This window comes from Pseudochelatococcus sp. G4_1912 (genome assembly GCF_047501465.1).
In the GTDB taxonomy this organism is placed as follows: Bacteria; Pseudomonadota; Alphaproteobacteria; order Rhizobiales; family Beijerinckiaceae; genus Pseudochelatococcus.
Window position 1 is genome coordinate 230,686 of the sequence record NZ_JAZDRL010000001.1, and the last position, 227,581, is coordinate 458,266.

The following is a 227,581-nucleotide window of genomic DNA, read 5'->3' on the forward strand; positions in this document are numbered from 1 at the left end:
ATGGATGCTGCTTATGATGATCAGGTTTATGTCGATGACCGCACGATCGACAGCCACATCAAGCGCCTTCGTAAAAAATTCAAGGCGGTCGATGATGACTTCGACATGATCGAGACGCTTTATGGCGTTGGTTACCGCTTTAAAGAAGCATAGGCTGACAAGCTTGAGTGAATTGTGGGGCGCATTGTCGTCCCACATTGTTTTTCTGGATGCGAGAGATTGCAACGGAACCATTAGGGTTATTCGCACGTTGTTTGCGACAGATATAACATTCGGCAGAACAATTGCTTATCGCCTTTGTCTGCTATGAAGTGCAGACTCTGGAGTGGTGCATTACCGGCTTTCAGCTCGCATTCAGTTAAAATTATGGGGAAAAATGACGGTATAAAGCAGGAAGGTTAAATCCGAATATATCGATAGGTGTTTTTATATCGATTGGTTATAAGATTTTGTTGTTTTTTGTTACTTGTAAGGCGGGTTTAATTACGTTCTGTCGCCATATTTTGTATAAGAGTAGGGCGTGTTTTCGATTTTCGACATGTTTGCCGGGCGTCTATGAGGGCATTGTGTTAAATGTCTGAATGAGAAATTATTTTAGGGCATGATTGCGGTTCATTTGAATCGTGCAAGTGCTCTAACTTTTAAGCAGGCGCGTTTTCAGAAAAAGCAGTATCCGCTTTTTCTGAAAACGTTATAGTCAGGCCTTGGTTATGGGCTTCGTGCGGGGTGCGCCCACATGATGTCCTCATGGTCTACGCGGACGCGATCGGGTTGGCAGGGAGATTTCCCTCAAACGTTTGTCGTGTCCAATGTTGAGCTAGATTTGCAGTTGGCTGCATCGAATCCGGAGCTTCAGAATGACTTCTCTTACCTCGCATTCCGAGCATGATCAGCAGAATACGGTGTCATCGTTTGGACTACGTTGGGCTGCATTGCGCGGCATGCTTGATTCTCCGCTGATTAACGCGGATGACCAGCGCTCACTTAGAGACGAGTTGCTGCGTGAGTTAAAATCCATTGAGCGCGCTGTTGGCGGCCTTGCTGCACGCAATGAGTTTGAAGTTGCAGCTAAGCTGGACATCATTCGTCAGAGCGTTGCTGAGTCTGTTGGCAAAGAGCACGTTTGGCTTGTCGATTTGCTTGACAGCATCGGTCAGGATGTCAGCCTTCTGTCGAAGCGTTTCCGGGCGGGTTCTGCATCTGCGCAGACTTCTGCTTCTGCGCAGGCACAGACCCAGACTACCGCTCCTTCTGCGCGGGCTGCTTCAGGCGCAGCTTGATCCTGATGGTGATTTCTGGGCGGCTTATTGATCTGGAAATCATGCGATTGCACTGAAGGGTGCGATGGCGGGTTTATGCGATTTTGATCGTAGAACCCTGGCTTGTTGTGTAAAGACCGCGTCCGTGTGGCTGTTGGGTATGCGGAAAAGCGCGTTGGTATTGTGGAGGTAAAACGATGCACAAGGTTTGGCACAAGGTTGTGATTGCTTCGGTGATGGCTCTTGGTTTGGTTGCATGTAACACGACCAATCCCACAGATCGTGCCGTTGGTGGCGCCCTGATCGGTGGTGGCGCAGGTGCGCTTGTTGGTGGTCTTGCTTCTGGCTCGGCAGGCGGTGCGCTTGCAGGTGGCGCCATTGGTGCAGCTGGTGGCGCGATTGTCGGTGCGGCAACAGCACCGCGGTGTGAGGAATACTGGTATCAGGGCCGCCGCTACCAGCGCTGCAACTAATTCTTGCTATTTTAAGGGCCTCCATAGGCAGTATGCTTATGGAGGCTTTTTTGTGCGTTCAATTCTTTAAATATTTGTATTTGTAGCGGCTTGAATCTCAAGCTGGATTATAGTCCTCGATATTACTGCATATTTTACTAGATTGTGATGTTTCAATCTTCTTCTTTTCGTTTACGATTTACCATTCAATTGATTATGGAAGCATAACGAGGAAAGAGAATATGGCCCGCCTGACCGCAAAAGATTTTCCGCGTGAGCTTCTTGAGCTCTATGATTTTTATGCGCATGGCAAAATTTCCAAACGCGAATTTCTAGACCGTGCTGCCAAGTTTACGGTAGCTGGAGTAACGGCGGCCTCTCTTTTGGCTACACTCAGTCCGAACTACGCTCTTGCCCAGCAAGTCCAGTTCACGGACCCGGAAATTGTTGCTGAATACATTACTTATCCATCCCCAAAAGGAAATGGTGAGGTGCGGGGCTATTTTGTACGTCCCGCAAAAGCCGAAGGCCCCCTGCCGGGTGTGGTGGTTGTTCATGAAAACCGCGGGCTGAATCCTTATATTGAGGATGTTGCTCGTCGCTTGGCTAAAGCTGGGTTTGTTGCTCTTGCTCCTGATGGATTGAGTTCAGTTGGTGGCTATCCGGGAAATGATGAGAAGGGAAGGGAGCTCCAGCAACAAGTTGATCCCGAAAAGCTTCTGAACGACTTTTTCGCTGCGATTGAGTTTCTCATGGCGCGTGCGGATACAACCAAGGTTGGCATTACCGGCTTCTGTTATGGCGGGGGTGTATCAAATGCTGCTGCCATTGCTTATCCCGAGCTTGCTGCAGCAGTCCCATTTTATGGCAGGCAGGCCCCTTTAGAGAAGGTGTCTCTTATTAATGCCCCGCTTCTATTGCATTATGCTGAGCATGATACAAACATCAACGCTGGCTGGCCTGCGTATGAGGCCGCTTTAAAGGAGAACGGCAAGACCTTCGAGGCGTATATCTATCCAGGAACCAATCACGGCTTTCATAACGATTCAACCCCACGTTATGATGAGGCTGCTGCAAAGCTTGCGTGGGATCGCACGATCGATTGGTTCAAGCGTTATCTAAGTTAGCGCGCAGAAGGGGCAGTTTGTTTGACTGGGAGCTCTTAATAGGTTAAAGTCTAGAATTGTAGATAGTAGACAAAAATAAAGAAGTTTTTAGCATAAATTATCATCAAAGATGTGATTGTTGTAACTGATTATCTGATGTGTTTGTTACGTAACATTATAATTAGAATTGATTGGATAGCTTGATGTATAATATTCATCCGAGTTCAGGTGATCATAATATTTATATGCCGCCAGGTTCAGATCAATCTGAAAAAAATGATCTGCCTAACCATAACATTCCACCTATTCCGGGTGTAGGTGCAGACATTGTCAATGCGGCAAACCGTTCTGATGACACATCGCGGGTAGTGAAGTGGATTGTGAGTGCGGTCAACTATGTGAAGTCACTCTGGGATTCCTTATTACTAAGTGCAAAGTCTTATTTGGGGCTAATAGCTGCAACAAAGTTTGATGGGCTTGATGATGCCCGTTCAGTAAGCATGAAGGCGGACGCTTGTAATCAGCCCTCGCCTGAAGAGATTCAGGGGGGTGATTTACCAGTATTGGATAGTCCCGCAGAAGATGAGTTTAAGGGGTTTGATGCCTCTGCATTTAATGAATTAAAGCCAGAACAACAACGTAGGCTTACTGTATCTATACTTTGTAAACTTCCCGATGAAGAATGGGAATGCCTTAATATATCGGTGTTAAATAATTTGCCTCCTGCAGAGCAGTGCAAAGTTAAAGCATCTATGTTTGATAAACTAGATCCTTTGCAGTATCATTATCTATCAGCATCTTTACTGCTCAATATGCCTCTTGAAGAGCAATGTTGCATCAAAGCGCATGCGCTAAATTGTTTGAACCCAACAGAGCAAAAACGCATTCCTGCATCTCTTCTGGATAAGCTGGATCCTGAAGAGTGGAAAAATCTTGACGCAAATGTGCTCAATAATCTTGATCCAAGTCAGTGGGGCTACCTGAAAGCAGATATGCTAAATCTGATGGATCATAAATCATGGGAACGTCTGCACGCAAATGTAATAAATGGGATGGCTTCTGGTGAATTGGCTAAGCTTAAGGCAGACGTGATAAATAGCATGCATCCTGATGAATGGTCTCAGCTTGAGGAAGAGACACTGGAGCAGATGGATCCCGCACAATTCGCGCTTTTGGGAGATTTTGTTCTTTCAAGTTTACCTTAGGAAGTGAGGGATTTTATTTAGTTTATGTTTCTCTTTCTACTTCGATACAGTAAAAAGGCTGATCAAAGGTAGAGATATAGCGCGCAGCATCAGAAAGCTTAATGGTTCTGCGCTCATTTCTGCCATTGATCAGATGAATAGGAATGTCTGGAAACGCTGCAAATTGCGCAAGCACTTGAGCTGCCGAGCCACTTAAAGGTGTATATGCCGCCAGCGGAATGCTGGCTTCATCACGTCCCTTGCCCAGGGTATAGACCTCGAGCACTTTTTGCTTACCGAATTCTGCATTTGCAATCGCCATTGCAGCTTGCACAGGATCAATGCTGACAAAAGCAGCTTCTTCAACCTTCACGCCCGCGACATAAGTGCCATTTTCAAGTTTTATGATGACTGATTGCGAGGTTTTACTCGCAAAATCTACTGACTCTAGTTCTTGCAGCCAGGATATAATTTCATTTTCGGATTTTATATTTGTACGTATTAATCGTGCTTCGACTTCATGCGCTGATGGCATAAATATTTTTGCGGTATTTTCTTCTTTAGAAATCAATTCTGGCGCATATTGTCTAAATGTAAAAGCATCTGGTAAGAATTCACCAACAGTAGTTTCCTTATGTGTGCCGTTTAAGGAAATAGAATGAATTTTAACTGCGGTATCAGCCAAGCTGGCAATCTGTTGCCTGCATTTGCCGCAGCATGAAACGCAATTGTCCGCTAAAGGGTGAGCATCGCCTTTGCTGAGCATTCTGGGGGCGCCCATGAGCCAGCCTTCAACAATTTCTGCTCTTTTTCCAAGAGCTGTGGCAATTGCAGAAATGCAGCCTTCTTCCCCGTGAGTGCTTAATCTGTGATGTGGATTCTCCACGTTTACGCCGGCAAAATAATAAGTATCATCATCACCGATTTTTGCTCGAAACACTGCTGTTACATCAAAACTTGATGCAACGACATAAGGATTTCCGCGTAACTCCCTCAGCCAATCTGCGATTTGTGCTGGTGTGGGTGGCGATGCCAGTTTTTTAAATACTTTCATATTATTCCAATCAAATGATTGAGAATGTTATTATGATTGTATCTTGGTTTGCTGATAGTTATCAATAAATTCCGACGCTGGGATTAAATTCATTCTCACTTATTGCCATTTATCATACCAGTGGAAACTGGGAAATTCGATTTTTAAGGCTCATTACGCCATGTTGGCGGATGAGCCAGGAACGAGTGCTATCAGGGATGTTACCGATGGCGTTATGAGGACGAAACTCATGAGTTTGTTCATGACCAGCTCTGTCCGGGCCGCAAACTGCACATTCTGACTATTGTTCAGATGGATTAAGCCACAGGGACAATGTCCAGCTGATTGAAGCCCCTTTTATGAAAGAGGAACATTTACTGAATACTGTTCGCTGGATTAACCAGAAGCGATTTCTCAACCGTCTGCCAGAGGAAGAAACTTTGCAGATCAGCAAAATACATATCGTTTTGTTGCTTAAAGTCCCGAGAATGCCCCGCGTTCTGCTCAGCAAAAACCAGCACGGGATTTGGGTTCGAGATGTGCTTGTTTATCTCTTGCAAGCGAGCAGAAAATTTAGCGCTCTGCCATGGTGACACCCGGTTATCATTAAGCCCTACCGTCAAGAGCATTGCAGGATACCTCACGCCGTCCTGCAAGTGCTGGTAGGCATCAATAGCCTGCAAAGATCGCAGCCCCTCAGGCGTTGATACAGATCCAAACTCATGCACATTGAATGGGCCTATCGGCATTTGCTCAAAGCGTAGGGCATTCAGCATGCCTACATCAATAGCAGCTGCAGCAAACAGATCCGGCCGTAATGCGACAGCCATGCCAACCATGATCCCGCCAGCGCTCTGGCCCGATGCTACAAGCTTATCCGGACGCGTATATTGCTGCTGGATTAAATATTCTGCACAATCGATGAAATCATGAACCGTGTTGATCTTGCGCGGCCCCATTCCCGCCTCATGCCATGATGGGCCAAGTTCGCCACCGCCGCGAACATGCGCAATGGCAATAATGCCGCCACGCTCAAGCCATACAAGACGCGAGGCATTAAAGTTTGCAAACTCGCTCACACCATAGGCCCCGTAGCCCCTTAACCAGGTGGGGTGAGATCCATCAAACGCCATATCGCGCTTGCGAATAATGGTGAGCGGGATCATCGTGCCATCGCGCGCGGGAACCAGTTTTTCTTCTGCGATATATGGACTGAAATCATCTGGAAGGGGACTGATAATCCCGCTATCGACAATCACATTCTTTTTCGCGTCGTAGCGATACAGTGCGGGTGGCTCTGTCCAGCCTTGAATATTCAGCAGAATATCGGACTGGTCTTCGCTGCTTAAAACGTATCCGATGGTGCCCTTGAAGGGCAGCTCTATATCGTGTTTTTGCGACAGATTATCCAAGGGCACTCGCACAAGTTTGCTGGCCCCCTTTTGTTGATAGCCAATATAGAGACTGTCCATGCTTTTTCGGAAAATGTTCAGCTCGCTGTCTGAAAACTCCAGAATAGCTTCTTCGTTTGCAGGCTCCTCAAGCAATGATCGTGAAGTTATCGTATAGCCAGAGCGGGCATTAGAGCGGGCAATATAGAGTTTATCTCCATGAAGTATCGCGCTTGTTACGTTGTCTTTTGTATCGATAATTATCTGCCATGACGTGCGCACTCCATCAACCTGATCAGCTTTAACAGCGTAGACAGAAATGCTGTGGCCGCTGATTGCGCGGCCTAAAATACCAATCACCCAGGGGGAGGATTGTGACGTTATGACAAAGACATCATCATCCGCCTTTGCCTCCGGAACAGACGCGATGCCAACCCCGAAAACGGCTTCATCCGTGCTGGCGTTTTCTCCCAGCCGGTGCAGGTAGACTTGCTTGCCCGTTAAAGTCTCAGACTCAGGCAATTCGGTGCCCTCAAGGGCTGAGCGTGCGTAGAAGAATGATTGCTGATCCGATCGCCAGTTCATATTGGGATGGCGCACCATGGGGATTGTATCCGGCAAGTCCGTCTCGGCCGCGACATCGTAGATGCGTAGAGTCGTGAATTCTGATCCATTCTTTGAGAGCCCATAAGCAACATAATGGCCATTCCGTGAGGGCACGTAGTAAGTCAGATCGTGATGCAGGGGGAGATCAAGCAGCAGCTGTTCCGGCTTATCGCCTTCCTGCATAAACAGGCGACCGTAGGGGTGGTCTGATGTGTCTTTGCGATAAAAATGGCGGTCTTTTTGCACGGTGATGCTGTAAGGATTGAATACGTCGAGGCCTATATTGGCGCTACGATCGATAACCTCTTTGCGCCAGGGCAGCGTGTCCAGCGTATTACGCGTTTGTTGTGATTGCTGAAGGAACCATGCCTTTAATGGCTCTTTCTCAGTCTCCATCCACTGATAGGGATCTGTAGTATTTATGACCTTCTTCTCAGCCAATGTAGGCATGAGGCTCATAAATATAATTGTAAAGCAAAGCGCGAATACCATGCTAGCAACGCGTGTTTTATTTAGCTTTTTTAAAAATTCCCTAAACAATTTCATACGGCATTCTGCCTTTTTATGTAGCTTCAGGCCAGTTGCAGCATTGGATATGTAGGTTTAGCTAATTGTTTTTATTGCATTTACTGGTGCTGCTGGCGAGGATTGAACTCGCGACCTCTCCCTTACCAAGAATGATGGTTCGATGGTTTTTCATTTAAAATCAATAAGTTGCGTGCAAGTTTTCGAATGGTGCTCGGATTTTGCACGGGGTGCTTTTATCCGCCCGATCGCAGCCATACAATAACAGGAGCGGCCCCATGCGGAATCTGGAAAACACCGAGTGGAAGAGCCGTGAGCTTGCTCACATCTATCCTCCATATTTCGAAGGAATTGCTAAGGCGGAGAGCATACGAGGAACCATGTCGCGGGCAGTTCGTCCGGCTCCGATCAATGTTGCAGATGCAGCTCCGGCCCAGTTTCCATATCCTGCCATCCATAGCCGTGGCTCGGCGATTGCCTGCTGGTCATCAAGCGCAACCCGACCAGTTTCATCGACGATTCCAAGCTGACGCAGGTGATCAGTAGCCGGGCGGAAGCCTGTGCACCAGATCACTGCGTCGACCGCACTCTTCGTGCCATCCTTCCAGACCACACCATCAGCAACGAATTGTTCGAATGGACGCACGGCATTAAGCACGCCGCGCTCTCGGGCATCCTTGACTGGCTGCACCATGACGATGCTTCCAAGGCTTTGCTCACCAGCGGTGTCGGCCTCGCCTTTGACACGTGCCGTAGCACGCTCGAACAGTATGCGGCCATCGACATCATCGGGAAGGAATGCAGGCGGGGTTGGTGTCACCCAGACAGCATTTGCAACTTCCGATATCTCCGCAAGGATCTGAGCACCCGAATTGCCTCCGCCGACAATGATGACGTGTCGATCCTTGAACCGCTCAGGTCCACGATAGAAGGCCGAATGCAGCATCTCGCCCTTGAAATCCTGCGATCCAGGATAATCGGGAATGAATGGCTTAGACCACGTGCCCGTCGCACTGATCACTGCGCGACTAGTCAACATTTCACCTGTTTCCAGCCTGATGCCTAGATACTCTCCAGATCGCTCGACGCCGGTCACCTTGCATGGCCGCCGGATTGGAAATTCATAACGCGCTTCATAGCGGGTCAGGTAGTCGATAACCTCGTTTCGGGTCGGATAACCATGCGATTTGCTAGCCGTCATCTGCCATCCGGGAAGCGAACTATAGCCTGCGGGTGAGAACAGTCGGAGCGAATCCCACGTATTTTGCCACGCGCCGCCCGGGGCCTCTCCTGCGTCGAGAATGACGAAATCGGCATTGGCGCGGCGCAGATAGTAGGCGACAGCAAGGCCTGCCTGACCACCACCGATGACAATCACATCATGGTCAGGCTTTGTCATGCCGATCGCTCCTGTGGAGCAATGGCGATCGACGATAAATCAGACCTTGGGTCGATCGCACGTCCCTCCGATTTGCGTTCGGAGTACCGCTCAACAAGTTGCGCGGCATGCGGTCTGGTCAAAATCGTGAAGCGAACCAGCTCTTCCATGACATCAACGATACGGTCGTAATAGGCCGATGGTTTCATGCGACCGTCATCGTCGAACTCCTGATACGCTTTGGCAACGCTCGATTGGTTGGGGATGGTGATCATCCGCATCCAGCGTCCGAGCAGGCGCAAAGTATTCACTGCATTGAAGCTCTGCGAGCCTCCGGAGACCTGCATGACTGCAAGCGTGCGTCCCTGTGTCGGTCGCATTCCACCCATGTCGAGCGGAAGATTGTCGATCTGGGCTTTCATCAGTCCTGTGATCTGGCCATGGCGCTCTGGAGAACACCAGACCATGCCTTCTGACCACATTGCATGCTCGCGCAACTCATGGATTGCCGGGTGATCATCTCCGTGTACTTGATCGGGAAATGGCAGGTCGCTGGGGTCGAATATGCGCGTCTCGGCACCGAAGAATTGTAAAAGACGCGCTGCCTCCTCTGTTGCCAGTCGAGAAAACGAACGTGGCCGCAGTGATCCATAAAGGAGCAGTATACGAGGAGGGTGGTCGAGTGAGCCTAGCCCTTCGCCGGGACGCTCCAGAGCAAAACGTTTGTCGAGAGCGGGCAGATGGTCGGCATCGTTCAGGGTGCGCAGTCGCATGATCAAGCTCCAGTCTGCGTTGCAGTGGGGGCGCTTGCAGGGAACCAGCGTTGCCCGAGCCGCAATGCGACATGAACCAGCATAATGAGTACAGGCACCTCAACGAGTGGCCCGATGACGGCGGCAAAGGCAACTGGCGAAGCTAGGCCGAAGGCCGCGATGGCGACTGCTATGGCGAGCTCGAAGTTATTTCCAGCGGCGGTGAAGGCAATTGCGGTCGTGCGTGGGTAGTCCGCCTCGATCAGCTTGCCCATGGCGAAGCTGACGATGAACTGGACGAAGAAGTAGATCGTCAACGGGATCGCGATCAGGGCTGCATCCATCGGTAGTCGCAAGACATCGCTGCCTTTGAGGCTGAACATGGCAACGATGGTGAACAGAAGTGCGGCTAGCGTGATCGGGCTGATGCGGGGCAGGAATACGTTTTCGTACCAATCGGCCCCCTTGCGCGTGGTGAGTATGCGGCGTGTCAGATAGCCTGCAAGGAAGGGAATGCCGAGATAAATCAACACCGCTTCCGTGATCGTCCAGAAGCTGACATCAACGATGCTGCCTTCTAGGCCAAAGAGTGGCGGCAGAAATGATAGGAACAGCCACGCGTAGGTTGAAAAGAAGAGGATCTGGAAGATCGAGTTGAAGGCAACGAGACCGGCGACATACTGATTGTCACCTTTTGCAAGCTGGTTCCAGACCAGAACCATGGCGATGCAGCGCGCAAGACCGATCAGGATCAGTCCGGTCATGTATTCGGGGTAGTCACGCAGGAAAATGATCGCCAGTACGAACATAAGTGTCGGGCCGATGAGCCAGTTCTGGATAAGCGACAGAACAAGGACACGCTTGTCGGCAAAAACGCGATGCAGTTCCTTGTATTTCACCTTGGCAAGCGGCGGGTACATCATCAGGATCAGACCGATTGCGATCGGGATGTTTGTCGTGCCGACTGACATTGCATTAAGCGCGTCTGGCAAACCTGGGAAGACTGTGCCGAGAGCAACGCCGAGTGCCATTGCGGCAAAGATCCAGAGTGTCAGGTAACGGTCAAGAAAAGATAATCGGCTGACCGGCTGAGGCGTTGCCATGATGTATGCTCCAAATTCGAAATGAGGCGTTTACGGGCGCAGCGAGCGCTTCCGGAGCGTGGCTGATTTGGGGCACAGCTCATTCGCCTGGCGTGTGTCGAGAATTGCTTGCGGGGCATCGGCCCGCTCGACCGCCTTGAAGGCGAGTTTTTCGAGCCAGCCATCAGCTGAGTTGGTCAGCACATATCCGGTGCGTGCACCTGCATCGAAGGCCTTGCGCATCAAAAGCAGCATGAGGTTTCGCCCGATCCCGCGTTCTCGATGGTCTGGCAGAACGACGATGGAGCGTAGCAGGGCATCATTGCCATAGAGCTCAAACCCGCCATAACCGACGGTCTCACCTTCCGGGACAGCAAAGCGGAACCATGTGCTCCCGGCATCTGATAAGTCATCCGTTGGCAGCCCTGCATCCGCCAACGCTTGAACAAGAGCATCATCAGCCTTGATCTGATGTGCCCTTAGCAGCGGTGCGCCTTCCTCCTTTTCTATCGTTTTGATGTCTTCCGGTAGAAGCTCGAGGACTATATCCGATGGGCGGCAAAGGCTGGCACCTTTGTCAGTTACAACGATTGGGCGGTTGATGAGGGCTGGATGCGCCATCATGGCATCGATCAGCCCCTCATCAGTCAGTGCAGGGTCGTCCAGGCCAAGCTCCTTGAACGGGGTACCCTTCTCGCGCAGCAGGTCGCGGGGACGCATATTCATCAGGCCCAGCAACTCGACCAGCCGCTCTCTACTGGGGGGTGTCTTGAGATATTCGATGATCTGCGGCTTGAGGCCGGCAGCCTCGATAATCGCCAGCGTGTTGCGAGACGTGCCGCAATCGGGGTTGTGATAGATTGTGATGTTCATATTGCCCCGGTCGGTCGCAGGTGCATCAAGCATGGGTAGTTTCCTTGTTCGGCACGCAGCGGTTGCTTAGCGCTGCAATCGCAGGCGCGCACACGTCTGGATGCCCCTGGCAGCAGTCCTGCATCAGGAATTCCACCAGCGCCGATAGCGCGGCGTAGGATGCGCTGTAGATGATAGATCGCCCCTCGCGACGGGACTCAATCAGCCCCGCATGCTCCAGATGACTCAAATGAAACGACATGCGCGACGATGAAGACCCATCCATAGCTTCACCGATTGCCCCAGCGGCCATGCCTTTGGGGCCTGCGGCAACAAGCAGACGGATGATCCGAAGGCGGGTTTCCTGCGATAGGGCAGCAAGCGTGACAATTGCGTTCTTTTCGTCCATATCTCAACCTCTCAACATATATTGAGATATAGAGCCCTATTCATCAGAAGGCAAGAGGCTATAAAAGCTGGTGGCCATAGAGTGCGCCGAGCTTAGAGCGGTTTTGCGTATTCTTGAATCATGAGCTGTTTGCAACCCGCTCTAATTTCTATGGTTTCCGCAACTTGCGTTCAAACATAAGGAGTGGGATCATGCCCCTTTATCCGTCTAAATGCGAGACGGATTTGTTTTTCGGTTTCAATGATCGCGAATAGCGCCGCTCCTATCGCGAGCACCAATACACCATCCCAGAATTGGATAGAAACGGTGGCAAATACGGCCTGCAATGGCGGCAGGTAAGTGATTGCAAATTGTGCCACAGTAATAATAACCACCACCGTCCAAACAACTTTTGTGCCACGCAAGGCTTTCCATGTCAGCGAAGTGCCGTAGATATTGCGAATAAAGAACAGGTGGAAAATCTCCATGACTACCAATGTATTCACCGCCAGCGTGCGTGCCAGCTCAATCGAATAGCCCCTATCAATGGCATATGAATAAATGCCGTAAACTCCACTAAGGAATAAAATAGACACCAGCACGATGTGCCAGACCAGTTCTCCAGACAGTATCGGCTCGTTGCGCGGACGCGGTGGACGTCGCATGGTGTTCTCTTCGGTTGGCTCGAACGCCAACGCAATGCCAAGCGTCACGGCGGTAATGAGATTAATCCAGAGGATTTGAATGGGTGTAATAGGCAGCGTTGTGCCAATGATCAATGCCACAACAACAGTCAGGGCTTCGCCTGTGCTGGTCGGTAGCGTCCAGCTGATCACTTTTTTAATATTATCATACACGGTTCTGCCTTCACGCACGGCGGCAACGATGGAGACGAAATTATCATCCGCCAACACCAGCTCCGCTGCCTCCTTGGCCGCTTCACTACCTTTCTCTCCCATCGCAATGCCGGCATCAGCGCGTTTGAGCGCAGGGGCGTCATTTACCCCATCGCCGGTCATGGCAACCATCATGCCGTGCGATTGCAGTGCCATAACAAGTCGCAGCTTATGTTCCGGGCTGGTGCGAGCGAAAATATCGCAGTTCAGCACCGCATGCTGCAACGCTGCATCGGCCATGCTATCGATATCGGCACCGGTCAAAACCATGTCAGGGTTTTGAAGCCCTACCTGCTTGCCAATGGCGCCCGCAGTTTTTGCATGGTCGCCGGTTATCATTTTCACCCTGATACCTGCGCCATGGCATTCCGCAACCGCGGCAATCGCCTCCGGACGCGGCGGGTCAATCATGCCGACCATACCAAGTAATGTTAGGGTTCCTTCCACATCCTTATGTTCGAGCACGGTGTGTTCAGGGGGGATTGATTTAACCGCAAATGCCAGCACTCGTTGACCGAGTGCGGCGATCAATTCTACTTTTTCATTCCAGTAAGCGGTATCCAGCGGTTCCGTTCCGCTATTGGCGCCGCGCTGGTTCTCGCACATGGATAGAATGCGTTCCGGCGAACCTTTGACGAAGATAAATGCATGGCGGTCATGGTCATGGTCCAGCGTGGCCATGAAGCAGTGTTTGGCGTCAAATGGAATTGCGTCAGTGCGCATCCATGCAGCCTGCTGTTTGCGTGTATCTACATCCATCTTACCGGCAAAAGCCAGCAGAGCCCCCTCCATCGGATCGCCCACTACATGCCACACCCCATCCTTTTCATGGAGTGCTGCATCGTTGCATAGCGTAGCAGCGCGGGCCAGCTCCTCAAGCACTGCATGATCGGAAGGAGACACATGCGCATCTTCCAGCTTCAATATGCCTTTGGGCTCATAGCCTATACCCTCCAGCGCGAATAGATGACTGCGTGTGAGGACAGAGGCTACCATCATTTCGTTGCGCGTCAGCGTGCCGGTTTTATCGGTGCAGATGACAGAAACCGAACCCAGCGTTTCTATGGCAGGAAGCCGCCGGACGATAGCGTTACGCCGCGCCATGGCCTGTACGCCAATCGCCAGGGTTATCGTTAATACCGCAGGCAATCCCTCTGGTATAGCCGCCACCGACAGCCCCACCACCGCCATGAACATTTCCGTGAAATCACGGTGAACAACAAAATATCCCCACGCCAGCAGCAAGATGGCAATCAGCAGGATCAGAATAGTTAGCCATTTGGCGAACGCTCCCATTTGCTGCACCAGGGGCGTGGTAAGCGTTTCCACCTCTGAAAGCAGGCCACTGATGCGCCCGATTTCTGTCTGATCTCCGGTGGCTACCACCACACCTTTGCCCTGACCACTACTTACCAACGTGCCTGAAAACGCCATGCAAAAGCGGTCGCCAAGCGGCGCGTCTGTAGCAACTGGTTCGATATGTTTCTCTACCGGCACCGATTCACCGGTTAAAATTGCTTCCTGTACGGAAAGCCCATGTGCGGTGAACAACCGCAAATCGGCTGGTACTTTATCGCCGGCCTCCAGCAATACGATGTCACCCGGAACCAGTTCCTCACCATCGACGCTGATACGCTCTCCATCACGAATTACGTTGGCATGGGGCGCCAGCATGTAGCGGATGGCGTCCATGGCTTTTTCTGCCTTGCCCTCCTGTATGAAGCCGATAATAGCGTTTGCAATCACCACGGCGAGAATAACACTGGTATCAATCCAGTGATCGAGCGCCGCCGTCATCACCGCGCATCCCAACAGTACATAGATCAGGATATTATGGAAATGCTGGAGAAAACGCATAAAAGCACTGCGGCGGGCGGTTCCCGGCAGGCGGTTTTTTCCGAACTTCTCAAGCCTTGCCTCAGCCTCCTTTTGGGTGAGGCCATTGGTCGAAGATTCCAGCAGTTTAATGACACTATCGACCGATGCATGTTGCCAGGTGGCCTGACCTCCTTCCGACTTTAGTTTTTGCATCTTTATCTTCCTCAATTTAGAAAGACTTGGCCGGAAAGATAAAACCGTTCGACTTTAGATCGCGGACTCAATTAAATCCAAACGATTATAACAGCAGCGAGAGCGACGGCAGACAGGTCATTCTGGGCGAAATGGTCATATCGTATTGCAATCCTTCGCCAGTTTTTGAGAAGCGCTCGATGACATTTCGCTGTCGGCAGCATAGCCGGGGAGCATCGTGACCGGTCTGGCAGCAGCTTTCTTGAATTCCACATGCTGTCTGTTGGAATGGCAAGAGTACATATTGTGAATCAATCTAAACCCGTGCTAAATATTTTCCATTAGACAGGACTCGGTGAAATTCCGAGTGGCTATTTCGGCCGCCTATCCGCCGGATAACGCAATTAACGACATTTTCTAACGGGTCTTGAAAGACGCCGTTTGTCGTATGCGAACCTCGTCCGCAAAATTCTTCGCGCGCGAGATGATGAAAGCCCTATATCATATGAATCTTGTCCATCTACGGAGCGAGTGGGCTCCAAACATTACGCGTGAGCTGTTAGCTGGTACTGTTGTTGCGCTGGCATTGATCCCCGAGGCGATTGCATTTTCCATCATTGCCGGTGTCGATCCGAAAGTTGGCCTTTATGCTTCTTTCTGCATCGCAGTTGTAACAGCCTTTGCGGGCGGTCGTCCGGCGATGATATCAGCTGCCACCGGGGCCATGGCGCTATTGATGATCACGCTCGTGAAGGAGCATGGAATTGGCTACCTGTTCGCCGCCACCATCCTCACCGGCCTGTTACAGATTGTTGCCAGCGTCCTCAAGCTCGGCGACTTAATGCGCTTTGTTTCGCGATCCGTTGTGACGGGGTTCGTCAATGCGCTCGCCATTCTCATCTTTATAGCCCAGATGCCAGAGCTTCTTGGTATGGGCACAACCGTTTATCTGATGACGGCTGTCGGTCTCGTTATCATATATGGGCTTCCCTATGTGACCAAAGCCATTCCTTCGCCGCTCGTGACGATCGTGCTGCTAACAGCCGTTACAATGTATTTTGGTTTTGACATCCGGACTGTCGGGGACATGGGTGCTTTGCCGAGCGAATTGCCCTTCTTCGCCATTCCCGAGGTGCCATTCACTCTGGAGACACTGAAGATCATCTTGCCCTATGCGCTCACGCTGACCATGGTCGGATTGCTTGAGAGCCTGATGACAGCGGCAATCATTGATGAGATGACGGACACCACCTCTGATAAGAACCGCGAGTGCGCGGGGCAGGGGCTCGCAAACATTACCGCGGGTTTCTTTGGCGGCATGGCGGGTTGCGCTATGATTGGCCAGTCGGTCATTAATGTCACGTCAGGTGGTAGAGGCAGATTGTCCACGCTGTGGGCCGGGGCTTTCCTCCTTTTCCTTATTGTCGTGCTCGGTCCGTATGTTGCGCAAATACCTATGGCTGCTTTGGTCGCGGTGATGATCATGGTATCAATCAACACCTTCCAATGGCAGTCTATCCGCACGCTGCTGACGCATCCCAGAAGCTCCAGCTTCGTCATGCTGGGTACAGTAGTAGTGGTGGTGGCAACGCACGATTTGGCCAAGGGCGTGTTGTTCGGAGTAATTCTGAGCGGCCTCTTCTTCGCTCATAAGGTCTCGCGTTTCTTCGGGGTATCCTCGAGGCGTGATGAGGCGAAGGCTGTTCGTACCTATACCGTCACCGGCCAAATCTTCTTCGCGACGGCTGAAGCTTTTCACTCGGCTTTTGACTTCAGGGAAGAGGACTTAAAAGGTGTGGTCATCGATCTGACTGCATCGCACTTTTGGGATATCACCAGCATAAACGCGCTGGACAGGGTTGTACTAAAGTTCCGCAACCATGGCATCTCAGTCGATGTCATTGGCATGAACGAGGCGACAGCCACCATGGTCGAGCGATTGGCTACGCATGATAAGCCGGGGGCTGTGCTCAGTTCGTCGGGGCACTGATCTTCCAACGACTAAAGCACGCAGTATCCTTCCGCAATGGATACTGCGTGTGCTTTTAGTGAAGTACCGGGAGCGCATGCAGATCCCGAAAATAGGATAATACTCATCCGCCGTTTGCGCGGGGTTCATACCACCTAAGCTGTTTCCTTTGCCCTTAATCCCTCGAAAGGGGTGGTGCTAAACAGGTTGATTTATATGGCAATTCGTTGCTACCCGTTGGTTCCATGGCATCTTGGCGACCAGCGTTGCAAGGCCACAAAAGCCGGTAGTGCCAGCGATGGTTAGGCCGATTCCGATAAGCCCTGTGATTAGCAAGAAGGCAGGTGCAGTGAGAAAATAGCCAATCAGGCTGGCTATTGTCAGCAACAGACCAATAATAAGCTGCACCTGACGGTCAAGCGGTAGGAAGGATTTATTGGAAGTTACTAGCGTTAACCCTGCTGCGCGCCAAGCTTCAATGCCGCCTTCTAGATTATAGATATCCAGGCTGGGGTCTTCTGCCAACAGCTTTTCGCATGCCGAACCACCACGCCCGCCTTTGCGGCAATGGATCACCAGCTTCTTGCCTGTATAATCCGGCAATGCTGCCTTACTCACTCTACTCAGCGGCATTAAAGTTGCGCCCTGAATGTTCTCGGCGGCATATTCCGCCGGTTCGCGGACATCCACCAGCACGGCTTGCCGGGTTTCCAGCCATTGCTTAAGTGTGTTCGCATCGATTGTTTTGAGCGCCATTATTTTAGGTTCCTCTAATTTAGTTATGCCTAGCGGCAATAAATCAGATACAGCACAGAAAGCAGCGCCTGCGCTTCCATGCTGCAAATGCGGTAATAGACCATCAGTCCGCGCTTATCCGAGCTCACCAGCCCGGCCTCGCGAAGCTTGGCTAGATGCTGAGACAATGCTGATTGCGATAAACCAACAGTTTCCGATAGCTGGCCTACGGTCTTTTCGCCGGAAACCAGATTGCAAAGCACCATAAGGCGATTGGCGTTGGCAAGCTGCTTAAGTAGCGCTTCAGCTTGCGCGGAATTCTTTTGCATTAGCTCGATGGTATTTGGTGTGCTTGTGTTGTTCATGTTGACATAATATTAGAGTCATCTAATATGGTCAACAGGTTTTTCATTGGAGAATGAGGTCAGTTATGGAAAAGAATTACCCCGAAATCACCAAGCGCATTAGCAACAACATGAAAGTGCTGCGTAAAGATATCGCTGACACCATGCAGGGCTTCTCTGCCATGGCGCAGGCTGCGACAAAGGACGGCGCGCTTGATAAAAAAACCAAAGAGTTCATAGCTCTCGCTATCGGCATTTCCTCTCGTTGCGACGGCTGTATCGGTTTTCACTCCGAAGCACTAGTGAGGCTTGGCGCAACCCGCGAAGAGTTTGAGGAAGTGCTGGGCATGGCGGTCTACATGGGCGGTGGACCATCGCTGATGTACGCGGCAGATGCCATGATGGCTTTTGAACAGTTTAAAGCGAAGGTGACAGCATAAGCTGAAAACAATAGTCTCCACTGTCTGTTGAGCGGCTAAATGTGCTGAGCGCCGGGGTCTCTGAAATCATCTGCAGTCGTATCTGTGGTGACTGCCCTGTTATGGCTAGCGGGTATTTATTCATGATGCGAGGTTCAAGCTTCTGATATTGCCATCGCTAAATGTCACTGATGCGTGCTGCTATTGCAGCCACATCAGAGCCGCCCTGAAATCGCCTATCTATTAAGCTTTAGTTTACCAGTTATATGCCAGCTATTTGGGATATTACTATCCATCTAACGCATGCTGGGCGCGTGATGAGCGTATAAGCTTGCTCGTGTAACTTAGCGGGTCCTCAAGCCATGGCATTTCCTGCCATGCTTTGGGGACAGGCAAGGTATTGATCGCTTCAATCAGTGGTGCCTGAGGCACGCGGGTGTATCGTCGGCTCATGCTATCGACCGCATGTCCAAGAATTTGATCCTTTATATACGGATGAATCCCGTTGATGACGAGCTGGGTTGAGACGCTATGCCTTGCCGTATAGGGGCTTATATTGGCGATGCCGCTGCGTTTTCTTGCTCCCAGTATTGCGGTTTTTATCTGCCCGCCGCCATCTTCATTTAATGGGTAGGGTTTCCCCTTGTAAGTGCGGAAGAGGATGCCTCCTCTTTGCGATAGAGATGCAAATAGGGGGACAATAAACTCGTGCATCGGGACCCCTCTGGGTTCTCCCGTTTTGGATGACTGAATAGTGATCCAGCGCTGTTCTATATCAATGTCCTCAGCCTCCAGGCAGAAAAGCTCAATGGGCCGCATGCCTGTATAAAACAGGGCGGTCATTACCATGGCCGGCGCCGGGCTCATTAACGAGATAAAGCCTGATGCGATATCATAGGATATCGGTGTGCTTCCTGCCCGTGTTGTTCTGGAACGGTTGGCTGTTCCTTTTTGCTTACGTGGACGCTGCCATGTCCGCTTATCTGCCCAGCCATTAATGACAGCATGATTCCAGATCGCGATGAACGGCGAATGGCACTGCCTGTTCCGTGTTTCAGGAGTTGCTTCCGGGTAAAGTGTTCTGGCGGCTTCATCCAGATCATTTTGTGTAATGGTATGAAGGGTGCGCCCCTGAAAATGGACGGCCAGTCCCGCTGGCTTGCCAGTGCTCTTTTTGATTTCAAGAATAAAACGCTGGGAACCGCCGGCTGATATGTATGAATCAGCTGCTTCCTCAAAGGAAATAACAGACTTTTTGCCAAATATGCTTTCTGTCAGAAGGCGGTTTTCGATTTGCGTTCGTATCGCTTCGGCTGCTTTCCTGTTGCTCGTGCCAGTAGATTCGAAAACGCTCTGTTTTCTGATTGTCCCGCGTACGTACCAGATCTTGCCTCTGAGTGTGAGAATGAGGGGCATCTGACTTTATCCCATATTGCAAGTATATCATTTTCGGTGAATAAATAGTCCCGCCCAACTATCGAGCAGTTCCCGGTTTTTTTGGCTATGCGCGAGAGAGTGCGTGGGTTTATTCTCATGTAGGTTGCTGTTTCACGTAGGTTTAATACTTTCCCGAGTGGACCGTGGTTGTGATTTTTCAATTCGAAATCGTCCATTTTAGGCTCTTTAATCGTTCTGTTCCTGGTGTTTGTGCGTCTTATGTGCGTCTGCGATAGCCGTTTGATGGCCTAACGGCTGGCAAGAGCTTGTGGGCAGTATTGCTTGAGACGGTTCAGCCATAGATCGGCAGCCTTGGGCCATGGCAGGGGTTTGATACGTGGACCGCGAACTGGTTCAGCCTGTTCGATGTGGTCCCCCCATGATCGCGAGCAGGGGCGCATCAGGTCGCGTTTTTCAGTCGCCAGCATTCGAAGATCCATAGTCATGATCTTCATGCGAACAGCTGCCGGGGGAGGCGGCAGGTTGGCAGCTTGCCATATGGCAAGATCAATCATGTCCCGGAGAGCTCCCATGACATGCCTGATGTTGTGCCCTTCATTGCCAACGCCGCTCACGCAACCAAGTCTGGCTAATGCGGTGACTACAGGTGTGGGGATGTCGCCAATATAGGCTTCATGTGCATCATGCAGCAGAAAGTATGCAGCCAGATCCAACCGTCTGGTTTCCTGGTAGATGGCATCGGCTCCAAGCGCACAATGCTGGGCAATGGAGTAGAAACTTTCAGTTGCGCCATTGAAGCGCGTCTGACGAGCCAGCTGGGGCGCTATGTCATGAACGAAGTCAATTTGTTCAGCTGCGGGAGATAAAAGGGAAAACATCCTGCCCGAGGCCGTCTGTATACAGCTGCTATCATAGGATGTTGCATCGTTATGGTATTCATGCCGGCAGCTCATGCCACCCTCCGTGATATTTACGTACAAATGAGCGAGAAGACGCCGACAGCCGTTATGACGATGGCAACGGCAGCAAGATCGATCAGATCGCGTATGCAGCCACTCATCGGTGTATCTCGATAAATGCTGTTGCGATTTCACGCGATGTACTTGCAGTATGAGTAGACTTTTCTGCCGAATGATAATGTGAGAGCGCTTCAGCAGAAGGCATTTATCAATTCCTCCTGAGAGGCGCGCAGTATCGCGTATTCGCGTGCATCCTCGATATGCTCAATAATTTCAGTGCTGGTAAATCCGGCATTGATGAGGTCTTCAGCGGTGCAGGAACCATTGCAGGCTGTCGTCTCCCGCAGTGTGTCGCCCATCCTGGTGATGGTTGCCATAACGAATTCGATGCTGTTTTCTGCTGATTGGTGGCACGAGTCAGATTGGCGCATACTTTCCATCCCCTGGTGTTATCTTGATGCGGGTTGATGGAAGTAGGCTATATCGGTATAATTACCCCGTCAACTAAAAACGGTAATTTTACCTATTTAGGTGTGAGTGACCTCGCCCCCTGAAGTTTGTTCTGGCTATTTAAAAGTTGGAATATTCCGCTTAAGACTTCGCTTTGAGGCACATGTCCGGGACATGTTAGAGCAGGCTATAAATCATTAAAGCTCAAGCAAAGTCCTGCGTACGCGACCCACCACTGTGACGGGGCTATTGGGAAAAATCGGTTCGTGGGCAGGATTTGTGGAGACTGGCTCGAATCTGTCCGGATTGCTGCGGTAGCGTTTATAGGTTGCCTCACCTTGCTCCGTGATGACAACATAGCATCCACCAGAGCATAGATCCGTTTCCCTGCGATTAATCAGGATGCGTGATCCGGGAGGGGACAGGCGATCCATTGAGTCGCCGGTTACTTCCAGTGCAATCCAGTCTCCTTTGGGGAGCCCGGCTACCGGAATCCGTAAGGCTTCGCCGGGATGCTCAATGTCACAGACAGACTCGAACTTTCCTGCGCTGACCCATGATATGAGAGGGACGAGCGTCATGGAAGTTGTGGGCGTTGCCGTTTCCGGGCCGACGCCTGTCATCAGCCATTCAACGGATACATCGAGCACCCGTGCCAGTTCAGCGATCGTATCAGTGCTGACGCCGCGGCGACCGCCGTTTTTAATGGCTCGCTCAATGTTGCGTATCGCGTCGGGACGCTCCGCAAGTCTTGAGGCTGCGGTCTTGTTCAGTCCCAGTTTTTCGAGCCGGTAGTTTATCCGGGCAAGGATTCCCTGAAGTTCCATGGTGCGGTAATTTAACCGATAATGCGGGCTGTTTATAGCGGCAATTTTACCGTTGACAATTGAGGTAATAATACCGATATTTGTTGCCGTGTCTACTTGGTCCATTGAAAACACGCGTTATGGCCGGGTCGATGTGCATTTCCATTCTGATATCGGAGTAATCCCATGATGCGTAAAGCATCTGAATTGCATGGCACGAGGTAGTCCCATGGCAGGAATGACCTCGCTTGCATTCATAACAAGGGTGCTGGCTCGCCGCGAATATCGCCAGCGGGTGGTTGCGCATCTGAAGATGCTCAAACGCGCCCATCGTTCTCATGCGCAGGACCTTACGCTTTCAGAGGAAGAGCGTGTGTATCATGACATTGCCAGTCGTGATTGCCAGGTTCTGGCAGATCTCTACCGGCGGGCGGAGCATCCGTATCAGAATGTTGAGGAAAGCTGGCAGGATACCTTCAAGTGGCGTCCACCGTTAAGGGTTTCAGATGGCCCGTTTTCTTCGCCTGCTGAACTGTGCGTGGAGAGTTGATCATGGCTCGCATTCCCGATGCCGTGCTCGATGATCTGCGCGCACGCAATCCGGTACATGAAGTTGCTGGCCGCTATGTAGCGCTGCGCAACAAAGGCAACCGCTGGGTTGGTCCTTGCCCGATTTGCTCGAGCAACACTTCTTCGCGCACAGCGTGTCGCTTTGAAGCGAGTGCTGACAAGTGGGTTTGTGCTGTCTGCTGTGATGGTGGCGACGTAATACGCCTGATCGAGTGCATCGAGGGTCGGGGCTTTCGCGAAGCAGTTGAGGCTTTGGTGGGTGATGCAGAACCGGATCCTGCTGAGGCGTCACGGCGGGCAGCTGAACGTGCCAAGCGTAAGGAGATGGATGAGCGTGAGGTTGCTGAACGGCGGGAAAAGGAGAGGACACGTTGCCGGGATATCTGGAGAAGCGGTATAGCGTGTCTCCCCGGCTCATCAGCTGCTACTTATCTGCAATTGCGCGGCCTCAATGTGCCGGATACGCGATCTCTGCGGTTTGTGCTTGAGGTGCCGTATTTCCATCCTGGACCAGATGGCAAGGCGCGACTGATTTATAGTGGCCCTGCAATGCTTGCGGCTATTCAGGATGCTATATGTATTTTTCGCGGTTTGCATATCACCTGGATCGATCTGGACCAACCTGATGGCAAGGCATTGATCGTTGATCCTGAGACCGGCGAGCAATTGCCTGCGAAGAAAGTGCGTGGCGTCAAACAGGGCAATGCCATCAGGTTGATATCCGGTTGCGAAAGTCCTTCCCGGCTGGTGCTGGGAGAGGGCGTTGAGACGGTTCTATCACCATGGACGGCCATGCATCGCGCGGGGCATGACCTTTCGCAGACAGCATTCTGGTCCTCAGTTGATCTAGGCAACCTTGGCGGACGAGCATTGGAGACGGTGCCGCATCCGGTCGAAACTGGCCGTAATGGCGCGCCACGTCGCATGCCCGGACCGGTGCCTGATATGTCGGTTGCCGGAATGGCCATTCCTGACAGCGTGACCGATATCGTGTTGCTCGGCGATGGCGACAGTGATCGTTTCCTGACCGGGACAACCCTGCGTCGCGCAGCACAAAGATTTGCAGCTCCGGGGCGTACCATTCGTCTGGCATGGGCACGTGACGGGTATGACTTCAATGACATGCTGAGAAATGCTGTGGAGGCAAAGCATGAGCAATGACGCCATCCACGCTATAGCAGCTGCCATCGAGCATGCCGAAATAATCTATGACGGGAGCCACGCCCTGAAAGAGACCGGCCTGACAGGGGTGGAGAGCCTTTCGCACAAGGCTCCAACAACTCCCAAAACGCGCCCTGCAAAGCCGCGAACCTTTGGCTACAGCGTTGATGAAATCAACCGCGAGCATGCGCTTGTGCTGATGGGGTCGAAGGCGGTCGTGTATCTGGAGCAACCCGATGCGCCTGTCGAGGACCAGCAGCGAGTGCTGACGCTGGAGGCCTTTCGCGCGTGGTTTTCCAACCGCTGGACGGAAATCCGTGGTGGCGACGGCAAGATCAAACCCATGACCTGGGCCAATGCATGGCTGGGCGATAAGGGGCGGCGCAGCTATCGCGGTATCGAGTTTTATCCGGATACCAATAACGCCAAAGGTCGGTCGGATTATCTCAATCTGTGGTCTGGGTGGTCGGTGAAGCCGGTGCCAAAAGATAACGGCTATGCGGTATTTCGCGATCACCTGCTGAACAACGTCTGCCAGAGTAACGAGGCGACGTTTCAATGGGTGTTCGGCTTCTTCGCCCACATGGTGCAACGCCCGCGTGAACGCCTTGGTGTCGCGCTGGTGATGCGTGGGCGCATGGGGTCTGGCAAGACCAAGGTTGGTGAGGTCTTTGGCTCGCTTTGTCCTCGACACTATTTCCTGGTCGATGATCCGCGCTATGTCGTGGGGCAGTTCAACGCGCATATGGCGTCATGTCTTTTGCTGCAGGCTGATGAAGCTGTTTGGGCAGGTGACAAGGCAGCCGAGGGGCGCTTGAAAGGCCTCGTGACGTCGCCGTTTCAGCAGATCGAGGCCAAGGGTGTTGATCCGATCAGGCTCACCAATTACCTGCGGCTGATCATGACCTCGAACGAGGGCTGGGTGATCCCGGCGGGCATGGATGAGCGCCGTTTTTGCGTGCTGGATGTCGATCCGCGCTGTGCCCAGAACCACGATTATTTCCGGGAGATGGAAGAAGAGCTGAACAATGGCGGGCGCGAGGCTCTGCTTGCAGATCTGATGGCATTTGATCTTGAAAGCGTGAACCTTCGCCAGATCCCGCGTACGGAAGCGCTGCTTGAGCAGAAGGTACGTTCGTTCGATAGCGTCGAGATGTGGTGGTACGAAGCTCTAATGCGCGGGGCCGTCACCCGCGATGGCGAGACGTGGCCTGCCAGTGTGCAAAAGTCCGTGCTGGTGGATGACTATATCGCTGCGGCCGAGCGTATCGGCATCCGTCGCAAGGCGGCTGAAACAGAGCTCGGCATGAAGCTCTTAAAGCTCGTACCAGGGCTGGAAAGTCGCAAGATCAGCGTGATTGATGAAACGGGTGTCTCGCGCCGACGAAATTGCTTCATTTTACCCTCACTGGAAGAGTGTCGTACTGCCTATGCGCAAGCATTGCAGCAGTCAGTGGCATGGCAGGAAACCTGACCACGGGAGAGACCGGGTATGAAGGGGTATACTGTCCAACCTGAGGTTAGACGGTCATGATGAGGTTGGACAGAAATTCGTTTTTAATATCAAAGGCGCGTCCAACCTGTCTAACCTTTCCAACCTTTTCTCGCGTGCACGCGCGCGAATCTGGCCCCGACAGGTACCGCTCTCGCAGTGCCAAAATCTGCAAATGAGGTTAGACAGGTTTGACAGGTTGGACAATAGCAATCGGATCAACAGCTTATCACCTGTCCAACCTATCATTTTAAATAACAGTAGGTTGGACAGGTTGGATAAAAGCTTATGGGGGAAGCCATGCGGGTTATGGGCATTGAACAGGCATTGCGTTGGGCGTACGTGGATGAGCTGCCAAAAGCGCCGTCATTGAGTGAGCGGCTGACACCAGCCAAATGGCCGCGTGGCTGGGAAAGCGTCGAGCACTTCGGTGATTACCTGGCGCTGGTTGATATATCGCCGCGTCCCGAAAACGCCTTCGGACTTGCGCCGGATTTCTCCGGAACGGATGTACCGCATGAGGATGCCGTGCGTATCCATGAGGCGGTGACTGAGCTGAACAGCTGCCCCGTGGCGGTGCCGGAAGGCTGGGATCCATTGTCGGATATGGCCGACCTCGGCGCACTGGGACGTGAGGCTGTTGAGCAGGCGCTTGAACGGATTGCACCTGTGGAGAGCAATGGCGAGCGCTGGATGAAGGCAAGGCCAGCTGCGCTCATCCAGCGCCATGCCATTCTGGGTGGCACACCGGACTGGGAAGGCTATCCGATCAGGCGGCGGATTGTGACATCGCTTAATGGCGAGCCGCTATGGTTCAGGCTTGAAGAGGTGGAAGTCTCACCGGCTGATGACAAGCTCGGTATTGCGGCTGAATATATCACGGTTGAGGTGGATGGCTTTAACCGTTCAGCGCGTCGTCCGTACAGGGATGCTTACCGGAAAGAGGAGCTCTATCCTGATCCCGCGCACTTGATCATGCACCGTGCCGAATACGAAATCTGGCACCAGTCGCTTGAGCGCCTAACGGAGGTGCTTGCGGACAAGCTGGAAACAATCATCGTTACGCCAACAAGCTGCCTGCAAAGACCATGGGAAATGATTCATGCACATGATCTGTGCGATGCCGAATTTTAAAAACCCCGCAAAAATTTGACATGCGACGTGAGCTTGACATAGCTTCATCCATGGTGAGAAGCCACAAAGAAGAGATAACCTCGCAGCCGCCGGACGCGAGGTTTTTTGTTGTCCGGAGCCTGCCATGCGCCTGATCATCACAACTGATGGCGTGCTGGAGCGTTTCAGCAACCAGCTGGGTGCACTGGGCAAGAAAGCTCCTCTGGCCATGCAGCGTGCATTGGCAAGGACAGGCGATAGTGCTCGTAAACAGGTCGTGCGTGCGCTCGCGCAGCAAACCGGCTTGCCGCAAAAGCGGGTGATCCATCGGGCTGTGCAGATCAAGCGGCCGCACTTTGGTGATCTGTCCTACATGATGACCACTCGCGGTGGTGATATCCGGCTCAAATATTTCAGGGCGCGGGAGACCCGCAAGGGCGTTGCCGCTTCTCCATGGGGAGAGCGCAAGGTGTTTGCAGGCACGTTCACGCGTGCAGGCTGGGTCTGGAAGAAGCGCATCATCAAATCAAACTGGAACAGGCAGGTCTTTCGCAGAACAGGCGAGGGCCAGTTTGAGGCCGTGCGCTCCGGCGTCATCATTCCGGTCGAGATGGTCAAGGGCGAGACCGTGCAGGCATGGCGCTCGGCAATCGATCGCAATCTTGAGCAGCGACTGCGCCATGAGATCGGGCGATTGCTTCCCCGTTGACGTCCCCCGGTTCGGGTCCCTTTTGGCACCCCCGGCCGTCTGCGGGCAGGAAAGCGCCCGAGGTTCCGGCAGATATGCCTCAAATCGAAGCCTAAAGTCGGGGCTAAAGTTAAAATCAGGATTTTAGCGATGACAGAACAATCTGATGTCGTCAGCAAATCCCGGTTTGCGATGCTGTGCGGTGTCTCACCCGGTCGGGTGACGCAATGGATATCGGAGGGCAAGATCGATGCCGCCGGGCTGGAGGGCGAAGGTCGCAGCGCCAGAATCCGGGTAAAGCCTGCTTCGGAGCAATTGAGGTTGAGGCTCGGCACCAGCCAACGCTATGGCCTCAATGGCCTTGGCACAAGACTGCCGGAGGAGAGCGGCGAAGCACCGGTACATCAACCTCTATCGGTTGAAGCAAGAATTGCTGCCGAGAAGCTCGCGCAAGCCGAGATGACGACCGCGCGTATGCAGCGCGAGGAAATGGCCGCACGCGGGATTTATACCTTATCGAAAGATGCACAGGTCGAGATGACGCGACTGGCCGGATCGATGCTGACAATCTTTGAAGGGGCTTTGCCGGATTTTGCATCTGCAATTGCGGGCCAGTTTGAGCTGCAATCTCGTGACGTGCTGCATCTGCTGCGTCAGCAGTTCCGGGAAGTGCGCGAACGGGCGGCATCAAACTGCAGGCAGGAGGTGCAAAACATACCCGAATTTATCGAAGCTGCAGACGAGATGGAGTAACAATCATGCCGGTTGTTCTTGCGAATGCGGCGCGTCTCGCCCGCCTTGCAATGGCGCAAATATTGCAGCCTCCGCCACCTGTTGATTTTGAGGAATGGGCCACCAGCAATATTGTCTTTGATGAACGCGAGTCTCCGCTGGCTGGGCCTTACAATCCGAATGCGTTTCCGTACTTTTCAGAGATTTTACGCGCACTGGGACCTGATGATCCATGCCGCTTCGTGACCTTTGCCAAGTCGGCGCAGTTGGGCGGTACGGTGCTGGCCAACATCTTTGTGCTGGGCGCAAGTCATATGGCCCCGAGCAATATCCTTTACGTCCATCCGACTGAGGATAATGCGCGTCGCTGGAGCCGGATGAAGCTGGCGCCGATGTTGATGAACACGCGGGTGATGCGGAGCGTCTTCTCGTCGAAGTCACGCGACGGTGCGGATAGCGTTTTCTACAAGGAAAGAATGGATGGACGTGGGGCCATCCTGATCTCGGGGGCGAACTCGCCAGCCTCGCTGTCGATGATCTCGATCCGCAGGCAGGTGCAGGATGACCTGTCGAAGTGGGATATCAACGCGGCGGGTGATCCTGAGCAGCAGGCGGACAGCCGTTCGCGCGCAGAGGAATTTGCTAAGGTCTTCAAGATCTCGACGCCAATGGTTGCGCCCGGCTGCCGGATCACGCGGAACTTTCTGGCTGGTTCGCAGGAACACTTCGAGGTGCCATGCCCGCATTGCGACGAATATCAGACGCTCGACTGGGAGAATTTCCAGGAGACGATTGACGACAAGCATCCCGAGAAGGCCAGCTTTACCTGCAAGGCATGTGGCGCGCTGATCATGGAGCATAACCGCCCTGATATGCTACGCCGTGGCAGATGGGTTGCGCGCAATCCGCAGGCTGGTCGCGAGCATCGCTCGTTCTACCTGTGGTCGGCTTATTCGCCCCTGCAGAGCTTTGAACGTATCGCAAGGGAATATCTGAAAGCGCAGGGTGATCCTGCTGCTGAGCAGGTGTTTCTGAACGACACCGTCGGCAAGGCCTATCAGGCGCAAGGTGAAGCGCCGCCGTGGGAGATGTTGCGCCAACGCGCGGATGATACCGGGCACAAGCGCAGCACCATCCCGGTGGGCGGACTTGTGGTCACGGTGGGTGTCGACTGCCAGAAGGATTTCGTGGCGTGGCAGGCTGTCGCGTGGTCTCGTGATGGCAGACGGTTCGTCATCGATCACGGCATCATCAACGGACACATCAGCGAGCAGGAATGCCGCGATGGGCTTGATGATCTGCTTAAATCAACCTGGCGCAATGCTGCGGGTCGCGCCATTGGCATCGACCGGCTGGCGATTGACGGCAACGACTCGACCGAAGACGTGTTTGGCTGGGCGCGGCGGCATCCGGTCTCAAAGGTAATCATGGTGCGTGGCGTCTATAGCGAGGCCGTGCCGCTGATTGCACTGGTGAAGAAAGAGCGGGATCGCAAGACGGGCAAGCTGCTGCGTTACTCGCGCCGCTTCTTCAACATCAACCAATCAGTGTTCAAGATGGGCCTTTATCGCAACCTCATGCGTGATGACCCGTTGGCGCGTGGTTACGTTGGCATTCCGAGCGGTCTGGCAGATGAGTACTTTCTGGAGCTGACGGCAGAACGGCGCAAGCCAGAGCGTCAGCGCGATGGCTTCATCAAGTATCGCTGGGTGAAGGTGCACCAGAAAAACGAGATGCTTGACACGATGGTGCAGGCGGAAGCGGCTGCAACACATTTCGGGGTGCGCGACTTTCTGGAGACCCGCTGGGACAGGCTTGAGGCTGAACGGGAGATGCCGTTGCCGGAAGCGCAACTTGATCTTGAAGATCATATGGCTGGTCTTGCCAGCGCGCGACCGCAGCCAAAGGCAAATGAGGCTGAGCCAGAGATCAGCACGGATCAAGAATTGCCTGAACCTGAAGTTGCAACACCTCAACCTCAACCCAAACCGCCTGCCAGGCAGCGGCAACGATGGAGCGCGTATCGATGACACGTCGCCGGTCTTCACGCACGAACAAGCCGGGCGCGAAGACGGCACCGGTGCGTGCGCAATATCTGCGCGGGGATCGCTCAGGCATCCTGCATATGCGCCGCGCGGTAACGCGCGATGGTGGGGTGAACGTTCGCGAAGCAGCAGAACGTGCATCTGCCCTTGCATGGGACTTCATGCAGAACTCTGGATGGCTTGCGGGTGCTGCTCAGCAGATCATCACCGACACCATCGGCAACGAGCTGCAATTGAGCTGCCGTCCGGATCTTGCTCGGCTTGGTTATCCGGATGCCGAAAAGTCTGCTTTCTGCAAACTGGTTGAAGCACGCTGGCGGCAGTTCGCATGGTCGCCGGAAGAGTGTGATCTGGCTGGCAAAGCGACGATCCCGGAGATACTCGACGGCGTTATCCGTTACTACCTGGCCGGGGGCGAGGCGATTGGTGTGCTGGATTATCTCCCAGCTCGCCAGCGTGCGCTCTACGGGATCAAATCTGGCACCAAGATCTCGCTGGTTGCGCCGCACAGGCTCAAGCGTGAGACGCATGAGTTTTCCGGTCTCGATCAGGGCATCTTTCATGATAGCAATGGTCGCGCTACGCATTACCGGTTCTTGCGCCGGGAAGCCGGGATTGAGACAGAGGCAGATATTCCGGCATGGGACGGCAATGGCCTGCGCCGTGTGATCCATGTCATGGACCGTGGCGAAAACCCTGACAGTGTGCGAGGCATCTCGCCGCTTGCGCCCATCATGAAGGTTGCAGCGCAGTTCGATCAGCTGGCCGATGCAACGCTGGCAACTGCTCTCATGCAGACGATATTTGCTGCCACGATCAAAAGTCCGGAACCTTCAGTCGAGGCTTTTGAAGCGATCAGCGCACTTGAAGATGATGAACTGAAAGAGGATCTCTATTCGGTCTGGAGCCAGCGCATCGACAAGCTGAAAGAAGGCGGCGGCATCTCGATGAACGATCCTGCCCGGATCAATCATCTGGGGCCAGGTGAGGATTTCCAGATGCACACGGCGCAAACGCCCGGCAGCCAATATTTGCCCTTCTCACAAAATCTTCAGCGGGAGATGGCGCGTGCTCTTGGCGTGACCTTTGAGAGCCTGTCGATGGATCATTCCAATGCGACCTATTCTTCGGTGCGCATGGGAATTTCATCCGTCTGGCCGATTGTGGTGCGCCGTCGCGAGCGGATTGCAGCTCCTTTCTGTCAGGCGATCTATGAGAACTGGCTGGATGAGATGATCTTCACCGGGCAGATCCCGTTTAAGGGTGGCTATACGGCTTTTGCGGCCAATCGTTCTGCGGTCACCTGGACGGAATGGCAGGGACCAAGCCAGCCAACAGCGGACGATTACCGTTCGGCCATGGCTGCAAGAGTGCGGCTGGAGTCAGGTCTGTCATCGCTGGCGGATGAATGCGCATTGCAGGGCCGAAACTGGGAGGATGTCTCGCAACAGCGCGCCACTGAAAAGGCCTTGCTGCTGGAACAGGGGCTGCCAATTCCTTTTGAACGCATGACGGGTGGTGCTGGTCCAAATGGCATGGCGGCAGATGGCCAACGCGAACCAGCGAAGGTGGAATGATGATCGACTGGTGCGAGAAGGCCAGCAAGCTGCGCGAGCGCTACGAGGCGTTGCGCGATGGCGAAGGTCTATCAGAAGCGCGCTTCGGTGAAGACAACGTCAAATATACCAAAGCCGATATGGGGCTACTGCTGGCGGACCTGCGTGAAGCCGAGCGCCTTTGCGCTGAACAACAGGGCGTAAGGCCGCGTCGCAGGCGCTTTGCCGCAACTGGCCGGATGCGTCCATACTGAGGATAGAAAACAATGCCGATTTATCAGGACGGCGCACTGCATCTCTATGGTGTGGTGGGTGAGAACTATTGGGGCGAGGGCTTTACTGCGCTTCAGGTTGTTGAAGCGTTGGCCGGTCATGGTCGCGACAACGACATCACGGTGCGTGTCAATTCTGGCGGAGGCATCGCGTCCGAAGGTATCGCGATCTTCAACGCACTCACCGCGCATAAAGGCCGGGTGCGGATTGAGGTTGATGCGATTGCCGCGTCTGCTGCCTCCATCATCGCTATGGCTGGGGATGACATTGTGATGCGCTCTGGTGCGCTGATGATGATCCATGATCCAGCAAGCTTTAGCGTTGGCACTGCCGATGATCACGAAAAGCAACGCGATCTGCTCGACAAGATCGGCACCCAGATGGCGGCAATCTACGCGGATCGAAGCGGGCAGCAGGCCAGTGATGTTCGCGCCGCCATGAAGCAGGAGCTTTGGCTCACGCCATCGGAAGCAGTTGAGCTGGGTTATGCCACTGATGCCGAGGAAGAGCGGGCGCTTGCGTGGGCCGCATTCGATTATCGCATCTATGCGCAGGCACCGGCACCGCTTACCGCGCTGGCCAAGTCGCGGCGCTGGACGCTTCCCAAAAACAACGCACCACCTGCGGCCAAGGCCACAGCCAAGACCGCAACCAGACAGCAGGAGAAAGCCATGTCAGGCATCACGCCAGCGGCATCCGAGACCGTTGATATCGACACCATCCGTATGCAGGCAGCAAGTGATGCTGTTCGCGCCTATCGCGATCGCCGCACAGCCGTGTTGGCGCTTGATGAAGCCAAAGGCCGCGAAAAGCTTGCTGAGGCGCTGCTGGATACGGAATTGCCGGTTGAGCAGATCAAGGCAGCTCTTGGGGCGGCACCGGTTGCATCAGATGCGACTGCTCCAGATGCCAATGCTTACGAGGCAGCGCGCGCAGTAGGGGCGGGGCTTTCATCGCAGCCGCCGGTTGCTCGTGGCGACCACGGCTGGAGCAAGGTCATCTCCCGCATTAATGGCCGATAAGCCAACCACAACACAATTCTGAATAAGAGGATTTGCCATGACAAGGTTTACTGAAGCGCGCCATCCAGGCGAGTTCCTGATTTCGGAAGCAAGCGGTAACCGCTCGCGCGATGCTATTGTGATTGCAGCTGAGCAGTCCATTCAGCCTGGTCAGGTGTTGGCGGGCCGCGCTGTGCCAGCGAATGTCAATGCAGTGGCTTCTGTCGCTTCAGGTAATACCGGCAACGCGACAATTGTGCTTGCAAGCCCTGCCGTATCAGCTGCTGTGAAGCCCGGCATATACCGTGGCATCGCGACAGCCGCAACCAGCGTGAAGTGGGAAGACCCGGATGGCATTGCCATCGGAAACTCCACTCACGGCACCGCTTTCAACAAGGCAGTAAAGTTCACCATCGCGGCAGGCGGTACTGCCACTGTCGTGGGCGATGTCTTTGAAGTCGCGGTGAGCATCGGCGCTGGTGATCTTGAGTATGCTGCCTACGATCCAGCCGTTGACGGTGTTGATGCTGTCCGTGCGGTTGCCTTCTACGGTGCAGAGACGGGTGTCGGTGAGACAGCGCCGATCACTGCCATCACCCGCGATGCGGAAGTCGCAGGTGTTTGTCTGGAGTTCCTGCCTGCTGTGACAGCAAATCAGCGCGCGGAGGCAAATGCTTCATTAAGAGCATCCGGCATCATCGTACGCTGACCAGGCCATAACATTCCTGACCGTTTTTCACCCGCTTTAAGCGGGTTTTTTTATGGAGCGAGCCATGCTCGACATCTTCGCAACCAATCCGGCATTCAGCGTCACGTCGCTGACGGATGCCGTCAATGAAATAGCCGTCCGTCCTGGCCGCCTCGGGCAGTTGGGCCTGTTCAGCGCAACCTCTGTCACCACGCTGACGATCTCGCTTGAGCGCATCGGCGACACCATCCAGCTTGTTGCACCATCACCGCGCGGTGCACCGGGTGAAGTGCGTGACTTGCCAAAGCGCTCCATCGAGAGCCTTTCCATTCCCCACTTCCAGCGAGACTGGAGTGTGGTGGCTGATGAAGTGCAGGGCATCCGCGCCTATGGAAGTGAAACGGCCCTACAGACCGTGCAAGGAATCGTTGGGCAGAAAATCGCCGTCAACGTGGCGGATCTCGATCTCACCGATGAATATTCGCGCATTGGCGCCATTCAGGGCATCGTCACCTACAAGGGCGGTGAGACGCTAAACCTCTTCAACAAGTTCGGCGTGTCACAGCCTGCTGAAGAGGACTTCGATCTGGATAATGCCAATCCGGACGAGGGCATTCTGCGCAAGAAGTGCGTTGCTTTCATACGCAAGACACGGGCAGCTCTTGGTGGTGTGCCATTCTCCTATCTGCATGCATTTGTTGGCGATAATTTCTTTGATGATCTGCTTTCTCACCCTGAAGTACGTGAGACATACAAGGGCTGGTCCGAGGCACAGATCTTGCGGGAAAGCTACATCGGCAAGAACCGAGCGGACAATCCGATGTTCGAGTTCGGTGGCATCGTCTGGGAAAACTACGGTGCGATCACTAATGAAGACAACGGAGACGACGGGGCCTTGCTCGGCATCCAGACCAACAGCGCGAAGTTCGTGCCTGTTGGTGTGCCGGGGCTGTTCCGCACCTACTACGCACCAGCCGATTACATCGAGACCGTTAACACGCTGGGTCAGCGCCTTTATGCCAAGCAATGGCCGATGCAGAACGGCAAGGGCATCCATGGCGAGGTGCAGACGAACGCCCTGCATATCGTAACCCGTCCTGGCGCATTGCTGCGCGCCAAGCGCACCTGATGGTGTGAACCATGAAGCCCGCGCGCTTCCACGACATCCGTGACAAAGTGCTCGCGGGTGTCGATCGTATTTTTGCCGAGCCGGTGCGGCTGACATTCTTTGAAGGTAAGAAACCCGATCCATTCCGGCCAAAAATCGAGATCGAGGCCGTTTTGCGAACTGGTGGCGGAACGGTTTCAAATGTCTCAGGCGGACAGTCGCAGAGCTGGCGCACCCGCATCACGGCCCAGAAGGCCGAGCTGCACATCAACCGCGCCACCTACAGCGGGCCGGCTATCCGGCAGGGCGATATTGTGCGGGCACTCTCGCGACCTGGGGAGCCGCGCTTTGAGGTTCTGCACGTTGATGATCGTGGCCATTCACGGCTTGTAATCGAACTGGGGGAAGCATGAGCCTTGTCCGCATAGCGCTTCGCATCGCTGCAGTGCAGGCGTTGCGAGGGCGAACGCTCGTTGGTGATAATGTACTCGATAGTCAGATCGGTGCGCTTGATATGGCGGCCGATGGCTCGCTAAGTACCGATCAGAAAAAGCCTTGGATCGCAGTTTACACAGACGCTTCAAGCACGAAAGACAGTTTAACGGATGTCACCTTGCGAGCTCTTGCGCCAAACGGTGCAACACAGATCCTCATCGAAACAGGGCTGACTGCCGCTCACGTGGTGATTGATCCGGAGACGGAAGAAAGCACCGTCTACACGGGTATTCCTGATACGGATGATGCCTTCGAATTTCATGCCGATATTGTTGCTCGCCAAATTGCGGATGTCCTGACAGATCCAAATAATGCCTGGGCCGAGATCGTACGCGGTTTCATTCTGTCATTTCGTTCTGTTGAGCGCGTGCGGACCAGTGGCGACCAGAACGGTACAAGACTGGCCGCTCAACAAATCAGGATCACGGCTGATCTGGTGGTCGATCCATTGCGGGGTGAATCGTTAAAAGACGGATCACCTTTGAGGGCATTCTTCGACAAATGCGAAGCGGATTTGCGGGTGCCAAATCCCGCTTATCCAGATGAAAGTAATGAGCCAACCATTGTTGATCCTGTTATCGCCTCGACCCTGGCGTTGATGCGTGCACAGATCGAAATCGATGCTGCGCCTTATGACTGGCAGTCAGTTCAACGCCGGTTTGGCTTCACACGCCATGAAGCTGATGCTCTCATGATCGCGCCTCCGGCGGGTGTGCCAGGTGATGCAACGATCACGGATATTACACCACCAGATGCGCAGCCTGATAAGGGATTCCCAATATGAGCGATCTGGCGGCGCATTTTGCGAGGCTCAATTATCGCATAGCCGAGCTTGAGCGTCGCGACCGCAATCGCTCACGTATCGGCACGGTGCTGGAGGTTGATCCTGTAAAGGGACAAGCGCGCGTTGAGCTGGCAAACGGTTTTGTGTCTGATTGGATACCTTGGCAGGAGCAAGCTGCAGGTGCTGCCAGAACGCACTTTCCGCTCTCAATCGGGCAACAGGTGCGAGTTCGTTCGCAGAACGGCGATCTGACAGATGCCGAGATTGAGGCATCGCTGCCTTCAGACACGAACACGCGCCCTTCGCAAAAGGGGGATGAGTATGTGCTTCTCGAAGTTGGCAGTACTCGCATTGCCGTCAGCGACGGTGGAGCGACCGCTTCCATTACCGTTGGCAGCAGCACTCTCACGATCACAGATGGCAATATGATGCTTGAAGCTACTGAGATCACCCTCAAAGGTGCGGTCAAGATTGAAGGCGCATCCGTCACCCATAATGGCACAAACATTGGTGACACGCATATCCACGGTGGCGTCATGGCTGGGCCTGCTACCACAGGCGTTCCGGCAAATTAGAGAATATCAATCGTATAATTCTGTATGCAGAGCCAAAACGATTAATCATTATGATTGAATGTATTATGGATAGCTTTACATGAATTTTGTATAAAAATGTTTACATAAGAGCCAATTTTTCCTATGGTTGCCACTGAGGCAGGACCATGACGAAACTAAATGAATTACGCAAACATCTGAAGCCTGGCGGGGTTTACCGCCGCGATGAGCTGGCGCGTTGGTCAACTAACGTGGACAGGCATATCAAGGAGCTTTTGACAACGGAGGAGCTGGTAAGGCTTTCTGCGGGCCTTTACCTGCATCCAAAGCAAACCGCATTCGGTAAAGCTCCGGCAGATGATGCCAGCCTCGTTGCGGCATTCCTGAAGGATAAGATCTTCCTGATAACGTCGCCTAACGCCTATAACGCGCTGGGTGTGGGAGCGACGCAGCTTTATAATGAAACCGTCGTTTATAATCGCAAACGTCACGGGCGGTTTACGTTGGGCGGTCGTAGTTTTGATTTTCGTCGCAAGCAGTTTGTTCCCAAGAAACTGACAGAGGAGTTTCTGCTGGTTGATTTGGTGAACAACCTTAAGCAAGTGGCCGAGGATGAACAGCTTCTGCTTACACGTGTAAAGGAAAAAACCGCGAAACTTGACCGCAAGGTCCTTCGGCATATTGCTCATGAATTCGGTACGGTGCGAGCCCGTAAGTTTTTCGATGCCGTGACGACGGTGGCAACGCATCATGCCCCATGATTTTTTGCATAACCACAAGGATTTTCAGGACCTTATACGCATCGTGGCAAACAAACTGGGGATTGCCCCGGTGCTGGTCGAAAAAGACTACTGGATTATGCATTGTTTGTATGGCCTCCAGCAGCTTGGCCTGCGGTTTGAGCTTAAGGGCGGTACGTCGCTTTCGAAGGGCTTTGGCATAATCAATCGCTTCTCCGAGGATATTGATATTCGTATCGATCCGCCGGAGGGCATGGAAGTTAAGGCTGGTCGTAACCACGACAAGGACGCCCATGTAGAAAGTCGTCGTCGGTTTTATGATTGGCTACGCGATACGATCCGTATTGATGGCATCCACACGGTAGAACGCGACAACACCTTTGATGCCGAAAAACTTCGTAGCGCTGGCATCCGACTGCATTATCAGGACTTCATGGGCCTGATGCCCGGCATCAAGGATGGCATATTGCTGGAAGTCGGATTTGATGACGTAACACCCAATGCATCTATAACCATCAGCTCGTGGGCGTATGACTATGGGGCAGGCATGGTGCAGCTGACGGATAACCGTGCAGTGGGTGTGTTGTGCTATGACCCCGGTTATACGTTGGTGGAGAAGCTTCAGGCTATTTCCACGAAATTTCGCAAGCAACAGGAAACAGGTGCTTTTCCTGCAAACTTTCTGCGCCATTACTATGATGTGTTTTGCCTGCTCGGTGATCCCAAAGTGCAAAAATTCATCGGAACAACAGATTATTTCGCGCACAAGGAAAAACGTTTCCGCTCTGAAAATCGTAACATTACTATCAACGAAGCCTTCTGCCTGAATGACCCGGCCACTTTTGCCTCTTATGAAAACGCATATGAAGGCACCAGGTCACTCTATTATAGTGAGCGCCCGGCCTTCGCTGATATTCTGAAGCGCATCAAGGAATTCGCTGACAGGCTGTAATCCTTACAGGCGTAACAATAGCACCTAAATTCTAATCGGATCCAGCCAGGGATGGGCGGCAAGCTGTCCGGGGCTGGATTTTCTTTGCTTGCAGTCACCTGCTTAAGCCCGAAATTTCTCAAACATGGAGGGCATTATGCCCCTTTACGAAGTCAAAAAGACCGGCTGGCTGGCCGGAACGTATCGTCATGCCGGTGGCAAGGTTGAGCTCACGGAGGATAAGGCGAAGTACTTCCTACCGCCTCATGATGATCGCCTCGCATTCGTGCTGCCTGTTGTGCCGCAGATGCCTAAAGGTAAGGCGTCGAAGCCTGCCCTCAAGAAGGGCTGACCGTGGCAGATTCTGTCGGCTTTGACCGTGAGACAGGCGCAGTCATCACCGATTGGGAGCATGTCAGCCAGTCAATCGGATTGAGCCTCACCACCCCTCGCTTCACTCGGGTAATGCGACGCCTGTTTGGTTCTGATCTCACGGGCATGATTGATGCTCCGATGAACAGCCAGAACATGCTGCGCGTGATCCGCGCAGTGGCCGAGGCACTTCAGCAGCGCCTGATCGAGGGTCGTCAGTATGGCGAACCGCGGTTCAAGCTGGAAAAGGTGCAGGTCAACAGAGCCGAGGCCTCGGGGCGGCTGACGATTACGGTTCGCGGGAAATATCTGCCTCGCGGGCATTTGGGCGATACGACATCAGCAGGTAGCAGACAAACCGAGGTCAGGTTATGAGCCGCTTTGAGGATATTGATCTGGCTCGCCTCGGTGGTGTGCCGGATTTGTTTCCGGCAAATTATGAGGCTGAGGTGGATGCTATCCGCACAAGCTTCATTGCCCGCTGGAATGCCAAGCGTGCGATCAATCCTATGCTTCCTGCAGCTGATACGTTATTCCTTGAAAACAACTCCACACTCACACTGATTGAAGAATGCGCCTGGCGGGTGACGCTCGCCAAGCAGCAGTACAATGATGCTGTGCGTGCGGTGATGCTTGCCTCCACATGGGGCATTTATCTTGAGCATCGTGCATCAGAGTTTGGCCTCACAAGGCGAGTGCTTGATCCGGGTAATCCGCAGGCTGTGCCGCCGGTTCCTGCCATTAGGGAAAGCGATGAGGAGCTGCGCCGCCGTCGGCAGATGGCGGTTGAGGCTGTTAGTACGGCTGGTCCTTATGGAGCCTATATCTGGTGGGCACTTGAGGCGCATCCGCAGATCAAATCGGTTGCCGTTTATGGGCCTGAAAGTGGGCTTGTTGATCCAGGCGAAGTGCTGGTTATCGTGCTGGACAAGCGCGGCGATGGGACTGCACCACAGGCCGTGCTTGATGCAGTGAGCAGCAAGCTCTCAGCTGCAACCGTACGTCCTCTGACAGATCGGCCCGTATATGTCGAGGCTGCAGAGATTATCCTCTATGACGTTTCAGTCAAGCTGACCGTACTGCCGGGGCCGGATAATGAACTGATCCGTCAACGGGCTTTAGCGCGGGTCACGGCTCATGTCACTGATAGGCATAAGGCTGGAGCAACGGTGACCGTATCAGGTATCGCGGCGGCTGCCAGCATTGTCGATGACCAGGGCAAGGCGCTGATAGAGGAGGTCGAAGTAATCTCGCCTACTGCCAATATCGTGCCTGGCCCCAAGGAAGCTGCATTCGCGCAGTCGATTACCGTCACCACGGATGTGCTCAATGACCTTGTCCTATGATGACGGCAGCACGGTTGTTCCGCTTGTCATTGACGGAATTCCGATCACGATTGGTGTTAGCCCGCTTGGATTTGGCCGTAGGCCATGGGACGGGCGTCGGCAGCGCTCGTTGTTACCTGATCCAAGCGATTATGAGCATGCGCTGTCAGAAGCTTGTGCCGCAGCCTTTGCAGCGCTCCAGGATGCATGGAGCATCCCTAATGTTCTGAGCTGGGAACGTTGCCCTGCTGTCCTGCTCCCATGGCTTGCCTGGGAGTGGTCAGTTGATGAATGGCAGCGTGACTGGCCAGAAGTGACACAACGTGCGGTGATCGGCGCATCCTGGGGCTTTCATGCCGTCAAAGGTAGCGCCGGGGCCATGCAGATTGCCATAGGGGCACTTGGCTATGGAATAGAAGTCACGGAATGGTGGCAGGCTGTTCCGCCTCGTGATCCCTATACCTATCGCTACAAACTCACCTCGCCATTTGGCCGTCCATGGACGGACAGTGAAGTCAAAAGCATGGAGCGGATCTCGCTTCGGGCAAAGAATGTGCGCTCATGGCTTGAGGCGGTTGAGATGCGTGTTTCCGGGGTCAGCGTTCCCGTCTACTCCGGCGCGATTGTGCGTTCGCATATCCGGGTATCGCCTGTCACTGACCCCGTTACCCAACTTGATGCGCGTGCCTCGCTCTTCGCTGGCGTTGCCGTTCGCAGCCGCATGCGCGTCGTTATTACCGTTCAAGAAAAATCACAGGACTGACCATGGCCGCTAATGATTACCTGGGCGTGTTGACGCTTGTCGGGCAGCAGAAGCTCGCCGCTGCCATTGGCGGAACGCCACTGGCTCTGCAAACGATACGGGTGGGTGATGGCAATGGGGCCGAGATTACGCCTAATGAGACCATGGTCGATCTGGTGCACCGTGTCGGCAATGCCTATGGGGTGATGTCGAGCGGGTGCGATCCAGTCAATCTGCAGATGTGGCGTGTGACCGCAGTCATTCCGGAAGCTGACGGGCCATTCAACATCCGTGAGATCGGCGTGTTTGACGCGGATGGCGATCTCATTGCCATCGCTCGTCACCCCTTGGTGGAGAAGCGTGCGCCGGGGCAAGGTGCTGCCGTAGAGCTGACGACGGATATAGTGTTCCCGGTATCATCTACGGCGCAGATCACGGTGAACTTCTTGCCGGATGCTGGCGTGGATATCGCTCGCCTCATGCGTCCACCGTTCATTGCAGTCAACAGTGCGACAGTGAGGACGCCGCCTGCAATACCGGTACAGGGCGATCTCTATCTGGTGCCTGCTGCGCCAGCCGGGGCATGGTCTGGTTCTGTCGGCAAGTTGATGATGTGGAACGGTATCGTCTGGCGCATGGCAACCGCGCCAACCGGCTCAGTCGTCTGTGCATCTGATACAGGAATTTACTGGCGCAAAACCGCATCCGGCTGGACCGAATGGCATGCCACCACTGATGACAGGGGGCTGGTCGAGCTTGCCACCAATGCCGAGGTGCAGGCAGGCATCGATACAATACGGGCTGTATCACCGGCCAGTCTATCCGCCCGCACGGCAACCATTGACCGGACAGGTCTTGTTGAACTTGCAACCACATCCGAGGCTACGGCGGGAACGGATACAACACGCGCTGTAACGCCATCCGGTCTTGCGGCAGCCCTTCTCGCTATTCCCGAAGGCATCCATGTGATGACCTCATATGGCGTCTTCACCGTGCCAGCTGGCGTGACAAAAATCGATGTTGCGATTTGGGGCGGCGGCGGTGGCGGTGGAAGCACAGGCATAGGCGGTTCATCTGGTGGTGCTGGAGCTGGTGGCCATGCCCGCAAGCTGATCGCTGTCACGCCGGGCCAGCAGTTTACGGGCGTTGTCGGAGCAGGTGGTGCAGCTGGTGCACTCGGTGGTGGCGGCGGAACCGGCGGGAATACATCCTTCGGTCCCATGACAGCTTATGGCGGCAGCGGTGGTCGGCCCAATCCTTCCGGCGATGGTGGGCAGGGCGGCAGCGCGGCAGGTGGCGATATCAATTCCCGTGGTGGAGATGGTTCATCTGGAGCAGCTGGATCTGATGTTACGGGCGGTGCAGGAGGTGGTTCACCCTTCGGCGGCCCCGGCGGTGGAGCTGGGCACGGCATATCTGCTGGAGGTGCAATACCCGGTGGAGGTGGTGCAGGTGGTGGCAGTTCCTACAGCTCATCCGGTGGCGCAGGCGCTCCCGGTTTGATCATCATCAGATGGTGAACGTGATGACGAATAATGCACTTGATCTTGCTTCCCGTGATGATGTGCCCTTGCGGGAAAGCCTTCATGGCGATGAGCTGTTACCCGCGATTGACGGGGCGAGCCTTGTTGCGGTTCCACTGGCGGTTCTTGTCACAGCCGCTACGCCAGAACCGTTGCCGCCTCCAACTTGGGAAGATCTGGCAGACAAGCCGGATGCATTCCTGTCAATCGCGCATCAGCATGCAATTGCGGATGTTGTCGGGCTGGATGATGCTCTGGACGCGAAGGCTACTGTATCGACTGTTGCAGCCGTTGCCGAGGATCTGTCTGATCTGACAGGGAATGTCATTGATCTGACTGATGATGTATCAGATCTTGAACTGGTGGTTGCAGATAAGGCACCGCTAGCTTCTCCGGTGCTGACAGGCATTCCAGAAGCGCCCACCGCTGAAGCCGAAACCAGCACAACGCAAATTGCAACAACGGCATTTGTTACAACAGCAATTGCCGCAATACCCTCCGATGAGGTTGCATGGCCTGATATCACCGATAAGCCGGCAGACTTTACACCTTCCGAACATACACATGCGCTGGAGGATGTGGCGGGTCTCGCCGCTGCATTAGGCGACAAGGCCTCAGCCGATGATCTTGCATTGCTGGAGCTGGCAATCGATGGCAAGGCTTCGCTCGCGTCTCCTGCCTTCACCGGCTCGCCAACAGTACCCACTGCAAGCACTGGCACAAACACCACGCAGATCGCGACCACGGCTTTCACCTATGCGGCTTTGGCAGCACGTCCACAGGCCGGACTTCATATTATGACCGCATCCGGAAACTTCACGGTGCCATCCGGCGTCAGTTACATCGATGTTCAATTGTGGGGCGCTGGAGGTGGCGGAGGCGGTGTTGGCACCGTTGGCCAGTCTGCGGGCGGCGGCGGTGGAGGAGGTTACTGTCGTGCCAGACTCGCGGTTACATCCGGGCAAGTTCTCGCTGCCACTGTGGGCGCGGGAGGCTACAGCAACCCAGGTGGCGGAGGGGCAAATGGCGGCAATACGACATTCGGTGCTCTGGTTGCCAACGGCGGTGGGGGAGGTGGATCCAATCCGGTCGGCAGCGGTGGCATTGGTGGATCCGCGACTGGCGGCAGCATCAACATAAGCGGCGGTTATGGCGGGTCAGGCTCAGGAAACATTACGGGCGGTGCCCATGGCGGCAATGGCGGTAGCGCTGCATTCGGAGGTGCTGGCGCGGCCGTCACCACTTACACGGGCGGCCCCGGACAGTCTCCGGGCGGCGGCGGATCGGGCGGAGGAGGCGGAAACACCAACGCTGGTGGAAGTGGTGCCCAGGGCATGATTATCATTCGTTATTAGAGCGTAGCTCTGATGAAATCAGAGCTACGCTCTAACTTTTATGTTTTACCGCAACTTGCGTTCAATTTGATGATCAAATTGAGCGCAAACTGCTTTGGGGACAGACGATGCCAATTGCAGCAATTGTTGAACATGGAAAAGTAACCAATATCATCCTGCTTGAGACCCGTGAGGATGCCGCGCTCTTTAACGCAATCCCATGCGATGAAGGTGTCTCCATTGGCTGGAATTATAGCGATGATGTTTTCACAGCGCCTGTCTTGCCGCCAGTGGATCTCGATGCTCTGAAGGTCGCGCTGAAGGCTGCCGTTGATGCAGCAGCAGAAGTTGAGCGGCACAGATACATCACGTCCGGCAGCGGACAGGCTATGACCTATCAGGCGAAAGCTGCCGAAGCGCTGCGTTATGCTGATCCGGATGGCGCAGGTGAATATCCATTCCTGTCCATGGAAGTCGGGATAACAGGAGCCACGCTTGCTGATGTCGCAGGAGTTGTCCTGAATATGCATAACCAATGGCAGGCCATTGGGAGCCAAATCGAACAGGCGCGTCTGTCTGCCAAGGCGCAGATTGATGCGGCACCCGATGAAGCAACGGCGCGGGCTGTCGTGCCTATTTGGCCGTCCTGATCAACCAAATCACAGGTTCCAATTTGCACCCGCCTTGCGCGGGTTTTTTTATGGCTGGAGACCATTATGGCAGATATTTCATTCCACCACGGCACACGCGTTACAGAAAGCGGAGAAAACCCGGTTCTGATCAGGACCGATCAGTCAGCTGTTGTGTTTCTCATCGGCACTGCTCCCGATGCTGATCCAGCCGAGTGGCCTGAAGGTGAGACAGTCCTTCTTAAGGGCAGCCCCACAAAAGCGCGCACGCTTGGCAACACCGGCACCCTGAAGGCAGCAGTTGATGACATCTTCGATCAGCATGGGCCGCTCGTGTTCGTGCACCGTGTTGGTGAAGGTGTTGATGCGGCTGATACGCTGTCGCGCATTGTCGGTGACAGCACAGCGATGACAGGTGTTCATGCAGCGCTTGCCTGCGAAAGCAGGTTCGGACTGAAGCCTCGTATCCTGATTGCGCCAGGCTTTACCGCATCAACGCCGGTTGATGGCATTGCCAGTATCAATGTCACCAGTCAGGGGGCAGGTTATACCTCGGCCCCCACTGTGACGATCACGGGGCAGGGTGGGACGGGCGCAACCGCGACAGCGACATTGGCTTCTGATGCTGTGGCAACTGTGGCAGTGTCGGCTGGTGGTTCCGGCTACAAGACTGCCCCCACAGTGACCTTCACCGGCGATGGCACAGGTGTGCAGGCTGTTGCAACGGTTGTTGGTGGTGTCGTCACGGCTGTGACTGTCACTGAAGGCGGATCAGGTTACACATCTGCACCTACCATTGCCTTTAGCGGCGGAGGCGGAACAGGTGCGGTTGCCGAGGCTCTTGTCGAGGATGGCAAGATCACCGGCTTCATCATCCACAAGCCCGGCTTTGGCTACGTCAATCCGACTGTCGCCATTACCAGTGGTGGAGGTACCGGCGCTACAGCAACTGCTCATGCGGGCACAACCATCAATCCCGTTGTAGCTGAGCTGATGGGCGTGACGGAAAAGCTTCGTGCTGTTGCCTTTGTTGATGGGCCGGATACAACCGATGAGGCTGCAGTTGCCTACCGCAGTCTGATCAATAGCCAGCGCATCTACATCATTGATCCCAAGGTTCAGGTATGGGATACGGCTGCTAATGCCAACGTGCCGCGCCCTGCATCAGCAAGGTTTGCCGGAGTGCAATGCCGGGTTGATCGGCAGTTTGGGTTCTGGTGGTCGCTGTCCAACAAACCGATCAACGGTATCACGGGCATCACCCGCCCAGTCACCTATGGTGAGCAGGCGAATTACCTCAACGAGCGTGCTGTTGCCACGATCATCAATTTGAACGGCGAAGGCTACCGCACATGGGGAAACCGTGTCGCAACCGGTGATGACCTTTGGCAGTTCCTGTCCGTGCGCCGCACGGCAGACTTCATAAATGAAGCGATCGAGCGTGCCTATCTCGACTTCGTGGATCGGCCATTCTCGATGGCGAACCTCAAGCTCCTGATCGAAAGCGGCAATGCCTTCCTCAAGATGCTGCAGGCTGAAGGTGCGATTCTCGGCGGGCGTGTCTGGCTTGATCCTGAACGCAATACCAATGAGACCATGGCGCAAGGCCGCATAACGCTTGGCGTGGCCTTTGAGCCTCCGGCTCCTATGGAAGACATTCGCGTCATCGCTCACCGCGATATCACCTACTACGCTGTTCTGCGTGACCGCGTGCTGGCAGAAACCAGCGACGGCATTTTAAGCGCAGCTTGATAGATCAGGAGAAAGCACAATGGCATCTGAACAGCCGCGCCTTATTCTGCGCAACGCCACGATATTCGTGGATCGCATCTCCCGCGTCGGTCAGGCGCGGGAAGTAACCTTGCCGACACCGGAAGTGACGGTCGAGGAGTTCCGCAACGCGGGCATGATCAAGGCCCGCGACGTAAACCTCGGCTACGCCAAGCTTGAGGCATCATTTGTCGAAACCGCCTTTGATCCGGCAGTGATTGGCCTGTTTGGTCTGGCACCAGGCGTGGTGAAAGACTTCCTTGTCACGGGAGCGCTGGTTGATGAGGATGGCACCACGACTAGCGCCGTCGCGTATCTGCGCGGGTTCCTGCGCCAGTTTGATCCGGGCGCATGGGAAGCGGGCTCCAAGGCTGAAACCACGTTCAATCTGTCGGTGCATGAGTTCAAGCTGGAGATCGGCGGGCGCTCCATCATCGAGATGGATGACTTCGACATCAAGGTGAATGGCGTCAGTCAATATCAGAGCATTCGAAACGCACTGCTTCTCTGATCATTCACAACTCACAATCCTTAGTGCCCGCCTTGTGCGGGCTTTTTCGTTTGGAGCTTTTAATGCCCGATACAATTACAATGCAGCTTGGTTTGCCTGTCGAATATCAGGACAAGACCTATACCAATCTTACGTTCCGCAAGCTGAAGGCAAAAGACCTTGTCGCGTCCGATCTGGTGGACGGCGAGGTGCGCAAAAGCATTGCCATCTTCGCCTCCAATGCAGGAGTGCCAATGGGCGTCATTGAAGAGCTGGATCTCGATGACTTTGAGAGGATCGGCGAGGAAATCCGCCCGCTTCTGGGAAAGTTGGTGAGCCGTCTGGCTGGACAGGCGGCAGACGTAAATGCGGCCATCCCCACATCGACGCGGTAGCCGCATTGGCGCGCCATCTGCACACCTCAATCGAGCAGATCGAGGATATGGAGATCGGCCGATTTGACGCCTACCTCGCATCAGCCAGCCGTATCCTGAAAGCTGAGAACGGCGCTTCATAAGAGATCAATCATGGCCGTTCTTACTTCCAAGCTGATCGTATCGCTGGTTGATCAGATCACGGCACCAATGCGGGGCGTCAATGCCGCGCTGAAAGGTGTTCAGGATCGCATCAAGGCGAACAATGCCCAGATGGATGCCATGCGCGGGCGTATGGTGGAAGCTGCTGCAGTTGGCTATGCACTTGCGCGGGCGATCTCGGCACCGGTCAAGGCGGCGATGGAATTTGAATCCGCCATGGCCGATGTCAAGAAGGTCGTGGACTTTGATACGCCTGCTGAGTTCAAGCAGTTCTCAAAAGATGTGACGGACATGTCCGAGCGCATCCCGATGGCATCTAAGGAACTCACACAGATCGTTGCCGCTGCCGGTCAGTCGGGTATTCCGAAAGATGAGCTGATCGAGTTCACGGAAATGGCGGCAAAGGTTGGAGTGGCCTTTGATGTAAGCGCGAGCGAGGCGGGCGAGTCTCTGGCCAAGATGATGACGGGTCTCAACCTGTCGATCGCAGGTGTTTCTGCACTGTCAGACAGCATGAACCATTTGTCGAATAATGGCCCTGCGGCTGCGAAAGATGTTCTCGATATCGTGCGCCGCGTTGGTGCTCAAGGCAAGCAGTTCGGGTTTACGGCCACACAGGTTGCAGCCTTTGGTGCGGCCATGGTTGGTGCAGGTGCGCAGTCAGATGTTGCTGCGACTTCGTTTAACAACATGGGCCGAGCGCTCGTTAAAGGTGGGAACGCCACCAAAGCTCAGCGACAGGCATTGGGGGCTTTAGGAATTGATAGCGTCAAGCTGGCGAAGGCCATGCAAAAAGACGCCGTCAAATCCACGATAACGGTGCTTGAGCGCATCAATAAGCTGCCCGCGCATATGCGTGCATCGGTCACTTCTCAACTGTTTGGTGATGAGGCGCGTGCGCTCGGACCAATCATCACCAACCTCGATCTGCTCAAGAAGAACCTTGGCCTTGTTGAGAATGAAATTGACTATCTTGGTTCGGCCGAGAAGGAATATCAGGCGCGCTCTGCTACCACAGAAAACGGCCTGCAGCTTCTGACCAACACCTTTGGCAATTTAAGCAAAGCTATCGGTGATGCGCTGTTGCCCGTTATCAATGATACGTCATCAGGTCTGATCCCGCTTATTCACCAGGTACGCGAGTTTATTGAAGCCAATGGCAAGCTCATTCGCAATGTGGTTCTGGCTGTTGGTGGGCTAGTCGCTTTCCGCGTGGCAGCTATTGCGGCGCAGTGGGGCTTGTTATTCCTCAAGGGTGGTCTGCTGCAGATTGCATCGATTGGCCTTATGTCCGCGCGTGGTATTGTGGCTGCAGGTGGGGCCGTTACCTCACTTGGGCGGATGCTGCTGGCTGTAATATTTGGCCCGTTTATTGCTGGCTTCCGGGGACTTGCTCTGGCAGCCGCCTCATTTAGCTGGATTGTATCAGGGCTTGGTACAGGTGCGGCACTCTCGATGTTTGGCCGCAGCCTGCTGGCGCTGCTGAATCCGATGGCATTGGTGCGCGGGGCATTTATCGCAATGCGGGTTGCGCTGATCTCAACCGGTATCGGCGCAATTGCCGTAGCGGTCGCTATGGCAGGTGTCTGGATTTACAACAACTGGTCAGGATTGGTGGCTTTCTTTGAAGGCTTTGGTACTGGCCTTAAGGCTGCGCTTGCCCCTGTTATGCCAGCGATCCAGCCGGTTCTCGATGGCGTGTCGTGGCTTTGGGAGAAGATCTCGGCGCTGACCGGTGAAGTGCAGTCCAACGGCGATGAATGGCGTAGCTGGGGTGAAACCATCGGCACCATTGTCGGCACTGCGATCACGGGCGTGATTGAGAAATTCCAGGCGCTAGTCGGCTGGATCGGCAAGGCGTGGGAAGGTGCCAAGGGGATCGGCAGTGCTATCGGCTCATGGTTTGGTGGATCAGGGCAGGCCGCTGCTGTACCTGGTGCCACGCCTCAAGGCGAGCAGACTATTGATGGTGCCCGAGCGAGTGGTGGCCCTGTTTCATCAGGCGGCACGTATCTGGTGGGTGAGCGCGGTCCGGAGCTGTTCGCACCAAAGCGGGACGGGTTCATTCTGCCCGCCAACATCACCCGCTTGCTCAAGTCCACTGCAGCACTGGGCGCTGCAGCCTATGCAGTGCCTGCAGCGGCAACGCCTAACCTGGGTGCCTATACGCTACCTGAACTAACAGTTCAGGCGATGATGCAGCCGGGCAATCAAGCCTATGCTACTGGGGCTGGATCGCACCAGTCAGCAAGATCGCCCGTCAATCAGACGAACCATATCCAGATCACGATCTCGGGTGCGAATGGCATCGATCCAGAAGCCATTGCGCGCGAGATCGGCAGCAAGGTTTCGCGTAGACTGGAAGGCGCGCTGTTTGACTACAGCTAGGCCGAGTGCAGCGTGGGAATGGCAGATACGTCGATATGACGTTCTGCTTCCCACAGGTCGCGAACCTGCTGAAGCCGCAACCAGAAGGCTGCACCGTTGCCAAACAGCTTGCCGATCCGAAGAGCAACAGCAGGCGTAATTGGCTGTTTTTCGTTCAAAATATCGTAAAGCGTCTGCCGGGAAATACCGAGCAGGCTTGCAATCGCGGTCTTTGTTTTTCCCGTTGCGGGAATCGCATCCTCACGCAGGATGGCACCTGGATGAGTTGGTGCCCTTTTGCGGCTACGCTCAGTTACCATGATAATCCTCCAGATCGATATCTGTCGCAGCGATCAAAATCTAGGCTGCAATTTCGTGGCGCACAGCGCTGGCAATAAAGCCGGAGCGTGTCATGCCGCGTGCTTTTGCAGTCTGATCAATCGCCTCAAGCAGACCTGCATCAATCGAGATGTTCACCCGGACGGATGACCCACGATCACGGATAAGGGGCACGTGTACAAAGCTTGCGCCTTCCCGTTCCTCTACCAGTTCAGGATCTGCCAGAATGGCATCAAGGGAACGGGGCGAGGGGATTTCCTCGCCATCAGCCACCATCATCGCCACATGGCCCGAAAGCGCCTCGCCTGCATTGACCACGGCTTCATCAACCGTTGAACCTGCGGAGATGCAGCCGGGAAAGTCCGGGAAGCTGACGCCGTAATCGCTGTCAGTGCTTTTATGGATAAATGCTACGTAACGCATTGTGTGATCTCCCCGGCGGAACGCGCTTTTCTGTTGTGTATAATATTACACAACAGACTTACTTCGCCAATAATCTTTGCGCAAAAATATACACACTGAAAGGTGCCGTATGTCCGGACCCGTCACAATGTCACTTGGGCTATATGCCTTTGAGGCACATGGCTTTGGCTATACCGATATCACCCGCAGCCTCACAACGGCATGGTCATCCGTCGATGTGGTTGATCGGATAGAAGTGCTGCAATGGACCGGCCCCAAGAGCGAGGCTGTCTCCATCAAGGGCGTGCTGTTCCCTGCGGAGTTTGGCGGCGAGGATAACCTCGAAGGTATTCGCGCAGCTGCGCAGAAGGGCGAGCCCTTGATGCTGGTTTCACTTGATGGCGGTGTGTTCGGGGAATTCGTGATCGAGAGCGTGAATGAAGAGCGCGCCTATATCGATCCGCGAGGCACACTACGCAAGAACGCCTGGAGCATAGAGCTCAAGCGCTTTGAACAAGCAGGCAGTGGGCAATCGGGTGGGGCTTCTCAATCCATAGGGTTGTTCTGATGGCCGCGACAATCACAACCATCGATGGCGATATCCTCGATCTGATATGCCATCGTTACTACGGTCAGCATAAAGGCACTGTCGAGGCCGTGCTCGCCGCCAATCCAGGGCTAGCTGCTAAGTCGCAACCCTTCGCTGCCGGTATCGAGATCATCCTGCCCGATAGGCCAGCGATCGATCGCAACCAGCAAACAATCGCCCTTTGGGAATGAAGCCATGCATCATCCGGTTGCAGTTGTTGAGGTGAATGGACGAGAGGTAGCGGGCGCCTTCTGGTCAAGGCTCATTCGGCTGACCATCACTGATAAGGCTGGCAGCGAGGCAGATGAAATCAGCATTGATCTGTTAGACGGAAACCCGTTTCTGGAGATCCCTAAAACCGGTGCAAAAATCCGGGCATGGCTTGGGTATCGCGAAACCGGTACACGCTACATGGGCGCCTTCGTGGTGGATTCAGTTGAGCTCTCATGCTTGCCGTTTGGCATGACCATCAGCGGCAAGTCGGCCGATGTGCGGTCGACGCTCAAGGAGCAAAAGACGCGCCACTTTGATGGCAAGACCGTTAAGGAAGTGGTTGAAACAGTTGCTGCTGATCACGGTCTTGAGCCTGTGGTGTCGGACAACGTTGCAGGGCTTAAATACAACTGGCTCGGCCAGCTTGATGAATCCGACATGCATCTTTTGACACGCATGGCAGAGCGTCAGGGGGCGATGGTAACGTTCAAGGATGGCAAGCTGATCTTTGCTGAGCGCTCTGCCGGGGTTTCAGGTTCTGGCCGTTCGCTGGCAACGCTTGTAGTGCATCGCTCCGACATCATCGTGGGCACCTGCCGTGTGCGGTTCGCAGATCGCGGCAAGCACAAGCGGGTTGTTGCGAAATGGCAGGACAAGGGCAAGCAGCAGCGCAAGGAAGTCGAGATTGAATCCGAGGCTGAAGCATCAGCCTCCTACAGCCTGCCGGAAACATACGCCTCAGAAGATGAAGCGCTGAAAGCCGCCCAAGCCAAATCGCGCGAGCAGCAGGCGGATTCTGACACGCTTGAACTCTCGGTGCTGGGCAATCCGGATCTGAAGGCAGGCCAGCCCCTGCGTTTGTCAGATGTGCGACCTGGTATCGATGATCTGATCTGGACGGTTGACGTTGCCACGCACGAGTTCAGCAAGTCCGGCTACACCACGCGGGTATCTGCAAAACGCGGCATCGAGAGCGGCAAGAGCAAGAAGAAGTCAGCCAAGTCAGGTGAGGCTGAAGTGCAGTTTCCCTACGATCCGGAACTCTCTCCGGATTGATCCAACCCTTTATCAATTCCATCCATGCCGCCCTCTGAGGCGGCATTTTTATTATGAGGCAACAATGGTTCTGAATGATATCTCTACGTTACATGCCAATGCCCCAGTGGCTCCGCAGCCAATACGTCCGCTAAGCACGCTTGCGGGATATATCGGCGGCAAAAGAGTGCTGTCCAAAGTGCTCGTGCCGATGATCAAAGATATTCCGCACACGCTCTACTGCGAGCCGTTCATGGGCATGGGCGGCGTGTTTTTCCGTCGGGATGCGCGCCCACGCGTTGAGGTTGTCAATGACCTGTCAAAGGACATCGCAACCTTCTTCCGCGTACTGCAGCGCCATTATCAGGCGTTTCTGGATGTCCTGAAATGGCAGCTCACAAGCCGGTCAGAGTTCGAGCGCCTGCTACGAACCGATCCGGATACGCTGACTGATCTCGAAAGAGCTGCGCGGTTTCTCTACCTGCAGAAGCTGTCTTTCGGAGGCAAGGTCGGCGGGCGGACCTTCGGCATATCCACGAGCGACCCATCAAAGTTCGATGTCTCACGTCTCATGCCGCTGCTTGAGGCAACCCATGAGCGGCTGGCCGGTGTCTATATCGAGTGCCTGCCATGGCAAAAATTCATCGACCGCTGGGACCGTGCGCACACGCTGTTCTTCCTCGATCCGCCTTACTGGGGTGTCGAGGATTACTACGGCAAGAACATGTTTGAGCGGGCCGACTTTGAGGAACTATCGGCAGTGCTGAAGAACCTCAAGGGCAAGTTCATCCTGACATTGAATGACGTGCCTGAAATCCGGGAGCTGTTCGCCTGGGCGGAGATCAAGCCAGTACAGCTGAAGTACACCGCCAGCGGCCAACCGACCGAGGCGTCAGAGGTGATCATCTCGAATGTGCCGATAAGAGATGCACCTATGCAGTGAGACCGCAAATCTCATTTGGCTCATCCAATCCCGATCAATGCTTATCGCCCACCTTGCGTGGGCTTTTTCTTTGGAGGCTGTCATGGCCCGTAAAGTCACGCCGTTTGTCATCGAAAAGCTGAAGCAGTGGGAGGGATCTCGGCTGGTTGCTTACCGCGATCCTGCTGGCATCTGGACCATCGGTTATGGACACACTGGGCCAGACGTAAAACCCGGCATGCAAATCACACAGGCGGAGGCAGACAGACTGCTGAGAGATGATCTTGCCCGCTTTGAGCGCGCAGTCGATCAGGTAGTGAAGGTGCCGCTGAGGGATAACCAGTTTGGTGCGTTGGTGTCGTTTTCTTTCAATGTTGGCGCGGCTGCATTTGATAAATCCACACTGCTGAAAAAGCTCAACCAAGGCAATTACAGCACCGTTCCGGGTGAGCTTGCACGTTGGAATATGGCTGGTGGCAAAGTGTTGGCGGGGCTCGTAAATCGCCGTGCTGCTGAAGCAGACCTTTGGGTGAAAAGGGGATCTGTTTCGTCGACTGAATTTACTTAAGGTGTATCATTCGGAGGCATCATTATGAATGAGTTCCATGGCAGTCCTGAAGTTGCGGCTTTGGGCGTTAAACTGGTGCACCTTATTGCAGGAGTTGCAGGCGGTATTGTTCGGTCACTAGCTATCGAAAATTATAGCATTATGGAAGCAACAAGTGCTGTTGTCGTTGGCGGATTGACCGCTGGATATGGCACACCTGCAGCTACGTCACTACTTTGTAAATGGCTGCATAGCATGGGCTTCCATGCTGTTGGTCTTGATGGTGCTGTTGGATTCATGCTTGGGCTGTGCGGTATGACAATTGCGGAGATTACGATACGCTGTGTCAAGAAGTGGATGCGGTCGACTGGACTGCAAACATAGTTTGGTATTTGATATTTGCTGAGATTTCGGTGCAGTTGGAGATAACATTGAGTCTTGGAGACGAGTGGCGAAGCGAATACGAACGGGATCGTTACCTGCGCGAGATGCCGGATGCCACGCTCCGGGGCCGATTTGACATCTTGACTGGCAATCTATGGTCAACCGATGCCGCCGGCAATGTGACGCCACCCCGCAGTGACCAAAACCGCCGTGAGCTCCTTCGGCTAATTCTCCACACGATGTTGGAGCAGATGGAGCGAGAGGGAGCAAGCGTTCGTGATTTCAGCGAGCGCGCGCTTCGCGAGGCTGCCAGTGCGTTCTACAATCCACCCCGACTTCGCATTCCCTTCACGGGCTCACCATCATGCTTCGCGAAATTCGGCAAGCGAGCTCACATCCACGACGCCTTCGAGCGGGGCATTCTGCGCATAGCGCCGGCTGCCGCCTATAATGACCCTTCTCTCAATGCAGCGCAGGTTGACAAGGAGCTTGAGCATTACTGCGTCACGCCGAACGAACATTTAATGTTCCAGCTCCATGGATTGAACGCAGAAGGAGAAAAAGTCGAGATACCAGTGCAGCGCAAGGAGCTATTCCGCTATATGATTGTGCGGAACTTTTATGTTTGGTGCTGCGGTTTCGGCTATGATGCCCGCCTATTTCACGATTTTGAAGCAGAGGCAGCGCTCGTTATTCTCGACAAGGACGCTTTTAGGAAGCGACTTTCCGCAGAGGTAGAGAAGCAGCTGCCTACCTCACAGTGGATCGATGGGCCGCTTCAGTATTACGATCCTTATACCATTCAACGTGAGCAGCTCACACCCATTTTTAGCAAGAATATGCGCTACCTTTATCAGAACGAGTATCGCTTCGCCTGGACGATGCCGGAGGGAGCGACGCTTGCTCCATTTTTCGTCGAGCTCGGACCGCTCGATGATATTGCTGAGTTCCTAGAACTCGCTTGAACACGGGCCGTAATCACATGCCGCATCGGGGTAATCCTTACCTGAGGCAAATGCCTTGCCACCTTCAAGGTCTGTCTAACTGACACTTCTAATGCGCCCGATACTGCCGGATCGGAATCCATATATGCCCCCAATACCGCGCCGTCAGAGATACGCTGGCAGTTTCGCCTTCCATTCGCTCATCAAGATCAAGGAGCCTTTCACGGTTTCACCGTTGTTTACCAGCTCTAGCTCGCCGATCGGAGTGGTCTCATCCCATTGGAAATGATCCGAGAGGAATGATAGCGCTTCGCGCTTGTAGGCCGTGTCGAGATTGTCGAGCTGATCTCCCTTAGTTTCGAGAACCGTTATCCGCTTCGCTTCGCCGTCGCGCCGCACGGCAAAGATGAAGTCCGGGTAGATTTTGGCTTTCTTCCATCCTTGAATACCGTATTGCGTCCGCGCGACGTTCCGGTGCCACCAGGCAAGCATCTTTTCGCCATCGAGATAAACTGCCACATCGCGCTCATCGCTGTTCAGCTCGCTCTCATATACCGGCGCGAATAAGCTCTTTTCGAGCGGACCGCCCGCACGGTTCAAGAGTTGGCGCGCATTCTCTGGTTCCATCGTTTCGATGCTGAAAGGCATCCGCCAGTTGCTTCCGTCGAGCCGCAACCGGAACTGGATGCGCCCTGACGCCACTTCGGCCTTGAACAATGCCTCGGCGCGCGCTGTGCGTGCGGCATCTAGTCCCTTGCGAAGTTCTTCTACGATCAGGCTTGCGAGCTGACCGAGTTTGGCATCATCGAAATTACGCGCTCGAAGCGCTGCCATCATTGCTCCCACAATCTCGCGCCCAACAAAGGGGTTTGCCACAATGTCGGAGATCATCCTGACGGCATGGGCGGGATCAAAGGCAAGAATTTCCGTGTTTGTGGCGACTGTCTCGCCGATGAACAGCTCGTCACCATCATCGGCGAGCCTGATCCGCTGAAGCTGGCTTTCCGCCAACTGCGCGTTTTCTGGCACGTGATCAGCGATTTTCTGAGGATCGAAGTCCCGCCAGTCGAGCGCGGAGAGTACATCCGTCTCGTAGTCCAGCTCGCGTGCTTCGCCGCCTTCCACCACCATCACCTTGGGTAGGTAGATTTCTGTGGAAGCAAAAGCCGGTCGGCGCTTGATCGAACGCGCCGTATTTCCGGTCCCGCTCTTATCATCCTGCGTCACGTGCAGGACCAGGTCGCCGAGGCCGTCCTGTTCGAGGCCGTTTTTAATGGCACCGACAACCGTGGCAGTATCGGCGTGATGTGTAATGACGTGGCACTCATCGAGCGCTTCAACGCCCGTCTTGAGTGCGCCGGGCTGACGGAGAATACGTCCGACGAGCTGCGTCATGGCCTTGAGATTGGTGCTGGCCGCAAGGCTGCACAGCACATAGGCGAAGGGGCAATCCCAGCCTTCTTGAAGCGCCTGCTTCGTGATGATCGCGCGCACCCTGTTGGTGGGCGACAGCAGGTCCTGGTTTTCGGGATCGTTGAGATCGTTTTGCTGCGCAGTTTTTATCGCGATTTCCGCTTGATCGAAACCTGCCGTCAGGAGCCAGTCCCTTACGTCTTCTGCGTGGATATGGCCGCTTTCGCGCTGATCCGCACCCGTGCGCTCAACCTGGATTAGCATGATTGGGCGGATATAACGGCCCGTATCGGCCCGCAATTGTCGAGCTTCGGCATCTAACGTGTTGAGCTTGGAGAGGGCCGCGTTCAGCGTCGTTTTCCAGTCATTGCCCTGCCGGGGATCGAGGTTGAGCGGCATCTTGATCATGCCTTCGCGATCCAGCTCGCGACCGGTGACTTCTACCAGAACATTAGCATAGCGACCTTCGCGCGGATTGCGGCCGCTGCGCGGCTGCACATCCTGCGGCGTGGCTGTCAGCTCCAGCACGAAACATGGGTTGAAGCCATAGAGCGTAGCAAAGGCGAGATCGGAAACGGCGCGATGGCCTTCATCCATCACAACAACAGGGCGGATGATCCGAAGAGCGTTCCCGAGCGAATCCTTCACCATCGGGAACATACCCATATAAGCGGAAAGGTTCGGAGTGTAGTCGATTGCGGCCTGGTGAGCTTGTTGTTCGCCTTCAGGCGGGAAGAAGCCGTGCACGTCGCCCCGATCCTGAAATATCTTCAGGGAATCCTGCGTCTCGCGGTTCGCGGATTGCAGCATTAGCAGCATGACGCAGAGATTGGTTTCCACGTCCCGCGCATCGAGCCGGTCGGTTTTCTCCATTATCTTTACGCGCCCCGCCGCCGCGCGGTCAAGTGCCTGACGGTAGGGGTGCTGGCGATCCTTCAGACGCTTGAGCGTCTGCGTATAAATCGCCTCGTTCGGCACGATCCACAGGACGAAGCCGGTGTTGCGATCGAGATATCGGCCCATCACCCGCGACACGGCGGAGACAGCAAGCCACGTCTTGCCGCCGCCGGTTGGCACCTTCAATACGGCATTGGGCACGGGCCGGTCGCAGCCATCCATTCGCGAAGAAAACGGAATGGCGGAGCGAGAAGAGGGCATCTTACCCGCCGCTCTCATTGCTTCCCAAGCTTCTTTCGTAAAATCCGGAATGATGAGGCTGAGGTCAGGGTCTTGCGCCGCGAGCACCGCCACCTTGTCCGCGCGCACCTTCTTTTCCTTCAATAGGTCGAGATAATCATCGAGCGTTGAGAGCACGCGGTCCTGATAATCGAGTTGGCGAAACACGACGTTAGCTCCGATCTATCCGGTAAAGTGCGAAGGGCAGAGGCACGAACTCCACGGGGATATTCTGCTCTGCCAGCATCTTCTGGCTCACGAACCGCGCCGGGGCGAAGACAAGATGCCGCTTGTCCGGATCGGAAGCAGCGAAAGCCTTAGCGCGCGCCAACGTCAGCGCTGCTTCCGGCGACTTCAGCCAGTCAAGATCGGGCTTGTAGATAAGCCAGACGTGCTGGCCTTCCGTCGCGCCGAGATAGAAATCATCCTCGCGCACGGCGGCGGGATCGAGCGCGTGATTGGTAGCCATGTGGAACAGCGCTGCGCCGAGACCGGCGTAGGGCGGCAGGGTTTCGCCGCTGAGCACCTTGTCCAGCTCGACAGGGGCACCGAGCGTGCAATAGGTGAAGGTGCCGCCGAGGCCTTCGGCGCGCTCCGCCACCGTCTTTTCGCCGGTGACGATCAACTCGCCATCCTTCACTTCCTTCTTGATGCGGTCGTACTCGTGGCCGTGCAGGTTCTCTATGGCCTCGACTTTGTGCACCAACTCTGCGGCGTTGCTAATCGCACGCCAGTTAAGCCGCTCCCGCAGCAATTCTGCCTTCTGCGTTCCCTTGAAATCATAGCCGTTGATGACGCGCCGGACACGCTCGGCCGTTAACCGGTCGGCATAATCTTCCATCTCCACCAAAATGAAGCGGCGGTTGCCGCCGTCACGCCTGTTGGCTTCAAGAACAGCGTGGGCCGTGGTTCCGGTACCGGCGAAGGAATCCAGAACCACCCCTTCTTCACTCACGACTTGATCCAAAAAGAACTGCACGAATGGTGACGACTTAGGGAATTCAAAATCCCCTTCACCCATGATATCAGTAATCTCTCGGGTTCCAATTCCAGTATTGAACTGGTTTATTAAAGTAGAGAGGCCCTTGAACTTATTTTTTATTTCGCGCTCGAAAAGCTTATGTCGTGGGCGACCACTTGGATCAGAAGGCCAAAGCACCCGTTTCTCGGCAATTTTCTTTGCCATAGTGGTTGGATCGAACCTCCAACCTTTAGGGGGGCATCCATAGTTGATATCAGTCTCGGGATCGATCAAATCGTAATGCAGATTTGGTCTACGGTCTTTGCTCGCCAAGCCTGTCAAATCGGCGCTCCGCCACGGCCCACGCTCATCGCCATCGGCATTCGCGAATTTCCCCGCGTCTTTCTCCGCCCCCTTTAGACGAACGCCTGAATGCCCGCCAAAACAAAGAACATATTCGTGGTCATTGGAGACGCCGGTCTTGCTCCTCGTGTCTTCGCTAACGCGCGAGCGCCAGACAAATTGTGTAATAAAGCTATCAGGGCCGAAAATCTCCGAGGCAATAGCTTTGAGACGCTCTGCTTCGTTATCGTCGATGCAGATGAAAATAATCCCTTCGTCTGATAACAACTCGGAAAGCATGCGAAGGCGAGGCCACATCATGGCGCACCATTTATCATGGCGCAGCCCGTCCTCAATACCAACAGGATTGGACTCCAGCCACTCCTTAATCATTGGGGCATTGACATTGTCGTTGTACGACCAGTCCTCAGTGCCAGTGTTGTAAGGCGGGTCGATGAAGATGCAGTCCACCTTACCCGCGTAGAGCGGTAGCAGCGCCTTCAGGGCGTGCAGATTGTCGCCGTGGATGATAAGATTGCCGTCCAGCGCGACGGGGCCGATACCCTTGTTTTCATCGGGCACGAGCGGACGGAAGGGCACCGCCAGATGGTGGTTATAAACAAACTCTTTACCCTTGAAACTTAGCTCCGTCATCCCCGCCTCTTCGCCATAATTCCTATATATCGCTTGACCTTGATCTCCGCCTCCCGCTTGCGAGCTTGAGCAATGTCGTAGCTGTTCTGCATGCGCATCAGCGTCTCCATCGAGACTCCGAAGGCTTTTTCAATCCGGATCGCCATTTCCGGTGATAGGTGCGCGCGCTCATTCAGCAGAGCCGACAGCGCCGGGCGCGTGACGCCAAGCGCATCTGCCGCTTCGGTTACAGACAAGCCAAGCGGTTGCAGTACCTCATGCTTTACGAAGCCGCCAGGATGGACGGGCTTCTTCAGCCGAAGGTCATCCTCATCGATCATCGCGCGCTATCCGGTGAATGTTCATCGAGTCGGATGCAGCATATCCGATGTACCGTTGCCTGTAAAGCAACGCTTTACGGCTTCTAAGTGATGGCGCAGCCCGGTAGACTTGAGACACACTTTAAGAGAGCTATAGCGTAGGTTTAGTTCTCTGTTTCGCCAGCTTCTGTCCCTCATACACCGCCGATTACCGCATTTCACCGGGTGGGATAACAAACTGCCGATTCCACGCTACAGCCCGATTATCTTGAGAGCCGCGACGGTAGTGACCGATCCAGTACCGGTCATTCAACCTTTCTAACTTCGATATCTGTCTCAATAGAAAGCCGACGCCGGAGCACCATGTCGGTCCAATTCCATATCGGAATGATGGTGTTCGCTATTAGGATTTTAGGGGCAGGGCTGCGAGAATGAGATCTACTTGAAGATAGATATCCTGAAATGAATGCGCTGGTTTATGGTTCCAATAGCGGCCATGTGCGATCCAATGCCTGAATTTGAACATGCCCCTCAGCTTCCCGAGGTGTTCCTTTTCAGGGTAACTGAGATGCTTGGACCATGTGTTTAGGATATCATTTTCAAACCTTGCCCTTTTTTTCCGTGCTTTGTAAATCCTTCGGAAATCGATCGACACGTTATCGGATAATTTTGATCGCCCTCGTTCCATATAGTCCGTTCGGAATGCGGCTTCAGCGCGAGCCAAGACCACCAGCGCAGATCGGACATCCGCCTCGTAGAGGCGTCCAATCAGTTCTTGATTGACCTCGGCGGGCGTGTAAGCTGGGAACCGACTGGAATAGCTTGGATTATTCTGTGAGAAAAAAAGGCGCAGTGAAGCTTCTGCATCAACATGGTGTTCTGCGATTTTTTTCAAAGTCGAGAGATTAGGCATCTACAATCGCCAACACCATATCGAAAAACACGTCTTGATTAAGGGTAATAAAGCGTATGTCGGGGGCTGGCGTAATCAACTTCCAAGCCCACTCGATGTTGACTTCCGGCATAGGTGCGATTTCGCTAGGCTGTTCTCCAGCTATGTGGGTTGTCACCTTGATGAGTTGCCGCGGATGTTCAAGTGCCTTGTTGACCAATGCGATACGCGCGCTGCCACGCGGTCCTTGAACGTCAACTCGGCCTTTTGCACCTATGAGCATTGTTCCGACAGGTTTAAAAACGACCGTCGAAGCGCCGATCTTCAAAAGCATTTCCTGAACCGTATACGGCCCGCTGAACTCCTCATTAAGCTCAACATCACGATAATCGATCTTTGCCGTCCCCTGAGAAATATAACTCTTCATGTATTCTGCTACGGATTCGAAGAGCAACTGGAGATAATGCCTCCACTCTACGAGTTCCTGCGCTGGGTCAAAGGCTTTCGCAGCCTTTTCCTCGGCCTGCTGCCGCGTCACGAATCTATCGAAATCTGCTCGGCTCATGTATTTTCCATTCGGGGCATGAAATTATCTAAATCCCTGCCAAGGTAGGAGTTTGATATCCGGACCTCAACACCTTTTTCTTTTAAAAAGGTGGGCGCCCCGACGTTTCGGAAGGCATCATACTCTACATGATCATGCTAGTTCCATACGCGGCCAGTTTCCTCACCCTATACGGTCATCCACGTTCCGGTTAGTGCTTCACGAAAGCGGACATCCGTTCATGGCGTTGGGTCGATCTCTAAAATACCGAAAAATCAGAGTGTAAAGTGGCACGGCAAGCACATTAGGTCGGATGTCGCTCCAGCAGCCCGAATGCTTGAAGCGAGGATCTGCGCGCTAACCCTCGAACCTCCCTAGGTTTCACTGTACCTCGAACTATTGTGCACGGATTTTGCACGGATCTACGTGCATGTTCGTGCAGTGTTCCGCTTCTTCATGCAGATTCAGGCAGGTTATAAAATGAAATGTTTATTTGTAAGTGATTGTTTTCGTTGATTTTACTGGTGCTGCTGGCGAGGATTGAACTCGCGACCTCTCCCTTACCAAGGGAGTGCTCTACCACTGAGCTACAGCAGCGCCTATACGTTGGCTCGATAAAAATCAGGAGCCTTAAACCGGGCGGACACTGCCATGTTAATGGCTATCCGACAAGGTCCGAAAAGTGATGTCCACAGGTGAAGCAGTGGATGTCCCTCACTGAGCGCCACCCTTAAGCAGATGCGTCGCGCCCGTCAACCCCTACGCGACATGATGTCTTCGCCTAAGGGCGTTTTTCCCAGTTTATTTAGAGAATCTATGCCGCTGCTCGTGAGGCATGCAACGGTAAGTCTAGCTTGTGCCAGACGGCGACAAGGGCGTCCGCTAGCTGGTCGATCAATGCGTCGCTGTGGAAAGGTGTGGGTGTGATCCGCAACCGTTCTGTGCCGCGAGGTACTGTGGGGTAATTGATCGGTTGTACATAAATGCCATGCTCGTCGAGCAAGAGATCGCTCGCCATCTTTGTGCGCTCAGGATCGCCAACCATCACAGGTACGATGTGCGTTGGATTGTCTTGTACCGGCAGGCCAGCTCTGATCAGCACCTCTTTCGTGCGGGCGACCTGTCGGCGGTGCGCCACGCGCTCGGTGTTGCTTGATGACAGGTGCTCTACAGCTGCTAATGCAGCTGCTGCAACGGCAGGGGGGAGGGCCGTTGTAAAGATAAAGCCATGAGCATGTGAGCGTATTGCATCTACGATCGACGACTTGGCAGCAATATAGCCGCCAATGCAGCCAAAGCCTTTGGCAAGCGTTGCCTCAATCATATCAAGGCGATTTTGCGCGCCGACCTCTTCTGCATAGCCAGCGCCCGTTTTGCCATACAGGCCAACTGCGTGCACTTCGTCGATGTAGGTGAGGGCGTTGTAACGCTCTGCCAGATCACAGATCGCATGAATCGGCGCAACATCGCCGTCCATTGAATAAACGCTTTCAAACACAATCATTTTGGGGCGCTCACGGCCAGCCGTTTTGAGCAGGTCTTCGAGATGCTCAAGATCGTTGTGGCGGAACACAGCCTTTTCGGCCCCCGACCGCCGCACCCCCTGAATCATGGAGTTATGGTTCCACTCATCCGATAGCAGCAGGCAGTCAGGCAAAAGCTTGGCGATGGTAGCGATGCCGGTTTCGTTGGAGACATAACCCGAGGTAAATACCAGGGAGGATTCTTTGCGGTGGAGGTCTGCCAACGCTTTCTCAAGCGACACAATGGGACCGCTTGTGCCAGAAATATTGCGCGTGCCACCCGCGCCTACGCCCATCCGGCGGGCGGTGTCGACCATGGCATCCACAGTTTTAGGATGGGTACTCATGCCTAGATAATCGTTCGAGCACCAGATAACGACGTCAGATGTGCCATGCTCGGTTTGGCGAGCAGCGAATGGAAAGCGGGCCGCATCTTTTTCGAGCGTGATAAACACACGATACCGCCGTTCCTGATGCAGGGTATCAAGGGCGGCTTCGAAATATTGATCGTAATCCATCGGCTGTCCATTATGGCAACGGCGCGGCGATTGAAGTCGTCTGCAGTTGCGTGTTACGCTCCGGGCGTGTGATTTGCTTCGCTTATGATCACCGCTGAATGCGGCCATCAAATCGATAGCATCCATGATGATATAGGTTACTTCATTATCATTCCAATGAACGATATACCAAGCTTTCCCACGCAATGCCATATCTGACAAGGGGTCGTCTCGTCGCAGGCGCGCAGATTATTCTGTTGCGTGCGATGGCAGGGGTGTTTATCGCTGTAATCTTGATGCGCTGGTTGGCCAATGGTGCTGACCAAATTTCCATCCCTTACGCTTTCGGGTGTGGGGGCGTTCTCTGCTGTATGATCCTGAGATGAATGCACTAGATCGCCAATCGAGGCTCGCCGCAGCCTTGCGTGAGAATTTAAAACGCCGTAAGCGCCAAACTCGTGAACGCGTTCGTGAGGCTGATGAGGGGCGGGTAGATGCGCCGGCGTCTTCAGGAGCAAGCCTGATGGATGCAGGCCTGACCAGCACAAGTCTAACGGATGTGAGTGTTGATACGGAATCGCTTAACCTGCAGGCCAAAGATAGGCTTGATGGTGCGCAAGACTAATTCAAATTGTAAATTATTGAGATTAAAGGGAACTGACTGAATGGATCGGATACGGATTGTCGGCGGCGCGCAGTTGAACGGGGTTATCCCGATTTCGGGCGCAAAAAATGCGGCCCTGCCGTTGATGATCGCCAGCATGCTCACCGATGAAACGTTGCAGCTTCATAATGTGCCAAGGCTTGCCGATGTGGCGCAGCTGCTGCGTATTCTCAGCAACCACGGCCTTGATCATGGTGTTGCGGGTAAACGTCCCGGTCAGAGTGCGGTGACGGGGCAGAGTATTCGGCTGCGCGCTCGCGATATTATCGATACCACCGCGCCTTATGATCTTGTGTCGAAGATGCGCGCAGGCTTTTGGGTCATTGCACCGCTGTTGGCACGTATGGGTGAAGCTCGCGTGTCATTGCCTGGCGGTTGTGCTATCGGTACGCGGCCTGTCGATCTTTTGCTGATGGCGCTCGAACGTCTGGGGGCCGAGATCGAGATTGACGGCGGCTACGCTCATGCGCGCGCGCCTAAAGGGCTTAAGGGCAATGATATTGTTTTCCCAAAGGTAACTGTTGGCGGCACGCATACAGCGCTGATGGCTGCTGTTTTGGCTGATGGCACGACTGTTATTGAGAATGCAGCCCGTGAACCAGAGGTCGTTGATCTGGCAAACTGCCTTATTGCCATGGGGGCGCGGATCACCGGGGCAGGTACATCGCAGATTGTGATTGATGGCGTGTCACGGCTGAATGGCGCTGAATATAGCGTGCTGCCTGATCGTATCGAAACCGGCACCTATGCCATGGCTGTTGCAATGACCGGCGGTGATGTGTTGCTGGAGGGCGCGCGGCCGGATCTGCTGCAGGATGCGCTTGATACGCTTCAGCGGGCGGGCGTAGAAATTACCCCAACCAATGAAGGCATTCGCATAAAGCGTAATGGCCATGGTATTGAGGCTGTCGATGTCACGACGGAGCCGTTCCCCGGCTTCCCCACTGACTTGCAGGCGCAGTTTATGGCGTTGATGACCAAGGCACGCGGCACCTCGATGATCCGTGAAACGATTTTCGAAAACCGTTTTATGCACGTGCAGGAACTGGCCCGCCTTGGGGCGCATATTCGTCTTGATGGTGATCTCGCTTATGTTGAAGGCGTGCCACGTTTGACAGGTGCGCCTGTGATGGCGACTGATTTGCGGGCTTCTGTATCATTGGTCATTGCGGCACTGGCGGCGGATGGTGAGACCACAGTTAATCGCGTTTATCATCTTGACCGTGGCTTTGAAGGTCTGGAACATAAGCTTAGTCAATGCGGTGCGCAGATCGGGCGCATTAGCGGGCACTGATTACATCGCCCCGATCTACGTCCATTGATAAGTTCGTGATCGGGGCGTGCAGGCACTTGCGTTATGACGCGAGCTGGCGCACGTTCCCGGCTGAACGCTTTCACAAGCCTCTAAATCAAATGCATTTTTGCGGTGGAGACAGAATAAATGACTACGCGCCGTCATGTAATTAAGGCAATCGCTGCCGGTACTGCCGCTGGTGTTTTCGCATTAGGTGCGCGCCCTGCAATGGCGCAGGATGTCTCCGTCGTAACCCTTGCGGTGCCAGGCCCATTGGGCGATGTCGTTCTAGGGGCTGAGGACGCCAAGGTTACGGTGATCGAATACGCTTCGCTCACGTGCGGCCATTGTGCTGATTTTCATAATGATGTTTTTCCTGAGTTTAAGAAAAAGTACATCGATACTGGCAAGGTGCGCTTCATTCTGCGTGAGTTTCCGCTTGACGATCTGGCGCTGCTTGGTTTCATGCTGGCGCGCTCTCAGGGCAATGAAAAGTATTATGCTGTCACGGATTTGCTGTTCTCACAGCAGGGCAAGACATGGGCGCGCATTGGCGATGACAAGCCGCTCGATGCACTGCGTGAGACTGTACGCCAAGCCGGTATCACACAAGAGAATTTCGATGCTACCCTTAAGGATCGCAAGCTGTACGACGGCGTTGTTGCCGTGCGCGAACGTGGTTTGAAGGAACTTGGCATTGATGCAACGCCGATGTTCTTCATCAACGGTAAGCGCTTCCCAGGTGCGTTGTCTCTCAGCGATCTGGAAAAGGCTATCGATCCGTTACTTGCCGGCTGAAAACGCAGCTGAATCGTTTGAGGGAACGCTTTGAGGCTTAACCGGCTCCGCATTGTCGGTTTCAAGACATTCGTCGAACCGAGCGAGTTCCTCATCGAGCCGGGTCTCACCGGCGTGGTGGGGCCGAACGGTTGTGGCAAGTCGAATCTTGTCGAGGCGCTGCGTTGGGTTATGGGGGAGAACTCCTATAAATCCCTGCGCGCATCTGGCATGGATGATGTCATTTTCGGCGGCTCCAACACGCGCCCGGCGCGTAATAATGCCGAGGTAGTGCTCGCCATTGATAATTCGGCCCGCACAGCTCCCGCCCAGTTCAATGATCACGATCTGCTTGAAGTATCGCGCAAAATCACGCGCGATGATGGCTCTGTCTATCGCATTAATGGCCGAGAGGTGCGGGCGCGTGACGTGCAGTTGCTGTTCGCGGATGCAGCGACTGGTGCGCGCTCTCATGCGATGGTTCGTCAGGGGCAGATAGGCGAGATCATCGCAGCCAAGCCGCAGGCGCGTCGGCGAATCCTGGAAGATGCTGCCGGAATTGCCGGACTGCATAGCCGCCGTCATGAGGCAGAGCTGCGGCTGCGAGCGGCTGAAGACAATCTGCAACGCCTTGAAGATGTCATGCGGGAGATTGATGGGCAGGTGGATGGTCTGCGCCGTCAGGCTCGTCAGGCCAGCCGTTATCGGGCGTTATCGGCGGATATCCGCCGGTATGAGGCCATCAGCTTCCTGATAGCATGGAAAGGCGCGCGGGCGCAGCTTGCGACCATTGAAGAGGCCTGCCGCACAGACGAGCTAACAGTTGCCACATGCAACGAGCGTCAGGCACAAACAGCTTATGCGCGGGGGATTGCTGCCCACACATTGGCGCAGACGCGTACAGCTGAGGAGGCGGCTGCTCAGGCACTGCAACAGCGCTTACACGAACGCACAGAGCTTGAGGCCGCAGAGCGACGCGCCCGTGAACGCGCGGCTGATACCGCCCGCCGTATCAGCGAGCTCGAACGTGATCTGCTGCGCGAGCAAGCGCAGACGCAAGATGCTCGCGCCACCACGGCGCGCCTGCAAGATGAAGATGCGATTCTGGAGGATCGGTTATCCAGTTCTGAGATGGAGCTTGCGGAAGCTGCCGAGATCGTTGCGGAAACGGTGTTATCGCTCGAAGAAGCTGATGCACGGTTGATGCAGGCACAGGCTGAGGTCGCAGATATCACTGCGCGCCGCGCCGCCTTGTCTCGCCAAATTGTGCAGGCGGGGGAACACCTCGCGAAACTCACGGATGAACGCAATCGTGTCGCCACTGATATTGAAGCGCTGAATGAACGCGCGCCATCACAGGAAGAAGCAATTCTGTTGCGGGAAGAGCTTGAGGGGTTTGCTGCAGCAGATTTTGATGCGGAAGAGCGTGCTCTGGCGGCCCGTGCTGCCTTAAATGCTGCACGTGAGGCCGAAACAGCGCTCCGCAAACCATTAAGCGAGGCTGAAAATCATTATCGCCGCCTGGCGGCAGAGGTTGCGGTTTTAACCAAGCTGGCTGCTCCCAAATCGCATGATGGCTTTGTAACCGTGCTGGATTCTCTGCGGGTAACAAAGGGTTATGAAACGGCTTTGGGGGCTGTTCTCGGTGATGATTTGCTCGCTGCATTGGATATCGATGCGGCGATTCATTGGGCCGAGCCAGGCCCATATTCAGATGATGCGGCATTGCCGGCTGATGTTGTTGCCTTATCGGCCATGGTAGAGGCGCCTTCTGCTTTGATGCGTCGATTACGCATGATCGGTATAGTCACGCGTGAAGCAGGGCATCAATTGCAGGCATCGCTTGCGCCGGGGCAGCGGCTGGTGTCCCTTGCGGGGGATGTATGGCGTTGGGATGGTTTCACAAGTGCGGCAGATGCTCCCTCAGCTGCTGCTCGCCGTCTCGAAGAACGTAATCGCCTGACCGACCTTGAGCAGGAATCACTGGTTGCGCGTGTTACTGTCGAGGCCCATCAAAAGCAGCTGGATGAGGCTCATGCCCAGACGCTTTTAGCGGGAAGTGAAGAATCACAAGCATTGGATGCGCAACGTGCTGCGCGTCGAGCCCTTGAGACTGCGCGCACTCGCGTGCTTGAGGTTGAGCGTGAATATGCGTCTACGGCTGCAAAACGGGCGGCACTTGAGGAGGCGCATACGCGCTTGATCACAGCTGAAATGCTGGCGCGAGAAAACCTGGAAGGTCTACATGCCGAACAGGTGCAGCTTCCCCAGCTTGATGACCAGCAGCTGGAGCAAGTCCGCGCCCACGCTACAACCGCTCGCGCTACGAATCGTAATGCTGAGCAGGCCCTGCAGAGCTTGCAGCGCGATATCGGTGCGCGTATCCGACGCAGGGATGCGATCGCTGCGGAGCTGCGCGCCTGGGATGAGCGCGTCGCGCGCACTGCATCCGTTTTGGCGGATGTTGAAGAGCGCCTCACACAGGCGCGTGACACTCAGCTGGAACTCACTGAATCAGCAGAAGAAATGGCGATACGCCATGAAGGTATGGCCACCGCTGTAGCTGAGGCGCAGGCTATGGCCGCGCAAACCGGGCAATTACGCCATGATGCCGAAAAGGCACTAACGGCTGCGGATGATGAGGCGCGTATCGCGCTTGATGCGTTGGCATCGGCCCGCGAGGCGCGCGCTCGTTCTACCGCAATGGCCGAATCGGCGCATGAGCGGCTGAATGATATCGTGCGGCAGATTGCTGATGCATTGGGCCTGGCGCCGGAAAAACTTCCAGAGCACACGGGGCTGACGGATAATACCGCTGTTCCTGACATGGTGGAGGTTGAAGAGCGACTAACCTTGCTTCGTAATGACCGCGAGCGGCTGGGGGCAGTGAATCTGCGGGCTGAGGAAGAACTGGCAGAAACGCAGGGCAAGCGCGATGGCATCAGCGCCGAGCATACGGAGCTTGTTGAGGCGATTCGCCGCCTCCGACAGGCAATTGCGGGCTTGAACCGTGAGGGTAGAGAGCGGCTAATGGCCGCATTTGCAGTGGTCAATGGCCATTTCCAGCGCTTGTTCACGCTATTATTTGGCGGCGGCACAGCCGATTTGACACTGGTCGATTCGGAAGATCCGCTTGATGCGGGACTCGAGATCTACGCCAGACCGCCCGGCAAAAAGCCGCAGGTGCTCACCTTGCTTTCAGGTGGAGAGCAAGCTCTTACCGCTATCGCATTGATATTTGCTGTTTTTCTGACAAACCCATCACCTGTTTGCGTACTCGATGAGGTGGATGCCCCCCTCGATGATGCCAATGTCGAGCGCTATTGCAGCTTGCTGCGTACAATGGCCTGGCAGACCGATACACGTTTCATCGTCATCACGCATAATCCCATCACGATGGCCGCGATGGACAGATTGTTCGGTGTAACCATGGCCGAAAAGGGCATTTCACAGCTTGTTTCAGTCGATCTTGGGCTGGCGGAGCGTATTCTGGATGCGGGATAATGTGTTGCTGAGATGACGTTATGAGATTAAATCGGCTCACTGAGAACGCATATTTGCCATAAAAGCGAATTAATTCATATATATCAATTGGTTATATGATGTTTCGTTAGTGTTGACACCAGCAGTCACTGTCACTATGTTGCGCCGCATTCCTTGAGGTTAAGCGGTCGCGGACTATGCGCAGATTGTAAGGCTACAGGGAAGTCCTCTCGTATCGAAGTTTGTTCATGTCGTAGAAAGTGTATTCCATCAGTGATAATGCACTGAGTGTGCGTTGTTACTGGAGTATTGACATGTCTGAAAATGAGCGCGAGGACAGGCCATCTGAGGATCGTGATCTTGCCCAACGGCTTGATGAACTCGGTCGCCGGTTGTCCGCCAAGGAAGAGGAAGCTCTGGCCACTCAAAAGGCACTAGAGCCAAATGCTGGCGCTGATGCGTCTGCCATGTCCAACGGCTTGCGGCTTTCGGGTGAGTTTATCGCTGGTGTGGTAGCTGGTGGCGGTATTGGATGGGCTGTTGATACCTATCTGGGGCTGTCGCCTTGGGGGTTGATTGTTTTTCTGCTGCTGGGCTTCTTGACAGGCGTCTGGAACGTGTTACGGGCGGCAGGGTATTTAAAAGCGTCGGATGGCAAGGGGCCTGAAGAACGCTGATGTGAATTCCCGATCGGCGATTTCGTCGAAGGGGTGTTGAGGCAATGCGGCTTTGAAAGTGTCGCGAGCAAACAGGCGGGGGCTAAATAGCCATGGCGAGTCCTACCGAACAATTTGAGATTCGGCACTATACGGGACCGTTGTTCCATCTGGGTGATTCGCCCATCACCTTCACCAATTCAGCGCTGTTCATGGTGCTGGCTGTTGGCGCGATTGCAGCATTTCTTGCTATAGCAACTGCACCACGTTCAATTGTGCCCGGTCGCTGGCAGAATTTGGGTGAGTTGCTTTACGAGTTTGTGGCCAACACGGTTCGGCAATCTGCGGGTAAGGACGGCATGGTCTTTTTCCCATTGGTGTTCTCGCTCTTCACGTTCGTTCTGGCAGCTAATCTTTGGGGCTTGATGCCATACTCGTTCACGGTAACGAGTCATATCATTGTGACTGCCGCGCTTTCGCTACTGGTTATTTTCACTGTGATTGGCTATGGCTTTGCGAAGCATGGTGCAAAGTTTCTGAAAGTGTTCGTGCCATCAGGCGTTCCAATGTGGTTGCTGCCACTGATCGTAGCCATTGAAGTGGTGTCGTTCGTGTCGCGCCCTGTGAGCCTCTCGGTTCGTCTTTTCGCTAACATGCTTGCTGGGCATATCGCTCTCAAGATTTTCGCAGGCTTCGTTGCTGCGCTGCTGACGGGGGGCATCTTTGCCGTTCTGTCGCCGTTGCCGCTGGCCTTCACTGTCGCGCTGACCGCTCTCGAAGTTTTGGTAGCAGTGCTTCAGGCCTACGTATTCGCCGTGCTGACGAGTCTTTATCTGCACGACGCCTTGCATCCCGGCCACTAACTAAACCGATCTCCCGGCCGGTTTTTCCGCCATCACGTTAAAAAGTTATCTTTAAGGAGCTTTCCATGGAAATCGCTGCAGCTGCTAAGTACATTGGTGCTGGTCTCGCTTGCTTTGGTCTGGCTGGCGCTGCTCTTGCGCTGGGCAACCTGTTTGGCCAGTTCTTCGCTGGCGCATTCCGCAACCCTGCTGCTGCTGATGCACAGCGCGGTACGCTTGTTCTCGGCTTCGCTCTGACAGAAGCTCTCGGCATCTTCTCGCTGCTGATCGCTCTTCTTCTCCTTTTCGCCGTCTGATTTTCAATCGGAATAGGTGACGGCGGTCTTGCCTTCGGGGGATTCTCCCGAAGGCTTGCGCTGTGATAGACCCTCTTCGATCTTAATCGGGGAACAGGTCTATCTGTCTGTTTTAGCATCAAGTCTGATTAAAATGAGCTTGAGCTATCGCTTGGGCAATACATCAACATGTTGCTGGAGCCTCATTAAGAGGAGGAGTTGACAGATGACTGAAGCGATTAAAACTGGGGCTGAAGTCGCGCATGAAGTCGGCTTCCCTCCATTTAACGCTGAAAGTTTTGCATCGCAGTTATTCTGGCTCGCGATCACTTTTGCGTTTCTCTATTGGTTTGTGTCTCGAATTGCGCTGCCACGCATCGGTGCAGTGCTTGATGAGCGTAAGCAACGGATCGATACGGATTTAGGCGAAGCTGCGCAGTTGAAGGCAAAGGCCGACGAAGCATTTACTGCTTATGAGGCAGGGTTGGCTACAGCCAAGGCTAATGCACAGACGATTGCTGAAGAGACACGTATGCGTCTTGTCAGCGAGAGCGAAGAACAGCGCAAGTCACTGGAGCATGATCTTTCAAATAAGATTGTTGCTGCGGAGAAAACCATAGCGGACACCAAGGCGCAGGCTCTAAGCCATGTTGGCGAGATCTCTAGCGATGCTGCGGCTTCGATTGTGGAGCGTCTTCTGGGTAGCGCACCTGCGGCTGCTTCTGTCGAAACAGCGGTTAAATCCGCGCTTGATGGTCGATAGGAGGCAATTATGTTGCTGGAAGCTGAATTCTGGGTTGCCGTTTCATTTTTTGTCTTCATCGCTATTGCGTTGAAAGCAGGCGCTGCCAAGCTTATCGTAGGTCCTCTCGACAATCGCACTAAGCAGATTGCTAGTGATCTTGCTGAAGCCCGTCGTTTCCGTGATGAAGCTGAGGCGTTGTTAAAGGCTTATGAAGCCAAGCGGGTTGCCGCTGAAACAGAAGCGCAAGCGATCGTAGATAACGCTCGTGCAGATGCTGAACGCGCTGCATCTGAGGCGCATGCTCGTCTGACGGATTTTGTTGCTCGTCGTACGGCAGCAGCTGAAGCCAAAATTGCTCAAGCTGAAACGCAAGCTGCGGCTGACGTGAAGGCTGCAGCTGTTGAGGCAGCCGTGTTGGCAGCGGAGACCATTTTGCGTGATAGTCTCAAAGGCAAAACTGCGGATCGAGTGTTTGCTGACAGTCTTAAAGAAGTCCGCGCACAGATCCACTGAACATGGTTCACTGCTGCTGAATGATGACAGAATGACATCCTGAAGGGCCTCCCTTCAGGATTTTTTTTGTCTTTCAGGGGGGCGAAATATGAAATGCTTTTATTGTTTCCCTGACGTATGTGCTCCGTATTCTTCACTTGTTTGAATGTTTATGACATAACAAACTGGTGACATAGGTTGGCTGAGCTATATTCCAAACCCCTTGAGTTTGAAAAGAGTTTTGACCCATCAGTTATTACAATCTGATTGGTTAGCGCTTGCGCGTTTGTAATATCATAATGGAGCCTGAGGCCATGATGCCTATCGAGCTTAAGTATTGCCTGCCGCTTTCGGCTGCACGCCTATTGATGTGTGGCCTTGCAGCACTTGGGCTCGCATCATGCGCCAGTAATCCGCGCGGGGTTCTGGGGCCTGTTGCTGCTAGTGGGACACCCGGTACAACAACGGTTGAGATGCTCGTTGCTACAACACGCGAAAAGGCTCCAACCCGAGCTGAACTCTTTTCAGGTGGGCGCGCGGTTACTCCGGCTTTTGCAGATATTGTTGTATCGATCCCGCCAGCCAGTAGCCGCACGATAGGTGAGGTGCAATGGCCCCGCCGCTTGCCCGGCAACCCGGCAACGGATTTCGTGGCTTTAAGAGCAGATATCGTCAGTCAGGATGAGGCGCTGCGTCGCTTAAACCGCATTACAGCAAAAGTTCCGCAGCGAAATGTACTCGTGTTTGTTCATGGGTTTAATAACAGATTTGAGGATGCAGTCTTCCGTTTTGCCCAGATCGTGAGTGACTCAGGTGCTAAGGTTGCGCCGGTTCTCTTTACTTGGCCATCACGTGGCAGTATTTTTTCTTACGGTTATGATCGGGAAAGCGCTAATTTCTCCCGCGATAATCTCGAAAATTTACTTACGAGTCTTTCAGCCGACAAAAGTGTTGGCGAAATTTCTATTTTGGCGCACTCGATGGGCAACTGGGTCGCGCTTGAAGCATTACGACAGATGGCTATCCGTAATGACGGTCGTCTCGCACCCAAGATTGCCAATGTGATGCTGGCTGCGCCGGATGTTGACGTCGACGTTTTTCGCACACAGGTTTCCCAGATTCGTAGATCAGGCACAAAGGGAAAGCCTGCAAAGTTTATTTTGTTTACTTCGCGTGACGATCGGGCTTTGGCTCTTTCACGGCGGATCTGGGGCAGCACTGCCAGGCTTGGTGCCATCGATCCTGAGGTGGAGCCGTTTAAAACGGAACTGTACCGTGACAACATTACGGTCGTTGATTTAACGGGTGTACGTAGTAGTGATCGTCTCAATCACGGCACCTTTGCTGAGAGTCCCGAGGTCGTCCAGCTGATTGGTACCAGGCTTGCAGGTGGACAGATGATGGCTGATTCGCGTGTGGGGCTTGGTGATCACATCATTCAGTTTACTGCTGGCGCTGCGGCATCTGTAGGTACCGCGGCCGGGTTGGTGTTGGCTGCTCCCGTAGCGGTTCTGGATCCGTATACGCGTGAGAACTATGGTGGCCAATTGCAAGAACTGGGTGGTACATTATCGAAGACCACAGAAGGCGCGCATTGAGTTGTTACATCAGTTGATAGGCCTGTGGGAGTTGGAGCGACAGGTGATAGCCTCCACAGGCACTCAAATCGTATGCATGAATGGTATCGCGCGCTTTGCGCCCATTGAGGGTGATATCAGTCGTTATTACGAGGAAGGTACGCTTGAGACGAGTGATGGGACACAGCCTTCAATCTCATTTTCACGTCGTTATTTATATTGTGCCGAGCCAAATGGGCTGGTCATCTTTTTTGATGAGACCCCACGGCGGCTTTTTCAGCGCTTTACGACTATAAAAACAGGAGATGGTTGGGAGGGCGCTGCAGAGCATGCTTGCGCACCAGATACCTACCGTTCGCTATATCGTTTTGAGTTGCCGCATGGGTTTGCCATCACCCATCATGTTGAAGGTCCACGAAAGGCCTACACAATCATTACAAACTATCGGCGCTGTATATGATAATGCAAAATGGCGTCCAAACTTTATTATCGTGGACGCCAATAGCATTAGCTGGCTTCAGAAAATTGAAGGCGATCAATAAATGATTAGCGTGAGCGAGACCGGACTCGTACTGGCTGCATAACCATCGCACCTTGCGGCATACGCAGAGCAGCAAACCGTAATCTGCCACCGCGCGGTGTATTGTCTTTCTGATCAAGCTGCATGATTGCAATACCCATCTGAATGCTGCCAAAGGTCAAGCACAGCATAAAGGTGAGGGCGCTCGCTGCGATGAAGCCAACCTGTGATCCAGCAACAAGAGTGCGTAGGCCGGCGATATCAAATCCGAACAGCATCCCTGAAAAAAGTGCAGCAATACCAAAGCCGATCAGGGCGTGGAAGGCGAGAAACCGGGTTAGCGGTGTCATGGTCATCTCCCGAAACGAACATCTCCAACCCATGTTGGCACGGGTTGGAGTAAAGAACAATCCGGGAAACGATAATTGCTGAAATGAAATGTCTTAGACAGACACAATGATTTTGCCGAAAACCTTACGACTCTCAAGGCGATCAAGACCGTCCTGGAATTTGTCGAGAGTGTAAACGGTATCAATCACCGGACGGATATCTGCAGCCATCTTGTCGAGCGCTTCGCCAATGTTACGAATCGTGCAGCCGAATGAACCAAAAATCCGATATTGCTGCTGGAACAACTGCATCAGGTTCATCGTGGTGGATACGCCAGAGGTTGATCCGCAGGTGACGAGGCGCCCACCACGCTTCATGCTCAGCAGCGAGCCATTCCAGGTATCGGCGCCTACGTGTTCGAACACAACATCAACGCCCTTGCGACCAGTAAGCTTGCGCACTGCGCCTTCAAACCGGTCAGTGCGATAGTTGATAACGTGATCTGCGCCAAGCGCTTTCGCTTTTTCGCCCTTTTCGTCGTCGCCAACAGTGGTGATAACTGTGCAGCCAATGGCCTTGGCCATGCGGATTGCCGCTGTACCAATTCCTGAGCCACCGGCATGGACAAGAACAGTTTCGCCCGGTTGAAGCTTTGCATTATCGAAAAGCATGTGCTGAACGGTACCGAATGCGATGGGGGCGCAAGCTGCCTCTTCGAAGCTAACACCATTCGGCACCTTCACAAGTAATCGCTCGGGCATATTGACGAGCTCACACGTGAAGCCATCAACATGGAAGCCCATGATGCCGGCGACGTTCTCACACAGATTATCGCGCCCCTCGCGGCAAGCAGGGCATTCGCCGCACGTCTTGGCGCCATAAAGCGCAACCGGATCGTTCACCGTAAACTTGCTCACTCCGTCACCAACTGCGACGATCTCGCCGGCAGCTTCTGCCCCCACGGTTAGCGGTAGTTTGCGCTTGGCAAATGCCATGCCGCGAAAGCCCCACACGTCAATATGGTTAAGGCCAACCGCGCGAATACGTACCTGCACCTCGCCGGGGCCAGGTGGTGGCGGGGCCGCGACATCCACGAGACGAAGATCGCGGTCACCAAAAAGCTGCAAGGCACGCATAGGGATATTCCTTAAATAACAATGAGATGATCAGCGGTGAATGCCGATCTGAGCCGTCAGACCACCGTCGATGGGCAGTACAGCGCCCGTGATATAAGCCGCAGGGGGGGAGAGCAAGAAAGCCGCCATACCCGCCACTTCCTCAACGCGGGCAAAACGCCCCGCAGGAATCTGCTTTTCCATATTGGCGCGATAGGCAGCGTATGGGGCAAGCATATCTGTATCGATAAAACCAGGTGCGATGTAATTGACCGTTACACCACGTTTCGCTGTCTCTACCGTGAGTGTGCGCATGTAGCTTAAGAGCGCGCCCTTTGAAGCCGCATAGGCCGAATTGCCCGGATTTCCCTGAAGCGCTGAAACCGAGCCGATAGCAACGATTCGCCCTTCACGCGCGCGGATCATGGGGCGTACAAGGCTTTTAACCATCTGGGTGAAAGACCAGAAATTTACCTGCATTGCGGCTTCAGCATTGTCCTGCGTCATTACTGCTGCAAGGGCATCATATGACTGGCCCGCATTGTGGATGAAACCATAGTAAGTCTCATCGGCAGCCTTTTCGCAGAATGCATCAAGAGCTGCCCGGTCAGCGAGATCAAGCGGAAAGGCACGCACTGTGCGGCCTGCATCCGACAAGCGGGCCGCCAGGGCGCCTGCTGCATCACCCGAAGCGCGGTAAGTGAAGTCAACATCAAAGCCCTGTTGAACCAGTGTTTCGACAATGGCTGCACCAAGGCCTTTTGCGCCACCGGTGACGAGAACGCGCTTATTCGTTACATCATTCATACTGAAGGCTCTGCAGCTAAAACGAGGCAGGTGTTCTGCCCGCCAAATCCGAACGAGTTGGAAAGTACCCTGGTGACAGCTGCATCGCGAGCGACATTAGGCACCACATCAAGCGCAATCGCCGGATCGGGGATTTCGTAATTGATGGTCGGCGGGAGGCGACCATTGAGGATGGTCAGCAGCGAAAATACTGCTTCTACCGCGCCAGCTGCACTCAGGGTGTGGCCAACCATCGATTTATTTGATGAAATCGGCACCAGTGGGGCGCGCTCACCGAAGACGACGCCGCAAGCATGCGATTCCATCTTGTCGTTTTCCGGCGTGCTGGTGCCGTGCGCATTGACGTAATCGATGTCATCAGGTGTCAGGCCTGCATCACGAATGGCTTCGCGGATCGCAGAAATCGCTGGTGCGCCATCGGGGCTGGTGCGTGTGCGATGGAAGCCATCGCCATGCTCGCCACAGCCTGCAAGGAAGCCAAGAATCGTTGCGCCGCGTGCTTTGGCCGAGTCATAATCTTCCAGCACCAGCGCGCCAGCGCCTTCGCCCATCACGAAGCCATCACGGTTTTTCGAGAATGGTCGTGATGCCCGTGTTGGATCATCATTCTGCGTTGACAGCGCGGACAGCAGCGAAAAGCGCACAAGTGCTTCCACATGTACTGATCCATCGGTCCCAATCGCAAGAGCTGCTTTGGTTTCGCCACGGCGAATAGCTTCTGCGCCCAACTGAATGGCCGTTGCGCCGGATGAGCATGCTGTGGAAAGCGAAATAGGCGAACCGCGCGTACCGAAGCGCTCAGCCAGATGATCGGCAACGGAGCCAAACAGGAATAGTTCATGCCAAGCTGGAAAAGCACCTGATGCTGCAGCGCGCAATAGATCCGTATAGGTGATTGCGTCTGTTTTGCCGGAGGCCTTTGCCAGCGCAATACGCTGCGGCCATTCCATCTCAACAGGGGGAACGGCAAGTGTGAGCGTGCCGGGGAAATCGCCCGGCTTGCCGCTGTTTGGAAGGAGCCCCAGGCCCGATTGTGCAATGGCCTCTTCAGCCGCAAGAATAGCCAAGCGCTCTGATAATAGAGGAGCGCTTGAGGTATCGCCTTCGAGAAAATCGACCGTTCCGGCAATTGTCGTGCGCAGATTGCTGGTATCGAATCGCGTGATGCGGTGAACACCGGATTGGCCACGGGATAGTGCCGCCCAATTGTCAGCCTTGCCTTGACCAAGTGAGGTGACGATACCTGCGCCGGTGATAGCGACGAGCGGACGGCCAAACGAATCGCGCGTAGGCGCAGAAGCTGTGGAACTCATTATAATCAGCCTCCGTTCGGAACAGCTTCGACAAGGGCAAGGCCCTCACCACGCTTGTGGCCGACACTGGTGACGACCGCTTGATGCAGGCGCCCCGCTTCAATCATGGTTGTGGCGAGTGCAAGACCCAGCGGAAACTGTGCTTCAAGCGTGTTGCCGAAGAGATCGCCCGTTGCGTGGACCGGAATGCCGGGCACGAGCTTCGTCAATGAGCCGCGCTCTTCTTCCGTGATGCCGGAAACGCCCGTTGCGCCCGAAAATACGGCGCCACCAATGCCCCGGAAAGCTTTCGCACTGTCTGCCCACAGCTTTTCCACAGAGCTGCCAACAGACCCTGAATGGCGATGTGGTTGATCGGATGCAACATTGCGCAATACCGCCAACGGTCTTGCGCCACGTGCTTCAGCATGCTCGCGCGCTTCCATAACAAGAAAAGCTGCACCGCTGCCGAGGATAAAACCGCCGCCTTCACCAGGGCGATCCCATACCGAAGCGTAATGCTCTTTCCACAGATAGCCGCCGAGTTCGTAAATCAGCAGTGCATCAGGTCGTTCGGCATTATAGGAGCCGCCAACCAGAAAAATATCGCCTTGGCCTGCATTGATCCGCGCGTGAGCCACGCGGACTGCATCCACGCCCGCCTGTTCTTCACCCATGAAAGTGCGTGACGCGCCAGTGATGCCGTGAACAATTGAGATATTGCCCGCGAGCAAATTCGACAATTGAGCGAGGAACAGCGTCGGACGCAGGTCACTCATCAAGCGTTCGTTGAGGAATGCATCAGGATTTTCTGCTGTTGCGATGCCAGACAATATCTGGCTATCCACGTCATAATCCCGTTCGCCGCCACCCGCGGCAACAATCATGTGTACATCGCGGCGCAACGCGTTATCGCGCGCAAGGCCTGCATCTTCAAGCGCAAGACCAGCTGCGTAAACGCCCAGCTTCTGCCAGTTCTCCATCTGGCGCTGGTCTGCCTTTTTGGGAATCTGCTTTTCCCACTCCAGCGGCACAATGGGATGCACCGGGTAGGGCGCAAAGGTATCTGTATCGACCTGCGACGCGTTATCGCCATCAAGAGCAGCCAGATGCGCTTGCCGTCCCTCACCGAGGCTTGAAACGATGCCGATGCCAGTTATCCACACATCGCGGGAAGCAACGCTGGGGATCGTCTCGCTATTTTCGCCATTAGCCATTCAGGCAGTCTCCAGAACAAGCCCCATACCTGCAGCCTGGGACTGCATTTGAGCAGAAAGGCCATCAGGGAAAGGCATAAGCCGGAACATCAAGTCAGCATCACAAATGGTTTTTCCATTGCTCGTGATTTTGGCGCGGGTAACCGCATAACCAGAACCTTGATGTGTGCGGGTAGCAGTGATCACCAGCGGCGCGCCGGGGCCCACGAATGAGCGAAATTTTGCCTTCTCGACGCTGGCCAGAAATGGCATATGCGTAAAGCGGATCAGGCCGAGAATGAGATAACCCGATGCTTGTGCCATTGTTTCCGTCAGCAGCACGCCGGGCATCAATGGATGGCCGGGGAAGTGCCCTTCGAAAACGGGACTTTCAACAGGAACCGTGGATGATGCTTCAAGCCGCTCCTCTTCCTCGTTAAAGGTGGAGATACGGTCGATCATCTGGAAATATTCAAGGCGCATGGGTCAGCTTTTACCGTACGGCCGGGCGCTTATGAAACCAATCCGGCTTGGTATCGGCGGCAGCCTGAGGGCAGAATGCAAGAGGAAGCAAAAAATGTTGCTTCCGCTTACGTTTAAGAGAGTCGAAAAATCGACTTTAGACCAGGCGATTGATGATGCAGACGCGGGATCAGCACCAATCAACCTAAAGCAATCAACCTTTGGCAGCGACGAGTTCGTCGATGCGGGTCGCCAGGTTCTTCAGCACGAAATACTGTTCAGCTGGCACCTTGCCTTCGTTCACTTCCTGCGTCCACGTTTCAAGTGGCAGCTTGATGCCGAATGCTTTGTCGATCGCGAAAGCGATATCGAGGAAGGCCAGTGAATCAACGCCAAGATCATCAATCGCGTGGCTCTCCGGCGTGATCTGGTCGCGCGGGATATCCGACGTATCGGCAATGATGTCGGCGACGGTCTCGTAGGTGGACGCCATCGCATTACTCCTGATTCTTATGCCCGCGCATGTCTGCAACGCGGCAAATACAATGATTTGCGCCGGATTCCTCCACGCAAGTCTAATTTAAGATGTTTTCATATACATGAGCACCGGCGCTTATCCAAGCACCGGTGCTCATGGTTATTGCAATTGCATGACACGTTTTTTGGCCTATCCAACGAGAAAGGCCAAAATCACGTATGATTATGCTGCCAATTCACGCAGAACGTAATTCAGAATGCCACCGTTACGGAAGTATTCCAGCTCGTCCAGCGTGTCGATGCGGGCAATCAGCGGTACCTTCTTCACTGATCCATCAGCAAAGGTGATCTCCGCTTCCATCTTCTGGCGCGGCTGCAGACCAGCACCCAGACCACGGATCGTGACCTGCTCATCACCCTTCAGCCCAAGCGTTTCCCAAGACGTGCCTTCCTCAAACACAAGCGGGATAATGCCCATGCCAACGAGGTTGGAGCGGTGGATACGCTCAAAGCTTTGTGCGATGACAGCGCGGATGCCAAGCAGCTTGGTGCCCTTCGCAGCCCAGTCACGCGATGAACCCGTGCCGTATTCACGGCCCGCAAATACCACCAATGGCACGCCTTCAGCGCGATAACGCTCAGCCGCATCGAAGATGGCCATGCGTTCCTTGGAAGGGAAGTGCACAGCATAGCCGCCTTCAACAACGTTGCCATTGTCGTCGCGCACCATCTGGTTCTTGAGGCGGATGTTTGCGAACGTGCCGCGCATCATCACTTCGTGGTTGCCGCGACGCGTGCCGTACTGGTTGAAGTCCTGTGGACGCACCTGATGATCGCGCAAGTAACGACCCGCAGGGCTTGCTTCCTTGATCGAACCGGCTGGCGAGATATGGTCGGTCGTGATCGAATCAAGGAAAAGACCCAATACCCGTGCGCTAACGATGTCTTCAACCGGAACAGGTGTCTTGGTGATGCCCTCAAAATAGGGTGGGTTCTGCACGTATGTTGAGGCAGAATCCCACTGATAGGTCAGGCCGCGTGTAACGGTGATACCCTGCCAGTTCTTATCGCCCGTGAAAACATCCCCATAACGGCGGCGGAAGAGTTCCTGCGTGATGTTCTTGTCGATGAACTCCTGGATCTCATGGGATGAGGGCCAGATGTCCTTCAGGTACACAGGCTTGCCATCCGAACCAACGCCAAGAGGCTCTGTCGTCAGATCAAGCTGCATCGTGCCGGCCAGCGCGTAGGCTACAACCAGCGGAGGTGATGCAAGGTAGTTTGCGCGAACATCTGGGCTGATACGGCCCTCGAAGTTGCGGTTACCGGACAGAACGGCAGCGGCAATGACGCCATTATCGTTGATTGTCTTGGAAATCTCGTCCGCAAGCGGGCCGGAATTACCGATGCAGGTCGTGCAGCCGTAGCCGACGATATTGAAGCCCAGCGCGTCCAGATCCTTTTGCAGGCCGGACTTGTCCAGGTATTCACCAGCAACCTGCGAGCCCGGTGCGACCGAGGTCTTCACCCAAGGCTTGGTCTTCAGGCCCTTGGCAACGGCGTTGCGCGCCAGTAGGCCCGCACCGATCATCACGCTGGGGTTCGAAGTGTTGGTGCACGAGGTGATAGCCGCAATCACAACATCGCCATGGCCAAGGTCGAAGTTTGCACCTTCAACCTTATAACGCTTGGCGAGCTCGCCCGCCTTTTTGAACTCGGTTTCCATAGCGTCGGCGAAGCCAGCCTTGGTGCCCGAGAGCAAAATCCGGTCCTGCGGACGTTTGGGACCTGCCATTGAAGGTACGACATCAGCAAGATCAAGCGACAGCGTGTCAGTAAATACAGGGTCGGGCGTATCAGCAGTGCGGAACGTGCCCTGAGCCTTGGCATAAGCCTCAACCAGCGCCACGCGATCATCAGCGCGGCCGGTCTTGCGCAGGTAACGAAGCGTTGCTTCATCAACCGGGAAGAAGCCACACGTCGCACCATATTCAGGCGCCATATTGCCGATTGTCGCGCGATCTTCGATCGTGAGGCTATCAAGGCCGGGGCCGTAGAACTCGACGAACTTGCCGACAACGCTCTTCTTGCGCAGCATCTGTGTAACGGTGAGCACGAGGTCGGTCGCCGTAACGCCTTCCTTCAGCTTGCCGGTAAGCTTGAAGCCGATGACTTCAGGAATCAGCATCGAGAGCGGTTGGCCGAGCATTGCTGCTTCTGCCTCGATACCGCCAACGCCCCAGCCAAGAACGGACAGGCCGTTGACCATCGTGGTGTGCGAATCGGTGCCGACGAGTGAATCGGGGTATGCGACTTCGGTGTCGCCTTCCTTGCGCGTCCAGACCGTCTGCGACAGGTACTCCAGGTTCACCTGATGGCAGATGCCGGTGCCTGGGGGCACAACGCGGAAGTTGTCGAATGCATCCTGGCCCCAACGCAGGAAGCGATAACGCTCGCCATTGCGCTCGTACTCGCGCTCAACGTTGTCGTGGAATGCCTGCGGCGTGCCGAACTCATCAACAATAACCGAATGATCGATGACGAGATCAACAGGCACAAGCGGGTTGATCTTCTTGGGGTCGCCACCAAGTGTGTTCATGGCATCGCGCATGGCTGCCAGATCGACAACGCCGGGAACGCCGGTGAAGTCTTGCATCAACACGCGGGAAGGGCGGAAGGCAATTTCCTTCTCAACCGCACCCTTGTTGTTCAACCAGTCAGCGATGGCGAGAATATCGTCGCGCTTGACGGTGCGCTCATCCTCGAAGCGCAGAAGGTTCTCCAGCAGAACGCGCGTGGAAAACGGCAGGCGCGACACGCCTGTCAAACCGTTCTTCTCGGCTTCCGGAATGGAGTAATAGGTGTAGGACTTGTCGCCGACTTTAAGTGTGCGGCGGGATTTGAAGCTATCGTTTGAGGTCGTCATTGCGTGATCCTTGCGGGGATGTGTGACACGAATGCCAAGCCTAGTAGCGCTAAATGCGCGCGCCGCCCCGGGAGTGCCCAGGTCCCCGCGCGTCACGCGCGCGGCGCAGCCTGCGTGCTATATAGTCAGTTTCGCGTTGATGCGCTAGACCGTTGATAGCAGTTCTAAAGTGCTACACACATGAACGCAATTGTTTCGAGAGGAATCATTCCAATTTTGCCCAATTTGCGCCTTACCGCCGATAACCTTTCCTGCCGCCGTTCGGGGCGGCTGTTGTTTTCCAGGCTGTCGTTTGCTGTGGAAAGCGGGCAGGCGCTTGTCATCACCGGTCCAAATGGTGCAGGCAAGTCGAGCCTGCTCACGATAATCAGTGGTCGCCTCAAGCCAGCTGCGGGGCGTATTAGCTTAAGCGAATCAGGTGAGTGCACCTTGGCCGAGCTAATCAACGCGGTTGGCCATCGTGAGGGTCTGAAGCCGATGCTAACTGCGGAAGAGAACCTCAGCTTTGCCAGTGATGTGTTGGGTGCACCAGCGTTGACGCCAGTTGAGGCGTTGGCGAAACTCGATGTCGCCCATCTCGCGCGTCTGCCGGTGGCCTATTTATCGGCTGGTCAGCGGCGGCGGGTTGCGTTGGCGCGACTTTTTGTCACATCTCGCCCGATTTGGCTTTTGGATGAACCGACAGCAGCCCTTGATGCTGGCTCACAAGCTTTGCTGGTAGGATTGATGCGGGAGCATCTGGCGAACAGCGGCTTGATTATCGCGGCAACGCATTTGCCTTTGGGATTAAAGAGCACTGTATCGCTGACCATTGAGCCACCTGCATTGACAGAGAGTGATGCAGGAGAAGAGGCATGGTGATGCGTGCATTTTCTGCCATTGTCAGCAGGGATATCCGGATTGCAACACGTATAGGGGGCGCTGGTGGTTTGCCGCTGGTGTTCTTCCTGATGCTGGTGACTTTAATTCCATTCGCTATTGGTCCCGATCTCAACCTGTTGTCGCGTATTGGTCCTTCGATTTTGTGGCTTGCGGCAGTGTTATCAACTTTGATCGGTCTTGATCGGTTGTTTCAGGCTGATGAAGAGGATGGTTCGTTAGCTCTTATTCTTGCCAGCGAGACACCGTTGGAGCTGGCCGTTATTGCCAAGGGCATTGCGCACTGGCTTACAACTGGCTTGCCGCTGGCGTTGTTTGCACCATTGTTTGGGCTGCTGCTTGCGTTGACGCCTGAGGCCATGCTCGCTGTTTCTGCCACCTTACTTGTCGGCACGCCAGCGCTCACATTCATTGGGATGGTAGGGGCAGCGTTGACAGCAAAATTGCGACGCGGGGGGCTTATCCTTGCTATTCTGGTAATGCCGTTGATGGTGCCGAGCCTGATCTTCGGGGTTTCAGCGGCGCAGGCGGCAGTGGGTGGAACGGTGCCGTTCCTCACGCCATTTCTGCTACTTTGCGCAATTAGTATGGTGGCTATTGTTGTAGGTGCCGTTGCGGCAGCTATGGCGCTTCGGGCTGATGAATAGAATGGCCCACAAAAAGAGGCATAATACCGCATTGCCGCAACCCGAACGGAACGTTACATCACCAATAAGACTGGTATTGCTGTCCAATGCCAGTTAAAGACTGCGCTAATAAAATTAATGCCCCAAACCTTGGATACATAAAACGACAATGCTGACTGCGCTGGCCAATCCGACCCGCTTTTTAGCGCTTTCTGGCCGAATGCTGCCGTGGGTGGCAGGTGCGGCGGCATTGCTGCTTGCTGTTGGGCTCTGGCTGGTATTCTTCAGTGTGCCAGATGACTACCAACAAGGCGCGACTGTGCGCATTATGTACATTCATGTGCCTGCCGCGTGGTTGTCGTTGTTTCTCTATGCCATGATGGCTGGATCGGCGATCGGCACATTGGTTTGGCGTCATCCTTTGGCAGATGTGGCGCAGAAAGCCGCCGCGCCCATTGGCGCTGCATTTACCTTTCTCTGCCTTGTTACGGGTTCGATCTGGGGCAAGCCGATGTGGGGCACCTGGTGGGTATGGGATGCGCGCCTCACGTCCGAGCTTGTGCTTCTATTGATCTATCTTGGCATTATCGGTTTATGGCGTGCGATTGAAGAGCCTTCATCGGCCGCGCGCGCTGCAGCGATCATGACACTCGTTGGTGTTATCAACCTGCCCATCGTTAAGTTTTCAGTCGATTGGTGGAACACGTTGCATCAACCCGCATCTGTGTTGCGACTTGGTGGATCGACGATCGATCCATCCATGCTGTGGCCTTTGCTGGTGATGGCAGCCGGATTTACACTGCTTGCTGTGACATTACATCTTGCTGGCATGCGGACAGAGATTTTGCGTCGACGCGTGCGCTCGCTTAGTCTGCTTGAAGCACAGCAACGTGAGCGTGTGCCTGTTACGCCAACCGTCAGTGCAGCGAAGGCGCTGAGATGACCACCTCCCATGTAGCCTATATCATTGCTGCTTATGGTTTTGCGCTGCTCATCGTTGGTGGCTTGATTGTTCGTGCGGTGGTTGATTATCGAGCGCAGATGCGGGCGCTGGCTGATTTCGAGGCGCGTGGTGTGCACCGTCGCTCACGCCGCAAGAGCGCAACATGACAAATGCTACCGAAGTTAAAGCCGAAAAGCCCCGTCGACGCCTGCTTATTCTGCTGCCACTGATCGTTTTTGGCGCGCTGGCGCTATTGTTTGTGACGCGTTTGATCGAGGGGGATCCCTCACGCGTGCCCTCAGTGCTGATTGGCAGGGCCGTGCCCAAGTTCGACCTGCCACCGCTCGATGGTCTCGTGCGGGATGGTGCGCGAGTGCCGGGTTTAGCGACAGCTGATCTTCAGGTCGGTAAGGTTATGCTGGTAAATGTGTGGGCGTCCTGGTGCGTGCCATGCAGGCAAGAGCACCCACTACTTACTGAATTGGCGCGCGATCCGCGGGTGACGGTGGTTGGCATCAACTACAAGGACTCTCCAGAAAATGCGCGCCGCTTTCTTGGTGCGTTGGGTAATCCGTTTGCGCGGGTGGGCGCTGATACCTCTGGGCGCACGGGGATTGACTGGGGCGTTTATGGTGTGCCTGAAACCTTTGTTGTGGCAGGCGATGGCACCATCCGCCACAAGCATATCGGGCCGTTAACCAGCGAGGCTATCGCAACGACGCTGGAAAAGGCTATCGCTGAAGCAGCCGCCTTAAAACACTAACCTGACAATGCGTTTTAACAAGTAGCCGATGTGGCTTCTGGATAAATCAGATTGCGGGGTTTTAGCTTTTTGCCTCGTCCTCAGGGCTGTGCTGCATGATAAGCCGTGTCTGCGCGATGGCGAAGGCGAGGGTGATTGGCGTCATGCCGAATACCTTGAAGCTCACCCAGAAATCCGTGCTTTGCGTGCGCCAAACAAGCTCGTTGATTGCAGCTAGCACGAAAAAGAAAACGCCCCAACGGAACGTGAGTTTGCGCCAGCCCTCTTCATCGAGCTGAAAAACGCTGCCAAACACAATTGGCAATAATGGCTTGTTGAACAATAACAGCCCACCCAGCAGGATAGCGCCGAACAGGCAATTGACGATGGTGGGCTTAAGCTTGATGAACAGATCGTCATTAAGCCAGAGCGTCATCGCACCAAAGCTTACGACGACAATTCCCGAGACCAGCGGCATGATCGGCAAACGCCGTTCCAGCACGTAATTAGCGATCAGCGCGATTACGGTTGCCACCATAAATACAGCGGTTGCTGCAAAGATTCCAACGTGATCAGCACTCATTTCAGCGGGAAGCAGTGGCCCGATCCAGGGTGTGAAGTAAGCCGGACGCGAATTGGCTAGAAAAAACAGGATCAGCGGCCCCATCTCAAGCAGCAGCTTGGTGAGCGGGGGCAGACCTTCTTTGCTGGTCTCAATTGGTTTTGTCATACTCTGCTTCATGCTTCTTCGATGCCTGCTATGGCGCGGGCAAACTCGTCTGCCGCAAATGGTTCAAGGTCGTCGACACCTTCGCCCACACCGATGAAATGGACAGGCAGGCCAAATTTGTCAGCAATTGCAACCAGAATGCCGCCGCGCGCGGTGCCATCCAATTTCGTCATCACCAGGCCAGTGACACCTGCTATCTTGCCGAAAATCTCAACCTGATTGATCGCATTCTGCCCTGTGGTGGCGTCGAGCACCAGCAAAACTGCATGGGGCGCTGATTCGTCGCGCTTTTTGATCACACGGATGACTTTCTCAAGCTCGGCCATCAGCCCGGCCTTGTTCTGGAGGCGGCCCGCTGTATCGATCATCAGTATGTCAGTGCCGGCCTCCTGCGCTTGTGTCAGCGCATCATACGCGAGGCCCGATGCATCCGCGCCTTGCTCACCGCGAATAACGCGGGTGCCAGTGCGCTGGCCCCATACCGCAAGTTGCTCAATAGCGGCCGCGCGAAATGTATCGCCCGCCGCCAGCATCACCGACCGACCTTCACCGCGGAATTTTTGAGCGAGTTTGCCGATTGTTGTTGTTTTACCGGAGCCGTTGACGCCAATCATCAGAATTACGAACGGCTTCTTGCTACTGTCGATCACCAGGGGTTGCGCAACGGGGGTGAGCACCGTTTCAATCTCTTGCGCGAGGATCGCCTTGACCTCATCGGGGTCGATGGTTTTGTCGTAGCGTCCCTTGCCAACCACTTCCGTAACGCGCGTGGCCATGGCGATGCCGAGATCAGCCTGAATCAGGATATCCTCAAGCTCTTCAAGCGTTGTGTCATCAAGCTTGCGCTTGGTGAAGATACCTACAATCCCCGACCCGATAGAAGAAGACGTGCGCGACAGACCATTCTTTAAGCGCTGCCACCAGCTGGCTTTTGGCGCTGGTGCTATCTCTTCGGCCTCAGAGCCTTCAAAAGATGTAATCGGTGCAGATTCAAGCGCCCCCAACTCGTCCGCCCCCAACTCGTCCGTCGAGGAGGCGATCTGGATTGCCTCTTCTTGTGGAAGGGGGGCTTCCGGCGTTGCTACCTCGTGCCGCATCTCTGGCGAAGGTTCAGCAATGAGCTCTTCAGACGGCGGTGCTATTTGCCCGGCAGCGATTTCGTCTGTGGGCAATGCTTCCGGCATCTCGTTTGCCGGCTCTCCAGATGAAGCGGGTGCTTCCGTGTGTTCTGGTGCGGGCTCGTCTTTTCTGCCGAAGAGGCGGGAGAACAGGCCGCGTTTTTTGCTGTCCAGCCTGTCATCATCGGTTGTCATGTGTCTTTTCCGTCATTGCCCCAGCTGAGTCGATACAAATGGGGCTTGCCAAGGTTTAACTTACTCGATAGCCCGAACAGCATGAACGGGGAAGTCACTGAAGACGAGATAATGCGTCGCGTGCTCTATCGCGATGCCCTGATGCTTGTAATTGACAAGCCAGCGGGCCTGCCGGTGCATCCGGGGCCGCGCAATAGCTTGTCGCGTAACGGGCAGGGCAGCCAGAGAACGCTGACAGAATTTCTACCAGCGCTACGCTTTGGCCTGCCGCGGGTGCCGGAACTCGCGCATCGGCTGGATCGTGATACGTCAGGGTGCCTTGTCCTGGGGCGCCATCGAAAGGCGTTGGAGCGATTGGGAAAGTTGTTCAAAACCAATCAGGCTTCAAAAACCTATTGGGCCATTGTTGAAGGTGGGCCCGAATCAGATACAGGCGAAATTGATCTGCCGTTGGGCCCTCGCGATCCAGATCGTGGCTGGTGGATGAAAGTTGATCCCGCGGGCCAGCCTGCACTTACCCGTTGGCAGGTGCTTGGGCGGCATGAGAAGTTCACATGGTTGGCGCTAGAGCCTGTGACAGGCCGTACCCATCAACTGCGTGTGCATTGTGCTGAAAGTGGCTTTGCTATCCTTGGTGATCCGATCTATGGCAGCGCACCGCGCATGGGCGGGCCGGGACTGCATCTGCATGCGCGTGCAATCACGCTACCACTTTATCCAAAACGTGAGGCAATCCAGGTGGAGGCGCCATTGCCTGGACATATGTTGGAGACTTTCTTTGAACTTGGGTTTAAGTATTAATTTATAATAATACTGTGCAGCGATGTCGTTGTAGCATTCTGATCGATATATTGGATGTATGTGTTGATTTACGTGCAAAACCCTTTCTGTGATGTGTATGTTTATATACTTTTTATGTAAGATGGGCTACATTCAGCGCGTAGAAATTCTCAGGCTTACATGTTTGTATTAGTTTAAAGGGTATGTTTATGTCTGTAAGTAATAATGGTACGAATTCATCCCAGCTTTTAATGCCACCCCCTCTAAGGAATATGAGGGCAGGGGATAATACGCCCTTGCGAGATGCTGTTTGTGAGCTCACAACAGTTTTTTGCGCGGGTTATACACCTGAGGAACGCCAAGCTAAGACTGCTATTGCGTTTACGGCGCTTGAGCAATGTGTTGTTCAGGCTGCAATTGATTGCCATGATTTGTCGGAGAGACATATTGTTCTTTTAGATGCAGCAGAGGCGGTGGGAGATCTTAGAAATATTCCTGGTCTGTTCCTTGGACTTGAGGAGAGTGTTCTTAAGCAAGCTGAGGGCATATCGCAGAGGATCAAAGACCAGATCTTGTCTTAATAGAGTTCAGACGGCGAATAATTGTCGTCCATCATGCCCCCCGATCGTTACGGACATGAGTTCGCCGGCTGTCGGGGAGCCTTGTAATTGTACTGGTGTAAAGGCCTCAGTGCGGCCGATACTTCCCCGCTCCGTCAAAACAATGCGACGCTGCCCCACTTCGCTGGAAAGATGTTTCTCCAGCAGCCGCATGCCTAGCATACGAAGGCGTGCCGCGCGTTCCTTCACAATTTCTCTCGCTACCTGCGGCATCCGCGCAGCTGGTGTGCCGGGGCGAGGAGAGTAGGGGAAGACGTGCAGGTGCGTCAGGCCGTAAGCCACGATTGCCTCTTGTGAGCGGGCAAACATCTCATCCGTCTCTGTCGGAAAGCCAGCAATAACATCTGCGCCAAACACCATATCAGGGCGCAGACTGCGAGCCGTTTCCACAAACTTGAGCGCATCCGCGTGCGAGTGGCGGCGCTTCATACGTTTCAGGATCATGTCATCGCCCGATTGAAGCGATAGATGAAGATGCGGCATCAGCCGGGAATCGGTGGCGATAACCTCCATAAGGTGATCATCCGCCTCCACTGAATCGATGGATGACAGCCGTAGCCGTGCCAGATCAGGCACATGTCGCAGAATGTTCTTTACCAGCAGGCCAAGTGAAGGCTTGCCTGGCAAGTCTGCGCCGTAACTGGTGATATCTACACCCGTGATCACCGCTTCACGATAACCATTATCGATAAGTCGTTTCAGGCTATCAACCACTTCACCCATTGGCACAGAGCGCGATGGCCCGCGCCCATACGGGATGACACAGAATGTGCAGCGATGATCGCAGCCGTTTTGTACCTGTATGAATGCCCGCGTATGTCCCTCGAAAGCATCAACAAGCTGAGGTGCAGTTTCGCGCACGGTCATGATATCGCTGACCACAATTCGCTCGGTAGCGGGTTGCAACCAGGTTTCCGGTCGCATTTTCTCTGCATTGCCGAGAATTTGCGCAACTTCCGGCATGTCTGCGAAGCGTTCTGGCTCGATCTGTGCGGCACAGCCAGTTACGATAATTTCCGCGTCAGGCCGTTCACGCTTCAGCCGGCGGATGCTCTGGCGTGCATGCTTGGTTGCCTCTGCCGTAACAGCGCAGGTATTGACGATAACAATGTTTTCGCGCCCCGCGGCTTCTGCATGGCGCTTTAGTGCTTCAGATTCGGCAATGTTCAGTCGGCAGCCAAACGTGACAATCTCTACGCTCATTATGCTGCTGCGTCCCTGAAAAGGCTTGCAGGCAGGCTATCAGTCCATTCCAGAGCTGTAGGGCCAGTCATCAGCACGTGATCATCTGCGCGCCATTCGATAGTGAGGTCACCGCCTGGCAGGCTGACACGTACGCGCCGATCCACCAGGCCGCGCTTCATGGCGGCAATCGCTGCCGCACATGCGCCTGAGCCGCAAGCACGTGTCTCTCCCGCGCCGCGCTCCCATACGCGCAGCTTAAGATGATCGCGACCAAGCACCTGCGCGAGGGATATATTGGCGCGCTCGGGAAATAGTGGGTCATGCTCAAGCGAGGGGCCGATTGCAGTCAGATCATAGGCTGCGGTATCAGCAACAAAGAACACGGCGTGTGGATTACCCATGCTCACCCCAACAGGCGATTCAAGCGAAGGCAGTCCTTCAACCTGACGCGACAGCGGGAGTGCGGCTGTATCGGCAACCTCCTCGCTTAACGGAATATCACGCCATCCGAAGCGGGGAGTACCCATATCAACGGTAAAAAGCTCATCAGCGACGCGCGTGCAAGTGAGGAGACCTGCAGTCGTTTCGACAATCGTTTGTGAACGTTCGGTACCGCGCAAGATGGCGAATGCAACACAACGCGTGCCATTGCCACATGCGCCTGCCTCTGAGCCATCAGCATTATAAATGCGTACGAAAGCATCTGTGTCTTGAGTGACAGGATCGTGCAGCACCATCAACTGCTCGAATTTTGCCCGCTCAAACTGCCCTATCGCCTGCGCTTCGTGTGTCGTCACGGTATGCGAAAGACCGCGCAGATCGAGCACCACGATTTCGTTGCCGAGACCGTTCATCTTCAGGAAGGGGAGATTGGCGAGCGTATTCAAAGTTTGTATCCGCATAGATTGTTGCTGGCGCGTGGATACGCCTCACTTGAGTATATGATGCAAATCGCGAGTGATGGCGAGTCTTCAGTTTGGTATGGTCATTATCATTTATGCAATGGGTTATTATGCAGTCGCTTGCGGATTCATGAAAGGCATTCTGTTCTCAGCTTATGGCTTAAACCAAATGCGAATGGCTAGAGGGCAAGATTGCGCTTCTTGTTTGTCGCATTTTGCTTTAACCGGAAACACCACGGCCTTGCTGATGCCGTCTGACTGTCTTGTGTGGAGCAAATAATGCCTGTGCGTTCATGGTTCCTTATGCTGGCCGCGCTCGTCACGGTTATGGGCGGTATGGAATTGGCCGGCGTTACGCCTGCTTTATCAGCCGATGAGGTGCCGGCACAAAATACGCCTGTCACACCTTTTATTCCCTATGCGGCGGGTCTCTCATTAGGCGCTCATGAAACGGCAAGTAAAAATGCGGATCCTTCACTCACAACACTAGCGCCTGCGCCAACCAATTCAGGCGGTCTGGATGAGGTTGAGATTGCGCCACGCAAGACCCTGATGCTTTCATCACAGAGCACTTGGGAAAAGGGATTCGATAATTTGGCAGCTGCTTTCAAGCAGCTTGATGAAATCGTTATGGCGGCAGGGTTTGATGTCGTGGGCAGACCATTCGCTGTTTTCACCGAGACGGATGATTCCGGCTTTCGCTTTGATGCCATGTTGCCCGTGTCAATCGATGAAGCGGGTGCCAATGCAGATGAAGCATTGCAGCAAGCAGCTGCAGAATTTGCGACAGGCAGCGAGGCCAAGCAGCCACTGCCTGCTGTGCGGTTAGGAGAAAGTCCATCCGGAAAGGCTTTCCGCTTTGTGCACGCCTCGCCCTATGATGATATTGATACGGCCTACGAGGCGATCACGACCTATCTCGATGGCAAGAATGTTGTGGTGCAGGATACTTTCATTGAAGAATATGTGACGGATCTCACGAATCCCACTGATGAAGCGCTTGAGGTTTACATCTATGTGCGGCCAAAGGAGCAATCGCAAGAAGCTCCAAAGGCCATTGCGCCAGCCGAAGCACAGAGTGCATCTGAGTTTACTGTGCCAGATGCCGCTAAGGAGATAGCTCCTGAAACCAAGCAGCAGGAGGGTGTGCCGGCGCAAGAAACCAGGCCTCCAGAGTCGCCTTCATCAGCCGCACCCGCAGCTAGTCCGATGCCAGATGTTGCACCTGCAATAGAGCCGGCTGCTCCATCCGAGAATGCGCCTGATAAGGCCATCAACTAGCTCATGCCCTTGATTTGTTGCGCATGTGATTTGATTTAGGGTTGACTTGCGCCCCTGCGTGGCTGCATAAGACCAGAATATCTGCCCGAACCTTTGTTCGTGAGCCGCCGACCGTGTCCGGGAGTTTCTCTTGGCCGGAGGTCAACGTCCGACAGCGCGATGCGCCCTCGGGCGCGTTTGGTTTTGCGCATGCTGGGTTTTTGGGCGGTCATGGAGAATTGCATGGTTGGCGAAACAGGCAGTCGCATAGTGCTTCTGTCGGGTCTGGACATTCAATGTTGGCGTTTGCACATCCTGTCGTGTGATAGGGGTGTGCTTGTTGGCGTCTGTGTGCCTGCGACCATCTGACGGATAACCGGAGATAGCCATGTTCGAAAACCTCTCAGAAAAGCTCTCAGGTATTCTTGATACGCTCACCCGTCGCGGTGCGCTGACTGAGGCTGATGTCAACACGGCTTTGCGCGAGGTGCGTCGTGCGTTGCTTGAGGCCGACGTGGCCCTCGAAGTTGTACGCAGCTTTACCGACAAGGTGAAGGCTGAAGCCGTTGGGGCCAATGTTATCAAATCGGTGACGCCGGGCCAGATGGTGGTCAAGGTTGTCCATGACCAGCTCGTTGAGATGCTGGGCAAGGATGCTGTCACCATCAGCCTTGATGCGTTGCCACCTGTTGGCATCCTGATGGTGGGGCTGCAGGGTTCCGGTAAAACCACGACAACGGCAAAGATCGCGCGCCGTCTGACGGATAAGGAAAAGCGCAAGGTTCTGCTGGCTTCGCTCGACACGCGTCGTCCAGCTGCGATGGAGCAGCTTGCTGTTCTTGCCAAGCAGGTTGGTGTCGATGCATTGCCGATTATTCCTGGGCAGACGGCAGTGCAAATTGCACGTCGCGCTATGGAAGCCGGCCGCCTTGGCGGTTATGACGTCGTGATGCTTGATACCGCCGGGCGCGTCACCATCGATGAAGCGTTGATGGTGGAAGTGGCTGAGGTTAAGGCCGCGACTGATCCGCATGAAGTGCTGCTCGTCGCTGATAGCCTCACTGGTCAGGATGCGGTCAATACCGCCCGTGCCTTCGATGCTCGCCTGGGTGTTACTGGTATCGTTCTCACCCGTATGGATGGTGATGGACGCGGCGGTGCTGCGCTTTCCATGCGCGCTGTTACCGGCAAGCCGATCAAGCTCGTTGGTACTGGCGAGAAAATTGATGCGCTGGAAGATTTTCATCCGCAGCGGGTAGCTAACCGTATTCTCGGTATGGGCGATATCGTATCGCTGGTCGAGAAGGCTGCGGAATCGATTGATGCTGAAAAAGCCGTGCGTATGGCCGAAAAGATGCGCAAGGGCCAGTTCGATTTGAACGACCTGCGCGATCAGATCAGCCAGATGGAGCGCATCGGTGGCATGAAGGGTATGTTGGGCATGATGCCTGGCATTTCCAAGATGAAGAGCCAGCTTGATAACGCCAATCTGGATGAACGTGTGTTGGGCCGCCAGAAGGCTATCATCGATTCGATGACGCCGAAGGAGCGCTGCACGCCGGATTTGCTAAAGGCCAGCCGCAAGAAGCGCATCGCTGCAGGTTCAGGCACAAAGGTTGAGGACGTCAACAAGCTCCTCAAAATGCACCGCCAGATGGCGGACATGATGAAAGCCATGGGCAAAGGCGGTCGCGGTGGTATCGCGGGCGCGCTCGGCAACATGTTCGGCCTTGGCGGCGGCATGCCAAATATCGACCCCTCCAAGATTACGCCAGAGGCGCTGGAGGAGATGAAGAAGCAATTGCCAGGTGGTCTTTCAGGTGGACTGCCGGGCGGCCTGCCGCCATTGCCTCCGGGTATGGGTGGTGGCGGATTGGGCATGCCCAAACTCCCCGGTCTTGGTGGAGCAGGCGGCGGATTACCTGGCCTCGGTAAACCGGGTGGATCGTTTAATCCATTCGGAAAAAAGAAATAACTCTTTAAATACAGTTTGTTAAAAAGGAAACCTAACAAATGTCTCTCAAGATTCGTCTCGCCCGCGGTGGTTCCAAGAAGCGTCCTTACTACCGTATCGTTGTTGCTGATGCACGTTCGCCACGCGATGGTCGCTTCATCGACCGCGTTGGCTCCTACGATCCTTTGAAGGCTAAGGACGATCCAGCACGTATCACGCTTGATATTGAAAAGGCGAAGGACTGGATCTCCAAGGGCGCACAGCCTACCGATCGTGTACTGCGCTTCCTTGATGCAGCTGGCGTTGTTAAGCGCCCTGCACGCAACAACCCTAACAAGGGTGCGCCAGGCAAGAAGGCACAAGAGCGTGCAGCTGAGCGCGCAGCCGCCGCTGAGGCAGCAGCCGCTGCTGCAGCACCTGCTGAAGCATAATTATTACGGACGCGGATCATGGTTGACGTAAAACAGGACCGCGTCCTCGTTGGGGAATTCGGCCGCGCACACGGCGTTCGCGGTGAAGTGCGGCTGAAATCCTACACTGGCGATCCTGCAGGCATCATTGCTTACAATCCGCTGCAGCGTGAGGACGGTACGAGTATCGTTCTTAAAGGCCTGCGGCAGGTTCCCGGTACTCACGACATGTTCGTGACGCGTGTTGAAGGCATGACGAGCCGCGAAGCGGCGGAGGCACTCACCCGTGTGTGTCTTTATGTGCCACGGGCGCGTCTGCAGGTTGAGCTTGAAGAAGATGAGTTCCTGCAAGCTGATATCATCGGCGCGCGGGTTGAGGATGCTACGGGTGAGGTGATTGGCCAGCTGATAGCATTCCATGATTTCGGCGGTGGTGATGTGATTGAAATCCAGCCATCTGCAAAGGTGGGGCGGCGTGCTTCTGCGCTTTTGCCATTCACCAAGGCGTTTGTGCCGGTGGTGGATGTTGCTGCCAAGCGGGTTGTGATCACCTCTGAAACGCTATTTTCCGATGACGATGATGAACGCCCCGAAAGCTGATTGCTGGCGGGCTTCTGTCTTGACGCTGTTTCCGGAAATGTTTCCGGGGCCGTTGGGCATCAGCCTGTCGGGTGAAGCGATGCGGCGCGGCGATTGGTCGCTCGACGCTTATGATATTCGCAACCACGGCCTTGGCCGCCACCGCAGTGTTGATGACACGCCTGCCGGAGGCGGTCCTGGTATGGTGCTGCGTGCTGATGTGCTGGCTGCTGCGATTGATGCGGTTTGTCCACACGGTGATGAACGCCCCCGTTTTTTAATGAGCCCACGTGGTCGGCCTCTCTCACAGGGGCGGGTGCGAGAGCTCATTGATGGGCCGGGGGCTGTCATTGTATGTGGCCGCTTCGAGGGGGTGGATGAGCGAGTAATCGCAGGTCGGAACCTCGAAGAAGTCTCTATCGGCGATTACATTCTTTCTGGCGGCGAACTGGGTGCCATGGTCATGCTGGATGCCTGCGTGCGGCTGTTGCCGGGTGTCATGGGGCACGTGCATTCGGGCACTGAAGAAAGCTTTGAATCCGGGATGCTCGAATATCCGCATTACACGCGTCCGCGTGAGTGGGAGGGGCATGCGATCCCTGATATGCTGCTGTCTGGCAATCATGCGGCTATTGCTCGCTGGCGTCAGGCGGAGGCGCTGCGGATCACGCGGGAGCGCCGACCTGATCTTTTGATCAAGAAAACGTCTTAAAGGCAGTTTGATCTCGCCCAACCCGCTCGACAATACGACGTGGGTCGTGTATATGCCACCATCCCTTGGGTTTAATCATGTTGGTTAATCGGCGTGAAGCCACGGGAATCAACTGAAAACAGCGCACCGAAACGCTAGCGTCGCAAAGGCGCATCGGCAGGAGTATTAGATTATGGTCGGCATTCTTAGAGAGCTCGAACTAGAGCAGATGGCCAAGCTTTCCGCAACACGTGAGACACCAGCATTCCAGCCTGGCGATTCCGTGATCGTGAACGTTCGCGTTAAGGAAGGTGAGCGCAGCCGTATTCAGGCTTACGAAGGTGTTGTGATCGCACGTGGCGGTTCGGGCATCGACGAGAGCTTCACGGTTCGTAAAATTTCATACGGTGAAGGTGTGGAGCGCGTGTTCCCACTGTTCTCGCCAATCATCGAATCCATCAAGGTTGTTCGCCTTGGTAAGGTGCGTCGCGCCAAGCTGTACTACCTGCGTGACCGCCGTGGTAAGTCTGCGCGTATCGCCGAGCGCGTTGACAAGAACCGCGTGACGAAGAAGGCTGCAGCCGCAGCGGCAGCAGCTGCTGCTACGCCAGCAGCAGAGTAAAGCTTGAACGCCAAGGCGTTTGATCAAATTTGAAAAGCGGCTCCAGTCTCTGTGGGCCGCTTTTTGTTATTTTGTTTCGTGTGCGGCCTCGCTATAAAAGAATTGTTCGCCCTTGGGGGGTGTGTTAAGAATTGTTCTTATGAATAGATCGCCTGTGTCCTTATCATCGATGGCGCGCGCTGCAGCGTGGAAGGCCTCGCGGCTTAAATGGCCGACGACGCAGGAATTTGCTGCGATCCACGACCATGCAAGACTTCCATGGCGCTTCTTTGGGCGTTTCACCGCATCAATTGCGGCCGGCCTTATCCGCTGACGTCGGAAGGACCGGCGTCAGATATGCCCGCGTTGAACCGATGCGCGGATGGTAATTGACATTCCCCGTTCAATCTTGAGACGATGCGCGTAATGAAAGCAGAATGGATTCAAGTTGAGTCGGCATTTTGCTCTAGAGCAGTTTGCGTTCAAGTTGGTTCACCAAATTGAACGCAAGTTGCGGTAAAATATAGAAATTAGAGCGCAGTTCTGATGCAATCAGAACGTCTGGCGCTCTAATCATTTGTTTGTGCATCAGATTTACCTAAAAAGCGGTATCCGCTTTTTGGTCTGATGCAATAGCCGCGTCTCTACGTTATTGAAGGTTAGGCCATGAGCGCCCACCAGAACGACACCACCAAGCCTCGTACTCTCTACGACAAGATCTGGGATGACCACGTCATCTCCCAGCAGGAGGATGGTACCTGCCTGCTCTATATTGATCGCCATTTGGTGCATGAGGTCACAAGCCCACAGGCTTTTGAAGGGCTTCGCGTGGCAGGCCGCAAGGTGCGGGCACCTGCGCGCACGCTTGCTGTGGTTGATCATAACGTGCCGACTACGGACCGCTCAAAAGGTATCGACGATCCTGAAAGCGCCATGCAGGTGGAGACACTTGCCGCGAACGCAAAGGATTTCGACGTTGAGTACTTCAATGAGCGTGATAAACGCCAAGGCATTGTGCACGTTGTCGGGCCCGAACAGGGGTTTACGCTGCCTGGCACCACAATTGTCTGCGGCGATAGCCACACCTCCACACACGGGGCGTTTGGGGCGTTGGCGCACGGTATAGGTACCTCTGAGGTTGAGCACGTACTTGCTACCCAGACCTTGATCCAGAGCAAAGCGCGTAACATGCGCGTTACCGTTGATGGCCAATTGCCTGAAGGTGTTTCAGCCAAGGATGTTGTGCTGGCGATCATTGGCGAGATCGGTACGGCCGGTGGCACCGGCCACGTGATCGAATTTGCTGGTGAGGCGATACGGTCGCTGTCTGTTGAGGGCCGCATGACGGTTTGCAACATGACGATCGAAGGTGGCGCGCGTGCTGGTATGGTGGCGCCTGATGAGAAGATCTACGAATATCTGAAGGGGCGCCCAAAGGCCCCCCAAGGTGAGGCGTGGGATGCGGCTGTGCGCTATTGGCAAAGCCTGTGCACGGATGAAGGCGCCTTCTTTGACCGCGAAGTCGTGCTAGATGGGGCGCGCTTGCCGCCAATTGTTACCTGGGGCACAAGCCCTGAGGATGTCGTGTCGGTTGCAGGCATTGTACCTAATCCAGATGAGATCGCCGATGAGATGAAGCGCCAGGCCAAATGGCGGGCGTTAGAATACATCGGCCTCAAGCCTGGTACAAAAATCACAGATATCACGGTTGATCGCGTGTTTATTGGTTCCTGCACCAATGGGCGGATTGAGGACATGCGTGCGGCTGCGCGGATCGTGGCGGGCCATAAGGTGCATGAGAGCGTCAAGGCGATGGTTGTGCCAGGGTCTGGCCTCGTCAAGCTGCAGGCTGAGGCAGAGGGGCTGGATCGCATTTTCATAGATGCCGGCCTTGAGTGGCGTGAGCCGGGGTGCTCTATGTGTCTTGCTATGAATGCTGACAAGCTGGAGCCAGGTGAACGCTGCGCTTCCACCTCTAATCGTAATTTTGAGGGCAGGCAGGGCTTTAAGGGGCGCACCCATCTTGTTTCACCGGCAATGGCAGCAGCAGCGGCAATTGCCGGACGCTTTGTTGATGTTCGCGATTGGCGCTGAACATGAATGATGAAACGCCAGACCCAATCGAGATCTGGGGCAAGCGTATCGGTCGCGGTCTTGCGGTGATTGCGTTTGCCGTGCTGGCGGTTCTGTTCATCTTGCAACTGCGGGGTGATTTATGAGCACGCAGGGTGGCGCATTCTGGCGTGATGCTATGGCTCCCGGCCTCGATGTATTTGAGGAATTGGCAGCAGCTGCATTCGCCGCCCTGCCGGAGGCATTTCAGGAATTAGCGCGCGATGTGGTCATCCGTATCGAGGATTTTCCCGATGATGAGACGCTTGAAGCAATGGAATGCGAAACGCCGTTTGACCTTCTTGGCCTGTTTCACGGTAGTGGGCTAGCGCAGGGTGGCGGCCAGTTATGGACCGGACAGATGCCCAATATGGTGTTTCTGTATCGCAGGCCCATTCTGGATTATTGGGCCGACAATGAAGAGACACTGGGCAGCTTGATCACCCATGTGCTGGTGCACGAGATTGGCCATCACTTTGGCCTCTCGGATGAGGATATGGAAGCGATCGAGCAGCAGGCCGAGGCGGATTCAGGTTCTCAACAAACCGATTCAATGGGCTGATAAACAAGGCATATCAGCCGAGGGATTTTGACAATGGATAAGTTCAATCAGTTGACCAGCGTGGCGGCGCCGATGGAAATCGTTAATGTCGACACGGATATGATCATTCCCAAGCAATACCTGAAGACCATCAAGCGCACCGGGCTTGGAAAAGGCTTGTTCGCAGAGATGCGGCTGAATGAAGATGGTTCGGAAAATCCCGATTTCGTGCTCAACAAGCCCGCTTATCGACACGCGCAAATTCTGGTGGCAGGCGATAATTTTGGTTGCGGTTCATCGCGTGAGCATGCGCCGTGGGCGTTACTCGATTTTGGCATTCGTTGCGTGATCTCTACGTCGTTTGCCGATATTTTTTATAACAATTGCTTCAAGAATGGCATTCTGCCAATCCGTGTAACGCCGGAACAGCTCGATCTGCTGATGGAAAATGCACGTCGCGGTGAAAACGCGCGCCTGACGGTTGATCTGGAGGCGCAGACAATTTCTGCATCCGATGGCGAAGTGGTGGCTTTTGATATTGATGCGTTCAGGAAACATTGCTTGCTCAATGGTCTAGATGACATTGGCTTGACGATGGAAAAGGCGTCCGACATCGGCGAGTATGAGACCCGAAATGCAGCGGCGCATCCGTGGATTTGATACCAAAGTCGGCTGCAGGTATATGAGAAGATGATCCACGATAATGCTTCTATGGGGGCAAGGGGTCGCGGATGTGACAAAACGGAAAGAGGCGTCGATCAATGACATCCTATAATCTGTTGCTTCTGCCTGGTGATGGCATTGGTCCTGAGGTTGCAGGCGAGGTTGAGAAGCTTGTCGCGTGGTTCTCAAAGCGGGGGCTGGCCAAGTTTGAGATTGAGAAGGATCTCGTCGGTGGCTCGTCCTTCGATGCACATGGTGTTGCGATTACGGATGCTGCCATGGAGCGGGCACTAGCGGCAGATGCAGTACTTTTCGGTGCTGTTGGCGGCCCTAAATGGGATCAGGTGCCTTACAGCGAGCGCCCCGAAGCTGGCCTGTTACGTTTACGCAAGGATCTTGGACTGTTTGCCAATCTGCGCCCGGCGATTTGCTATCCGGCATTGGCTGAGGCTTCCGCGCTGAAGCGGGAATATGTCGATGGCCTCAATCTTGTTATCGTGCGCGAGTTGACTGGCGGCGTTTATTTTGGGGAGCCGAAGGAGATCGTCACGCTGGAGAACGGCGAAAAGCGAGCTGTCGATACGCAGATTTATACGACGCATGAGATTGATCGTATAGCGCGCGTCGCATTTGAGTTGGCGCGCCAGCGCAGCGGGCGTGTGGCCTCTGCCGAAAAGCGCAACGTGATGAAGACCGGGGTGCTGTGGCATGCGGTCGTCAGTGAGGTGCATAAGGACTATCCTGATGTCGCGCTGGAACATATTCTGGCTGATAATTGTGGCATGCAGCTCGTGCGCAATCCCAAGCAGTTTGATGTTATCGTGACGGATAATCTGTTCGGTGATCTGCTTTCCGATGTTGCAGCAATGCTCACGGGCTCGCTGGGCATGTTGCCCTCGGCATCGCTCGGGGCGGAGGATCCCGTGACCGGGAAGCGTCGTGCTCTTTATGAGCCTGTGCACGGTTCAGCGCCGGATATTGCAGGGCAGGGGCTTGCCAATCCGTTGGCGATGATTGGCTCATTCGCCATGGCGCTGCGCTATTCGTTCGGGCTTGGCGAGCAGGCTGATATCGTGGAACAGGCAGTTGCTAATGTGTTGGCAGCAGGCGTTCGCACCAAGGATATTGCAGCCCCCGGCGCAAATACAGTTGGCACAGGTGCAGTGGGCGACGCGGTAATCCGCGAGCTGGAAGTGCTGACCCAATAGGCATTGCAGAGTGCTCTAGAGCAGTTTGCGTTTAATTTGATTATTCAAATGAATGCAAATTGCAAAATATGGGATTTGGAGCGCAGTTTTGATTCAATCAGAACGTCAGGCACTCTAAAATAAAGGCCCGGTACATAAGTGCCGGGCCTTTTGATTCGGGCGGAAGTGTTTACTCGCCTTCGGGGGGAACGGGGATCGGTATGCCACCGCACTCGGGGCGCTGGTGCTGATTGGCGCTGGTGAAAAGCGCCGATAAACCTGCGCTATCAGCAGCCGCTGTCAGGGCCAAATGGTCCACGAAACAGGCTATTTCGTTTGGTGTAACAGGTGTTTCATCGCAGGCCCAGCCGGACATCTGATAAGCTTGGCCGCTTGCTGGAACCGTTAGCCGGAATGCTTTGCACTGACGCTCATCGCCATTGTAACTGAGGGTGGCATCAGCGATTTCCGCTGGTCCGAATTTCGTTTCCTGAGCAATAGCGCGCCCTGTGCTAACCACGCCAACGCCAGATTCTGCCGAACGGCGCGCAAGGTCAACGAAGAAGGTGGACGGGCGGGGAGCCTCTTTGCCCATGCGGTAAATGGCGAAGTGTAGATGCAAGTCGTGGCCGCCGAAGCTACCAAAAGTCAGCACATCTTCACGGCCACCCAAACCATGCTCTCGCGCGGTGTAGGTTGCTGAAAGCTCCAGCAGTTCACGCGAGCGCAGCTGGAACAGCTGTTCAGGAGCAGCTAGCAAGGTCCAGATATTTGGCTTCTGCATCAACTTGTCGCCTAGCGCATCAATAGCCGGGGTTGGCTGCGCGACATAGGCTGTGACCGCTGGCGAGTTGGATGGCGCATCACTTGGCGCGGGCGAAAGCACGGCAATGGCAACAAGGCCAGCAAACAGTGCTGCGCTTAGTATGAAGGAAATTAGAGAAATTTTACGGCGCGCGCGTCCTCGCCCGGCAGAAGGTCGTTCCCACCGCTCATGGGCGGTGTGGGCTGGGTAGAGGCGCTCGTGTCGTTCGCCAGATGCCATGAAGGCCATACCAGATACCGTTGCGTGCATTTCCAACCAGACGATGAGCAGCGAGACTGCGAGAAAGATATTACACGCATATGCGTGTTTCGAGGCGGTGATGAAATGGATTTCGCCTTATGCCGTAAACGAAAGGTTACTGCGCAAAATCAATCCACAGCGATTAAACAGGTTTTGCAGCGCCCGCCTTAATGCCAAGGTAGGCACTGTTGAAAATTATAATATCTGTAATATCAATTAGTTAGATGATTAGTGCGATCGTAAGTGACCGCACTATTCCAGGTTGTTTTTAAGTATCTGAACTCAATCGTCTTTGCGCACCAGCCGGGCAACGAAGAAACCATCGAGTCCGGCAAGGCGCGGTGTTTCGTTCGGCAGGTAATGAGGAAGGGTGCGAACTTCACCTTGCGCGTTGATAGATTCGGCCAATCCACCCACCTCAGCAGCCTCAATCGGAGAGCGTGTGAAGTTTGAATGGCGGGCAAGGAAAGCCGTAACCTGGGCTTCGCCCTCTTCAGGCTCTAGCGAGCAGGTGCTGTAAACAAGGCGTCCGCCGGGGGCGACAAGCTTGGCTGCATGGTCCAGCAAGGAAGATTGCAACGAGGTGAGGCTTGCAATTTCGTCAGGCTGCTTGGTCCATGCGACATCAGGATGGCGGCGGATTGTGCCCGTGGCTGAGCAAGGTGCATCGAGCAATACAGCATCAAACGGCTTGTCGCTGAAATGACGGGCATCGGTAGCAACCACCGTTACATCAAGCTTCAGGCGGCTCATGTTTTCTGACAGGCGCTTGAGACGCTCTGCAGAACGATCCAACGCTGTAACCTTTGCGCCTGCGGATGCAAGTTGCGCCGTTTTGCCACCGGGGGCTGCGCACATATCGAGAATGCGTTCGCCCGCTTTAGGTTTGACTAGTAGCGCAGGCAGGCTTGCGGCTACGTCCTGCACCCACCATTCGCCCTCATCATAACCGGGAAGCGTTGCGACCTGTGCACGATCATTCAGGCGGATAGATCCGATTGGCAGCAGCAGGCCATCGAGCCGTTTAGCCCAACCGGCGGCATCCGATTTAACGGTAATATCGATGCCTGGCTCATGGCGTTGCGCATCGGCAATGGCTTGCGTTACTTCAGCGCCATATGTCTTGCGCCAGCGTTCAGTGAGCCAGCGAGGCCCCTCAGAGGCGCTGGTGTCAGCCAGAATATCTTCCCGCGATTCCGCGATCCGCCGCAGCACGGCGTTGACGAGCTTGGAATAAGGGAATGCTTTCCGGTCAGCCTTGGCGTGATGAACAGCAAGATCAACTGCGGCACGATCAGGAACATCCAGCAGCAAAATCTGGGCAGCGCCGATAATTAGAATTTCTGCCAGCAGGCCGGATTTGGGTGGGATGCCTTTGGGCATACGCTCATCAAGCGCAGCATGGATCGTGCCAAGCCGTCGTAGTGCAGACGTGACGATGGCGCGTGCCAGTGCGCGATCGCGGTCATCAAGCAATAGGCCGTCACCTTGGCCGAACTGCTTCTCCAGCGCTTCATCGAGCGGCATGCGTTCTTGTGTTATATCGAGCAATGCGTAAGCAGCGACGCGCCGCGCCGGAAGCCCCCTTGGCGTAACAGCCGGACGTGCCGGACGGCGGGGGCCATCAGGAGAATGTCGGGGGTCATTATTTCCGGGCCTGTTGCGTTGCACGCTGATGTTTCCTTAATATACGCCACGATTAAACTTATTCACCGTCAGGAGACGTTATGGCCTCGCCATCCGACAGTCCGCTTTCTCACCCGCATACTTCAGACCGGCAGCTTCAGCCAATGCCAGTCACCAGCAAAAAGCTGACACCGGCTGCCGAGCGCGCCTTGGCCGAAGCAGCTAAGCGACGTGCCGCCATCGATGGCAAAGCGAATGCTCTGGCTGAGCGTCGCGAAGTCAATGGGCGGGGCGGATTGGAACCGGTGCGCTATGACGATTGGGAAGTCAAGGGCATCGCGAGCGATTTCTGATCTTTCGATGATTTTCATAATCCGCACTATTTCCGCACGACAGAGGGCGTGACAAACCCGCGCGCGATTCATAATACCCGTCTGATGCATTTATAAATGAGGGCCTTGATGAGCGATAAGATCGATAAGCGACTGGTAGCAATCCGTAAATTGTTGGTGCATGTTGCGGATGAATTGCAGATCGATCTGTCTGTTCGATTATGGAATGGCGAAACAGTGCCTTTGGGTACCCAAGCCACCGGTGATGTTGCTATTGTTATCCGCTCACCTGAAACGCTGACGCGACTGGTACGCTCGCCACGCCTGCCTACGTTGGTGGAGTTGCTGGGAGCGGGTGATATCGATATCGCAGGCGGCACTCTGCTTGATGTCGTGGCAAGACGCGGGGTTGCTGGCAAGAAATTGTGGAAGCGTCTTGATAAGATACTTTTGATAAAAGCCCTGGCGCCATTTTTGTTTGGCACGGGCAAAGCCTCCGCGCCAACAGCGGAAGCTGGCAGCACTTACGCTTTTACAGGCGAGCAGACAGCAAAAGATGCACAGGGGCGTGATAACAAGGCGCTGGTGCAGTTTCATTACGATGTCTCGAATGCTTTCTATCAGCTCTTTCTCGATCCGGAGATGCAGTACTCTTGCGCATACTTTCCCACTTGGGGGGCGGATATCGAAGAGGCGCAGCAGGCTAAGCTTCACATGATTTGCCGCAAGTTGCGGTTAAAAGCCGGAGAGCGTTTTCTCGATATTGGCTCTGGTTGGGGAGGGCTAATCTGTCACGCAGCCCAGCATTATGGCGTGCACGCGCATGGTGTGACGTTGTCGCAAGCGCAATACGATCATACCGTTGCAAAGATTGATCGCCTTGGCCTTGGCGATCGCGTGACTGTTGAGCTGAAAGATTATCGTGAGCTTGAAGGCGAGTTCGACAAGATCGCCTCCATTGGCATGTTTGAGCACGTGGGGTTGGATAATCACGCAGCGTATTTCAGTAAATTGCACGCGCTGCTGCGTCCACGTGGGCTGTTGCTCAATCACGCGATCACCCGTCCCGCCAAGAAGAACCAACGCGCTTTCCGGCGTAAGCGGCCTGAGTATGCGGCCATTATCAACTATATTTTTCCCGGCGCAGAGCTCGACCATATTGGCAGCACTGTTACAAGCATCGAGCGACATGGTTTTGAAGTGCATGATGTCGAGGCTTGGCGGGAGCATTATGCGCGGACAACGCGGCTGTGGTGTGAGCGTCTGAATGCAAACCGTGAAGCGGCGATAACAGAAGTGGGCGAAGCAAAAACACGGCTTTGGTTGCTATATCTTGCTGGCGTGTCACTCGGTTTCGAACGCGGTACTATCGGTATTTTTCAGACGCTGGCTTCAAAACGTGCACGTGGGCTTTCCGGGCTTCCGCCAACGCGCGCTGATCTTTATGCGGAAGATTAGCGTTTTATATCAGGTTGTTCTTGCGTTCATTTGAATATTCGAGTTGAACGTAAACTGCTTTAGGGGCGAATATGTTGGCTTTTCTGCAGTGTTCGTTTAATTGAGAGCGTTATTGAGACGGGGGGAATTAAGAAGAAATGAAGCCATATGTTCGTGGAAAATCGATTTATTTCAGAGAAGTAAACCTTGACGATGCTGAGTTCATTGTCGAAATGCGGACCAATCCAGATAAAAATAAGTACTTGTCTCATACCTCGGTTGAGGTTGAATCTCAGGTAAATTATTTACGTAATTATTTGAAAAGCACGACTGATTTTTACTTCATTATCTGCAATTATGAAGGAAAAGCGATCGGAACAATTCGTATTTATGATATCCGTGATAACAGTTTCTGTTGGGGCAGCTGGATATTATCAAAGGATGCACCCAAAAGTGCGGCCGTTGAGTCAGCGTTATTGATCTACGACTTTGCTTTCTTTTCCTTGCATTATCCTAAAGCGCATTTCGATGTACGGAAGAATAATGAACGGGTTGTGGAATTCCACAAACGCTTTGGCGCTCGCATCGTAGATGAGAACGAATTGGATTATTTCTTTGAATATGATCGGGATGCTTATTCCGCCATTCGTAGCAAGTACCTTCGTTTCCTGCCTGACTGAATTTGCATGAAAAACCCCTGGCGCATTGTAAGCGCCAGGGGAAATCACTCATTAGAAGTATCTCTTAGGCTTTGTGCCGATTTTGACGGTTGTCTACGAGATCCTCAACCACTGTTGGATCAGCCAGCGTTGAGGTATCGCCCAGATTGCCGTGCTCATCCTCAGCTATTTTACGCAGGATGCGGCGCATAATCTTGCCGGATCGTGTCTTGGGCAGGCTTGGTGCAAACTGGATCAAGTCCGGCGAGGCAATGGGGCCAATTTCGCGGCGCACCCATGCTACAAGTTCCTTGCGCAGCTCGTCCGATGGCTCTTCACCTTCCATCAAAGTGACATAAGCATAGATGCCCTGTCCCTTGATATCATGCGGATAACCAACAACGGCAGCTTCGGATACCTTGGCATGTGCAACGAGTGCTGATTCCACTTCAGCCGTGCCCATCCGGTGACCAGAGACGTTGATGACATCATCAACACGTCCGGTAATCCAGTAGTAGCCATCAGCATCGCGGCGTGCGCCGTCACCTGTGAAGTAGGTGCCGGGGTAGGTTGCGAAGTAGGTTTCTTCGAAGCGTTTATGATCGCCATAGACAGTACGCATTTGCCCTGGCCAGCTATCAGTAATGACCAGGTTACCTTCGGCTGCACCCTCAATAGGCTTGCCCTCTGTATCAACAATTGCAGGTCTGATGCCGAAGAATGGCAGAGTTGCAGAGCCTGGCTTTTGTGCAATCGCGCCGGGAAGGGGCGTTATCAGGATGCCGCCTGTTTCCGTTTGCCACCAGGTATCAACTATCGGGCAGCGGTTATCGCCAACGACGCGGTAATACCACTCCCATGCCTCAGGGTTGATAGGCTCACCGACTGAACCCAGCAACCGCAAGGAAGCGCGCGATGTCGATTTTACCGGCTCATCGCCCGCTTGCATCAACGAGCGAATGGCCGTTGGCGCGGTGTAGAAGATGTTGACCTTATGCTTATCAACCACCTGCCAGAACCGGGAGATATCGGGATAGGTAGGGATGCCCTCGAACATCAGCGTCGTAGCGCCATTAGCGAGTGGGCCATAGACGATATAGCTATGACCCGTCACCCAGCCCACATCCGCCGAGCACCAATAGATATCACCCTCATGGTAATCGAAGACATATTGATGGGTCATCGCTGCGTAGACGAGATAACCACCCGTGGTGTGCAGTACGCCCTTTGGCCTGCCGGTTGAACCCGACGTGTAAAGGATGAAAAGCGGATCTTCCGCATTGACCTCTACTGCCGGGCACTCGGTCGTGACCTGTTCGATGGCTTCATGGTACCAGACGTCGCGGCCTGGTTCCATCTCCACTTCGCCCCCTGTGCGGCGCACGACAACGACGTGTTCAACACCCGAAACCCGCTTCAATGCCGCATCAACATTGGCTTTCAGCGCCACTCTGCGTCCGCCACGCAGGCCTTCATCCGCAGTGATGACGAACTTTGATCCGCAGTCTTCAATACGGCTTGCTAACGAGTCAGGTGAGAAGCCGGCAAAAACGAGCGAATGCACAGCACCCAGGCGTGCACAAGCGAGCATGGCATAAGCAGCTTCCGGGATCATTGGCAGGTAAATGGTAATACGGTCGCCCTTTTCCACGCCGCGGTTGCGCAACACATTGGCGAGCTCTGCCACGCGGTCGTGCAATTCCTGATACGTGATATGACGTGATTCCGATGGGTCGTCGCCCTCCCAGATGATTGCGGTTTGATGAGCGCGTTCTGGCAGATGGCGATCGATGCAGTTGTGGGCGACGTTCAGCGTGCCATCTTCGAACCAGCGGATTGAGACATTACCCGGCGCGAATGAGGTATTCTTGACCTTGGTATAAGGTGTGAACCAATCAAGGCGCATGCCGTGTTCGCCCCAGAAAGTCTCAGGGTCGTTGACGGATTGTGCATACCATTCATGATAGGTTTGTTCGTCGATAAAGGCGCGCTTCGCCCATTCATCCGTGACGTTGTGGATATGCTCTGACATCGTTTCTCTCCCGCACGTCTACGTTGAGGCAATCATTGGACTGGTCTTCGCAGATTTTTCGTCACGATCCTTTTGCGGATCTATATCATTAGAATGTAGGCGCAGCGGAGGGTTGGCCGCAAGTCTTTGAGGTATTCCACTTTATGCTAATGTTGCGCTTAAAGTTGAAAAGTATCAGGATTCCAGTCCGCCAAGCGCTAGAATTATTGCCCACTCGGCATCTGTAACAGGCTGGACTGACAAGCGCATGTTGTTGACAAGTACCATGTCTTTCAAGCGCGGATCGTCCTTGATTTCCTGTAAAGTTACTGGTCGCTTTAGCGACTTGATTGCCTTGAGGTCCACCATGCCAAAGCGGCCTGTTTCATCCGTATGGTCTGGGTAATATTCCTTGATGACCTCGACAACGCCGACGATGGCTTTGCCTTCGTTCGAATGGTAGAAAAATCCCTGATCGCCAATTTTCATCGCCTGCAAATGCTTGCGGGCCAGATAATTGCGCACACCATTCCAGTGTTCACCTGCCTCACCACGCGCCACTTGCTGATCCCATGACCAGGTGTCAGGTTCGGATTTATAGAGCCAGTGCGCCACGATTAAGCCTCCGGTTTGATAGGGCGGTTCATGAGCGCCTCAATCACCTGATCGACTGACATTTTATCAGCCACAACCGCATCCACAGCCTCGCACACGGGCATCTCGACGCCCACAGAGTGCGCTTGAGCAATCAGTGCGGAAGCGGTGAATGCGCCTTCAGCCAGCTTTCCGCCTGCAGCCAGCATAGGCGAGACGCCGCGTCCCAAGGCTTCACCAAAGGAATAGTTGCGGGATTGCGTGGAGGTGCATGTCAACACCGTGTCGCCAAGGCCTGAGAGGCCCATCAAGGTTTCTGCGCGTGCGCCTAATACGCGGGCAAAACGGCTGATTTCTGCAAAACCGCGCGCAATCAATGCTGCGCGTGCGCTTTCTCCCAAGCGTCGCCCTTGGACAATGCCACAGGCGATAGCCAGCACGTTTTTCGCCGCGCCACCGATCTCAACACCACGAACGTCCGAGCCGTGGTAAATTCGCAAGGTGCTGCTCGACAGATCGTGTGCAAGCGAGGCTGCCAGCGGCTGGTCTTTGCTTGCAAGGATGACGGCTGTCGGCAATCCGCGTGCTACATCAACGGCAAAGCTTGGGCCGGAAAGTATGCAGGGAATAGCTCCAGGCACTTCCTGTGCCACAATATCACACATAAATTGGCCGGTGCCCCGCTCAATGCCCTTTGCGCAGACAATAACAGGCGTACCAAATGGGATCTGTTTGGCGACCTGCTGCAATGTAGCGCGTAATTGCTGAGCTGGCACCGCAACAAGAACTGCGGCAGCAATCGAGAGTGCAGCCGTTTCAGTGGTGACGTCTACATTGGGTGAAAGCATGATACCGGGGAGAAAACGGGCATTCTCTCGCGAAACCGACATAGCGTGGGCACGATCATGATCACGATCAATGAGGACAGTCACATGCCCTTTATGGGCAATGGCATTAGCCAGCGCGGTACCCCAGGAGCCTGCTCCCAGAATTGCAATTGGACGTTCGAGAATATTCATACGCTTTGTTCCGCAATTGGTTCAATAAGATCAGCCGGGACAGAGAGAGCCTGCTCGTCTGCTGTCTCTGCCATAATCTGTCCCTTGACGCTATCAAGCGGCCATCGGGCACGGGCAGGCGCTGTGAGATCATCGGTAATGCCAAGCCGCAAGCGTTCAAGCCCTGCCCAGGCAATCATCGCGCCATTGTCCGTGCACAGGGCTGGCGGTGGTGTGACGAGCTTCAGCCCCGTTTTTGTTGCAAGCTGATGCAGTGCCGCACGAATGGCGCCGTTAGCCGCCACGCCCCCAGCCACGACAAGCGCATTGGGACGACCGGCCACAGCCTCGAAAGCGCGAAGACCTGCGCGTGTGCGGTCAATGATGACATCGACAATCGCAGCCTGGAAGGAAGCGCAAAGATCAGCAATGTCGGTGCCGCTTAATGGCGAGACGCGTTCCCCCTCAATCCGCACAGCCGTCTTGAGGCCAGACAGTGAAAAGTCTGGCACGGCGCGGCCTTTCAATGGACGGGGCAGGGCAAAGCGTTCCGGATCGCCACGCAGGGCAAGCTTCTCCACTTCAGGGCCGCCGGGGTAGGGTAGCCCTAGCATCTTTGCCGTTTTGTCGAAGGCCTCGCCGATCGCGTCATCAATCGTGGTGCCAAGCCGCACATAATCGCCAACCCCGCGCACGGCCACGAGTTGCGTATGCCCGCCTGATACCAGCAGTAGCAGATACGGGAAGTTGACATTATCCGTAAGGCGCGGCGTCAAGGCATGGGCTTCAAGATGATTGATGGCAATGAAGGGTTTGCCAGTGACAAGCGCCAGCGCTTTTGCCGTGGTGAGGCCAACAATCACCCCGCCGATTAGGCCAGGGCCAGCTGCTGCGGCGATGGCATCGATATTATCTAAAGTGATGCCTGCTTCATTCAAGGCGCGGGCGACAAGATGATCGATAACCTCAACATGGGCGCGAGCAGCGATTTCCGGCACCACGCCGCCATAAGCCGCATGCTGTGCAATCTGGCTGAGGATAGCGTTGGAGAGAATGCTGGAATGACCGTTGCCATCCACCTCAACGACCGCAGCGGCGGTTTCGTCACAGGTGGATTCGATACCAAGAACACGCATGAGCCCATTTCACCACAAGTTGTCGCACAGCACGATAAACCATCAGCGTGCATTTCGCTTTTGGTTTATCCTAACCTATAGTCGCGAGTAAACGTCGGCAAATGCACAAACCAGTTATAGAGACGATCTGCACCGACTTCCGCTATAGGGATGCTGTCTTCAACGGCCGAAATGGCACTGCGACTGGCATTATGGGCAGCGGGAGCGTAAACCGATGCTTGCATCAGTTCATTTATAAGGAAACGATTCGCCGTGTCACCGCATATGTCATCGCTGGTTTTACCTTCCCCAATCGTGATCGGCACGCGTGGAAGTCCGCTGGCATTGGCGCAGGCGCATCAGGTGGCGCGTCTTCTGGGGGGCAGCTCGTTTGCTGATAGCGCCAGCGATATGAAAGTGCCTGCAGGCATTGTCATCAACGCTATTAAAACAACGGGCGATACCATTCAGGATCGTGCCTTGTCGGAAGCGGGCGGGAAGGGGCTTTTCACCAAGGAACTGGACGCCGCACTGTTTGACGAGCGGGCGCATCTGGCGGTTCATTCTGCCAAGGATCTGCCGACTGAATTGCCGCCTGGCCTGATGATAGCTGGGTGTCTGCCGCGTGAAGATGTACGCGATGCTTTCATCAGTGCCAAAGCTGCTTCGTTAGCAGATTTGCCAGCAGGTGCTGTTGTTGGCACGGCCTCATTACGGCGGCAGGCGCAGGTGTTGCGGTTGCGGCCGGATGTGCGCATCACCTTATTGCGCGGCAATGTCGGCACACGTTTGCAGCGTATTCAGGACGGCGAGATTGATGCAACGCTTCTCGCGATGGCGGGCCTGAATCGGCTGGGTCTTTCAGATAAAGCAACGGCGCCCATTGCTATTGAAACAATGCTGCCAGCAATCGGGCAGGGTGCCATCGCAATCGTCGCGCGTGAGCAGGATATGGCGATCCGCGAGGCGATTAACGCTTTTGCCCATGCACCGACCGGTATCGCGCTGGAGACAGAACGGGCCTTCCTCCGGGTGCTCGATGGCTCATGCCGTACACCGATTGCAGGGCTTGCAATTGTTGAGGGTGAAAGCATCCATTTCCGCGGCTTGCTGCTGTCCGAAGATGGTCGCGAGGTTGTAGCTGTGGAGCGGAGGGGGGATGTTTCTGACGCGCGAGCAATCGGTGAGGATGCTGGGCGTGAGGTGATATCGCGCGCTAGCCCTGCATTGTTACCGCAGCTGCGTGGTGACAAGGTATAAGGCCATGTTGACGACGGGACCGCGCGTATTGGTAATGCGCCCAAAGTCTGCCGGTCTGCGCACCGCTGCGCGGCTCGCCGCTATTGGATGTGAGGCGGTGACGGCGCCGATCCTGCATATAGAGCCAACTGAGATGTCGGTTCCTGCTGGTCCTTTCGATGCGGTTTCTGTGACAAGCGCTGCAGCGCTTTATCGTGTTGCGCAACTGCCGAATGCCATGAAAGCCTTGCCATTGCTGGCCGTAGGAGAGCGCACGGCGCTGCTGGCGCAAGAGGCCGGTTTTACCGATGTTCATGCTGCGGAAGGCGAGCGACATTCCCTTGCAGCCTTGGCACGACAACTATTTGCAGGGCGGGCGCGCGCACGTCTTCTTTTAGCGCTTGGGCGAGATCATAAGGCTGATACGGTCGCGTTGTTGGAAGACGCCGGTATTGAACCGGTTACATGGATCGTTTATGCGGCACAGGCATTTGAGACACTGCCTGAAAATGCGCATATGGCCATTGAAGCAGGACAGATCGATGTGGTCTTGCACTATTCGCGTCGTAGCGCCACCATTGCATGCGCGCTTGTTGAGCAAGCGGGACTATGGCCCGCATTCGCACGTTTGACGCATTGTGTGCTCTCTAAAGACGTTGCTGCACCTTTGATAGAGCGTGGTGTAAAGAGCATTTTAACAGCAGATCGACCGCATGAAGATGCAATGCTTACGCTTTTCACCACAATTGGACGCTCGCAAGGCTCGCCATGAATGGTGCTGCAATGCTAAGAACAAGGCAACCAAGCGCTGCCTGAGGGGTTGAGTCTAAAGCCATCAGGTTCCAAATCATTTGTTCAAATGGTTGCGCAGAAGCGACTGAATGCAGGAGAAACGGCATGACTGACGACACGCCCAGCGGTCCTCCCTCTAACCGCTCCCGCTCGCGCCGTGAACGCGTAATGCTGGATCAGAAGCCGCTGGCGACAAGCGTTGAACCAAATGCTGAGCCAAGCTTGGAAGCAAGTGTTGAGCAAAGCGCGGGCGCGATTACCCCTACGGACGAAATATCCTCTGCTGCTGAAAGTGCAGAACCCTTTGTGGTGCCTGAAAGCGCCAACACACCTGATATTCCAGTCGATACCCCCCTTCATCCTGATGAGCAGCCCGTGGTTGATACACAAACGAACGACACTTCTGTAGACGAAACATCTGTGCAGCAGGTCCCATCTGCCCCTCAGACAAAATCAGGCGGTGTGGTAACATTGCTGCTTGCTGTGCTTGCCGGTGGCGTAGCGGGTGTTGCTGCGAGCATGCTGCTGCCGCCGTATCTTAAATCAGCAAATGATCTGGAAACACGTCTGATAGCAGTGGAGCAGTCTATTGCAAGCGCGCCACGGGGATCGGACCTTGATTCTGCAGTTAAATCTATTGAGGAAGCGCGTGGGCAGAGTGTGGCTCTTGGCTTGCGTCTGACCGCACTTGAAGAACGCATTGCGGCAGCTAATTCCGGGACAGGATCAGAGCAGCTTGCAAGTTCGGAAGCAGCGCTGGGAACATCTGCTGCGGAGCTCGCTGCCTTGCGTGAGCAGGTCGGGCGTATGGATGAAACGCTGGTTGGCGCTGGTGAAGAACTATCAACCACCATCGATAAAATGCGCGAGCTGGAGCAATCGATAAACACACTTGATCCTGCTCGCCTGCAGTCTGAGCAAGCAGTAATAGCGCAGCGCTTGTCAAGTTTGGAAACAACTGTTCAGGATAAGCTTGGCCAGTTTGACCCCGCTCGTATCGCGGCGCTTGCGGATACCCAGGCTGGTGAGATCGCACGGCTGGCAACGCGCGTGACTGCAACCGAAGGCGCTGTGACAGAGACCGAGCGCAAGGCGCTGGCTGCTGGGGCATCAAACCGTGAGCGTATCGCTGTTGTGGCGCGGCTTGCCATCATCGATCGGCTTCGCAATGCGCTGGAGCATGGACAGGCCTACGTCAATGAGCTGGATGCGTTGACGAAGCTTGGTGTATCTGGCGCTCAGATTGCTGCGCTTCAGGTGGCTGCGAATGGCATTGCGACGCCTCAATCGCTCGCCAAGGGCTTTGCGCAGGCGGCTGCTTCTTTCGAGGTTGAACCAGTCTCGCCTGATGCCAGCTTTGTGGATAAACTTGCTGCAAGCGCTTCGAGGATTGTGCGTATCAGAGCCATTGATGGCGAGGCTGATGCTACGGATATTGCAGGGCAGGTTGAGAATTTGTTGATGCGTAACGATGCAGCGGCAGCATTGGCCACCTGGCAGCATCTGCCACAATCAGCGAGGGATGCCACCAAAGCATTCGCTGATACATTGCAGGCGCGTATTAATGCCCAGAACGCACTGGCTTCGCTTTCTCAGAGTCAGGTGCAGGCTTTGGACGCGTCAGCATCTGCTGCTTCAGCAAGGGGAGAATGAGGCATGGTCCGTATTATCGGCTTCATTCTCACGATTGGATTGATTGCTTTGGGGCTGAGTTGGCTTGCTGATCGCCCGGGTGATGTTTCTGTGGTCTGGCAGGGATATCGCATTGAAACATCAGTTGTCGTGGCGTTGGCGGCAGTGGTTGCTGCTGCGTTGGTGCTGGCGCTTGCTTGGGCGCTGATCCGCTTTATCTTCGGTTTGCCCGGTGCGATCTCGTTTTCCTCCCATGCGCGCAAGCGCGCCAAGGGCTTTGCTTCGGTTTCGAGAGGATTGATTGCGGTGGGCACTGGGGATTCCGTGTCGGCACGCCGTCACGCTTCAGAAGCCGATCGTCTTTTGGGGCGTGAGCCGCTCAGCCTGTTATTACGTGCGCAGGCCGCCCAGATGGCGGGCGATAGGGCCGAGGCTGAAACCGCGTTTAATCTGATGCTGGATACGCCTGATACACGCGTTCTGGGTTTGCGCGGCTTGTTTGTGGAAGCGCGGCGCAAGGGCGATATGACGGCAGCGCGTTCTTACGCACAGAAGGCATGTGAGCTAGCCCCCAAGGTTAGCTGGGCAAGCGAGGCTGTGCTCGAATATCAATCGGCCGATGAAGATTGGCGCGGCGCTCTGGCGACATTGGAACGTCAAACACGCCAAAAGGCTATCGGGCGTGATACGGCCAAGCGCCTGCGCGCTGTATTGCTGACGGCTGATGCGTTATCTCGTCAGGATAGCGAGCCTGAAGAGGCGCTGAAAGAGGCGAGAGAAGCGGTAAAGCTTGCTCCCGATCTTGTGCCAGCGGCTGTTCTTGCTGGTCGTTTGCTGTCGCGCGAGGGCAGCATGCGCAAGGCCGCGAAGATTCTGGAAAGCGCCTGGAAACGCAATCCGCACCCTGATATCGCAGCGGCATTCGTGGATCTGCGCCCTGGCGATTCCGCGCGTGATCGGCTGGAGCGTGCGGAGAGTTTGGCGCGACTTCTGCCGCATCATCCCGAGGCCCGTCTGATGAAGGCAGCTGCGGCATTGGAAGCGCAGGATATCGCCAAAGCGCGCGCAGCCATTGCACCACTATTGATCGAATATCCGACTGTGCGCACCTGTCTGCTAATGGCAGATATTGCCGAGGCGGAGCATGGCACAACAGGCGAGTGGCGCGAATGGATCGGTCGTGCATCGCGCGCACCACGCGATCAGGCCTGGATTGCGGATGGTGTTATTTCGGATACTTGGGCACCCGTTTCTCCAGTTACGGGCCGTCTCGATGCCTTTGAATGGAGTGCACCTCTGGAGCAAATCGCTGATGCAGGTGCTATCGATAATACGGAATATGATGATGCGGGAGAGGGGCATTCAGCACGTGGTGAAGCGCCATTAGCAGTTTCTGCGCCTGCAACGTTTGTCATTAATTCTGAGGCAGCGCCAGCATCTTCGCCGCCATCAACATCTGTGATTGATGTTGAGCCAACGCCTGTTTCCTTAAAGCCGGCAACAATAGAGCCTGCTGCGTCTCCATCTTCTCCAGCTGTTGAAGAAAAGGCAGAGAGCGCAGCAGCCGGTGGTGTGCAAAGCGTGGTGTTTCCGCTCGATCATGCACCTGATGATCCCGGCCTTGACGGGTCCGATGAATTCGGGCACCGCCCTGTTCATGTGCAACTAGCCGGACGTACACCCTGATATAGAGGCGCTGGCATTCGCTATTCGAATGTCAGGGCATCTTGATGCTGATATGGTTCTTGTCATGATCGGCACTCCGGCGTAGATGATGGCCGAAAGTTTTTGCGGCTGCATGAGCGCTGACGTGAATCTCAACATTGCTAGCCTGGACGGATGATGGAGGGTTTCTTGCTGCATATATCCACACGCGGAGAAGCGCCGGAAGTCAGCTTCATCGATGCCATGCTTACCGGTTTGGCGCGCGATGGCGGCCTTTATGTTCCGCGCGACCTGCCTACATTCGATGCTGCAACCATCGCGGGATGGGCCGGGCAGTCGTATGAAGAGATCGCGGGCCATGTTCTGGGGGCGCTCACAGGGGGAGAAATTCCGCGTGATGTGCTTGCATCAATGATTCACGATGCCTACGCCACCTTCCGGCATGACGCTGTATGTCCGCTTGTGCAGCTTGATGACAATCTCTTCCTCTTGGAGCTTTTCCATGGTCCGACGCTTGCGTTCAAGGACGTTGCCATGCAGCTGCTTGGGCGGCTGATGGATTATGCACTGAAGCAGCGCGGAGCACGTGCGACTATCGTTGGTGCGACGTCTGGCGATACGGGCAGTGCTGCCATTGAGGCGTTTCGTGGCCTGGAGCAGGTCGATATCTTCATTCTCTACCCACACAATCGTGTATCGGATGTGCAACGGCGGCAGATGACAACAGTCGATGCGCCTAACGTCCACACGATTGCGCTGGAAGGCACGTTTGACGATTGCCAGAACATGCTCAAAGCATTGTTCAATGATCATGCGTTGCGGGATGGGCTTTCGCTATCCGGTGTGAACTCCATCAACTGGGCGCGCATTATTGCGCAGACGGTTTATTACTTTACGGCGGGCCTTTCACTGGGCAGTCCGCACCGTTCTGTGTCGTTCGTTGTGCCGACGGGTAACTTTGGCGATGTGCTGGCGGGTTATGTCGCCAAGCAGATGGGGCTGCCGATTGAGCGGTTACATGTTGCAACCAACGTGAATGACATTCTGGTGCGTGCGCTGGAAACGGGGCGTTATGACTTGCGGGAGGTCACGCCCACCTCGGCGCCGTCTATGGACGTGCAGATTTCATCAAATTTTGAGCGCTTGTTATTCGATGCCTATGGGCGTGATTCAGATTCTGTACGTGGATTGATGGATCAACTGCGGCAATCGCAGGCCTTCACTATTGAGCAGGGAGCGCTTTCCCGCATTCGGGCGGAATTCGATGCCTCTGCCGTTTCGCAGGCCGAGACCGAAGCAGAAATTACCTCAACGTGGAGCAATGCAGGCTATGTGCTTGATCCACACAGTGCGATTGCTGTCCATGCAGCGCGTGGTGCATTGTCGCGTGATCCGGCAACGCCAGTTGTCGCGCTAGCGACAGCGCATCCTGCCAAATTCCCTGCGGTTGTTGAAAATGCAACCGGCATCCATCCGGCGCTGCCGGCGCATCTGGCTGATTTGTTTGAGCGGTCAGAGCGTACAGTCGTGCTTCCCAACAATCAGGCGACAATAGAAGCCTATATCCGCCAGCACGCGCGTGCGGGCCAGTAAGCAGAGCATGCACACGATAGACGGTAGGGTTAAGGTTTCGATATTGGATAATGGCTTGCGGGTCGTTACCGAGTTCATGCCGCATGTTGCGACGGCAGCAATCGGCATATGGGTAGGGGCTGGCGCGCGGCATGAAAATGCGCAGGAGCATGGGCTATCGCACTTGCTTGAGCATATGGCGTTCAAAGGCACCCATACACGCGATGCTCGCACGATTGCCGAGGTTATCGAGGCTGTAGGCGGTGATCTCAATGCTGAAACGGGTGTGGAGCATACTTCCTACACCGTGCGGCTGATGGGCGCTGATGTGCCGTTGGGTATTGAAATCCTTGCCGATATTCTCATCAATTCACGGTTTGATGAGGTCGAGCTTGAGCGTGAGAAGAATGTTATTCTGCAAGAGATAGGCGCTGTTGAAGATACGCCGGATGATCTTGCAACCGATCTGTTTCTTGAGGCCGCTTTCAAGGGGCACGCGTTGGGGCGCAGCATTCTGGGTACGCCGGAATCTGTCACAGGCTTTAGCCGACAGGCGATTGTAGATTATCTGGCGCGTAATTATCGTGCACCGCATATGGTTTTGTCTGCCGTTGGTGCCGTTGATCATGATGACGTTGTTGCCCACGCAAAACGTTTGCTTTCCGGCTTTTCTGCAGAGCCTCCACCCGCGCCTGCATCTGCGGTCTATAGTGGTGGCGAGACGCTGCTGAAGCGCGACCTTGAGCAAACACATCTGTTGCTCGGTTACCGTGGCTTGCCATTTCTGGATGATGCTGTTTATGCCATGCAGGTTTTTGCCAATCTGCTTGGCGGCGGCATGTCATCGCGGTTATTTCAGGAAGTGCGCGAAAAGCGTGGCTTGGCGTATTCTGTGGATGCTTTCCATTGGGGATTTGCTGATACGGGTCTGTTTGGCATGGCGGCGGGCACGGCTCCGGAAGACGTGGATGAGCTCGTACCTGTATTGCTGAATTGCTTGCAGGAGGCGGCACTCAACGTCACCGAAGCTGAAGTGAACCGCGCACGTGCACAGCTGAAAGTGTCACATGTATCAGCGCTTGAGGCACCGATGGCCCGCGCTGATCAGCTTGCAAGGCAACTGCTTTCGCTGGACCGGGTCTTGCCGCTTGAAGAGGTTATTGCCAAACTTGACGCAATCACGCTTAAAGATGTTCGATTCGTGGGGTCGACATTAATGAAAACGGAACCAACATTCGTAGCGATTGGTCCAGCCTCTGGACTGCTTAAGCAGCCTGATGTTCTTGCTCGCGTGAACCAAGGGTAATAAGTTTATGACACAGTTCCGGTTTTCGCCTCCAGGTAGCTCAGTGCCCTATATTCGTGGGGGCGGATTGCATCTGCGTATCCCTCAGATGCGGGATTTTGAGGCATGGGCGGAAGTGCGTTCGGAAAGCCGTGATTTTCTTGAAAAGTGGGAGCCGATCTGGCCCGCTGATGATCTTACAAGACCCGCCTTTCGTCGCCGCATAGCGTGGTACGAGGAAGATGTGGCGCGGGATGCCTCTTATCCGTTTTTTCTGTTTCGCGAAGACGATGATGCCCTTTTAGGCGGTCTCACCTTGGGCCCCGTGCGTCGTGGCGTCGTACAGACTTGCACGCTAGGTTACTGGATGGCAGAAAAACATGCCCGCAAAGGTTATATGAGCAAGGCGGTGATTGCGGCATCATACTTTGCCTTCCACACCCTGGGCTTGCGTCGGATTGAGGCATCTTGTCTACCTATCAACGATCCATCAATCGGGCTTCTCGAAAAAGTCGGATTCATGCGTGAAGGATATGCTAGACAGTATCTCTGCATCGCAGGTGTGTGGGAGGACCACTTCCTCTATGCGCTGCTGAAGGACGATTTTAACAACCGTTTCAAAGCATAATTCTGATGCGCATGGTAATGATCAATCGCTTGAGAGTTTAGCTCTAATGCTTTGATCAAACATGCTTTAAGCGATATGTCGCTGCATCAAAACCAAAGGCGGATGCCATTTGGGCGGTGATTTGATGCTGTAGCGTTTTTATGTAACTGAAGGGTTCAGCCTTTTGGTTTGAGTGTTGAATTTGGCGCATTGTGCGCCGCCGACCTGCTTTCGTGGGTTGTGTGTCATCCAGAATGAGACCTTTGCGTTGCGAGTGATCCGCGTTCTTCTCCTGGCAATGGTGGCTTTTTTTGCAGCCGGCCTAGCGTACCGGGCATCAGCCGTTGAGGCTGTGCGGGTGGCGCCGGATGCGCTTGCCATCGATCTGACGTCGGTTGTTGAGCATTACCGGGCGGAAAGCGACCTCATCCAGATTTCAACCGCTCCCGGTGCGGATGGTATCGTGCGCCGCATTGCCGTGAAGGCACGCGAAGGCGGCACCAGGCCAGACTGGATCGTATTTGCTCTTTCCAACGATACAGATGAACAGCTGGAACGATTGCTGGTTGCGCCTCATTATCGGTTGGTTGGCTCAGGCGTGATCTGGCCTGATCTGGGCTCTTCGCGGATAGCGGCTATTACTGCAAGCCAGGGCATTCGGCCTGAACGTGAGGATGCTGCGGATGCGGATATTTTTAATATTACGCTTGATCCAGGCTCTACCGTGACGTTCATCGCGGAGTTGCGCACGCCCGGCCTGCCGCAGCTCTACCTTTGGGAGCCTGATGCATATAAGGCCAAAATGAACGGGCTGACGCTCTATAAGGGTATCATCATCGGCATTGCGGGTTTGCTTGCACTGTTTCTTACCGTGGTTTTTGTGGTGCGCGGTGCTGTGATTTTTCCTGCAGCAGCGGCATTGGCGTGGGCGGTTCTGGCTTATGCCTGTATTGATTTCGGCTTTTTCCAGCAGTTGTTTCCGATTGCGCCATCCACTAACCGCATCTACCGAGCGGCGGCGGAGGCGGTGCTTGCTGCGACATTGCTGGTGTTCCTATTCGCTTATCTCAACCTTAGCCGTTGGCATGTGCGTTATAGCCATTTCACGATAGCGTGGCTTTTGTTCCTTGGCGCGCTGGTGGGGCTGGCTGCTTTCGATGCGCCTATCGCGGCGGGCGTTGCACGCATTTCCATTGCTGTTGTCGCAGGTATTGGCTTCATCCTGGTGGTGCATCTTGCAAGCCATGGCTATGACCGGGCGGTGATGCTGACCCCGACATGGTTCTTGCTATTGCTTTGGGTGACTGCAGCGGGCTTTACGGTCAATGGTGAGCTGACGCGCGATCTCGTGCCTTCAGCGCTGATGGGTGGTCTTGTACTGATCGTGCTGTTGATCGGCTTTACGGTTGTGCAGCATGCCTTTGCTGGCGGCGCGCTTGCGCAAGGGCTTGTCTCTGACACCGAACGCAAGGCACTCGCAATTGCGGGCTCTGGAGATGTGGTATTCGATTGGGATGTCGGGGCAGACCGCATCTATGTCAGCGAAGAGGTTGAAAGCCAGCTGTTGCTTAAGCGCGGTGCGCTTGAGGGATCCATTGCAGCATTGCTGGATGTCATTCATCCGTTTGACCGCGATCGCTTCCAGGCCGTACTTGATACTGTGTTGGAGCAGCGTAGGGGCCGTGTTGCCATCGATTTTCGGCTGCGGGCGGCTGATGGTCAGTATTTTTGGTTTAACCTGCGCGCACGTCCTGTTGTGGGGACGAATAGCGAGGTTATTCGCATTGTCGGTATTCTGGGCGATGTTACCGACGCGCGTAATATGGAAGAACGGTTGCTGTATGATTCAGTGCATGACACACTGACGGGGCTGCCAAACCGGCAATTGTTTCATGATCGACTGGACATGTCGCTGGTGTTTGCCGCACAAAATCCGATGATGCGTCCAACCATTGTGCTGGTTGATATCGATGGCTTCAAAGAGATCAATGAATCTGTCGGCCCGACAGTTGGCGACTCTATCATGCTCACCCTCTCGCGCCGGCTCGGGCGCTTGTTGCGACCGCAAGACACTATTGCGCGCTTTGGTGGCGATGAGTGGGGCCTGATCCTGCTTTCCGAGCATGAGCCAGAACGCATTATCGCGTTTGCAGATATGATCCGTCGTGCTATTTCGACGCCGGTAAGTTTTGCGGATCGTGAGATTTTCCTTAAGGCCTCTATCGGGATTGCCTTATACGATCGGCAAACATCATCGGGGCAGGGGAACATGGCCAAGAACGCCGAGATCGCCATGCTGCATGCCAAGCAGCAGGGGGGTGATCGGATTGAGGTGTTCCGCCCGGGTATGAGTGCCCAACGTCTTGCGCGCCTTGCGCTTGAGGGAGATCTGCGTCTGGCGCTGGAGCGAGGCGAAATCCGCGTGATCTTCCAGCCTGTCGTCACGCTGGATGATCGAACAATCGCTGGATTTGATGCGCGGCTTTTCTGGGATCATCCCCGCCTTGGACGGTTGGAACCTGATGAATTTGCGCCGATTGCCGAGGAAATTGGTATCATCACCGAGCTTGGGCAGTATGCGCTGGATCGCACAGCGCGGGAGCTTGCTATCTGGCAGTCAGCGCTTGAGGTTGAGCCGCCGATATTTGCAACATTAACGCTGTTCAGCCCACGCTTGCTGCGTCACGAATTAATTGCTGATGTGAAGCGTGTGTTGTCGACAACTTCTGTGCGGCCGCAATCATTGATGATTGGCTTCCGTGAAAGCATGCTCACGGATAATCCTGAGTTTGCTACGCAGATGCTGATCCGCTTGCGCCAACTTGGGGCAGGGCTGGTGCTGGATGGGTTTGGAACTGGTTATTTTGCATTGTCGCAAATGCGGAATTTGCCATTTGATGCGATACGGGTTGACCGCGGTTTTGTGCGTGATCTCGCCGAAGGCTCGCCTGGTATGCTGCGTTCGATTGTGACGCTGGCGCAGGATCTGGAGATGGACATCATCGCTGATGGTGTTGAGAGCGAAACGAATGCCACGCTGCTTACTGAAATGGGCTGCCGCTATGCGCAAGGCTTTGCATTTGGTGAAGCCATGACACCCTATGATGCGCGTCGCTTCATAGGCGCGACATCGGTTGCAGCTTGAGGTCGCTGATTATCGAGTGCTAATGTCTGAAGCTCAATGCATGCTTGAGCGCGTGCCTTCATGTTTGTTGGTTCAGAAGCAGATCACGAAGCACGATAGCGTCATTGTGCAGTTCATCGTGGGCTGCATATACCAGCGTGATTGGGCCATTTCTGGCAAGGTCACGCACTTCATCAACCAGGCCTGCGTGCTGCTGAAGCTCGATCATATAGCGGTGTTTGAACTCAGGCCACCGTGCAGGCTCATGGCCAAACCATTTTCGTAATTCGGTGCTGGGTGCGAGTTCCTTGGCCCATTGATCAATAGCCGCAATCTCCTTTTTTACCCCGCGCGGCCATAGCCTATCGACCAGAATCCGTATGCCATCATCAGGATCGGCTGGCTCGTATGCGCGTTTTATCTTCACATTTTTTGCGCTTAGGCTCTTGCTCATGACATATGCTCCTTAACTTGTGTCGGTGAACGTTGAGCGAGGAATGATATCACCAAAATAGAGAATGGGGGCTGTCTCTCCAAGTTAAGGCGGCCTCAGGGCGGCTCGATATAAAAATGCTCTGAAAAGTGATCCCACCTTTCAGAGCCATGTTTGTATAAATGGATTATTCTTCAGCCTTAAGCGTGTCCGGCCTGGCCTGATAAGGTAGCGATATCAGCTCCCAGACTGCGCAGGGCCATATCGTATTTGTGCTCGATGGCAGTATCGAAAAGCAGCGTTTTATTGACGGGGCAATGCAGCCAGCCATTCGCTTGAATCTCGCCCTCTAACTGGCCAGGCGACCATCCTGCATAACCCAAGGCAAGCAGGGCTCTTTGAGGCCCATCTCCTGCTGCAATAGCGCGCAGTATATCAATTGTAGCAGTGAGGCAGATGCCATTGTTCATGGCTAGTGTTGAATTGTCGATTGAAAAATCAGGCGTGTGAAGGACAAAGCCGCGTCCCATCTCAACCGGGCCACCGCGGAGGACCTCGATATTTTCGGCGCTAGACGGTAGTTGAATTGCTTCATCGTCGCCGATTATATCAAGTTGCACCAGCAGATCCGTGAAGTGCAAATCCAGTGCCGGTTTATTGATCACGATACCCATGGCACCTTCTTCGGAATGCGCGCATAGATAGACGACGGTACGTGCGAAATTCTCGTCTACCATGCCAGGCATGGCAACGAGCAACTGCCCGTCGAGATATTGATCGGTTTCAGTACGGGCGTGATCTATACGCATGGCATTCTCCTAACAAGTTATATGCTATGCGAGAAACGGGTTTTAGGGAATGCGATTTTTGCTTCCATTTGTATGCGAACCACCTCTTTCAGTAGCTTTCACACAAACTTATTCAGAAACAATGAAGATGCGCTGTTCATATTGGATGTTGATGCATGCTTAATTTTACGAAAGGGCCTGTTTTGCGGATATCCACCAGATTGACGATCTTGCTCCTGGCCGCTTTATCCTCATTGAGAGGGGTGGCTAGCCTATTCATTTTATCGATGACTATGTTCGCTGCAACAACGGGTGGTGTTGGAGCAGCACCGACAATGCCGGGAAAAGTAAAGCCCGCGCAGGTGCGTTTGCTTGGCGCTGGTCGGGACGACGCCACAGGGCACTATCGAGCGGTTGTAGAAATCATTCTGCCACCAGGTTACAAAACTTACTGGCGTGATCCTGGCGACTCTGGTGTGCCGACAGAATTTGAGTGGGGGCGTTCAGACAACGTGAAGTCCGCACATGCGCGGTTTCCTGTTCCCACTCGATTTTTTGATGGCACTGGCCATGCCATTGGTTATCTGCAAACTGTGCGTTTTCCCATAGAGGTTGTGCCTCAAAAGGAGGGGCAACGCGTGGTATTGCGTCTTTCTGTATCATTTGGTGTTTGCCGGGAGCTTTGCATTCCCGAACAGGCTGATGCTGAGGCAATACTTTCTGATATCGAGGATATAGCAGGGCTCTGGGATGAAGCCATTGCGCAACTACCCATCACTGCAAAACTGGAAGAGAGTGTAGAAGGGCTGGCTGTGAAGCATGCGCATTTAAGTCCATCACAGCTTGAAGTATTGGTAGCCGGGTTGAACAGCGATAAAGGGGAGATTTTTGTAGAGGCGCCTGCAGGATGGCAGTTTGGTCAACCAAAGAAAACAACGCAGGCCGATGCTGTATTATTCAGCATTCCTGTTGAAGATAGTAAACCGGATTTCGCGCCACTTGCGTTCAGTGTCATTATAAAAAGCGAAGCGAAGGCAATCCAGGTGCCGCTTATGCTTTCTATGGATCGCCGCAATTGATTGCGCATCATCAAATTATGTCACGGTGTTTATCGTGGCCGCACCTGATGAAGCATTAGAAAAATACTCAGAACGGCAACAATAGCGATAACGGTAACGACAGTCTGCATGACAATTACCCATCTTGATGTGACGTTTCGATGTAGGCATGTGCGAGCACATCAAAACATTCTGCCTGCGATCATGGCAAAAATCCGCGTCAAAACAGGGCAGCTTTAGGGCCTTCTGTCAGGGTGGTTAATTAATTATTGTCAGGTGCCTCAGGCATCGCCACCCCTTATGGGCACCACGGTATCATCGGCTTCTTCAGAGGGAAGAGAGAATAACCTCGTATGGCGCAAAGACGGGATCTGCCCACGCGCTTGCGCCACCAATGCCGGGTCTATTGAGGCAAGCACAAGACCTGGCTCTGCATCTGCCTCGGCAAGTACACGTCCCCATGGGTCCACGATAATTGAGTGGCCATAAGTCTGGCGGCCGTCTTCATGCAGTCCTCCTTGTGCAGCTGAGATGACGAATGCACCATTTTCAATCGCACGGGCGCGCTGCAAAACCTGCCAATGCGCTTCGCCCGTTTGCCGGGTGAAGCATGCTGGAGCAGTCAGGATATCAGCGCCGATTTCAGCTAATGCGCGATAAAGATGCGGAAAGCGCAGGTCATAACAGATTGTCAGGCCCAGCATATGCGTCCCGCTGTGGGTATGCAGAGGGGCTAATACAGCTTGATGGCCGCCTGTATATGTTGCCGATTCGCGCCAGCTTTCGCCATGAGGAAGGTCCACATCAAAAAGATGGATCTTGTCATAAGTGGCTGCAATCTCGCCATCTGCATCAATAATGATTGCGCGGTTGGCGATGCGGTCATTCTCGCGCAATGGTAGCGATCCCAGATGTACGGTGATGCGCTTTTCCCGGGCAATCTCCCTTGCAGCTGCAATGAGTGGATCGTGCACTTGATCAGATACTTTTGCGAACAGCTCCTTGCGATCTCGCACGATCAGGGAGGTCATTTCCGGTGTCTGCACATAGACTGCACCTGCCATCGCTGCCTGACGAATCCCGCTTAGAACGGTCTCGCGGTTAATAGCCGGATCCCGCGTTGACCGCATCTGAAGGCAAGCAACGGTGAAGGACGCTGAAGAAGCAGGCATCGGAAATCTCCCCGTTTGACACGCTGGAAATAAATCTCTGCCAGCGCCTCAGGTTGCTGTGCGGAGCAGATCATCCAGCTCGCCACGCATATCGAGTGCATTCATGTCGTCGAACCCACCAATATGTCGGTCGCCGAAAAAGATTTGTGGCACGGTGGTGCGCCCATTGGCGCGTTCGATCATTGCGGCACGCTGAGCCGGATCATCGGTAATATCGATCTCGACAAAAACAGCTCCCTTTGATGACAACAGTGCTTTGGCTTTTTTGCAATAGGGACAATAGGATTTCGTATAAATCGTAATGTTAGGCATTTCTCTCTCCGGTATGCGGTGATGTTGATATAGATACGCAGTGAAGTGAAAGCAGTTCCTGCCAATGGATAGCTTAAGAATATCACCAGTGTCTATTTGGCCCATGATGCATACCAGAGCGCATTCATACCAGCGCCTACTGCAAACGCCTTGTTGATCATCATATGGTAATGATCAGGCGCCTACTACAACCCTTGCAAACACAAGAACGTCGACATCGGTTGCACCTGCACGTAGCAGCGCCTTTGCGCAAGCGTTAGCAGTTGCCCCCGTGGTGAGCACATCATCAATCAGCAATATGCGCTTTCCCTCTATCAATTGGCGCCGATTCCTGGGCACATGAAACGCGCCCTGCAGATTATTAGCGCGTTCAGCGCGAGATAAGCCCACCTGTGGGCGTGTGCGTTTACGTCTTTCCAGCGCGGATGGATGCCATTCAATATCTGATAGACGTGAAATATGCGCACTCAACGCAGCAGCTTGATTGAAACGACGATACCATAGACGGCCATAATGCAGCGGCACTGGCACGATCAGATTGGCGTCAGGCAATACTTCGCGCCCGGCGCGAAACATCATATGCGCTATGAGGCGGGATAGTTCCACGCGGTCGCTATATTTAAGCCGATGGGTGAGGGTGCGGGCTCCATCGTCATAACGGACTGCCGCGCGGGCTCGCTGAAAGATAGGTGGGTGTGCGATTGCTTCGGGCGACAGTAACGGTCCCCCAAAATCAACATTAAATGGAAGCCCCAATTGTTCGCAGTATGGCCGTTCAAGCAGGTTTAATCCGCTCCAACATTGGCCACACAAGGCATCATGCTGAGCAGTTGCGCGCATGCACAATGGGCAGGAGGGAGGATACAGAAAATTGAGCACGTATTGCCAGCTCGTTGCAGCACAGTGCATGATTCGGTACGCGAAGGAGGGGGGTGGCAATGGAACCGGGCCGCAGCTTGGAGGTGCTGACAAAAGCGGCGTGGTTAGCTCAGTATTTTCTGGCAAAATGACGTCGGATGATGATGCGTCATCGGTGCTATGGGATTTCTTGAGCTTAGGGGGCTTTGTCATTTCTTTTTCAGGATGACAATTGCCGCTTGTGCCAGGCTTACGCTTCGCTCACACCAATAATTGAGGGAAATGCAATACTTTAAAGAAAGCGCATTTTCCTTTTCTGATTGATGAAGTAAAAAACGCCATGACATCAGCGCCACTCATTTTTGATCGCACGCTTCAACGTCGCCGCATGGAGCGGGCGTTAAAGGGCGGCTACACGGATTTCCTGCTTGATCGCATCGTCGAAGATTTAGCCGACAGGCTTGCAGCCGTAAAGCGGCGTTTCCCGCAAGCAGTTGATATCGCTACGCCAACCCCTGCAGCCGCGCTGGCGCTCGCAAACTCGGGCATGGTCGATAGCATCGTGCGTGTGGCGAATGTGAGTATCGCATCAGCGATGGTCGATGTGGTGGCGGATGAAGAGGCTTTGCCCTTATCGTCAGCGCAGTTTGATCTGGCCGTGTCGGTGATGGCGCTGCATCATGTTAATGATTTGCCGGGGACTTTGGTCCAGATACGCCGGGCTCTGAAGCCAGATGGGTTGTTCCTGGCAGCCTTTTTGGGCGGGGAGACGTTGACGGAGCTACGTCAAGCGTTCACCCAAGCGCAGGCACAGTTGGAGGGAGGCATAAGTCCCCGTGTAGCCCCTTTCGCTGATTTACGTGAGATCGGCGGTTTGCTCCAAAGGGCTGGCTTTGCCTTGACGGTAGCGGACGTTGATCGTGTAACAGTACGTTACGGCGATCCTCTTGCCTTGATGCGTGATTTACGGGGGATGGGATTAACGAACTCTCTACAGCAACGCAGTCGCCTCCCTTTACGGCGCCCAACGCTTATAGGTGCATGCGAAACTTATATTGAGCGATTCGCGGCAGATGATGGCCGCGTACCAGCTACTTTCGATATTTTATGGCTCTCGGGATGGGTGCCACATGAAAGCCAGCAAAAACCCATGCGCCCAGGCTCAGCACAAACGAAACTGGTAGATGTGCTGCCGGATCGTTCCAGGTCTACCTAAGGCAAGGGTATGGAGCGGTATGCATTCGCTGCTACTATAGATACCCAAAAATAAGTAACAGCAGAATAATGGGGATTGGTATGCCGATCAACCAAAGCAATCCTCCTCTCAGCATTGTCGTATCCTCCTTCTAAGCTACTGGCATCATTGTCTAGCATTAGCTAAACGCGTTGGTGCGAGCGATGTTCCCAATTTAATGCTGATAGTAATAAAGTGCATTCCAGGTTGTTGTCGGCATGGGTATGTTGTGTGTGTGGATGGAGGGCAATTATCCACTTTTATTTCGTTATCTGCGTTGACGTTTATTCCCCAATCTGCAAAGAAGATTGCGCGTGGAGACGTGGCCGAGTGGCTGAAGGCGGCGGTTTGCTAAACCGTTATAGGATTTAACGTCCTATCGAGGGTTCGAATCCCTCCGTCTCCGCCAAGATTTTCTCAAAGTTAAAAATAATTTCTATTTAGCTTTACGCTCTCAAATATGATTTTCATTCCCTGAAAATTGAATCAACATCATCTTCGGCTTGAAGATGTCAGCCATGCAAGCGCAAGTCATTGAGCTCGACAGTGCAGCAATCGGGCGAAGGCTGGGGACTACCCAAATCCTTGTCAGTAGCGGCGGCAATCAGCTTCATGGCGCCGCTATCTAATGAGGAAGCGGCTCGTTTCTGGTCATGCGACGTTCAGCCCGAAGTCGTTGCGGGATGAAGGATTTTTTTCAGTGCGGAACGAGATGATGATTTACTTGGCACGGCGCAACTGCTGACAGCCATGTCACCCAATCAACCGCATCGTTGTGAGGTTGTGAAGATGATGGTTCATCTGCAAGCCCAAAGGCTTGACCTCGGTTGCGCCCTCATGAGTTGTGCTCTTGATCGTGCCCGGGAACTTGGAAAGATGCTTGTCACTCTGGACACGCGAACTGACGATATTGCCGAACCACTTTACTTCCCTAGTTTTCCGGATTGCGGGAATCATCCCTGATTTCGCATGGGATTCTGATGGAAGGGCAAGACACGCAACCACCTTCATGTTTCGCGTGATCAAGCTCATGCCTTCCAGTTTATTTTTCACTAGCGGAATCGCAATGATCGACGAAGGGCTAATGTAAACTCCTCTGTTCGAGAAGCTAAATCGCAACTTGCCGTGATTTTCGTGCTCATGAACATAAATTTAGCGGTCGGACGTTCCGCCTTTGAGTGCAGCCGGCGATATTGCATCTTCGCATGGGCGACTATGCCATTAATCTTATATTTATTGAGTGTCTGCCAATAGGAATATCATTTGCCGAGCCCCAAACGCCAGGAAAGATATAGTAAATTTATAGGCAGCTTGGAGTGCCACAAGAAGAGATAAGGGGCGCTAGGGAGGTGCGGTGGTATGCTATTCTTTGCCCGTTTGATGGTCAGCAAAGATCAATAATATGCGTAAACACACTATCGCTGGCGGAGAGGGAGGGATTTGAACCCCCGATGGAGTTGCCCCCATGCCGCATTTCGAGTGCGGTGCATTCAACCACTCTGCCACCTCTCCGCTTGCGATTTGCTCTTAATAGCCGAGTCGCGACGAAGATCAAGAGGCATGCAAGCAATTATCATGCAGAAAATAGGAGGCCTGGGGATTATTCATTGACAATTTGCGCGCAAAGCATTATTCGAGGCGCATCAGTGCAGTCTAGGCTGCATCCGTTGGAATCATGGGCGTTGATGGCTTTGGTCGTTCGCCTTGGTGGTTCTGAAAAAATGAAAAAAAGCCACTCTGTCGTTAATCAGGCGCAAGCCTTTAAGATGGCAAGAGAGGTTATGAATACAGGATTATAAAGATGTTCGCAGTCATTCAGACTGGTGGCAAGCAGTATACCGTTGCTGCAGGTGATGTCGTTACCATCGAAAAGCTTGCTCTTGAGGCAGGCGCGACCGTGTCGTTCGATAATGTGCTCCTACTTTCCAAGGGCGCTGCTGGCGTTGAAGTTGGCGCACCAGTCGTTGCTGGCGCTACAGTTGCCGGTGAAGTAGTTGAGCAAACACGCGGCAAGAAGGTTATCGCTTTCAAGAAGCGCCGTCGGCAGAACTCCAAGCGTAAGCGCGGCCATCGCCAAGAGCTCACCGTGGTGCGCATCACCGACATTCTCGTCGGCGGTAAGGCGCTTCCGCGTCCTGTAAAGGCTGAGAAGGCCCCTAAGGCCGCTGCCCCTGCGGCTGCTGAGTAATCAGCAGATTAAGTTTTTCGGATGCTTGAAGGTGAAGCGCTTGTCGCGATCCTTCAGGTGTTTCGTATCAAGATCAAAGTTTTTGGAGTTCTATCATGGCCCATAAAAAAGCTGGCGGTTCATCCCGTAACGGGCGCGACTCAGACGGTCGTCGCCTCGGCGTTAAGAAGTTCGGTGGCGAGAAGGTCATTCCTGGCAACATCATTGTTCGTCAACGTGGCACGAAGGTGCATCCTGGCGACAACGTTGGTATCGGTAAGGATCACACCCTTTTTGCCCTCGCTGAGGGACGCGTTCACTTCCTGAATCGTTTCGGTCGCTCCATTGTGCGCGTCGATGCAGTACAGGAAGCAGCTGAGTAATAAGGCGGAAGCTATCCGATAAAGGGCTTTCGCCGGTATTCCATACCCCGGCGATGCCGTTTTTAATCGGCTCGCGATCCAGTGATAAGGGGGGATGGGATGCCATTCCCCCTTTATCATTTTTAGCCTGCAATCACGCAGGTTTTAGGATCGGAGCAGAAAGATGACCATTCGTACCATCATCGCCAATACCACTGCCGCTTTTGCCCGCGTTGCGGGTTTTGCGCAACAGGTTGTCGGGATCGATGCCGGTCGCGTATGGGGTCTTGCTCCGGCCATGCCGTTTTATGGCACTATGTGGTCGAAACATCTTCCCGTTTGCGCAATGCATAACCGAAGTGGCTTATGCACGCGAGATCTCACCGACACTCAAGCATGGAACTATTCCGTGGGAGCGTGTGTTTCGGAGAGAACGGGAAGGCGGCGGTCATGCTGAAGGAAAAAATCAGAACAGACCGGCTGTTGCTGCGGCCGGTAATTGTAGACGATGCTATTGCATTGGATGCTTTGCAGACATGGGATGTGACACGGTGGTTGGCATCCGTGCCATGGCCACAGACATTGGCAGATCTCAAGGCTTATCTTGCAAAGGCTGAGATGGAAAACGAGGCGGGCATTAGCGCAACCTACGTCATTGAATTTAATGGCATAGTATGCGGCATGATCGCATTGCATCCGCGGGATGGCGCGTTTAGCCTGGGCTATTGGCTTGGGGAAACTTATCGGGGGCAAGGGCTCATGTGCGAAGCAGCAGAGGCCTTTGTGGACGCGTTTTTTGAACGCACATGCGCGTTTCACATCACTTCCGGCATGTTTGTCGGGGATGAGCCTTCCTCTCGTGTTCAAGAGCGGCTTGGTTTTGCCACTGTGGGTGAGACGCTGCGGTACGCACGTCCGGTCGGCAAAATGCTGCCGTATTACGAGACTGTGCTTGGAAGAGAGCGCCGTTTCGGGCGTTATGCGGCTTGAGACTTTTTTACGAAACCGGCATGTTTCGTCGAGAAGGCAAGCGATAACCGGTAAGCGATAGCTAGCGCGATGCTTTATGCGCGTGCATGGCTTCGATGAATTGATAAAGACCGCCGGAACTTGTTTCCGGCGGTTTGGTATTTGGATTTACGGGGGCGCGGTGGCAGCTTTCCGATATTGAACAGGTTCTGTAACGCGATGAAGTTTCTCGATCAGGCGAAGGTATATGTCAGTTCCGGCAATGGTGGGGCGGGCTGTGTGGCGTTCCGGCGCGAGAAATTCATCGAGTTCGGGGGGCCCAATGGCGGTGATGGCGGTCGTGGTGGCGACGTTGTTGTTGAATGCGTTGATGGCCTCAACACTTTGATCGACTATCGCTATCAGCAGCATTTCCGGGCGCGCCCCGGCCAACACGGAATGGGTAAGAACCGTACCGGTGCCCGTGGTGATGACGCTGTGTTAAAGGTGCCAGCTGGCACGCAGGTTTTTGCTGATGACAATGAAACGCTTCTGGCCGATCTCACTGAAATCGGGCAGCGCGTGGTCCTTGCGCGTGGTGGCAATGGTGGCTTTGGCAACGCGTACTTTAAGTCTTCCACCAATCAGGCTCCCCGTCGTGCCAATCCGGGCCTTGAAGGCACTGAGATGTGGATATGGCTGCGCCTCAAGCTTATCGCAGATGCTGGCCTTGTTGGTTTGCCGAATGCAGGTAAATCCACGTTTTTGGCCGCTGTTAGCGCGGCTAAGCCCAAGATTGCCGATTACCCATTTACAACGTTACATCCAAATCTGGGCGTGGTTGGTGTTGATCAGCGTGAATTTGTGCTCGCTGATATTCCGGGTCTTATTGAAGGTGCGCATGAGGGGGCGGGGCTTGGCGATCGATTCCTTGGCCATGTCGAGCGCTGCCGTGTGCTGTTACATCTGATTGATGCAACCAGCGAAGATGTCGCTGCAGCTTACAAGACGATCCGTGGTGAACTTGAGGCCTATGGTGGCGGGCTTTCCGAGAAGCCGGAAGTGCTTGCGTTATCCAAAGTCGATGCTCTGGATGCTGATGCGCGTGCCGAACGTGTGGCTGAGCTTGCAGCTGTTGCAGGGCAAAAACCTTTGCTGTTATCGTCTGCATCTCGCGAAGGTGTTGAGGATGCGCTGCGCAAGGTTATGGGAATCATCGATGGAGCACGCGCGGAAGAGCTGGAGCAGAACGCGCCAGCGGAATGGCAGCCGTGATGCAGGTGAGGGTAATTTTCGCTTTCCTGGGATGTCTTATCGGATAAATATTCTGCCTTGCTCTCTTTTCGGTTGATCAAGCATCATGACTGACGTTGTCGTTACCTCTCCGGCGTCTCTGCGTGTGCCTGAACTGGGGCAGTTCCGGCGTATTGTTATTAAGGTTGGCTCTTCGCTCCTTGTCGATCGCGAGCGCGGCCGTTTAAAGCGCAACTGGCTTTCAGCGCTTGTGCAAGATATTGCGCGTCTGCATGAAAAAGGTGCAGAGGTCATTGTTGTTTCATCGGGCGCAATTGCACTGGGGCGCACGGTGTTGCAATTTCCGCCCGGTTCGCTGAAGCTTGAAGAAAGCCAGGCAGCGGCGGCCGTCGGGCAGATTGCTCTGGCGCGCCGCTGGACTGAAGCGCTGGCAGTACATGAAATCATCGCGGGGCAGATACTGCTCACTTTCTCGGATACGGAAAAGCGCCGTCGCTATCTGCATGCGCGCGCCACTATCGGCAAGTTGCTTGAGCTGAAGGCTATTCCGATTATCAATGAGAATGATTCAGTCGCTACAAGCGAAATCCGTTATGGTGATAATGATCGCCTAGCCGCGCGCGTTGCCACAATGGTGGGGGCGGATTTGTTGATACTGCTTTCAGATGTCGATGGCCTGTACACTGCACCACCAGGCGGCAATCCTCATGCACGTCATATTCCGATGGTTGCCAAAATCACGCCTGAAATTGAGGCGATGGCAGGGGGAGCGGCATCCGAGCTTTCGCGCGGGGGTATGCGTACCAAAGTTGAGGCGGGTAAAATCGCAACTGCTGGTGGCGCGTGCATGATGATTACGGATGGCCGTGTGGATAGTCCGCTCGGCGCTGTGATGAATGGTGGGCTTTGCACCTGGTTTCTGTCTCCTTCAAATCCGGTGACTGCACGTAAAAAATGGATTGCCGGAACGTTGCAGCCACTTGGCGTGTTGCACGTGGATGCGGGTGCGGAGCGGGCGCTGCGCCGGGGGGCTAGTTTGCTGCCCGCTGGTGTTAAACGGCTTGAAGGGAATTTCCATCGGGGCGATGCTGTCTCTGTTCGTGACCAGGATGGGCGGGAGATCGGAAGAGGTCTTATTGGCTATGATGCCGACGAAGCCGCGATGATTGCCGGTCATGCTACACAAGATATCGAGCAGATACTTGGCCATGGGGGGCGGGCCACGATGGTGCATAGAGATGATCTGGTGCTCTTCGCGCATGATGATTTTGAAATTGGTGTCAAAGACAACGTGTAACCCCTGCTTGCAGCTTGACCCTGCAGACACTGTTCGTAGCAATGAAGAAAGAGGCCGATTGCCTTCAGGAGGATGACACCATGGCGAGTTTAGCTGGTGGGGCGCAGGTTTCAGACACTCGCGCTGATGCAGGCATTCCGCTTGAGACATTAATGGTGGACATCGGGCGCCGCGCCCGTAAGGCCGCGCGTACACTGGCGCTGACTTCTGATGATCAACGCAGGCAAGCGCTTAAAAGCGCAGCTCAGGCCATTCGCGATGATGTAGAAGCCATTTTGGCCGCCAATGCCGAAGATGTCGCTGAGGCCCGTACTGGCGGACGGATTGAGGCATTCATTGATCGTTTGCAGCTAACACCAGCGCGAGTGGAAGCTATTGCGCAGGCTGTTGAACTTGTTGCAGATTTACCCGATCCGGTTGGGCGGGTGCTGGCGACTTTCGAGCGCCCCAATGGCTTGATCATTGAGCGCGTTGCCGTGCCATTGGGCGTTATCGGGGTGATTTTTGAATCCAGGCCAAATGTTACAGCTGATGCGGGTTCGCTTTGCGTCAAGGCAGGTAATGCTGCTGTTCTGCGGGCGGGATCCGAGAGCTTCCGTTCAGCAACACGGCTGGTGGCAGCTATCCGTTCAGGCCTTGAAAGCGCAGGCTTGCCGGCTGATGCAGTGCAGCTTGTACCGGTGCGTGATCGTGAGGCGGTCGGGCTACTTCTCGGCGGGCTCGATGGCAATATCGATGTGATCGTTCCGCGGGGCGGCAAGGGGCTTGTGGCGCGCGTGCAAGCAGAAGCGCGTGTGCCGGTGTTCGCGCATCTTGATGGTATTTGCCATGTGTTTGTTCACCACGCAGCTGATATCGACATGGCACGTAAAGTCGTGCTGAATGCCAAGCTGCGTCGTACAGGAATTTGTGGAGCAGCAGAAACATTGCTCATAGATAAGGCGGCGGAAGGCACCCATTTGGCACCGCTTGTCATTGCGCTGCTGGAAGCTGGCTGCGAGGTGCGGGGCGATGCATCGACGCAGGGCGTCGATCCGCGCGTGAAAGTTGCGACAGAAGAAGATTGGAGCACGGAATATGAGGATGCGATCATTTCGGTGCGGGTGGTGGATGATTTGACGGCAGCGATAGATCACATCGAAACCTATGGGTCGCATCATACTGATTCCATCATAACGCAGGATAAGGAAGCAGCTGCGCGCTTTCAGCGTGAGGTGGATTCCGCGATTGTGGCGCATAATGCCTCGACCCAGTTTGCTGATGGTGGTGAGTTTGGCTTTGGCGCAGAAATCGGCATTGCAACGGGACGCATGCATGCGCGTGGACCAGTGGGTGTTGAGCAGCTGACATCGTTCAAATATCGCATTCATGGGAACGGGCAGACGCGGCCTTGATCTGCGCTTTTGGTTCCATGGGGCAGAAAGACATTTCCTCTCAAGCCATTATGCTGGGGGTGTGGGCACTGCTTTCGGTGGGAGGCGTGTTATGAGATCGCCTGTCCCGGCTTTGCCGCCCCATGCACCGAGATTACGGATCGGGCTCTTAGGGGGGTCGTTCAATCCACCGCATGCGGGCCATAGATTGGCTAGCCTGATAGCGCTTAAGCGTTTACAGCTTGATCGGGTATGGTGGATTGTAACCCCCGGTAATCCATTGAAAGATAACACGGCGCTGCCATCATTAAATGAGCGCATGGCTGCAGCACAGGCGCTCGCGGACCACCCGCGGATTGATGTGACTGGCTTTGAAGCGGATATCGATACGCATTTTACCTATGACACAATCGCATATTTGAAACGCCGATGTCCGCAGGTCGATTTCGTCTGGCTTATGGGTGCGGATAATCTGGCAGGCTTTCACCGCTGGCAGCATTGGCGGGCCATTGCCGATCTTGTGCCGCTTGCAGTTATCGATAGGCCAGGTTCTACCTTGAAGGCGGCGCACTCACGAGCAGCCATAGTGCTCTCACAACACCGAATCGCAGAGAGTCATGCAAGTTTGTTGGCTGGCGCTTCGCGGCCTGCATGGGTGTTTTTGCATGGTCCGCGCTCTCATTTGTCTTCTACGATGCTGCGCGCTGCCGCAAAAAATGAAAAATAAGCTCCGGTTTCCTATTTTCATTGAAGGATATACAATTGTTTTCCATTTTCCCGCCTGATTCAGCTGATTAAATAATGATGGTCGTTGAAGCGTGTAAAATGTGCGATTATCTTCGGCAAAATGAAGCGCAATGGGGCGCTTCTATACGATGAGGGACGGGCTCTGAGCCAGTTTTCGGAATACGGCGCAGGCAAAGCGCCGCTCACACAGACAAACGACGCTTCGGACACGTCTGGTGAGGGAGCAGCAGTGGCTGCTGTGAATGAGGCTGCGCGTATCGCGCGCTTCCAGCTTGAAGAGATGAAGGCGGAGGAAATCGTCGAAATCGATCTGATCGGCAGAACGTCGATTGCAGATACGATGTTCGTCGCTTCAGGCCGATCGGATAGGCACGTCGGTGCTATTGCCGATAAAGTTGTAGGGGCTCTCAAGCAGGCGGGTTTTGGCCCGATCCGTATTGAAGGCGTGCCAGCATGTGACTGGGTGCTGATCGACGTTGGCGATATTATCGTCCATGTTTTTCGCCCTGAAGTGCGTGGGTTCTACAATCTTGAAAAGATCTGGAGTGCGGACCGCCCTAAAGAGCAGATCGACGGCTGATTGGTGTGCGTATTCTAGTGCTGTCGGTGGGGCGGCTGAAGGCTGGCCCCGAAAAGGCGCTGTGTGAGCGGTATCACGAGCGTTCTGGTCCGCTGGCGCGTTCATTAGGCTTCGGCACCGTTGATCTGGCAGAACTCCCCGAGAGCAGTGCGCGCAACGCAGACCAGCGCAAGGCTGAAGAGGCTAAGGCGTTAATTGCTCGTTGTGGTCCGGGGCCAGTTATTGTTTTCGATGAACGTGGCGCAAGCCTTACCAGTGAACATGTTGCCCACAGGTTTTCCACGTGGCGTGATAGCGGTGAAGCGGGTATCAATCTGATTATCGGCGGCCCGGATGGCCTTGATGTCAGCGTGCGCGAGGCGGCAGCGCTGGTGTTATCCTTTGGCGCAATGACTATGCCTCACCAAATTGTGCGTGCGCTTGTGCTCGAGCAAGTATACCGTTCCCTGACGATTCTCGCTCGCCATCCTTATCATCGCGTTTGACGTCCGGCTTTCCGGCGTGCCAATGGTGCAGGTATGGCGGGGTTGGTGCAAGAAAGCTGATGCCTTTTTCGTTGAAGCTTGCAGTTCTTATGTCGACGTGCAGTCAGATGGCTAGCGCGGCGATGCTTGTTGCCATAATGCTATCAGGCGGGAGTGCGCTTGCGCAGCAGGCTGCTCCTGCCGAGACACCTGGGCAGCCACAAACCACGCAACCATGGGCTGAAACCGAGGCTAGCCGCAATCAGCGCCGCCAGGAGCTGGAAGCCGTTGAGGCTGATCTGGCCGCGCGCGCGGCGCGGCGTGAGGCGCTGCGGGCTGAGATTGAGGGATTAAATGCGGATCGGGCGCAGCTGAACAGCATCCTGATCGAGACCACCCAACGCATTGGTGCGGCTGAAGATCGCGTATCAGCTATTGAACAGCGCCTGACAACGCTTGATGGTAGCGAGCAGGCCATTCGCCGCTCACTTGAAAGCCGTCGCGATGTGATTGCTGAGGTGCTTGCAGCGCTTCAGCGCATGGGCCGGCATCCACCGCCAGCAGTGCTTGTTGAGCCCGAAGACGTTTTGCAAGCTGTGCGTAGTTCCATCTTGCTGGGGGCAGTTGTGCCTGAATTACGTGCTGAGGCGGAGGCATTAGCCTCTGATCTGGCAGAGCTTGCGCGGCTTCGCAAGCAAATCGCTATTGATCGGGAAGCGCTGAATAAGGATATCACAACGTTACATGGCGAGCAGGATCGCTTGTCTGCGCTCATAGAGGAGCGTCAGCGCCGCATCGCGGAAGTCGAAAAAACGGATGCGGTTGAGCAGGCGCAAGTGGCAGATCTTGCCAGCAAAAGTGATAATCTCAAGGATTTGATCAGCAGCATGGAGCAGGATATCGCTTCTGCTCGTAGGGCCGCTGATGAAGCAGAGGCGGCTTCTCGCCAGCGTGATAAAGCGGTTGATGACAGGCTTGCTGCAGCACCATTCGGCGATCCGGCGCGCCTTGAGCCTAAGGTTTCTTTTGCTAAAGCGCAGGGATTATTGCCATTTCCTGTTCGCGGTGACATCGTGCGCGGATTCGGTGCGTCTGATGGGTTCGGTGGTACAACGCAAGGCATTTCTGTCGTCGCGCGTGACGAAGCTGTCATTGCGTCACCTACGGATGGATGGGTTGTTTACTCTGGTCCATTTCGATCGTTCGGGCAGCTCTTGATCATCAATGCTGGTGAGGGATATTATATTCTGCTAGCTGGGATGGAACGCATAAATGTGACTTTGGGACAGTTTGTGCTTGCGGGAGAACCTGTTGCCATTATGGGCAAGGGTGTATCGTCGGGTACAAGTGCATATGCGGCAAACGGACTTGTGGGTGGCGGCCTTGCGGGTGGCGCTACAGGCCCCATACTATATATTGAGTTTCGCAAGGACGGCGGATCAATCGATCCTGCTCCGTGGTGGGCGAAGGCAAAAAGCGAAAAGGTTCGCGGATGATGCGCAAGTTTTCTCTGGTTATGATAGGTGCACTGATTGGCGCGGGCGTGACGATTGTGGGTACACAGTCGCGGCTTTTCTCCAGCACCAGCGCTATTGCCGCTTCCGTCGATACGTATCGGCAGCTGACCCTGTTTGGTGATGTTTTCGACAAGGTCCGTAGCGACTATGTTGAAAAGCCGGATGAGAGCAAGCTCGTTGAATCTGCCGTGTCTGGCATGCTGTCCTCGCTTGATCCGCATTCGAGTTATATGGATGCCAAGAGCTACCGCGATATGCAGGTGCAGACGCGGGGTTCCTTTGGTGGTCTCGGTATCGAAGTAACGATGGAAGATGGTCTGGTGAAGATCGTCAGCCCCATCGATGATACACCTGCCGCACGCGCTGGATTGCAGGCTAACGATTTGATCGTGGCTATTGATGGCGATCAAGTGCAGGGGCTGACCATCAATCAGGCGGTCGAGAAGATGCGCGGCGCGGTCGATTCTGAGGTGAAGCTGAAGATTCAGCGCTCTGGCAAGACCGAACCATTTGACGTTACCCTGAAACGCGACATTATCCGCATTCGCTCGGTTCGTTTTGAGAACAAGGGTGACATTGGCTATTTGCGCATTTCCCAGTTTAACGAACAGACATTCGATAATCTGAACAGCGCTATTGAAAAGCTCACCAAAGAGATTCCTGGCGATAAGCTGAAAGGCTTTGTTATTGATCTGCGCAACAACCCCGGTGGTCTGCTGGATCAGGCGGTGCTGGTGTCTGATGCTTTCCTTGATCGCGGAGAGATTGTCTCGACGCGTGGGCGCAATCTTGACGAATCACAACGCTTTAACGCTCGTGCGGGCGATATCACGAAGGGCAAACCGGTTGTCGTGCTCATCAATGGTGGCTCGGCTTCGGCTTCGGAAATTGTTGCGGGTGCCTTGCAGGATCACCAGCGTGCAAAGCTGATTGGCACGCGCTCGTTCGGTAAGGGATCGGTGCAGACAATCATCCCCCTTGGTCAGAATGGTGCATTGCGCCTTACAACCGCGCGTTACTACACGCCGTCAGGCCGTTCTATTCAGGCGAAGGGCATTGAGCCTGATTTCATTATCGAGGAGGTCATTCCAGATGATCTCAAAGGTAAGGATCAGATCAAGGGCGAGGTTGGTTTGCGTGGCCATTTGAAGAATGCAGACGAATCTGCATCTGAAGATGCTGCTAATCAGAGCGAGGCTGCCAAGGATAAGGATTCTCCCGGCTCATCTGCTTATGTGCCAACAGATCCTGCGCTCGATACGCAGCTGAATGCGGCTTATGATTTGCTGCGTGGCATTGCCAACCCAGCTCTTGTTGCCAAAAAAGCAGATGAGAGCACGGATAAGAAAACAGAATCAGCCGCAAATGTTGCCGAGAAAAAAGGCGATGCGGGCAAATCCAAGGGTAAGGATACGCCTAAGTAATCCCAGACTATTGAAGTTGAAATAATAATGTTACCCACGCATGGGTAGTGCTCAGCATGGCAATAATTGATGTTAGGATGAGGGATGACGGGCAAAGTAGTTAGCTTTCGCAAAAAGGTGAGGGCGGAAGATTTGCCCTATCGCCCATGCGTCGGCATCATGCTGCTTAACCGTGAGGGACGTGTATTTGTAGGTAATCGCCGTCAGGAGGATAATTCTGAAGGTGTTGCACCGCAGGGATATACGTGGCAGATGCCGCAAGGTGGTATCGATGATGGTGAAGATGCCCTGGAGGCTGCGCGCCGCGAGTTGTTTGAAGAAACCAATGTCAGTTCACTGAAAGTGCTTGCCCAGACACCTGAATGGTTGACATACGATTTACCGGAAGATCAGATTGGCATCGCTCTCAAGGGTAAGTATCGCGGCCAAAAGCAGAAATGGTTTGCCATGCGCTTTATGGGTGATGAATCCGAAATCGATGTACTCAATCCCGGTGGTGGGGAATCCAAGCCCGAATTCAGTGGCTGGCGCTGGGAGGATGCGAAGCGTTTGCCGGAACTTATCGTGCCATTCAAACGGCAGGTCTACGAGCAAGTGGTCGCAACTTTTGAGGTGTTGACCCGCATATCCGTCTGATCCGAACTTTCAAGGTGGTATTCGCTAATTTTTAAATCCATAAAAAATGCGCCGTTGTGAGACGGCGCATTTTTATTTTTTCTTACCAGAGGTGAATTGAGGGCGTAAACAACGCTACGCAGCTTGCTGGCGTGGGCTGATCAGTTTGCGGTTGACCAGCGCCTCGGCGATTTGAACTGCATTGAGAGCGGCGCCTTTCCGCAGGTTATCCGACACGACCCAGAATGCGAGGCCATTTTCAACCGTAGCATCCTCGCGAATGCGGGAGATGTAAGTTGCATCTTCGCCTGCAGCTTCATGAGGCGTGATATACCCGCCATCTTCACGTTTATCGATGACAAGACAACCGGGAGCCTGACGAAGAATATCGCGCGCTTGCTCAGGGGTAATGGGGTTTTCAAACTCCACGTTCACTGACTCGGAGTGTGATAGGAACACCGGCACGCGCACAGCCGTTGCGGTGAGTTTGATGGATGGATCAAGAATCTTCTTCGTCTCGGCCATCATCTTCCACTCTTCCTTCGTGTAGCCATCCTCCATAAACACATCAATGTGTGGGATGACATTGAAGGCAATGCGCTTGGTGAATTTGCCAGCCTTGGCCTCGCCAGTGGTGAAGATCGAGCGGGTCTGCGAGAACAGTTCGTCCATCGCTTCCTTGCCTGCCCCCGAGACTGACTGGTAGGTCGAAACGACAACGCGCTTGATCTTTGCTGCATCGTGCAACGGCTTCAGCGCGACCACAAGCTGTGCGGTGGAGCAGTTGGGGTTGGCAATGATGTTCTTTTTGGAGAAGCCCTTGATCGCATCGGCATTCACTTCCGGCACGATCAATGGCACGTCGAGATCATAGCGCCAGGCAGATGAGTTATCGATAACAACGGTACCGGCAGCAGCAATTTTGGGCGCCCATTCGCGCGCTACGTCACCACCTGCTGACATCAGACAGATATCGGTGTCGGAAAAATCGTAGTTAGCGAGATCTTTGGTCTTCAGCGTCTTGTCGCCGAAAGACACCTCTTGGCCCATGCTGCGACGCGATGCGAGTGCAACGACTTCGCTCACGGGAAATGCGCGCTCGGCAAGAATGTCGAGGATTTCACGGCCCACGTTACCGGTGGCGCCAACCACGGCGATCTTGAAACCCATTCTACGATATCTCCTGTTCAATCTCTCCCGGATTGCGATGCTGCTTCAGCATCTGCTCTCTCTCGTGCCACGGGGAGAGAGGTCCGGGAACGAGCGCAGGGATCAGCGTGTCTTCGACGTAATCGTCGTGACCGCAGGGATGGTTTTCGTTTTTTTAATATTCACGAGAGCCATCACGGACTATCCGCCTGTTGCCTTATGGGTGCGCGCTGATGAAACAATAACAATATCATCCCAAGCGAGATATCTGCACCACTGTCGGGTGATTTTGTCAAGATGAAACTTACAGCACTGTCCAATGTTACAAAAATGCGGGGAGTGTTAACTGAGCTGTACAGTTCAGTTAACTTTTTGCGCTTATCGTCCATGATCGGGGCAGTAATATCAGGCTCCCGGATGGGCATGCGCCTGAATTAGCATGGATATCCAGGGAGCCATCGCTGAGTTGACGCGGATCAGCTGGCTGGCGGAAAGGACTGATTAACGTCGTGGGTGCAGACCAATACCGGTGGCGACTTTATGGACTTGCGCTTGCTGAGGCAGGGCGGCGACTCTATGGCGTTGCCTGGTATAGTATTGAAATGCTTTCATCTTTGCGTCGTCGATCATCCGAACGTGTCGTTATCGCGCCACAAGATTTACGCACGACTGATCCGACCGAAGCAGCCGATATCTATGCAGGATATTTTTCGCTCGCAGGCCAGAGTGTTGATTGTAGGGGCCGCTCGCCCTTTGAGGTCATGCCACCGTCGGAGGCTTGGGCGGAAGCGCTTGCGAGTTTCTCATGGCTGCGCCATCTGGGTGCTGCCGATTCGGCATTGGCGCGGGCTAATGCGCGCGCGCTTGTTGACGATTTTCTGATGGATCGGCTTGATCGTAGCGGCATTGCCGTGCGCCCTGTGATCGCAGCACGACGATTGCTTGTTTTCCTCAGCCAGGCCCCCTTGGTACTGGAGGGGGCAGATCATGCATTCTATCGACGTTTCATGCGGGCGCTGGCGCGTGGTGTCAGGCAATTATCGGGGCAGGTTGGGGTTGAGCTGCAAGGTGAGGATAAGCTGCTTGCGCTTATTGCCTTGGCGATGGCTGGCCTCTGCCTGGATAATCTTGGCTGGCTTCAGCGCAATGTCAGTAAGCAATTGGGCGATGAGCTGGCCCGACAGATCCTGCCCGATGGAGGCCATATTAGCCGAAATCCGCAAGTGCTGGTTAATCTGCTGACGGAGCTTCTGCCATTACGACAGGTATATGCTGCGCGAGGTGTTTCGCCGCCACCGCAGTTACTCGGCGCTATCGATCGTATGATGCCAATGCTGCGCATGTTCCGTCATGGAGAGGGTTCGCTTGCGCTCTTTAATGGCATGGGGTGCACGCAGGTTGACCTGATTGCAACATTGCTCGCCTATGATGATACGCGATCGCGGGCCATCCAGCATGCGCCTCATTCCGGTTATGAGCGGCTTGATTCCGGCGAAATAGTGTTGATTGCTGATGTCGGCCGTCCACCGCTGCCGATGAACTCTACGCATGCGCATGCAAGTTGTCTGGCATTTGAGTTGAGCATTGGCCGCGCGCGGCTTGTTGTTAATTGTGGCGCGCCTCGTCAGGGGAGCGCCATTCCGTTACTCGCTGCCCGTTCGACGGCTGCGCACTCGACAGTGACAATTGGTGAAGCATCATCATGTCTGTTTGCTGGTGCTGATAAGGGGGATACGCCATTTTCCCGATTCGACCGGCGTTTGGGGCGCTGGTTAGGCTCACCGATCATTGGTGGGGTGGAGCATGTTGAAGTTAATCGCGGAGCAAGCGAGGCTTCTATCCAGACATTAGGCGCAGCACATGATGGCTATCGAGAGCGCTTCGGGTTGATACATCAGCGCCGTTGGCGTCTTGATGGCGAACATGGTGCCGTAGATGGTGAAGATGCCTTCATTGCAGTTGATGAGCCACCGTCAGGGCTCGTTGCTACGATCCGCTTTCATTTGCATCCGCTGGTGCGTACGAGCCGTTCGCAAGATGGGTATAGTGTGCTGTTATTGCTGCCGGATGGGCAGGGGTGGTCTTTTGAGGTAGAGCAGGGCGAGCTGGCGATTGAGGAAAGCGCATTCCTGGCCGCAACAGATGGGGCGCGGCGGGGTGAACAGATCGTTGTCTATGTTAACCCAACCGAAGTCCGGCAACTACGCTGGCGCTTCTTTCGTTTGTAAGCGTGCCATTTTTCAATTCCTTGAAAGTTGAAAATGGTCTAGGCACGCATTAATGCGGATTCACTGCTCGTCCGGTTGATGTCGGATACGCGCCTTATTCTCGAGTTGGACCTGCCATGTCTCTTGAAGTTCCGTCGCTCCACGATCGCAAAGTTATCACGCGTGCCTTGCTGTCGGTTTCCGACAAGTCCGGCCTCATCGGTTTTGCCAGCGCGCTGGCCGCACGTGGTATAGAGCTCGTTTCAACCGGGGGCACGTACAAGGCGCTGGTTGATGCAGGCCTACCGGCAAAAGATGTTGCCGATGTAACCCAGTTTCCTGAAATGATGGACGGACGCGTTAAAACACTGCATCCGGCTGTACATGGCGGCATTCTGGCAATACGTGGCAATCCAGAACATCAGGCTGCGATGCTTGCCCACGGCATTACGCCTATCGACCTTGTGGTGGTGAACCTTTATCCGTTTGAGGAGACTGTTGCGCGCGGTGGCTTGTTCGATGATTGCATCGAAAACATCGATATTGGTGGCCCGGCAATGATTCGCGCTGCTGCCAAGAATCATGCCGATGTTGCGGTGATTGTTGAGCCTAATGATTACGATGCGTTGCTCGATGAGCTGAATGCCTATGATGGCGCAACAACCCTTGCTTTGCGCAGGCGGCTGGCTCAAAAGGCATATGCGCGTACGGGTGCCTATGATGCGGCTGTATCGAACTGGTTCGCAGCGGTTGAAAAGATTGAAACGCCTGATTTCCGCGCCTTTGGGGGCAAGCGTGGTCTTGATCTGCGTTATGGTGAGAACCCGCACCAGGCAGCTGCTTTCTATGCTTCAGGCGAGCAACGTCCAGGCGTTGCAACAGCACGTCAGCTGCAGGGTAAACAGCTTTCTTACAACAACATTAATGATACCGATGCAGCTTATGAAGCGGTTGCAGAGTTCGATGCCAACCGTACAGCTGCGGTCGTCATCGTCAAGCATGCCAATCCGTGTGGTGTGGCGGAAGGCGCTACGCTGGCCGAAGCTTATGAGAAGGCGCTGCTGTGCGATTCCGTATCGGCTTTTGGAGGCATCGTCGCGCTCAACCGTACGCTGGATGCAGATGCTGCGCGCAAGATCGTTACGATTTTCACCGAGGTGATCATTGCACCTGATGCCACAGAGGAAGCGATTGCTATTGTAGCAGCGAAAAAGAATTTACGGTTGCTGCTTGCTGGCGGTTTGCCGGATCCGCGCGGCCAGGGGCTTGGTGTGCGCACGGTTGCCGGCGGTTTTCTTGTGCAAGGGCGTGATAATGCTGTTGTTGATGATATGGATCTGCGTGTCGTAACGCGCCGCGCACCAACTGAAGCAGAACTTGCAGATCTGCGCTTTGCTTTCAGGGTTGCCAAGCACGTGAAATCAAACGCTATTGTCTACGCACGCGATGGTGCGACGGTGGGTATTGGTGCTGGCCAAATGAGCCGGGTGGATTCATCCCGCATTGCTGCGTGGAAGGCGCAGGAAGCAGCCACTGCTGCCGGGGCGGTGGAAAGCTTTGCCAAGGGTGCAGTCGTTGCTTCTGATGCATTCTTTCCCTTCGCTGATGGGTTGCTGGCAGCCGCTGCAGCTGGAGCGACGGCGGTGATCCAGCCAGGAGGCTCCGTTCGCGACGATGAGGTTATTCGTGCAGCCGACGATGCCGGACTTGCAATGGTATTCACGGGACACAGGCATTTCCGCCATTGAATGGTGACTTAAACCGATGATATCGTCGCCACTCTCGTGCTTAAGTTTACATAAAGGGATGACGTTATGACTGTCGCTGTTGGGGATCGCCTGCCACAGACCACTTTCCGCGTTCTAACCGCCGATGGGCCGACCCCTCGCACGACGGACGATATATTCAAGGGGCGTCGGTTGCTGCTCGTTGGCGTTCCCGGTGCTTTTACACCTACCTGCCATCGTAATCATGCGCCCGGCTATATTGCCAATATCGATGCCTTCAAGGCAAAGGGTATTGATGCAGTGGCCATTACCAGTGTGAATGACGCATTCGTGCTTGAAGCGTGGTCGAAGGCATTAGGTGCTGAAGGTGCTATTGAGTTTCTTTCAGATGGAAGTGCCGATTTTGCCCGCGCGACCGGCCTGCTGTTCGATGGTTCTGGCTTCGGCCTTGGTCCGCGCTCGCAGCGCTATGCCATGGTAGTGGATGATGGCGTTATAGAAACGCTGGTCATTGAAGAGGCTGCGGGGCAGGTGCAAGTTGCTGGCGCTGAACACGTGCTGGAAATGCTCTGAGATTTTTATCAATATTATCCCGGAAACGAAACCTTTGGTTCGAATCTCGAAGGATATATGCGCTTCACGTCATGGTGTGCTGGCAATGGCAATGCTCGAAAGGCGAAGCAGATTGCCATTTGCAGGCCATCATGGCGAGAGGATCAACCATTTAAGCGTAAAGGTGCGAAGCTGAAGCGATGGAACGGGCAGGGGCCATGTTCCATTAAAGCTGCCTTATGCGCCGGCGTTGGATAGCCGACATGGCGGCTGAACCCATATGCTGGATAAGTTGCACAAAGCCGTTGCATGATCCGGTCGCGGGTGACCTTCGCAACAATGGATGCAGCTGCGATTGAGGCAATGTGAGCATCACCCTTGATAATTGTCTCAACCGTGCAAGGCAAAGGCGGAGGGTCATTGCCATCAACAAGCGCAAAGGTTTTTACGGGCAGCTCTGATAATGGCAGGGCATGAAACGCACGGGACATAGCCGCAAGCGTTGCTTGGCGGATGTTAATGCGGTCAATTTCCCTGGCAGAGACGCAAGCGATGCCAACGTGGGCGCTGGCGAGAATTTCGCCATAGAGCTGATGTCGGGTGCGTTCTGAAATTTGCTTGGAATCAGCAAGTCCCACTGGCACAGCAAGCGGATTAAGCACAACTGCTGCGGCCACAACCGGGCCTGCAATGGGACCGCGCCCGACTTCATCAATTCCTACAATGCACTGAACCCCTTGCGCGCTTAGTGCAAGCTCCCGTTCAAACGATGCAAGAACCTTCACTGGCTTGCCCAGATAATGCGCGCAATCCAGGCAATGTCCTGTTCGTTAAACATACGGTCCTCATGGTCAGGATTGAGCGAGCGTAGCTCAACCGTTTTTGCTGTGCGGCGTTTCAGTTCCTTGGCCATCACTTCGCCCTCAACAGTGCGCACAACCACGCGATCCCCTCGGCGTAGTGAAGCTGTGGGCGATACGATAATCACATCCCCGTCACGGTAGACCGGTTGCATGGATTCGCCTGCAATTTCAAGGGCGAATACTTTATCTTCGCTGATCTCCGGAAAGGCAACTTCGTCCCATGATCCACCAACAGGAAAGCCGCCATCATCAAAGAAGCCGCCTTTGCCAGCTTGTGCAAAGCCAATTAGCGGTAAATTGCGTGTAGGCTTGTACTTGCCGTGCCGGGCAATCAATGCCATGAACTCGTCCAGAGATGCGCCTGTCGCATCCAGTACCTTGGCGATGGATTCTGTCGATGGCCAACGCGGACGGCCGTCAGCGGCAGTCCGTTTGGAGCGGTTAAATGCTGTCGGGTCGAGACCGGCTTTACGTGCCAGCCCCGATGGCGTCAAACCACTCCGCGCCGCAAAAGCGTCGAGAGCTGACCAGATCTGGTCATGAGATAGCATCATGAAACGCCACCTTCAGGCTAGGGGTTAGGACACGGTTCTTAGGTATAGGATTATCTCATTTTGGCACATCGCGCAACGCATTCCCTGCGCACTTTACTGGTAGGGATGTCGCGATTTTCTGGTCAATGGGAATAAATTCTGGTTTTTTCTGATGCTTATGACGAAATGCTAAGTTTGTTTTTGTTGGGTCTGAAAACATAAAAAATGATACTTGAGGTGGCGTAGTAGCGTCGATACGGGAGAATACCTGATGCGGGGTCTTGAGCGGCTGATTCGTCCATTCCTGTTTGCACTAGATGCGGAGACTGCGCACCGCCTGACTATTCGCACGCTCTCGGCAGCGCGGCTGTCGCCATCTGCGCCTGATGATGCCGCGCTGCATGTTGAGGCATTCGGATTGAAGTTCCCCAATCCGGTGGGGTTGGCGGCAGGCTTTGATAAAAACGCTGAAGTCCCTGATACCATTCTGTCTGCCGGATTTGGGTTTGCAGAGGTGGGCACACTGACGCCTCTTTCACAGCCAGGTAATGCGCGTCCACGTATTTTCCGTCTGGTTCGCGATGAGGCGGTGATCAATCGTTTGAGCTTCAATAATCAGGGGCATGCTGCAGCGCTTGAGCGTCTTGAGGCGCGCGCTGGCCGTCCGGGAGTGGTTGGTGTCAACATTGGCGCTAACAAGGATACGATGGATCGTGCAGCTGATTATGTCACTGGTATAAAAACATTTGCGGGTGTTGCCAGCTATTTTACGCTGAACGTTTCATCGCCCAACACGCCCGGTTTGCGGGACCTGCAACAAGAAGCTGCGTTGGATGATCTGATCGCACGGTGCATTGAAGCGCGTGATATGACCGCGGAAACATATCCGCGCCGTCCGCTGCTGCTGAAAATCTCTCCGGATGTATCGTTGCAAGAGCTGGATGCAATCGTGGGTGTAGCGCGCAACCGCGGCATTGATGGCATGATTGTCTCGAACACGACCATCAGCCGGCCTGCGCTTGTTGATGTTCGCCATGTGGGTGAGATGGGGGGGCTGTCAGGGCGGCCGCTGTTCCCATTGGCAACGCGCATATTGGCGCAGACGTTCCTGCGTGTTGAAGGCGCCTTCCCCATTGTAGGCGTAGGTGGTGTGGATTCGCCGGAAGCTGCATGGCAGAAAATTCGCGCAGGCGCGACGCTGGTGCAGCTTTATTCTGCATTGGTTTATAAGGGGCCGAGCTTGGTCAAGGATATCAAGCAAGGCTTGCTGGCATCTCTTGCCCGCGAGAAAACTACGCTGGTCGATACAGTAGGGGTTGGTGCTGCAGAAATTGCATCCGCGCCGCTATCTTAAGACCCAATTGTTGCAGCACATCAGATGGCAATTTAGAGAGGTCATTGGCAGGGAAGTGAATGCTTCCCCGCCAATTGTTTTATTAAGCCAGCGAGCGATTAACGATATCTGCCACGTCTGGCGATAGCGGTGACTTGGCCGCAATACGGCGTAAGGCGGCCTCTGCCTGCGCGCGACGGGTTGGCTCCAACGTTTTCCATGTTCTAAAGGCAGTCGAGAGGCGTGACGCTACCTGCGGATTGGTGGAGTCGAGGCTAATGATCATATCCGCAAGGAACGCAAATCCGGCACCGTCAGCACGTGCGAACTGGGTGGCGTTCGCCATGGCAAAGCTGCCAATAAGTGCCCGAGTGCGGTTGGGATTCGATAGCGAAAACGCCGGGTGATTAAGCAATCCCTTAACGCGCTCAAGAGTGCTCGTCTCGGGGATAGATGCTTGAAGCGCGAACCACTTATCGAGCACTAGCGGATCATCTTTATAGCGCTCTGCGAAAGCGGCGAGGGCTGTCTCGCGGGCTTCTCCCGGCACATGCGCCAAAGTGGCGAGCGCGCCAAGCCGTTCAGTCATGTTATTTGCAGCATCAAATTGTGCGCGTGCCAAAGCTTCACCGCGGAATGCGTCGCCGGTTGTCAAGAGATCGAGCACTGCATTGCGCAGTGCACGCTGCCCGGCTTGTGTCGCATCCGGGCTAAATGGGGCATTGATGGTAAGGCTTGCATAGAGCTCTGCCAGCTTGTCAGCCAGCGCGCGCCCCAAGCTTTGACGCACAGCTTTCCGTGCTGCGTGGATGGCGTCAGGGTCGATGTTTTCGCCGATTTCGCGTGCGATATCAGCCTCACCCGGCAATGACAGCACCTGTGCAGCGAAAGCTGGATCGCGTTGGGCGTGGGCATCAAGGAAACGATCTAGCGCTTCAGCGAGCTTGGCGGGCACCTCAGCCGGTTTACCTGCGCGCACTTGTTCAACCGCGCGGATAATAATACGCGAGGCTATAGTCTGCGCTGCCTGCCATTGATTAAATGCATCGGTATCGTGAGCAAATAGCACCAGCAGATCATCGTCAGAAAGATCGATATCGAGCGTGACCGGCGCAGAAAAGCCACGCAGGAGCGAAGGCACCGGACGCTCTGTTACGTTGGTGAAGGTCACGCTGCGCTCTGGCGTATCCAGAATGAGGACGCCATTTTCGACAGTGTTATCCGCCGTTTCCAGTGCAAGCTCGCGCCCGCTCTCACCAATAAGCCCAAGCGCAACCGGAATGACCATCGGCTGCTTTTCTGCCTGGCCTGGTGTTGGCGCAGTGGTTTGGGAGAGCGTGAGGCAATAGGTTTTGGCTGCTGCATCATATACGCCTCGCGCGGTTACGCGAGGCGTACCGGCTTGCTCATACCATTGTGAAAATGCTGCAAGATCACTGCCACTTGCTTCCGCAAAGCTTGCGATGAATTGTTCGATTGTCGCTGCGGTGCCGTCGTAACGGTCAAAGTAGAGGTCCATACCGCGACGGAAATTATCAGGGCCAATCAGGATTTTGAGCACCCGGATCAGCTCGGCGCCCTTTTCATAGACGGTTGCTGTGTAGAAATTGTTGATTTCCTTATAGGCGCGTGGGCGCACAGGATGCGCTAGCGGGCCGCCATCTTCCGGAAATTGCGCTGAACGTAGCGTGCGCACATCAGAAATGCGTTTGACAGGACGGGAGCGTTCATCAGACGAAAACTCCTGGTCGCGAAAGACTGTCAGCCCTTCCTTGAGGCAGAGCTGGAACCAGTCGCGGCAGGTGATGCGGTTGCCGGTCCAGTTGTGGAAGTACTCGTGCGCAATCACTGCTTCGATGTTGGCATAGTCGCCATCGGTGGCTGTATCTTCGCTGGCTAGCACATACTTGTCGTTGAAAACATTCAGGCCCTTGTTTTCCATGGCCCCCATGTTGAAGTCCGACACGGCCACGACATTGAAGACATCAAGGTCATATTCGCGCCCAAACACGGTTTCATCCCAATGCATTGAACGCTGAAGCGAGTCCAGCGCATACCAGGCGCGTTCGCGCTTGCCGCGTTCAACATAGACCGCAACCGTTACCTTGCGTCCGCTGACCGTGGTGAAGATGTCCTCTACCTTGTCGAGATCGCCGCCAACAATGGCAAAGAGGTAGCAGGGCTTCGGGAAGGGATCGTCCCACACTGCAAAGTGACGTCCGGAATCGAGCGCGCCTGTTTCGCGCAAATTGCCATTGCCAAGAAGCAATGGTGTGTCGACATCAGCCTCGATGCGGGTGGTATAGACAGAGAGCACGTCCGGTCTGTCGAGAAAATATGTGATGCGGCGGAAGCCATCAGCCTCGCACTGTGTGCAGTAAGTGCCGCTGGAACGATAGAGGCCCATAAGCTTGGTGTTTGCTGTTGGGTTGATGCTGGTCTCGATAGACAGCGTAAACGCCTCCTGCGGCGGATGATGCAGCACGAGTTGCTGCGGGCTTGCGGTGTAGGCATTTGCTGCAAGCTGCGTGCCGTTGAGGCTAATGGAGGCAAAGTTCAGCTCATCACCATCAAGCGCCAATGATGCGCCTGCCTGCCCCTCTGGATTGGGACGAAGCGCAAGTCTGGAAATGACAGTCGTTGCCGTGGGATGCAACTTGATGGTGAGATCAACCGTATCGATCAGATAATCGGTAGGGCGATAATCTTCGAGACGGATAAGGGGGGCATTGTCATTGCGCATTAGCTTCAGTCTCCACGGAATCAGGCCTAGTACGTTTTCACTCTGTTCTTAGGCGCCAACGTGCTATGAGGGCAACATGTTTACAGTCACAACCGGTGGATGGCTGCTATTCGCACGTTAGGGGTGTCGTCTTGACGATAAAATACTATATATGCCGGGAAATAAATCTGCTGGGAAAATCAAGGCATGTCTAAACCGCGCACGGGTTCTCGGAACGAAGGATCGCGCAAGCAGCGATTTGAGCGTACATTACAGGGCCTATGGCCCTATCTGTGGCCAAGTGATCGCGCTGATCTGCGTCGCCGTGTGTACTTCGGTTTCGTTCTGCTGCTTGCGGCAAAGCTTGTAACGGTTGCAATGCCCTACAGCTTCAAATGGGCAGTGGATGCGCTGACTGGCGAAACGCAAGGGCACGAAGCTGCCACCTTGATGGCAGGCGCGGTGTTCCTCACCGTGCTTTATGGCAGCATGCGCATTCTTATGGCGCTGCTAACGCAATGGCGGGATGGACTTTTTGCCTCTGTCGCTATGCATGCCGTGCGAAGACTGGCGCTCGATACCTTCCGGCATATGCATGCGCTGTCGTTGCGTTTTCATCTTGAACGTAAAACCGGCGGTTTGACGCGCGTGCTTGAGCGTGGCCGGGCGGGCATTGAAGAACTGGTGCGGATGTTTGTTCTGCATCTGCTGCCTACCATTCTTGAATTCGTGCTGGTCGTTGGCGTGCTTTGGTGGCAGTTCGATTGGCGATTTGCGGCTGTCGTTTTTGTGATGGTGATGGCTTATCTCGTGTTCACCTATCGGGTAACCGAATGGCGCATCGATATCCGGCGGCGCATGAATGAGTCAGATACGGAAGCCAATACCAAGGCTATCGATTCACTCATCAATTATGAAACCGTCAAATACTTCGGCGCAGAGAAGCGGGAAGCCGCGCGCTATGATGTATCCATGGCGAGGTTTGAGCGCTCCAGTATTGATACGTATGTTTCGTTGTCCTATTTGAACGGTGGGCAGGCGATTATCTTCTCGCTCGGTGTGGTTGCTGTCATGGTGATGGCTGTGCTTGATGTGCGCTCGGGCGCTGCCACTGTTGGTGACTTCGTCATGGTCAACGCCATGCTGATGCAGCTTTATATTCCAATGAATTTCATGGGTATGCTGTACCGCGAAATCCGGCAAGCGCTGATTGATATCAGTGAGATGTTCTCCATTCTTGATCGTGATCCTGAGGTCAAGGATAAGCCGGATGCATTGCCCCTCAATGCTTCTGCCGGGGAGCTGCGCTTTGAAGACGTGCGTTTCGCCTATACACCAGAGCGCCCCATTCTGCGCGGGGTGAGCTTTACGGTGCCGGCTGGTAAAACGGTTGCTGTGGTTGGACCATCGGGCGCAGGTAAATCGACGCTATCGCGGTTGATTTTCCGTTTTTATGAGCCGCAGTCAGGCCAGATTCTGGTTGATGGGCAGAATATCGCTGCTGTGCAGCAAGAGAGTCTGCGTGCAGCGGTTGGAATGGTGCCGCAAGATACGGTGCTGTTTAATGACACCATCGGCTATAACATACGCTATGGCCGCCCTGATGCGACCGATGCTGAAGTGGTGGAAGCTGCAACGCTGGCCCAGATTGATGGATTTATCCGCACACTTCCGCAAGGCTATGAAACGCAAGTCGGCGAGCGAGGTCTCAAACTTTCCGGCGGTGAGAAGCAGCGTGTGGCAATCGCCCGGACGATCCTGAAGTCTCCGCGCATTCTGGTGCTTGATGAGGCAACCTCTGCGCTTGATAGTTTTACCGAGAGGGAAATCCAGCAGGCGCTTGATCAGGTCTCGCGCAACCGCACGACGTTGGTGATTGCACATCGGTTATCGACCATCATCAATGCCGATGAAATTCTGGTGCTTGATCGCGGTGAAATTGTCGAAAGGGGAACGCATAAGGCTCTGCTGGAGTGTGGTGGTCTCTATGCCGCCTTGTGGAACCGTCAGCGGCAAGTGGATGCTGCCCGTGCGACGCTTGCTCTTGAAGCAGAGGGTGCGATTAGTCCGCTGGTACAGGTAGATGATGATGTCGCTGATGTCGATGTGATCCTTGATCCGAAACAGGATGAAGAGGATGCATCTGCGCTGTCATAGAGCGGTTGTTGCTACGCTTCTGCTTGCCATCAAATGATGCTTGCCTGCACGTGAACCAAATGGTTCAGTTCCTGAATTAGGCGGGTATTTGCTGGCAAGGCTTGCGCTGCAGGGCACAGCTGTTGCTGTCAACGATGGGGCGGATAAGGGTGCGCGATCTCTTTACAATTGTCGCGATGCTGATTGTCGTGGTGCTGTGCGCAGCGCTTGCCGTGCCGTATTTTATCAATTGGCAGGCCTATCGTGCTGAGGTGGAAACAGCTCTTGGCAAGGCTTTCGGCGTGCCTGTGCACACTGAAGGCGCAATCACTGTGCGATTGCTGCCTACCCCCCATCTCGCATTAGAGCGGGTGGCTGTGGGGCGCGATGAACCTTTTCTCAGCGCAGATGGCCTCAATATATCGCTGGAAGCGCCGCCATTGCTTGGCGGTAATATTAAGGTATCACAGGCACGGTTGGTGCGCCCTGTCATGCGGGTTGATGTCAACACTGATGGCGCTTTCAGCGTGCCAGTCCTCTCCGATATGCAATTGGGGGCGCTCAATGCAGCGGGTATCAATGGCCTGATCATCGAAGACGGCACTCTGCGTTTTGTGAGCGCTTCAGAAGCTGGCATCGTGGAGCAGGTTATTGGCCCTATCGATGTTACCGCCAGTGCTGCTGCGCTCGCGGGACCTTGGCGGATTGATGGAAGCATTGCGGGTCATGGATTGCATCTTGCAACCGGATTGCCTGATGTAGAGCGCCGTGTGCGTGTAAAATTGCGTCTGGATGCGGCTAAGGAAACCGTCAACGTTGGTGCTTATAGCGAATTCGATGGCCTGATGCAGCTTGGTGTAATGCCGGTGATTCAAGGGCGGTTGATTGCCTCGTCGCCGCTGCCGGAATGGCCGGTTGTGGCCACTGCCGATGCGCAAGCGGTGCCGGCTCGCTTGGTTGCGACAGCCAATATCAGCAATGACGGCTGGCAGATCATTGGAAAAGATCTTGAGCTAAGTGTGGGCGAAGGAGTGCGTGCACTTGTGCTGGCAGGCGACGCTGCGCTCGATGCCAGTGCATTCCGAGCGGGTGAGATGCCGCGCCTTATGCTGATGCTCAATGGACGAAGAATTGATACAGTGCCCTTATTGCAGGCATCCAACACGCAAAATCGCAGTGTCGTGCAAAGCCTCTCCAAACGTTTAATGACTAAGCTTGACGGTTTGCCTGTCGATCTTTCTTTGACCTTGGGAAGCATTGCCCTTTCAGGTGAAGAGATAGGTCCTGCATCTGTAAAGCTCAGTGTGGCGCAAAGGGAGGGGAGCCCTCAGATTGATGTAGAACGTTTTGCTCTCACCTTCCCGGGAGGGACAATACAGGGGCGCGGTAACGTTTTAACGCATGGTAATCCGCGCTTTGCAGGCAATGTCCAAATGACCGGGACTGATACGCAGCGGCTTGCCAACGCACTTACGAATATGGGGCTTGTACCGCAGCTAACGCAAACGTTGCGGCAGTGGCCGAATATGGCTGTTGCAGGCGAGATTGAAGCGTCTGAAGCTGGTATTGCCATCCGCGACTTGCGTTGGTCAGCAGGGGAAACCAGTATCATTGGTGAACTGCACTACACGCCCGCCCAGAGCAAACAGCGCGGGCGTTTGATAGCAAGGCTAAACGCTCACAACCTTGATCTGGCTGCTCTTCCAGAATTTGATCCTATTCTGTTTATGCAAACCGAAACAGATCTGGATGTCGCAATCGAGGCAGATAATCTGCAGTTCGGCGCAGCCTCTGCCATACAGGATAGACGTCTCAGCATAGGGTTTACGACATCCCCTGAGGGCATTAACATCAATCAATTCGAGATGGTTGATCACCACAATGCCCATCTTGTGGCTTCAGGGCATCTTGATGAAAACGGGGGGCGCATTGTGGCCTCGCTAAATGCCGAGAGGCCTGAAGCAGTATTGGCTCTATCGCGCTCTTTCATACCGGAGTTATGGGGGCGGGTGATCTCACGTCTGGAGCCAGACATTGGGCCGCTTGCGCTTGAGGCAACAATTGCGCGACCAGGTACCGGGCGACCACTTGTTGCGGTTATTAAGGGAACGGCAGCGCAAACACGCATCGATGCCAAGCTCATCCATGATCCATCGGGGGCAGCTAAAGACAAGGCGGTGGTTGAGGTTTCTCTCGCCAGCCCAAATGCAGCAGCAATGCTGCGGCAGCTTGGTGTTGCTAATGCTCATTTTGATGAGAATGCCACTGTTGTGCCGATCCAACTCAAGCTGTCCGCGAGGGGAGCCTCCTTTGCAAGCCTTGATGGTCAAGGGGAGGGCATGATTGCTGACAGTCGTGCGACACTAGCTGGACAATGGCGAAGTGATGGAAGCAGTATGCGCCTTTCAGGTCCGCTGACACTCGCAAGCAGCAACCTTACCCCCGTGGTGGATATTCTGCAGTTTTCATTGCCGGGCGTGCAGCTGGGAAGAGATACAAAGGTTACGGCTGCATTGTCGTGGGATGACAAGGCGCTAAAACTGAACGATCTGCAAGGTACCGTCGGAGGTGACGCAGTATCAGGTGCAATTGCGATGGTTGACGGCAAATTGACCGGCGAGCTGGTAGTGGACCGGCTTGATCTTGGTGATCTTCTCGCTCTTTCTTTGGGGGATGCTGCACAGCCACAGGCGGGGCAGGTTTGGTCATCCAGGCGCTTCCAGGATGTTAAGTCTACGTTTGAGGCTGGGGTTAATGTCGATATCCGCTTGCGTGCAAAACATATGCGCGTCATGTCCGCGATCACACTCAACAATGCATCCTTGCGGCTCAATCTCTCGCCCGACATAGTTGATCTTCATGAGATCACGGGTGACCTTCCGGGAGGCGGAAGGGCGAAGGGGGATATTGCTTTGCGTCGTTCTGGCTCTCAGGCGAATTTCCGGGCCAATGTTGCGCTTGAAAGCATGGCGCTCTCAGCGTTAAGCCCTGGTCAAGGGGATGGAACGCTGAATGCGCGTCTGGATATTGGCGCTTCAGCAGAAAGCGTTGCCGGACTCGTTGCCAATCTTTCTGGTGGCGGAGAGGTGCAGGTACTGCAAGCAGCTATTCCCCGGTTTGATCCGACAGCGTTAGCACGGTTGATGCCTGAGCTGCTTAAGCCTGAGGCCATCAACACTGATATGAGCACAATCTCTACCCGCCTTGGTGCTGCGTTTGATAAAGGCGCGTGGCCGGTAAAGGGCATTGCTATTCCGCTGACAATTGCGGGTGGTGCATTGCGCTTTGGGCCCGTGTCGCTGGAAGCATCGCAGGCCAAGGCGAGTGTGAACGGGGTATTCGATATCAGCCGCCTGCAATTCGACGCGCGGGCACATCTCACAAGCGCAATGCCACTTGAGGGGTGGAATGGTGCCCCGCCGCAAGCCATTGTTGTGTGGCGTGGGCCGCTTAATGCGGTTGAGCGCACGATAGATGCAGGTCATGCGGCGAACGGTCTTGCTGCGATTTCCCTAACGCGTGAGCTCGATAGAATCGAGAAGCTTGAGGCTGATGCAAGGCAGCGTATCGAAAAAGCACGGCAGGAGCGCGCTCAACGCGAGCAGCGGCGGTTAGAGCAAGCTCAGGAGGAAGCAGCGCGCCTCAAAGCACAAGCAGCTAAGGAGGCCGCAGAAAATCAGATGAAGGCAGCGCAGCAACGCGAGTTGATACAGCCCCAAACGCTGCCCCAGCCTGCGCAAGAAACGCCACCAGCCACGCCTGTGCCCATACCTAATGCCCCTCTTGATATCCGGCCGGGTAGCCTATATCCGTGAATTCCCCGTGACTATATGTCGCCGCAAATGAATATCAGCACGGGCGCATTGCTAGTGTTATGAAGGCGCATGACGATCTGGTTTGTTTTTGCTCTTATGACGGGTGCTGCCGTCCTGTCCGTGTTGTGGCCGCTATCGCGTCGCCCGCAGGCGGCTGGCGAAGGCATGGTTGATGACACCGCTTTCTTTCGTCAGCAGATTGCTGATATCGAAAGAGAGGTGGCGCGTGGTCTGCTGCCTGAAACCGAGGGTGATGCTGCACGTGCTGAAGCGGGACGTCGCCTGCTGCGCGCGGTGGCCGAGAAGCCGGCAGAAGGCGATCAGCGAGGCGAACCAGCTCTGCGGCGCAGACGCGCAGCTTCTGCGATTGCGATCTCGATCATTCCGCTTGTGGCACTAACGCTCTATGGCGCGTCTGGACGCCCTGATGTGCCTGATGCACCATTTGCAGGGCGTATGGCAACGAGCGATCCGCGCGATCTTGACCTTAACGAAGCGGTTGCGCGGGTTGAGGGGCATCTTGCCCGCCAGCCTGATGATGGTCGAGGCTGGGAAGTGTTGGCGCCCATATATCTGCGGGCAGGGCGTTTTGATGATGCTGCCCGAGCCTATGGAGAGGCTTTGCGCCTGAATGGCATGACGGCTGACAGGTTAGCCGATTGGGCCGAGGCGATGGTAATGGCCGCTCAAGGCGTTATCACGGCTGAAGCGCGTGCAGCATTTGATAAGGCATTGACGCTTGAGACGGGCAACCCAAAAGCCGCGTATTATCGTGCCCTCGCTACCGATCAGGATGGCGATAAGGTGGGGGCATTGAATCAGTTGCGGCAATTGCTGGCGTCTTCCCCCACGGATGCGCCATGGCGTCCTGCGGTTGCTGCGCGGTTGGCGGCACTCCAAGATCCAACGCAAACAGAAACAGGGCAAGCCATTGCTGGTCTGGCGCCAGAACAGCGAATGCAGGCCATTCGCAGCATGGTGGCGCAACTGGCAGCGCGGGTTGATGATGAGGCTTCCAGCGTTGAAGACTGGCTGCGGCTTATTCGTTCATACGTGGTGCTTGGCGAAAAAACGGATGCATCGGCAGCTCTTGCACGTGCACGTGCGCGCTTTACAAGTGATCTTGTGGCATTACGCCATCTCGATGCATTGGCGCAAGAGCTCCAGATAAGTTCGGAAAAAGCACCAGTGGCGATAGATCAACAGGGTACGGAGAACGGCCAATGACACGGAAACAGCGCCGTTTGACGCTGATTGCAGGGGGCTTGGCCATTTTAGGTACAGCTCTTGGGCTCGTGCTTTTTGCCATGCGGGATACCATGGTGTTCTTTCGTTCACCTGCCGATATCGCAGCAATGAACATCACCCCCGGAACGCGGCTACGGCTTGGGGGGCTGGTCAAACAGGGGTCGGTTGAGAAGCCAGGTGGGCAGACAATCCGTTTTGTTGTGACCGATGGCGCTGGCGATATCAGCGTGCGCTACACGGGGCTGGTGCCTGATCTTTTCCGTGAAGGGCAGGGGGTCGTCACCGAAGGCGTTCTTATGCCTGATGGCGGTTTTGCTGCTGATAGCATTCTAGCCAAGCATGATGAGAACTACATGCCGCGTGAGGTGGCTGATGCCCTGAAAGAAAAGGGCTTGTGGCAGCACACCGAAAGCGATGATGCGGTGGTAACCCAATAAATTATTGTTATATAACGCATTTATGATGCATGGCGATGAACGCTTTGCCCGGAAATGCCAGCGTTGAGGACTGAATGCTCGTCGAAATTGGACATTTTGCCCTGACGTTGGCGCTGGGATTATCTGTGGTGCAGTGCGTGCTGCCGCTATGGGGGGCGCGTGCACGGGATACTGCGCTTATGGCTATGGCTGTGCCGGCTGCGCTTGGCACCTTCGCAGGTATTGCGCTGGCATTCGCAATGCTCACCTATGCCTATGTCGTATCAGACTTCTCTGTGGTGAATGTTTTCGAGAATTCCCATTCAATGAAGCCGCTTATCTATAAGATCAGCGGTGTATGGGGCAATCATGAAGGCTCTATGCTGCTTTGGGTGCTTATTCTCACCTTGTTCGGTGCGATGGTTGCGCTTTCGCGCAAAAGCCTGCCAAACAGACTTAAAGCGCTCACGCTGTCTGTGCAGGCTTCGGTAACGATTGCATTTCTGCTGTTCATTCTGTTTACATCGAACCCGTTCGCACGACTTGATCCGGCACCTTTTGAGGGGCGTGATCTCAATCCATTATTGCAGGATATTGGCCTCGCGATTCATCCGCCACTGCTCTATCTGGGATATGTCGGGTTTTCGATCTCCTTCGCATTTGCCATTGCTGCGCTGATCGATGGGCGTATCGATGCAGTGTGGGCCCGTGCGGCGCGGCCATGGACGCTCACAGCCTGGGTTTTTCTGACGCTCGGTATTTCGATGGGGTCGTACTGGGCCTATTATGAGCTCGGATGGGGCGGCTGGTGGTTTTGGGATCCGGTTGAGAATGCTTCCTTCATGCCATGGCTCGCAGGCACAGCTTTGATCCATTCAACTGTTGTGATGGAAAAACGTGATGCACTTAAAGTCTGGACGATTCTTCTCGCCATTCTGACATTTTCCCTGTCTTTGATTGGCACATTTCTTGTGCGCTCAGGCGTGCTGACGTCCGTGCATGCATTTGCTGTCGATCCTGAGCGCGGTACGTTTATTCTCATCATTTTGATGTTCTTCATTGGTGGCTCGCTCTCCCTGTTTGCATGGCGCGCCCCGATGTTGCGGCAGGGTGGTATCTTTGCGCCGGTCTCGCGGGAAGGAGCATTGGTGCTCAACAACCTACTGCTATCAACTGCCTGCGCTACGGTTTTTATTGGCACGCTTTATCCGCTGGCATTGGAAGCGCTGACGACTGACAAGATCTCTGTCGGGCCGCCTTTTTTTGAGGCAACCTTCCTGCCAATCATGATCCCGCTGATTGCCATCATGCCGATTGGGCAGACGTTGGCATGGAAGCGCGGTAACTTGCTTGGCGCCGCACAGAGGCTGATGGCAGCATTCGCGCTTGCACTGGTTATATCGCTCATCGTGATTACGGTTACGCGTGGGGGGCCTGTGTTGGCTATACTTGGTGTAGGGCTTGGGTTCTTTGCGTTGTTTGGCTCCTTGTCCGAAATTGTAACCCGCTCCTGGACACACGGTATGCCGCTAGCGACAGCATGGCGACGGGCGAAAGGATTGCCGCGTTCAGCCTGGGGCACTGCTATTGCACATGCGGGAATGGGTGTGATTGTGCTTGGCATCACGGCAACGGCATGGGGCGTTGAGAATCTGGCGGTCGTCAAGCCGGGTGAGACAATGACAGTCGGCCCCTATAGCTTGCGGCTTGATGCGGTTACGCCACGTACGGCACATACCTATCGCGCGGATGTGGCACGCTTTTCGGTACTGAGTGGCGGCATTCCTGTTGGTGCATTGGAAGCTGAAAAGCGTATATACGCCACCCGTGGCATGGCAACGACAGAGGCAGGGCTGATGACACGCGGTCTCGGCCAGATTTATGTCGGGCTTGGGGAAGTTGATGAGACAGGCGGTATTGGCGTTCGCCTGTACTGGAAGCCATATGTTTTACTCATATGGATAGGCACATTAGTTACCGCGCTCGGGGGAGCATTATCACTTACCGACCGCAGATTACGCATCGGTGCACCGCAAAAGGCTAAAGCCAAAGCCCGCAAGGCATCTGATACGGATGTTGCGGTTGCGTCTGTGTCGTGAGGGGGATAGGCATGCGCATCATTGCTTTTATCGTTCTCCTCCTGGCATTGGCTTTGCCTGCATATGCCGTGCAGCCTGACGAGGTGCTGCCGGATGCTGTTATGGAGGGTCGCGCCCGTAACATATCGACGGGCCTGCGATGCCTTGTTTGTCAAAACGAATCTATTGACGATTCGGATGCGCCTTTGGCGCGTGATTTACGCATTCTGGTGCGTGACCGCCTCGAAGCCGGTGACAGCGATGAGGATGTTAAAGCTTTTATTGTTGAGCGCTATGGTGAGTTCGTTCTGCTGAAGCCGGTATTTGGCGTGCATACAGCCCTGTTGTGGCTTGGTCCGTTCATTGTCTTATTCTTGGGGGGCTGGGCGATTCTGCGCGGTTATCTGCGTCGAGAAACCAGTGAAGTAACCAGTTTGCGCCCGGAAGAAGAGGCGCGCCTCAACAAATTGTTGAATGGAGAGCACGACGCATAGCTTGCTACATTTGCCATGCGAGCAATACCCGGTCCGGTTATTTATGATCACCTCATATTACAAATTGTTCATTCGACGTTGATATCGCCGTAAGGGTCAGTCTTTCATATTGCATTTCGAAGGGGGCGGTGATCGCTTGTATCGTGTAGCGTTACGCAAGTGATCCCGGATCCCGATCCGATTTGCAGGAGAGAAGTATATGTCTGATCCCAAAGCTTCCAACACCACTTCAGTGCGCACCCGCAGCCGTTCGATGTTGCTTGGTGCTGTAGCACTCACGGCGCTGGCGGGAGCTGGAACGCTTGCTAACTTCACATTCGCTCCACCAACTGCTGCGCTCGCACAAAGCACCGCGACGTCTCCAGCCGCGCCTGTGGTTGTGCCTGGCCAGGCTTCGTTTGCTGATCTCGTAGACAAGGTGAAGCCGGCTGTTGTTTCTGTGCGCGTCAAGATTGCTGTTGAGGATGAAGAGAATCCGATGCTTCAGCAGTTCGGCATTCCGCCCGGCAGCCCGTTCGAGGAGTTTTTCCGCCGTTTTGGTCCGCCTGAACAGCGTCCGCAAGGTCGCCGGGGTGGTCCACGTCGCTTTGGTGAAGCGCAGGGCTCTGGCTTCTTCATCTCCGAAGATGGTTACATCGTAACCAACAACCACGTTGTCGAGAAAAGCACTGAGGTTGAAGTACGCACCGATGACGGTAAAACGCTGACCGCAAAGGTTATCGGCACTGATCCGCGGACGGATATTGCGTTGCTGAAGGTAAACGAGAAGGGGCCTTACCCATTCGTGCCCTTCGCCAAGAGCTTGCCTCGTGTTGGCGACTGGGTGCTTGCCGTGGGTAACCCGTTCGGGCTTGGTGGTTCGGTAACGGCGGGTATCGTGTCAGCGCGTGGCCGCGATATCGGTGCCGGTCCTTATGACGACTTTCTGCAGATTGATGCTTCCGTCAACAAGGGTAACTCCGGCGGGCCTGCATTTGATCTGGCCGGTAATGTCGTTGGCGTGAATACGGCAATTGCCTCGCCTTCAGGTGGCAGCGTAGGTATCGCGTTCGCCATTCCGGCTGAGACTGTGCAGAAGGTTGTTGGCGAGATCCGCGATCATGGCACCGTGCGCCGGGGCTTCCTTGGGGTGCAGATCCAGCCGGTGACGGAGGATATCGCATCAAGCCTTGGTCTGGCGAAAGCTGAAGGCGCCATCGTTGCCCGTGTTGAGGACGGCAGCCCTGCTGATAAGGCCGGTGTAAAGACGGGTGATGCCATCACGGCTGTGAATGGCAAGCCGGTGAAGGATGCGCGCGAACTCTCACGCGAAATCGCTGGCTTCAATCCGGATGCGAGCGTTGCACTTCAGGTGTGGCGTGAAGGCAAGGAGCGCACGATCGACGTGAAGCTCACTGCGCTCCCAGATGAAGGAAAGGGCGGTGATGCTGCTGGAACGAAGGACAGCAGCAGCCTTGGCCTGCGGCTTGCACCTGCCGCGAGCGTTGGTGGTGCTGGCAAAGAAGGTGTCGTCGTTGTCGGCGTTGAGCCCGATAGCGCTGCTGAAGAGCGCGGCTTCAAGACCGGTGACGTGATTATTGAAGTCTCCGGACAAAAAGTACAAACGCCCGGCGACGTGAGCAAGGCAGTTGCAGCTGTGCGTAAGGATGGCAAAAAGGCTGTGCTTTTCCGTGTTCAGGCGCAGGAAGGTACTCGGTTCGTCGCGCTGCCCATCGGTGAGTGATGTCAATTCCCCGGCCCGGATCATGATCCGGGCTGGTGAGATTTTGATATTTCCCCAGCAATTGTGATTGGCGGCTGCGTCTTGTCTGCAAAGGCTGACGTAGCCGCTTTTCTTTGGCAGACGGAAGGTTATTCTGATGCCTATGAGAATTCTTGTCATCGAAGACGATCTGGACGCGGCCAACTATGTCATCAAGGCATTGCGTGAGGCCGGCCATGTAGCGGACCATGCACCTGACGGGCTGGAGGGCTATGCGCTCGCTCGCGAGGGCGGATATGATGTGCTGGTGGTAGACCGCATGTTGCCCAAGCTCGACGGCCTATCGGTAATCCGCTCGCTGCGAGAGCAGAAGGTGGAGACGCCAGTACTGATTCTTTCAGCGCTTGGGCAGGTCGATGACCGGGTGAAGGGGTTACGGGCTGGTGGTGATGATTATCTTGCCAAGCCTTATGCATTTTCCGAACTATTGGCGCGCGTTGAAGCGTTGGCGCGGCGGCGGGTTGGCTCTGCCGGTGAGGCCACCGTCTATCGCGTTGCGGATCTTGAGCTTGATCGTTTATCGCATAATGTTACCCGTGCGGGCGAGGAAATCACGCTACAGCCACGTGAATTTCGCCTGCTTGAATATCTGATGCGCAATGCGGGGCAGGTAGTCACGCGCACCATGTTGCTGGAAAACGTTTGGGATTATCACTTTGATCCGCAAACAAACGTGATCGACGTGCATGTATCGCGCTTGCGCTCCAAAATTGACAAGGGGCATGCGACAGCGCTGATCCATACGGTTCGTGGTGCGGGGTATATGGTTCGTGACAGCGCTCGGTAAGTTACTGCGCACGACAGCTTTCAAGTTGTCGGCTCTCTATCTGTTGCTGTTCATGCTCTTTGCCGGTTTTATCATCGGCTATGTGGCATGGAACACCCGGCAGGTGATCGACAGTCAGATCCGCGATACCATTGCTGCTGAAATACGGGGATTGGCTGAGCAATATCGTATAGGCGGTATAAGGCGGTTGGTGAATATCATCGACCGACGCACGCGCGAACCCGGTGCTTCGCTTTATCTGGTCTCGACATTTTCAGGGCAATTTCTGACAGGCAATGTCGATTCAGTGCCATTGGAGATTCTGGATAGTCCCGGCGTGCATGAGACCTTCTATAGCCCTGATGATGGAACTGAGGCCCAAACGCGTGCTGCGATGGTGCATGTGTTTATGCTGCCTGGCGGTTTTCGCATGCTAGTGGGACGCGATCTTGCCGAGCGCGAGCGGCTTAGTCAGGTAATTCGTGAGGCTTTGTTTCTCTCGCTGGGGCTTGTCACCGTACTGGCATGCATCGGGGGCTGGTTCATCATGAGCCGCGTGCTGAAACGCGTTGATGCGATGACCGAGACAACCCGCACCATCATGGCGGGTAATCTGGGGGGCAGGCTGGCGGTTGCGGGCAATGGCGATGAGCTGGATCGGCTGGCGCTTAATCTTAATGCCATGCTTGATCGCATCGGTGAGTTGATGGCCGGTATGCAGGAGGTGTCGGACAATATCGCGCATGATTTGAAAACGCCTCTGACACGTTTGCGTAACCGCGCCGAAGAGGCGCTGCGCACAGCAAAGACATCTGACGAATATGCGCGCGCCCTAGAGGGCACGATTGAGGAATCGGACAATCTCATTCGGGTGTTTAACGCGCTACTGACCATTGCGCGGCTTGAAGCAGGGAATGCGCCTTCCGATCCCGCATTGTTTGATATTGCCGATACAGCGCGCTCAGTCGCAGAGCTTTATGAAGCTGTGGCGGATGAGGCGCAGACGCCTGTCGATGTTGATATCGCGGATGATCTGACAATGCAGATAAATGGCAACCGTGAGCTTGTCGGGCAGGCGCTTGCCAATTTACTCGATAACGCCTTGAAATACGGCACGCCTGAAGAAGGCCAGAATGCACGGATATCGATAAGTGCACGCCGTGAGCGGGATGCAAACGGACGCGAGATGGCAGTGATCAGCGTGGCAGATCATGGACCAGGCATTCCCGAACATGAACGTGCCCGCGCATTGGAGCGCTTTGCACGGCTGGAATCCTCGCGCACAAAACCTGGGTTTGGTTTAGGGTTGGCCCTTGTTGCTGCTGTGGCGCGTATGCATGATGGCACACTGCAACTTGCAGATAACGCCCCGGGTTTAAGAGTGACACTCGCTCTGCCTATCGCGGCCAATACTGAGCCGCACGAGCAAAAAACCGAACCACAGGCAACGGAGCCATTGTCGTGACGCATCCAGCCGCGCATGCGAGCGCAAGTCCCCTGATCGAGCGCATTATCCGCGCGCCGGTTCTTGCACGTCCCGCTGATGCGCAGCTTGCGCTTGCTGAAATTCCTGATGCCGGGCAATGGCCAGTTATCGTTCAGACTTTGATTGCCAGCCTGGCTGAGCATTCGCCATTTTTGTGGCGGCTGGCGCTGGGCAATCCGCAGAGGCTTTCCGGATTGTTGGCAGCAAGTCCTGAGGAAGTCAGGTCTCGCATTCTCGCCGACGTTGCGAATGCACGGCGGGAGGCGGATACAGATGCGCTCATGCGGCAGCTGCGCCAAGCCAGGGCTGAGCATGCGCTGCTGGTTGCGTTGGCCGATCTTGGGGGCGTATGGGATCTTGAGGCTGTCATCTATTCGCTGTCTGCATTTGCGGATGCTGCGGTTGGCAGTGCCATTCGCTTCCTGCTCAAGCAGGCTAAGGATTCAGGGCGTTTCACGCCGCCTGATCCAGATGATATCGAAGCAGGTTCTGGTCTTGTAACCCTCGCGCTTGGCAAACATGGTGCGGGTGAGCTCAACTATTCAAGCGATATCGATATCGTGCTGTTCTACGATCCTGATGCACCTGTATCGGGCCGCGCTGAACCGCCCGCGTTCTTTGTGAAACTGGCGCGCGATCTCGTTAAACTGCTGCAAGAGCGGACGGCGGATGGCTATGTGTTCCGCGTGGATTTACGCTTGCGCCCTGATCCGGGGTCGACCGCGCCGGCCGTATCGCTACCCACAGCCTTTTCGTATTATGAAACCGTTGGGCAAAATTGGGAGCGTGCGGCCTTTATCAAGGCGCGCCCCATTGCGGGTGATTTTGTACTCGGCGAGCAGTTTCTCCAAGAGCTGAGGCCGTTTATCTGGCGCAAGTACTTTGATTTCGCCACCATTGCCGACATCCATGCCATGAAGCGGCAGATCCATGCTGTGCGTGGTCATAATGAGATTGCGGTGGCAGGGCATGATATCAAGCTTGGGCGTGGCGGTATTCGAGAGATAGAATTTTTCGTTCAAACGCAGCAGCTTGTATTTGGCGGTAGACGTCCCGCGTTAAGAGGCAGGCGCACGCTTGATATGTTGAAGGCGCTGGTCGAGGATGGTTGGATCACCGATAAAGCCCGCGATGAACTGACTGCGGCTTACATCTTCCTGCGCACAATCGAGCATCGCTTGCAGATGGTTGCAGATGAGCAAACACAGCGTTTGCCAACTGAAACGGATGCCTTGGAAGGCTTTGCGCGCTTCTGCGGTTTCGCTTCATTAAGTGAGTTCGCTGCCGAGCTGACGCGCCAGGCGCGTATCGTGCAGGAGCACTACGCGCTGCTTTTTGAAGACGGGCCTGAGCTTGCGGCAGAGGCAGGCAACCTTGTCTTTACCGGTACGGAAGACGATCCGGAAACATTACAGACATTGCAGCGCCTTGGTTTCCGGGAGCCGGAGAAGGTTACGGAAACTGTGCGAGGCTGGCACTTTGGGCGTCGTAAGGCTGTAACGAGTGCCAGAGCACGCGAGGTGCTTACCGAAATTACACCAGCGCTTCTGACCGCACTCGGCCGCACCGCTGCACCTGACACCGCGCTGGCAGCGCTTGATGAAGCGTTTGGGCGCATTCCGGCGGTTGTTGAACTGCTATCAATATTACGTTCAAACGATAGGCTGCTGGCGTTATTCGCCGATCTGCTTGGTTCGGCGCCACGGTTGACAGATGTGGTCGCGCAAAGTCCGCATGTGCTTGATGCGGTGATTGATCCAGCGTTCTTCTCGGCTTCCGTTGATGCACAAACCGTTAGTGAGCGGGTACGTGCATTGGTTGCGCATGCGGGGGCCACAGAGGGGGCTTTTGAGGAGTTTCTTGATAGAGCGCGCGATGCGGCTCGACAAGAAACATTCCTTACCGGTGCACGCCTGATTTCCGGCATCATCCCCCCCGAACGCGCCGGTGAAGCCTATGCAGCTGTTGCGGAATCGCTGGTTGATGTCACGCTTGATAAAGTGCGTGAGGCTTTTGCGGTTGATCATGGGCTTGTGCCTGGCAGCCGTATGGTAGTGTTGGGCTTTGGCCGCCTCGGTGCACGCGAGATGACGGCATCATCAGATCTCGATCTTGTTGTGCTCTATGATTTCGATCCGGAGCAGGGCCAGAGCGATGGTGCGCGTCCGCTTGACGCGGTCGTCTATCACGCCCGTCTCACGCAGCGCCTTGTCAGTGCTCTTACGGTTCCGACGCGTCGGGGGCGGCTTTATGAGGTCGATATGCGCCTGCGCCCTTCAGGTGGCCAAGGGCCGGTGGCATCGCAGTTTCGCGGCTTTCCGGATTATTACGCTAACAATGCTGAGACTTGGGAGCATATGGCGCTGACCCGTGCGCGCGTTGTTGCGGGGGATGCAAGTCTTGCCAATGATGTAACCGCTGCTATCCGCAAGGTATTGCGTCAAAAGCGCGATCGTGGTGCGCTAGCGACTGCCGTGCGTGATATGCGGGCGCTGATTGCTTCCGAAAAGGGCGAGGCTGATGTCTGGGACATGAAGCTCGCCAGGGGTGGATTATTCGATCTCGAATTCCTCGCGCAATATCTTGTGCTTGCCCATGCTGCTGATCACCCTGAGTTAACGGCAGATGTTGGAACCGCACGGGTGTTCGATGTTGCAGGCGAGCTGGGTCTGCTCACACCGGAAACGGCGGAAACACTACGTGCCGGGTATCGGCTGCTATCAGATGTGTTTCAGTGGCAGCGACTCACAGTGGAGGGTGCGTTTGATCCTGATAAAGTCGCTGCGCCAGTGATTACCCGCATTGCCGGAGCCGTTGGGCTGCCAGATGGCAAAGTGTTGGCGCTGCATCTTGATGAGACACGCGCGCAGGTGCGGGCTGTTTTCGATGCTTTATTGGGCGGTAATACGGGCGAGAAAAATTGAATGTAGACTAAGTTATTGTGAAATAGGAAATAAATCATTATTTGGCGCGTTATCATCGCAATGCGCCTTTGCGTGATCCCCGAAAAAGTGCAGATTGCGTATATTGCGCGTCACAGTGGCAATTTTCAACGCCGTCAGAATGCTCTATAGGGGTGGTTTCAGAATGACCGAGCATCACACCCCCTTATTTCCCCATCGCCACCTGCTTGGCATTGAGGGACTATCACGCCTTGATATCGAGGCGCTCCTTGGGCTGGCCGATAAGGCTGTCGAGGTGAGCCGTCAGGTGGAAAAAAAGCGTACGACCCTGCGTGGCCGTACCCAGATCAATCTGTTTTTCGAGCCCTCCACCCGAACCCAGTCATCGTTTGAGCTGGCCGGGAAGCGCCTTGGTGCGGATGTCATGAATATGTCGGTGGCCTCTTCTTCAGTGAAGAAGGGGGAAACGCTGATCGATACCGCCATGACGCTGAATGCCATGCGGCCCGATATCATCGTGGTGCGCCATCATGCAGCGGGTGCGGTGCATTTGCTTGCGCGCAAGGTGGATTGCTCGGTGATCAATGCGGGTGATGGTGCGCATGAGCACCCCACGCAGGCATTGCTTGATGCGCTCACCATTCGCCGCAACAAGGGCCGCATTGAAGGGCTGGTCGTTGCGATCTGTGGCGACGTGCTGCATTCGCGGGTTGCACGCTCGAACATCATTCTGTTGCAAGCGCTGGGGGCACGGGTACGGTGTGTGGGGCCTTCCACGCTATTGCCAACGGGCATCGAGCAATTCGGCATCGAGACCTTTACCGATATGAGGAAGGGTCTTGAAGACGCTGATATCGTGATGACACTGCGTTTGCAGCGTGAGCGGATGAATGGCTCCTTTGTGCCCTCGGTGAAGGAGTATTTCCGGTTTTATGGTCTTGATGAGGAAAAGCTTGGTTATGCCAAGCCTGATGCACTGGTGATGCATCCGGGACCAATGAACCGCGGCGTTGAGATTTCATCGAGCGTGGCTGATGGTGCGCAATCGCTTATTCGCGAGCAGGTTGAAATGGGTGTAGCTGTACGCATGGCGGTACTTGAAGCGCTGGCGCAGCATCTGCCGACCGGGGGGCAAAAATGAACGCGTTTTCTCCTCCCCAGCTGTTTTACAATGCGCGCATTGTCGATCCGGCTTCAGGGCGTGATCAGCATGGCGGCGTGCTGGTGCGCGCGGGGCTCATTATTGATGTTGGTCCGCATGTTATCGCTGGGAGCGGACCAGAGGGCACGCTGGAAACCGATTGTAAAGGCCACGCGCTTGCACCCGGTCTCGTAGATCTGCGTGCCTTCATTGGCGAGCCGGGCGCAGAGCACCGTGAGACGCTCAAAACCGCCAGTGAGGCTGCTGCAGCTGGTGGCGTCACGACGATTGTCTGCATGCCGGAAACCAATCCACCGATTGACGAGCCTGCTATTGTGGACTTCGTGCTGCGGCGTGCGCGCGATACTGCGATCGTCCATGTACATCCGGCAGCGGCATTGACGAAGGATCTCGCGGGGCGGGAACTCACAGAGATCGGCTTATTGCAAGAAGCGGGTGCTGTGGCGTTTACCGATGGCATGCGCTCTGTGACTAACGCACAGGTGATGAGACGCGCGCTGACTTACGCCCGGGATTTTGATGCGCTGATCATTAATCATGTTGAAGACCCCGACCTTGTTGGGCAAGGCGTAATGAACGAGGGCGCGCGGGCGAGCCTTCTCGGGCTGCATGGCATTCCGCGTGAGGCGGAGACCATCATGCTTGAGCGTGATATTCGCCTCGCCCGTCTTACAGGGGCACGGTATCACGCTGCGATGATTTCTTGCGCGGATTCGGTGGAGATTGTGCGCCGCGCCAAGGAAAGCGGATTGCCGGTTACTTGTGGCGTATCGATCAATAATCTCACTCTGAATGAGATCGATATTGGCGATTACCGCACGTTTATGCGGCTCTCTCCGCCACTGCGGAATGAGGATGACCGTCAGGCCGTTATTGAGGCGCTTGCAGACGGGGTGATTGATGTTATCGTTTCCGATCACAATCCACAGGATGTCGAGACCAAGCGCCAACCGTTTGCTGAAGCAGCTAATGGTGCATTGGGGTTGGAGACGATGTTATCAGCCGGGCTTCGTCTGGTAGAGGCCGAGCAGGTGACATTGCCGCGTTTGCTCAATGCGCTGTCATCGCGACCAGCTGGGTTGATTGGCTTGCCGGGCGGCCATCTTGCGGCGGGAAAACCGGCTGATATCATCATCCTTGATATTGATTTCCCTTATGTCGTGGACAAAGTGAAGCTGCACTCGAGAAGCAAGAACTCGCCTTTTGATGAGGCGCGCCTTTCTGGCCGCGTGCTAAAAACCTTTATCGCGGGTCGCCTCGTTTACGAATACAACGAACAATAAAACGGAAAATAAAATGGAATCGGTGCTTGCGCAGTTTTGGCCCCATGGCTTGCTGGCGTTGATGTTTGGCTACCTGCTTGGCTCAATTCCCTTCGGCTTATTGCTCACACGCTTTGCGGGCTTGGGCGATATTCGCGCTGTAGGCTCAGGCAATATCGGTGCTACCAATGTGCTGCGCACCGGCAATAAGGCGCTGGCAGTGGCAACGCTTTTAGGCGATATGCTGAAGGGAACTGTCGCAGTTATGGTTGCTGAGGCCTATGCGGGCACCGATCTGGCGCTTTGTGCGGCGCTTGGGGCGTTTCTGGGCCATCTTTTTCCCGTGTGGCTTAAGTTTAAGGGCGGCAAAGGCGTTGCCACTTATATTGGGTGCCTTATTGGTCTTGCACCTGTGGCTGCCGCAGCATTTGCTGCCATTTGGCTGATGACTGCCATTCTCTATCGTTATTCTTCTTTGGCCGCCCTTGTTGCCAGTGCAGCAACGCCTGTTGTTCTTTGGCAGATAGGTCAAGGCAAGGTTGGAATGCTTTATTGTATTTTGAGCGCACTGTTATGGTTTATGCATCGCGGAAATATTGCCCGTCTTGTAGCTAAAACAGAACCGCGCATTGGCAGAAAGAATACATAGCAGGGCAAATAAATGGCAGCGGGTGTGAAGCTTGATGACGCGCAACGGCTTAATTGGCTTCGTTTAATCCGATCTGACAATGTTGGACCCCGCACCTTCCGCACACTCATCGCCCGATTTGGCACGGCATCTGCTGCGCTGGAGGCTTTGCCTGAACTTTCGCGAAAAAGCGGTCGTGTGATCAGGATCGCAACCCTGGAGGAGGTGGAGCGCGAGCTTGCCGCTGCACATAAGCTGGGTGTGCGCTTTATCGCTCTTGGTGAGCCGGATTATCCTGTTGCTTTGCGCAGTATTGATTCTGCACCGCCTGTTTTGGCCATTCGTGGCGATGCTTCGGTGTTCAGCAAGCCCATGGTTTCAATTGTTGGCTCGCGCAACGCTTCAGCCAATGGTCAGACCTTTACCGAAAGAATGGCACGAGGATTAGGCGAGGCAGGTTTTATCGTTGTTTCAGGGCTTGCACGGGGGATTGATTCCCGTGCCCATGCGGCGAGTCTGATGACCGGTACGATTGCTGTTCTTGCGGGTGGCCATGACAAGATCTATCCGCCGGAGAATGAGCCTCTATTGATGCAGATCATCAATCGTGGGGCTGTCATTTGCGAAATGCCGATGGGGTGGACAGCAAGAGGGCGCGATTTCCCCCGCCGCAATCGTATTGTCTCGGGCTTGTCACTGGGCACTCTCGTGGTGGAGGCCGCGCGCAAGTCAGGTTCTTTGATTACGGCTCGATTTGCTATGGAACAGGGGCGTGAAGTGTTTGCCGTTCCAGGTTCTCCACTGGATCCGCGCGCGAATGGTCCCAATGATCTCATTCGCGATGGCGCCAGTTTATGCACGTGTGTTGAAGATGTGGTTACAGCACTTGCACCTTTGATCGAGCAGGGGCCGGCTCAAAAATCGCTCTTTGATGCCGATGACATGAACGAGGTAGGTGAGCCCTTATGGGATGAGTTTGATTGGCCCGATATTGAACCGGCACCCGTAGCCCATCGTGCGGCTTATGATCCCGGGCTTTATGATAGTGCCACCGCTTCCTACAATGAACGCAGCCAGTTTCCCGCGCAGATGGAAGAGGGTGCCCGTATCATCATAGAACTGCTTGGTGCGGCGCCTGTTGATGTGGATGAGCTTGTGCGTAACTCCGGTCTATCAGTACGAGTGGTGCATTTGGCGCTGCTCGATCTGGAATTGGCGGGGAAAATTGCTCGTCATCCCGGCAATCTTGTTTCACTACTGGCCACATGAGCCGATATGCACCTTGCGATTGGCCGCGTGAGGATGCTATAGCCGGAAACTTGTAACAACGAAGCCCGACACGAACGAGAGTGACCGGATTCCATGGCCGTTGACGAAAAAACCGTCCGCCGCATCGCGCATCTTGCGCGCATCAAAGTGACAGACGAAGAAGTGCCGCATTTGCACAACGAACTGAACGCGATCCTTAGCTTCGTTGCTCAGCTCGATGAGGTGGATGTGAGCAACGTTGAGCCAATGACATCGGTGCTGCCGATGGCCCTGCGCCAACGCGAGGATGTGGTGACCGATGGCGGCTATGCCAAGGTTATCGTGGCGAATGCGCCGCAATTCGAAGACAATTATTTTGTGGTTCCGAAGGTGGTGGAATAATGACCGATCTGACGCAGCTCACCCTCGCGCAGGCGCGCGATGGCCTCAACGCGCGCCAGTTCTCCGCCATCGAACTGACGACAGCGCACCTTGATGCAATCGATTCAGCTGAAGCGCTGAATGCTTACGTGCTGAAGACGCCTGAGAAGGCGCTTGAAGGCGCAAAGGCTAGCGATGCACGCATTGCAGCCGGTGAGGCTGGCCCGCTAGAAGGTATTCCGCTTGGCGTGAAGGATCTCTTCGCGACGGAAGGTGTGCGCACGACTGCGTGCTCGCGCATTCTGGAAAACTTTGTGCCTTCATACGAATCAACCGTTACGGCACAGCTGTGGCGCGATGGTGCGGTAATGCTTGGCAAGCTCAATAATGATGAGTTTGCGATGGGTTCATCGAACGAAACCTCGTTCTTTGGGCCGGTCGTGAATCCATGGCGTCGTGCTGGTTCCGACACCGCGCTGACCCCTGGTGGTTCTTCTGGTGGTTCTTCGGCAGCCGTGGCGGCTGGTTTGTGCCTTGGCGCGACTGCAACTGACACGGGCGGCTCTATCCGCCAGCCGGCAGCCTTCACCGGCACGGTAGGGATGAAGCCAACCTATGGGCGTTGCTCGCGTTGGGGCACGGTGGCGTTTGCTTCATCGCTTGATCAGGCGGGGCCGATCACCCGCACGGTGCGTGATTCGGCTATCATGTTGCGGTCCATGGCTGGCTTCGATCCTAAGGATTCGACCTCGGTTGATCGCGCTGTGCCTGATTATGAAGCGGCTATCGGTCGCTCACTTAAAGGCCTGAAGATCGGTATTCCGAAAGAGTACCGGCTTGATGGTCTTTCAGCTGAGATCGATGCGCTCTGGCAGCGTGGTGCGGACTGGTTGCGTGATGCGGGTGCTGAGGTGGTTGAGGTGTCGCTGCCGCACACGTCATATGCACTGGCAGTTTACTATATCGTTGCGCCTGCTGAAGCCTCATCGAACCTCGCCCGCTATGATGGCGTGCGCTATGGCTTACGCGTGCCGGGCAAGGATATCGCTGATCTCTATGAGAACACGCGTGCTGCCGGTTTCGGACGTGAGGTGAAGCGGCGCATCCTGATTGGCACTTACGTGCTTTCAGCGGGCTATTATGACGCCTACTACGTCAAGGCGCAGAAAATACGCACCTTGATCCGGCAGGACTTCGAAAACGTCTACGCTTCTGGTGTTGATGCTATCCTCACCCCTGCCACTCCCACCGCCGCTTTTGGTGTAGGTGAGAAGGCAAATACATCGCCGATCGAGATGTATCTCAATGACGTATTCACCGTAACTGTGAACATGGCAGGTTTGCCAGGGCTTGCAGTGCCTGCGGGCTTGAGCGCTGAAGGCTTGCCACTTGGTCTGCAGCTGGTCGGTCGTCCTTTTGATGAAGAGACGTTGTTCGCTGTTGGTGAAGTGATTGAGCAGGCCGCTGGGCGCTTAACAGCGCCGAAGTGGTGGAAGTAAGTGCCGTGACGGATGACCGCGAAAAAGCATTAGCGGGGCTCCGTGCCGAAATAGACGCGCTCGATACTGAGATCGTGGGTTTATTGGCACGGCGCATCGCTATCGTTGATCGCGTTATCGTGATCAAGCGCGAGCATGATTTGCCGGCGCTTATTCCCTCGCGGGTCGAGGAAGTGGCAAGCCTTGTGCGCGAACGCGCGAGCGAGGCTGGTGTGTCGCCTGATTTCACGGAAACCGTGTGGCGGGCGATGATGGATTGGGTGATTGCATATGAGGACCGGCAGCTCAAGAAGCCCGGTTCCGATGACGGAGTAGCATGATGAACGCCCCTGTGGCCAAGCACAATCTCATCAAGGGCGCGACAGGCGATTGGGAAATCGTCATCGGACTGGAGATTCATGCGCAGGTATCTTCGCAATCGAAGCTGTTTTCAGGTGCTTCGACTGAATTTGGTGGAGATCCAAACGATCACGTCTCGTTGGTCGATGCCGCCATGCCCGGTATGTTGCCGGTTATTAATGCCGAATGCGTGGCGCAGGCTGTGCGCACCGGCCTTGGTCTGAAGGCGCAGATCAATCTTAAATCGGTATTCGATCGTAAAAACTATTTTTATCCGGATTTGCCGCAAGGCTACCAGATCAGCCAGTTCAAATATCCCATCGTGGGTGAGGGCGAGGTGATCGTAGATCTCCTGGACGGCCGCCAGATTATTGTTGGTATCGAGCGTGTGCATCTTGAGCAGGACGCTGGCAAATCGATCCATGACCAGAGCCCAGGTTCGAGCTTTGTTGATCTCAACCGCTCAGGCGTTGCGCTGATGGAAATCGTCTCGCGCCCGCATATGCATTCTGCCGAAGAGGCAAAGGCTTATGTGACCAAGTTGCGCACCATCCTGCGTTACCTTGGCACTTGCGATGGCGATATGGAGAAAGGCAGTCTGCGTGCAGACGTAAACGTCTCCGTGCGCCGCCCAGGTGAAGGGCTTGGTACGCGCTGCGAGATCAAGAACGTGAACTCGATCCGCTTCATTGGTCAGGCAATTGATTATGAAGCACGTCGCCAGATTGGCATCCTGGAAGATGGCGGCGTCATTGATCAGGAAACACGTCTGTTTGATGCAGCCAAGAATGAGACGCGCTCCATGCGCTCAAAGGAAGAAGCGCATGATTACCGCTACTTCCCAGATCCCGATTTGCTGCCGCTGACGTTCGATCAGGCTTTTGTGGACGGACTCGCTGCCAAGTTGCCAGAGTTGCCAGATGCAAAGAAGGCGCGCTTCATCCGGGATTACAGCCTTTCAGCCTATGACGCGGATGTGCTCGTGGCGGAACGCGAAACAGCAGACTTCTTTGAGGAAGTAGGCAAGGGACGTGACGGCAAGATGGCCGCGAATTGGGTCATCAACGAGCTATTTGGCCGCTTGAACAAGGAAGGGCACACTGTCGCAACATCGCCCGTTTCTTCTGCGCAACTTGGTGCCATTGTTGATTTGATCGCTGAGGGTGTGATTTCAGGCAAGCTTGCTAAGGATCTGTTCGAGATTGTTTGGCTGGAGGGCGGTGATCCGCGCGCTATCGTTGAAGAGCGTGGTCTCAAGCAGGTCACGGATACAGGGGCGATCGAGGCGGCTGTTGATGCTATTATCGCAGGTAACCCGGACAAGGTTGAGCAGGTCAAGCTGAAGCCGACATTGCTTGGCTGGTTCGTAGGGCAGGTCATGAAGTCGACCGGCGGCAAAGCTAACCCTCAAGCCCTCAATGATGTGCTGAGAGCCAAGCTTGGCCTGGACTAAATTGCACTTAAGCGTAATCAAAAGGGGCCGGTTGATCTGGCCCCTTTTTTATTAGAGCGCCTGACTTTTTGATCAGAACTGCGCTTTACGTTCATTTGAATAATCAAATTGAATGCAATTGCTCTAGAAAACCACGGCGGTGTTTTTGGCCGGAACGATGACCTTTGTTGGCTCACCAGCAAGTGCAGCCACGAAAGGATCGGCAGATTGCGCCAGCAGCGGGAAAGTGGCGTAGTGGCAAGGGATGACGTGCTTGGTTTTAAGGAAACGCTTTACGGCCAATGCTGCCGTTTCAGCGCCCATCGTGAAGCGATCACCAATGGGGACAAAAGCGATATCCGGCTGATGGATTTCGCTGATTAGCGCCATGTCGCTAAAAATATCAGTATCGCCGAGATGATAAACGGTAGGCTCGCCATCAGCCTTGACGATAATGCCGTTGGCATTGCCGAGTGCCTGGCTTACGCCGTCTTCAATGGTTGCGGCTGAATGATCCGCGCGCACAAGGGTCACAGAAAATCCACCTGCATCAATGCTGCCGCCGGTGTTCATTGGCTCAAGGCGGTTGACGCCTTTGGTGGAAAACCAGCTCGCAAGATCGGCATTGGTGGCGACGACTGCGTTCGTGTCCTTGGCTATGGTAATCGTATCGCCATAATGATCGCTGTGGCCGTGGGTAACAAGGATATGGGTGGTGCCACGTACCGCTTCCATCATATCCCCCTTGAAGGCAGGGTTTCCGGTGAAATAAGGATCGATCAATATGACCTTGTCGCTGAAATCGAGCCGAAAGGTGGAATGGCCAAACCAGGTGATCTTCATGGCAATGTTTCTCCCTGAATGAGTAATCTGGATGACGCAAGGGGCCGTCCATGTTAGGCGATGGATATGACAAATATCGTATCTATCGAAACCTTCAAAGAGCTACCCTACCATACACGCCTGATGGGGTTTGATCTTGGAACAAAGACCATAGGTCTATCGCTTTCTGACATCGAGAGGCGAATCGCTACTGCGTTGGAAACTATTCGACGCGTAAAATTCACCAATGACGCGGCACGCATTGTCGAGTTGGCAACAAAGCATAATGTCGGTGGCTTTGTTTTTGGTCTGCCGCTGAATATGGATGGTTCTGAGGGGCCGCGCGCGCAGGCAACACGTGCATTTGTACGCAATCTGGCGAAATTAACGCCTGTTCCCGTGGTGCTTTGGGATGAGCGCCTCACCACCGTTGCAGTGACGCGAACGCTTTTGGCGGCCGATGCATCACGTGCGCGAAGAGGGGAGCTGGTAGATAAATTAGCAGCAGCTTACATCTTGCAAGGAGCGCTGGATCGCTTGTCGTTTATGGCTTACGAAGACGAATAATCATCCGCGCAACTATCGCGGGAAAAAATATGCGTAAAACACGTCTTGAGTGTATTCGCGCCTAAGCTTACACTATGTTCGTAGTGTAGCAATTTTGATTGGGCGTTTGTGATGTCATTTCCTCCTCTAAAGAATACTGCGGAGGCAGTGAAAGCTCCCACCGGCGAAATTGCCCAAGGGGGTAGGTCCACCGCTAATGGCCTGGCCGATTATGGCTTTTCACGTGCCGAAGTCGCAGCCTACCTTCTTCAGCTGACGGGAGAACTTGCGGCTCTGGCACGTTGCCAGCGGCTGGATTCCGTCGCTTACTTTCTGGAGATGGCACGCATAGAGGCGTCAATTATTGAACGCGATGAGCGTAAAGATTGATCGGCTGATAAAAAAGATGGCGACCCCGGCGTGACTCGAACACGCAACCACTCGCTTAGAAGGCGAGTGCTCTATCCAGTTGAGCTACGGAGCCATGAACACAAAAGCACTTTCTCATACCGCCTGTTATTCGATCAGTCCATATGAACAGTACTGTAAAATGTGATTTTTAAGGATCGATCCCCGCTTCTATCACATAAATATTATCTGAAACACAAACCCGGTAGCCGCTGAACTCACAGCGTGAGTTCTCAGAATATTTCACGGAATCGATTTCAGTATGCTTTAAATCTTACTAAAGCACATGTGCACAAGCTTAATTAATGCGTCCAAGCGCCGATGCGGTTGAATTTGAAATTATCTGAATAAGAAAGGATACGCCGATTCGGTTCATGATCCTCTTCAAGGCGGAAGGGGATGCCTTCGCGCTTTGCGTAATCAATTGCTTCTTCCTTGGTATCGAACCACAGGCGTAACTGCTGACGGGTGTCGGACGAGCTTGTCCAGCCCATTAGCGGATCTATCTCGCGGGCACGCGTTGCATCGAATGCTAAAAGCCAGCGCCTGTTAGCAGTGCCAGATTGCATAGCGTTACGCGTTGGCTTGTAGATACGTGCGGTGACCGTCATTTTTTTCTGCACCCGAAATAACCAGCATCAGACCGAAATGATTCGGATAGAATGCTTGTTTCAAAAATTTAATAGAGCAGCGGACCTTCTGACAGAATCAGAATAGCGCTCTAATCTTTATATTTTACCGCAACTTGAACGCAAACTGCTTTAGATCGTTTGATTCTCTGCAAGGGCATATTACAGCATCATGTGCAGAACCAAGCATCATTTTCTGAGCAAAATTGACGCATAAACAATGCGATAGATTTGGATTGTTTGATATATATAACGGAGCAGCGCTCTCATCGAGAAACCATTATAAATAGAAATGGTCTCATTATTGTACGGATCACCGTAACAAGAACCGAGTGGTCGGGGCAGCAGGATTCGAACCTGCGACCCTCTGCTCCCAAAGCAGATGCGCTACCAGACTGCGCTATGCCCCGCACCAAGTTCGTGCGCTCTTCGTAGGGGCTTGTTCACGATGACGCAAGCCCTGTTGTGCTCTTTTTGGTATTAAATTGCATTTGACCACAAGTTATCCGCAGTTGATTTGCATAAAGGTGCATCAATCGGGGATTTTCCATCTCATAAGTGATGTTTCCGGCTGTTGTGTCATGTGGTCCGCATGCGGTAAGAGAGCGGGAGAAAATTGGAAGATCCTGAAGCATGACATCATCTGCCATCCCATCCTCCTCCCATAAACAAGGGTGGGGCGAGGGCCTTTTAACCTTTCTTGAGCGAAGCCACCTGCGGGCGCTTACGGCTCTTTTTGTATTGGCGCTGATAGCCTTCGTGCCCGGAATCAGCTCGCTTCAGCCGTTTGATCGCGATGAGCCGCGGTTTGCGCAGGCCTCGAAGCAGATGCTGGAAAGCGGTGACTTCGTTGATATCCGTTTTCAGGATGAGGGACGGCATAAAAAGCCAGTGGGAATCTACTGGCTGCAAACCGCTGTCGTTTCAGCTGCAGAACACCTTGGCGTGTCTGATGCGCAAACGAGAATCGGATTCTATCGCTTGCCTTCGCTTGCGGGCGCCATAACGGTTGTGCTTGGCACTTACTGGGCGGCGCTGGTGCTGTTGGCCGGTGTGAGTGGCGTTGCAGTGCGCAGGGTTGCGTTTCTGGCGGGCGCTTTTATGGCTGCGGCCATCTTGTTGGGCGTTGAAGCGCGCCTGGCGAAGACAGATGCAGTGCTGACTGCCTGCTCGCTTGTGGCGATGACGGTTCTTGCGCGCGCCTATCTTGAGCGCGGCCGCGCCTTACCGCTGACACTTAGTATAGTGTTCTGGGTAGCGGTGGGCTTGTCCATACTGGTGAAGGGGCCGCTGCTGTTCATGGTTGCAGGCCTCGCGATTGCGGTGCTATCGATTCGTGAACGTTCAATGCGTTGGCTTTTAGCATTACGGCTCTGGTGGGGGCTTGTGATCGTGGCGGTGATTACGCTGCCCTGGTTCATTGCGATATGGGTTAAAACAGGTGGTGCTTTCTTTGCAGAATCAGTCGGCAAGGACATGCTTGCTAAAGCACGTAGCGGGCAGGAACGTCATTGGGGGCCGCCCGGCGCGTATCTGATTGCATTTTTTGGTACGTTCTGGCCCGCAGCAGTGTTAACTGCCATTGCTGGGCCAGCCTTCTGGCGCGAACGGCGGATCGCTTGGGTCGCATTCTGCCTGGCGTGGATCATCCCTTCATGGCTTGTGTTTGAGGTATTGCCGACCAAGTTGCCGCACTATGTGCTGCCGCTTTATCCAGCCATTGCGATTCTAACAGCATGGGCACTTTTAAACGGTGATATTCATCGCAATCGTCCTTTGGCGAAGGTGGCGACGGTTCTGATCCCGCTGGTGCCAATAGCTGTTACGGTCGGGCTAAGCATTTTTGCTTTCATGTATGATGGGGCTGTGCTTTATCCCGCTTTCCCGGGATTTGCTCTTGCCATTATTTTGTCCCTGTGGAGCTGGTACATATTCCTGCGCAATAGGGCTGTCACGTCGGCATTGCTTGGGATTGCGGCTTCTCTTGTGTTGTCGGTTTCAGTTTTTGGGGTGGCGCAGATGCTTATTCCATCGCTGAAGCTGTCTCCACGCTTGGCAGCTGCTGCGCGCAGTCTGGAATGCGCAGAGCCCCGGATTGCGACAACACGGTATCGGGAGCCGAGCCTCGTGTTTTTGACGCGGACGGATCTCTATCTGACCAATGGTGAAGGCGCTGCGGACTTTTTGAAAACAGGCGATTGCCGTATGGCATTCGTGGAGAAAAATGATGAGGCCGCATTTGCCGCGCGCCTTTCGGAAATCGGCCTGGCGCCTGCGCTGATGACGCGTGTGCGTGGCTTTAATATCAATGGTGGGCGACTGCTTGATATAGGCGTCTACAAGAACACTCCGCCAGCGCCAGCCGCGCCGGGAACACAAGGTCAGTAATGGGATCGTTTGATACGCACGACGTTGCATCACCTCGCCTTAGCGTGGTTGTACCAGTTAAAAACGAGGTCGATAACGTCGCCCCGCTTATTGCCGAGATCGAAGCCGCGTGCGCACCACTTGCGCCGTTCGAGATCATCTATGTCAATGATGGTTCAACAGACGAAACGGCTCAAGCGTTAGCGACGCTGGCACAGACGCGCCCTTACCTGCGTGTGCTGCATCACGACCGCTCATGTGGCCAGAGTATTGCTGTGAGGACTGGCGTGCTGATGGCGAACGGCCCCATCATCGCCACGCTTGATGGCGATGGCCAAAACGATCCCATGTTCATCCCCCGAATGGTGGAGGCTCTCAAGCAGGGGCCGCACGACGGTGGCCTGGTGCAGGGGCAGCGCGTGGGGCGCAAGGATACTGAATTCAAGCGTATGCAGTCGAAAATTGCCAATCGCATACGCCGCTCGATTCTGCGTGATGACACGCGCGATACCGGGTGTGGGCTGAAGGTTTTCTATCGCCATGTTTACATGGCACTGCCGTTCTTCAAGGCGCTGCATCGCTTTATGCCAGCGCTGGTGAAGCGGGAAGGCTATGTGGTTCTTCTGGTGGATGTCGTTGATCGGCCGCGGCTGACTGGCGCTTCCAAATACGGCTTTTTTGATCGGCTTTGGGTTGGCATTGGAGATCTGATCGGCGTGCGTTGGCTTATCACCCGCCGTGGAGCGCTGCCCGTGGTTGTTGAGGACAAGAACTGATGTTGATTACCCTCTCGCAGGATATTGGCGGCTATCTCTATGAGGTGTTCGTCGAGAAGTTCAGCCTGTGGCTCGCGCTAGGATTGCTTGGACAAGGGTTATTTTCGGCGCGCTTTCTGGTGCAATGGATTGCCAGTGAAAAGGCCGGACGCAGTGTTGTGCCTGTGGCCTTCTGGTTTTTCTCGATTGGCGGTGGGTTTATTACGCTTATTTATGGCCTGCATCAGCGTGAACCTATTATCATCCTTGGCCAATCGTTGAGCCTGTTTATCTACGCACGCAACCTGGCGCTGATTGCTAAAGAACGTCGAAACAAGGTGCGCGCTAGAAAAGATGCAATGGTGAGCGCAGCGGATGGAGGCGCTTGATATGAGCGATGATTTCATCGATGGCCTGTTGCCGCCACCTGATGCAGGCCGTAATGAGCAGGCATCTGCTATTGCTCGTGCAGATCGCCCGGCATTGCCAAAGCGCTTCTATCAAAATGTGAATGCAGAGCTGCGCGATGGCGCGTATGCCTTGTTGCTGGATGGTCGTAGTGCCCGCACACCTGGACGTGCGCCGCTGGCAGTTCCAAATGTCTCTATAGCCGATTTATTAGTGCAGGAATGGCAGCAGCAGGTCGAGGTTATCAATCCTGCTACCATGCCAATGACACGGCTTGTTAATTCAGTGATCGATGGTGTCTCACAGACACAGGCTGAGGTTGCCGCTGAAATTGTGAAATTCGCGGGTTCAGATCTTCTTTGCTACCGCGCAAATTCGCCGGACCGGCTGGTGAACCGGCAGACAACGCTTTGGGATCCAATTCTTGCCTGGGCAAGGGAGACGCTCAAGGCGCGGTTCGTGCTCTCTGAGGGCGTGATGTTCGTCTCACAGCCGGCTGAGACCATTGCGGCTATCGATCGTGCCGTGAAAGCGCAGCAGTCGCCTTATGCGCTTGGTGGTTTGCATGTATTAACGAGTCTGAGCGGTTCGGCGCTTATAGCGCTTGCGCTGGCATACAAGTATTTTACGTTTGATGAGGCATGGCTTGCTGCCCATGTTGATGAGGATGTGCAAGCTGAAATCTGGGGCACTGATGATGAAGCCCGGGTCCGACGCGAGAATCGCTACAGAGATTTTGTAGCTGCAGCAAAGCTTGTGCAGCATTCATGGGATCATGAAGAGAGCTGAAGCCCATCAGCAAATTGCTGTGCGGCCAGAAAATCAAGCAGCCGTTGACGAAAGCTTTGAAATGATGCGGTGAGAGGTGCCTCGCTTGATCTGGGATCATGTATCGCCTCCCGCTCATAAAGTGCTTGCATCCAAGCTGGTCCATTCCAGCAATCCTGTTGCCACGGCTTGGGATCGTTGACGAAATGCAGAATGACTGGGTCAATCTCACACATGAGGTTGAGTAATAGAAAATCGCCCATAAAATTAAAGCGCGGAGATAGGGGGGCCCATTGCCCTTGTGTGACCGCGTTCAAGGCACTCTGATCGTGGAATTGGCATTGGTCAAGATGGTTGCGCGCAAATGCGACCGCATGTTCGGTGATGTTGTGTGCAATCCATTGCGCGCGATCAATCAGCAGAACGCCTGAGTTGAAATAGGGCGCGTCAGCCTCAAGTCCCAAAGTTGTACGATAGTGCTGAAACTCTTCGGATAACGGGCCAGATTCAAAGTCCTTCAGACGTATCATATCAAGCGCCGCAGCAAAGGCGCGGCCATCAAGATCAAGCGTTAGTAATTGTTCGATCCCCGGCCCGACGCACAACGTATCGCAATCGAGATAGAGAATGCGCGTGTATTGCTGTGGCAGGATATGCGGCAGTAGCAGACGTCTGTAGGCGGCAGGGCTGATGTGGCGGCCGAGAGGAAGCGCCTCTATCGATAATTCATTAGCTACACCAAAGTCGTGCAGGAAAATCTGCACCCGTTCACCGAGCTGCCCTGCAATAGCTGCATCAACATCATCTGGGGTGCACAGAAGGGCGACATCAATGTTCAAGCTGAGTCCGTGCGTTAGTAACCTTTCAGCCGCAAAAGCAGCTGCCGCGCAGTAATTCTTATCGGGTGTGAGGCACACAATGCTGGTGTTTGGCATGAAAGATGGTCACCCAAAGGTAAAATAACGCCATGTGATGAAGTACGGGGAAAACGCTGTAGACCAAGGCTAGCTTGAAGTTTGTAAGGTTCGTTACTCTTCGTCAACCACGTCAGGTTAGTAACGCTTAACCTGAACAATGATTCAGATTTGGCTGTTAACCGGATTGAGAAGGGCAACAAGCGATAGTCAACGCATCAAAGGTAAATCGCTGGCCTAAAGCGGGGCCGGGGAGGCGTTGAGAGATGATTAACAGTAAACTTCGCGATTTCATCGATAAAGCATACGATGACCGTGCAATCACCGAATGGGATGTACGCAGTCTTCTGCGTCATGTATTGCCAGACGGTATTGCCAACCGTGAGGAAGCCAATGCGCTGATCGCCATCGATCGGCTCGTTGAAAAGCCCTGCAACGCCTGGGGCGATGTATTAATTGCGTTGCTCGTGGATTACGTGGTTTGGGCAGAGCGCCCAACAGGCGTGGTGCGTGGCGATGATGCATACTGGCTGGTTTCGTCTCTGGGAGCGGCCGGTGGCCCAACCCGTACGGCGCTTCGTGCAGCGCATGAGATCGTGCGTGAAGCGCAGGAAGTGGACGATGTGTTGCTGAACTTCATCCTCTCTTCACAGCGCCTCTATGGCGAAGAAGAAACAGTGGTGGAACTACCCATTCGCCGCAGCGCAGAGGCCGCCTGATTATCCCTCCTTCGCTTTATCGAAGGAGGAGTTCGAATATCCATGCAGCCAATAGGCAAGCATGCCAATCCATTCTTTTATTGCCATATCTGCGAGTCGCAAGCCGTCTGGCGCAATGGAAAATGGTCGAAAGTCATCGCGAAGGCGCCCATCTGAGCGGTAATCAACCGGGTAGGGAACAACATCAAATCCCGCCCGCTGAAAAGTTTCGACGGAACGTGGCATGTGGAAGGCGGATGTCACCAAAAGCCAGCGTTCCCCGGGTTTAGGATTAGCAATACGCTTGGCATAGATTGCATTCTCGAGTGTATTCCGTGATTTGTTTTCATAGATCACGCGATCAGGGGCGAGGCCTGCGAGATCAAAAAAGATGCGGGCACCATCAGCTTCAGTCCGTTCTTCTTTCATCATAACGCGTGAGCTGCCGCCTGAAAAAATGACCTTTGCATCGGGGTTCTTCTGTGCGAGTTCCAACGCGGCGACAAGGCGCGAACCGGCTTCGCCCACCCGCAGCTGTCCTCGGGCAAAGCTCGTTGCTCCTCCCAGAATAATTACGCCATCCACGTGCCCTGGATTTTGAGAGATATCGGGATAGACGTTTTCGAGAGATTGCACGAAAAATCGTGAAAAGGGCGATAAGCCAACTACGAACAGCACAACGCTGACTACAAGCACAACAGTGCGCGCAGGGCGAGCAAAGCGCGTAAACAGTAATAGGCTGGCTGCAATCAAAACCATCAATAGAAGATTCGTCGGGCTGGTAAAAAACCAGACGAATTTTGAAAGCACAAAAAACATCGAGCACTAATCCACGTTAAGCTTCAGACTTAATAAGGATGCATTCAGATTCATTCTAATGCGAGTCGAAAGTGATGGCTTTCTAGAACTAACGTTCCGTAAGTTTATGCAAATGAAACATGAAAGTTAGAGAATCTGCATTTGCACTTCGTTGTTGCGCGGGTTTTCAATGCTCTATAAATGCGGCAGAGATTTAGAAAGATTTGTATTGATGGAGGCCGGTGCGCTGATGTCGTCAGGACCCGTGTTTTCAGTCATTGCGCTTGGTTTATATCTCACCAAACACAAATTATTTTAATCGCCAATAGGTGCGAATAATGGGTCTTCGAGAATGCCGCGCTCATAGGGGGATGGCAGCGGTTCCGGTTCCATCTCCATCCTCATATCGACTGGCGGATCGAAAGCCGGACGCAATGGGGGCAGAGGGGGCGCATTGGGATCGATATCTCCCACGCTTATACCAGGATTTGCATTCGCAGTGCTATCAGTGCTTGATGCAGGAGTGGTCTTTGCATTTGCAGCCACGGCAGTGCCGCCTTGGCAGTCGGTCAGCCAAATATCATACACAGGATGTTCAATGCCGTGCAGCCCAGGGCTGGCAGCGAAAACCCATCCGGTGAATAAACGTTCTGCGCCACTTTCTGCGCTGATTTCATCAACTTCAATAAATGCAGTTGTATTGGGCGCTTCAGTAGGAGGGCGCGTGTAGCACGCGCGTGGTGTCAATTGTAACGATCCAAACTGAACGGTCTCATTAATCGCGACCTCAAATGACACGATGCGGCCAGTGATTTTATCAAGGCCATTGAACACCGCCAGCTGATTAGCAATTTGCTCAGCTCCAGCTGCATTTCCAAGCACTATTGCTGGCACCGCAAGTGCAAATGCAAAGCCAGCGCGCTGCAGGAAGCGCGCATGCCGTAATTGTTGCCGTGTGGTTGAGGTGCGCATCAAGGATATCCAGCTCAGTTGCCGGGAACCCACGCTTCATAATCGCCGGTTGCGGGTGGACGCTGGCCGGTCGACAGAGTTGAGCCTTGAGGACGATAGGCGCCGGGAGTACCAGTGAGGTTTGCCTCGTGCGGCATTTCCCATTCACGCGCCACGTAGTTTTCCTCGCTTGGCGGCACAGCAACAGTGTTATGCAACCAGCCGTTCCAGCCCGGGGGCACGTTGGATGCTTCGGCATAGCCGTTATAGATCACCCAGCGGCGCTCAACGCCAATTGTCGGGTCTTTCTTGCCATTGCGTGTGCGATAGTAGCGATTACCAAACTGATCTTCGCCAACCAATTCGCCATAACGACGGGTTGTGCGAAGGGTACCGAAGGTAGCGCCGTTCCACCACGTAAACACGCGCAGCAGGAAATTTTTCATGAACTGGGTCCCGTATAGCACTTTTTGCCTAGTATGCGCTGATCTTCACGCTGATGAAGGCCTTTTGTTCCTTATGCCGCGTCCCCCACACGATGTCCAGATCATCACGCAGGGAACAGCATGTTTTTGACACCTGAGGTGTTTTACATTTTGCCTTATCTATCAAACCGACCAGTCGCATGCGAAAGCATGGTGTAAACCTTACCTGTTTCCGAAGTGAGGTAAGTGCGGGTCATCGCCTGATCATGATCTTTGGGGGCAATTTCTGCCAGAAGACGCTCGAATTCCTGGATATAGCGATCAACCGTATCACGGAATCCTGCATCAGAGCGGTATTTGCGGCCAATTTCCTCGAAAGTTTTTTGTCCCTGCAGCGTGTAAAGTCTGCGTGTGAACACATTTCGCTCACCTCGCCTGAACCGCTCCCATAGTTCAACGGCCATATCATGATCGATCATCCGGGCGATATCACCAGAAATTGAATCGAGCGTTGCCAGGGTCTGCTGCTGCCGGCTGACTGGTCGACTTGGTGCCACGGGTTCCTCATCATTTGACGCACGAACCAGTAGATCTGAAAGCCAGCCGTTTCCTGAAGCGGGTAGTGCTGCCGATGGAACTGAAAGCGATTGCGGTGAAGGTGATTCAACCGGGCGCTCCATAGACTTGCCAAATGGTGTTGACAGTACAGGGCGGCGTGTTGAGGGCTTGTTGTTTATGGTGTTCGTAGCAGCCCTGATGGCATCTGCAACCTCATCGCCGCCTGTAACTTCTGTCTGCCCCGATACCGGTTGTGCATTAGCAGGCGCAACAGGAGAGAACGCCAATCCAGTCTCACGATAATTCGAAGCCGGCAATGTCTCCTCACTGCCACGAGGTGTCAGCGCAATGCGCGAAACGTGGCTGGCATCGCCAGCGCGCGTTGCGATATCAGCCAGGGTCGTGAGCGCCTTGATCTGATCTGTTACCACTTTACGCATCGCAGCAGTGCTCTCCGCTGTATCGCGGGGGAACTCTTCAAGGCGTTCGTTCAACACAGCGCGGGTTTCTGCAAGCTCCTCCCGGATAACCGAGGTAGTTGCCTGCATGCTGCGGGCGGATTGATGGAAACGCTCTGCGGCACTTTCCAGATCCACACGCATTTCACCAAGCACTTTCTCGTAGGCCTGGCGCAATGTTGCAACTGTGCTTTCGCGCTGATCGCTGGCAAGCGTGTCGAGCTGTGCGAGCTGATCAGCAATGCGTGCAGCTGCGCTATCTGAAGTTTGAACAAGAGTAGCGCTGATCTGTTGAGCCTTTTCCTCAACATTGTCCAGTGACTGCGTGATCGCCATCTCAAAGGCTTGCGTGATGGCGCCGAGCTCTTCGGAGCGCGTATTAACTGCTGCAACGACTTCATCAAGCACCGCACGGCGTGCGTCGAGGCCTTCACCAATGCGGTTTTCCACTGCCGCAAGGGCTTTTGCCGCACCTGCAAGTGCCGATACGTGCTCATGCGTTACGCGAGAAACATCCGCACCTTGCTCAGCAAGGCGTGCTGCTACGCCTGCGGCCTCTGTGATGGAGTTGGACGCAACCTCCTGCATAGCCTGTACTTGCTCACGTACACCCTCTGCAGCGCGCTCATTCTCTTCAGAAAGGAATTGAACTACCTGCTTGAGTGATTCAACGCGAGCAGACAGACCGTTTTCAAGCGTTGAAAGGTTACCATCCGTGGCGTGTGCCAGCTGCTCTAACACGGCATTGGTTTCGCTGATGCGTTCAATTACACCTGCAAGCTCACTGCGGATACGGATGTTTGTACCCGACAGCGCCTCGACAGAACGGTTAACGCCATCATCAATCATTTGGCGCAGGGCTTCATCCGAGCGGGTGAATGCGTCAGCTACACCTTCATTTCGGGCGGTTAATGCAGCCGCCAGATCAGCGCTGCGATTATCGATCACTTGCGCCAGTTCTTGTGTCCGGCTGCTCAATGTTTCATCAAGCGTGTTGACGCGATGCGCCAAGCCTTCATCAATGGCATGACTGCGGTATGACAGGCGCTGTTCTGCAGATTCCAGACGGTCAAATATCCGGTTTTCAAATTGCGAAACGCCGCTTTCCAGTGTTTCCGCAATGGCGCGCGTACGTTCTTCAAGAGCTGATTCCGCAACGGTAACCTGATCTGCCAATCGTTTTGCAGCAACGTCGCCTTGCTCAAGGAAGGCGCTGCCGATGTTGTCAACCTTTGCTTTCAGCGCGTCAATTGCTATGCGGCCGCCGTCGGCCAGCGTATGGGCTAATTCGGTGGTGCGGTTGATAAGCGTTTCGTTGAGCGCATTGGCTCGGACATCGATGCGTGAATCAATATTATCGATGAGCGTTTCAAGCGTGTCGCTCACAGTTGTTGTGCGCGCATGGGCACGCTGCTCGAATGCCTCAATCTGCCCCTCAAGCGTATCTGCTGCGTAGCGAGCGCTTTCGCTGATCTGCGCTGCTACCTCACGTGCAGGACCGCTGAAGCGTGTTTCAATGGCTTCAAGGCTCCTGTCGACAATGGCGGCGAACGCCTCGGTATCGCGCGCAATCCGCTCGGCAACTTTGCCGCCCCGGTTGATAACCGTATCTTCGAGGGAAGCAAGGCGTTCTGCAAGCACGTTATCGAGTTGTTGGCCGCGGGTGTCCACGATCTCGCGCATGGAGCCAAGACGTTGCATGAGTGCAGAATCGAGCTCCTGACCGCGCGAAACAATAGCTTCGTGGAAGCCGTCAAGGCGCTCGCCCAGGGTGTCGTTCAACGCTGATCCGCGTGTGATAATGGTATCCTGGAACTCTACAAGACGTTCACTCAATACCTTATTCAGATCGTTACCCTGGCGTGCAACTGTCTCCTCAATCAGCGATAGATGCTCTTCAACCTTGGAGTTGCTGTTTGTGAAAGCGCTACCTATGGCGGTTGCGCCTTGTTCAACCGTCGAATGCAGGGTTTCAATGCGTTCATCAAGGCTGGATTCAAGCGATAGCTTGCTTGCATCGATCGCCGACTTGAAGCTGCCAATCCGCGCCATTAACGCTTGATCGATCTGATGCCCTTCTGCATTGATCGCTTCACGGAAATTCTCCAGATTCGACGTCAGTTTCTTGCCGGTTTCTTCACCTTGATAGACGAAGGCTGTGTGGAATGCTTCAAAGCGCGCCGTCAGTGCCTCATTCAGCGCAGAGCCGCTTGTTTCAATGGTCTCTTGGAACTTGCCGACACGTTCTGCCAGCTTTTCATCAATTGCCGAGCCCTGCTTGATAAGTGAACCCTCAAATTGGCTCAGCCGGTCGTTCAGAACGCCCTCAATCTTTGCAGTGTTGGCGGTAATTGTGCCATCGATTGTCGATGTCAACGTATCAACAGCGCTTTCAAAGGCAATGCCGCCCTTGTCCAGCGTGTAGCGCAAGTTATTGAGGCGTGATGCCAGCTTGTCATCGAAAGCGCGCGAACTGCTCTCGACCGACTTTTCAAATCCGGACAGATGCGTATTCAGAGCGCTTTCGATGCGCGTTGAACAATCGCCAATCGTATTATTGACGGTCGAAACCAGATGGCCAACCGTGCTCTCAATGGTGCTGCCCCCGTTATCGAGTGTCTCACGCAACAGATCAATGCGTTCTGCTAGCTGGCCGTCAAGCGCCTGACCGCGCGTTGCAACTGCTTCCTCAAAGCTGGAAAGACGCGTATCGAGCGCACCTTCAAGCTTGTTTGCGCCAACGTTGATGCTTCTATCAACCTGGCTCACAAGCTTATCGACAGCGCCATCAAGGACTGTTTCGTTCTTGCCTAGTGTTTCACGCAGGTTATCAAGACGCGCCAACAATTGCTCATCAAGTTTCTGACCGTGTGCCTCTACCGTTTCCGCGAAACCAGAGAGACGCGAGTCGAGTACATCTTCAAGTTTGATGGCGCCGATGTTGATGCTCTGATCAACGTGGCTCACCAGTTTATCAACTGCACCATCCAGCGCGGTTTCATTCTTGCCAAGGGTCTCGCGCAGCATATCAAGGCGCGTCAAAAGCTGTTTGTCTATGGCCTGGCCATGTGCGGTGAGGGCGCTTCCAAAGCCTTCAAGGCGGGTATCAAGAACCCCTTGAAGTTTGCTGGTGCTAACGCTTACTGTATCCTCAACAGTGCGTATCAAGCCGCTAACAGTGCCTTCAAGCGCATTGGTGTTGCGGTCAATTGTGGTTGCAAATCCGGAGAGGTGGTTGCCCAGGCGCGCATCAATATCCTGGCCGCGTGTGGCGAGAATACGATCCATTCCCTCCATGCGCTCTGCCAGCATGCTTTCAAGCCGCTCACTATTTGTCGAAAGTGTTACATCGAAGCGCTCATGAGCCTCGCTGACGCCTGCCAGCGTGCTTTCAAGACCACCGAGAGCGGCATTGAAGTCGCTTATATCAGCGTTGAACCCGCCCACACTCGCCTTGATGTCGCCGAGCTTATCGCTCAGGCCTTCAACCGTCGTGGCGAGGTTGCCAATAAAGCCATTGAAACCTTTAAGCTTTTCGTCAAAAAGACGATCCACGGCTTCTGTACGTGTGTCGACAACTGAGCGCAGTCCATCAAGCTGGGTTGTAAAATGCTGTTGCAGTTGTTCGCTGCCACCTTCGATAGCCTTGCGCAGGTTTTGGGTGCGTTGGTTTATGGTGTCTCCAAGCGTTTCAGTATGCTGGGTAATAACGCTTTGGAAGGCGGCAAGATGTTGCCCCAGCGAGCTGTCGAGCTGGCTACCCCCTGTGGTAACGGCTATTTCGAATGCTGCTAGGCGTTGGCTGAGTGCGTCATTAACGGCTTGCCCGCGTCCTTCGATCATATGAGCAGCGCCTTCAGCGCTGTTTGCAATGACTTCTTTTACGCGTGAGCTCTGCGCGGCAATTGCCGTAACAACATCGTCTCCAACAGATGTAAGCTTTGTGTTGGTTGCAGAGACTTGCTCCTCGATCGAGCCATGAAGGGCATTGGCTCGTTCAGTGAATTCACCAAGCAGCTGAGATGTGCTGTTCTCAAAGCGTGTCCGCGCAATCTCTGTCTGCTCGGCAATTGTCCTTGACAGCTTCTCCCCCGTGCGGGCCAGATCGCTCTCAAGTACACTGCCGTCATTGACGATAACCTGACGGATTGTCTCACCAGTGCGGGTAAGTCGTTCAGTCAAGCCAGAGCCGTTTACTTCGATAGCTTCAACAATCTCATGCCCGGTTTGTGCAATTCGCTGGGTCACTTCTGCGCCGTGGAGGCTCAAGGAAACCGAGAGGGAATCGCCCGTCGTTTTCAAAGCCTTGTTCACTTCGCCTGCACGTTGTGCGATCGATTCAGCAACTGTCATGCCGGTTTCAGAAAAAGCCTTGGTTGCCAGCTCGGTGCTATCACCCAATGCTTGCGTCAACTGGTTGCCTGTCTGGGCGAGGCCCTCAGTGATTTCGCGCGCTTTATTATCGAGGATTTCAGATAAGTTATGGCTTGCGTTCGTGAGACGATCGTTCACGTTCTGGCTAACATCTGCCAATTTGGTGACAAGCTGCGCACTGCGACTATCAATATCCTGAACAACGCGCTCGCCTGTTTGCGTTAGCGTTTCAGACAGCTGATCACCTTTGGCGCCAATCGATTCTGCAATCCGTGTACCAACGACAGAAAGTGATACAGCTAGCGTATTGCTGCGCGTTTCCATGTCTTTCACGAGCGCATTTTGAGCGTTCGAGATGGCCACTTGTGCGCGTTCTGCACTGCCAACCACGGCATCGCGTTGTGCAACAAGCTCGTCGATAAGCCCACGGATACGCACTTCGTTATCAGAATAAGAGCGTTCAAGGGTCGCAATTTCTGTGCGCACCAGTGTATCGAGCTCACCGGCACGGGCCAACGCGCGTTCAACGCCATCGCCCATTGCCACCATCTCACGACGCACAGCTTGCGATAGACTGGTGACAGAATCTGAGGCGAGCGTTTCAGGTTGTGCCAAGCGTACGGCGACGCCAGTCATAGCGCGTGCGACATGACGCAGTTCTTGCGTGCGCACATGCAAAGCCGCAAGCACGAAAGAGAGAATGATAGGACCAGCAAAAGCCGCGCCGAAAAGTGCCCATGTTAACGGATCGAGTGTCGAAACAACGGCAGAAAAACCAGCAGTAGACACATCCTGGCGCATATAGAAAAAGCCGGTAGCAACACAGGCCCATAACACGGATAGTCCCGTTGCAACCCAGAAAGGACCGACTGAAGGCTTGCTCTGCAATAACTGAAGCAGTGCTCCGACGGCCTCCTTGTCGTCATTGGCGGCGCGCGTTGTGTCCGGCGCAACAACCGTACCACGTGCAGTTTGCTCCCGCAGGCGTGCTAATCCCTCCTGAGCTTCAGCATTCAATGAGGCATCAGACAAGTTATCGGCGCGCGTGGGGGCTGCGCCTGTGCGTCCTTGTGCCAAAGAGCGTGAGCCAGTATTGCCTGGCTTTGTTGCCTGGTGCATGGGATCGCTTGCTGCTACGTCTTTTACATTCGCAGGAGGAATTGGGCTGTTATTTCCAGGAGCGCGCTCACCAGTCGTTTTCTTTAAACCATCAGCATTCGTAAATGGTGCAGCGGATTTCTGCTCTGCAGCTGAATGCGGTTTCGCGTCAGGCTTTGCGGCGGATCCGGATTCAGCTGATTGACCGGCAGGGGGGGCGGCTGGTTTGCCTTGGTCAGCTGTTTCTTTGATAGTGGTCCTGAGATTCAGCGCTTCTTCAATAGCGGATAAGGCTTCCGCTGTTGTGTCGATACGCTTGCTGTTTTGAACCATCTTACCTGCCCCATTCGTGCGCTTGAAAGGCTTGCCAGAAAGTCCCGTGGCTGGGACATATATGGCATTTAAGCCCTTTAAACCGTGCGCCAACATTAAACTTAACGCGCCCCGATGGAAACCCGCCACGGGACCTTGTAGTCGATCATTAACCGTTTATTAAGAAAATGGTAAACGTCGTTGGTTAATTTAGCAATAGTGCTTCAATATCAGATCGTTGTGGGCAATTTTGTGATAAGGGTCTTCACATAGGGGCTGTTAATGCTGGTGTACGAAGCATTCCTAATCGATCATATAACCGATATGGGAAGTGCTGGGTGAAATGAGAGTTGAGAATATTCATGCCAAAAATTACTTACATTGATGCGGCTGGGAACTCCCGTATAGTCGAGGCTGTTATAGGTTCAACAGTTATGGAAGTTGCAGTTCACAATTCCATTCCTGGGATTTTAGCCGAATGCGGTGGTGCGTGCGCATGTGCAACCTGTCATGTTTATATTGAAGAGGAATGGGTTGATATTGTAGGCCCCCCTGAGCCGATGGAAGAGGATATGCTCGATTTCGCGCTTGATGTACGGTCTAATTCGCGCCTGTCCTGTCAGATCAGGGTGAGAGAAGAGCTGGATGGTCTTGTGGTGCAAACACCACTTAAGCAAGCGTGAGTGGGCAGAGTATCTGATTGAGGGCGGTCCAGGAGAGCAAGATAGGCGCCAAAGCAGGCGGGTGCAGAATTGCGAATTTGATGTGCGGTTTGCATACGGAGGGGATTACAAGCTGTGTTGCAAGCCGCTCTTGTTTCTAAAGCTGAGGAGGGCAACCATGTTTAAGAAAATAGTCGTTCCCATTGATCTTGCTGATCTCGATATTGCACGCAAAGCGGTAGCGCAGGCCGCCGCTTTAGCGAGGGAGTCTGGCGGGACTGTTCGGCTTGTTCATGTGCGCTCAATCATGCCTGTATCTTTCGTGGAGTTTGTGCCGCCCACGTTTGATGAGGAGCAAACGCAGCAAATGTCAGAGGAAATGGCAGAGGTTGCAAAATCTGTTCCCCTGCCTCCTGAGCGCGTGTCCACCGTTATACGGTTGGGCTCCGTTTATAATGAAGTGCTAGAAGAGGCATCCGAGATTGGGGCGGATCTTATTGTCGTCTCATCGCATCAGCCGGGTATGTCGACCTATTTGCTCGGTTCTAATGCGGCTACAATTGTGCGCCACGCAACATGTTCGGTGCTGGTACTGCGTAATTGATTGGGCGTCTCTTTCATAACACGCTTTTTGCCTTGCATTCACGCTTGAGCGCGAAAGCAAGCGAGGCAATTCAAGTCTCGCTTGCTTAGTCAGGCTGCTGAATTATGGCATGTTGAAGCGATTGTGCATCCACGGCATGCCGGGCCGATCACCAATGCCCAGGCTTTCGCGTAGCAGAATTGCGAAGCGTCGTTTTTGAGCGTCATCAAGGCTATCAAACAGTGGTTTTGCAGCTTCGACAAATTTTGTGAGGCGGTCGGAACGGGTGCGCATGTTTTCTGCCATATTGCTGAGCATTTCCAAGGCATCAGGACGGGTGCGTTCACCACGTTTTTCGCGCCGTTCTGCCCATTGCTCTGCCCGCTCGTCCGCCATAGCGCGTACAGCTGTTTCAAGCGCAGCCCAATGCTGCTCCTGATCTGGCTTTAGCTCAAGCCCGGCCTTAATTGCAGCAATACGGGCTGCCGTAAAAGCGGCGCGATCTTCAGCGCTGAAGCGTGAGGTGCTGCGCTGTTCTGCATCTGCACTCTCTTCGCTGGCCTTATCATGGGTTTTCATTTGTGAAATTGCAGGCGTTACACCAACAAAAAGCATGGCCGCTGAGGCAGCTATAATGATCTTCTTCATTTTGATGGATCCTTTCATGTCATGCTTTGTTGCAAGATAAGTGAGGCTAGTATTTTGAAATTAAATATTCAACTTAAATTTTATTAATGATCTTGCCGCAATTCTGCCGATTTTGTTAATTCTAAAAGTGTTATATTTATTGTTTTTAATGATTATTATAAGTCATTAGTGAATGCAGATTAATTATATTGGCGACCTTGCAATATCATCCGCTAAGAAATGCTTGGTGTTTGCTTCTTCAGTGGGAATTTGGGATGTTTGTTTGCGAAACGTTCTTGATTGTTAAAGGGGATTGCATTAAGCCTGCGCAATAATATTGAGTCTATCTGCGGTAATAATTTATTGAGGGTTTTATATGGTTGCGCGTGTAGCGACGGTGGCTTTTGAAGGTGTCGAGGCGCGGCCGGTTGATGTTCAAGTGCTTGTTTCTTCTGGTGCTGTCGCTTTTTCTATTGTGGGTTTGCCGGATAAAGCGGTAGCTGAATCGCGGGAACGTGTACGTGCTGCGCTGGTGGCGTCGGGGCTTGCGATGCCTGCCAAGCGGGTCACAGTGAATTTAGCGCCTGCTGACATCCCGAAAGAGGGATCGCATTATGATTTGCCAATTGCATTGGCAATAATGGCTGCGATTGGCGCCATACCTGTGGATGCTCTTGCTGGCTATATGGTGCTTGGTGAATTGGCTCTTGATGGTACGCTTGCGCCCGTTGCGGGGGTATTGCCTGCCGCCATGGCTGCAGTTGAGCGAGGGCTTGGGCTGATTTGTCCTGCTAAGTCAGGGCCTGAAGCGGCTTGGGCTAGTGCTGATCTGGATGTCCTGGCGCCCATATCGCTTGTGCAGCTTGCCAATCACATAAAGGGCACGCAAGTGTTATCGTGTCCATCTCCTGCCGTTGGGCAGGAAGGGGCTGCGATGCCTGATCTTAAGGACATTCGGGGGCAAGAAAGTGCTCGCCGGGCGTTGGAGATTGCAGCGGCGGGTAATCACAATCTGCTGTTTCATGGTCCGCCTGGTAGCGGGAAATCCATGCTTGCAAGTCGCCTGCCATCTATCCTGCCGCCCTTATCGCCGCGAGAGATGCTTGAAGTATCGATGATACATTCAGTGGCAGGAATTTTAGCGGATGGAGCATTGACAAATCGGCGACCATTTCGTGCGCCACATCATTCGGCATCTATGGCCGCTCTTGTCGGCGGCGGTATTCATGCGCGACCAGGCGAAGTATCGCTGGCACATAATGGCGTGCTCTTTCTTGATGAGTTACCAGAGTTTCAACCGCAGACGCTCGATGGATTGCGTCAACCGATGGAGGTAGGGGAGGTTCTGATCTCTCGCGCTAACCGACGTGCGGTTTATCCAGCGCGTTTTCAACTCGTGGCGGCGATGAATCCGTGCCGATGCGGGCATGCAACAGAACCGGGTTTTGCGTGTCGTCGACAGCCGAATGACCGCTGCATGGCGCAATATCAGGCACGTCTTTCTGGCCCGCTGCTTGATCGTATCGACCTTATGATCGAAGTGCCGGCTGTTACGGCGTCGGATTTGATCTTGCCGCAAGCATCTGAGGATTCTGCCGCCGTCGCCGCAAGAGTAATGCGTGCGCGTAATTTACAGACGCGTCGTTTTCAGGAGCTGGGCCTTGAAGAGGGCATGACCAATGCCCATTGTCCACCGCCGGTGCTGGAGGAAGTGGCGCAACCTGATAGCGCTGGCATTGCTTTATTGCATAAAGCTGCCGAATCCATGCGGCTTTCGGCTCGCGGCTATCATCGGGTGTTGCGCATGGCGCGAACGCTGGCGGATCTTGATGGTGAAGCCCGTATTGGTCGTTTGCATTTAGCAGAGGCTCTATCATATCGCGGCAATATTGGGCGTGTGGCCCAGGTAGGCTAGGCACCGTTCATTCACTTGCCCTGGCACAACTCGTAAGCAGAATATGCAAGGAGAGGCGCGAGAGCAGATGGATGTTATCCGGTTGAATGGCGCGATGCCATGCTGATGTCCAGATGGGAGCGGTCCTCCAAATGCGGAACGAGCAGAGCCGGAGCATGCACTGATATAGTGGTGCAATCTGACTCTTGCATAGCTGCATTCACCCAGAAGCGGATGCCGCTTATCATGTGAATTCGAATGCCTACTTACGTGAATTTCCTGTGTGCAACTATGTGCGTCCTCAGAGGGGAAGAGCAACGTTACGTGTTATTTAGATGATGTTGGTGTGCATGCGTTGATTTAGATAATATCATTTTTTATCAATTAGATATATGAAGAATTTAATTTTATGTATTATCCATTCCAAGGCTCCAGGTTGCTGATTTGCAACGCTGTGTTGCTATCTTGTGTGCGCGCATGCGCGTTAACCGCATTGCAATAACTTGCTGGCGAAGCAGGCGCCGGGGTCGTATTGTAGAGGCTGAGGACAACAAACGCAGTTCAAGAGCGCAAGCATGATCATAGACCATAACGAAGCTGGCGATATCCATGAGGTCATGGACGAAAAACGGGCGGCTCTCTATTATTTAAAAGAGGCTTTCGCAGAAGCGCATCTTGATGGACTTGATGGTGACTGCATCGCACATGCTGCGCTTTTTGCTGCGTTCCATGAACTTGTGACCACCTATGGTGAGGATGCAGTCGCAGATTTTGCTGAGCGCTTGCCAGATCGTGTACGAGCAGGGTGCTTTTCCTCAAAGCCTCGACACTAGTTTTCTCTTTCCTGATGACGCTATCAGGTCAGAATGCGTTTGCTTCTCCAGCTAGTTAAGCCACTTCAATCCATCGCGGTCGAAGTGGCTTAAATGTTTTTGATGCGTATCATCGAAGCTCAAGCGTAGTCTGCATTGCGGCGTGAACTTCATAGTGTTTGCTATGGCATATAATACCAAAACAAGCCTACGAGTTGATATGATGTCAATGCGCGTTTTGGGGGGATTGGTATATGCGGCTTAAAAGCGGAATTTGGGTGGCGGCTTACCTGCGGCGTTGCGCGATTGAGGGAGCATTTGCTGTTCTGCGCCAACGCGGAGCAGAAGATGCAGGGGCCATCTTTGTGCAGATTGATAAGCTGGATGGTACTGTAGCGCTCTTCGGACCAGCCCCGCAAAGTCTTGCTGATGAAGATACCGGTGTGAGATTATTCACGCTTATTCCATTGCGCGAGCCAACCGCCGCCGCTGCCAATATCAGACTGCAACGGGAGCGCGAGTTCGATTCCGATCTCTGGATCGTCGATGTTGAGGACCGCGAAGGTCGGCATTTTCTCGATCTGGCCAAGGAATAACGTTAGATCGGCAGATCACGGTCCCATGGGGCGGGGGAAAAGCGGGTGACAAGAAAATCGATCAGTGCGCGCACTTTTGCCGGCGGGCTGCGATCATGCGGAAATACCGCATAGACGTTACCAACTTCAACCACCGGATGATTAAGTGTGATTGCTGTCAGACGTCCGGCGCGGATAGAATCGCCCACCAGAAAGGTCGGCTGATAGATGATGCCCTGTCCAGCTTCTGCTGCAATCACCAGCACGTCACCATTGTTCACGCGCAGATTGCCTGACACGCGGACTGTCTCGCCTGAAAGACCAAACGGCCAGCGATCTGCCCCAAGGCGCTGGGATAACGTGTAGCCCAGACAATTATGATGGCTAAGATCGCTCATTATTTTCGGCATGCCGTGGCGTTCAAGATAGGCTGGGGAAGCACATAGCAGGTTACGACACGGGGCAAGCTTGCGCGCAATTAGCCGGGATTCCGCCAAAGTGCCAATGCGCACCGCCATATCCCACCCTTCCTCGACCAAATCGACTACACGATCAGTGAGGCCAAGCTCAATCTCGAGCTGTGGATGTGCCGCTAGAAAATCGGATAGGGCAGGTGCGATCTGCCGGATGCCAAAAGAAAATGGCACGTTTAGCCGTAATATGCCGTGAGGTTCGATATTACCCGCGCCAGCATCCGTCTCAGCTTCTTCTATTTCCGGCAGAAGACGCATGCAGGCGTCATGAAAGCGTCGCCCGGCATCTGTCAAGGTGAGGCGCCGTGTCGTGCGGTGGAGAAGTTTCGTGCCCAGCCTCTGCTCAAGCGCGGCAATGTGCTTCGTGACCATGGTTTGCGATAAACCGCAGATCTGCGCAGCCGCCGTGAAGCTGCCAGAAGCAACCACTTTAGTGAAAACGCTCATGCTTGTCAGGCGATCGAGCACGAGATTACCCCATCGTTTGAAAGTTATCTCACACCAAAGGTTATAATTATTATGCACACAGACGTGATTAACGCCATAAAGGAAAAAGACGATATTGCATTTAAGCGCAGTAAATCATGAAATCATTATGCGATTCCTGCTTCGCGAGCCTGACCTTGAAGGTTTGCTATTCCATTAAAGGAGATGCCTTATGTCATTGACAACAAAACTCAATAGCTACCGCCCGCAGGCCTTGGCTGTATTGCGTATTGCTGCTGCACTGTTCTTCATTCAGCATGGTTTGGCCAAGCTTATCCAGTTTCCCTATGTTGAATCATTGGCAAACGTGCCGCTGGCTTCACAGGTTGGTATAGGTGGAGTTATCGAGGTGGTTGGAAGCGCATTGATCCTTTTGGGCTTGTATACGCGTCTTGCCGCATTCTTCCTGTCTGGCATGGCTGCGGTGGCTTATTTCCAGTTCCACTTTGCGAAGAGCTTCTTCCCTATTCTCAACGGTGGCGAGCTGGTAGCGTTATTCTCTTTCGTGTTTTTCTATTTGATCTTTGCTGGTCCCGGGGCGTGGAGTCTCGATGGCAAGCGCGGTGAAGCGTAAGCGCTGGTAAATGATACGGGCTGTCGGGCACTTCTTTATAAGAGTGTCCGGCTCTCAGCGGTGCGACCATTGGTAATGCAACAGTGAAAGCCAGTATGATGAGCAAACTTCCCGTGATCGAACCACAGCTGACGCCACGCCCGATTGATCCAGGCGTGCGTATTGGCCATGTTCATCTCAAGGTGGCGGATCTTGACCGCTCACTTGCGTTTTACAATGGCGTGTTGGGTTTTGAATTGATTCAACGTTATGGCAATCGCGCAGCTTTTATTTCGGCTGGTGGTTACCATCATCATATCGGCCTTAATACTTGGGAGAGTGCAGGCGGCCCCCCACCGGCACCTGGTGCAACGGGGCTCTATCATCTTGCAATTCTATATCCCACCCGCGCCAGTCTGGGCGATGCGCTGAGGCGACTGGTGCAGGCAGGAATTGAGCTTGATGGGGCGAGTGATCATGGGGTGAGCGAGGCGCTTTATCTGCGCGATCCGGATCAAAATGGTATCGAGCTTTATTGGGATCGTCCGGAAGAGCAATGGCCGCGCAACCGCAATGGCGAGCTTGCCATGATAACCGAGCATCTTGATTTGCGATCGCTTCTTTCTGCCACCTGAACTTTACAGCGAACCCTTCCGGCCGGCGGGTTTACGCTGACGACTGGGGAGGGGAACATCAAGCATTTCTGGTGCTTGCATGGGCCATGCCACAATATGATCGGGCAGGTCATCCAGAGGGATGTCATCTTCGCTTGCGGATACGCGCCCACGGACTGAAACGCCTGCTTCGTGTACAGTCTCGGCGCTGCCGGAAATAAGCGGATGCCACCAGTGCAGATCTGCACCCTCGCGCACAAGTCTGTAGGCGCAGGTTGGCGGTAACCAGGTTATCTGGGCTACTTGTTCAGGGGTCAGGCGGATGCAGTCCGGCACTATTTCCTGGCGTTGCGGATAGTTGCTGCATTGGCAGGTGCCCGCATCAAAAAGCCTGCATACGACATCTGTTGCATAGATCTGGCTCGTATCTTCGTCTTCCAGCTTGACGAGGCAGCAGCGGCCGCAGCCATCACAAAGTGATTCCCATTCCTGTGCAGACATTTCTTCAAGTTTTTTTGTCTTCCAGAACGGTTTTTCTGATGAGCTCAAGGTAATCCCTCATAAGCAGAGTGTAAGAAATTGAATTGAACGACCTGGGTCATGGATATGGGGATCACTAAGGCCCAATTGCATGCATTTTCGTTTCGGTTAACGATGTCGGTCTTTGTTGCACAGGATGCGATTGCGATAAATGCAAAGGTAGATTACCACATAAAGGGTTGTCAGCTTCGCGCGAGGGAGCGACCGCTGTGGTTAAGTATAGTAAAGTGCCTCTATCTGTTCGTTTGAAGCGCGCTGCGCTTGCCGCTGACTCATGGATTGATGCATCCCTCTATAACGCCGGTTCCGGGCTTGGTGAAATCTGGCTTCGGATTTCTGCCCAGATGGATCGCCTTGCCGTCACAGGCGTGCGCCGTGTGATGGTAGAAATTGTTAGTGAAGGCGCAACCTTATCGGTTGCAGGAGGCATGCTGTTGCTTGCCCTTGCCCAGCCAGCTTTTCAGGAAACCAACGACGATTGGCTCAAGAAGCCCGATTTTGCTGTAACCTTTCTGGATCGATACGGCAATGAAATTGGTCGGCGCGGCATTCTGCATGACGATTCGCTTGAGCTTGATGAGTTTCCGGATGTGCTGATCAAGGCTGTGCTATCCACCGAAGATCGGCGTTTTTATCAGCATTTTGGTATTGATATCATTGGTACCTTCCGGGCACTTACAGCCAATGCGCGCGCAGATGGCGTCGTGCAGGGCGGGTCTTCTATCACCCAGCAGCTTGCCAAGAACCTGTTTTTGACGAACGAGCGCTCGCTTCAGCGCAAAATCAATGAGGCCTTCCTGTCATTGTGGCTGGAGTCGCGGCTGACAAAGAATGAGATTCTAAAGCTTTATCTCGACCGCGCTTATATGGGTGGCGGTACATTTGGGGCTGCTGCGGCGGCTGAGTTTTATTTTGGCAAATCAGTGCGCGACATCACCTTGCCTGAGGCAGCGATGCTGGCTGGTTTGTTTAAGGCGCCATCTAAATATGCTCCGCATGTTAATCTGCCTGCTGCCCGTAGCCGTGCTTCAGATGTGCTGGGTACGATGGTTGCTAATGGTTTTATCAGCGATGGCCTGGCCGAAATTGCGCGTCGCAACCCGGCAACGCCGGTGGATCGTGTGCGTGATTCCAGCCCGGATTATTACCTTGATTGGGCCTTTGATGAAATCCGCGTCATGGCGCAGGACGGTGCCCTGAAAGGTGAGCGTGTACTGGTCGTAAAGACTCCACATGATGCGTCAGTGCAGCATCTGGCTGAGAATGCGCTTGAGGAAGGGTTGCGGCAGGAAGGTAAGCGTTGGGGCGTCAAGCAGGGCGCCATTACAGTGCTTGATCCTGATGGAGCTGCGCGCGCCATGGTTGGTGGCCGTGATTATGGTGAGAGCCAGTTTAACAGGGCGACAGGGTCGTTGCGTCAGCCGGGGTCCTCTTTCAAGCCTTTTGTCTATGCAGCTGCAATGATGGATGGTCTTGTCACGCCAGAGAGCATGATCGTGGATGGTCCTACATGCATCGGCAACTGGTGCCCTAACAATTATGGCCGCAGCTATGCTGGGCGTGTATCGCTGACGACAGCTTTGCAGAAGTCAATCAACACGACACCTGTGCGCTTGACCTTGATGATGGGCAAAGGAAACGCCCGCAAAGGGTTAGCGCGGGTGATCGAGATGAGCCACAAGATGGGCATCACCACGGAACTTCGCAATACAGCGCCGCTGCCAATTGGTGCGGAAGGCGTGCGTGTGCTGGATATGGCAGCGGGCTTTGCAGTCTTTTCCAATGGCGGTATGCGTGGAAAGCCTTATGCTGCTATGGAAATAAGCAATGGTCACGGCGAGATATTGTGGCGTTACCAGCGGGATACAGCAAAGCCTGAGCAGGTGCTGACGGCTGATGTCGCAGGCGGGATGAACCGCATGATGACGCAAGTCGTGGAAGCAGGGACGGGGCGTCGCGCGCGTATCGATGGCGTGCCAGTTGCAGGTAAAACGGGCACCACCAACGCTTATCGCGATGCATGGTTTGTGGGATATTCGGGTAATCTGGTTGCAAGTGTCTGGCTGGGAAATGACAATTATCATCCAACCAATCGTATGACAGGCGGTACATTGCCAGCCCAGATATGGCAGGCGTTTATGGAACCCGCCCATCGCGGATTAACGATCCGTCCTTTACCAGGCGTAACTCCTGCTTCACCAGCTATTGCAGCAAATGCTACGGCAGATAATGGTGATGAGCTGAGTGCAAATATCAATCTGTCACGGCAATCATATGATTTGTTGCAAGGAATGAGTGTGCTGTTTGACGAAGCATCGCGCACGCCGCTTGATATAACCGTACAGATGCATCAGCAGGATCGTGATCAGCAGATTATTCAGCAGGCTATCATTGATGATCCTGCAATGGGCATAGAACATCGCAGTGAATTGCTTCGTGTTGCAGCGCGTAAATTATTGGGGCCCCTTCAACCACCGATGCGCCCATGATAGAGCGCCTTTCAGGTTGGGAAAAGAAACAGGGTTTGGCAACTCCAATGATAAATCAATTTGTTAGAAAGTCATTCTTACGCATTGATTTTGTTCGTGTTGTCTTCGTCATCGTTGCAGCTATCGCACTTGCTGCTGTTATGGGATTAGGTACTGCTTATTATCTGACCCGACATGAGCCGCCATTTGGTGCTGTGCGTGTCGGCCCCTGGATAGCGTGGCCTGAGATTGGCTCTGCGGCAATAGACCCGTATGCCAGGGCTACGGTTTCTCGTATCGGGGAGCTCTCTCTGGGGGCGGGTGAAGGTTTGGCGTTTTCAGCAAACCGCGATAGTGCGGGGCGGGTGCTTAATGGATCTTGCACTTATCGTGTGCGGGGGCCTGTTCCCACATCGCGTGCGTGGACACTAACGGTTTATCAAGCGGATGGCACGATGCCGCCTAATCCTACAGGTAGAAATGGTTTTACCTCGCATGAGGTGTTGCGCAACCTTAATGGCACAGCTGAAATCGTAATCTCGCCTGAGGCGCAGCCAGGAAATTGGCTTATGTCACCACAGCGCTCAAACTTGATGCTGATGCTACGTCTTTATGGCACGTCAGTTTCCACCATGACTGGGGCTGTTGAATCTTCCGGCTTGCCAACGATCGACAGGCAGTCATGCCCATGACGGAAACGCGCGCGCTTAAGCTCATCTCACACAAGCGCCTTAACAGAGAGCATGCGCCACGCTGGCAGCTCACCCAGGCTTTGCGTTGGCTCACAACCACAGTCCTGTACACACTTGCGCTCGGGCTGACACTTGGGGCGCTTGCGCATATCATCACCATTTTTACCATACCGCTTATGGGCTCGAATGATGCGGTCAATCGCCTTTCAGAGGAAACGCTGGAAGCACTTCTATCAGATACGGTTGTCATGGATGGCAAAGGGTTTACCCCGCCATGGCCTGATCCAGCTTTTGTCACAACTTATTGTCGGTTTGATTTATCAAGCGGCCCCCAGCGGATACGTGCACGCACGCCTGATGGGTTTGCCGGTCTTTCGTTGCACGGACCTGGCGGTACGGTAATTTATGCTGTGACCGATGAGGTGGCGCAGGGAGGTGAGCTGGCGCTTACAATTCTGACTGCCGACCAAGCCATTGATTCACCGTCTGATGCAACAGATATACGCGTGATTGCGCCTGTTCAGAATGGCATTGGGGTGACTTACGGACTGGCGGTTTATCGGGTAATGGCTTCACAGCCCAGTCAGCGTGATGTGGCACGAGGCGTTGCTTCCACGCTGCGTTGCGGTTCATAATTGTATAAATAGTGCTAAAGGATAGCGGGAAGCATCAAGCAGCCTCTGGCGTCAGGCGTCAATCCCGGTTATTGAAGCGGCATGGCTCCTCCTCTTCTTACACTTCAGAATATTCACCTGACATTTGGCGGCGCGCCTCTTCTTGAAGGCGCGGAACTGTCCGTGTCAGAAGGCGAACGCCTTTGTCTTGTTGGGCGCAATGGCTCCGGTAAATCCACGCTGCTGAAAATTGCAGCGGGATTGGTGACAGCCGATACCGGTACGCGGTTCGTGCAACCTGGCACAACGGTTCGCTATCTCCCGCAAGAACCAGACTTTTCTGGCTTTGCAACCACGCTTGCATATGTCGAGGCCGGGCTTGCTCCCGGAGATGACGCTTACCGAGCAAGCTATCTGCTTGAGCAGTTAGGCCTGACGGGTGCGGAAGACCCCTCGCAGATTTCAGGCGGTGAGGCGCGGCGTGCTGCATTGGCGCGCGTGCTGGCGCCAGAGCCGGATGTGTTGTTGCTCGATGAGCCAACCAACCACCTTGATCTACCTGTGATCGAGTGGCTGGAAAATGAAATCCGCAGCATGAAATCGGCTCTTGTGCTGATCAGCCATGATCGGCGCTTTCTTGAAACGCTTTCGCGTGCCACGGTCTGGCTGGATCGAGGGACGGCGCGTCGTCTGGATAAGAGCTTCGCTGCTTTTGAGGCTTGGCGCGATGAGGTGCTGGAGCAGGAAGAGGTCGATCGCCATAAGCTTGAACGACGCATCGCGGCTGAAAATGACTGGATGCGCTATGGCGTAACCGCGCGGCGCAAGCGCAACGTAGGGCGGCTGCGCAGGCTGCAGGGCATGCGCAAGGACTTCCGCGAGCATCAACGTGCTGCAGGCTCCGTCAACATGACGGTGACTGAGGGCGAGATGTCCGGCAAGCTCGTCATTGAGGCGAAGAACCTGCGTAAAGCATTCGGCGAGCGGGTGATTGTGGATGACTTCTCGATCCGTGTTTTGCGTAATGACCGTATTGGTATCGTTGGCCCCAATGGTGCGGGCAAGACCACGCTGTTGAATATGCTCACAGGCGATCTTGCACCCGATAGTGGATCAATCCGCCTTGGTGCGAACCTGCAGATGGCGTTTCTCGATCAGCGCCGCGCAACGCTTGCACCTGGTATCACGCTTAAAGAGGCCCTCACCGGTGGCGGTGACATGGTGAGCGTGGGCGGTACGGTGAAGCATGTTGCCAGCTATATGAAGGACTTCTTGTTCTCGCCCGATCAGATCAACACGCCTGTTTCTGTTCTCTCTGGCGGAGAGCGGGGTAGGCTGACATTGGCGCGGGCGCTGTCTCTGCCATCGAACTTTCTGATCCTCGATGAGCCCACCAACGATCTTGATCTTGAAACACTCGATCTGCTTGAAGAGACGATTGCCGATTATCCTGGCACTGTCATTCTTGTAAGTCATGATCGTGACTTTCTCGATCGTACCGTCAATGCCGTGGTGGTGTTTGAGGGGAAGGGGCGTTGGCAGGTTTATGCTGGTGGCTATTCAGATATGCTCAATCAACGCGGTGAAGGTGTTACTGCGCGCGTGTCTGACAAGTCTGAGAAGAGCGAAAAGCCCAAGACTGTTTCTTCCTCCGCCCCTTCTGTCGCGTCTGAAAATAAGCGTAAGCTGTCCTTCAAGGAAAAGCATGCGCTGGAAACTCTGCCTGATCGCATTGCAGCGTTGGAACGCGACATTGCCAAGTTGCAGACGCTGCTGGCCGATCCCGAACTTTACACGCGCGAGCCGGCCAAGTTTGAAAAGGCTAATGCTCTCCTTGCACGTGCTGAAGAAGATCGCGCCGCATCCGAAGAGGAGTGGTTGCGACTGGAGATGCTGCGCGAGGAGCTGGAGGGCTGATGCGCTCCACAATCCTGATTGAATCTCCGGATGATCCGCGTGTCGCTGCTTATGTGAATATCCGGGAGCGCGACCTGATCGGGCACGGAGGGCGCTTTATCGCGGAGGGTGAGACGGTGCTCAGCGTGTTGCTGCGACAGCCATTGCATAGCATTGAATCACTGTTCATTCTTGATAAACGTTTGCCATTGCTAGGTGACTTGCTTGCAGCGGTGCCTGATCATGTGCCGGTTTATACGGCTGCACGCGCGGTGATGGATCAGGTGGCTGGTTTTCCCATCCACCGTGGTGTACTGGGCGTAGGGCTGCGTGCGCCAGCTGCAGATCCGGTGGCATTTCTGCGCCAGTTACCTGAGAATTCTCTTATTGTTGGTCTGGTCGGACTTGCGAACCACGACAATGCCGGCGGTATTTTTCGCAATGCTGCGGCCTTCGGTGCTGCTGCCGTGCTGCTTGATGATACCTCTTGCGATCCGCTTTATCGTAAGGCAATCCGTGTCTCCGTGGGAGGCGCTTTGACGGTGCCGTTTTTTCGTGCGGGTTCAGCGCTTGCAATGGTTGAAATGCTGGAGAGTGCAGGCTTTTCCCTGCTAGCGCTAAGCCCGCGTGGCAGAGAGACACTCTCCGGGTTGCAAGCTCCTCGGCGTGCGGCGCTATTGCTTGGGACGGAAGGTCCCGGCCTGCCTGATGATATACTGGCGCGATGTCGTACCGTATCCATACCGATGCATGGCACATTTGATTCATTGAACGTGGCGACAACCAGTGGTATCGCTCTGCATCATCTCGTTAGCTATCCAGCGCCGCATTAAAGCTGGCCAGAAAGCGTTCTTTAGCGGTTTCTGCATCCCATGGTGCGAGAAGCGCTTCAGCACCATGAGGTAGCGGCACTGGCTTACCGAAGAATCCAGTGGCCTCTGTCAGGCTGAAGCCCGCAAGTCTGGTGGCTTCGTAAAAAGCAGAGGCTTGATCAGCCCGTTTAATGGCACGTGTCAACGTGGCGGACGGTTGCGATGGCAAGCCGAAGCGGATGTGAATTGCCGCTAAGAGCCGCTTCTCGATATCCCTATAACCATCGCCCAGCACGGCCTTGAATGGCGAGATGATATCGCCCACGACATATTCTGCAGCGTCATGCAGCAGGACAGAAAGACGGGAATCGCGTGTAAGAGCAGGGTCTGCGGCCTCAGCAAAGCATTCTACCAACACGGTGTGTTGCGCTACGGAGAAGATATGCGCACCGCTCGTTTGCCCGTTCCAGCGTGCAACCCTTGCAAGTCCGTGGGCGATGTCCTCGATTTCGATATCCATCGGCGAAGGGTCGATCAGGTCAAGTCTACGGCCCGATAGCATGCGTTGCCATACCCGTGGCGGCTTTGGTGTGCGTGATCTCATGTCAGGAACGTAAAGCAAGAGCTGCGCATTTTGCGTGGCAGCAGCAATCAACCATATGATCGTTGACCATGCCCACTGCTTGCATAAACGCATAGGTGATGGTGGGGCCGCAGAACTTGAAACCTGCCTTTTTGAGCTCTTTTGACATGGCAAGCGATTGTTCTGTCTGAGCCGGAACATCTTCGCGGTTGCGGAACTGGTTGATCCGCGGGCGGCCGTCAACGAACTTCCATATGAAATCGCTGAACGAGCCACGCTCTTGCATGTTCAGATAGATGCGGGCGCTGACAATGGTGCCGGTTATCTTGGCGCGGTTACGCACGATGCCGGTATCCTGCATCAGTTCTTCAATCTTGGCTTCATCGAAACGGGCGATGATTTCAGGATCGAAGTTGGCAAAAGCACGATGAAAACCTTCGCGTTTGCGCAAAATGGTGATCCACGAGAGACCAGCCTGAAAACCATCCAGAATGAGCTTCTCAAACAGCGCTCGGCTGTCGTACTCCGGTACGCCCCATTCGTCATCGTGGTAAGCCACATAAAATGGGTCCATACCGGGCCATAAACAGCGCGTTTTACCATCCGCGTGCAGTTGCACAAAATTGCTGGAAACAGGAGCAGATGTCATAATGTGGGCTCACCTGGAAAGGCAAAGCGAATAAACGCAGGCTTTTCTAATTGAAGCGGAATATCATCAGCCGTAATTGGCAGACCCGCTGTAAGCGCATCGCTTACGCGATCAAGTCGCAAGGTTGCAAGCGCGCGTCCTTCACCAACCGAACCAATGGTGCCAAGCGTTTTACCGCCCGCAACAACTTCAGTGCCGCTTGCAGGTGCAGTTGCTGTAAAGGTTACAGGCACAATGCGCGTGCGTGCAGTGGCGCGGTGATGCATGCGCGAGACGACTTCCTGCCCGACATAGCAGCCCTTATCGAACGCCACGCCCTGTAATTGGTCCATCAGCACTTCATGCGGGAAGGCATCACTCCAGGCAAAGTCCTTGCCGCCTTCTGGCACACCCAGATGGATCCGGTGCTTATGCCAAGCATCAGGATTATCCCCCAGCGTTGCAAGGCGGTCCCGTTCCGAAATAATGCGGGTGCCGAGCTCTGCAAGGCGCGGATCAATATAGGTAATGCCGAGATCGCTAGGCGCGCTATCACCGCCCCAGACAACGCCAACGCCCATCGCATCGGAGAGGTTTTCCACGATGACCTTGGCGCGTAATTTATAAAAACCAAGACGTTTAGTCAGCGCCTCAGCCTGATCATGTGCAACATCCAATAGATAGCCACCGCCATGCGTATCCGGCACGGCGATGGCTAGCCCGTCAAACAGGATCTTGCCTTGCGGCGTCAGCAGCCCGAACCAGCGCGCTTCACCGGGCGTGAGGGTTTCGACATCGCTGGTGACGAGGTTATGCAGGAAATGACGGGCATCATCCCCCGCCACTTTCACGACACCCCGATCTGCAAGGTAAGCCTGTGGCATGGTGCTTAGAGCCCGTGTTTGCGCTTACGCTGCGCGAGCGTGCGTAGACGCAGTGCATTCAGACGAATGAAGCCTTGGGCATCACGATGATCGTAGGCAACCGCACCGTCTTCAAACGTTACGAGGTCCTGATCATAGAGCGAATAGGGGCTTTCACGTCCCACAATATGCACGCCGCCCTTATAGAGCTTCAGGCGCACTTGGCCGGTGACGAACTCCTGGCTGGCATCGATCAGCTTCTGCAGCAGCTCACGCTCTGGCGAGAACCAGAAGCCGTTGTAAATCAGCTCGGCATACTTGGGCATCAGCTCATCCTTGAGATGCGCTGCGCCACGGTCGAGCGTGACCTGCTCGATTGCGCGGTGCGCATACCACAGGATCGTGCCACCGGGGGTCTCGTACATACCCCGTGACTTCATGCCTACGAAGCGGTTCTCGACGAGATCAAGACGGCCGATACCATTGGCGCCGCCCAGCTCATTGAGCTTGGTGAGAAGTGTTGCGGGCGATAGCTTTTCACCATTGATAGCAACGGGATCGCCCTTTTCAAAGTCGATCGTGATATACGTCGGCGTATCGGGTGCAGCCTCTGGCGAGACCGAGCGTGAGAATACGTATTCTGGCACTTCATCAGCTGGATCTTCCAGCACCTTGCCCTCAGATGAAGTGTGCAGCAGGTTGGCGTCAACAGAGAACGGTGCATCGCCGCGCTTGTCCTTGGCAATCGGAATTTGATTCTGCTCAGCAAACTCGATGAGCTTGGTGCGCGAGGTCAGATCCCACTCGCGCCAAGGCGCAATCACCGTGACATCGGGCTTGAGCGCATAATAGCCAAGCTCGAAGCGCACCTGATCGTTACCCTTGCCGGTTGCGCCATGCGAAACTGCATCTGCGCCTACGCGCTCTGCGATTTCGATCTGCTTCTTGGCGATCAGCGGCCGAGCAATTGAGGTGCCGAGGAGGTACAGGCCCTCATACTGTGCGTTGGCGCGGAACATCGGGAAGACATAATCGCGCACGAATTCTTCGCGCAGGTCTTCGATGAAGATGTTTTCCGGCTTGATGCCGAGCAGCATCGCCTTCTGGCGTGCGGGTTCCAGCTCTTCGCCCTGGCCGAGATCGGCGGTGAAGGTCACCACTTCGGCCTGGTAGTTGGTCTGAAGCCACTTGAGGATGATGGAGGTATCGAGGCCGCCGGAATAGGCGAGCACTACTTTTTTCACGCGCTTGTCTGTCATCGTCTGGTCCATTGGGCGGGCGACACACACCGGCCCGCAGTCAACGCGACTATAGTAACCGTGGCGCAGCGCGCAACCCATCAAAGTGCATACAGGTTATCGTATCGAGTATGACATATGGCAGGATGACCTTTGCAGCAACCTCTGCTAGGAGGCTAAAGGTATCTTTATCTGCTTTCGTTCAAGGAATGCCGATCATGTCTGCTTCGCATCCCATCCCCGTTCCTGTTGTCGCGCGTCCTTCATCTGCGTTGAAAGGCCGGGTGCGGGTTCCCGGTGATAAATCAATCTCGCATCGCGCCCTGCTGTTTGGCTTGCTGGCGATTGGTGAAACCCGCGTCACCGGCTTGCTGGAAGGTGAGGATGTGCTGCGCACTGCCGATGCTGTTCGCGCGCTGGGCGGTGTTGCGACCCGTGTGGGTGAAGGGGATTGGCGCGTCATCGGCGTTGGCGTCGGCGGATTGCAGGAGCCGGCAAGCGTTCTCGATTTCGGTAATGCTGGCACTGGTTCCCGGCTTACGATGGGGGTGGTTGCCGGCCATCCGATTACCGCGACATTTGATGGCGATGCTTCGCTGCGCAAGCGGCCGATGCGCCGCATTGTTGATCCATTGATCAAGATGGGCGCTGAGGTGATTTCGGAAGAAGCGGGCGGGCGACTGCCGATGACGATTCGTGGGCCGCGTGAAGCCGTGCCGATCGTGTACGAAACGCCTGTGCCATCAGCGCAAATAAAATCTGCCGTGCTTCTGGCAGGATTGAATGCGCCGGGTAAGACAACGGTTATTGAGAACGAGGCTTCGCGCGATCATACGGAGCGTCTGCTGCGCCATTTCGGGGCGGAGGTGTTGGTTGAGTCGCATGGTCCATATGGCCGACGCATTACGCTCACAGGTCAGCCGGAACTGAAGGCGAGCGATATCGTAGTGCCGGCCGATCCGTCTTCGGCGGCATTTCCACTGGTTGCGGCGTTATTGGTGCCGGGATCAGAGATCGTGCTGGAAAGCGTAATGACAAACCCTTTGCGCACCGGCCTGTTTACAACGCTGCGCGAGATGGGGGCGGATATTGAAGAGCTCAACCCGCGCGAGGAAGGTGGCGAAACCATTGCAGATTTGCGTGTGCGGGCTGGTGCATTGAAAGGCGTTGACGTTCCTGCTGAACGTGCGCCTTCCATGATTGATGAATATCCCATTCTCGCGGTTGCAGCTGCTTTTGCTGCGGGAGAAACGCGGATGCGTGGTCTCCATGAGCTGCGTGTCAAGGAATCGGATCGTCTGCAAGCGGTGGCTGATGGTTTGGTTGCAGCGGGGGTTGCTGTGCGCATTGAAGGTGATGATCTGATTGTGACTGGCCAAAACGGCATCGTGCGTGGTGGTGGTGAAGCCGCGACATATCTTGATCACCGTATTGCTATGGCATTTCTGGTGCTGGGCCTTGCCGCGCGTGAGGGCATGCGGGTTGATGACGGTGCTATGATTGCGACGAGTTTTCCGTCATTTATCCCGTTGATGCGCGGCCTTGGCGGTGATGTTGTTGAAGAGCGATAAGGCAAAATATTCATGATTATAGCAATCGATGGCCCTGCAGCATCTGGCAAGGGTACGCTTGCCCGGCGTCTTGCGCAGCATTTCGGTTTGCCACACCTTGATACTGGTATGCTCTATCGTGGTGTTGCAAGGCAGATGCTGGATGAAGGCCTGCGCCTTGATAACATAGATGCAGCGACCAGTGTGGCCTTGAGTTTCGAGCCGCAGCTGGTTGACGAAGATCGTTTACGCGGGCGCGAGATGGGTGAGGCGGCTTCTGTTATTGCTGCACATCCGCCTGTGCGTTCGGCGTTGCTTGCTTTGCAGCGCGCATTTGCGCAACAGCCAGGTGGGGCTGTGCTTGACGGGCGTGATATCGGCACCGTGATCTGCCCTCAAGCAGCAGTGAAATTGTTTGTGACCGCAACGCCAGAAGTACGGGCAGAGCGGCGCGCCCTGGAATTAACCGGGCGTGGTGAACCGGTTGATACGGCGGCAATCCTTGCAGATATTCGCTTGCGCGACGAGCGCGATTCTCACCGCTCATCGGCGCCGTTAATGATTGCTTCCGATGCAGTGTTACTCGATACATCGTCATTTGATGTAGCGGGTATGGTTGCTGCAGCGCTGGCAATCATTGCTGAAAAGGCTGGGCGATAACAGCCTCTGGAGAAGGTCCTGCCATTTTCAAGCGATTGCTGTAAGGTCTGACGAGGGCCGTATATACTTTCATCAGTAATCGGGAGATATGAAGCAATGATATCTGTCAGGTTAGCTCTGGTTGCTCACGATGCGAAGAAAGATGAGCTGGCACTTTTTGCTGAACGGCATCGCGCGGTTCTGGGTGATTGTGCGCTGTTCGCAACCGGCACGACAGGATTGCGCATTATGGAGCGATGCCCGGAGCTTACCGTCACGCGGCTGAAGAGCGGGCCTTATGGCGGCGATCAACAAATAGGTGCCATGATTGCAGAAGGCCGGATCGACATGCTGATTTTCTTTGTCGACCCGCTGTCGCCGCTACCGCATGATGTGGATGTTAAAGCTTTGATGCGTGTTGCACTTGTCTATGACGTGCCAATGGCACTCAATCGCAAGACCGCAGAAATGGTACTCGCGACGCTTGAGAAACAGGTGCAGCAGTAAACCTTTATTATGCAGCGGGAGCATGGTTTTTGCTGACCGCAGCCTTGTCAGCGGTCATGGCAACAATATCAGAGGCTACAGCTTCGATACGCTCTCTGAGTGCGGTATTTTCCAGCTTGATTGCATCAGCGTTTAAAAGCTCGGATTGTTCCTGTGCGCGCAAAACAGTCTGTTCAGCTGCCATGCTGGTGAGTCGCGTTTCCAGGCTGGCAATGGTGATGCGTTTGGTATCGTAATCCGCTTTAATATGTATGAGTTCCATTGTTAATTGGGCGTTTTCCTCCGTAAGAGTTTTGATCTGGGCCTCATCAGAGATTGCCTTCTGGCGGGCTGCAGCTTCAATCGTACCCTGCTCAATGCGGCTTAGTGCGTGAGCTTTACGCTCATTTTCCAGCCGGCGTTCAGCCGTGCGTATTTCCACCGCTCCCTCAGCACGGATATAATCCATTTGCGCTGTGAGCTCATCAATGGAAATGGGAAACTGCGCCGCAAGTCTTCTGCGGGCAAGGCGGGTTGCACGGGTGTTGACGCTTGGCAAAATCAGCAACGCCAGCACACTTGCAGTGAGAAAGCCCGCCGCAAATATCAGAGCAGTTTCAAACACGTCCTAATCCTCAAGAAGTAAACGCATAAGATTGAGCGGAAAGCCTTTAGAAAGGGTTCCAGGTCGATTGTGGTGTGAATTTCAGATAGCCGATGTTCACGCCAAGCTTGAGGCCAACACCCGTGCGAATCGTGACCAGCAGGATATCCTGGCCAGCATCTCCGCGCGCGGCTAGCGCAGAAATTGCAAATCCGGCAACCAGATATGCCGATCCATCCACGCCTGCAAACCGCTGAAACATGCGATCAACTGAAGGCAGGTGATAGACGAGGATCATGGTTCGATTCCCTGATCCGCCAAAGTCAAACCCTAAAGAAGGCCCTTGCCAGAACAAGGTACGCTCTCCCTTATTGCGCGTATAGAGCTTGCCTTCTCCATAACGAAGGCCACCGAAGAACGCTCCAGCTGCTTCTTGGCCCAGGATGTAGCCGTTCGGCTTGCCCCATCGCTCGAATGCATTCTGCACGGCATTTCCCAGCCCACGCGATGCTGAACCGAAAAAGCGATGGCCCGAATCGATGATTTCTTCCGGGTTGAAGGTATCGTTATCATCCGGCACCGGCTTGAAACCGGGCGGAGGAGGGCGTTGCTGCGCGACTGCCATAGGTGCGCCCGCAAGCAAGCTGGCCAATCCAGTACCTGTGGCCAGTGTCAGGAGCGAGCGACGGGTTAGACGTGATTTTCTCGAGTCCATAGGCCGTTTTCTCCCGATATGACGCAAATTAAAGCATTGTTGATGCGAACCAAAGCTGTTGCAGGATAAAGACCCACCTCAGCCGCAATACATATGACTTTGTGCAGAATCGCCCCATGCGATGAATGGTCCGTTAACGTAGCCGTTCCGTGATTGACCATAAACCAGTGAAAAGCCCTTTTCATCGACCACAGAACCACCCGCCGCCCGCAACACTGCATCACCTGCAGCAGTGTCCCATTCCATAGTGGGACCAAAGCGTGGGTAAACATCAGCTTCGCCTTGAGCAATGACGCAAAATTTCACTGAGGAGGAGGTCGACAGGCGTTTCCTGATGGGTAGTCGTGCCAGAAATTCCTGTGTACGACCATCACCATGACGTCGACTACCCAGGGCTGTCAGGCCCTCTTGCGGTGCGATGCGGGTGTGAATTGCTCGCCAATCTTCAAATTCTGGTGGCGCTGCATAAGGCGCGATTGTCGTGGTATATGCATGGGCGCCCCCTATCCATAGCAAGTCATTTGCTGGGGCATAGACCGCACCTGCCACCGGCGCGCCGTTTACAATCGCGGCGATATTAACGGTGTATTCAAGGCCGCCTGAAGTAAAATCGCGCGTGCCATCAAGTGGATCAACAAGGAAAAAGATATCGCTAACAGGCGCTGCGCTTTCGCCGGCTTCCGCACGCGCGGCTGATTGCTCTTCGGCAATAACAGGGATATTGGGAAAATGCGCTGCTAATGCTTCCAGAATAAAACGCTCAGCCTCAACATCGGCATCGGTATAGCTCGATCCATCCGGCTTGCGATAAACGCTAAATCCACGCTTTACTGCTTCAAGAATAAGCCCGCCGGCATAGCGTGAAATCTCGCCAAGATGTCGCGCCAGCTCATCGCGCACTTCAGATCCTGCTACACCCGCTGCGCTCCATTGCAAATGATCCCTAATCATACCCTTTGGCATATAATCATGGGGGGGAGGAGGCGTTAACATCAGAAATTCCTCTTGAAGATCGATTGAATGTACATTCCTGAGCGATGTGATCTGTTAACCTGATTTGGGTAGCGTGCCGTATGACTGCTTTTCAAGCAAGGCAGTCCCGTGTAACAAAGTTTTTCATTACAAGCCCTTCTCTAATCAATTTTCTGCGGAGCCTTCATGACTTCTGTTAGCCTAGATGCACTTGATCTTGCCGCCTTGCTGTGCAGCCGAGTCTGTCATGATGTGATCAGCCCCGTGGGCGCTATTGTCAACGGTCTCGAAGTTCTCGAAGACGAAGACGATGTTTCCATGAAGGAGTTTGCGCTTGATCTGATTAAGAAAAGTGCGCGTCAGGCATCTGCACGTCTGCAATTTGCGCGGCTTGCATTTGGTGCCGCTGGCTCTGCAGGGGCGGAGATTGATCTGGGTGATGCCGAGCAGGTCGCAAAGGGCTTCATTCACGACGACAAGCTATCGCTTGGCTGGAATGCCGAGCGTCGCTTGCTGCCAAAGAACAAGGTCAAGCTGCTGCTGAACCTCATTCTGGTTGCCACTAACGCCATTCCGCGCGGTGGGCGCATTACTGTGAGCGTTGATTATGGTGCCTCGCATGCCGAAACGAGCATTCATGTGGAAGCGCAGGGGCCGCAGGCACGTATTCCTGTCAATGCGCAGGAGCTTGTCGCAGGTCGTTCTGCTTCTGGTGATGTTGATGCGCACGGTATTCAGGCGTTCTACACCGGCCTTGTTGCGCAAGCTGCGGGCCTTGTTGTGGATTTCACCATTGATGGCGACATCGTCACCATCAATGCGGTGCCTGCTGTAACTCCTGCTGCTTGATTAGTTTCTCTGGTTGTCCAGATACGCGCGAATACCATTCGCTGCCGCATGAGCGGTAGCGAATGTTGCTTGCAGGAGGTAGCCACCCGTTGGTGCTTCCCAATCAAGCATTTCGCCAGCTGCAAATACCCCAGGCTTCTTGTGCAGCATAAAGGCGGCATCGACTTCACTTTGACGGATGCCGCCTGCTGACGAGATTGCCCGCGCAATGGGCTGAATGCCGGTGAGACGGACAGGCACTTGCTTGATAAGTGCTGCCAATTCCTGCGGCGCTTTAGGCAATGGCCCGCCTTCGCGTACCAACAGGGTTGCTGTGGGCGAAAGATTCGCTACTTTGCGCAACGTTGTGGAAACTGATTGCCCCGCCCGTGCCCGCTCCAGCCGCCAGGCAAGTTCTGAAACACTCATATCTGTTTGCAGATCAATGTATAACGTGACCTCGCCATCGCGCTCAATGGCATCACGCAAGGGTGCGGAAAGCGCATAGATTGCGCCGCCTTCAATGCCCGTTGAGGTGATCAGCGCTTCGCCATGAACTGTTTGGCCCTCGGTATGCAGCGCGATGCGCTTTAATGGCTCACCTTCAGCGCGCGTGCGGAAAACTTCAGACCATGCAACGGTGAAGCCGCAGTTCGAGGCGCGCAAGTCTGCGATATCGATTCCCTCACCACGTAGTACATCCACCCAGCCACCGTCAGAGCCAAGCCGAGGCCATGATCCGCCGCCAAGGGCTAACAGGCTTGCATCGGCTGATATCGTGCGCTCACCCTCAGGTGTAGCAAAGCGCAGGCCGTTATCGGAAAAACCAAGCCACTGATGACGAAATGCAAACGTGACGTCGAGTGTCTCCAGCCGCCGCAGCCACGCGCGCAGTAGCGGCGTTGCCTTGTAGGAGCGGGGGAATACGCGCCGGCTCGATCCCTCGAATGTCGGCTCGCCCAGATCCTCGCTCCAGTTGCGTAGTCGCTTGGGCGAAAACGCACGAATAGCAGGTTCCAGCCACGCCTGCGCTTTGCCATAACGGCGATAGAAATCCGGCAGGCGTTCAGTATGGGTGAGGTTCAAGCCACCACGTCCCGCCAGCAGAAATTTGCGGGCAGGTGAGGGCATGCGCTCATAAACTGTGACGGAAAGGCCATTACGCGCCAGTACCTCGGCGGCCATCAACCCGGCTGGACCGCCGCCAACAATGGCGACAGTCTGCCTCTTCCCTGAATCAGCGACCAACGCCCAGCTTCTTCTGCAGGCTGGTCGAAGATGTTGTGTATTGGAACAACAACTTTTTCTCCGGATAAACGTAATGGTGCACCTTTTGAGCAGCGAGTGCACCTTCATGGAACCCGGAGAGAATTAACTTCAACTTGCCGGGATAAGTATTGATGTCACCAATGGAAAAGATGCCCGGCACACTTGTCTCAAATTTCTCGGTATCAACTGGAATGAGATTCTGATGCAGATTCAGCCCCCAATTGGCAATAGGGCCAAGCTTCATCGTGAGGCCGAAGAACGGTACAAGTATGTCTGCTTCTACCTCGAAGAGGCTGCCATCGTCACGCTTGATGACGGCGGCGTTGAGCACAGGCGCATCGCCCTTTAGCTCTACCACTTGACCCAATGCGAAATCCAGCATGCCATCAGCGGCAAGGGCACGCATCTTGTTCACGCTGTCAGGCGCAGCACGGAAGGCATCGCGACGGTGCAGCAGCGTGACCCGGCTGGCGATAGGGTGGAGATTCAGTGTCCAATCCAAAGCCGAATCGCCACCGCCGACAATCAGCACCTTCTTGTCACGGAATTGGTCGCGCTTGCGCACGGCATAGAACACGCCGGTGCCTTCATAGGCCTCAATGCCCGCAATCGGTGGCTTTTTGGGCTGGAATGAGCCGCCACCAGCGGCGATGATCACTGTCTTGGTAATGAATTCCTTGCCGCCATCAGTAACAACACGAAACAGCGGCGCTTCAGCTGTGCCGAGGCTTTCAACTTCCGAAACTTCTTCGCCCAGATGGAAGGTGGGGCTGAAAGGTTCAATCTGCTTCAGAAGATTATCAACCAGTTCCTGGCCGTTAATCGACGGAAAACCGGGGATGTCATAGATTGGCTTTTCTGGATACAGCTCAGCGCACTGGCCGCCGATCTTGGGCAGGATGTCGACAAGGTGAGCCTTGATGTCCAGAAGGCCAAGTTCAAATACTGCGAAAAGGCCCACTGGCCCTGCTCCGACGATGAGGACGTCGGTCTCGATGCGATCTGTCATAGGTTCCTGTCCACTTTGTCGAATTTCCGCTTTGTCGAAGTCCCGACATGCGCGGCGATAACGCGCTGTTTCAAGATGGTCAATAGGTGAAGACAATCGCATATCACAGGTTCGCATTCCTGCCGACAAAATAATGCACAAAAAGACATGGAAAATACAAATAATAACAATTAAAAAATGTTGTTTTGTTGCGACCTGGAGGAAGCTTCTGGTGCTGAAATTTATGGTATGTAGCATTCATGCAGTGGCAAGATGAAGGCATAGTGCTGGGAGCGCGCCGACACGGGGAGACAAGCGTCATCCTTGAGTTGATGACGCACGCGCGTGGCCGCCATGCCGGGTTATTAAGGGGTGGGCGCTCCTTGCGCATGCAACCGATCTTGCAGGCCGGTAACTCTGTTGCCGCAGTTTGGAATGGCCGTATCGAGGGGCAACTCGGGCAATATCGCGTTGAGGGCCTGGTGTCACGGGCGGGGCGGTATCTGGATTCTCCGCTGGCGCTTAATGGGCTTGGCCTGCTGATAGAACTACTTCGTTTATTGCCTGAGCATGATCCGCACCCAGCGTTGTATGAGGCCTCACTGGTGCTGCTAGAGCATCTTGAGGAGCCGGAGATCGCACCCGTGTTGCTGGTGCGGTTTGAGTTGGCGATTCTGTCTGTGCTTGGCTTTGCATTAGAGCTGACAGAATGCGCGGTCACGGGCTCTACGCAGGAGCTCATCTACGTATCACCGCGTACAGGGCGGGCAGTTTCGCGGCGCGCGGGTGAGAGCTATCGTGATCGGCTCCTGCGGCTGCCAGCCTTCCTGCGAGACAGCGGTGATGGGCAGGGTTTTATGGCGGGCGCAGGGCATCCAGGCCGTGAGGCAGTGCAAGCAGGATTTGCGCTTACCGGGCACTTTCTTGCGCGCAACCTCTTTAATCCACGCGAAAAACCCCTGCCGGATGCCCGTATGCGCTTCCTTGCGCTGATACAATAGAACGCTAAATTTGTGATATACGCCCAAGATGTGCGACAACGGCCTTGAAATGAGTCGGGTTGTTCGTTATCCGTTCCATTCGGTGCGGTGATGATTGCGGGTGCATAAGGTTTCTGATGGGCAAGAAAGTGGATCTGCCGCCTCCGGGCGGTCATGACGACGGTATTGAAGTGGTGAGCCTGCGCTCGGCGCTGGAGGAGAGGTATCTCGCCTATGCGCTATCCACAATCATGCACCGCGCATTGCCCGATGCGCGCGATGGTCTGAAGCCTGTTCATCGGCGCATTCTTTATGGTATGCGGTTGTTGCGGCTTGATCCTGGCTCTGCCTTCAAAAAATCAGCGCGTGTGGTCGGTGACGTGATGGGTCAATTCCATCCGCATGGTGACCAATCGATCTACGATGCGCTGGTGCGGCTGGCGCAGGATTTTGCGCTGCGCTATCCGCTGATCGAGGGGCAGGGCAACTTCGGTAATATCGATGGCGATAACGCCGCTGCCATGCGCTATACCGAAGCACGCATGACTATCGTTGCGCAGCTGTTGCTGCAGGGCATTGATGAGGATTCGGTTAATTTTCGTGATACATATGACGAAAGCAACCGCGAGCCGATGGTGCTTCCATCAGCGTTTCCAAATCTTCTGGCGAATGGCTCGCAGGGCATTGCAGTGGGGATGGCGACATCGATTCCGCCGCATAATGCTGCCGAGCTGTGTGATGCCGCGCTTTATCTGATCACCCATCCGCAGGCCGATACAGACAGCTTGCTGACGTTCGTGCTTGGCCCTGATCTGCCAACCGGCGGCATCATTGTCGACGATCGCGAAACGATCGCTGAAGCCTATCGCACGGGACGGGGCGGTTTTCGTGTGCGCGCCCGTTGGGAGCGTGAAGAGGCAGCGCGTGGTGTCTGGTCAGTGGTTATCACCGAGGTGCCTTATGGCGTCACCAAGGGACGTCTGATCGAAAAGATCGCGGACCTGATGCTCGCCAAAAAGCTTCCGCTGGTTGGCGATATTCGCGATGAATCCGCAGAGGATATTCGTATTGTCATTGAGCCGCGGACGAAGGCCGTTGATGATGTCCTGATGATGGAATCGCTATTCCGGCTGACCGAGCTTGAATCGCGTATTTCCCTCAACATGAACGTTTTGACCGCAGGGCAGGTGCCGAAGGTCTTGAGCCTGGCAGAGGTGCTGCGCGAGTGGCTTGATCATCGCCGTATCGTGTTGCAACGCCGGTCGCGCTTCCGTCTGGAAGCGATTGTACGCCGCCTAGAGATACTCGATGGCTTGCTGATCGTTTATCTTGATCTTGATCGCGTGATCAAAATCATCCGCGAGGAGGACGAGGCCAAGCCTGCATTGATTGCGGCATTCGTGCTTACGGACACGCAGGCGGAGGCAATTCTTAATACGCGTCTGCGTTCATTGCGTAAACTCGAAGAGATGGAACTGCGGCGCGAGCACGAGAAGCTGACGGAAGAGAAAGCGGGGCTGGAGAGCTTGCTGGCTTCCGAGGAATTACAATGGAAGACCGTTGCTAGCGAAGTGCGCGAAGTGCGCAAGCTTTTTGGGCCGGAAACCCCACTGGGGCGCCGGCGCACAACATTCGCGCAAGCGCCTGAAGCTGCAGCAGTCGATATGACCGAGGCGATGGTTGAGCGTGAGCCAATCACGGTTGTGCTGTCCACAAAGGGCTGGATACGTGCGCTGAAGGGGCATGGCAGTGACCTGGCATCATTGCAGTTCAAGGGTGATGATACGCTGTTCCTCGCTTTTGCCACCGAGACGACGGCAAAGCTGCTTGTACTCGCAGACAATGGTCGTGTGTTTACGCTTGATGCATCGAAACTACCTGGTGGTAGAGGGTTTGGTGATCCGCTGCGCTTGATGGTTGATCTCGACGAGGGTGCTGAAATCATTGCGGCATTCCCATACACTGCCGGTGAGAAACTGTTGCTTGCAGCTTCTGACGGACGTGGTTTTGTTGCCTTGGCAGATGAGATCACAGCTAATACCCGTAAGGGCAAACAGGTGCTCAACCTTGATGCTAAGGGTAAGGCGCGCTTGTGCGTACCTGTGAAGGGCGATCATGTTGCTGTTATCGGCGAGAATCGCAAATTGCTGGTATTCCCGCTCACGCAGCTGCCCGAGATGGTGCGTGGACGGGGAGTGCGCTTGCAGAGATATGGTGATGGCGGCGTATCAGATGTGCGCGTATTCACATTGGCCGAGGGGCTGACATGGACCGATACATCAGGTCGTACATGGACAGTGCCGGAAGCCGATATCCGTACTTGGCTTGGTAACCGCGCAGATAGCGGGCGCTTGCCGCCTAAGGGCTTCCCACGGAATAACAAGTTCGCTTGATATAGGTAATTTGCCCGATACTCATGGCTCAGGGAGATGCGTTGGGTTGTCCTGAGCCCTGTAGCTTGAAGGCCGGTTATAAGAACGTCGCTATATGTCGCACGCGCTACTTTTTCCTTGTGCTTGCATGGGCAGCGACATGCAGATACGCAGCTTTGGCTTAAATTTTAATATTTTCAATAGGGAGCGAAGAACATGGCAATGGCGGGCGGAAAACGGATACTGCCTTTAGCGGTATTTCTGGTCGGGTTGCTGATTCTGGGTGGCGCAATCATGTTGCAGTTGCGGGAAACTGCAAACACGCCAGCACCATCGGCCATAGGTGGGCCATTCACGCTGACCAGTTCCAACGGTAATACCGTGACGGAAAAAGACTTCCTTGGTAAGCCAACGCTTATCTTCTTTGGCTTTACCCGTTGCCCTGACATCTGCCCGACGACGCTTTTTGAAGTTTCGGAAATGCTGAAAGCAGCTGGTAGCGATGCCGAGCGAGTGAATATTTTGTTCGTATCAGTTGATCCTGATCGCGATACGCCAGCCTCGTTGAAGGAATATCTTGAAAGCTTCGATACACGCATTCTCGGACTGAGCGGTACGCAGGAGCAGATTGACGAGATCAGCAAGCTCTATCGTGTTTATGCGCGAAAAATCCCGACAGGCGATGCACCGGACGATTACACAATGGATCATACGGCCATTGTCTATCTGATGGATAAGCAGGGGCGCTTCGTGAATGCTTTCAATCTGCAGCGCCCGCCAGAAGAATCTGCGAACGATCTCAAGAAATATCTCTGAGCTGGATATCCGTGCGTTGGCGCGAGATGCCATGGCTTGTTTTGTTCCAATGGCTTGGAGCAACAATCAGGTCATATAATCCGCGCCACGTAGCAACCGTTAGCATTGTCATATAAAGTGGAAGTAGTGGCAGCGCCCATAAAAGCTTCAACCGGCGTCGGCGCGATAATCCGACAATGATTGGTACCACAAGCGCCAAAAGGCCACTGATCCACACGGCGCCGGAAAAACCCAGAATAAGCGCTCTGACCCATTCATGTGCTTCTCCAAAAGTGACGATGATCATCCATATCGATACTGGCAAAAACAAGGGCATGCCAAGCGCACCGACAACTGTGCCAAACATAAGTGATGATGTCATCATAAAGCCGGTTGGCCCCAGCTCTCGCCATGTTGCCATGGGATTGCGCGAATGCGTGATGCATACCTGCATCCATCCCTTCATCCATCTGGAGCGCTGAGCGAGCCAGGCACGTATGCCAATCGGGGCTTCTTCCCGCGTAACAGATTGCAACTGCTTCACTTCATATCCAAATCGTGCCAGCCGGATACCGAGATCGGCGTCTTCTGTGACATTCCATGCATCCCAGGCCCCGATCCTACGAAGGATATCAATTCGGAAATGGTTTGATGTACCCCCCAGAGGTAAAGGTAGGCCTGCTGCGGTTAGTCCTGGATTGACCGCATCAAACAGAGCCGCATACTCAATGGCAAACATGCATGAGCAAAAGCTCTCCGAAGCGTTGTCAATCACAAGGTGCGCCTGAAGACACGCAGCATCTGGAAAGGCGCGAAACATTGCGACGGCTTGGCGCAGCTGCCGCGGATCAGGAATATCTTCTGCATCATAGATAACCACATGGCTGCCGCGTGCTTGCGCTAAAGCAATATTGAGTGCGCGCGGTTTAGTACGTGGTTTTCCATCTGGTGCAATAAGAATGCGAATATGATGTGGCGGTTGGCAATCTTCGATCGCTTTGCGTGTCCGCCAGTCGTCTTCTTCCAGTGCCAGTATAATATCAAGTTTGGCAGCTGGATAATCTATGGCTTTGAGCGCCTGCAATAGCTGCGGGATAATCTCTGTTTCATTATATAATGCTACAATAATAGAATAGATTGGCAAATCTGCATCATCAATTGCAGGAGAAGGGCTTGTTTCATTTGCCCACTCAAGCTTTTCAAGGGCACATGAGAGGCGCAAAACGGCCATTGTCAGGAATATTAATGCAAGTAATAGCATAGACAATTCAAGCACTAGCATTGGTGCTATCATTAAGCCTGTAAAAAACAGGGCTGCCATACCCAAAAGTGTCATACGCTGTGGTTGGCTCATCCCGTCACGAAATGATAGATGGGGCATGGCTTGGGCCAGGCCATGGGCAGCCTCGTAAGCGATTTCATTTTTGAAATGATGTTGTGCAAGCTCAGCCAACCGGCCAGGTGAAGCCAGTGCTATGCCCGCCCCCTTCAAGGGATATCGATGATGAAACAGGGCTCTTATCGCGCGTCCGTTTGGGGCGATGGCAACATGTAGGTCCAGCTCATTGTGGGCCAACGGCAAAATACCGGTTGTCAAGGCTTGCGGGTAACGCGCATCATTTCCTGCTGTAGCGGTTGCGGGGAGAAACGGCACCTCAAGTTCGGCTGCAAGCGCCCGATAAAGTGCATCTTCCGAAATCAGTCCTAATGCCAGTACGGCATCTGTTGAAGATACGCGCCATTTGCTCGCCAATTCGCTTGCTGACTTAAGCGAGGCAGCTGAAATGCCATAGCGAGCGAGATAGGCAATATCGGTAGGTATGCCGCTTGCATTTTTCAAAATGATTTTATTCATCTGGAACTACCTGCGGTCATCCGCAACGGCTTGGGGAAAGCCATTTATTTCCTCGTTAATTGATATGAGAACGGCAGTTCCCACCGTCGGTGGTTCAATATAAGATTGCCAGCACGATGAGATATCTTCCTATAGCAACACGACAAATCTGTCACGCTTCCGCTCTGCTGATCGCCGCCATATGGGCGGGGGGGCTGCTATTGAGCGTGGCTTATCCGCAATCGCCCGCTCGTGCTGAATCGCTACCGATGGCGCTTAAGGCACCAGCTATTGCTGTGCCTGGCTTTTGGGGGGCAGAAGAGCGGGTGCAAAAGCCCGATCTTATTGGTGCACGAGTGGTGCGTTTTCTAACGGATGATGAGTTTCCACCCTTGCATTTTGCAGGTGCTGATGGGCAGCCAACAGGCTTTTCGGTGGAACTTGCGCGCGCAGCTTGTGCCATTCTGGATATGAGTTGCACAGTGCAAGTGCGGCGTTTCGATACATTGCTCGATTCGCTTGCGGAACGTCGTGGAGATGTTGTAGCTGCAGCAATTCCCATTCGGCCTACGCTTTATGGCCGTTTCAGCGTTACCGGTCCTTATCACCGCATGCCCGCGCGCTTTGCTGTGAAAAAAGCTGTCGAGAGCAGTGCTGCGGGGAAGGTTTCTGAAAAAACTGTCGCCCTAACGCCGGACGCGCTGGCAGGAAAACGTGTTGCGATTGTGCAAGGCACCGCGCATGAGGCCTATATTACAGAGTTTTTTCCACGTGCTGAACGTGTCCTCTTC

General features: G+C 54.4%; 220 protein-coding genes, 5 tRNA genes, 1 pseudogene and 1 other annotated feature (2 of these 227 running past the window's edge). Of the genes and pseudogenes, 151 read left to right on the forward strand and 75 right to left on the reverse strand.

The annotated features are described in order from the left end of the window. From VRZ32_RS01040 to VRZ32_RS01060, 5 genes are all read left to right on the forward strand, one after another. On the forward strand, positions 1-153 hold the end of the coding sequence (locus VRZ32_RS01040; protein WP_414523588.1) for a response regulator. 549 nt of this gene lie to the left of the window's left edge; only the last 153 of its 702 coding nucleotides appear in the window; its start codon lies beyond the left edge, outside the window; the stop codon is at positions 151-153. 704 nt (positions 154-857) lie between these two features. Next, positions 858-1,280, forward strand: a complete 423-nt coding sequence (locus VRZ32_RS01045) for a hypothetical protein (protein ID WP_414523589.1) — start codon at positions 858-860, stop codon at positions 1,278-1,280. A gap of 176 nt (positions 1,281-1,456) precedes the next feature. Further along, on the forward strand, positions 1,457-1,732 hold the full coding sequence (locus VRZ32_RS01050) for a hypothetical protein (protein WP_414523590.1): 276 nt from the start codon (positions 1,457-1,459) through the stop codon (positions 1,730-1,732). Positions 1,733-1,953: 221 nt separating this feature from the next. Then, complete coding sequence (gene yghX / locus VRZ32_RS01055) at positions 1,954-2,838, forward strand: YghX family hydrolase (RefSeq protein WP_414523591.1); 885 nt, start codon at positions 1,954-1,956, stop codon at positions 2,836-2,838. Between the two features lie 182 nt (positions 2,839-3,020). Then, on the forward strand, positions 3,021-4,022 hold the full coding sequence (locus VRZ32_RS01060) for a hypothetical protein (RefSeq protein ID WP_414523592.1): 1,002 nt from the start codon (positions 3,021-3,023) through the stop codon (positions 4,020-4,022). Between the two features lie 22 nt (positions 4,023-4,044). Here VRZ32_RS01060 and VRZ32_RS01065 read toward each other — a convergent pair whose 3' ends face one another. The 8 genes from VRZ32_RS01065 to VRZ32_RS01100 form a co-directional block, all read right to left on the reverse strand. Then, positions 4,045-5,055 (reverse strand): hypothetical protein, encoded by a 1,011-nt coding sequence (locus tag VRZ32_RS01065; protein ID WP_414523593.1) that lies wholly within the window; start codon positions 5,053-5,055, stop codon positions 4,045-4,047. 353 nt (positions 5,056-5,408) lie between these two features. Beyond that, positions 5,409-7,481 carry a prolyl oligopeptidase family serine peptidase gene (locus VRZ32_RS01070; protein WP_414523594.1) on the reverse strand — a complete coding sequence of 691 codons (2,073 nt, stop codon included), beginning with the start codon at positions 7,479-7,481 and terminating at the stop codon, positions 5,409-5,411. A 403-nt stretch (positions 7,482-7,884) separates the two neighbouring features. Next, a complete protein-coding gene (locus VRZ32_RS01075; RefSeq protein WP_414524996.1) occupies positions 7,885-8,961 on the reverse strand; it encodes an ArsO family NAD(P)H-dependent flavin-containing monooxygenase in 1,077 nt (358 codons plus the stop codon). Beyond that, positions 8,952-9,707, reverse strand: coding sequence for an arsenical resistance protein ArsH (gene arsH, locus VRZ32_RS01080; protein ID WP_414523595.1), 756 nt, complete (start codon positions 9,705-9,707; stop codon positions 8,952-8,954). The genes VRZ32_RS01075 and arsH overlap by 10 nt, the downstream gene beginning before the upstream one ends. Before the next feature lie 2 nt (positions 9,708-9,709). Beyond that, on the reverse strand, positions 9,710-10,789 hold the full coding sequence (gene arsB, locus VRZ32_RS01085; RefSeq protein WP_414523596.1) for an ACR3 family arsenite efflux transporter: 1,080 nt from the start codon (positions 10,787-10,789) through the stop codon (positions 9,710-9,712). Between the two features lie 30 nt (positions 10,790-10,819). Further along, entirely contained in the window at positions 10,820-11,674 is an 855-nt protein-coding gene (gene arsC, locus VRZ32_RS01090; protein ID WP_414523597.1) for an arsenate reductase (glutaredoxin), read from the reverse strand. After that, entirely contained in the window at positions 11,667-12,029 is a 363-nt protein-coding gene (locus VRZ32_RS01095; RefSeq protein WP_414523598.1) for an ArsR/SmtB family transcription factor, read from the reverse strand. The genes arsC and VRZ32_RS01095 overlap by 8 nt, the downstream gene beginning before the upstream one ends. A 170-nt stretch (positions 12,030-12,199) precedes the next feature. Then, the gene (locus VRZ32_RS01100) at positions 12,200-14,935 is read right to left on the reverse strand and encodes a cation-transporting P-type ATPase (protein WP_414523599.1); all 2,736 of its coding nucleotides are present in this window, start codon (positions 14,933-14,935) and stop codon (positions 12,200-12,202) included. 324 nt (positions 14,936-15,259) lie between these two features. Then, positions 15,260-15,315 (forward strand) — a sequence feature (sul1 is cis-regulatory element that is thought to sense ions involved in sulfur or methionine metabolism; They are found in Alphaproteobacteria). 104 nt (positions 15,316-15,419) lie between these two features. Between VRZ32_RS01100 and VRZ32_RS01105 the strand changes: the two genes are divergently transcribed. Then, on the forward strand, positions 15,420-16,904 hold the full coding sequence (locus VRZ32_RS01105; protein ID WP_414523600.1) for a SulP family inorganic anion transporter: 1,485 nt from the start codon (positions 15,420-15,422) through the stop codon (positions 16,902-16,904). A gap of 177 nt (positions 16,905-17,081) precedes the next feature. On the opposite strand, the gene VRZ32_RS01110 is transcribed toward VRZ32_RS01105, so the two are convergent. Further along, a complete protein-coding gene (locus VRZ32_RS01110) occupies positions 17,082-17,639 on the reverse strand; it encodes a rhodanese-like domain-containing protein (RefSeq protein ID WP_414523601.1) in 558 nt (185 codons plus the stop codon). Positions 17,640-17,668: 29 nt separating this feature from the next. Beyond that, positions 17,669-17,947: an ArsR/SmtB family transcription factor gene (locus VRZ32_RS01115; protein WP_414523602.1), complete on the reverse strand. Its 279-nt coding sequence runs from the start codon at positions 17,945-17,947 to the stop codon at positions 17,669-17,671. A gap of 101 nt (positions 17,948-18,048) precedes the next feature. Between VRZ32_RS01115 and VRZ32_RS01120 the strand changes: the two genes are divergently transcribed. After that, positions 18,049-18,402, forward strand: coding sequence for a carboxymuconolactone decarboxylase family protein (locus VRZ32_RS01120; protein WP_414523603.1), 354 nt, complete (start codon positions 18,049-18,051; stop codon positions 18,400-18,402). A 267-nt stretch (positions 18,403-18,669) separates the two neighbouring features. Here VRZ32_RS01120 and VRZ32_RS01125 read toward each other — a convergent pair whose 3' ends face one another. The 4 genes from VRZ32_RS01125 to VRZ32_RS01140 all read right to left on the reverse strand — a co-directional run bounded on the left by VRZ32_RS01125 (position 18,670) and on the right by VRZ32_RS01140 (position 22,120). Next, entirely contained in the window at positions 18,670-19,797 is a 1,128-nt protein-coding gene (locus tag VRZ32_RS01125) for a tyrosine-type recombinase/integrase (RefSeq protein ID WP_414523604.1), read from the reverse strand. A 269-nt stretch (positions 19,798-20,066) separates the two neighbouring features. Beyond that, entirely contained in the window at positions 20,067-20,732 is a 666-nt protein-coding gene (locus VRZ32_RS01130; RefSeq protein WP_414523605.1) for a hypothetical protein, read from the reverse strand. A gap of 197 nt (positions 20,733-20,929) precedes the next feature. Further along, positions 20,930-21,169, reverse strand: a complete 240-nt coding sequence (locus VRZ32_RS01135; protein WP_414523606.1) for a hypothetical protein — start codon at positions 21,167-21,169, stop codon at positions 20,930-20,932. A 216-nt stretch (positions 21,170-21,385) separates the two neighbouring features. Continuing rightward, complete coding sequence (locus tag VRZ32_RS01140; protein ID WP_414523607.1) at positions 21,386-22,120, reverse strand: XRE family transcriptional regulator; 735 nt, start codon at positions 22,118-22,120, stop codon at positions 21,386-21,388. Between the two features lie 103 nt (positions 22,121-22,223). Between VRZ32_RS01140 and VRZ32_RS01145 the strand changes: the two genes are divergently transcribed. The 28 genes from VRZ32_RS01145 (at position 22,224) to VRZ32_RS01280 (ending at position 49,034) form a co-directional block, all read left to right on the forward strand. Continuing rightward, positions 22,224-22,544, forward strand: a complete 321-nt coding sequence (locus VRZ32_RS01145) for a hypothetical protein (protein ID WP_414523608.1) — start codon at positions 22,224-22,226, stop codon at positions 22,542-22,544. A 2-nt stretch (positions 22,545-22,546) separates the two neighbouring features. Beyond that, positions 22,547-23,725 (forward strand): CHC2 zinc finger domain-containing protein, encoded by a 1,179-nt coding sequence (locus VRZ32_RS01150; RefSeq protein ID WP_414523609.1) that lies wholly within the window; start codon positions 22,547-22,549, stop codon positions 23,723-23,725. Beyond that, entirely contained in the window at positions 23,715-25,199 is a 1,485-nt protein-coding gene (locus VRZ32_RS01155) for a primase-helicase family protein (RefSeq protein ID WP_414523610.1), read from the forward strand. The genes VRZ32_RS01150 and VRZ32_RS01155 overlap by 11 nt, the downstream gene beginning before the upstream one ends. Positions 25,200-25,505: 306 nt before the next feature. Continuing rightward, a complete protein-coding gene (locus VRZ32_RS01160) occupies positions 25,506-26,351 on the forward strand; it encodes a hypothetical protein (protein WP_414523611.1) in 846 nt (281 codons plus the stop codon). 124 nt (positions 26,352-26,475) lie between these two features. Beyond that, positions 26,476-27,039: a hypothetical protein gene (locus VRZ32_RS01165; RefSeq protein WP_414523612.1), complete on the forward strand. Its 564-nt coding sequence runs from the start codon at positions 26,476-26,478 to the stop codon at positions 27,037-27,039. Positions 27,040-27,168: 129 nt separating this feature from the next. Next, the gene (locus VRZ32_RS01170) at positions 27,169-27,771 is read left to right on the forward strand and encodes a hypothetical protein (RefSeq protein WP_414523613.1); all 603 of its coding nucleotides are present in this window, start codon (positions 27,169-27,171) and stop codon (positions 27,769-27,771) included. Positions 27,772-27,776: 5 nt separating this feature from the next. Beyond that, on the forward strand, positions 27,777-29,780 hold the full coding sequence (locus VRZ32_RS01175; protein ID WP_414523614.1) for a phage terminase large subunit family protein: 2,004 nt from the start codon (positions 27,777-27,779) through the stop codon (positions 29,778-29,780). After that, the gene (locus tag VRZ32_RS01180; protein ID WP_414523615.1) at positions 29,777-31,372 is read left to right on the forward strand and encodes a phage portal protein; all 1,596 of its coding nucleotides are present in this window, start codon (positions 29,777-29,779) and stop codon (positions 31,370-31,372) included. The genes VRZ32_RS01175 and VRZ32_RS01180 overlap by 4 nt, the downstream gene beginning before the upstream one ends. After that, on the forward strand, positions 31,369-31,605 hold the full coding sequence (locus VRZ32_RS01185; RefSeq protein ID WP_414523616.1) for a hypothetical protein: 237 nt from the start codon (positions 31,369-31,371) through the stop codon (positions 31,603-31,605). Before VRZ32_RS01180 ends, VRZ32_RS01185 begins: the two co-directional genes overlap by 4 nt. A 12-nt stretch (positions 31,606-31,617) precedes the next feature. Beyond that, positions 31,618-32,646, forward strand: a complete 1,029-nt coding sequence (locus VRZ32_RS01190) for a head maturation protease, ClpP-related (protein ID WP_414523617.1) — start codon at positions 31,618-31,620, stop codon at positions 32,644-32,646. 37 nt (positions 32,647-32,683) lie between these two features. Next, positions 32,684-33,334 (forward strand): head decoration protein, encoded by a 651-nt coding sequence (locus VRZ32_RS01195; RefSeq protein WP_414523618.1) that lies wholly within the window; start codon positions 32,684-32,686, stop codon positions 33,332-33,334. 64 nt (positions 33,335-33,398) lie between these two features. After that, complete coding sequence (locus tag VRZ32_RS01200) at positions 33,399-34,442, forward strand: major capsid protein (protein ID WP_414523619.1); 1,044 nt, start codon at positions 33,399-33,401, stop codon at positions 34,440-34,442. Between the two features lie 11 nt (positions 34,443-34,453). Continuing rightward, the gene (locus VRZ32_RS01205) at positions 34,454-34,834 is read left to right on the forward strand and encodes a hypothetical protein (protein WP_414523620.1); all 381 of its coding nucleotides are present in this window, start codon (positions 34,454-34,456) and stop codon (positions 34,832-34,834) included. Continuing rightward, positions 34,831-35,700, forward strand: a complete 870-nt coding sequence (locus VRZ32_RS01210) for a hypothetical protein (RefSeq protein WP_414523621.1) — start codon at positions 34,831-34,833, stop codon at positions 35,698-35,700. Before VRZ32_RS01205 ends, VRZ32_RS01210 begins: the two co-directional genes overlap by 4 nt. Next, on the forward strand, positions 35,697-36,275 hold the full coding sequence (locus VRZ32_RS01215) for a phage baseplate assembly protein V (protein WP_414523622.1): 579 nt from the start codon (positions 35,697-35,699) through the stop codon (positions 36,273-36,275). The genes VRZ32_RS01210 and VRZ32_RS01215 overlap by 4 nt, the downstream gene beginning before the upstream one ends. A 146-nt stretch (positions 36,276-36,421) precedes the next feature. Continuing rightward, positions 36,422-37,015 carry a DUF6088 family protein gene (locus VRZ32_RS01220; protein ID WP_414523623.1) on the forward strand — a complete coding sequence of 198 codons (594 nt, stop codon included), beginning with the start codon at positions 36,422-36,424 and terminating at the stop codon, positions 37,013-37,015. After that, positions 37,005-37,946 carry a nucleotidyl transferase AbiEii/AbiGii toxin family protein gene (locus tag VRZ32_RS01225; RefSeq protein ID WP_414523624.1) on the forward strand — a complete coding sequence of 314 codons (942 nt, stop codon included), beginning with the start codon at positions 37,005-37,007 and terminating at the stop codon, positions 37,944-37,946. Before VRZ32_RS01220 ends, VRZ32_RS01225 begins: the two co-directional genes overlap by 11 nt. 136 nt (positions 37,947-38,082) lie before the next feature. Continuing rightward, positions 38,083-38,277, forward strand: a complete 195-nt coding sequence (locus tag VRZ32_RS01230) for a hypothetical protein (protein ID WP_414523625.1) — start codon at positions 38,083-38,085, stop codon at positions 38,275-38,277. Positions 38,278-38,279: 2 nt separating this feature from the next. Beyond that, on the forward strand, positions 38,280-38,672 hold the full coding sequence (locus VRZ32_RS01235; protein ID WP_414523626.1) for a GPW/gp25 family protein: 393 nt from the start codon (positions 38,280-38,282) through the stop codon (positions 38,670-38,672). Further along, positions 38,669-39,643: a baseplate J/gp47 family protein gene (locus VRZ32_RS01240; RefSeq protein ID WP_414523627.1), complete on the forward strand. Its 975-nt coding sequence runs from the start codon at positions 38,669-38,671 to the stop codon at positions 39,641-39,643. The genes VRZ32_RS01235 and VRZ32_RS01240 overlap by 4 nt, the downstream gene beginning before the upstream one ends. Continuing rightward, positions 39,627-40,385: a phage tail protein I gene (locus VRZ32_RS01245; RefSeq protein ID WP_414523628.1), complete on the forward strand. Its 759-nt coding sequence runs from the start codon at positions 39,627-39,629 to the stop codon at positions 40,383-40,385. The genes VRZ32_RS01240 and VRZ32_RS01245 overlap by 17 nt, the downstream gene beginning before the upstream one ends. Before the next feature lie 2 nt (positions 40,386-40,387). Further along, on the forward strand, positions 40,388-41,884 hold the full coding sequence (locus tag VRZ32_RS01250; protein ID WP_414523629.1) for a phage tail protein: 1,497 nt from the start codon (positions 40,388-40,390) through the stop codon (positions 41,882-41,884). 5 nt (positions 41,885-41,889) lie between these two features. After that, complete coding sequence (locus tag VRZ32_RS01255) at positions 41,890-43,242, forward strand: hypothetical protein (protein WP_414523630.1); 1,353 nt, start codon at positions 41,890-41,892, stop codon at positions 43,240-43,242. 107 nt (positions 43,243-43,349) lie between these two features. After that, entirely contained in the window at positions 43,350-43,871 is a 522-nt protein-coding gene (locus VRZ32_RS01260) for a hypothetical protein (protein ID WP_414523631.1), read from the forward strand. Positions 43,872-43,937: 66 nt separating this feature from the next. Next, positions 43,938-45,602 carry a phage tail sheath subtilisin-like domain-containing protein gene (locus VRZ32_RS01265; protein ID WP_414523632.1) on the forward strand — a complete coding sequence of 555 codons (1,665 nt, stop codon included), beginning with the start codon at positions 43,938-43,940 and terminating at the stop codon, positions 45,600-45,602. Positions 45,603-45,621: 19 nt separating this feature from the next. Continuing rightward, a complete protein-coding gene (locus VRZ32_RS01270) occupies positions 45,622-46,131 on the forward strand; it encodes a phage major tail tube protein (protein WP_414523633.1) in 510 nt (169 codons plus the stop codon). Between the two features lie 62 nt (positions 46,132-46,193). Next, positions 46,194-46,505 (forward strand): phage tail assembly protein, encoded by a 312-nt coding sequence (locus VRZ32_RS01275; RefSeq protein WP_414523634.1) that lies wholly within the window; start codon positions 46,194-46,196, stop codon positions 46,503-46,505. A 132-nt stretch (positions 46,506-46,637) separates the two neighbouring features. Next, on the forward strand, positions 46,638-49,034 hold the full coding sequence (locus tag VRZ32_RS01280) for a phage tail tape measure protein (protein ID WP_414523635.1): 2,397 nt from the start codon (positions 46,638-46,640) through the stop codon (positions 49,032-49,034). On the opposite strand, the gene VRZ32_RS01285 is transcribed toward VRZ32_RS01280, so the two are convergent. Next, complete coding sequence (locus tag VRZ32_RS01285; RefSeq protein ID WP_414523636.1) at positions 49,031-49,333, reverse strand: HigA family addiction module antitoxin; 303 nt, start codon at positions 49,331-49,333, stop codon at positions 49,031-49,033. The two genes, VRZ32_RS01280 and VRZ32_RS01285, sit on opposite strands and share 4 nt — an antisense overlap. Positions 49,334-49,373: 40 nt before the next feature. Beyond that, on the reverse strand, positions 49,374-49,775 hold the full coding sequence (locus VRZ32_RS01290; RefSeq protein WP_414523637.1) for a type II toxin-antitoxin system HicB family antitoxin: 402 nt from the start codon (positions 49,773-49,775) through the stop codon (positions 49,374-49,376). A 109-nt stretch (positions 49,776-49,884) separates the two neighbouring features. Here VRZ32_RS01290 and VRZ32_RS01295 point away from each other — a divergent pair, with 109 nt between their 5' ends. The 7 genes from VRZ32_RS01295 (at position 49,885) to VRZ32_RS01325 (ending at position 54,409) form a co-directional block, all read left to right on the forward strand. Next, entirely contained in the window at positions 49,885-50,322 is a 438-nt protein-coding gene (locus VRZ32_RS01295; protein WP_414523638.1) for a phage tail protein, read from the forward strand. After that, positions 50,322-50,534 carry a tail protein X gene (locus tag VRZ32_RS01300; RefSeq protein WP_414523639.1) on the forward strand — a complete coding sequence of 71 codons (213 nt, stop codon included), beginning with the start codon at positions 50,322-50,324 and terminating at the stop codon, positions 50,532-50,534. Before VRZ32_RS01295 ends, VRZ32_RS01300 begins: the two co-directional genes overlap by 1 nt. 4 nt (positions 50,535-50,538) lie before the next feature. Next, positions 50,539-51,612, forward strand: coding sequence for a phage late control D family protein (locus VRZ32_RS01305; protein WP_414523640.1), 1,074 nt, complete (start codon positions 50,539-50,541; stop codon positions 51,610-51,612). A gap of 64 nt (positions 51,613-51,676) precedes the next feature. After that, on the forward strand, positions 51,677-52,534 hold the full coding sequence (locus VRZ32_RS01310; protein WP_414523641.1) for a DNA adenine methylase: 858 nt from the start codon (positions 51,677-51,679) through the stop codon (positions 52,532-52,534). Between the two features lie 82 nt (positions 52,535-52,616). Continuing rightward, positions 52,617-53,081, forward strand: a complete 465-nt coding sequence (locus VRZ32_RS01315; RefSeq protein ID WP_414523642.1) for a lysozyme — start codon at positions 52,617-52,619, stop codon at positions 53,079-53,081. A 24-nt stretch (positions 53,082-53,105) separates the two neighbouring features. Then, positions 53,106-53,444, forward strand: coding sequence for a hypothetical protein (locus tag VRZ32_RS01320; protein WP_414523643.1), 339 nt, complete (start codon positions 53,106-53,108; stop codon positions 53,442-53,444). Between the two features lie 47 nt (positions 53,445-53,491). Next, complete coding sequence (locus tag VRZ32_RS01325; RefSeq protein ID WP_414523644.1) at positions 53,492-54,409, forward strand: hypothetical protein; 918 nt, start codon at positions 53,492-53,494, stop codon at positions 54,407-54,409. Between the two features lie 144 nt (positions 54,410-54,553). Here the strand turns inward: VRZ32_RS01325 and VRZ32_RS01330 are convergent, their stop codons facing one another. The 7 genes from VRZ32_RS01330 to hemA all read right to left on the reverse strand — a co-directional run bounded on the left by VRZ32_RS01330 (position 54,554) and on the right by hemA (position 62,710). Then, positions 54,554-57,145, reverse strand: a complete 2,592-nt coding sequence (locus VRZ32_RS01330) for a DEAD/DEAH box helicase (protein ID WP_414523645.1) — start codon at positions 57,143-57,145, stop codon at positions 54,554-54,556. 4 nt (positions 57,146-57,149) lie between these two features. After that, positions 57,150-58,934 carry a site-specific DNA-methyltransferase gene (locus VRZ32_RS01335; RefSeq protein ID WP_414523646.1) on the reverse strand — a complete coding sequence of 595 codons (1,785 nt, stop codon included), beginning with the start codon at positions 58,932-58,934 and terminating at the stop codon, positions 57,150-57,152. Beyond that, positions 58,931-59,254, reverse strand: coding sequence for a HigA family addiction module antitoxin (locus VRZ32_RS01340; RefSeq protein ID WP_414523647.1), 324 nt, complete (start codon positions 59,252-59,254; stop codon positions 58,931-58,933). Before VRZ32_RS01340 ends, VRZ32_RS01335 begins: the two co-directional genes overlap by 4 nt. A 382-nt stretch (positions 59,255-59,636) precedes the next feature. After that, a complete protein-coding gene (locus tag VRZ32_RS01345) occupies positions 59,637-60,146 on the reverse strand; it encodes a hypothetical protein (RefSeq protein WP_414523648.1) in 510 nt (169 codons plus the stop codon). Then, positions 60,139-60,690, reverse strand: a complete 552-nt coding sequence (locus VRZ32_RS01350) for a hypothetical protein (protein WP_414523649.1) — start codon at positions 60,688-60,690, stop codon at positions 60,139-60,141. The genes VRZ32_RS01345 and VRZ32_RS01350 overlap by 8 nt, the downstream gene beginning before the upstream one ends. A 501-nt stretch (positions 60,691-61,191) precedes the next feature. After that, positions 61,192-61,266, reverse strand: a tRNA-Thr gene (locus VRZ32_RS01355). A gap of 217 nt (positions 61,267-61,483) precedes the next feature. Next, the gene (hemA, locus tag VRZ32_RS01360; RefSeq protein WP_414523650.1) at positions 61,484-62,710 is read right to left on the reverse strand and encodes a 5-aminolevulinate synthase; all 1,227 of its coding nucleotides are present in this window, start codon (positions 62,708-62,710) and stop codon (positions 61,484-61,486) included. Positions 62,711-63,071: 361 nt separating this feature from the next. Here hemA and VRZ32_RS01365 point away from each other — a divergent pair, with 361 nt between their 5' ends. From VRZ32_RS01365 to VRZ32_RS01415, 11 genes are all read left to right on the forward strand, one after another. Beyond that, positions 63,072-63,314 carry a hypothetical protein gene (locus tag VRZ32_RS01365; protein WP_414523651.1) on the forward strand — a complete coding sequence of 81 codons (243 nt, stop codon included), beginning with the start codon at positions 63,072-63,074 and terminating at the stop codon, positions 63,312-63,314. Between the two features lie 40 nt (positions 63,315-63,354). Continuing rightward, entirely contained in the window at positions 63,355-64,647 is a 1,293-nt protein-coding gene (murA, locus tag VRZ32_RS01370; protein WP_414523652.1) for a UDP-N-acetylglucosamine 1-carboxyvinyltransferase, read from the forward strand. A gap of 147 nt (positions 64,648-64,794) precedes the next feature. Further along, the gene (locus VRZ32_RS01375) at positions 64,795-65,445 is read left to right on the forward strand and encodes a DsbA family protein (RefSeq protein ID WP_414523653.1); all 651 of its coding nucleotides are present in this window, start codon (positions 64,795-64,797) and stop codon (positions 65,443-65,445) included. Positions 65,446-65,475: 30 nt separating this feature from the next. Continuing rightward, positions 65,476-68,928 carry a chromosome segregation SMC family protein gene (locus VRZ32_RS01380; protein WP_414523654.1) on the forward strand — a complete coding sequence of 1,151 codons (3,453 nt, stop codon included), beginning with the start codon at positions 65,476-65,478 and terminating at the stop codon, positions 68,926-68,928. A 293-nt stretch (positions 68,929-69,221) separates the two neighbouring features. Then, positions 69,222-69,584 (forward strand): AtpZ/AtpI family protein, encoded by a 363-nt coding sequence (locus tag VRZ32_RS01385; protein ID WP_414523655.1) that lies wholly within the window; start codon positions 69,222-69,224, stop codon positions 69,582-69,584. Positions 69,585-69,676: 92 nt separating this feature from the next. After that, entirely contained in the window at positions 69,677-70,426 is a 750-nt protein-coding gene (locus VRZ32_RS01390) for a F0F1 ATP synthase subunit A (RefSeq protein ID WP_414523656.1), read from the forward strand. A gap of 65 nt (positions 70,427-70,491) precedes the next feature. Then, positions 70,492-70,722, forward strand: coding sequence for a F0F1 ATP synthase subunit C (locus tag VRZ32_RS01395; RefSeq protein WP_414523657.1), 231 nt, complete (start codon positions 70,492-70,494; stop codon positions 70,720-70,722). 205 nt (positions 70,723-70,927) lie between these two features. Further along, complete coding sequence (locus VRZ32_RS01400; protein ID WP_414523658.1) at positions 70,928-71,464, forward strand: F0F1 ATP synthase subunit B; 537 nt, start codon at positions 70,928-70,930, stop codon at positions 71,462-71,464. Between the two features lie 12 nt (positions 71,465-71,476). Then, positions 71,477-71,959, forward strand: coding sequence for an ATP F0F1 synthase subunit B (locus tag VRZ32_RS01405; RefSeq protein WP_414524997.1), 483 nt, complete (start codon positions 71,477-71,479; stop codon positions 71,957-71,959). A gap of 296 nt (positions 71,960-72,255) precedes the next feature. Then, positions 72,256-73,536: an alpha/beta hydrolase gene (locus VRZ32_RS01410; RefSeq protein WP_414524998.1), complete on the forward strand. Its 1,281-nt coding sequence runs from the start codon at positions 72,256-72,258 to the stop codon at positions 73,534-73,536. Beyond that, a complete protein-coding gene (locus tag VRZ32_RS01415; RefSeq protein WP_414523659.1) occupies positions 73,475-73,975 on the forward strand; it encodes a DUF6314 family protein in 501 nt (166 codons plus the stop codon). Before VRZ32_RS01410 ends, VRZ32_RS01415 begins: the two co-directional genes overlap by 62 nt. 86 nt (positions 73,976-74,061) lie before the next feature. Here the strand turns inward: VRZ32_RS01415 and VRZ32_RS01420 are convergent, their stop codons facing one another. From VRZ32_RS01420 to acnA, 8 genes are all read right to left on the reverse strand, one after another. Continuing rightward, positions 74,062-74,385 carry a hypothetical protein gene (locus VRZ32_RS01420; RefSeq protein ID WP_414523660.1) on the reverse strand — a complete coding sequence of 108 codons (324 nt, stop codon included), beginning with the start codon at positions 74,383-74,385 and terminating at the stop codon, positions 74,062-74,064. A 93-nt stretch (positions 74,386-74,478) separates the two neighbouring features. Then, the gene (locus VRZ32_RS01425) at positions 74,479-75,501 is read right to left on the reverse strand and encodes a zinc-binding dehydrogenase (protein ID WP_414523661.1); all 1,023 of its coding nucleotides are present in this window, start codon (positions 75,499-75,501) and stop codon (positions 74,479-74,481) included. Between the two features lie 30 nt (positions 75,502-75,531). Then, positions 75,532-76,287 carry an SDR family oxidoreductase gene (locus tag VRZ32_RS01430; RefSeq protein WP_414523662.1) on the reverse strand — a complete coding sequence of 252 codons (756 nt, stop codon included), beginning with the start codon at positions 76,285-76,287 and terminating at the stop codon, positions 75,532-75,534. Further along, complete coding sequence (locus tag VRZ32_RS01435) at positions 76,284-77,600, reverse strand: beta-ketoacyl-ACP synthase (protein ID WP_414523663.1); 1,317 nt, start codon at positions 77,598-77,600, stop codon at positions 76,284-76,286. Before VRZ32_RS01435 ends, VRZ32_RS01430 begins: the two co-directional genes overlap by 4 nt. Before the next feature lie 5 nt (positions 77,601-77,605). After that, positions 77,606-78,796, reverse strand: coding sequence for a beta-ketoacyl-ACP synthase (locus VRZ32_RS01440; RefSeq protein ID WP_414523664.1), 1,191 nt, complete (start codon positions 78,794-78,796; stop codon positions 77,606-77,608). Further along, on the reverse strand, positions 78,797-79,258 hold the full coding sequence (locus VRZ32_RS01445; protein WP_414523665.1) for a 3-hydroxyacyl-ACP dehydratase FabZ family protein: 462 nt from the start codon (positions 79,256-79,258) through the stop codon (positions 78,797-78,799). A 193-nt stretch (positions 79,259-79,451) separates the two neighbouring features. Continuing rightward, on the reverse strand, positions 79,452-79,730 hold the full coding sequence (locus VRZ32_RS01450; RefSeq protein WP_414523666.1) for an acyl carrier protein: 279 nt from the start codon (positions 79,728-79,730) through the stop codon (positions 79,452-79,454). Positions 79,731-79,937: 207 nt separating this feature from the next. Beyond that, entirely contained in the window at positions 79,938-82,640 is a 2,703-nt protein-coding gene (acnA, locus tag VRZ32_RS01455) for an aconitate hydratase AcnA (RefSeq protein ID WP_414523667.1), read from the reverse strand. Positions 82,641-82,865: 225 nt separating this feature from the next. Between acnA and ccmA the strand changes: the two genes are divergently transcribed. From ccmA to VRZ32_RS01480, 5 genes are all read left to right on the forward strand, one after another. Continuing rightward, positions 82,866-83,501 carry a heme ABC exporter ATP-binding protein CcmA gene (ccmA, locus tag VRZ32_RS01460; RefSeq protein ID WP_414524999.1) on the forward strand — a complete coding sequence of 212 codons (636 nt, stop codon included), beginning with the start codon at positions 82,866-82,868 and terminating at the stop codon, positions 83,499-83,501. Next, positions 83,498-84,166, forward strand: a complete 669-nt coding sequence (ccmB, locus tag VRZ32_RS01465; protein WP_414525000.1) for a heme exporter protein CcmB — start codon at positions 83,498-83,500, stop codon at positions 84,164-84,166. Before ccmA ends, ccmB begins: the two co-directional genes overlap by 4 nt. A gap of 148 nt (positions 84,167-84,314) precedes the next feature. Beyond that, positions 84,315-85,088: a heme ABC transporter permease gene (locus tag VRZ32_RS01470; protein ID WP_414523668.1), complete on the forward strand. Its 774-nt coding sequence runs from the start codon at positions 84,315-84,317 to the stop codon at positions 85,086-85,088. Further along, on the forward strand, positions 85,085-85,255 hold the full coding sequence (ccmD, locus tag VRZ32_RS01475) for a heme exporter protein CcmD (protein ID WP_414523669.1): 171 nt from the start codon (positions 85,085-85,087) through the stop codon (positions 85,253-85,255). The genes VRZ32_RS01470 and ccmD overlap by 4 nt, the downstream gene beginning before the upstream one ends. Next, a complete protein-coding gene (locus VRZ32_RS01480; RefSeq protein ID WP_414523670.1) occupies positions 85,252-85,851 on the forward strand; it encodes a DsbE family thiol:disulfide interchange protein in 600 nt (199 codons plus the stop codon). The genes ccmD and VRZ32_RS01480 overlap by 4 nt, the downstream gene beginning before the upstream one ends. A 61-nt stretch (positions 85,852-85,912) precedes the next feature. On the opposite strand, the gene VRZ32_RS01485 is transcribed toward VRZ32_RS01480, so the two are convergent. After that, entirely contained in the window at positions 85,913-86,560 is a 648-nt protein-coding gene (locus VRZ32_RS01485; RefSeq protein ID WP_414523671.1) for a septation protein A, read from the reverse strand. A gap of 8 nt (positions 86,561-86,568) precedes the next feature. Further along, positions 86,569-87,873, reverse strand: a complete 1,305-nt coding sequence (gene ftsY / locus VRZ32_RS01490) for a signal recognition particle-docking protein FtsY (protein WP_414523672.1) — start codon at positions 87,871-87,873, stop codon at positions 86,569-86,571. 81 nt (positions 87,874-87,954) lie between these two features. Between ftsY and VRZ32_RS01495 the strand changes: the two genes are divergently transcribed. Together VRZ32_RS01495 and VRZ32_RS01500 are read left to right on the forward strand one after the other, a co-directional pair. Then, a complete protein-coding gene (locus VRZ32_RS01495) occupies positions 87,955-88,674 on the forward strand; it encodes an RluA family pseudouridine synthase (RefSeq protein ID WP_414523673.1) in 720 nt (239 codons plus the stop codon). Positions 88,675-88,862: 188 nt separating this feature from the next. Continuing rightward, on the forward strand, positions 88,863-89,234 hold the full coding sequence (locus tag VRZ32_RS01500) for a hypothetical protein (protein WP_414523674.1): 372 nt from the start codon (positions 88,863-88,865) through the stop codon (positions 89,232-89,234). Positions 89,235-89,240: 6 nt separating this feature from the next. Here VRZ32_RS01500 and mtaB read toward each other — a convergent pair whose 3' ends face one another. Further along, entirely contained in the window at positions 89,241-90,476 is a 1,236-nt protein-coding gene (gene mtaB, locus VRZ32_RS01505) for a tRNA (N(6)-L-threonylcarbamoyladenosine(37)-C(2))-methylthiotransferase MtaB (protein ID WP_414523675.1), read from the reverse strand. Then, the gene (dapF, locus tag VRZ32_RS01510; protein ID WP_414523676.1) at positions 90,476-91,345 is read right to left on the reverse strand and encodes a diaminopimelate epimerase; all 870 of its coding nucleotides are present in this window, start codon (positions 91,343-91,345) and stop codon (positions 90,476-90,478) included. Before dapF ends, mtaB begins: the two co-directional genes overlap by 1 nt. 294 nt (positions 91,346-91,639) lie before the next feature. Between dapF and VRZ32_RS01515 the strand changes: the two genes are divergently transcribed. The 13 genes from VRZ32_RS01515 to leuB all read left to right on the forward strand — a co-directional run bounded on the left by VRZ32_RS01515 (position 91,640) and on the right by leuB (position 101,379). Continuing rightward, the gene (locus VRZ32_RS01515; protein ID WP_414523677.1) at positions 91,640-92,641 is read left to right on the forward strand and encodes a GyrI-like domain-containing protein; all 1,002 of its coding nucleotides are present in this window, start codon (positions 91,640-91,642) and stop codon (positions 92,639-92,641) included. A gap of 222 nt (positions 92,642-92,863) precedes the next feature. Beyond that, positions 92,864-92,989 (forward strand): hypothetical protein, encoded by a 126-nt coding sequence (locus tag VRZ32_RS01520; protein WP_414523678.1) that lies wholly within the window; start codon positions 92,864-92,866, stop codon positions 92,987-92,989. A gap of 19 nt (positions 92,990-93,008) precedes the next feature. Then, on the forward strand, positions 93,009-94,595 hold the full coding sequence (gene ffh / locus VRZ32_RS01525; RefSeq protein ID WP_414523679.1) for a signal recognition particle protein: 1,587 nt from the start codon (positions 93,009-93,011) through the stop codon (positions 94,593-94,595). Positions 94,596-94,633: 38 nt separating this feature from the next. Next, positions 94,634-95,005, forward strand: a complete 372-nt coding sequence (gene rpsP / locus VRZ32_RS01530; protein WP_414523680.1) for a 30S ribosomal protein S16 — start codon at positions 94,634-94,636, stop codon at positions 95,003-95,005. A gap of 18 nt (positions 95,006-95,023) precedes the next feature. Beyond that, a complete protein-coding gene (rimM, locus tag VRZ32_RS01535; protein ID WP_414523681.1) occupies positions 95,024-95,584 on the forward strand; it encodes a ribosome maturation factor RimM in 561 nt (186 codons plus the stop codon). Beyond that, positions 95,556-96,275, forward strand: coding sequence for a tRNA (guanosine(37)-N1)-methyltransferase TrmD (gene trmD / locus VRZ32_RS01540; protein ID WP_414523682.1), 720 nt, complete (start codon positions 95,556-95,558; stop codon positions 96,273-96,275). Before rimM ends, trmD begins: the two co-directional genes overlap by 29 nt. Positions 96,276-96,447: 172 nt before the next feature. Then, positions 96,448-96,876: a 50S ribosomal protein L19 gene (gene rplS / locus VRZ32_RS01545; RefSeq protein WP_414523683.1), complete on the forward strand. Its 429-nt coding sequence runs from the start codon at positions 96,448-96,450 to the stop codon at positions 96,874-96,876. Between the two features lie 139 nt (positions 96,877-97,015). After that, positions 97,016-97,189, forward strand: a complete 174-nt coding sequence (locus VRZ32_RS01550) for a hypothetical protein (protein ID WP_414523684.1) — start codon at positions 97,016-97,018, stop codon at positions 97,187-97,189. Between the two features lie 332 nt (positions 97,190-97,521). Continuing rightward, positions 97,522-98,949, forward strand: coding sequence for a 3-isopropylmalate dehydratase large subunit (leuC, locus tag VRZ32_RS01555; protein ID WP_414523685.1), 1,428 nt, complete (start codon positions 97,522-97,524; stop codon positions 98,947-98,949). 2 nt (positions 98,950-98,951) lie between these two features. Next, positions 98,952-99,074, forward strand: a complete 123-nt coding sequence (locus VRZ32_RS01560) for a hypothetical protein (RefSeq protein ID WP_414523686.1) — start codon at positions 98,952-98,954, stop codon at positions 99,072-99,074. Next, a complete protein-coding gene (locus tag VRZ32_RS01565) occupies positions 99,071-99,529 on the forward strand; it encodes a metallopeptidase family protein (RefSeq protein ID WP_414523687.1) in 459 nt (152 codons plus the stop codon). Before VRZ32_RS01560 ends, VRZ32_RS01565 begins: the two co-directional genes overlap by 4 nt. A gap of 33 nt (positions 99,530-99,562) precedes the next feature. After that, entirely contained in the window at positions 99,563-100,168 is a 606-nt protein-coding gene (leuD, locus tag VRZ32_RS01570; RefSeq protein ID WP_414523688.1) for a 3-isopropylmalate dehydratase small subunit, read from the forward strand. Between the two features lie 101 nt (positions 100,169-100,269). Next, complete coding sequence (gene leuB, locus VRZ32_RS01575) at positions 100,270-101,379, forward strand: 3-isopropylmalate dehydrogenase (RefSeq protein WP_414523689.1); 1,110 nt, start codon at positions 100,270-100,272, stop codon at positions 101,377-101,379. Positions 101,380-101,548: 169 nt separating this feature from the next. On the opposite strand, the gene VRZ32_RS01580 is transcribed toward leuB, so the two are convergent. Both VRZ32_RS01580 and rsmB read right to left on the reverse strand, forming a co-directional pair. Continuing rightward, positions 101,549-102,403 carry a hypothetical protein gene (locus VRZ32_RS01580; protein WP_414523690.1) on the reverse strand — a complete coding sequence of 285 codons (855 nt, stop codon included), beginning with the start codon at positions 102,401-102,403 and terminating at the stop codon, positions 101,549-101,551. A gap of 303 nt (positions 102,404-102,706) precedes the next feature. Beyond that, positions 102,707-104,095: a 16S rRNA (cytosine(967)-C(5))-methyltransferase RsmB gene (gene rsmB / locus VRZ32_RS01585; protein WP_414523691.1), complete on the reverse strand. Its 1,389-nt coding sequence runs from the start codon at positions 104,093-104,095 to the stop codon at positions 102,707-102,709. A gap of 119 nt (positions 104,096-104,214) precedes the next feature. Between rsmB and VRZ32_RS01590 the strand changes: the two genes are divergently transcribed. From VRZ32_RS01590 to VRZ32_RS01600, 3 genes are all read left to right on the forward strand, one after another. Beyond that, the gene (locus VRZ32_RS01590; protein ID WP_414525001.1) at positions 104,215-104,403 is read left to right on the forward strand and encodes a DUF1674 domain-containing protein; all 189 of its coding nucleotides are present in this window, start codon (positions 104,215-104,217) and stop codon (positions 104,401-104,403) included. Between the two features lie 108 nt (positions 104,404-104,511). Further along, entirely contained in the window at positions 104,512-105,840 is a 1,329-nt protein-coding gene (locus tag VRZ32_RS01595) for a class I SAM-dependent methyltransferase (RefSeq protein WP_414523692.1), read from the forward strand. 137 nt (positions 105,841-105,977) lie between these two features. Continuing rightward, entirely contained in the window at positions 105,978-106,499 is a 522-nt protein-coding gene (locus tag VRZ32_RS01600; protein WP_414523693.1) for a GNAT family N-acetyltransferase, read from the forward strand. Positions 106,500-106,563: 64 nt separating this feature from the next. Here VRZ32_RS01600 and acs read toward each other — a convergent pair whose 3' ends face one another. The 4 genes from acs to tsaD all read right to left on the reverse strand — a co-directional run bounded on the left by acs (position 106,564) and on the right by tsaD (position 111,217). Continuing rightward, complete coding sequence (gene acs, locus VRZ32_RS01605; RefSeq protein ID WP_414523694.1) at positions 106,564-108,510, reverse strand: acetate--CoA ligase; 1,947 nt, start codon at positions 108,508-108,510, stop codon at positions 106,564-106,566. Between the two features lie 174 nt (positions 108,511-108,684). Continuing rightward, positions 108,685-109,104 carry an EVE domain-containing protein gene (locus VRZ32_RS01610; protein WP_414523695.1) on the reverse strand — a complete coding sequence of 140 codons (420 nt, stop codon included), beginning with the start codon at positions 109,102-109,104 and terminating at the stop codon, positions 108,685-108,687. A 2-nt stretch (positions 109,105-109,106) separates the two neighbouring features. Then, on the reverse strand, positions 109,107-110,102 hold the full coding sequence (locus tag VRZ32_RS01615; protein ID WP_414523696.1) for an NAD(P)H-dependent glycerol-3-phosphate dehydrogenase: 996 nt from the start codon (positions 110,100-110,102) through the stop codon (positions 109,107-109,109). Beyond that, a complete protein-coding gene (tsaD, locus tag VRZ32_RS01620) occupies positions 110,099-111,217 on the reverse strand; it encodes a tRNA (adenosine(37)-N6)-threonylcarbamoyltransferase complex transferase subunit TsaD (protein ID WP_414523697.1) in 1,119 nt (372 codons plus the stop codon). The genes VRZ32_RS01615 and tsaD overlap by 4 nt, the downstream gene beginning before the upstream one ends. 264 nt (positions 111,218-111,481) lie before the next feature. On the opposite strand from tsaD, the gene hemC reads away from it, so the two are divergent. From hemC to VRZ32_RS01660, 8 genes are all read left to right on the forward strand, one after another. After that, positions 111,482-112,456: a hydroxymethylbilane synthase gene (gene hemC, locus VRZ32_RS01625; protein ID WP_414525002.1), complete on the forward strand. Its 975-nt coding sequence runs from the start codon at positions 111,482-111,484 to the stop codon at positions 112,454-112,456. A 4-nt stretch (positions 112,457-112,460) separates the two neighbouring features. Then, positions 112,461-113,207, forward strand: a complete 747-nt coding sequence (locus VRZ32_RS01630; protein WP_414523698.1) for a uroporphyrinogen-III synthase — start codon at positions 112,461-112,463, stop codon at positions 113,205-113,207. Between the two features lie 125 nt (positions 113,208-113,332). Beyond that, positions 113,333-114,880 carry a hypothetical protein gene (locus VRZ32_RS01635; RefSeq protein ID WP_414523699.1) on the forward strand — a complete coding sequence of 516 codons (1,548 nt, stop codon included), beginning with the start codon at positions 113,333-113,335 and terminating at the stop codon, positions 114,878-114,880. 3 nt (positions 114,881-114,883) lie between these two features. Beyond that, positions 114,884-116,545, forward strand: coding sequence for a heme biosynthesis protein HemY (locus VRZ32_RS01640; protein ID WP_414523700.1), 1,662 nt, complete (start codon positions 114,884-114,886; stop codon positions 116,543-116,545). 168 nt (positions 116,546-116,713) lie between these two features. Continuing rightward, the gene (thrC, locus tag VRZ32_RS01645; RefSeq protein ID WP_414523701.1) at positions 116,714-118,117 is read left to right on the forward strand and encodes a threonine synthase; all 1,404 of its coding nucleotides are present in this window, start codon (positions 116,714-116,716) and stop codon (positions 118,115-118,117) included. Positions 118,118-118,172: 55 nt separating this feature from the next. Further along, a complete protein-coding gene (locus VRZ32_RS01650) occupies positions 118,173-119,402 on the forward strand; it encodes a M16 family metallopeptidase (RefSeq protein ID WP_414523702.1) in 1,230 nt (409 codons plus the stop codon). A 7-nt stretch (positions 119,403-119,409) separates the two neighbouring features. Further along, positions 119,410-120,009, forward strand: coding sequence for a GNAT family N-acetyltransferase (locus VRZ32_RS01655; protein WP_414523703.1), 600 nt, complete (start codon positions 119,410-119,412; stop codon positions 120,007-120,009). A 277-nt stretch (positions 120,010-120,286) separates the two neighbouring features. Beyond that, the gene (locus tag VRZ32_RS01660) at positions 120,287-123,133 is read left to right on the forward strand and encodes an EAL domain-containing protein (protein ID WP_414525003.1); all 2,847 of its coding nucleotides are present in this window, start codon (positions 120,287-120,289) and stop codon (positions 123,131-123,133) included. Positions 123,134-123,191: 58 nt separating this feature from the next. Here VRZ32_RS01660 and VRZ32_RS01665 read toward each other — a convergent pair whose 3' ends face one another. Then, positions 123,192-123,566, reverse strand: coding sequence for a DUF488 domain-containing protein (locus VRZ32_RS01665; protein WP_414523704.1), 375 nt, complete (start codon positions 123,564-123,566; stop codon positions 123,192-123,194). 179 nt (positions 123,567-123,745) lie between these two features. Continuing rightward, positions 123,746-124,354, reverse strand: a complete 609-nt coding sequence (locus VRZ32_RS01670) for a YqgE/AlgH family protein (protein WP_414523705.1) — start codon at positions 124,352-124,354, stop codon at positions 123,746-123,748. Positions 124,355-124,620: 266 nt separating this feature from the next. Here VRZ32_RS01670 and VRZ32_RS01675 point away from each other — a divergent pair, with 266 nt between their 5' ends. After that, positions 124,621-125,412, forward strand: a complete 792-nt coding sequence (locus tag VRZ32_RS01675; protein ID WP_414523706.1) for a protein-disulfide reductase DsbD domain-containing protein — start codon at positions 124,621-124,623, stop codon at positions 125,410-125,412. A gap of 260 nt (positions 125,413-125,672) precedes the next feature. Here the strand turns inward: VRZ32_RS01675 and VRZ32_RS01680 are convergent, their stop codons facing one another. The 4 genes and pseudogenes from VRZ32_RS01680 to VRZ32_RS01695 all read right to left on the reverse strand — a co-directional run. Then, the gene (locus VRZ32_RS01680; protein ID WP_414523707.1) at positions 125,673-126,563 is read right to left on the reverse strand and encodes a carbon-nitrogen hydrolase family protein; all 891 of its coding nucleotides are present in this window, start codon (positions 126,561-126,563) and stop codon (positions 125,673-125,675) included. Between the two features lie 48 nt (positions 126,564-126,611). Beyond that, the gene (gene grxC, locus VRZ32_RS01685; protein WP_414523708.1) at positions 126,612-126,875 is read right to left on the reverse strand and encodes a glutaredoxin 3; all 264 of its coding nucleotides are present in this window, start codon (positions 126,873-126,875) and stop codon (positions 126,612-126,614) included. 174 nt (positions 126,876-127,049) lie between these two features. Next, complete coding sequence (locus VRZ32_RS01690) at positions 127,050-127,481, reverse strand: ComF family protein (RefSeq protein ID WP_414525004.1); 432 nt, start codon at positions 127,479-127,481, stop codon at positions 127,050-127,052. Positions 127,482-127,625: 144 nt separating this feature from the next. Next, positions 127,626-127,946: pseudogene (locus VRZ32_RS01695) on the reverse strand (double zinc ribbon domain-containing protein); the annotation flags it as partial. A gap of 127 nt (positions 127,947-128,073) precedes the next feature. Between VRZ32_RS01695 and VRZ32_RS01700 the strand changes: the two are divergent. The 4 genes from VRZ32_RS01700 (at position 128,074) to VRZ32_RS01715 (ending at position 129,930) form a co-directional block, all read left to right on the forward strand. Continuing rightward, on the forward strand, positions 128,074-128,949 hold the full coding sequence (locus tag VRZ32_RS01700; RefSeq protein ID WP_414523709.1) for a methyltransferase domain-containing protein: 876 nt from the start codon (positions 128,074-128,076) through the stop codon (positions 128,947-128,949). Positions 128,950-129,283: 334 nt separating this feature from the next. Continuing rightward, positions 129,284-129,376 (forward strand) — tRNA-Ser (locus tag VRZ32_RS01705). A gap of 125 nt (positions 129,377-129,501) precedes the next feature. Beyond that, positions 129,502-129,654 carry a hypothetical protein gene (locus tag VRZ32_RS01710; RefSeq protein ID WP_414523710.1) on the forward strand — a complete coding sequence of 51 codons (153 nt, stop codon included), beginning with the start codon at positions 129,502-129,504 and terminating at the stop codon, positions 129,652-129,654. 63 nt (positions 129,655-129,717) lie between these two features. Beyond that, a complete protein-coding gene (locus VRZ32_RS01715; RefSeq protein WP_414523711.1) occupies positions 129,718-129,930 on the forward strand; it encodes a GNAT family N-acetyltransferase in 213 nt (70 codons plus the stop codon). 459 nt (positions 129,931-130,389) lie between these two features. On the opposite strand, the gene VRZ32_RS01720 is transcribed toward VRZ32_RS01715, so the two are convergent. Next, positions 130,390-130,479, reverse strand: a tRNA-Ser gene (locus VRZ32_RS01720). 289 nt (positions 130,480-130,768) lie between these two features. Here VRZ32_RS01720 and rplU point away from each other — a divergent pair. The 13 genes from rplU (at position 130,769) to VRZ32_RS01785 (ending at position 141,736) form a co-directional block, all read left to right on the forward strand. Beyond that, entirely contained in the window at positions 130,769-131,155 is a 387-nt protein-coding gene (gene rplU, locus VRZ32_RS01725; RefSeq protein WP_414523712.1) for a 50S ribosomal protein L21, read from the forward strand. Positions 131,156-131,250: 95 nt separating this feature from the next. Further along, the gene (gene rpmA, locus VRZ32_RS01730; protein WP_414523713.1) at positions 131,251-131,517 is read left to right on the forward strand and encodes a 50S ribosomal protein L27; all 267 of its coding nucleotides are present in this window, start codon (positions 131,251-131,253) and stop codon (positions 131,515-131,517) included. A 163-nt stretch (positions 131,518-131,680) separates the two neighbouring features. Continuing rightward, positions 131,681-131,953 carry a hypothetical protein gene (locus VRZ32_RS01735; RefSeq protein WP_414523714.1) on the forward strand — a complete coding sequence of 91 codons (273 nt, stop codon included), beginning with the start codon at positions 131,681-131,683 and terminating at the stop codon, positions 131,951-131,953. After that, entirely contained in the window at positions 131,947-132,486 is a 540-nt protein-coding gene (locus VRZ32_RS01740) for a GNAT family N-acetyltransferase (RefSeq protein ID WP_414523715.1), read from the forward strand. The genes VRZ32_RS01735 and VRZ32_RS01740 overlap by 7 nt, the downstream gene beginning before the upstream one ends. Positions 132,487-132,684: 198 nt before the next feature. Continuing rightward, entirely contained in the window at positions 132,685-133,719 is a 1,035-nt protein-coding gene (obgE, locus tag VRZ32_RS01745; RefSeq protein WP_414523716.1) for a GTPase ObgE, read from the forward strand. Positions 133,720-133,804: 85 nt separating this feature from the next. Further along, positions 133,805-134,995 carry a glutamate 5-kinase gene (gene proB / locus VRZ32_RS01750; RefSeq protein ID WP_414523717.1) on the forward strand — a complete coding sequence of 397 codons (1,191 nt, stop codon included), beginning with the start codon at positions 133,805-133,807 and terminating at the stop codon, positions 134,993-134,995. A 152-nt stretch (positions 134,996-135,147) separates the two neighbouring features. Further along, a complete protein-coding gene (locus tag VRZ32_RS01755; RefSeq protein WP_414525005.1) occupies positions 135,148-136,389 on the forward strand; it encodes a glutamate-5-semialdehyde dehydrogenase in 1,242 nt (413 codons plus the stop codon). A gap of 91 nt (positions 136,390-136,480) precedes the next feature. Beyond that, positions 136,481-137,095 (forward strand): nicotinate-nucleotide adenylyltransferase, encoded by a 615-nt coding sequence (locus VRZ32_RS01760; protein WP_414523718.1) that lies wholly within the window; start codon positions 136,481-136,483, stop codon positions 137,093-137,095. An 84-nt stretch (positions 137,096-137,179) separates the two neighbouring features. Continuing rightward, entirely contained in the window at positions 137,180-137,695 is a 516-nt protein-coding gene (gene rsfS, locus VRZ32_RS01765; protein WP_414523719.1) for a ribosome silencing factor, read from the forward strand. 5 nt (positions 137,696-137,700) lie between these two features. Then, a complete protein-coding gene (gene rlmH, locus VRZ32_RS01770) occupies positions 137,701-138,180 on the forward strand; it encodes a 23S rRNA (pseudouridine(1915)-N(3))-methyltransferase RlmH (RefSeq protein WP_414523720.1) in 480 nt (159 codons plus the stop codon). A gap of 89 nt (positions 138,181-138,269) precedes the next feature. Then, positions 138,270-139,655, forward strand: coding sequence for a murein hydrolase activator EnvC family protein (locus VRZ32_RS01775; protein WP_414523721.1), 1,386 nt, complete (start codon positions 138,270-138,272; stop codon positions 139,653-139,655). After that, positions 139,655-141,100, forward strand: a complete 1,446-nt coding sequence (locus tag VRZ32_RS01780; RefSeq protein WP_414523722.1) for a S41 family peptidase — start codon at positions 139,655-139,657, stop codon at positions 141,098-141,100. Before VRZ32_RS01775 ends, VRZ32_RS01780 begins: the two co-directional genes overlap by 1 nt. Positions 141,101-141,184: 84 nt before the next feature. Beyond that, positions 141,185-141,736, forward strand: coding sequence for an RNA pyrophosphohydrolase (locus VRZ32_RS01785; RefSeq protein ID WP_414523723.1), 552 nt, complete (start codon positions 141,185-141,187; stop codon positions 141,734-141,736). A gap of 114 nt (positions 141,737-141,850) precedes the next feature. On the opposite strand, the gene VRZ32_RS01790 is transcribed toward VRZ32_RS01785, so the two are convergent. Next, positions 141,851-142,885, reverse strand: a complete 1,035-nt coding sequence (locus VRZ32_RS01790; RefSeq protein ID WP_414523724.1) for an aspartate-semialdehyde dehydrogenase — start codon at positions 142,883-142,885, stop codon at positions 141,851-141,853. A gap of 488 nt (positions 142,886-143,373) precedes the next feature. Here VRZ32_RS01790 and VRZ32_RS01795 point away from each other — a divergent pair, with 488 nt between their 5' ends. The 3 genes from VRZ32_RS01795 to VRZ32_RS01805 all read left to right on the forward strand — a co-directional run bounded on the left by VRZ32_RS01795 (position 143,374) and on the right by VRZ32_RS01805 (position 147,371). Next, positions 143,374-145,092 carry a heparinase II/III family protein gene (locus VRZ32_RS01795; RefSeq protein ID WP_414523725.1) on the forward strand — a complete coding sequence of 573 codons (1,719 nt, stop codon included), beginning with the start codon at positions 143,374-143,376 and terminating at the stop codon, positions 145,090-145,092. 116 nt (positions 145,093-145,208) lie between these two features. Beyond that, a complete protein-coding gene (gene purH / locus VRZ32_RS01800) occupies positions 145,209-146,819 on the forward strand; it encodes a bifunctional phosphoribosylaminoimidazolecarboxamide formyltransferase/IMP cyclohydrolase (protein ID WP_414523726.1) in 1,611 nt (536 codons plus the stop codon). Positions 146,820-146,885: 66 nt separating this feature from the next. Further along, the gene (locus VRZ32_RS01805) at positions 146,886-147,371 is read left to right on the forward strand and encodes a peroxiredoxin (protein WP_414523727.1); all 486 of its coding nucleotides are present in this window, start codon (positions 146,886-146,888) and stop codon (positions 147,369-147,371) included. Positions 147,372-147,514: 143 nt separating this feature from the next. Here VRZ32_RS01805 and VRZ32_RS01810 read toward each other — a convergent pair whose 3' ends face one another. Both VRZ32_RS01810 and VRZ32_RS01815 read right to left on the reverse strand, forming a co-directional pair. Beyond that, positions 147,515-148,135 carry a ribonuclease HII gene (locus VRZ32_RS01810; RefSeq protein WP_414523728.1) on the reverse strand — a complete coding sequence of 207 codons (621 nt, stop codon included), beginning with the start codon at positions 148,133-148,135 and terminating at the stop codon, positions 147,515-147,517. Then, positions 148,132-148,764 carry a helix-turn-helix transcriptional regulator gene (locus tag VRZ32_RS01815; RefSeq protein ID WP_414525006.1) on the reverse strand — a complete coding sequence of 211 codons (633 nt, stop codon included), beginning with the start codon at positions 148,762-148,764 and terminating at the stop codon, positions 148,132-148,134. The genes VRZ32_RS01810 and VRZ32_RS01815 overlap by 4 nt, the downstream gene beginning before the upstream one ends. A gap of 253 nt (positions 148,765-149,017) precedes the next feature. Between VRZ32_RS01815 and VRZ32_RS01820 the strand changes: the two genes are divergently transcribed. Continuing rightward, the gene (locus VRZ32_RS01820; protein WP_414523729.1) at positions 149,018-150,100 is read left to right on the forward strand and encodes a quinone-dependent dihydroorotate dehydrogenase; all 1,083 of its coding nucleotides are present in this window, start codon (positions 149,018-149,020) and stop codon (positions 150,098-150,100) included. A gap of 82 nt (positions 150,101-150,182) precedes the next feature. Here VRZ32_RS01820 and pepN read toward each other — a convergent pair whose 3' ends face one another. After that, the gene (pepN, locus tag VRZ32_RS01825; protein ID WP_414523730.1) at positions 150,183-152,822 is read right to left on the reverse strand and encodes an aminopeptidase N; all 2,640 of its coding nucleotides are present in this window, start codon (positions 152,820-152,822) and stop codon (positions 150,183-150,185) included. 186 nt (positions 152,823-153,008) lie between these two features. Here pepN and VRZ32_RS01830 point away from each other — a divergent pair, with 186 nt between their 5' ends. The 18 genes from VRZ32_RS01830 to gatB all read left to right on the forward strand — a co-directional run bounded on the left by VRZ32_RS01830 (position 153,009) and on the right by gatB (position 177,877). After that, positions 153,009-154,958, forward strand: a complete 1,950-nt coding sequence (locus VRZ32_RS01830; protein ID WP_414523731.1) for an ABCB family ABC transporter ATP-binding protein/permease — start codon at positions 153,009-153,011, stop codon at positions 154,956-154,958. Positions 154,959-155,107: 149 nt separating this feature from the next. Next, positions 155,108-158,752: an AsmA family protein gene (locus tag VRZ32_RS01835; protein WP_414523732.1), complete on the forward strand. Its 3,645-nt coding sequence runs from the start codon at positions 155,108-155,110 to the stop codon at positions 158,750-158,752. A gap of 69 nt (positions 158,753-158,821) precedes the next feature. After that, on the forward strand, positions 158,822-159,979 hold the full coding sequence (ccmI, locus tag VRZ32_RS01840) for a c-type cytochrome biogenesis protein CcmI (RefSeq protein WP_414523733.1): 1,158 nt from the start codon (positions 158,822-158,824) through the stop codon (positions 159,977-159,979). Next, positions 159,976-160,437 carry a cytochrome c maturation protein CcmE gene (gene ccmE / locus VRZ32_RS01845; protein ID WP_414523734.1) on the forward strand — a complete coding sequence of 154 codons (462 nt, stop codon included), beginning with the start codon at positions 159,976-159,978 and terminating at the stop codon, positions 160,435-160,437. Before ccmI ends, ccmE begins: the two co-directional genes overlap by 4 nt. A gap of 74 nt (positions 160,438-160,511) precedes the next feature. Further along, positions 160,512-162,515: a heme lyase CcmF/NrfE family subunit gene (locus VRZ32_RS01850; protein WP_414523735.1), complete on the forward strand. Its 2,004-nt coding sequence runs from the start codon at positions 160,512-160,514 to the stop codon at positions 162,513-162,515. A gap of 11 nt (positions 162,516-162,526) precedes the next feature. After that, positions 162,527-162,988 (forward strand): cytochrome c-type biogenesis protein, encoded by a 462-nt coding sequence (locus VRZ32_RS01855; RefSeq protein WP_414523736.1) that lies wholly within the window; start codon positions 162,527-162,529, stop codon positions 162,986-162,988. 199 nt (positions 162,989-163,187) lie between these two features. Next, positions 163,188-164,711: a Do family serine endopeptidase gene (locus VRZ32_RS01860; RefSeq protein WP_414523737.1), complete on the forward strand. Its 1,524-nt coding sequence runs from the start codon at positions 163,188-163,190 to the stop codon at positions 164,709-164,711. A gap of 142 nt (positions 164,712-164,853) precedes the next feature. Further along, positions 164,854-165,537 carry a response regulator transcription factor gene (locus VRZ32_RS01865; RefSeq protein ID WP_414525007.1) on the forward strand — a complete coding sequence of 228 codons (684 nt, stop codon included), beginning with the start codon at positions 164,854-164,856 and terminating at the stop codon, positions 165,535-165,537. Continuing rightward, the gene (locus tag VRZ32_RS01870; protein ID WP_414523738.1) at positions 165,521-166,981 is read left to right on the forward strand and encodes an ATP-binding protein; all 1,461 of its coding nucleotides are present in this window, start codon (positions 165,521-165,523) and stop codon (positions 166,979-166,981) included. Before VRZ32_RS01865 ends, VRZ32_RS01870 begins: the two co-directional genes overlap by 17 nt. Continuing rightward, a complete protein-coding gene (locus VRZ32_RS01875; RefSeq protein ID WP_414523739.1) occupies positions 166,978-169,926 on the forward strand; it encodes a bifunctional [glutamine synthetase] adenylyltransferase/[glutamine synthetase]-adenylyl-L-tyrosine phosphorylase in 2,949 nt (982 codons plus the stop codon). The genes VRZ32_RS01870 and VRZ32_RS01875 overlap by 4 nt, the downstream gene beginning before the upstream one ends. Positions 169,927-170,089: 163 nt before the next feature. Next, positions 170,090-171,046 (forward strand): aspartate carbamoyltransferase catalytic subunit, encoded by a 957-nt coding sequence (locus VRZ32_RS01880; RefSeq protein ID WP_414523740.1) that lies wholly within the window; start codon positions 170,090-170,092, stop codon positions 171,044-171,046. Next, positions 171,043-172,350 (forward strand): dihydroorotase, encoded by a 1,308-nt coding sequence (locus VRZ32_RS01885; RefSeq protein ID WP_414523741.1) that lies wholly within the window; start codon positions 171,043-171,045, stop codon positions 172,348-172,350. The genes VRZ32_RS01880 and VRZ32_RS01885 overlap by 4 nt, the downstream gene beginning before the upstream one ends. Positions 172,351-172,363: 13 nt before the next feature. Beyond that, positions 172,364-172,978 (forward strand): glycerol-3-phosphate 1-O-acyltransferase PlsY, encoded by a 615-nt coding sequence (plsY, locus tag VRZ32_RS01890; protein ID WP_414523742.1) that lies wholly within the window; start codon positions 172,364-172,366, stop codon positions 172,976-172,978. Between the two features lie 24 nt (positions 172,979-173,002). Continuing rightward, a complete protein-coding gene (gene dprA, locus VRZ32_RS01895; protein ID WP_414525008.1) occupies positions 173,003-174,226 on the forward strand; it encodes a DNA-processing protein DprA in 1,224 nt (407 codons plus the stop codon). 93 nt (positions 174,227-174,319) lie between these two features. Continuing rightward, positions 174,320-174,607: an Asp-tRNA(Asn)/Glu-tRNA(Gln) amidotransferase subunit GatC gene (gene gatC, locus VRZ32_RS01900; protein ID WP_414523743.1), complete on the forward strand. Its 288-nt coding sequence runs from the start codon at positions 174,320-174,322 to the stop codon at positions 174,605-174,607. Beyond that, entirely contained in the window at positions 174,607-176,085 is a 1,479-nt protein-coding gene (gene gatA / locus VRZ32_RS01905) for an Asp-tRNA(Asn)/Glu-tRNA(Gln) amidotransferase subunit GatA (RefSeq protein WP_414523744.1), read from the forward strand. The genes gatC and gatA overlap by 1 nt, the downstream gene beginning before the upstream one ends. A gap of 5 nt (positions 176,086-176,090) precedes the next feature. Next, on the forward strand, positions 176,091-176,405 hold the full coding sequence (locus VRZ32_RS01910; RefSeq protein WP_414523745.1) for a chorismate mutase: 315 nt from the start codon (positions 176,091-176,093) through the stop codon (positions 176,403-176,405). Further along, a complete protein-coding gene (gatB, locus tag VRZ32_RS01915) occupies positions 176,405-177,877 on the forward strand; it encodes an Asp-tRNA(Asn)/Glu-tRNA(Gln) amidotransferase subunit GatB (protein ID WP_414525009.1) in 1,473 nt (490 codons plus the stop codon). Before VRZ32_RS01910 ends, gatB begins: the two co-directional genes overlap by 1 nt. A gap of 123 nt (positions 177,878-178,000) precedes the next feature. Here gatB and VRZ32_RS01920 read toward each other — a convergent pair whose 3' ends face one another. Beyond that, positions 178,001-178,699: a metal-dependent hydrolase gene (locus tag VRZ32_RS01920; protein WP_414523746.1), complete on the reverse strand. Its 699-nt coding sequence runs from the start codon at positions 178,697-178,699 to the stop codon at positions 178,001-178,003. Positions 178,700-178,765: 66 nt separating this feature from the next. Here VRZ32_RS01920 and ruvX point away from each other — a divergent pair, with 66 nt between their 5' ends. Next, positions 178,766-179,245: a Holliday junction resolvase RuvX gene (gene ruvX, locus VRZ32_RS01925; RefSeq protein ID WP_414523747.1), complete on the forward strand. Its 480-nt coding sequence runs from the start codon at positions 178,766-178,768 to the stop codon at positions 179,243-179,245. 111 nt (positions 179,246-179,356) lie between these two features. After that, positions 179,357-179,614, forward strand: a complete 258-nt coding sequence (locus tag VRZ32_RS01930; RefSeq protein ID WP_414523748.1) for a hypothetical protein — start codon at positions 179,357-179,359, stop codon at positions 179,612-179,614. A 17-nt stretch (positions 179,615-179,631) separates the two neighbouring features. Here VRZ32_RS01930 and VRZ32_RS01935 read toward each other — a convergent pair. The 4 genes from VRZ32_RS01935 to VRZ32_RS01950 form a co-directional block, all read right to left on the reverse strand. Further along, positions 179,632-179,708, reverse strand: a tRNA-Arg gene (locus VRZ32_RS01935). Between the two features lie 226 nt (positions 179,709-179,934). Beyond that, positions 179,935-180,243, reverse strand: coding sequence for an ETC complex I subunit (locus tag VRZ32_RS01940; RefSeq protein ID WP_414523749.1), 309 nt, complete (start codon positions 180,241-180,243; stop codon positions 179,935-179,937). Positions 180,244-180,594: 351 nt separating this feature from the next. Next, positions 180,595-180,671: transfer RNA gene (locus tag VRZ32_RS01945), tRNA-Pro, on the reverse strand. A gap of 33 nt (positions 180,672-180,704) precedes the next feature. Beyond that, positions 180,705-180,911 (reverse strand): hypothetical protein, encoded by a 207-nt coding sequence (locus tag VRZ32_RS01950; protein ID WP_414523750.1) that lies wholly within the window; start codon positions 180,909-180,911, stop codon positions 180,705-180,707. Here VRZ32_RS01950 and VRZ32_RS01955 point away from each other — a divergent pair. The 4 genes from VRZ32_RS01955 to VRZ32_RS01970 are packed head-to-tail and all read left to right on the forward strand — an operon-like array spanning position 180,895 to position 184,580. Next, entirely contained in the window at positions 180,895-182,649 is a 1,755-nt protein-coding gene (locus VRZ32_RS01955) for an ArnT family glycosyltransferase (protein WP_414523751.1), read from the forward strand. The two genes, VRZ32_RS01950 and VRZ32_RS01955, sit on opposite strands and share 17 nt — an antisense overlap. Further along, complete coding sequence (locus tag VRZ32_RS01960; RefSeq protein ID WP_414523752.1) at positions 182,649-183,404, forward strand: glycosyltransferase family 2 protein; 756 nt, start codon at positions 182,649-182,651, stop codon at positions 183,402-183,404. The genes VRZ32_RS01955 and VRZ32_RS01960 overlap by 1 nt, the downstream gene beginning before the upstream one ends. Beyond that, entirely contained in the window at positions 183,404-183,772 is a 369-nt protein-coding gene (locus VRZ32_RS01965) for a lipid-A-disaccharide synthase N-terminal domain-containing protein (protein WP_414523753.1), read from the forward strand. The genes VRZ32_RS01960 and VRZ32_RS01965 overlap by 1 nt, the downstream gene beginning before the upstream one ends. Before the next feature lies 1 nt (position 183,773). Next, positions 183,774-184,580, forward strand: a complete 807-nt coding sequence (locus VRZ32_RS01970; protein WP_414523754.1) for an ATP12 family chaperone protein — start codon at positions 183,774-183,776, stop codon at positions 184,578-184,580. Here the strand turns inward: VRZ32_RS01970 and VRZ32_RS01975 are convergent. Continuing rightward, positions 184,565-185,494: a glycosyltransferase family 8 protein gene (locus tag VRZ32_RS01975; protein WP_414523755.1), complete on the reverse strand. Its 930-nt coding sequence runs from the start codon at positions 185,492-185,494 to the stop codon at positions 184,565-184,567. The genes VRZ32_RS01970 and VRZ32_RS01975 overlap by 16 nt on opposite strands. 245 nt (positions 185,495-185,739) lie before the next feature. Between VRZ32_RS01975 and VRZ32_RS01980 the strand changes: the two genes are divergently transcribed. Further along, the gene (locus VRZ32_RS01980) at positions 185,740-186,192 is read left to right on the forward strand and encodes a hypothetical protein (RefSeq protein WP_414523756.1); all 453 of its coding nucleotides are present in this window, start codon (positions 185,740-185,742) and stop codon (positions 186,190-186,192) included. Here VRZ32_RS01980 and VRZ32_RS01985 read toward each other — a convergent pair whose 3' ends face one another. From VRZ32_RS01985 to VRZ32_RS02000, 4 genes are all read right to left on the reverse strand, one after another. Next, positions 186,193-186,930 carry a YdcF family protein gene (locus VRZ32_RS01985; protein ID WP_414523757.1) on the reverse strand — a complete coding sequence of 246 codons (738 nt, stop codon included), beginning with the start codon at positions 186,928-186,930 and terminating at the stop codon, positions 186,193-186,195. A gap of 354 nt (positions 186,931-187,284) precedes the next feature. Further along, the gene (locus tag VRZ32_RS01990; protein WP_414523758.1) at positions 187,285-187,941 is read right to left on the reverse strand and encodes a DUF2155 domain-containing protein; all 657 of its coding nucleotides are present in this window, start codon (positions 187,939-187,941) and stop codon (positions 187,285-187,287) included. Positions 187,942-187,955: 14 nt separating this feature from the next. Further along, positions 187,956-188,366 (reverse strand): NADH:ubiquinone oxidoreductase subunit NDUFA12, encoded by a 411-nt coding sequence (locus VRZ32_RS01995; protein ID WP_414523759.1) that lies wholly within the window; start codon positions 188,364-188,366, stop codon positions 187,956-187,958. 155 nt (positions 188,367-188,521) lie between these two features. Continuing rightward, positions 188,522-195,166 (reverse strand): hypothetical protein, encoded by a 6,645-nt coding sequence (locus VRZ32_RS02000; RefSeq protein WP_414523760.1) that lies wholly within the window; start codon positions 195,164-195,166, stop codon positions 188,522-188,524. A 341-nt stretch (positions 195,167-195,507) separates the two neighbouring features. Here VRZ32_RS02000 and VRZ32_RS02005 point away from each other — a divergent pair, with 341 nt between their 5' ends. Both VRZ32_RS02005 and VRZ32_RS02010 read left to right on the forward strand, forming a co-directional pair. Further along, positions 195,508-195,828: a 2Fe-2S iron-sulfur cluster-binding protein gene (locus VRZ32_RS02005; protein WP_414523761.1), complete on the forward strand. Its 321-nt coding sequence runs from the start codon at positions 195,508-195,510 to the stop codon at positions 195,826-195,828. Between the two features lie 157 nt (positions 195,829-195,985). After that, on the forward strand, positions 195,986-196,411 hold the full coding sequence (locus VRZ32_RS02010; protein WP_414523762.1) for a universal stress protein: 426 nt from the start codon (positions 195,986-195,988) through the stop codon (positions 196,409-196,411). A 102-nt stretch (positions 196,412-196,513) separates the two neighbouring features. Here VRZ32_RS02010 and VRZ32_RS02015 read toward each other — a convergent pair whose 3' ends face one another. Beyond that, on the reverse strand, positions 196,514-197,038 hold the full coding sequence (locus tag VRZ32_RS02015; protein ID WP_414523763.1) for a Spy/CpxP family protein refolding chaperone: 525 nt from the start codon (positions 197,036-197,038) through the stop codon (positions 196,514-196,516). A gap of 355 nt (positions 197,039-197,393) precedes the next feature. Between VRZ32_RS02015 and VRZ32_RS02020 the strand changes: the two genes are divergently transcribed. The 3 genes from VRZ32_RS02020 to VRZ32_RS02030 all read left to right on the forward strand — a co-directional run bounded on the left by VRZ32_RS02020 (position 197,394) and on the right by VRZ32_RS02030 (position 200,319). Then, entirely contained in the window at positions 197,394-198,932 is a 1,539-nt protein-coding gene (locus tag VRZ32_RS02020) for a YifB family Mg chelatase-like AAA ATPase (RefSeq protein ID WP_414523764.1), read from the forward strand. 554 nt (positions 198,933-199,486) lie between these two features. Next, positions 199,487-199,744 (forward strand): hypothetical protein, encoded by a 258-nt coding sequence (locus tag VRZ32_RS02025; protein ID WP_414523765.1) that lies wholly within the window; start codon positions 199,487-199,489, stop codon positions 199,742-199,744. Positions 199,745-199,977: 233 nt separating this feature from the next. Next, positions 199,978-200,319 carry a DUF1491 family protein gene (locus tag VRZ32_RS02030; RefSeq protein WP_414523766.1) on the forward strand — a complete coding sequence of 114 codons (342 nt, stop codon included), beginning with the start codon at positions 199,978-199,980 and terminating at the stop codon, positions 200,317-200,319. A gap of 2 nt (positions 200,320-200,321) precedes the next feature. On the opposite strand, the gene VRZ32_RS02035 is transcribed toward VRZ32_RS02030, so the two are convergent. After that, positions 200,322-201,239 (reverse strand): LysR family transcriptional regulator, encoded by a 918-nt coding sequence (locus VRZ32_RS02035; protein ID WP_414523767.1) that lies wholly within the window; start codon positions 201,237-201,239, stop codon positions 200,322-200,324. Positions 201,240-201,429: 190 nt separating this feature from the next. Here VRZ32_RS02035 and VRZ32_RS02040 point away from each other — a divergent pair, with 190 nt between their 5' ends. After that, entirely contained in the window at positions 201,430-201,831 is a 402-nt protein-coding gene (locus VRZ32_RS02040; protein WP_414523768.1) for a DoxX family protein, read from the forward strand. A gap of 98 nt (positions 201,832-201,929) precedes the next feature. Continuing rightward, the gene (locus tag VRZ32_RS02045; RefSeq protein ID WP_414523769.1) at positions 201,930-202,445 is read left to right on the forward strand and encodes a VOC family protein; all 516 of its coding nucleotides are present in this window, start codon (positions 201,930-201,932) and stop codon (positions 202,443-202,445) included. 3 nt (positions 202,446-202,448) lie between these two features. On the opposite strand, the gene VRZ32_RS02050 is transcribed toward VRZ32_RS02045, so the two are convergent. Then, entirely contained in the window at positions 202,449-202,973 is a 525-nt protein-coding gene (locus VRZ32_RS02050; RefSeq protein WP_414523770.1) for a YcgN family cysteine cluster protein, read from the reverse strand. 200 nt (positions 202,974-203,173) lie between these two features. Here VRZ32_RS02050 and VRZ32_RS02055 point away from each other — a divergent pair, with 200 nt between their 5' ends. From VRZ32_RS02055 to VRZ32_RS02075, 5 genes are all read left to right on the forward strand, one after another. Beyond that, positions 203,174-205,453, forward strand: a complete 2,280-nt coding sequence (locus tag VRZ32_RS02055; RefSeq protein ID WP_414523771.1) for a transglycosylase domain-containing protein — start codon at positions 203,174-203,176, stop codon at positions 205,451-205,453. A gap of 47 nt (positions 205,454-205,500) precedes the next feature. Then, positions 205,501-206,124: a DUF1214 domain-containing protein gene (locus VRZ32_RS02060; RefSeq protein WP_414523772.1), complete on the forward strand. Its 624-nt coding sequence runs from the start codon at positions 205,501-205,503 to the stop codon at positions 206,122-206,124. Next, positions 206,121-206,759, forward strand: a complete 639-nt coding sequence (locus VRZ32_RS02065) for a hypothetical protein (RefSeq protein WP_414523773.1) — start codon at positions 206,121-206,123, stop codon at positions 206,757-206,759. The genes VRZ32_RS02060 and VRZ32_RS02065 overlap by 4 nt, the downstream gene beginning before the upstream one ends. Before the next feature lie 81 nt (positions 206,760-206,840). Next, positions 206,841-208,655: an ABC-F family ATP-binding cassette domain-containing protein gene (locus VRZ32_RS02070; RefSeq protein ID WP_414523774.1), complete on the forward strand. Its 1,815-nt coding sequence runs from the start codon at positions 206,841-206,843 to the stop codon at positions 208,653-208,655. Then, positions 208,655-209,467: a TrmH family RNA methyltransferase gene (locus VRZ32_RS02075; RefSeq protein WP_414523776.1), complete on the forward strand. Its 813-nt coding sequence runs from the start codon at positions 208,655-208,657 to the stop codon at positions 209,465-209,467. Before VRZ32_RS02070 ends, VRZ32_RS02075 begins: the two co-directional genes overlap by 1 nt. Here the strand turns inward: VRZ32_RS02075 and VRZ32_RS02080 are convergent. The 4 genes from VRZ32_RS02080 to VRZ32_RS02095 are packed head-to-tail and all read right to left on the reverse strand — an operon-like array spanning position 209,445 to position 212,779. Next, positions 209,445-210,050 carry a hydrolase gene (locus tag VRZ32_RS02080; protein WP_414523777.1) on the reverse strand — a complete coding sequence of 202 codons (606 nt, stop codon included), beginning with the start codon at positions 210,048-210,050 and terminating at the stop codon, positions 209,445-209,447. The genes VRZ32_RS02075 and VRZ32_RS02080 overlap by 23 nt on opposite strands. Before the next feature lies 1 nt (position 210,051). Further along, positions 210,052-210,678: a DNA-3-methyladenine glycosylase I gene (locus VRZ32_RS02085; RefSeq protein ID WP_414523779.1), complete on the reverse strand. Its 627-nt coding sequence runs from the start codon at positions 210,676-210,678 to the stop codon at positions 210,052-210,054. Continuing rightward, positions 210,675-211,541 carry a YgfZ/GcvT domain-containing protein gene (locus tag VRZ32_RS02090; RefSeq protein ID WP_414523780.1) on the reverse strand — a complete coding sequence of 289 codons (867 nt, stop codon included), beginning with the start codon at positions 211,539-211,541 and terminating at the stop codon, positions 210,675-210,677. Before VRZ32_RS02090 ends, VRZ32_RS02085 begins: the two co-directional genes overlap by 4 nt. 5 nt (positions 211,542-211,546) lie before the next feature. Next, positions 211,547-212,779, reverse strand: a complete 1,233-nt coding sequence (locus tag VRZ32_RS02095; protein ID WP_414523782.1) for an argininosuccinate synthase — start codon at positions 212,777-212,779, stop codon at positions 211,547-211,549. A gap of 197 nt (positions 212,780-212,976) precedes the next feature. Here VRZ32_RS02095 and aroA point away from each other — a divergent pair, with 197 nt between their 5' ends. From aroA to VRZ32_RS02110, 3 genes are all read left to right on the forward strand, one after another. Then, positions 212,977-214,329, forward strand: coding sequence for a 3-phosphoshikimate 1-carboxyvinyltransferase (gene aroA, locus VRZ32_RS02100; RefSeq protein ID WP_414523783.1), 1,353 nt, complete (start codon positions 212,977-212,979; stop codon positions 214,327-214,329). A 12-nt stretch (positions 214,330-214,341) separates the two neighbouring features. Then, positions 214,342-214,968, forward strand: a complete 627-nt coding sequence (gene cmk / locus VRZ32_RS02105) for a (d)CMP kinase (protein ID WP_414523785.1) — start codon at positions 214,342-214,344, stop codon at positions 214,966-214,968. Between the two features lie 96 nt (positions 214,969-215,064). Next, complete coding sequence (locus tag VRZ32_RS02110) at positions 215,065-215,454, forward strand: methylglyoxal synthase (RefSeq protein ID WP_414523786.1); 390 nt, start codon at positions 215,065-215,067, stop codon at positions 215,452-215,454. A 7-nt stretch (positions 215,455-215,461) separates the two neighbouring features. On the opposite strand, the gene VRZ32_RS02115 is transcribed toward VRZ32_RS02110, so the two are convergent. From VRZ32_RS02115 to VRZ32_RS02125, 3 genes are all read right to left on the reverse strand, one after another. Continuing rightward, positions 215,462-216,058: a hypothetical protein gene (locus tag VRZ32_RS02115; protein ID WP_414523787.1), complete on the reverse strand. Its 597-nt coding sequence runs from the start codon at positions 216,056-216,058 to the stop codon at positions 215,462-215,464. A gap of 46 nt (positions 216,059-216,104) precedes the next feature. Next, entirely contained in the window at positions 216,105-216,752 is a 648-nt protein-coding gene (locus VRZ32_RS02120; RefSeq protein ID WP_414523788.1) for a DUF1134 domain-containing protein, read from the reverse strand. Between the two features lie 78 nt (positions 216,753-216,830). Then, entirely contained in the window at positions 216,831-217,745 is a 915-nt protein-coding gene (locus VRZ32_RS02125) for a 3'(2'),5'-bisphosphate nucleotidase CysQ family protein (protein ID WP_414523789.1), read from the reverse strand. Between the two features lie 165 nt (positions 217,746-217,910). On the opposite strand from VRZ32_RS02125, the gene chpT reads away from it, so the two are divergent. Further along, the gene (chpT, locus tag VRZ32_RS02130) at positions 217,911-218,573 is read left to right on the forward strand and encodes a histidine phosphotransferase ChpT (RefSeq protein WP_414523790.1); all 663 of its coding nucleotides are present in this window, start codon (positions 217,911-217,913) and stop codon (positions 218,571-218,573) included. Here the strand turns inward: chpT and VRZ32_RS02135 are convergent, their stop codons facing one another. Together VRZ32_RS02135 and VRZ32_RS02140 are read right to left on the reverse strand one after the other, a co-directional pair. Next, positions 218,574-219,800, reverse strand: a complete 1,227-nt coding sequence (locus VRZ32_RS02135) for a TIGR03862 family flavoprotein (RefSeq protein WP_414523792.1) — start codon at positions 219,798-219,800, stop codon at positions 218,574-218,576. Continuing rightward, positions 219,790-220,830, reverse strand: a complete 1,041-nt coding sequence (locus VRZ32_RS02140; protein ID WP_414525010.1) for an NAD(P)/FAD-dependent oxidoreductase — start codon at positions 220,828-220,830, stop codon at positions 219,790-219,792. Before VRZ32_RS02140 ends, VRZ32_RS02135 begins: the two co-directional genes overlap by 11 nt. Before the next feature lie 239 nt (positions 220,831-221,069). On the opposite strand from VRZ32_RS02140, the gene recO reads away from it, so the two are divergent. The 3 genes from recO (at position 221,070) to VRZ32_RS02155 (ending at position 224,977) form a co-directional block, all read left to right on the forward strand. Then, positions 221,070-221,810, forward strand: a complete 741-nt coding sequence (recO, locus tag VRZ32_RS02145; protein WP_414523794.1) for a DNA repair protein RecO — start codon at positions 221,070-221,072, stop codon at positions 221,808-221,810. A gap of 116 nt (positions 221,811-221,926) precedes the next feature. Beyond that, positions 221,927-224,182: a DNA topoisomerase IV subunit A gene (parC, locus tag VRZ32_RS02150; protein ID WP_414523795.1), complete on the forward strand. Its 2,256-nt coding sequence runs from the start codon at positions 221,927-221,929 to the stop codon at positions 224,180-224,182. A 201-nt stretch (positions 224,183-224,383) separates the two neighbouring features. Further along, positions 224,384-224,977 (forward strand): SCO family protein, encoded by a 594-nt coding sequence (locus VRZ32_RS02155; protein ID WP_414525011.1) that lies wholly within the window; start codon positions 224,384-224,386, stop codon positions 224,975-224,977. On the opposite strand, the gene VRZ32_RS02160 is transcribed toward VRZ32_RS02155, so the two are convergent. Continuing rightward, positions 224,961-226,811 carry a glycosyltransferase gene (locus VRZ32_RS02160; protein ID WP_414523796.1) on the reverse strand — a complete coding sequence of 617 codons (1,851 nt, stop codon included), beginning with the start codon at positions 226,809-226,811 and terminating at the stop codon, positions 224,961-224,963. The two genes, VRZ32_RS02155 and VRZ32_RS02160, sit on opposite strands and share 17 nt — an antisense overlap. Positions 226,812-226,927: 116 nt before the next feature. Here VRZ32_RS02160 and VRZ32_RS02165 point away from each other — a divergent pair, with 116 nt between their 5' ends. Next, positions 226,928-227,581 carry the 5' portion of a transporter substrate-binding domain-containing protein gene (locus VRZ32_RS02165; protein ID WP_414523798.1) on the forward strand. It continues 291 nt past the right edge of the window, so 654 of the gene's 945 nt are visible here — the first part of the coding sequence; the start codon lies at positions 226,928-226,930; its stop codon lies off the right edge, out of view.

Bases quoted from the DNA above. Each gene is read 5' to 3' on its own strand.
- VRZ32_RS02045 (WP_414523769.1), top strand. From the start codon at position 201,930: ATGAGCAAACTTCCCGTGATCGAACCACAGCTGACGCCACGCCCGATT.
- ruvX (WP_414523747.1), top strand. From the start codon at position 178,766: ATGACAAATATCGTATCTATCGAAACCTTCAAAGAGCTACCCTACCAT.
- VRZ32_RS01100 (WP_414523599.1), bottom strand. From the start codon at position 14,935: ATGCAAAAACTAAAGTCGGAAGGAGGTCAGGCCACCTGGCAACATGCA.
- VRZ32_RS01950 (WP_414523750.1), bottom strand. From the start codon at position 180,911: ATGGCAGATGATGTCATGCTTCAGGATCTTCCAATTTTCTCCCGCTCT.
- VRZ32_RS01615 (WP_414523696.1), bottom strand. From the start codon at position 110,102: ATGAATATTCTCGAACGTCCAATTGCAATTCTGGGAGCAGGCTCCTGG.
- VRZ32_RS01550 (WP_414523684.1), top strand. From the start codon at position 97,016: ATGAATAGATCGCCTGTGTCCTTATCATCGATGGCGCGCGCTGCAGCG.
- VRZ32_RS01635 (WP_414523699.1), top strand. From the start codon at position 113,333: ATGACTGACGACACGCCCAGCGGTCCTCCCTCTAACCGCTCCCGCTCG.
- rplU (WP_414523712.1), top strand. From the start codon at position 130,769: ATGTTCGCAGTCATTCAGACTGGTGGCAAGCAGTATACCGTTGCTGCA.
- VRZ32_RS01230 (WP_414523625.1), top strand. From the start codon at position 38,083: ATGCCCCTTTACGAAGTCAAAAAGACCGGCTGGCTGGCCGGAACGTAT.
- VRZ32_RS01250 (WP_414523629.1), top strand. From the start codon at position 40,388: ATGGCCGCTAATGATTACCTGGGCGTGTTGACGCTTGTCGGGCAGCAG.
- VRZ32_RS01995 (WP_414523759.1), bottom strand. From the start codon at position 188,366: ATGAAAAATTTCCTGCTGCGCGTGTTTACGTGGTGGAACGGCGCTACC.
- VRZ32_RS01290 (WP_414523637.1), bottom strand. From the start codon at position 49,775: ATGCGTTACGTAGCATTTATCCATAAAAGCACTGACAGCGATTACGGC.
- VRZ32_RS02010 (WP_414523762.1), top strand. From the start codon at position 195,986: ATGTTTAAGAAAATAGTCGTTCCCATTGATCTTGCTGATCTCGATATT.
- VRZ32_RS01960 (WP_414523752.1), top strand. From the start codon at position 182,649: ATGGGATCGTTTGATACGCACGACGTTGCATCACCTCGCCTTAGCGTG.
- VRZ32_RS01145 (WP_414523608.1), top strand. From the start codon at position 22,224: ATGGCAGGAATGACCTCGCTTGCATTCATAACAAGGGTGCTGGCTCGC.
- VRZ32_RS01245 (WP_414523628.1), top strand. From the start codon at position 39,627: ATGACCTTGTCCTATGATGACGGCAGCACGGTTGTTCCGCTTGTCATT.
- gatB (WP_414525009.1), top strand. From the start codon at position 176,405: ATGAACGCCCCTGTGGCCAAGCACAATCTCATCAAGGGCGCGACAGGC.
- VRZ32_RS02015 (WP_414523763.1), bottom strand. From the start codon at position 197,038: ATGAAGAAGATCATTATAGCTGCCTCAGCGGCCATGCTTTTTGTTGGT.
- VRZ32_RS01495 (WP_414523673.1), top strand. From the start codon at position 87,955: ATGAACGGGGAAGTCACTGAAGACGAGATAATGCGTCGCGTGCTCTAT.
- leuB (WP_414523689.1), top strand. From the start codon at position 100,270: ATGACATCCTATAATCTGTTGCTTCTGCCTGGTGATGGCATTGGTCCT.
- arsH (WP_414523595.1), bottom strand. From the start codon at position 9,707: ATGCGACTGCGCACCCTGAACGATGCCGACCATCTGCCCGCTCTCGAC.
- VRZ32_RS01345 (WP_414523648.1), bottom strand. From the start codon at position 60,146: ATGCCTAATCTCTCGACTTTGAAAAAAATCGCAGAACACCATGTTGAT.
- VRZ32_RS02060 (WP_414523772.1), top strand. From the start codon at position 205,501: ATGATAAATCAATTTGTTAGAAAGTCATTCTTACGCATTGATTTTGTT.
- VRZ32_RS01215 (WP_414523622.1), top strand. From the start codon at position 35,697: ATGAGCGATCTGGCGGCGCATTTTGCGAGGCTCAATTATCGCATAGCC.
- VRZ32_RS01160 (WP_414523611.1), top strand. From the start codon at position 25,506: ATGGGGGAAGCCATGCGGGTTATGGGCATTGAACAGGCATTGCGTTGG.
- grxC (WP_414523708.1), bottom strand. From the start codon at position 126,875: ATGCCTAACATTACGATTTATACGAAATCCTATTGTCCCTATTGCAAA.
- VRZ32_RS01975 (WP_414523755.1), bottom strand. From the start codon at position 185,494: ATGCCAAACACCAGCATTGTGTGCCTCACACCCGATAAGAATTACTGC.
- VRZ32_RS02075 (WP_414523776.1), top strand. From the start codon at position 208,655: ATGCGCTCCACAATCCTGATTGAATCTCCGGATGATCCGCGTGTCGCT.
- VRZ32_RS02155 (WP_414525011.1), top strand. From the start codon at position 224,384: ATGGCGGGCGGAAAACGGATACTGCCTTTAGCGGTATTTCTGGTCGGG.
- VRZ32_RS01965 (WP_414523753.1), top strand. From the start codon at position 183,404: ATGTTGATTACCCTCTCGCAGGATATTGGCGGCTATCTCTATGAGGTG.
- VRZ32_RS01985 (WP_414523757.1), bottom strand. From the start codon at position 186,930: ATGGTTTTGATTGCAGCCAGCCTATTACTGTTTACGCGCTTTGCTCGC.
- VRZ32_RS01560 (WP_414523686.1), top strand. From the start codon at position 98,952: ATGAATGATGAAACGCCAGACCCAATCGAGATCTGGGGCAAGCGTATC.
- VRZ32_RS02125 (WP_414523789.1), bottom strand. From the start codon at position 217,745: ATGTTAACGCCTCCTCCCCCCCATGATTATATGCCAAAGGGTATGATT.
- VRZ32_RS01680 (WP_414523707.1), bottom strand. From the start codon at position 126,563: ATGCCTGCTTCTTCAGCGTCCTTCACCGTTGCTTGCCTTCAGATGCGG.
- VRZ32_RS01580 (WP_414523690.1), bottom strand. From the start codon at position 102,403: ATGGCATCTGGCGAACGACACGAGCGCCTCTACCCAGCCCACACCGCC.
- VRZ32_RS02140 (WP_414525010.1), bottom strand. From the start codon at position 220,830: ATGACAGATCGCATCGAGACCGACGTCCTCATCGTCGGAGCAGGGCCA.
- arsB (WP_414523596.1), bottom strand. From the start codon at position 10,789: ATGGCAACGCCTCAGCCGGTCAGCCGATTATCTTTTCTTGACCGTTAC.
- VRZ32_RS01990 (WP_414523758.1), bottom strand. From the start codon at position 187,941: ATGCGCACCTCAACCACACGGCAACAATTACGGCATGCGCGCTTCCTG.
- VRZ32_RS01440 (WP_414523664.1), bottom strand. From the start codon at position 78,796: ATGGCTAATGGCGAAAATAGCGAGACGATCCCCAGCGTTGCTTCCCGC.
- VRZ32_RS01790 (WP_414523724.1), bottom strand. From the start codon at position 142,885: ATGGGTTTCAAGATCGCCGTGGTTGGCGCCACCGGTAACGTGGGCCGT.
- VRZ32_RS01920 (WP_414523746.1), bottom strand. From the start codon at position 178,699: ATGAAGATCACCTGGTTTGGCCATTCCACCTTTCGGCTCGATTTCAGC.
- gatA (WP_414523744.1), top strand. From the start codon at position 174,607: ATGACCGATCTGACGCAGCTCACCCTCGCGCAGGCGCGCGATGGCCTC.
- VRZ32_RS01660 (WP_414525003.1), top strand. From the start codon at position 120,287: ATGGTGGCTTTTTTTGCAGCCGGCCTAGCGTACCGGGCATCAGCCGTT.
- VRZ32_RS01400 (WP_414523658.1), top strand. From the start codon at position 70,928: ATGACTGAAGCGATTAAAACTGGGGCTGAAGTCGCGCATGAAGTCGGC.
- acs (WP_414523694.1), bottom strand. From the start codon at position 108,510: ATGTCAGAGCATATCCACAACGTCACGGATGAATGGGCGAAGCGCGCC.
- recO (WP_414523794.1), top strand. From the start codon at position 221,070: ATGCAGTGGCAAGATGAAGGCATAGTGCTGGGAGCGCGCCGACACGGG.
- murA (WP_414523652.1), top strand. From the start codon at position 63,355: ATGGATCGGATACGGATTGTCGGCGGCGCGCAGTTGAACGGGGTTATC.
- mtaB (WP_414523675.1), bottom strand. From the start codon at position 90,476: ATGAGCGTAGAGATTGTCACGTTTGGCTGCCGACTGAACATTGCCGAA.
- VRZ32_RS02020 (WP_414523764.1), top strand. From the start codon at position 197,394: ATGGTTGCGCGTGTAGCGACGGTGGCTTTTGAAGGTGTCGAGGCGCGG.
- VRZ32_RS01675 (WP_414523706.1), top strand. From the start codon at position 124,621: ATGACTATGTTCGCTGCAACAACGGGTGGTGTTGGAGCAGCACCGACA.
- VRZ32_RS01445 (WP_414523665.1), bottom strand. From the start codon at position 79,258: ATGCGCCTTGAATATTTCCAGATGATCGACCGTATCTCCACCTTTAAC.
- proB (WP_414523717.1), top strand. From the start codon at position 133,805: ATGACTGACGTTGTCGTTACCTCTCCGGCGTCTCTGCGTGTGCCTGAA.
- VRZ32_RS01315 (WP_414523642.1), top strand. From the start codon at position 52,617: ATGGCCCGTAAAGTCACGCCGTTTGTCATCGAAAAGCTGAAGCAGTGG.
- VRZ32_RS01375 (WP_414523653.1), top strand. From the start codon at position 64,795: ATGACTACGCGCCGTCATGTAATTAAGGCAATCGCTGCCGGTACTGCC.
- VRZ32_RS01280 (WP_414523635.1), top strand. From the start codon at position 46,638: ATGGCCGTTCTTACTTCCAAGCTGATCGTATCGCTGGTTGATCAGATC.
- VRZ32_RS01190 (WP_414523617.1), top strand. From the start codon at position 31,618: ATGCCGATTTATCAGGACGGCGCACTGCATCTCTATGGTGTGGTGGGT.
- VRZ32_RS01050 (WP_414523590.1), top strand. From the start codon at position 1,457: ATGCACAAGGTTTGGCACAAGGTTGTGATTGCTTCGGTGATGGCTCTT.
- VRZ32_RS01760 (WP_414523718.1), top strand. From the start codon at position 136,481: ATGAGATCGCCTGTCCCGGCTTTGCCGCCCCATGCACCGAGATTACGG.
- VRZ32_RS01110 (WP_414523601.1), bottom strand. From the start codon at position 17,639: ATGGCGCTCAAAACAATCGATGCGAACACACTTAAGCAATGGCTGGAA.
- VRZ32_RS01500 (WP_414523674.1), top strand. From the start codon at position 88,863: ATGTCTGTAAGTAATAATGGTACGAATTCATCCCAGCTTTTAATGCCA.
- hemA (WP_414523650.1), bottom strand. From the start codon at position 62,710: ATGGATTACGATCAATATTTCGAAGCCGCCCTTGATACCCTGCATCAG.
- VRZ32_RS01655 (WP_414523703.1), top strand. From the start codon at position 119,410: ATGACACAGTTCCGGTTTTCGCCTCCAGGTAGCTCAGTGCCCTATATT.
- VRZ32_RS01630 (WP_414523698.1), top strand. From the start codon at position 112,461: ATGTTGACGACGGGACCGCGCGTATTGGTAATGCGCCCAAAGTCTGCC.
- VRZ32_RS01205 (WP_414523620.1), top strand. From the start codon at position 34,454: ATGAAGCCCGCGCGCTTCCACGACATCCGTGACAAAGTGCTCGCGGGT.
- plsY (WP_414523742.1), top strand. From the start codon at position 172,364: ATGGAATCGGTGCTTGCGCAGTTTTGGCCCCATGGCTTGCTGGCGTTG.
- VRZ32_RS01095 (WP_414523598.1), bottom strand. From the start codon at position 12,029: ATGGACGAAAAGAACGCAATTGTCACGCTTGCTGCCCTATCGCAGGAA.
- VRZ32_RS01780 (WP_414523722.1), top strand. From the start codon at position 139,655: ATGCGCAAGTTTTCTCTGGTTATGATAGGTGCACTGATTGGCGCGGGC.
- VRZ32_RS01600 (WP_414523693.1), top strand. From the start codon at position 105,978: ATGAAGCCATATGTTCGTGGAAAATCGATTTATTTCAGAGAAGTAAAC.
- parC (WP_414523795.1), top strand. From the start codon at position 221,927: ATGGGCAAGAAAGTGGATCTGCCGCCTCCGGGCGGTCATGACGACGGT.
- rpsP (WP_414523680.1), top strand. From the start codon at position 94,634: ATGTCTCTCAAGATTCGTCTCGCCCGCGGTGGTTCCAAGAAGCGTCCT.
- VRZ32_RS01365 (WP_414523651.1), top strand. From the start codon at position 63,072: ATGAATGCACTAGATCGCCAATCGAGGCTCGCCGCAGCCTTGCGTGAG.
- VRZ32_RS01425 (WP_414523661.1), bottom strand. From the start codon at position 75,501: ATGCGTGCCTTGCAGCTTTTTGGTGACCGCGATCTTCGTCTCGTGGAT.
- VRZ32_RS01515 (WP_414523677.1), top strand. From the start codon at position 91,640: ATGCCTGTGCGTTCATGGTTCCTTATGCTGGCCGCGCTCGTCACGGTT.
- VRZ32_RS01860 (WP_414523737.1), top strand. From the start codon at position 163,188: ATGTCTGATCCCAAAGCTTCCAACACCACTTCAGTGCGCACCCGCAGC.
- VRZ32_RS01865 (WP_414525007.1), top strand. From the start codon at position 164,854: ATGAGAATTCTTGTCATCGAAGACGATCTGGACGCGGCCAACTATGTC.
- purH (WP_414523726.1), top strand. From the start codon at position 145,209: ATGTCTCTTGAAGTTCCGTCGCTCCACGATCGCAAAGTTATCACGCGT.
- VRZ32_RS01240 (WP_414523627.1), top strand. From the start codon at position 38,669: ATGAGCCGCTTTGAGGATATTGATCTGGCTCGCCTCGGTGGTGTGCCG.
- VRZ32_RS01260 (WP_414523631.1), top strand. From the start codon at position 43,350: ATGCCAATTGCAGCAATTGTTGAACATGGAAAAGTAACCAATATCATC.
- VRZ32_RS01065 (WP_414523593.1), bottom strand. From the start codon at position 5,055: ATGAAAGTATTTAAAAAACTGGCATCGCCACCCACACCAGCACAAATC.
- VRZ32_RS01850 (WP_414523735.1), top strand. From the start codon at position 160,512: ATGCTCGTCGAAATTGGACATTTTGCCCTGACGTTGGCGCTGGGATTA.
- rimM (WP_414523681.1), top strand. From the start codon at position 95,024: ATGGTTGACGTAAAACAGGACCGCGTCCTCGTTGGGGAATTCGGCCGC.
- VRZ32_RS01395 (WP_414523657.1), top strand. From the start codon at position 70,492: ATGGAAATCGCTGCAGCTGCTAAGTACATTGGTGCTGGTCTCGCTTGC.
- VRZ32_RS01830 (WP_414523731.1), top strand. From the start codon at position 153,009: ATGTCTAAACCGCGCACGGGTTCTCGGAACGAAGGATCGCGCAAGCAG.
- VRZ32_RS01880 (WP_414523740.1), top strand. From the start codon at position 170,090: ATGACCGAGCATCACACCCCCTTATTTCCCCATCGCCACCTGCTTGGC.
- VRZ32_RS01295 (WP_414523638.1), top strand. From the start codon at position 49,885: ATGTCCGGACCCGTCACAATGTCACTTGGGCTATATGCCTTTGAGGCA.
- aroA (WP_414523783.1), top strand. From the start codon at position 212,977: ATGTCTGCTTCGCATCCCATCCCCGTTCCTGTTGTCGCGCGTCCTTCA.
- VRZ32_RS01045 (WP_414523589.1), top strand. From the start codon at position 858: ATGACTTCTCTTACCTCGCATTCCGAGCATGATCAGCAGAATACGGTG.
- VRZ32_RS01970 (WP_414523754.1), top strand. From the start codon at position 183,774: ATGAGCGATGATTTCATCGATGGCCTGTTGCCGCCACCTGATGCAGGC.
- VRZ32_RS01435 (WP_414523663.1), bottom strand. From the start codon at position 77,600: ATGAGTTCCACAGCTTCTGCGCCTACGCGCGATTCGTTTGGCCGTCCG.
- VRZ32_RS01340 (WP_414523647.1), bottom strand. From the start codon at position 59,254: ATGATCGATGAGGATGACCTTCGGCTGAAGAAGCCCGTCCATCCTGGC.
- VRZ32_RS02110 (WP_414523786.1), top strand. From the start codon at position 215,065: ATGATATCTGTCAGGTTAGCTCTGGTTGCTCACGATGCGAAGAAAGAT.
- VRZ32_RS02025 (WP_414523765.1), top strand. From the start codon at position 199,487: ATGATCATAGACCATAACGAAGCTGGCGATATCCATGAGGTCATGGAC.
- VRZ32_RS01885 (WP_414523741.1), top strand. From the start codon at position 171,043: ATGAACGCGTTTTCTCCTCCCCAGCTGTTTTACAATGCGCGCATTGTC.
- leuC (WP_414523685.1), top strand. From the start codon at position 97,522: ATGAGCGCCCACCAGAACGACACCACCAAGCCTCGTACTCTCTACGAC.
- VRZ32_RS02160 (WP_414523796.1), bottom strand. From the start codon at position 226,811: ATGAATAAAATCATTTTGAAAAATGCAAGCGGCATACCTACCGATATT.
- VRZ32_RS01415 (WP_414523659.1), top strand. From the start codon at position 73,475: ATGGTGGCCAATTGCAAGAACTGGGTGGTACATTATCGAAGACCACAG.
- VRZ32_RS01255 (WP_414523630.1), top strand. From the start codon at position 41,890: ATGACGAATAATGCACTTGATCTTGCTTCCCGTGATGATGTGCCCTTG.
- VRZ32_RS01980 (WP_414523756.1), top strand. From the start codon at position 185,740: ATGATTAACAGTAAACTTCGCGATTTCATCGATAAAGCATACGATGAC.
- ccmE (WP_414523734.1), top strand. From the start codon at position 159,976: ATGACACGGAAACAGCGCCGTTTGACGCTGATTGCAGGGGGCTTGGCC.
- ccmI (WP_414523733.1), top strand. From the start codon at position 158,822: ATGACGATCTGGTTTGTTTTTGCTCTTATGACGGGTGCTGCCGTCCTG.
- VRZ32_RS02065 (WP_414523773.1), top strand. From the start codon at position 206,121: ATGACGGAAACGCGCGCGCTTAAGCTCATCTCACACAAGCGCCTTAAC.
- VRZ32_RS01335 (WP_414523646.1), bottom strand. From the start codon at position 58,934: ATGACGGAGCTAAGTTTCAAGGGTAAAGAGTTTGTTTATAACCACCAT.
- VRZ32_RS01225 (WP_414523624.1), top strand. From the start codon at position 37,005: ATGCCCCATGATTTTTTGCATAACCACAAGGATTTTCAGGACCTTATA.
- VRZ32_RS01125 (WP_414523604.1), bottom strand. From the start codon at position 19,797: ATGCCCCTCATTCTCACACTCAGAGGCAAGATCTGGTACGTACGCGGG.
- VRZ32_RS01815 (WP_414525006.1), bottom strand. From the start codon at position 148,764: ATGCTATCTCATGACCAGATCTGGTCAGCTCTCGACGCTTTTGCGGCG.
- VRZ32_RS02120 (WP_414523788.1), bottom strand. From the start codon at position 216,752: ATGGACTCGAGAAAATCACGTCTAACCCGTCGCTCGCTCCTGACACTG.
- VRZ32_RS01640 (WP_414523700.1), top strand. From the start codon at position 114,884: ATGGTCCGTATTATCGGCTTCATTCTCACGATTGGATTGATTGCTTTG.
- VRZ32_RS01940 (WP_414523749.1), bottom strand. From the start codon at position 180,243: ATGACGGTCACCGCACGTATCTACAAGCCAACGCGTAACGCTATGCAA.
- VRZ32_RS01385 (WP_414523655.1), top strand. From the start codon at position 69,222: ATGTCTGAAAATGAGCGCGAGGACAGGCCATCTGAGGATCGTGATCTT.
- VRZ32_RS01485 (WP_414523671.1), bottom strand. From the start codon at position 86,560: ATGACAAAACCAATTGAGACCAGCAAAGAAGGTCTGCCCCCGCTCACC.
- tsaD (WP_414523697.1), bottom strand. From the start codon at position 111,217: ATGCGTGTTCTTGGTATCGAATCCACCTGTGACGAAACCGCCGCTGCG.
- VRZ32_RS01070 (WP_414523594.1), bottom strand. From the start codon at position 7,481: ATGCCTACATTGGCTGAGAAGAAGGTCATAAATACTACAGATCCCTAT.
- VRZ32_RS01185 (WP_414523616.1), top strand. From the start codon at position 31,369: ATGATGATCGACTGGTGCGAGAAGGCCAGCAAGCTGCGCGAGCGCTAC.
- VRZ32_RS01130 (WP_414523605.1), bottom strand. From the start codon at position 20,732: ATGAGCTGCCGGCATGAATACCATAACGATGCAACATCCTATGATAGC.
- chpT (WP_414523790.1), top strand. From the start codon at position 217,911: ATGACTTCTGTTAGCCTAGATGCACTTGATCTTGCCGCCTTGCTGTGC.
- VRZ32_RS01285 (WP_414523636.1), bottom strand. From the start codon at position 49,333: ATGGTAACTGAGCGTAGCCGCAAAAGGGCACCAACTCATCCAGGTGCC.
- VRZ32_RS01590 (WP_414525001.1), top strand. From the start codon at position 104,215: ATGCCAGTCACCAGCAAAAAGCTGACACCGGCTGCCGAGCGCGCCTTG.
- VRZ32_RS01520 (WP_414523678.1), top strand. From the start codon at position 92,864: ATGGTTGGCGAAACAGGCAGTCGCATAGTGCTTCTGTCGGGTCTGGAC.
- VRZ32_RS01855 (WP_414523736.1), top strand. From the start codon at position 162,527: ATGCGCATCATTGCTTTTATCGTTCTCCTCCTGGCATTGGCTTTGCCT.
- VRZ32_RS01665 (WP_414523704.1), bottom strand. From the start codon at position 123,566: ATGAGCAAGAGCCTAAGCGCAAAAAATGTGAAGATAAAACGCGCATAC.
- leuD (WP_414523688.1), top strand. From the start codon at position 99,563: ATGGATAAGTTCAATCAGTTGACCAGCGTGGCGGCGCCGATGGAAATC.
- VRZ32_RS01420 (WP_414523660.1), bottom strand. From the start codon at position 74,385: ATGACACCGCTAACCCGGTTTCTCGCCTTCCACGCCCTGATCGGCTTT.
- VRZ32_RS01210 (WP_414523621.1), top strand. From the start codon at position 34,831: ATGAGCCTTGTCCGCATAGCGCTTCGCATCGCTGCAGTGCAGGCGTTG.
- VRZ32_RS01785 (WP_414523723.1), top strand. From the start codon at position 141,185: ATGACGGGCAAAGTAGTTAGCTTTCGCAAAAAGGTGAGGGCGGAAGAT.
- VRZ32_RS01170 (WP_414523613.1), top strand. From the start codon at position 27,169: ATGACAGAACAATCTGATGTCGTCAGCAAATCCCGGTTTGCGATGCTG.
- VRZ32_RS01310 (WP_414523641.1), top strand. From the start codon at position 51,677: ATGGTTCTGAATGATATCTCTACGTTACATGCCAATGCCCCAGTGGCT.
- VRZ32_RS01930 (WP_414523748.1), top strand. From the start codon at position 179,357: ATGTCATTTCCTCCTCTAAAGAATACTGCGGAGGCAGTGAAAGCTCCC.
- yghX (WP_414523591.1), top strand. From the start codon at position 1,954: ATGGCCCGCCTGACCGCAAAAGATTTTCCGCGTGAGCTTCTTGAGCTC.
- VRZ32_RS01740 (WP_414523715.1), top strand. From the start codon at position 131,947: ATGCTGAAGGAAAAAATCAGAACAGACCGGCTGTTGCTGCGGCCGGTA.
- ftsY (WP_414523672.1), bottom strand. From the start codon at position 87,873: ATGACAACCGATGATGACAGGCTGGACAGCAAAAAACGCGGCCTGTTC.
- VRZ32_RS02030 (WP_414523766.1), top strand. From the start codon at position 199,978: ATGCGGCTTAAAAGCGGAATTTGGGTGGCGGCTTACCTGCGGCGTTGC.
- hemC (WP_414525002.1), top strand. From the start codon at position 111,482: ATGTCATCGCTGGTTTTACCTTCCCCAATCGTGATCGGCACGCGTGGA.
- VRZ32_RS01670 (WP_414523705.1), bottom strand. From the start codon at position 124,354: ATGCGTATAGATCACGCCCGTACTGAAACCGATCAATATCTCGACGGG.
- VRZ32_RS02085 (WP_414523779.1), bottom strand. From the start codon at position 210,678: ATGACATCTGCTCCTGTTTCCAGCAATTTTGTGCAACTGCACGCGGAT.
- VRZ32_RS01320 (WP_414523643.1), top strand. From the start codon at position 53,106: ATGAATGAGTTCCATGGCAGTCCTGAAGTTGCGGCTTTGGGCGTTAAA.
- VRZ32_RS01955 (WP_414523751.1), top strand. From the start codon at position 180,895: ATGACATCATCTGCCATCCCATCCTCCTCCCATAAACAAGGGTGGGGC.
- cmk (WP_414523785.1), top strand. From the start codon at position 214,342: ATGATTATAGCAATCGATGGCCCTGCAGCATCTGGCAAGGGTACGCTT.
- gatC (WP_414523743.1), top strand. From the start codon at position 174,320: ATGGCCGTTGACGAAAAAACCGTCCGCCGCATCGCGCATCTTGCGCGC.
- VRZ32_RS02090 (WP_414523780.1), bottom strand. From the start codon at position 211,541: ATGCCACAGGCTTACCTTGCAGATCGGGGTGTCGTGAAAGTGGCGGGG.
- VRZ32_RS01060 (WP_414523592.1), top strand. From the start codon at position 3,021: ATGTATAATATTCATCCGAGTTCAGGTGATCATAATATTTATATGCCG.
- ffh (WP_414523679.1), top strand. From the start codon at position 93,009: ATGTTCGAAAACCTCTCAGAAAAGCTCTCAGGTATTCTTGATACGCTC.
- VRZ32_RS01755 (WP_414525005.1), top strand. From the start codon at position 135,148: ATGGTGGACATCGGGCGCCGCGCCCGTAAGGCCGCGCGTACACTGGCG.
- VRZ32_RS01195 (WP_414523618.1), top strand. From the start codon at position 32,684: ATGACAAGGTTTACTGAAGCGCGCCATCCAGGCGAGTTCCTGATTTCG.
- VRZ32_RS01105 (WP_414523600.1), top strand. From the start codon at position 15,420: ATGAATCTTGTCCATCTACGGAGCGAGTGGGCTCCAAACATTACGCGT.
- ccmD (WP_414523669.1), top strand. From the start codon at position 85,085: ATGACCACCTCCCATGTAGCCTATATCATTGCTGCTTATGGTTTTGCG.
- trmD (WP_414523682.1), top strand. From the start codon at position 95,556: ATGACGATGATGAACGCCCCGAAAGCTGATTGCTGGCGGGCTTCTGTC.
- VRZ32_RS01305 (WP_414523640.1), top strand. From the start codon at position 50,539: ATGCATCATCCGGTTGCAGTTGTTGAGGTGAATGGACGAGAGGTAGCG.
- VRZ32_RS01155 (WP_414523610.1), top strand. From the start codon at position 23,715: ATGAGCAATGACGCCATCCACGCTATAGCAGCTGCCATCGAGCATGCC.
- arsC (WP_414523597.1), bottom strand. From the start codon at position 11,674: ATGCTTGATGCACCTGCGACCGACCGGGGCAATATGAACATCACAATC.
- VRZ32_RS01470 (WP_414523668.1), top strand. From the start codon at position 84,315: ATGCTGACTGCGCTGGCCAATCCGACCCGCTTTTTAGCGCTTTCTGGC.
- VRZ32_RS02040 (WP_414523768.1), top strand. From the start codon at position 201,430: ATGTCATTGACAACAAAACTCAATAGCTACCGCCCGCAGGCCTTGGCT.
- VRZ32_RS01180 (WP_414523615.1), top strand. From the start codon at position 29,777: ATGACACGTCGCCGGTCTTCACGCACGAACAAGCCGGGCGCGAAGACG.
- VRZ32_RS01430 (WP_414523662.1), bottom strand. From the start codon at position 76,287: ATGAATGATGTAACGAATAAGCGCGTTCTCGTCACCGGTGGCGCAAAA.
- VRZ32_RS02070 (WP_414523774.1), top strand. From the start codon at position 206,841: ATGGCTCCTCCTCTTCTTACACTTCAGAATATTCACCTGACATTTGGC.
- VRZ32_RS01390 (WP_414523656.1), top strand. From the start codon at position 69,677: ATGGCGAGTCCTACCGAACAATTTGAGATTCGGCACTATACGGGACCG.
- VRZ32_RS01820 (WP_414523729.1), top strand. From the start codon at position 149,018: ATGCGGGGTCTTGAGCGGCTGATTCGTCCATTCCTGTTTGCACTAGAT.
- VRZ32_RS01410 (WP_414524998.1), top strand. From the start codon at position 72,256: ATGCCTATCGAGCTTAAGTATTGCCTGCCGCTTTCGGCTGCACGCCTA.
- VRZ32_RS02000 (WP_414523760.1), bottom strand. From the start codon at position 195,166: ATGGTTCAAAACAGCAAGCGTATCGACACAACAGCGGAAGCCTTATCC.
- VRZ32_RS02095 (WP_414523782.1), bottom strand. From the start codon at position 212,779: ATGACAGACAAGCGCGTGAAAAAAGTAGTGCTCGCCTATTCCGGCGGC.
- VRZ32_RS01480 (WP_414523670.1), top strand. From the start codon at position 85,252: ATGACAAATGCTACCGAAGTTAAAGCCGAAAAGCCCCGTCGACGCCTG.
- VRZ32_RS01595 (WP_414523692.1), top strand. From the start codon at position 104,512: ATGAGCGATAAGATCGATAAGCGACTGGTAGCAATCCGTAAATTGTTG.
- VRZ32_RS01715 (WP_414523711.1), top strand. From the start codon at position 129,718: ATGTCACCCAATCAACCGCATCGTTGTGAGGTTGTGAAGATGATGGTT.
- VRZ32_RS01270 (WP_414523633.1), top strand. From the start codon at position 45,622: ATGGCATCTGAACAGCCGCGCCTTATTCTGCGCAACGCCACGATATTC.
- VRZ32_RS01275 (WP_414523634.1), top strand. From the start codon at position 46,194: ATGCCCGATACAATTACAATGCAGCTTGGTTTGCCTGTCGAATATCAG.
- VRZ32_RS02005 (WP_414523761.1), top strand. From the start codon at position 195,508: ATGCCAAAAATTACTTACATTGATGCGGCTGGGAACTCCCGTATAGTC.
- VRZ32_RS01150 (WP_414523609.1), top strand. From the start codon at position 22,547: ATGGCTCGCATTCCCGATGCCGTGCTCGATGATCTGCGCGCACGCAAT.
- VRZ32_RS01220 (WP_414523623.1), top strand. From the start codon at position 36,422: ATGACGAAACTAAATGAATTACGCAAACATCTGAAGCCTGGCGGGGTT.
- VRZ32_RS01115 (WP_414523602.1), bottom strand. From the start codon at position 17,947: ATGCAAAAGAATTCCGCGCAAGCTGAAGCGCTACTTAAGCAGCTTGCC.
- VRZ32_RS01165 (WP_414523612.1), top strand. From the start codon at position 26,476: ATGCGCCTGATCATCACAACTGATGGCGTGCTGGAGCGTTTCAGCAAC.
- VRZ32_RS01265 (WP_414523632.1), top strand. From the start codon at position 43,938: ATGGCAGATATTTCATTCCACCACGGCACACGCGTTACAGAAAGCGGA.
- obgE (WP_414523716.1), top strand. From the start codon at position 132,685: ATGAAGTTTCTCGATCAGGCGAAGGTATATGTCAGTTCCGGCAATGGT.
- VRZ32_RS02080 (WP_414523777.1), bottom strand. From the start codon at position 210,050: ATGAGATCACGCACACCAAAGCCGCCACGGGTATGGCAACGCATGCTA.
- rplS (WP_414523683.1), top strand. From the start codon at position 96,448: ATGGTCGGCATTCTTAGAGAGCTCGAACTAGAGCAGATGGCCAAGCTT.
- VRZ32_RS01140 (WP_414523607.1), bottom strand. From the start codon at position 22,120: ATGGACCAAGTAGACACGGCAACAAATATCGGTATTATTACCTCAATT.
- VRZ32_RS01735 (WP_414523714.1), top strand. From the start codon at position 131,681: ATGACCATTCGTACCATCATCGCCAATACCACTGCCGCTTTTGCCCGC.
- VRZ32_RS01565 (WP_414523687.1), top strand. From the start codon at position 99,071: ATGAGCACGCAGGGTGGCGCATTCTGGCGTGATGCTATGGCTCCCGGC.
- VRZ32_RS01775 (WP_414523721.1), top strand. From the start codon at position 138,270: ATGTCGACGTGCAGTCAGATGGCTAGCGCGGCGATGCTTGTTGCCATA.
- acnA (WP_414523667.1), bottom strand. From the start codon at position 82,640: ATGACGACCTCAAACGATAGCTTCAAATCCCGCCGCACACTTAAAGTC.
- VRZ32_RS01300 (WP_414523639.1), top strand. From the start codon at position 50,322: ATGGCCGCGACAATCACAACCATCGATGGCGATATCCTCGATCTGATA.
- pepN (WP_414523730.1), bottom strand. From the start codon at position 152,822: ATGCGCAATGACAATGCCCCCCTTATCCGTCTCGAAGATTATCGCCCT.
- VRZ32_RS01175 (WP_414523614.1), top strand. From the start codon at position 27,777: ATGCCGGTTGTTCTTGCGAATGCGGCGCGTCTCGCCCGCCTTGCAATG.
- rpmA (WP_414523713.1), top strand. From the start codon at position 131,251: ATGGCCCATAAAAAAGCTGGCGGTTCATCCCGTAACGGGCGCGACTCA.
- VRZ32_RS01700 (WP_414523709.1), top strand. From the start codon at position 128,074: ATGACATCAGCGCCACTCATTTTTGATCGCACGCTTCAACGTCGCCGC.
- VRZ32_RS01200 (WP_414523619.1), top strand. From the start codon at position 33,399: ATGCTCGACATCTTCGCAACCAATCCGGCATTCAGCGTCACGTCGCTG.
- VRZ32_RS01120 (WP_414523603.1), top strand. From the start codon at position 18,049: ATGGAAAAGAATTACCCCGAAATCACCAAGCGCATTAGCAACAACATG.
- VRZ32_RS01350 (WP_414523649.1), bottom strand. From the start codon at position 60,690: ATGAGCCGAGCAGATTTCGATAGATTCGTGACGCGGCAGCAGGCCGAG.
- VRZ32_RS01135 (WP_414523606.1), bottom strand. From the start codon at position 21,169: ATGCGCCAATCTGACTCGTGCCACCAATCAGCAGAAAACAGCATCGAA.
- VRZ32_RS01450 (WP_414523666.1), bottom strand. From the start codon at position 79,730: ATGGCGTCCACCTACGAGACCGTCGCCGACATCATTGCCGATACGTCG.
- VRZ32_RS01805 (WP_414523727.1), top strand. From the start codon at position 146,886: ATGACTGTCGCTGTTGGGGATCGCCTGCCACAGACCACTTTCCGCGTT.